Source organism: Gloeothece verrucosa PCC 7822 (assembly GCF_000147335.1).
In the GTDB taxonomy this organism is placed as follows: Bacteria; Cyanobacteriota; Cyanobacteriia; order Cyanobacteriales; family Microcystaceae; genus Gloeothece; species Gloeothece verrucosa.
This window is the reverse complement of sequence record NC_014501.1, coordinates 5,788,963-6,019,648: the sequence shown is the minus strand read 5'-3', so window position 1 is coordinate 6,019,648 and position 230,686 is coordinate 5,788,963. Positions and strand designations below refer to the sequence as shown.

Sequence of the window (230,686 nt, the reverse complement as noted above, 5' to 3'; positions counted from 1 at the left end):
CAGGCAGAGATTGCTGTGTGGCTAAACTCGCATCACCCGGAAAAACCCAAATAATTCCATATTTTTCCTGTACTGGATAACTGCGAGCTTTGGCACAGGGGAGTTTTTGTTCAGGGGGAAGATAAGGAATTTTTATACATTCTCCCTCGGGGTTAAATTCCCAACCGTGATAAGGGCAGACTAGAATATTTTCGCGGACTTCCCCTTTATCGAGTACAACTCCTTTGTGAGGACAAGCATTTTCTAGGGCATGAAGTTGACCCTTGCTATCTCGGTAAACGGCGATCGCTTGTTGCCAAACGACAACGGGGATGATTTGAGTCGGTTTTAGATTATAAGCCCAAGCGACAGGGTACCAGTAATTCGGATTTATACCAATTTCTCGCACACGGTTTTGAACCGGCTGACTAGAGAGCGTTATCGTCGATTCCATATTTGGTTGCTCAGTTTTCCTCACACTCATAAAATGTTATTGATGTAGATCTTAAGCTTCTCTTCTATGTTCCTGCAAGACAAGTTTGATACAACACATCAGCTTGTGTTAAATATACTCGTAGGTAGATTAAAAGCAAAATAAAGTCATTATTAAGACGATAAAAGCAATCTTCACTTTTAATCCTTGTGATTTTTTAGAGCGTTAACAGCTAAGGTATTAGTCTATGACCGAGTTATCCTCATCCATTTCCATCACCATTATTTCTTTCATCAGTGCTTTTATTTTCGCCAGTTTGGTAGAATATTGGGTTCATCGCTTAATGCACTTTTCTGTTCGGTTTGGTAAACGCCATCGAGACCATCACCGTCGCAATGAAGGACAGGGTGTCTTATGGGAGTTTTTTGACTATCTTAAGGGTACGATAATTATGATGTGCCTCCCGTTTTTGATTGCTATGCCTGTGGGTATTGGTTGGTTGCTCGGCAGTTTAGCTTATGCGGCTTTTTCTGCCTATGCTCATCAGTTACAACATGAAAACCCCAAGGCCTGTTTTTGGATGACGATGCCGGTTCACTATGTTCATCACAAGTATAACCAGTGGCATCATAATTTTGGTTTAGCGCTAGACTGGTGGGACCATGTTTTTAAAACTTATCAGCCTGTAGAGTGGTTAACTGAGCAAGAACTCAATCAACCGCCACGAAATTATTTACAACTGCGTTGGTGGTAAATTTCTTTTAAGGGAAAACGAACAAATTTTTCAGCAAGCGAGCGGAAAATCGCTACATAAAGAGAAGTGGCGTGCCAGGAAATGTCAATAATTCCCCTGTCGCCATCGGGCAAGCAGTTCTTGAGATTTGGCATCCAGTCCATTGACTAAAAATCGACCCTGAGATGGTTTCCGGGGTCGATGCTTTTTCTTAATTTTATTAGCCACAAAATCTACGTCATGAGCCAGTCGTTGCGCTGACATCCATTCTGCGCCATAGCCGATGATTGTCAGGCGTTGAGCATGATCTGAGGTAGCGACAATGATTCTAGAACACTTAGAGAAAGACTGACGATAGAAAGAAGCACAAATCTTTTCAATGTAAGTGTCTGCTGTTTGGGCAAAAGCCGTATAGTAAACCGAGAGGTTTGGGGTAAATTGTTCTTCAGTTGAGGGAGTCTTCTGATATTGGGCATCGAAGACCACTTGAGTATGATATCCTTGATGAGCCGTGTAATTAATAAGGTTTTCTACTAATTCTCGGCGGGCTGACTCTAGACCTCTTTGTTCGTGAATCTGTTTTAGAGAAGACCAAGAGCCGATGATGTTGTAACCATCAACCAGGAGTAAAGCTTGGGGGGAAGACGCGGCCATTGTTCTAGGTAAAAATTTTGCACGTTGGTGTAAATGAAAACTAACATTTTCAAATTTTAACAAATATTTAGGATTCTCTATCGACGACTTGCAAAAGTTTTTCTTTAATTTGACTGGGTTCTCCTTGAGCGGTCACTTTTCCCTGTTCTATCAAGAATGCTCCGTCGCAAAAGTTTAATTCATCTAATCGATGAGTGACCCACAAGGCGGTTAAGCCGCGATTTTTCACTAAGCGTTGTACCTGAATGACTAATTCCTGTTGGGTGTCTGGGTCTAGCAAGGCGGTGGGTTCATCTAATAAGAGTACCTCGCATTGACGAGCCAGTGCCCCAGCAATGGCAATACGCTGTTTTTGTCCGCCGCTAAGGGCATAAATGGGCCGTCTTTCTAGATCTAATAAATTAACGGCGGCTAAGGCTTCTTTGACTCGCTGTCTGACAGATGTCCAGGATAATTTTTCTTTAACCAGTCCAAAAGCGACATCTGCCCCAACTGTGGGCATGACTAATTGATGATCCGGATTTTGGAAGACAAAGCCCACTGGCGAAGTGATTTGAATTTCTCCGGATTGAGGAGTCAGTAACCCCGCCAGCAGCCGCAATAAGGTAGATTTCCCACTGCCATTCGTTCCTAGTAACATCCAGAATTCCCCTTTAGGGACTTCTAAAGAACAACCTTCTAGGACAGAGCTTCCGTTGGGCCAGTTAAAGCTTAAATCAAGAGCGCGAATGGCTGATGGGTCATTAGTCATGAGTGATTAGTGGGTTAAAGTTAATAGTTAACAGTTAACAGGTAAGCTATTTGTTCACTGTTGACTGTTGAGTCTTCTTAGAGTTCTCCGATGGCTAAAAATCCGGGGGCACGACCGGCGGCTGCCGCTCCGGTTTTCTGAGAAACCACCACCGCACTGATTTGATTGCTGAAAATAGCGACTTTTTTATCTGGCTGTTTGTCACAAGTCAATTCTAAAAGCTTTGGGTTAGCTTCTTGCATGGCTTCGGTGATGCTCTGATACAAGGCTTGGGCCGATTCTTCGTCTTTACGTTGTACTGAAACGGGGATCGGACTCATCTTGAGAATTATGTCAATCGTGTACATAAGCGGTTCCCTGGTAATTTATTCTTTTCTCATTATCGACTAAATATTGCCGATCCTGCTGTGAGCAATTCTGGATAAGGCTCTGAGCAATTTTTAGATTTTTTTAATTATTGGACTAGCAAAGTTGAAAAGTTTCCTTTAATATAGATTGTATTAAGAAACGTAACGGTTTCTCACAATTGAGTTCAAGCTATACTCCTCGGTTAGAGGGGCCTACTTGACCGATAATGAGAAATCATAACAACCCTGCTCTTATACTCATTTCGGAGATTCCTATGACTATTGCAGTCGGACGTGCCCCAGCCGAAAGAGGCGTGTTTGATGTCGTTGATGACTGGTTAAAGCGCGATCGCTTTGTATTTATTGGTTGGTCTGGTTTATTACTGTTCCCCTGTGCCTACATGGCCCTGGGTGGATGGTTAACTGGTACTACCTTTGTGACCTCTTGGTATACTCACGGACTAGCCAGTTCCTACTTAGAAGGCTGTAACTTCTTGACCGTAGCGGTTTCAACTCCGGCTGACAGCATGGGTCACTCCATTCTGTTCCTCTGGGGTCCAGAAGCTCAAGGTGACTTGACTCGCTGGTTTCAAATTGGTGGGTTATGGCCCTTTGTCGCCCTTCACGGTGCTTTCTCGCTGATAGGCTTCATGCTGCGTCAGTTTGAAATTGCCCGTCTAGTCGGCATTCGTCCTTACAACGCCATTGCTTTCTCTGCGCCTATTGCGGTATTCGTATCAGTATTCCTGATGTACCCCTTGGGACAGTCTAGCTGGTTCTTCGCTCCCAGTTTCGGAGTAGCTGGTATCTTCCGTTTCATCTTGTTTGTACAAGGTTTCCACAACTTCACCCTTAACCCCTTCCACATGATGGGCGTTGCTGGTGTACTCGGTGGTGCGCTGCTTTGTGCGATTCACGGTGCAACCGTAGAAAATACCCTCTTCCAAGATGGGGACGAAGCTAACACCTTCAGAGCATTTGAACCAACCCAAGCTGAAGAAACCTATTCAATGGTTACGGCTAACCGTTTCTGGTCTCAAATCTTTGGGATTGCTTTTTCTAACAAGCGTTGGTTACACTTCTTCATGCTGTTTGTGCCGGTTACCGGCTTGTGGATGGCCAGCATTGGCATCATCGGTATTGCCTTGAACCTGCGGGCTTATGACTTTGTTTCACAAGAATTACGGGCGGCTGAAGACCCCGAGTTTGAAACATTCTATACTAAAAACATTCTGCTGAACGAAGGGTTAAGAGCTTGGATGGCTCCCCAAGATCAGCCTCATGAACAATTTGTATTCCCTGAAGAAGTTCTACCTCGCGGTAACGCGCTCTAAGAATAGTTCAGGAAGGAAGGCTATTTATCCTTCAACTGACTTAAATCCAAGCCCCACTAAGGGGCTTATTTTTTTGCTGGAGAACGGTTATGAAGTTTAGAGGGAGAAAGTTAAAAATATTAATTATTTTCTCATTAATATTTGTTGTCGCCGTAGGTTTATTATTTAAGTTTTATAGAGGTTTTGCTCAAGAATGGATAAATAATTATTTAGCGGCTGTTTGGTATGAAGTTTTTTGGTGTTTATTCATTTTCGGATTTATTGAAAATAAAAAAGCGATTAGTTTAATTCCTATTGGGGTTTTTATAATGACTTGTATATTAGAATTTTTACAGCTTTGGCATCCTCCTTTTTTAGAATTAATTCGTTCTTATCTCATCGGACGTTTGTTAATAGGGACTAGCTTTTCTTGGTGGGATTTTCCTCATTATTTAGTAGGATGTTTAATCGGCTGGTGGTGGTTAGCAAAACTTGAGAAATTTTCCCGTCATCCTTCCAACTAAAACCTATCTTAAAAAAAGAGAAAAGGGTAAATCAAATGCTCCTTTACCCTTTCCTTTTCCCAAATGAATTAAACAGCCTGTTTTAAGCGTATTCGCTCGCATCTTTTAAAGAAGATTGACTACAAAGCGCTAGATAAATTCCTAACAAGACGACAGCAAAAGCCAACCAATTTAAAATACTCAGAGTTTCTGAGAAAACCACCCAAGCTTCAAAAGCCGCTAAAATAGGTTCAAGTAGCAAAAAGATGGCAACAAATCCGCAAGAAAGTCGATTTAAACTCTGAACTAGGCAGACTTGCCCTAAGATTTGACAGATGAGCGCAAGTCCAATAACCGCTAACCATCCCTGCCAAGAAGTAGGAAAAATATGCTCATGGTTGAAAATAACAAAGGGTAATAGAGCTACACTAGCAATGGCAGAACTCCAACGAGTAATCGTTAAAGCGGGGAGACGCAGTTGCAGTTTCTCTAATACAAATAGATAACCGGCAAATGACAAGGCGGCTAAAATAGCGGCTACATCACCGGTTAATTTACTCGGATGAACGTTAAGGTCCCCAACTCCTAAAGCGATAGCCCCCAACAAAGCGACTATCATTCCTATAACAAATTTACGGTCAAACTGTTTACCCCAAATGCCCCACATTCCTAAGCTCGTAAATAATGGGGTAAGATTAGCCAATAGAGTCGCATTTGCCACACTTGTCTGAGTTAATGACCAAGACCAAAGCAATAAATCTGCCGCTAAAAAAATGCCCACTAGCACCAATTGCCAGAGAACTGCACCAGAAATTGAGCAGGTTTCAAGAGCCATTTCCGAAATTTCTTCGGCGGTGTCGGAAAGATCTTGAGTTCGTCCACCATTAACACCACGCCATAAGCCTAAAATAACAGTTGTTACCCAAAAGCGATTAAATGCTGTGGCATAAGGACTAATTTCTTGTTCACACAATTTAATGAAAATGGCGGCCACCGAAATACACACTACCGCTATACATAAAGATAATATTGCTATTGAGGTTTGATTTCTCCACAATCTAGGTTGAGGGAGTGTTAATTCTTTGGTCATAAAACTTGTTGTCATTAATTAGGCGAAAAAATTTGTTGATTTTAATCAGTTGCTTTGAGTGTAGCTGATTATACTGTTTTTTTCTTTCTCCTTCAAGTAGGAGATATTCAGCTAATAAGTGAACAAAATTCGCTGGAGGACAGAAGCATAAAATGACATTTTTCGGCTTCTTTCCTTCAAAATAGGGATTAAAAACTTAGGGGCATCTTCCCAAAGTTATGTCATGTCCCGTGAAAGACAATCTCTACTAGGACGTTTAGTCAGTCTTGAGTGTCTTTTTCAAATCCCTATACAAAGTTTTAATTACTTACATAAGGATCTGTTATTAAAAAAGGGTGCTGTAAACAGCAGTTTGTTTATGGCATTTCTTGACTTTCTGCCTCAAAAATCCTCACGACAGGATAGACCAAAAAGCCAATCAATGTTTCAATTTTTTTCTAGGGCAAAATAGAGTTAATGGCTCACTAACCACGAGCTTGCCAATTGAGTTAAGGTATATAATAGTTAAGGTTTCCTGAAAATTATAATACTGCGATCAAAGTGATAGCTCCTAGCACTCTCATCATCTGTTAAGATTCGGGGAGTGATTAGACTAAAATTTTTATCCACTTCAAAGCAGCAAACCTTTTTTAATCCAATTCCTCGTATTTTTATTGTCCCTAATTTATTCTAACATAAAGAGCATTTAATAGACATAACTATTAGCTGTTATTCAAACTTAAAAAAAACTGAAGTCTGGGCTTAAAAAATTGTCTTGGCTCGTTCTCATTGGCGAATTTTAAAACAGTGACAAGCGACTTTTTCTGCCTGGAGGGAGATCCCCTGTCGGCTTTTTGACAGAGCAAGTCTTGAGGCAATCAAGCAAATACAAATAGCCCGATTGGGTGAGGTAGGGTAAACGATTAAGTTTGTATCCTAAAAGAGAAAGAGAGCAAGAGTGAGCGGAGGCAAGAATATGAAACGTTTAGTCGTAGCGACTTTAGCTATTATAGCTCCTATTGTATTAAGCAGTCCAGCTAAAGCTGAAAATGCGGCTCAGGTCAAACGGTTATTAGAAACCAATGAATGTATCGGCTGCGATCTCAGGGGAGCTAATTTGAGTGCGGCTCATTTAATTGGGGCTGATTTGCGTAATGCTAATTTAAGCGGGGCCAATTTGGTAGAAGCTAATTTAGAAGGAGCCGATTTAACCGGAGCTAATCTTCAAGGAGCCGATTTAACTGGCGCGATGGTAACTAATGCCAGTTTGAATAATTCTAACTTAAAGGATGTAAATTTTACCAACGCTATGCTCTACGATGCTGATGTTACAGGGGCGTTGATGGAAGGATTAAATTTAAAGAATGCTCAAATTTATAATACAGGCATTAGCATAGGTGGCGATAACGAATAGATTCGAGTTTTTATTTTTAACGCCAATCTTAGGGGCAAAGTGGCTTGTGATTAGGCTAACTCGGTTAAGCCGCTTAGAGGGAGCAGTGTTTCTATAGATATTAATCAATCGCTGCGGCCAGTGAAAAAATCCTTGCCGGTAAGGAACAATTTGTTCCTTTTTTTTGCGTTATATTAAGTTTTATTAACCGCTCAAACTCATTGACCCATAATAAAACTATGTTTAAAGTCTCTAATTTTGCCCCTTTAGTCACGATAGTTAGTTTGACAGCAATAGGAATAGGGTTAGCCTCTCCCGCCACAGCCGATCAAGATTTAGTCGGGAACTCGTTCCCGACCCCAGCCAATAGTCGCCCATCTGCGATAAAGATTGCCCAAACGTCTAGAGGTAACATCGTCGAAGTAGCTACCGCAGCAGGTTCTTTTAAAACTCTGACGGCGGCTTTAAAAGCGGCGGGATTAGAGGGAACTTTAAGTCAAGAAGGTCCTTTTACGGTTTTTGCTCCTACGGATCAAGCTTTTGCTGCCCTTCCTAAAGGCACAGTAGACAACTTACTCAAGCCCGAAAACAAAGCGAAATTAGTGGCAATTTTGACTTATCATGTCGTACCTGGAAAAGTCACCTCTTCGGAACTCAAAGCCGGTACAGTGGAAACAGTCGAAGGTAGTCCAGTAATGATTAAGCTAGGAAAAAAAGTTCAAGTCAACGATGCAACTGTAATTCAGCCTGACATTCAAGCCAGCAATGGTGTTATTCATGTGATTAATAAGGTTATTTTGCCGCCTGCTAAGTAAATCAAAGTTTTTGCTCAAAAATTAACAATAAAACTGAATCAGGGCATAGACCATTAATAAAGATGTCTAATGCCCATTAATTTTAGCTGTGGCAATTAATCAGGTGAATATCAAATCCTGACAACTAGAATGAGGCGGGTTAAGCTAGACAACAGGATCGCTATGACAGATGATTGTCTATGATGACGAAAGAACTAGCACTTGCTACTTATGGACTGACTAAACAATTTGAGCGAAATCTTGCCGTTAATAACGTAGAGTTACAAGTCGAAACCGGGGAAGTTTACGGACTGATAGGACCCAATGGTGCAGGGAAAACGACTTTACTGCGAATGTTAGCCGCCGCTTGCGAACCCACAACAGGAGAGATTTATATCAATGGTGAACTATTGTTGCGCGATCAGAGTAACCCTCGTCTTAAACAACGCTTAGGATACCTTCCTGATGATTTCCCCTTGTATGATGATTTAACGGTTTGGGATTATTTAGATTATTTTGCGCGTCTCTACCGACTCAAGCAATCTCACCGTCGTCGTCGTCTCCATGAAGTTTTAGAATTAGTGCAACTAACCAGTAAACGGGATAGTTCTATTGCTACCCTCTCTCGAGGGATGAAACAACGTCTTAGTTTAGCCCGAACCATTATACATGAACCGATCTTACTGCTATTAGATGAACCGGTTTCAGGTTTAGATCCCATCGCCAGAATGCAATTTCGGGAAATTATCAAAATCCTACAAGCGGCAGGAATGACCATTGTAATTTCTTCTCATGTTTTGAGTGACTTGGCAGAATTATGTACGTCTGTGGGCATTATGGAACTAGGATGTTTAGTAGAAAGTTGTTCTCTTAAAGAGTTATATCAACGTCTATCTCGCCAACAGATTATTATTTCTACTTTAGGAAACTTAGAAGTTTTAGAAGCCGAATTAAAAAATAATTTATTGGTTCAAGGGTGGGAAGTTCTTCAAGATAAAAAAACTGTTCGCGTTAATTTTTCTGGGAGTGCAGAAGAATGTGCAGAGTTATTACGCTCATTGGTTATGGCTAAAATTCCCCTGACAGACTTTCACTGTACTCAAGAAGATTTAGAGACTATATTCTTAAAACTAGGACATAAACAAGTATCTTAAATCACGAGCAAGCATTGATGAGGAATAAAAACAAATGTTCACTTAAATTTTGACTCTGCACTCTACAAACGGGTTAAGCCACTTTCTTGGTGATTCTAAACTGATAAATTAGTCAGTTTTACCCGCCCTTCCTACGGTTGGCTGATTATTCAACTCATTAGTTATCCTAGAGCTAATCATAGAATAGCGAACCCAACAATGAACCACTTGTACTCGTAGCTGGTCATAAATAACAGACTATTTGATCACTCCACTCTCGCCTAGGAGGAAAAAGGATTATGATGTCACAATTAATAGATAGGCTCGGTGAGTCGAACCCTCAACTGTTCCGAGAAATTAAAGGACGACTCAAACCTCGTCCCATTGCCATCGCTGCGGCTATCTCTATTTTGGGCCAACTATTCGTATATTTGTACTATAGCAGTCTGCTACCGACATTGAGGTCTGAATATAATCGTTATTGTACTGGCACTTCTCCTTCTCGTGACTATACCTATTACGATACTTTGGGATTCTGTGTCAAAGATTTATTCGGTAATCCGATGATTATGAAGGAGTTGTGGTGGCTAGATGTTTTTACTTTTTTAAGTGTGGTGGGAATTTTGGTGATGTTGGTGGTGGGGACTTATATGCTGATCTCGGATTTATCCCGAGAAGAACAACGAGGTACTCTTAATTTTATTCGCCTCAGTCCTCAAACGGCTAAAAATATCTTTATTGGTAAAGTGCTTGGTGTGCCAATTTTACTTTATGGGGTAGCACTTCTAGCGATGCCTTTTCATTTGTTAGCCGGATTATCGGCTCATATCCCCTTAAGTCTCATTCTCGGTTTTTATGGCGTTCTGATTGCCAGTTGTGTTCTATTCTACAATGCGGCGTTATTATTTGGCTTAATTAGTGGGGCATTAGGAGGTTTTCAAGCTTGGTTGGGTAGTGGAACAGTTTTGTTATTTCTGTCGTTGATGACAGGAATGGTAATGTCTAACAGCTTTTTAAGTGATTCCCCGTTTGATTGGTTAGCCTTGTTTTATCCAGGTACTATCCTAGCTTATCTGGTTAACTCGACTTTTTTACCTCCTCACACGGTTGGTTATTTCAACCTAGAACATTTAAATGATTTACTTTGGTATGGGCTACCTTTATGGAATAAAGCGACCAGTGGCATAGGTTTTATGCTCCTCAATATGGCATGGTGGACTTATTGGATTACTCAAGCTTTAAAACGCCGTTTTCACAATCCTTTAGCCACTGTATTGAGTAAGTCCCAAAGTTATTGGATTACGGGTAGTTATGTGGTGATTCTTGTGGGATTTGTTCTGCAAACTACCGAGAGTTACAGACTATTTGATAGTTTTGTGGCTTTACAAATTTTCCTGACGGCCTTTTTCTTATTACTGATTGGGGCCTTAAGTCCTCATCGTCAAGCTTTGCAAGATTGGGCCCGTTATCGTCATCAAATGGGAAGTAATAAGCGGAGTTTGGCTAAGGATTTAATTTTTGGCGATAAAAGTCCTTCTCTTGCAGCGATCGATCTTAATGTCTGTATTGTTGCGCTTTATCTAACCCCTGTTATCCTTTTATCTCCTCTTGAGGACAAGACATTACCCACTCTTGCCGGGTTATGGTTAGGGTTAAGTATGATATTAATTTACGCCCTAGTGGCTCAACGAATGCTACTAATGAAGTCCTCGAAGCGCTTTATAGCGGCGGCGGCTATGTTGGGGACTTTAATTGTTCTGCCTATAGTTGGCTTGGGATTTTTGGGAATTGAACCGACAAAAATGGCTTGGCCTTGGTTATTTTCGGTTTTACCAACGGTTGCAACTGAATATGCTACAGCCACATCTATTTTATTCTCGCTGTTGGGACAATGGTTGACCATTACAGTGTTAAGTTTCCAAATGACTCGACAGTTACGTTTAGCGGGTGAGTCTCAAACTAAGGCTTTATTGGCTCACTAAGGGTGAGAATTTCTAAGCTCGACTGGGGAACTGAACTTCTTGTTTATCTAACCCCTAACCTCCTTTTTTAGAGAAAGGGGGTTGTTTTTTTATTTTACTAAAAAATTTGTTGGCTTCTCAGTATTCCCGCTAGTTGATATAATGTTGACGATGTGTCACAATGCGAACAAGAACAGATTTAATAGTCAACGTGAAAGCCTTACAACTATCCTTATTTACTGAACAAGAAGACCATATTCTTCATAAATACGATAAAAAGCCTAAATTAGGGCGTTATGAGCGTCTTAAACGTCAATTAGAGCAAAACCACGACGATCATTATAAAATTTTTGTTAAAGTTAAAGAACAGCCTGAGACATCATTTAACTATACATTTGTCGATCTCTTTGCCGGTGCAGGTGGGATAACACAAGGTTTTGTTCAGGCAGGATTGAAACCTATAGCCAGCCTAGAAATTAATCCTATTGCATCGGCAACCTATGTCAAAAATTTTCCTCAATGTCACCATTTTTGCGGAGATATTGCCGAATTTTTGCCTATAAATTGGCTTAATCAAATTGGCTCTCCTGAAATTCATTTAGTAGTTGGTGGCCCTCCTTGTCAAGGTTTTTCTGTGGCAGGACAACGTAATCCTAATGATCCTAGAAATTTTTTGTTCTACGAATTTATAAGAGTTGTCTCAGAAATACGTCCTTGGTACATCGTTATGGAAAATGTACCCGGAATTCTAACTATGAATAAAGGTGCTGTAAAAGAAGCTATCTTTGAAGAGTTTAAAGCGATTGGTTATGAAGCTATTTCTGTTGCTATTCTTGAATCGGCGGCTTACGGTGTGCCGCAAATTCGCCCACGAGCTATTTTTATTGCTAATCGATTGAAAATGCCTAATCCTTATCCTGAACCTCAATTATTACCTGAACAATATCTCTCTATAGAATCAGCAATTTCTGACCTTCCAGAATATAAATCTATTCCAGAAATCAATCATGAATGGACTCGGCATTCTTCTGAATATATGAAGCGAATTGCTCAGGTTCCTCCTGGTGGATCACTCTATAAAAGCTATGCTGATGCTTTTAAGCGTCAGTATTTAGGCAAGCCTAGTATGACAATTAAGGAAAATCATGGAGGAACACATATTCATCCTTATCTTAATCGTGTAATTTCAGCACGAGAAATGGCAAGATTACAAACCTTTCCAGATTCTTTTATTTTTGAAGGGACTATGAAAAAAGCTATGTGGCAAATTGGTAATGCTGTACCACCGCGTTTAGCAGAATGTATAGGAAAGGCACTGATTCCTTATTTAAATAAAATTTCCTGAAAAATGCCAATATAATGAGGGTTAATCATTCAATTTAAGGTTAGCAATTTTGTCATTCAGGGCATTTCGCCAAGCCTCAAAGTCATACCAACCACATCCTATACAACCCTGTTCAGCCTCAACCCCACGCTGATGAGGAGAAGTCCAATCCTCATCTCCTGCATACCAAAATCTAATTCCTAAAGGTGTACCTCTTTTGCCAGTGTCAATACATCGCTCACAGCTTCTTGATTTTAAAAGATTGTGATTACCAGATGAATCTTTTTTTAATAATTGAAACTTTTTTCTAATTGCTTCTTCACTCATTGTTACCTGATGTTTTTCTTCAGCATTTCCCCATCGTTCCATTGGAAATCGATGATCAATAACTAATTCATGAGCAGGGCGTTTTCTTTGTTCAATTACATCAGTATATGAATAAATTTCAAAAATTCTTTTTTTTAAGGTTGTTGGAATATTTGCAGCCGTGTTTGACTCTTTAATTTCTCCAGTCCATCGATCCCAATTAGTGATTTTATTACATTGCTGACAATTGAGTTTTTTAGTTTCAATAACTAAACCAGGACGATTTTGAGTTCCTCGCTGTAAACCTTGTATTCCGCCTCCTCCTGCATATTGTTCAGACGCTATCATCTTGCCTTCACAGCTACGGCAATGCCATTGTTGATCTGATAATAAATCAAACACTTTAGATTGAGTTGATTCTTTTTTGATTTTAGACTTGATTTCTTGTATTAAATCTTGTCTTAAATTTTGGTTACTCACTTTATGTTTCTTGCTTCGACTTCAAGATTATCGAGAAGTTCCGACAGGGTAAGACCTAATCCACTAGCCAGACTGACAAGGGCTGTAAAAGAAGGATTACGTACTCCTCTCTCTACTCCTGATATATAAGTTCGATCCAAATTTGAACGAAATCCAAGCTCTTCTTGTGAAAGCCCTAACTTTGTCCGATGCCGCTTAACTTGGCTACCCAAAGCACGAAGAATATTTCTTCTCGATTCATCCATGAGCCAATTTTCTACGCTTTATGGACTATCAGTCTACGGACGATGTGTCACACTAGCAAAAATTATTTACGAAAACTTAAGCACAAAGACTTAGAAGAGAATTGATAACTCAGCATAATTAATCTTTATTTTGTTAACTATTTTTTGGGTGCTGCGAAGCAGTTTGCACCCTGACTTCGACAGCAAAAAGAGGTCAACCTCTTGACCTCCCTTTGATCACCCATTGGTGAATTAGACCAGTTACAGTAAACCTGTATTGGTTCCGGGCTTACCGGTAGCCAACTGAACTTTGACAATCTTACCGCCCATTTTCATGATTCGCTGCTGTTCGCGGAACCAGTTATCATAGGGTACTAACTTAGTAAAGTATGTATTTTGCAATTCGCGTTGTGTCCGAATACGAGTTTGGCTAGGTACACAAGCGGTTATTTTGAACATCCGCATGGCTTAATTTCTCCTGAGTCTGGCAAAAATTTTTAATCTCAATCAAAATCTTGGAGCGACTTTCTTATAGCAAAAGTCGGGAGTCACGAGTCAATACTAGATCGTCAAAACCGATTAATTAGCAGAATCAGCCTTTAAAGAGCTAGCACTCACCCTCGACTTCCCGAACCTCTATCAGACAACGATTACTCAGTTGCCCATACTAGCTGTTCTAGCTTAAGCCAGAGCAAATGTAGTCAAGGTATACACCCATTTCTTTACCAGCATCAGCACCGACTAAACTAGCGGTTACTTCTTTGATAGCTTGGATAGCTTGAACGGTAGAAGAAATAGGAACGCCTAAAGAATTGTAGGTTTCTTTGAGTCCGTTGAGAACGCGCTCATCTAAGATGGAAGGATCGCCAGCTAACATAGCATAGGTAGCATAGCGGAGATAGTAGTCTAAGTCGCGGATGCAAGCGGCATAACGACGGGTGGTGTACATATTGCCACCGGGACGGGTGACATCAGAGTACAGTAAGGATTTAGCAACAGCTTCCTTAACGATGGTGGCAGCATTAGCGCTAATAACGCTAGCGGCACGAACTCTCAGTTCGCCAGTGTTGAAATAGCTCTTGAGCTTGTCGATAGCAGACCCATCAAGGTACTTTCCTTGAACGTCGGCGGAATTGATTACAGATGTAATTGCGTCTTGCATGATTGTGTTTCCTGAATCTTGCCTAGTCTTAAACTTACTTAAGAATGAAATGCGAATAATAACTATTGTCCAACTAGGGAGCCAATAGGTCTTCTATTGCAGTGCCCCGATAACATAATCGAAGTAAGAAGCTGCTTCACCAGCATCTTGAGACGCGATTAGTCCGAGAGCTACTTCTTTCATTTCACGAACGCTTTGAGCAACTGCGCCGATGTCAGTACCGAGAGACTTGTACATTTCCCGAACACCAACTAACCCAATTTCTTCAATCGGGGTTACATCGCCAGCAACTACACCGTAAGTAATGAGACGGAGGTAGTAATCCATGTCACGAAGACAGGTAGCGGTCATTTCTTCGCCGTAAGCATTTCCACCAGGAGAAACGATATCAGGACGCTTTTGGAAAAGGCGATCACCAGCTTGCTTGATGATGGTTTCACGAGCGCCAGTTAAGGTTTCAGCGATACGAAGACGGGCTGCACCACTGCCGATAAATGACTTGATTCTTTCAAGTTCGCCAGGGCCTAAATAACGGGCTTCAGCATCTGCATTCACGATTGCTTTCGTGACGATACTCATTTATGGATTCCTCCCAAATCAGTGAGATTAGTTAGAGTAATTAAGAAATTAGATGTAGTTAAGCTGACATCTTAAACCAAAATGGTCGCTAATTGATGTCTTCTTCCCAAACTTTTTTTCACCCCTTAATTCTTGACAAAATGCCTGAATTATGTATAGTGAGTTTTTGGGCATTCAGACGGTTGATCACTAGCAACCTGACCCAATTATTCTCTGGCATTGCGTTCACTTTCGTTGTATTTTCTTAATACTTTTTAACATTCCCGTTCAGAATTGGGGTCATTTTAGTACGCAGGTTCTATTCAAGAAGCGATCGCTTATAATAAAAAAATCAACGATTACTGAGTGGTGGTTCAACGATGACAGCTATTTTTTCCACTCCCCAAGATACAGACATTTTTTATCCGAGTGAGGATGGTGAACCGTTGGCAGAAACTTATGATCATCTCTATGCTATTTTAACGACGTTAGAAATGCTGAAAGGTTATTTCAAAGATCGTCGAGCAACAGTTTTAGCTGATCAATTTTTATATTACTCCCAAGGGTTTCCAGCTTTAAGAGTTGCTCCTGATGTGATGGTTATTTTTGATGTTGAACCCGGTGGCAGAGATAATTATAAAATTTGGCAAGAACAACAAGTTCCGAGCGTCATTTTTGAGATGACTTCCTCTAGCACTCAAGAACAGGATAAAGTTTTTAAAAAGACTCTTTATGAACAGTTAGGGGTTAAAGAATATTGGTTATTTGATCCTAAAGGTGAATGGATCGCCCATAAATTACAAGGTTATCGTTTAGAGGGCGAAGAATATCAGCTAATAAATGAATATCGCAGTGAACCGTTAGGTTTAACCTTGAAAGTAGAAGGAAAATTATTAGCTTTTTACCGAGAAGATAACGGTGAAAAGTTACTCATTCCTGATGAACTTAGGGAAGCTTTAGAGCAACAGCGACAACGTGCCGAACTCGCTGAACAACAAGTCGAACAAGAGCGGCGACGCGCCGAACTTGCCGAACAACGGGCCGAACAATTAGCGGCTAAATTACGAGAATTAGGAATTGATCCAGACCTGTAATGTTGATTTGAATTTGATGAAGACCTCGCCGCACTTCGGTGGGGTTTACAATAACAGGAAAATAGAGACGCGGAGCGATCGCGCCTCTACTGTTTAATCCCTAAAAATTGGTGATCAGATTGAGAGAGTTAGCCGCCAACTTTAACCACTGGTTTAAAGCTAGGAACAACTATCTCATTGTCCTGCTTAGTCAGCTTGTTATATAACTTCTCGGTATTGGGGAAGTTAGCCGCCGGCAGGGTGGGGAAGCGACGATAAGGAACGGTATCTTCGCCGAACACTTGGAGATACTCCATACTGTTAACCATCGCCCCAATAAAGGCACGGATACCCTCTGAAGCCAGAATTTGGTTGTACTTCTGAATTTCTTTTTGATTGAGGGGTGCGCGGCCTAAGAAGTGCTTGGTACCTAACTCAATCACTTTAGTATTGGGATAGGGAGCATAAAACTCCTTAATGTAAAGATCAGAACGACCTAAACCTTCAATAAACTCTTTAACGGTAATTTCTGCGTTGCTGAGTTTACTTTCAAGAGCGGTAAATTCTGCTTGAACAATATACGGATCGAGGTCACGTTCAAAGATTTGACGGTAAGCCGCACTAATAGTGTTTTTAACTGCCACTTTATCGAGATTAGAGATCAGTTTAAACACCTTGCTTTGGGCGCGTATAACGTTAACCCCTTGATTAATGCGGAACTTAATTTCAGGTTCAGTACGAATTTGGGTTACTTGTCCCAATTCCACAAAGCGTGGGGTAACTTCCTTATCCACACGACGGCCGATTTCTTCGCCTAAATTGCCTGGACGTGTCCGTAATTGTAGCCCCCCAGGAGTCACATAGCGCTCATAGGGAATGGTATCTTCCCCAAAAGCTTCGCTATATTCAGGAGAGTCGATAATCGCATCAATCAGAGCATAGAAACCCTTCTTAGCGCAAATATCAAAGTATTGGTTCATCTCTTGACGACCATAAGTCGGACGACCTAACAGACGACGATGAATATACTCGATGGCTTTAACCACATAATAAGGAGTCCAGTAGAGCTTGCGGAAAGCTTCTGATTTAGCCAGAATCTTAATAAACTCCCGAACGGTAATGTCTCCGTTTTCTAGCTTAATTTCAGGCACGGATAGACGTTGACCTTCATAGGGCAGTCGTCCAAATACCTGACGGTAAGCGGCTAAAATCACAGCTTGAGTGGAACTTTCGCCAAATTTAACGCTTACCCCATTGCTGCTACCGGGCAGTTCATTATTTAAGCGGAACACTTTAGGACCAAGAGAACCGGGGAACTCCGCTCTTGCACCCGGGTTACCCACTTGGTTGTTAATTCCAGGGCCACGGTGAATTAAAATCCGGCGGGTATCTTTACCAAAGGGTGCCGGACTCGAGCTAGGATTACGGGTTTCTTTCGGGAAGATCGCGCCGAATTGGATTTCTAGCGGATCATTACCAGCCCCATAAACGTGCTGATCGGGTAAGGGTCGATTGTATTTCGCAAAAGTGGTAATAAACTGAGGCACTTTGCGGAAAGGAGCGCTGTAGTTAAACAGGTCTTGCTGCATTCCCCAGTTACGACACTCTTGAGCTTCTAGTCCGAGTCCTCGCAGATAGGGAACGGTTTCTTCTCCAAAGTAATCGGCATACTCCTGAGAATCCACTAAAGCATCAACTAAAGCGGCTAGTCCCCCTGTAGAGACGATGGAGAAATAGTTTTGAACTTCTTCACGAGAACTCGGACCCCGGCCTAGGATATGACGGAAAGCCAATTCTAGGGCGCGACTGTTAATGAAGGGTTCAAAAAATTGTTGGCGATACAGAGGAGATTTAGCCAAACGACGGACAAATTCTTTCATAGAAATGTCGCCATTTCTGACCTGAGATTCTAGGTAAGAAATTGATTGGCTGTAGGCGCGGGTAATATCGCGCTCAAAAATTTGCCGGTAAGCCGCCTTAATGACTGCGCCTTTTTCAGACTCAGAAAGTCCCGGCTTCATCACAAATTTTTGCCGTTTTTCTGCCGCATTGTAATAACTTTGAGGCAGTTCTAACCCTTGCTGATCGGCCGAAGGACGTTGACGAAGTTTATTAGCCGGAGTTGGGGCTTTAAATTCGTTGATGAGGATCTCGAAATATTGAGCCACAATTCCTTTAGCTTCTTCATCGCGGCGGAAATAGTCTATTGAAGAAGCTCGCATTTCCTGAAGGGCCACGAGAGTCGCATCAGTAGAACAAGCATTCTCAATCACTTCCCGCAGTCCTCGGGTATTAACCACTAGGATATTGGGGTCACCGGCTACGATCGCATAAGTTACATAGCGTAGGAACCAAGACAAGTCTCGCAGAGACTTTTGCATATTGCTTGGACCGTAGCGCGAAACGTTAATCGGACGAAAACCCGGTGGAATCGGTCCACTGGAGGTAAAGATAGAGCGCAAACCGCCGAACAATCCGCTACCGCTACTACCACTACTTTCAACGTAAGTAACGGTTCCTAAATCTCTTTGCTGTACTGTACCCGCAGCTACCGCAGCTAATTGGGGACTGGGGGCTTCTACGGGTTTTTCTAAATATGACATGGGCGATCCTCCCGTGAAGATCCGATTAGCTGCACGGGAGACGATCAGGTCAGAGTTATTCGTTAACGTCTGTGCGATTTCTATCCGTTTGTTTCCAGAACGGAAGTAGGCGACCAACTCATTGAGTTCTGCCTTGGCCAGAAAGCGATCTTGTTGTTCTGCTTGGGTAATGGCAGAGACTGGGACAGTCTGGTACAGTTGGGGTCGTGCTAACGAGCTTCCACCACTTGCCTTAACACTCATTGGATTTCAGTTATCTCCCATTGACAAATTGATTCATGTATCCTCGCCTCGGGGAAAGGGGTTGTTCTGGTTTTCCCTTCGTTTACCCCATGCACCCTTGACATCTTATCAAAGCAGATGATTTAAAAATCAGTCAGAATCTAGATTAAAACGTTTCGTACCTCCTGAGAGGCTTTGTTAACTTTTGTATACAATCTATCCTCAAATTTCAGTCTACTTCGTCAATTGTCTAATAGTCTTATTAACTCGTAGGCTAGTGAAATTTCCGCTTAGAGAAGGTAATAAGCATTCCCTAACCGAACAAGGATAATCATCTTATTTATATTAGACTATCATCTTTTTGTCTCCTAAATTTAGATAATGCCCAACCTCTAACCTAACTTTTTTTGTTACTTCTTCATTTTCTCTATATTAAATAAGTAGTTTTGTCAATATTTCTTATGAAATATATTTATTGGTCGTTGATGATTTTGGTAAAAACTATATAAAATAACACTTTTTCTCATAAAAAAAGCATATTCTTGAGAATCAGAACGGTGGGGCGGGGCGGTTGATACGGTGGGCGGTCAAACTTTGGCATCGTTGCTTAGTGGTATGGCTTACGGAACCCCTGTGGCGGCTTGTGGTTTAGTGGGAGATAGCCATCTTAAGACGACAGTTTTTGCCTTTATTGTTCGAGGAGTTCGTCTTATTGGGATTGATTGTGTTATTTGTCTCATGGGAAAACGGTTAGCCGCTTGGCAAAGACTCGCTCATCAACTTTCTTGAGAACATTTAGACAGAATGATTCAAGTTATAAAAATACCTTTCCTCAAACATCGTACAATAGGCAAAGCAAGTATTATTTATCTCATCTCATCACCACCGTAACATGACCGACGAAGCCGCTACTAGGACTGCTGTTCAAACCCTCTACAATACCTATCCTTTCCCCCCCGAACCCCTTTTAGATGAACCGCCACCGGGTTATAACTGGCGCTGGAATTGGATCGCGGCTTATAATTTTTGTTGCGGGCAAAAGCCTCCTAGAGAAAACATTCGCATTTTAGACGCAGGATGCGGCACAGGAGTGGGTACAGAATATTTAATCCTCCTCAACCCCCAAGCAGAAATTGTCGGTATAGATTTAAGTGAAAAAGCCTTAGAAATTGCTCAAGAACGCTGTCGTCGTTCGGGTGTCTCGGCTAAACATGGCTCAACCGTCTCCTTCCATCATCTTAAATTAGAAGAGGCTTCCCAACTATCAGGGGAATTTGATTTAATCAATTCTGTGGGAGTTTTGCATCATTTACCCGATCCCACTCAAGGAATTCAAGCATTAGCCGCTAAATTAGCCCCCGGCGGGTTAATGCACATCTTCGTCTATTCGGAAATAGGACGGTGGGAAATTCAACTGATGCAAAAAGCTATCACCCTTTTACAAGGAAATAGACGCGGTGACTATCAAGATGGGGTCTTTGTCGGTCGTCAATTATTTGCTTCATTACCAGAAAATAACCGGCTTGTCAAGCGAGAAAAGGAACGTTGGTCATTAGAAAATCATCGGGATGAATCTTTTGCCGATATGTATGTTCATCCTCAAGAAATTGATTACAATGTCGATACTTTATTCGAGTTAATCGACGCATCAGGATTAGAATTTATAGGTTTTTCTAACCCTCATTATTGGCAATTAGAACGGTTAATTGGTAAGTCTCCCGAGTTGATAGAAAGAGCAAAAAATTTAAGTGAACGAGAAAAATATCGTCTTGTAGAATTGCTTGACCCTGAAATTACTCACTATGAATTTTTCTTAGGAAAACCCCCTATCTATAAGGCAGACTGGTCAAAAGATGAAACCCTTTTAGCCGCTATCCCTGAAGTTCATCCTTGTATGCACGGTTGGCCCAATAGCAGTTTTTTGGATTATGATTATCGACCAGTTAGTATTACTGAAACTGAATATCAGTTTCTACAAGCTTGTGATGGTAAGTCAACCGTAGGGGAAATTTTACAAATAAGAAAAGTAGGGTTAAATGGAGTGCGCTCTCTCCAACATCGACAGTTAGTTATTCTGACTCCTACTCATTAATTATGTCAGCGAAAGATGTCTTTCATGATGCTGTAAGAGTGGCACTCGAAAAAGATGGATGGGTAATTACTCAAGATCCACTCCATCTTACTTATTGTAGGGTGGGTTAGGCGCGGGGATAATTTTTATAAGAAACGAATAAGTTTTGATCCGCGCCGTAACCCACCAGAGAGAATTTTGTATCGTAATAAACATTTTTTACCTCGATGTCGAAAGAGCCATTTTTGATCCAATTAAGCAGGAGATTTTTTTATGGAAGGAATAAATTACTCCCAATTAATTCAAGAAATATTAACTAATCATTCTGCTGATGATCTTGCCAAGGGGACAGAAATTCAACTGTTATTTGATACCCAACGTCATCATTATCAAGTTTTAAATATTGGATGGCAAGACTTAAAAAGAGTATATGGCGTAATTATTCATGTTGATATAAAAGATGACAAAATTTGGATTCAAAGAGATGGGACTGAAATCGGTATAGCTGAGGAATTGTTGGCTGCCGGCGTTCCTAAAGACAAGATTGTTTTAGGCTTTCAGGCTCCCTATAAACGTCCATTTACTGATTTTGCTGTTAGTTAAAAGTACAAAATTAGATTTACTAAATCGAAAAAGAATTACCCTTATTGGAACAAGAAAGCCCAATGATAATGGAAAAATAATTCCTTAATTTAAACTGGATCTTTATATAATTCCTATTCTGGTTTTTGATTCATTTTAAAAGCCTGGATCTGAGCGATTTGATTTTCTTGCTGTTTGAATATCAATGCTTAGACTCAAGAAACTGACGCACAACCTCTTCAACCGGGCGAGATTGATTGTCCACTTCATAATTCATTTTTTGTATGTCTTCGGTTGAAATTAAACCCGCTAATTGATTAATTGCTGTTCGTAAATCGGGATATTGATTGAGGATTGCTTGATTAAAGATTGGCACAGCTTCATAGGGAGGAAAATATTGTTTATCATCTTCTAAAATCACAAGCTTAAGAACAGTAATTAACCCATCTGTAGAGTTACCTGCTACTATATTGACTTGTTTTTCCTTCAAAGCTTGATAGATTAATCCTAATTCCATTTGTTCAATTTTAGCCAATTTTAAACCATAAGTCTTAGCCAAACCCGGATAACCATCATCTCTCTCTAAAAATTCATAGCCAAAACCGCCTGTCCATTGGGGAGTATATTTAGCCGCTTCGCTAAGGGTTCTGATCTGCAACCGTTTAGCATCCTCGCCTCTGATAATCATGGCGTAGGTATTATTAAAACCCAAAGGCGGCATCACTTCTAAGTTAAATTGATCGTTATACTGCTGTTTAACTTGTTCATACACAGAGGAAGGATCACTGATCGGTTTTTGTTTCAAAACTGCTGTAAACGCCGTTCCCGTATATTCTACATATCCAGCGATTTTACCCGCTTTAACCGCTTCATGACAGATAAAAGTTCCTCCTAAATTCAAACGTCTATCTACCTTTAATCCCGTATGAGATTCAATTTGTTGAGCGAGTAACTCTCCTAAAATAAATTGTTCAGTAAAATTTTTTGAGCCAATAATAATGGTCGGTGGTGTTTGTCGAAAAGCCAAGGCAAAAAATCCCACCAGAAAAAATGTTAATATGCCCAAATAAATAGCAAATTTTGGATTTCCTTTAACCCTTTTTTCAGTTTGCCTTGTCAGGGATTTTTCTAACCATCCGAGGCTTAAATCTGCCGCTAAAGCAATAAAAGCGGCGGGGACTGCTCCTGCTAAAATTAATGAATTATTAACCGTAGATAACCCCCGAAAAATAAATACACCTAATCCACCACCGCCAATAGCCGCCGCAATCGTCGCAATTCCCACAGAAATAACCGTCGCTACCCTAACTCCCGCTAAAATCACCCCTAAAGCCAGGGGAATTTCTACTTGAAACAGTAATTGCCAATCTGTCATTCCCATCGCTTTTCCTGCTTCTCGTATGGCAGGATCGACGCTTTTTATGCCAATATAAGTATTACGAATTAAAGGCAGCAAAGCATAGAGCGTTAAGGCGACAATGGCCGGAATTTTGCCAATGCCTCCGATAAAGGGTAAGGAAATTAAAAAGCCAAAAATCGCTAAACTGGGAATGGTTTGAATCGCATTTGCTAAAGCGAGTATGGGTTGGGCTAATTTCGGTTGGCGAGTAATAAGGATGCCCAAAGGTATACCAATGGTAATGGCTATCCCCATAGCGATCGCAACTAACATTAAATGTTCACCAGTACGCAGGAGAATTTCTGGGGTGTAGCGGCTAAAAAACAAGGCAATCTCCTTTAGTTCAAAGCATTTAAACAAGCGATAAAAGCTTGTGCCTCTGGATGTTGAGATTGAAGAAATTCTTCTCTCGTACCCAGAGCAACTAAATTTCCTTCATACATTAATCCTATGCGAGTCCCTAAAAAGAAAGCTTCTTGAATGTCATGGGTGACAAAAATCACCGTTTTTCCCAGTTGCCTTTGCAAATGTAAAAACTGTTGTTGCAATTCTAGGCGAGTGATGGGATCGAGTGCGCCAAAAGGTTCATCCATCAATAATATAGGCGGATCAGCCGCTAAAGCTCTAGCCACACCTACACGCTGACGCTGGCCTCCCGAAAGTTGATGGGGATAACGTTGAGCAAATTTTTCTGGCTCTAAACCCACTAAGTTTAACATTTCCTCAACTCGGGCCTCAATTCGCTGTTTTGTCCACTTCTCTAGCGTGGGAACCAGTGCCACATTTTCTGTGACGCTAAAGTGGGGAAACAAGCCGCTATCTTGGATGACGTAGCCAATACGCCGCCGCAATTTAATCATATCCCAGTCAGTGGTAGAGCGACCATTGACTAAAACTTGGCCTTCTGTAGGGATCAGGAGGTGATTAATTAATTTTAAAGTGGTGGTCTTGCCGCTTCCACTGCGTCCGAGTAAGACTAGGGCTTCCCCTTGGTAAATCGTCAGGTTTAAATGAGATAATAAGGGACGGCGATTAATTAAGAAGCTGACAGAGCGAAACTCAACGGCTATTTCTTCTGTTTGGAACATAAGAGTTTCCTGCCCATTCAAGTAATTCCTAGGGTCTTGATTGATGGAAAGATCCCCCGGGTTAAATATCCCATTAAAATTAGATATCTTTAACTATTCTAAATCCCGCGTGTTGATAAAAATAGGGGCGGAACCAGTTTCGGTAATATTTTAAGGCTTCTGTTCCATGAGTCACCCAAGCTCCTCCTAACATCATTTTATGTTGGCTATTAAAAAAGGGTGCGGCATTATCTTCATAAAGAAAATGAGGTTTAAATCCAGGTAAAGGGTTAAAATCATCTCTGAGCCACTCCCAAACATTGCCGCGTAAATCGTATAGTCCCGAGGAATTTTCGGCTGTGTTTAACATCCCCACTGGACTCGGTGAACCAAATTTTAAACTGAGATTGTAGTTACCTAAATCATCTTTTTCCCAATTATAATCACCTTGTTGATGAGTTCCGTAAGCCGCGAGATTCCACTCAGCTTCACTCATTAAACGAATTCCCTCACCTTGAGCGCGGCAGTAAGCCATTGCTTCATAATGATTGACTTCCACTGGCCAATCTAACGGTAAATCTATCGCATCAAACATGGCTCGATATTGGTAGTTACCCTGCTCATCAATTAGCCAGAATTTAGGATGTTTGACTCGGTAATAATTTTTCCATTGCCAAGATTCTTGATCCCAGTAATCTTGATTTTCGTAACCTCCATCATTGACAAATTCTCTAAATTCTCCATTGGTTATCATATATTTACTGGCCCAGAAAGACTTGACTTGAACTTGACGATAACCATATTCACTATCCCAACCATAAATCGGAGAATCTTCGGGTTTACCGAGTTCAACAATTCCACCAGAAACTTCTCTCATTTCATTGTCAGAAATTTTACTCCCAGAAGGGGCATATTGCCAGCCTTGAGGACGTTTAACTGTTGAGAGAGGAAGTTGTCTAATTAACATCGAAGAGGTTTCAAAATGAATGCGCTGGTGTTCAATTCCCATCATCAAGGCCCAAAGGGGATGATCGGGGGTGATAGGGTGATTAAGCGGCGCGTTTTTAATGACCTCTACAAGGGTTTGATAAGCGGCTTGACGATATTGCCAAACCTCAGCCACTTGAGGCCACTTAATATTAATAATAGCTGCTTTGAGTTCGTCAGGTGTTTCAGGGTCTACCCCAACTTCAAATAAAATTTCATAGTCTGGGTTAAGCCGCTTTTCTAATAAGTTAACCCGGATTAATTTGTTAATGTAAAAAACGGCAGAATGCCCTAAATAAAAAATTAGGGGGTTTCTTAAAGCATCGGGATTAACATAAAATGTTTCTTCGTCAATGATGCTTTTCATGAGAATATCTTCCAATTCCCAAGCATTTTTAAAATAATTTAGCAGACTTTCTCGGCTACAAGTATTAAGGGGGATGCTTGCTTCAGATTTTAGAATATTCATGGTGTAATTTTTCTCGGGTTATTAACCTTATGTTTAGGTTTTTCTTCTCGACACAACACAACAATATTATTCCTCATTGGGATCAATGCCTAAGCTTCTGAGTTTTTCTTCTAGTCGTTGGGCGCGTTGTTGGGCTTCTAAAGCTTGTTGTTGAGCTTCTAAAGCTTGTTGTTGGGCTGTTTGTAGTCTTTCTTCTGGGGTTAAATAGCGCTGACCTTGCTCATCATACCAATATAACCATTCTCGGTTAACGCCTTGATAGTTTCCTATCGCTCTACCTATTCCTAAGCCAATTTCCGATAACCAAACGGGTTCTCCTTCGAGTAATTTATATTCCCCATTCGTTAATTGATAAACCTCTAAACGTTTTTTGATCTTACGTAATGGGTTATAAATTACATAATATAAAATCCCCAATTCGGCATAATCTTGTTTCTTTTTAGAATACTCTCCCCGTCGGGTTTGAGAAACCACTTCTAAAACTAAAATTGGCAGTTTTTGTTCTTCCCATAAGACATAAGATAAGCGTAAATCTGAGTCAATTATACGGGGAACGCCCACACTTAAAAATCCATCAGGGATAATAGCCGGTTCATCTGGGTCATAATAGATGCCCATATCTACCCCAAAAAACCAATCCATCCTATCAGACCAAATTAAGGCAAGAATTCCTTTGAGTACATGAGGGATTAAATCTTGTAATTCGTTATCCACAGGAGTCTCGTCAGAGTCGGGTAAATCTTTGGCAGTGGGTAAATTAACTCGATCCTTGTAATTAAGTAGCATACTTGTAGCGGTGAGTCAAAATCTATACTTATATTCTAAGCCTGATTAGCCATTTAGAATTGACAAGAATTGTTGCAAAATATAGGAAGATATTAAGCTCGATTTATTTTCGGGCAATTGCCACCCTATTGCAATTTTTGAATCATCTTTAAAGTCTGGTTATAAGCAATAGTATTTCCTTGTTGCTTGAATAAATCAGCCGCGCGTTTTAAATCTTTTAAGGCATCTGATGTTTTGCCTAACCCTGAGTAAATCTGAGCGCGATCCACATAAGCTTCAGCTAAATTCGGATTAAGCTCAACGGCTTTATTATAATCAGCCATAGCCGCCCCTGAATTTCCTAATTTACTATAAGCAATGCCTCGATTATAATAAGCTTCTGCTGAATTAGGATAAAGACGAATGACTTCAGTAAAATCCTCAATAGCGCCTTGATAATCTCCTAACATTCCTTTATCCATGCCTTCCACTAATCTATCTTCTAAACGATCTTCTGTTGAGGCGGCTTGAGAAATTAACTGAGTTGAAGAACCGCTTCCCGACGGCAAATGAGAAGAAAAAAGCGAGGCAGTTGTCCCAGATGCAACCGGTATAAAAATGATCCCGAAACCGGTTATTAGACTAACCCAATTTAGATTCATAATTGAATTTAATTTTTATATTATTATTTGATAATTTTATTTAAATTTAACACAAATATAAGCCTAACTTCTTCTCCTAAAAAGTAGATAAATACAAAAGAACACCCACGAAAGGAACCTCAGCGACTCCTGACACAGTATCTTTTGTCTAGTGGGCTGCACAGGAGCGGCTAAAAATGGACAATTGCTCTGCCTCAGTGGCTTGAGGAAGGCTATCTTCATAGCTCAACAACACATCCCCTCTTTCGTAAAGTAAAATAGACGCTTAAGGCAGTTTGTGCTGAGTGCCCTCATCAATAACAAAATCCCTTTACAAAAATTTAAATCATGCCACAAGTACATGATATGATGTCTTGTGGCTAAGTTCTATGCCTTGAGAAATACTTGAAAGGTTAAAAGATGAACTAGCCAGAAAACCTGATTAGCCTGTAGCGATAATTATTAAGCGTGTCCTCGCCTAATCAACCTCTCGAAACCAACTCATCGCCATGCGCCGAATCCGACACTGATTCTCCAACTACTGGATCAGTCAACTCGATGCAAGAGTATTATCAACTGCAACAAGCCCTGTTGGTAGGAACTCTGGCATTAACTGGGATTATCTTCATTCCAGTCTGGTTCTTTTACTCCCTCAACACAGCGCTAAATTATTTACTCGGAGCCGGTGTCGGTGTAGTTTATTTAAAACTATTGGCCAGAGATGTTGAGCGGTTAGGAACACAGAAACAACGTGTAGGCAAACAAGGGTTAGTAGTGTTTGCCGGGTTAATCATTGTGACCACTCAGTGGCAACAATTACACATTATACCCGTTTTTCTTGGATTCCTGACTTATAAAGCCGCAATCATCTTCTACATGATCCAAAGCTTATTTGCTGCCCCATCTAAGGTAGAGTGATGATTGGATAAGGAAAGTCTTAATTTGTACTGAGAACTGGGTAACACATAGTCGTGCATGGAAATGTTAAATGATTTAAGCGTTCTAAACTCTTTCACTCTCGCTTCCTTAGAAGTTGGTAAACATTGGTACTGGCACATCGGGAATTTAAAAATTCACGGTCAAGTTTTTCTTACCTCTTGGTTTGTCATCGGGCTGTTACTAATTGCTTCTGTAGCCGCCTCGAGTAGTATCAAGCGAATTCCCAGTGGCATCCAAAACTTGATGGAATACGTTCTCGAGTTTTTGCGCGATTTAGCCAAAAACCAACTGGGAGAAAAAGAATATCGTCCTTGGTTGCCCTTTATCGGCACGTTATTTTTATTTATCTTTGTGTCTAATTGGTCAGGAGCTTTGATTCCCTGGAAACTGATTGAAATTCCAGAAAGTGAATTAGCCGCCCCAACCAATGACATCAACACCACAGTGGCCTTAGCCTTACTAACATCTTTGGCCTATTTCTACGCCGGATTTAGCAAGAAAGGACTGGGATATTTTGCTAACTACGTGCAGCCCATCCCCGTATTGCTACCGATTAAAATCTTAGAAGATTTCACCAAGCCGCTATCCCTAAGTTTCCGTCTTTTTGGCAACATTTTGGCGGATGAATTGGTGGTTGCTGTGTTAGTCTTTTTAGTGCCCTTATTTGTTCCATTGCCCCTGATGGCTCTCGGTTTATTTACCAGTGCAATTCAGGCCTTGGTATTTGCTACCTTAGCCGGTGCTTATATCCATGAGGCAATCGAATCTGAACACGAAGAAGAACATCATGAGTAACCGAAAAAACTGAAGGGGGAAAAAACATTTTAGGATATCTGTTAAAAAGATCTCACTGATATGAGAAAATAACAGATAAATCAGAAAGAGAATTCAACCTTCAGAATTCTTGAAAAACTCAGATGACCAACTCTTTAGGAGTGATTTAAACAAAGGTCAGCCACAAAAAAGGCTTGGGTACTTGTAGCTCCTAACCATCAAATTGACATTAGTTCTGTACACAAAAGAGGTAAAACATCATGAACCCTATTATAGCTGCTGCTTCTGTAATCGCTGCTGCCTTAGCCGTTGGTTTAGCTGCTATTGGACCTGGTATTGGTCAAGGTAATGCTTCTGGACAAGCTGTATCAGGGATCGCCCGTCAACCCGAAGCAGAAGGAAAAATTCGTGGAACCTTACTGTTAACTTTAGCGTTCATGGAATCTCTAACCATCTACGGTCTAGTTATTTCCTTAGTATTATTATTCGCTAACCCATTTGCTTAAAACCATTACCATTAGTAGAGACGAAAAATGTATCGTCTCTACTCTAGAAAGTAAAAAGAAAAATGAAGGTGACGCTTTTTACTTTTTTTGTGAAAGATTACAACAATGGGATGGGTAAAAAATGTTTGATTTTGATGCCACTTTGCCGTTGATGGCATTGCAATTTATCGTTTTAGCTGTAGTGCTAAATGCCGTATTTTATAAGCCAATAGGCAAAGCGTTAGACGAGCGAGCAGATTACATTCGCTCTAATGAAAAAGAGGCAAAAGAACGGTTAGCCAAAGCGCAAACCCTGGCATCTGAGTATGAAATCCAGTTAGCAGATGCCCGTAAACAGTCTCAAGAAATCATAGCCGCCGCTCAAGCACAAGCCAAGGCCATTGCTGATGGGAAAATAGCACAAGCCCAAAGAGAAGCGATCGCTCAAAAAGAAGCGGCAGCTAAAGAAATAGAACAGCAAAAACAAGAAGCGATGACGGCCCTAGAACAACAAGTCGAAGCCCTCTCTCGCCAGATCTTAGAAAAAATTCTCGGTCCCGAGCTAGTAAAGTAAAGCCTAAGAGCGGTCAATCGTAGATGAATTATGATGGGTAGTCTTTTTATCTTAGCTACAGAAGCTCATGAAGCCGCCGAAAGCGGTTTTGGTCTAAATTTTGACATTTTAAACACAAACTTACTAAACCTCGCCATTTTAGTCGGGGTACTGGTGTATTTTGGCGGCAATAGTTTAGGAAAACTTCTCAGTGAGCGACGCGAAAAAATCGCTCAAGAGATCCAAGAAGCAGAAACCCGTGCGGCAACGGCGGCCAAAGCTCTAGCCACTGAACAAGAAAAACTGGCTCAGGCGAAAGCCGAAGCGGCGAGAATTGTCGCATCCGCAGCCGAAAGAGCCGAAGCGGCTAAACAAGCTATTGCGGCTCAGGCAGAAAAAGATATCGAGCGGCTAAAAGAAACGGCCGCCTCAGATCTCACCACCGAGCAAGAAAAAGTGATCGCTCAACTGAGACAGCGAATCGCCACTTTAGCCTTAGAGCGAGTAGAAGCTCAACTCAAAAGCACCTTAGATGACTCTGCTCAACAACAGCTAATCAACAAAACCATTGCCAGCTTAGGAGGGAGTTAATGAAAGGATCGTCATTGGGAACAGAAATAGCCGAGCCTTACGCCCAAGCCCTCATGTCAGTTTCTCAGTCCAATAACTTAACTGAGCGGTTCGGAGAAGAAATCCGTAGTTTACTAGAATTATTAGATAATTCTCCGGAACTACAGGAATTTTTGTCTAATCCGGTTTTCGGAGAAAGCAGCAAAAAAGAAATTTTAGCGCGAATTTTGGGAGAAGGGACTCATCCCTATCTACAAAACTTCGTCAAGCTGCTGGTAGACAAACGTCGCATCGTCTTCTTAAAAGCCGTTGGTGAACAATATCTGGCTCTATTACGGCAATTGACAAATACCGTATTGGCAGAAGCGATCTCAGCCACCGAGTTAAACGACGATCAACGTCAAGCCGTGATCGAAAAAGTAAAAAGTCTCACCGGAGCGCAATCAGTAGAACTGAAAACTTCAGTTAATCCTGACTTGATCGGCGGCGTGATTATCAAAGTCGGCTCTCAAATCTTTGATGCTAGTATAAGGGGGCAACTGCGCCGCATCAGTCTAAGCTTAGGAGTAGACGGCTAGTCAAGACTAGCTTAAACTGCCACTCTCCAATAGATTAAACTCTAACAAACCACAAAGTAACCCACAACGTTCTAACTGACAACAACTATGGTTAGCATTAGACCCGACGAAATTAGCAGCATTATTCGCCAACAGATTGAATCCTACGACCAACAAGTACAAGTCTCTAATGTAGGGACTGTGCTTCAAGTGGGAGACGGAACCGCCCGCATCTACGGTTTACAACAAGCGATGGCTCAAGAACTTTTAGAGTTTGAAGATGGAACCATCGGCATCGCCCTCAACTTAGAAGAAGATAACGTTGGGGCCGTATTAATGGGAGCCGGCTACGGAATTCAAGAAGGTAGCACCGTAAAAGCCACCGGTAAAATTGCTCAGGTTCCCGTAGGGGAAGCCCTTGTCGGTAGAATCGTTGACGCTTTAGGCCGTCCTGTCGATGGAAAAGGGCCCATCAACACCAGCGAAACCCGTCTGTTAGAATCTCCTGCCCCTGGAATTGTTGCCCGGAAATCCGTTTGTGAACCAATGCAAACCGGTATCACCGCGATTGATGCGATGATCCCCGTCGGTAGAGGACAACGGGAGTTAATCATCGGTGACCGCAAAACCGGTAAAACCGCTATTGCCATCGACACCATCATTAACCAAAAGAGCGAAGACGTAATTTGTGTTTATGTCGCCATCGGTCAAAAAGCCTCTACCGTAGCCCAAGTGGTTGACACCCTCACCGAAAAGGGCGCAATGGATTACACCGTTGTGGTAGATGCTAACGCTAACGACCCCGCCACCCTTCAGTATCTCGCGCCTTATACCGGAGCCACCATCGCTGAATACTTTATGTATAAAGGAAAAGCGACTCTCGTGATCTACGATGACTTATCTAAACAAGCTCAAGCTTATCGTCAGTTATCCCTCCTCATGCGCCGCCCACCCGGACGCGAAGCCTACCCCGGAGACGTTTTTTACCTCCACTCTCGTCTATTAGAACGCGCGGCTAAACTCAACGACCAATTAGGTGGCGGCAGCATGACCGCACTCCCCATTATTGAAACCCAAGCCGGTGACGTTTCCGCTTATATTCCCACCAACGTAATTTCGATTACCGACGGTCAGATCTTCTTATCTTCTGACTTGTTTAACGCTGGTTTCCGTCCCGCCATCAACGCTGGTATTTCTGTATCCCGCGTAGGATCAGCCGCCCAAACCAAAGCAATGAAACAAGTAGCCGGTAAGCTGAAACTGGAATTAGCTCAGTTCGCTGAATTAGAAGCGTTCTCTCAATTTGCTTCTGACTTGGATGCGGCTACCCAAGCTCAACTCGCTAGAGGTCAACGGTTACGGGAAGTTCTCAAACAACCCCAAAACTCTCCCTTAGCCGTATGGGAACAGGTAGCGATCGTCTATGCTGGATTGAATGGCTATCTCGATGAAATTGCTCCCGCTAAAGTCACTAGCTTTACTCAAGGACTACGCGACTACCTCAAAACCAGTAAGCCCAAGTATGTTGAGATTGTCGCCACCGAGAAGAAACTTTCAGACGAAGCAGAAAGCCTTCTTAAAGATGCCATTTTTGAATTCAAACAGGCTTTTTCAGCATAGGAGTCATTAGTTATTAGTCATTAGTCATGAGTCATTAGTCATGGGTTATTAATCAAGAATCTTTGGCTATTTTTCACTGGGATACTGATAACTAACAACCAGGACTAAGGACTATTGACTAATGACTAAAAAAGAAAAACTAATGACTTAGAACTATCAGCTTACCCCTAAAAATTAACCAGCAAGATTATGCCTAATCTCAAATTTATTCGGGACCGTATCCAGTCGGTTAAAAATACGAAAAAAATTACAGAAGCTATGCGTCTTGTAGCGGCGGCTAAAGTGCGTCGTGCCCAAGAACAAGTGATCGCTACCCGTCCCTTCGCTGATGCTTTAGCTCAGGTTCTTTATAATTTACAAAACCGGCTACAATTTGGAGAAGTAAGTCTGCCTCTATTAACTCAACGGCAGGTCAAAACCGTAGCCCTATTAGTAGTAACTGGTGATCGCGGTTTGTGCGGCGGTTATAATACTAACGTCATTAAGCGGGCAGAACAGCGCATTAAAGAACTTAAAAGCCAAGGTATAGATTACAAACTGGTTTTAATTGGACGCAAAGCGGTTCAGTATTTTGAACGCCGCAATGCTCCTATTCAGACTAAGTATACTGAATTGAGTCAGATTCCCAGTGCAACGGAAGCTTCGACTATTTCTGATGAACTGTTATCTTTGTTTTTGTCAGAAATTGTTGATCGTGTTGAGTTGATTTACACCCGATTTGTGTCTCTGATTAGTTCTAAACCGGTGGTGCAAACCCTCTTACCTTTAACCACCAAGGGATTAGATGCTCAGGATGATGAAATTTTTCGCTTAGTGACCAAAGGCGGAAAGTTTCAGGTAGAACGGGAAAAAGTCACCGCCACAGTCAGCAGTTTTCCCCAAGATATGATTTTTGAACAAGACCCGGTCCAAATCCTAGATTCTTTACTGCCTCTGTATCTCAATAACCAATTACTCAGAGCGTTACAAGAATCAGCCGCTAGTGAACTCGCCGCACGAATGACAGCGATGAGTAGCGCCAGTGATAACGCAGGTCAATTAATTACCACTCTGACTCTCTCTTATAACAAAGCTCGTCAAGCCGCCATTACTCAAGAAATTTTGGAAGTGGTTGCTGGTGCTAACGCTCTTTAAAATCTATTTGCATAATTCTCTTAGCCCGTCGATGCGGGCTTTTTTGTTTTAGAGTTTGGCACGTAGAGTAAACTGATAATCTCCTCCGGCTTCTAACTGATAATCATGTCGTTCTAGAAAACGTCCTAGGGGTTCAAAAATTAATGCTCGTCCCAAAGAAGGTTGAACCGATAGCTTACCGCCTTGAAAATGCCACTGAAACCGCCATTGATAGGAAGCCGCTCTCACTTCTCCTTCAATTTTACCCTGTTGCCAAGATTGATGGGTAATTCTCACATAAGCGATCGTTTCTGGCAGACGCATTGAACTCAACTCATAATCATTACTCTTAATAATCTTAAAAGATTAAGATAGCTGATCAGTTCATACGGCGGCTAAAAAACTTGCCGAACAAGACACGCTTGGCGAAAGTCTCCTGCTAGAGTGCCGAACACGAGCGTTGTCCCCCAGCCTTAATCATTAGAACTCATATTTTCAATAGCAAATTTCCCTGAACCTGCATCTCATCTTTGCCAACAAGAGCGCCAATTCAGGGAGATTAAGAGAAAATTAAAGGGGAGAAATCTGATGATTAAGGAAAAAAGGGATAACTAAGTTACTTTCCTTGGAAAAATTTTTAAGATTATTTATTAGTAAAAATTTTTAAGTTAATCAGGGGAAAAATCTGATTATTGCTTCTCTCTGATTAACTTAAGTTAAAGGCAAGAGGAAATTTTTATCTTATTTATATAATCCTCGACTTTTTCTCAAAAATCATCCGTGTATTTACCCGTTTTAATCAAGCTTTTGAAGTACCTTAAGGGTTTTTGGCGAAATTTTTTGACATTTTATTTGATTTAATCTTAAAAATTTTCCTACTCAAACTGATAAAATATAAGTCGATTGCCCCTAAGATAGTTGCTGATATTGAGTTTTTATTATATTATAAGCCTCATCAAAATTAGGTAAGCAGTAAATGCAAGCTCAAACCGCTTTATCATCGCTCCTTAGCCCTTTTCAATTAAGAGATTTGTCACTAAAAAATCGCGTGGCAATGGCACCAATGACACGCTCACGAGCCGGAGTTGAACGTATTCCTAACGCTTTAATGGCCGAATATTATGCTCAAAGGTCCGGTGCAGGGTTGATTATTACAGAAGCTACTGTCATTTCACCACAGGCCAACGGATGGTTAAATACCCCAGGTATTTATACTGATGAACAGACTGAAGCTTGGAAACAAGTGGTAGAGGCAGTTCATCGTCAAGGAACACCTATTTTTCTGCAACTTTGGCATTGTGGACGTGCTTCTCACAGCAGTTTTCACGAAAATAATCAACTACCTGTGGCACCCAGTGCAATCAAAATTAATGGGGATTATATTCATACCCCTAAAGGAAAACAACCCTATGAAACGCCACGTGCCTTAGAAACTGAAGAAATACCTCAAATCGTAGAAAATTATTGTCAAGCCGCCCGCAACGCTAAAATAGCGGGATTTGATGGGGTAGAAATTCATGGGGCAAATGGTTATTTAATAGATACTTTTCTTCAGTCTAAAACTAATCAACGGACAGATCAATATGGAGGGAGCGTAGAAAATCGCTATCGTTTTCTTAAAGAAATTGTTGAAGCTATTTTAACAGTATTTCCGCCTTCTAGACTGGCAGTCAGGCTTTCTCCTAACGGAGTTTATAATGATATGGGTTCCCCCGATTATCGAGAAACTTTTCTCTATGTTGCTCAACAATTAAATGCTTATCAATTATCTTATTTACATATCGTTGATGGACTAGGCTTTGGCTTTCATCAATTGGGAGAGCCTATGACTTTAAAAGAATTTAGAGATGTATTTTCAGACCCTTTAATGGGAAATTGTGGTTATACTCCAGAAAGTGCAGATGAAACTATTAGTAATGGTTTCGCCGATTTAATTGCCTTTGGACGGCCTTTTATTAGTAATCCTGATTTGGTTGAGCGGCTTGCTCATCATTGGCCTCTAAATCCACCAGCCGACATTAAAGATTGGTATTCTTTTGATGCAAAAGGCTATACAGATTATCCGTTTTATCAAGAATCTTAGTTGACTTAAATAAATTTAGCGATTCGGGAAGCCAAAATAGTCTAAAGTTTTAGACTGGGCTTCTTTTTTTTATTCAGTAAATGTACTGGTATTAACGCCCAAATAGTCGATTTTTTATTAGGAATAAATTAAGATAAAATTCTCTTTAGCAACCACTATGAATTTGTGAAGCAATTTTAAATTTTTTTGTGCATTACCCATTTATTGCTTTTTTATCCTCAATTTTATTTATAATAAAAAAACGGAAATTAACCAGTAGAAAACGATAAAATGGTTAAAGCAGATTTACCACTTCGTTACATGGGACAAAATCGTCAGAATAAGGCTTGGGTTTACTTTTGGGCGGCTGTTTTTTTAGCTATTATTCCTATTATACATTATTTATTTTTGAGAATTACTGATTTATCTATTTTTATTTGTGTGAGTTGTTGGGTCAGCGCTATTTTGATTATTAGGCGGGCAGAAAAGCTAAAAAGGTTTGCTCAAATAGCAACTGAAGGAGCTAAGGCTGACAGCGAAATGGCGTTATTATTAGACCATTTAGCCTATAGCGGCTGGAAAATTGAATACAATATTCCGGTCAGTTATTTGGGAAATGCTGAGGTTTTTTTACGCTCTCCACAAGGCCGGTGTTTTGTGATTAATGTTCAAGAGGATGCCGAGAGTATTTTTTATGATGGTTCTCGGTTGCTTGCGGTTTACGGACAGAGTGTCTATGGTCAAGATATGTTGGATCTAGTTAAACAACAAGCGGAATATTTGAAAAATAATAGAGGGGTTCGTTCTGTTACTCCTATTATTTGTGCGACTAAGGCGCGTTTAGAAATGGGTGATACTCAGATTCAAAATGTTTATGTGATCAAGAAAAATGTATTAGTATCTCTTTTAAAAAAGTTGGGATAATATTAGCTGAATTTCGCTCCTAAAGCGAATCTACCATTTATCGCAATTTTAAGGCAAAATTTGCCTATTTATAGGTTATTAAAGAGAAAATGTTGATTTTTTGCCCAATAGTTGGATTATATTTTGATTAAAATTAAGATAAAATTTTTTAATTGACAAATGGTTGAATAACTTTTATAAAGAGATAGACATTTCAGTCTTAAGTTCAATTTAAGAAAAATAATGAAAACTCTTTCAACCAATATCGCCACTACTGTAATGGCAACAACTGTTCTATCGGTAGCGGCTTTAATTAATGCGGCTAATCCCGCTCAAGCTATTACATTCAAGTTTAATTGGGAAGGTGATGCAGGCTATTCAGCAGCAGGAACTTTTAGCTATGACGAAACTACAGCACCAACAATCATTACTGAAAGCGGTTCTGGAGCGACTGATTATCTACAATCTTTGAGTGTCTCTTTCTATGATCCTTCTGACACTTTTCTAGGAACTTATAACACAGTTGCGGGCGGCGTATCCGAATCGTCATTTTTTAAATTTAATTTTGATACTGCCACTAAAACCTTGTTTGGTGATTTCGATATAGCCGGAGGTACGGGTGTTATCGGAGAATACTTCTTTCAAGGAAAAATTGGTGAGTCTTTGAGACTATACAAAGATGTCGATCAAGTGTCAACATCAATACTATTAGATCAAAATTCCGGTTCTATCAGTGTAAGCCCTGTTCCAGAACCTTTTACTTTGTTAGGTGTGGGTACAGCCCTTGGTTTCGGAGCATCTTTTAAGAAAAAATTGGCTAAATCGACTAAAAAAGAACATGAAACTGCATAATTCTTGGCTTTTCTCTGACTTCAGGGCACAAGAAAAAGCCAGTCTTTTACTCGAAAATAAAAGCTTTTCTAGTTCAGACTAACTTGACTTACAGTTATCTAATTTTATTCTAGTCATGATTTTAGTGGGGTGGGCAATCACTCACCTCACTACAGCGAGACTATCCGAAAATATGTAGTAAAGTGTATATTTCAGAAATTTAGAGAAATTTGATGCTTTATAAATCTTTTTTCCTTCCCACGTCCCTCTTACTCAGTACACTGGGTTCTTTTTGTCTGGGCATTTCCCAAGCTAGTGCTACTCTACTGGTTGGCAATACTCAAGGAAACAATGTGGTTATTTTTAATGAACAAACAGGAGCCTTTTTAGGCAATTTTATTGCTCCTGGTGAGGGGGGTTTGTTCGCTCCGGATAATTTACTCTACGGGCCTAATGGAGATCTTTATGTTAGCAGTGGCGATACAGCCGCTAACTCTGCAATTCTTCGTTATGATGGCTTGACGGGTCAGTTTAAAGGGATTTTTGCCTCTGGTGGCGGGCTGATTCGTCCTTATGGCTCTGCTTTCGGGCCAGATGGGAATCTTTATGTTAGTAGCTTCCTCACTGACCAAATTTTGCGCTATGACGGAACGACAGGGGCGTTTATCGATGTGTTTGCTTCAGGAAATGGCTTGTCAGGGGGATTAAATGGCCCTAACGGTTTGCTGTTTGGGGCCGATGGTAGCCTCTATGTGACTACCCAAGGCAGTGTTGGGGGTACTTTTCCAGGTTTGCCTAGTCAGGTGTTACGTTTTGCGCCGGGTGATACGACTCCTACTGTATTTATTGATCAACCGACAGCTTCTCCGGATGGTTTTGGCTTTGTCAGTTTGCTTGGGTTGGCAATTGGACCTGATAATGACCTGTTTGTGAGCGATTTTGCTAATGATATTAGGCGTTATGATTTGGTAACGGGGGCGTTGGAAGCTACTCTTTCCACGAATTACACTCAAACGAGTCCTAGTAATAATTTTATTGGGGGTTTGACGTTTGATCAGGGCGGCTTGCTTTATACGGTGGGTTTTGATTTTACCCAGAATAATTATGGTGCAATCTTACGTTTTGATGGAGTAACGGGTGATCCTCTGCCTTCGTTTGGGAATGAGAGCGCTCTTTTTGTGCCGACAACGAGTAAGTTACGCCGCCCTATTGGGGTTTTGTATACTTCTAATCAATTAACTGCTGTCCCTGAACCGAGTGTTACGGGCGCTTTGTTTTTGTTGGGAATGGGTGGGGTTTTCGCGCAAAGCCGCAAAGGGCGCAAAATTTTGTAATATTAATTAGCTTTATTCTTCCAACCAATATATCTAAGCCCCCCTTATTAAGGGGGGTTGGGGGGATCAATTAGTTTCCTACACTTGCATCGAGTGCGGCTATTGGGCCAGAGCAACGCCTACGCGGGCTATATTTGATCTTAACTGTCAACTGCCCCTAATGCCTTGAGGGTTGCTCGTTCTGCGTCGGTTAACCCCTTAAGCCCTGTGATGTTCATACCTGCGTAGGGGCGGTTATCGAGGGTTTTGAGACATTGACCGGTTTTGACATCCCAGATTTTAATTGTTGCATCTACACTAGCAGAGGCTAAAAGACGACCATCAGGAGAAAAAGCGACAGAATTAACCCGACTCCGATGCCCGGTGAGGGTATGAAGGCATTCTCCGCTCTTGTAATTCCACAATTTCACGGTTTTATCCTCACTCCCACTGGCTAGGGTTTGACTATCGGGGGCAAACGCTACTGAATTAACCCCACTCCGATGCCCGGTGAGGGTATGAAGGCATTCACTGCTCTTGTAATTCCACAATTTCACGGTATTATCCCAACTTCCACTGGCTAGGGTTTGATTATCGGGGGCAAACGCCACTGCTCTAATTCCTCTGTCATGCCCGGTGAGGGTATGAAGGCATTCACTGCTCTTGTAATTCCACAATTTCACGGTATTATCCCAACTCCCACTGGCGAGGGTTTGACTATCGGGGGCAAAGGCCACTGAATAAACCCATCTCTGATGCCCGGTGAGGGTATGAAGACATTCACCGCTCTTGTAATTCCACAATTTCACGGTATGATCATCACTCCCACTGGCGAGGGTTTGACTATCGGGAGCAAAGGCCACTGAATAAACCCGGCTCTGATGCCCGGTGAGGGTATGAAGGCATTCACCGCTCTTGTAATTCCACAATTTCACGGTATGATCATCACTCCCACTGGCGAGGGTTTGACTATCAGGGGCAAAGGCCACTGATCTAACCTGACTCTGATGCCCGGTGAGGGTATAAAGGCATTCACCGCTTTTGTAATGCCACAATTTCACGGTATGATCATCACTCACACTGGCGAGGGTTTGACTATCGGGGGCAAAGGCCACTGATCTAACCCCTCTCTGATGCCCGGTGAGGGTATAAAGGCATTCACCGCTTTTGTAATGCCACAATTTCACTGTATGATCATCACTCCCACTGGCGAGAGTTTGACTATTTGAGGCAAAGGCCACTGAATAAACCGGACTCTGATGCCCGGTGAGGGTATGAAGGCATTCACCGCTCTGGTAATGCCACAATTTCACTGTATGATCATCACTCCCACTGGCGAGGGTTTGACTATCGGGGGCAAAGGCCACTGATCTAACCGGACTCTGATGCCCGGTGAGGGTATGAAGGTATTCACCGCTCTTGTAATTCCACAATTTCACGGTATTATCCCAACTCCCACTGGCTAGGGTTTCCCCATCAGGGGCAAAGGCCACTGAATAAACCGGACTCTGATGCCCGGTGAGGGTATGAAGGCATTCACCGCTCTGGTAATTCCACAATTTCACGGTATGATCATCACTCCCACTGCCTAGGGTTTGACTATCAGGGGCAAAAGCCACTGAATAAACCCAACTCTGATGCCCGGTGAGGGTACGAAGGCATTCACCGCTCTTGTAATTCCACAATTTCACGGTATGATCATCACTCCCACTGGCGAGGGTTTGACTATCGGGGGCAAAGGCCACTGATCTAACCCCTTTTTGATGCCCGGTGAGGGTATGAAGGCATTCACCGCTCTGGTAATTCCACAATTTCACGGTATTATCCTCACTCCCACTAGCTAGGGTTTGACTATCGGGAGCAAAGGCCACTGAATAAACCCAACTTTGATGCCCGGTGAGGGTTAACAATTCTTTTCTGCTTGCTGTATTCCAAATGCGAATAACCCCATGACTGTCACCCGTGGCCAACAGTTTACCATCGGCACTAAATGCTACAGAATAAACTGCCCCCAAAATTTCGTTAAAACTCGACTCACTCAAATTTGCCCCAGAAAAATCGACTCTATAGAGAAAAGCATTAACAAAATCACCCCTTTTAATAATAGTCTGGCTTAAATCCTCTCTTTGTAACGCTAGAGGGTTAAGTTTTAAGGCTAAGGTTGCCGCATTCCCTCCCAAATAATTGACTTCATCTTCTGTCTTTCCTTTCGTTTCTCTAATCACGTCTAATAAGCGTTGTTGGGTAACTTTCCCTGGCTGTAGCATCGGTAATAATAAATCCATCACCGCCTTAGATAAAGGCTGTTTCCCAAACGTTGCGCCTAAATTAATAATAGATAATGCCTTCTCTCCCTGACCATTCAAAGAGGCAAAATGTTTTAAATCTTCCTCTCTCTTAACAAAATCTGAATGCAACAACCCCAACTCTACCGCAAACTTATACGCCACAAAAAACTCTAACAAAGACCGATGAGCCGGCATATAATCCCCTTCAGAATTGCGGATGAGCATACTTTGACCCATCATGTCAAATTGCCAATAATCTAAATTTTTATCTTCTTCTACTTCTTGCTTAAAACAGTGCCGCAGATGATCGGGAAATAGACGATAGTTAAGACTCATTTGATCAGTAGAAAGCATTTCCCAAGCTATCTCACACAGGAAATATAACTTATCCGCCATTGTGGTAAAAGTACGCTCATTTTTAATATCTCGTTCTATCTTGTGACACACGGCATAAAAATAAATCCGAGACATATCAAGCGGCTTACCGGCTTCTATTTCTGGTAATGCCTCTACAATAAGATCAATCATAATCGGACGACGAGCAAGATCCAGCAATTGAGGATTATTTATGACTTTCTCTAAAGTTCCGGGATTAGCTTTTTTCGAGATAATCTTTTTAATTTGCTCATCTGTTAATTTTTCTAATTCCAACACCTCAAACTGTGGCGGCTCACCGGTTAAATTAGCCGTAGATGCTTTTAATTCAGCATTTAATAAAGATCGTCCTTCTTGTGCTTCGGGAAAATGTTCTGTTCGACAGGTTAAAATCGCTTTAGAACCGGGTACAACTACCTTTGCTAACTCCCAAAAATTATTAATCATCTGTTGACGATCTATTCTTGCCGCCATCTCATCAAACCCATCAAACAAAAGTAATAATTTCCCCATGCGGTTGAGTTGTTCAAAAGCAGAATATCCTGGGAGTTTAAGTTCATGTTTTCTGAAAAAGAAGTCTGAAAACAAAGACTCTACAGATACCGCCTTGGCATAATCTCGTAAAGGAATTACCAAAGGTAAGCGAGGCCGTTTAACTCCTTTTTCTTTCGCTTCTTTATACTTTTTTAAACTTTCCCAAGCATAATGCAGTACAAACCAAGTTTTCCCCGTTCCAAACTCTCCTAAAATAGAAATATGTTCCTTAGCTGGATCATCTAACCATTTATCAATATAACCCTCTATCCATCCCTCTTTCTCATCATAAATACTTTTACCAAGAGAGCGCCCTGTTTTTTCATCTATTTCATCTTTACGACAAGCTAGAGGAACATAACTCGTATTAACCCCTTTACGTTCAATTTCCTTTTCTAACCAATTAATATAATTACTAAAATCTACTTGCTTGTCTATTAATTCATCAAAAGTATAACAATAAATCGGATCTTTAGCTTCTTGCCGTGCTAGAGTAGCAACCCGACGGTTAGCTACAATTAAACCTTGGTCAGTTTTATGTTCATCAACTAACTCCTTCACTGAATTTACATCATTAATACTTGCTTCCCCCGTCACACCTCGGACTAAAATGCGGTTAGTTTTAAACAAACCAGGAATACTAATAATCCATTCAAAATAATCATCTTTCCACACTTCATAACTTTCAAATTGATAACCCAAAGTCTTAAACCAGGTTCTCATCTGTTGGGTTAATGGATTGTCTTTTATCGGATTAGTAGAAGGTAATAAAGCTGGAGTAACACCGCTTAATTGAGCTATTTTATTATAAATTTCAGGTAAGCTATTAAAAGTTTCTAACTGTTCTCGAATCTGAGTCAAACTTTTTTGTAATTCATCAAGCTTGTTATCTTGTAAATTTTCCGTTGCTGTGCGACTTCTTTTAACTATCTCAATAAATAAAGCACTAAATTTAGCAACTTCTTCTTTATAATTAATATTTTGCCTTCTAATTTCATCACCCCAGGCATAAGCATCAATACAGGAATCTACTTCTTTGAGTAACAGAGAAATATCATTTTCAGAAAAAGCTTTAGAAAATGCGGCTTTAATTTCTGCTTGTCGAAATAAATCTAAAACGGCTTTCGGTTTGCCAATTCCATACTCAATTAAAGTAAATTTATACACCCCTTCTACATCATTAGGAGGTTGGTCAGGTTTCAAACCAAATTTATTTAATAATTTTAATACCGTCTCATTTCGGATCGCTTGATCTTGGGCTTGATTAACCGCTTGAGATACAAGTTCAGCGATGATATCATCAATGATAAACATATATTAAATAATTAGCCGTGACTATTTATTTAACTCAAGCATAACCAGGCTCATCTATTAATTGGTGAAATTTTACATTTTATTAAGATAAATCTTTAGAAGGCTGACAAAATACAATAAATTACTACTTTTCTTGGCTTGTTATTAAATTAATACGCTTGCATTTAATTCGACGGGTTTGGTGGGCAGTACCCACCCGACAAAAGCGATCGCCATTTAATCATTCCCTCTCGCCTTGTAGGAGAGGGGGTTAGGGAGAGAGGTAATATTCCACTAGCCCAGAGGTCACCAAAGAATATAAAATCATTCTGAATCAGCTTAAAAAAATCTGTGACCCTCACAGGTAATGTTAGGAAAACTATAGGAGAACCATAAAATGTCGTTCGTCTTTCAAATCCTTTTTCAAATCGCCTTAGCCGCTCTCGTCTTCTTCTCTTTCGTCATGGTGATCGGAGTTCCCTTTGCCTATGCTAGTCCCCAAAATTGGGATCAATCTAAACCCTTACTCTGGCTAGGTTCTGGAATTTGGGTCATTCTGGTGCTGGCAGTGGCTATCCTAAACTTCTTCGTCGTCTAAGATTAAGGGAAACTGGGGAACATCGTTCAGTCATCAGTGAACGGTCAACACTTGATAAACTGGTAACTGGTCACTGATAACTGATCCACCCCATTACCCATTACTTATTACTTTTCATCATGGCAGTATTTGAGGGAACTTTTACTTTTACGCCGCAGCAATGGCGTTTTGCCATCGTCATTGGTCGTTTTAACGATTTAGTCACCGGGAAACTCTTATCAGGATGTCAAGATTGTCTCAAACGTCATGGCATCGATGTGGACCCTCACGGAAATCAAGTTGATTATGTCTGGGTTCCGGGTTGTTTTGAAATTCCTTTAGTCGCTCGTCAGTTAGCACTCTCGGGTCGTTATGACGCAGTAATTTGTCTGGGGGCCGTCATTCGAGGACAAACTCCCCACTTCGATTATGTGGCGGCAGAAACCGCCAAAGGTATTGCCGCCGCCGGGTTTCAAACCGGAGTCCCCGTTGTTTTTGGGGTTTTAACCACAGATACCATGCAGCAAGCTCTAGAACGAGCAGGTATTAAAAGTAATTTAGGCTGGCAATATGGTCTGGATGCCCTAGAAATGGCTTCGTTAATGCGTCAGGTACGGGGAATAAGCCCTATCTCGGATTACCAAGATAGCAGCAATAAAACCGTGCCAGCCTTGCCCGTTTCTTCCCCAGGACAGTTAAACCCAACCGCTATTGAGCAAATAACCAATCAGGAATAAGGAAAGGGGGAAGACGCTCTGACAAAAAAAACTTGACAGATCGACAATCTTTTGAAATAATAATAAGAGTGTGAAATTGTTGCGGGTATAGCTCAGTGGTAGAGCGTCACCTTGCCAAGGTGAATGTCGCGCGTTCGAATCGCGTTACCCGCTTTTAAAGAAGGAAAAACAAGCTCAAGAGTATGATTAAGATCAAATCTTAAAGCATCAGGCCCAGATAATTTGAATCTCACCAATAAATCAAGTAGCTTATTTCAGCAAAAAAATAAGAAAATCATTAACATTATTCGTTAGTCAGCCATCGTTTCCTTGAACAGGGAATATACTAGATCATGCAAATCCATTGCCAATTAGTCTATTGAACTTGTGCGACCACAAAAGTTGATAAAAGTCGATATAAATAGCGAATATCCCTGCCCCTGTCGCCGTCGAGGTAGGCTCTTACCGATTATTTTGACAGAAGCCTTCGGGTGCGAGCGCTGTCAAAAGATCTTTGTGCTACAAGAAAATAATCAGGTAATCGAGCAATTATCTTCTAGCTATCCTTATAAACAAATGTGGCGCTGGACAGGTTATCGCTGGGTAGCCTCACATCCACGTTTAGGAGAAAGTTATTTATCAGTGGCAGTAGGGATTATTCTACTTCTGTTATTTATCTGGCTACCTTTAGTCTTGCGCTCACCAGCCGGTGTGAGTATGATTTTCTGGATAGGGATTGCAATATTACTCTTGATTTTACCTGCAATTCTATTCTGGTTAGCCAGGGGGCGTTAAACAAAAAACTATGGCAGATGCTATGTCAACCAACCCAATGCTGACCTCCGCTCGCAAGGCTCATGAAGCTTTTCGAGAATTGGGAACAAAAACGGGGGTTGAACGAAGCCAAGGAGTCAAAACAATGGCCAAGGCCATTGAAAATTCGTTTGACGAAATTTTAGAAGCTAATACTCTTGATCTGGAAATGAGTCGAGAAATGGCCGTTCCCGATCTAATTCTTAAATGGTTGAAACTGACACCACAACGGTTACAGATAACTGTTGATATTCTTAAGCAGATAGCAGACAGTGGTGATCCCATCGAACGGATCATGAATGCCTTTTATCAACTTAATCCTTCCCGAACCTATTGCCAACGAATGCCTCTGGGAGTCATTGCTCTGATCTATGAAGCTTTTCCCGAATTAGGGGCAATCACAGCCGGATTTTGCCTGAAAACCGGCAACAGTCTCATTCTGCACGGTTCTGGGTCTTCTAGTCATTCTAATGAGGTCATTGCCAACATTATTAAAACTTCCCTAGAAGATACAGATTTGCCTGAAGGATGTATCGAAATTCTCTCTTCAGATACCGGAACTTCCATTGAAGATTTGGTGACTCAAGACCAATATATTAACCTGATCATTCCCTACGGACGACCCAGCCTAGTGTCCCAAGTTAGCCAACTGGCTACAGCCCCAGTGCTAAGGTCCGCTATGGGAAATTGTTATTTATATTGGTCACCTAGTGCCGATTTAGACCTAGTTCGTTACGTGATTATTGATAGCCATTCTAGTATTCCCGATCCCGTGAATGCCATTGAAAAAGTCTTAATTAACTCTTCCCAAAACACTTCTTTTTTGCTGAGATTATTTAACTCACTCAAAGAAAAAGGATTTGTCTTGCGAGGAGATCCAGAATTATCAACAGAATTTCCTGAACATTTAAATCCTATTGCCAGTGAGCTAGATTGGAGTACACCTTATTTAGACAAAATAGTTGCTTTTAAAGTGGTTAACAATCTTGAAGAAGCCATTAATTGGATTAATCTTTATAGTAGCGGTCATGCAGACTGCTTAGTGACAGAATCTTATCAGGAAAGCCGCAAATTTGCCAAAGAAATTGATAGCGCTTTGGTTTACATTAACTCATCACCTCGTTTTTCTCGCAATCCTAAACAGGGAGAATCACTATTTTTAGGAATTTCTAACCAAAAAGGACACCGACGAGGGTTAATCGGCTTAGATACCCTAACAACTACTAAACAAGTGGTTCAAGGGTAACCCAAAGTTAACCATGATAATTAATTGTAGGCTAGGCAAGCTCACACTTTCAGATTGAAACTTTTGTCTATCAAGAGTTACTTAATGAACAATGGCAACTTAACCGGAATTTTAAGGGAAAATCCCTCATGAAAAAAGTCCGTTTTATTGTTTCTGTCTTTATTTTAAGTGTTAGTAGCGCAGTGGCTTTAAGCCAGGAAACATCCCCTAATAATGCTTACACCCAATCAGTCACTCGTGAAGTCTTGGTTAGCGGCTTTCCAGGTAATGCCGAGGGGCAAATTTTAGAGTTAGTACGCTACACCATTGCTAAAGGCGCGAAACTGCCCGTTCATATTCATCCAGGGATGCAGATTGAACGAGTAGAGTTTGGCATACTCACTTATACGGTTGTTAAAGGGTCAGCAACCCTTAAAAGAGCCAACGGAACCCAAGAAATTCTGAGCGCCGGACAAACTACCCAACTCAATGTAGGAGATTCCCTAGTTGAACCGGCAGGAATGGTACATTTTGGAGAAAATTCCACAGCTAGTCCTGTTATTCTCCTAAGTGCTTCTTTATTGGATGCCAAGCAACCTAAAGCTATTTTGATTAATCCATGATTTTTAGTTGGTTGACCGAAAATTCTGGGTACAAGCCCCGCCGTAGAACGGCGGCTTTTCAAACAACCTGTGCTATAATATTGACATCATTCTACTTAGTATCAAATCGTGTTTGTCCTAGAGTGTAAGGTTAAGCCAAGAACTCAACAAATCCAGTCAATTGATGAAGCCATCAAGACATCTCAGTTTGTCAGGAATAAAGTGCTTCGCTATTGGATGGATAATAGAGGTGTGGGTAAAGCCGAACTCTTTAGATACAACACAAGACTGAGGAAAGAGTACAAATTTGTTGATGATTTAAACTCTCATGCTTGCCAGACAGCAGTTGAAAGAGTCCTTAGAGCTATCAACAAGTTTTTTGATAACTGCAAAAAGAAAATACCGGGCAAGAAAAGCTATCCTAAGTTCAAGAAAAATACTCGTTCGGTAGAGTATAAAGTCTCAGGCTGGAAACTATCAGAAAACAGAAAACATATTACTTTTACTGATAAAAAAAACATCGGAAAGTTAAAGCTGATAGGAACTAGAGACTTAAACTACTATCAAATTGAACAAATAAAACGAGTGAGGATTATTAGGAGAGCCGATGGGTATTATGTGCAGTTTTCTCTTCAATTAGATCCAAGAGATACAGTTAATCCCTTAACCCCTTCTCAAAAAGCTGTAGGTGTAGATGTAGGACTCAAGTATTTCTATGCAGATAGCCGAGGAAATATTGAACCTATTCCTCAGTTTTATAGGAAGGCAGAACGTCAACTTAATAGGGCTAATAGAAAGAAATCTAAAAAGTTCCGCAAGAGACAAAAACAATCCCGAAACTATCACAAAGCTAGAAACCGATATGCCCGTAAACATCTAAGGGTAAGTAGGCAACGAGAAGAGTTTGTCAAGAAAAGGGCACTCCGTTTAATTCAGTCTAACGACCTGATAGCCTATGAAGATTTAAATGTGAAAGGCATGGTTAAAAATCGGCATCTAGCCCTTTCGATATCAGATGTAGGATGGTCATTATTTAGGCGTTGGTTGGAATATTTTGGGATGAAGTATGGAAAGGTAACAGTTGCCGTTCCTCCCCATAATACCTCTCAAAACTGTTCTAACTGTGGAGAAAAAGTGCAAAAGTCTTTATCAACTAGAACCCATATTTGTCCGCATTGCAATTACGTTGAAGACAGAGACATTAACGCCGCGCGCAATATTCTACAGAAGGGATTAAGTACGGTAGGGCATACCGGATCTAAAGCTTTTGAAAGTGAAATTCTTTCAACGTTAGCTACGGCTAATGGGGGAGAAGATACCTCTACTTTGGTTGGAGTAATCCTGTCAGAGCAAGCATATAAAAGTGAACCAAGAATCCCCACGCCTTTAGGCTGGGGAGTGTCAATGTTGTAACCACGCCGCAATCCCTTCAGCTAAAGTTTTAGCTAATTTTTCTTGTTCTTGAGCATTGCTAATCCATTCAAACTCATTAGGATTAATTAAAAAGCCTAATTCTAATAAAATAGAGGGCGCAGCAGAAGGACGAGTCAAAGCCAAATTATTCCAAAAAACCCCATAAGAAGGACGATGTAATTGATTGACCAAATAGTCATGCAGAAAAACTGATAAATCATGAGCTTGGGGATGATACCAAAATACCCCAACTCCCGCAGTATTGACAGCATCTCCTTCATCGGGTAAAGCATTATAATGAATAGAAATAGATAGCGTCGGTTTAAGTTGATTAATCTGGGCAACTCGCTCATTTAGAGAGACATCTTGATCAGTTTCTCGAGTTAGATAAACCTTCGCTCCTCGTTGCTTTAATTGCTGTTCTAAGAGTTTAGTAACCCTTAAATTAACTTCTTTTTCCTGGTATCCTGTAGGGCCAGTAGCGCCGCTTTCCTGTCCTCCATGACCGGCATCAAGCAGAATTGTCACTCCCTCTAAACTCCCTCGAGATAATTTCGGGGGATGTCGTAAAGTTAAAATTAAATTTGTTCCTTCATAACGTAAATCATAGCCCCATTGTTGAGGAGATTTTAACAAAAAAGTGTATTCAATTTTATCCGGACTCACTTGTTGCCAATCAACCCGTTTAATGAGCGGGTCATTATCAATAAAAATTGTATCGGTTTGAGCCGTTGTATGATAAAGCGTTAAAATAAATTTATCATCTTCTTGTTTAACTGAAATGGGAATAGGAGTCTGTAAGGGAAAAACTATTTCTGTAGCGCCTGAAAAAGTCCGCGAATTAATACTGCGAATCATCGACTGGGGAGGAACAGCATTTGATAAAACTTGTGTTTCAGCTTTTAAAATCCATGCCCCATAATCTAAACGTAACCAGTCTCCTTGCTTACCAGTGACAGTTGCCCTAGTTCCTTTCGGTAAAGGGGTTAAACGGGAATAATTGGTTCCCGGTCCGGTGCGAGTGACTCCTGAATTAGCGGTAACTTCTATCACTTCAAATTGATTAGGAGCAAGAATGATAATTTGCCCTTTTCCTGGCTGACTAATGGTCTGATTATTGAGATTAACTTTAAAGAGAGGATAGCCTAAATTGCCGGTTTCTGACACTTTAGCACATCCCTGATATTTTCCTAATGTTGATACAGTAAGCGGCTGATTAGTGGCAGTTAAAACAGCAGAATTTTCCGGCAGTTTGACGGTTTGGGGTTGAGGCAATAACGGGATAGTTTGCCGCCCTAAATTCACCGAAACCGTTGCACCCGGGGTAGCAATGGCTTCAAAACAAATTAACTCATCTGGAAGCCTAACCAGGTCTTCTGAAGGCATTAGAGAATTAGCCGCAAAACCCGCGCCTGTGGGGGGTTGAATTTCCTGAGAAACTCGCTTAACTTTCAGGTTAATTTTTTGATTCTTGTAGCGAACCGTAAAAAGATTTTCTCCCACTTGTAAAGGAAAACTAGGGGCAAAATGTCCGGCTTGACTGCGTTGAATCGGCTGATTATTAATAAAAACTTGTCCTTCGGGTGCGGCAGTCCCAATGAAAAAAATTTGGCTGGCACTGGTTTGATAATTGGGAGGAGGATACACCACTAAAAGCGGCTGTTGCGCCTCAGCCATAAGCATGACTCCCGGGTTTCCCAAAAAAATTACGCCTGTGAAAGCTATGATAGCTAATTGTTGTCTCATTACCTTTGTACCTGGGTCGCTCAAACCTAATTGGCCAGACAAGCCAATTCAGAGCATACAATAAAGAGGTGCAACAAGCTCACTTGTCTAAGTAGTCGGACATAAATAAAGTCCACTGTGTCAAGAATTGTAAAACGCCTACAACCCTTCTCCATTGCCCATTCCCCATTGCCCATTCCCCAAACTCGCAGTTAACTTTAATTTTGTCCAGGTACTTATGACCATTAATCCTTATATCCCAACATCCGATCATCTACCGTCCCAGGATAACCCCATTGCCTATCAACCCATCATTATCCGTCTCGAAGACATCTCTAAAGTGTATGGCAAAGGAGAAACCGCCGTTAATGCTCTGGGTGGAGTAAATTTGACAGTGGTACAAGGAGAATACTGTGCCATTATGGGAGCCTCCGGTTCCGGAAAGTCTACCGCCATGAATATTATCGGTTGTTTAGACCGCCCCACATCAGGACGCTATTATCTGGATAACCTGGATGTTTCTAGATTACCCGATGCCACTCTAGCCATCATTCGTAACCGAAAAATAGGCTTTGTCTTTCAACAGTTTCATCTCTTACCTCAGATGAATGCTTTAGAAAATGTCATGCTACCGATGGTCTATGCTGGTGTTCCCCCTTCTGTTAGACGTGATCGCGCTGTAGCCGCTTTAACCCGAGTGGGGTTAGAAAACCGAATGTATAACAAACCTAACCAACTCTCCGGCGGACAACAACAACGAGTCGCCATCGCCCGCGCTATCGTTAATCAACCGATTCTTATTTTAGCTGATGAACCTACCGGTGCCCTTGACTCTCGTACCACCGCCGAAGTCATGGATATTTTTGCAGAACTCAATGCTAATGGTATTACTGTGGTCATCGTTACTCATGAGGCCGATGTCGCCAGTCACTCACAACGAATCATTTGGTTTCGAGATGGCAAAATTCTTCATTCTAATATCGCGCCAAACGACCTCCATCAAGTCATTAGAGACTAATAAATAGAAAAAAATCTATAGTAACGATAGAAAAAATAATTAAGTTAAGTTATTTGTATTTTTATATACTAGAGTTAACAGTAGAGAAAGACCCTTTGAGTAAAGAGGCAAAAGATCAGCTTGTGAGTCGGCATCAGAAAGTTTTCTTAGACCCAGGGCGCACTCCCAAAGAACTAAAAAGTTATGACCCCGAGGCGATCGCCCGCTACTACCGCAGTCGCCCCTGGTTATTTATTTGGCGTACAATCAGCATTATTTGGTTCTTTGGAATATTTCTATTCCATTTAAAGTGGGATCAGTGGACTGGGCAAGTAGAACGAAACAAATATAAACGGGCCAGCGAGATCCGAACGACCCTAACTCGTCTCGGGCCGACCTTTATTAAAGTTGGTCAAGCACTCTCTACCAGACCTGATTTAATCCGCAAGGACTTTCTCGAGGAATTAATCAAGCTACAAGACCAATTACCGCCCTTCGATAATGACATAGCTTTCGCGATAATCAAACAAGATTTAGGAAGAACAGTAGCCGAAACTTATCGAGAAATTTCTCCTAACCCAATAGCCGCAGCAAGTTTAGGGCAAGTCTATCGAGCCATTTTACCCAGTGGAGAAGAAGTAGCGGTTAAAGTACAACGCCCCAATTTACGACCCGTGCTAACCTTAGACCTTCATCTGTTGCGCTGTGCGGCGAAATGGTTTGGGCGATGGTTACCGTTAAATTTAGGGCATGATTTAACCCTCATTATTGATGAATTTGGCATCAAGTTATTTGAAGAAATCGATTATGTCAACGAAGGACGTAACGCCGAAAAATTTGCGGCTAACTTTGCCAACGATCCAGAAGTAAAAGTGCCTAAAATTTACTGGCGCTACAGTGGTAATAGAGTGTTAACCCTAGAATGGATTGAGGGTTACAAACTGACCGATACAGATAAGATTAAAGCCGCAGGAATAGACCCAAATGAGATTATTAAAATAGGCGTAACCTCCGGGTTAAAACAACTGCTAGAACATGGCTTTTTCCATGCTGACCCTCATCCGGGTAACTTATTTGCCACCCTCGATGGTCGCATGGCCTTTATCGATTTTGGCATGATGGATCAGTTAGAAGAAGAGACGAAAGAAACGATCGCCTCATCAGTGGTGCAACTGATCAATCGAGATTACCAAGCCTTAGCAGAAGATTTTGTTAAACTGGGCTTTTTAACCGCAGATACCGATATTAGACCGATTATACCCGCTCTAGAAAGAGTTTTAGGCAATGCCATCGGGCAAAGTGTAGGAGACTTCAACTTCAAAACCATCACCGATGATTTTTCTGAGTTGATGTATGAATATCCTTTCCGAGTGCCGGCCAAATTTGCCTTAATTATTCGCTCTTTGATTACTCAAGAAGGATTAGCCCTCAGTTTAGACCCCAATTTCAAAATCGTGCAAGTGGGTTATCCCTATGTAGCGCGGCGCTTATTAACCGGTGAATCTCCCCAACTGCGGCGTAGGTTACTCGATGTCTTATTTAAAAATGGAAAATTCCAGTGGCAACGCTTAGAAAATATGATTCAGATTGCCCGTAGTGATGGAAATTTTGATATATTACCCACTGCTAGACTAGGAATAACCTATCTTTTATCTGACGAAGGGCGTTATCTGCGAAATCAATTGTTACTAGCTGTAACCGAAGATGACCGGGTTCATACTGAAGAAGTACAAAGGATCTGGGCTTTAGTTCAAGATGATTTGCAGCCGCAAAAATTGTTTAATGTTGCGCTTAATGCGATTCGCGAATTTTCCACTACAGGAGTGGCGGCAATTATTCCTCGTGAATTCTAAGTTCATCATCACTAAAGACAGGCAGCGTTTGTCCTGTCTTGATTAATTTAAATTTAAAAGATCGAGTCGCGCCCAATTCTGTGTAAAATTGCTTGAGGTAGGCTGATAGTTCTCATCAGTCAAGAAGTCAATTAAAACTTTTTATTTTCGGAGAGTGTTTGTGGATTTATCGCTTATTCCTGCTCAACCTAAACCGGGTATCCTTAACGTGTTGATTGAAATTCCCGCAGGGAGTAAAAATAAATATGAGTTTGATAAAGATTTAAATGCTTTTGCCTTAGATCGGGTGCTTTATGCCTCGGTGCAATATCCTTTTGATTATGGTTTTATTCCCAATACTCTCGCTGATGATGGCGATCCTTTAGACGGAATGGTGATTATGGATCAACCAACTTTTCCGGGTTGTGTAATTGCCGCAAGACCGATTGGAATGCTGGAAATGATCGATGGAGGAGATCGAGATGAAAAATTACTCTGTGTGCCGGTTAAAGACCCTCGTTATGCTGAGGTAAAGTCTTTAAAAGATATTGCTCCCCATCGTTTAAATGAGATTGCCGAGTTTTTCAAAACTTACAAAAACTTAGAAAAGAAAGTCACGGAAATTTTGGGTTGGCAAGATGTAGAAGCTGTCAGCGCTTTAGTAGAAAAGTGTATTAAAGCAGGACAAAAGTAATACCCTCTCTTTAATTGCGGGAAGAGGAAAAAGAAAAAGGTAAAGGTAAATATAAAACCGAAGAACTCAGCTTAAGCAATTTTCTTGAATGAGTTCATGCCTTTTTTTTGAACCTTTTCCCTCAATTAGGCTTCGGCTGACTGATCTTTGCCGTTAAGACCATTCAAAAGCGCTTGTCGGATGATGAGTGCCTGTTGCTTGGCTGTGTGTGCCTGTTCTTTATAGATCTCAGCTATGCCACGATGACCGGATTGACTCGCCCGTTGAAACATCCGTTCTCTAAGGGCTGCCGTCTCTTCTAAAGCCCTCAAAGCTGTCCACAAAGCCTCCTCCAGCGCCTCCGACTGCTGCGCCAATAAACTCTCTACCGAAAAAGCGTGACCTGTGCGGCAGCGAAATCGGATCAAATTGCTGTCATTTAATTCCCATAAAACCCCACCACAATCAGGACAAGCAAAAGCGGATGGCGTTCCGGGTCGTTCGTCATTTTGCATTGCGGCTGGTTCTAATTCGGCCATATCAGATTCCATTTCGAGATCACTAGACAGGGGAGTTTCTTGTCTTCTTTCTACGGGTTCATTCACCAGTTGTTTTAAGGTGGCAGCAATTTCCGATACAGGTAGAATATAATCTACCTCTACATTCTCTATAGCACTACGCGGCATAGCTGAATAGAGGGCTTCATGAGGGTCTTGAACTATAGCAATTCCCCCTCGCTGCTTAATAGCTAATAACCCTGCGGTTCCATCGTCGAGAAGTCCACTTAATACCACCCCGATGACTAAAGAGTCATAAGCGCGTGCGGCGGTACGAAACAGCACATCGATAGCAGGACGATGATTATTTTCTTTTGGTCCATTACTGAGTTCAATAATGCCAGATTTGACGATTAAATGATGATTGGGAGGCGCAACATAAATGCGCCCCGGTGCAATGACTTCTCCGGGTTGGGGATGAATCGCTTTTAAAGACCCAGCGCGGCTGAGGATGCTTGGTAGAACGCTGCCATTGTTAGGCGAAATATGAAGCACAACGAAAACCGCCGCCGGTAAGTCTGATGGTAAGTGCGACACCAGTTCCCTTAATGCTTCAACGCCTCCAGCAGAAGCGCCTATCACGATAATCCTTGCCAGCATGGAATTTTTTTTATTTGCTTATTTATCTTTGCTATCAAAGCTTATTACAAGCCGCTCTACCACTATCTTAAGAAACAAATTTTTCCAAGGCTGTTTGAAAAGCCTGTACTTTAAGGTCTATGCCGGTAATAGCCGCTCCTACCACCACTGCATAAGCCCCTAATTCTAAGGCCATTTTAGCTTGATCTGGGGTATTAATTCCCCCTTCACAAATGGCAGGAATATCGAGTTTTTCTACGATTTCTTTTAATAGAGAAAAGCCTGGGGGTGATAAATGTTTCGTTTCTTGAGTATAACCATAAAGGGTAGTTCCGACGAGATCGACTCCGGCATCAGCCGCCACTACGGCATTTTCCAAACTATCTACATCTCCCATGACTAATAGACCTAATTCTCCTTTGATGCGTTTTACTAATTCCTTGAGGGTTTCTCCATAAGGACGGGTTCTAGTAGTGGCATCAATAGCAATAATATCTGCTCCTGCTTGTGCAATGGATAAAGCATCTTCAAAGCGAGGGGTAATATAGACTTCATAGCCAGTAAATTGTCGTTTCCATAGCCCGATGATGGGAACTTTTGAAAGGTTGTGCCGAACTTCTCTAACATGAGCAGGGGTATCAATTCTGACTCCGGCGGCTCCCCGTTGTACGCAAGCCACAGCCATTGCGGCTATAATTTTTTCATCATGTAGGGGAGAGTCTGAGGGAGCTTGACAGGATACAATTAAACTGGATTTAATCGCTTCGAGTTTCATGACTATAACCTCGGGAAAGGGGAAAGGGGAAAGGGGAAAGGGGAAAGGGGAAAAAGACGTTCTGACTAATGACTAATAACTAAGCTTTATCTTTATGAATGGCTAAAGACCCTAAAAAACTAATTTTTCTGAGTAAAATTGTCGGTTCAATCGGTTTAATTAAATAATCATCAATGCCGTTTTTAACTAAAGATTTCCAACTGATATTTTGCAAAGAAGTTCTCAAAACTAACACTTTAACAAAACTGGTTTTAGGATAGTGTTTAAGGGCTTTTCCGATTTCCTGACTCTGAATAATTTCTTGGTCAATAATGACTATTAAAGGTTGTAAAATTTCGATTTGTCTAATACTAGGATAACTATCTAATAGCCAAATAACTTGATAATTTTTAACGGTTAGTAATTCACAAATCAAGGTAGCGGCTTCTTCATCTTTTGAGATCAAGATTATGGTTTTATTTTGCGCCGATTTATTAACATTATTCGTTTCGTTAGTTAATAATTTTTTGTTTTTTAAATTAATATTGTTGGGAATACGAACGGTAAATAAAGAGCCTTGTTCTGGGGTAGATTCAACTTCAATTGTTCCGCGATGAAGTTCAACTAATTGTTTGGTTAAAGCTAATCCTAAACCCGTGCCGCCATGAGTCCTTTGTCTAGCTTTTTCTAGCTGTTGAAATTTTTCAAACAATAACGGTAATTGTTCTTGGGAAATTCCGATGCCTGTATCTTCTACTTGAAAGAATACTTGACTTTTTTCTCGCCATATTCTTAAAGTAACTTTACCTTGATCTGGCGTAAATTTAATGGCATTGCTGATTAAATGACTGAGAATTTGTTTAATTCTTTCTCGGTCGGCATAAAAATCATTTTCTTCTTTTTGGACTTGAAAATCTAAAATTAAATCAATGGACTTTTTCTGAGCTTCTGAGGCAAAATCTCTCAGGACAGAATTCACCACTGAATAAAGGGAAAATTCATGAATATTTAACTGATAATCTCCTGAAGTAATACTAGAATAATCTAAAATATCATTGATTAAATCCATCAATTTTTTGCCATTTTTTTGGATACTTTCAATGTATTTGCGCTGTTTTTCTGGCGAAAGCGAAGACTGTTCACCTGACCAATGAAGCAAAGTTCCAGCTAAGCCGATGACGCAAGTTAAAGGAGTGAGTAATTCATGGCTAATATTGGACAAAAATTCACTTTTAGATAAATGGGCTGATTGAGCAACCGCGATACTACTCCGCAGTTCTTCAGTACATTCAAATACCCGTTTTTCAAAAAATTGCTTCTGCTCTTGGACTTGCTTATATAAGAGTGCTTGTTGAATGGCAATTGCTAAATGTTCGCCGATATGTCCGAGAAACTCTTTTTCGGTTTCTAACCATTGGCGTTTTTTAAAACATTGATGAGCAATAATCAAACCCCACAATTGATCTTCTACAATAATCGGGGCTATCAAAAGTGAAAGCACTTGATTATGTCTTAAAAATTCGGTCAAGCAAAAAGAGGAGGAATATTGAGTTTCTACATTTTCAACAGCTACCACTGTGCCGCGACGGTATTTATCTTGATACTGAGGAAGATAAGAAAAACAATCATCTTCAGGAATCATATTTAACAGAGAGGGGACAAGTTGAGAAGCCCTAGCTTCATAAGTGATTTTTCCCCATCCGTTGGGAAAAGTCTGTTTAGTTTCAGTTTCAGAAGGATGTGAACTAAACTGATAGATTAATAAGCGATCAACTTGCAGGAAATTTCTCACTTCTGTCACTGCCGTTTCTAACACGACAGGGAGTTCTAAACTGTGACGAATTTGAGTGATTACTTGATTAAGCAACCGTTCTTGTTCTACTTGTTGCCGCAAAGCTTCTTCTATGGGTTGACAGACAGAAGCATGAATACACTTCATCTGTGGGGTTTCATTCCCCTCACTCCAGAAAATTTCTAACAGATTCGAGAAAAAGAGATTAAACTCTTTAATAGCTCCTACAACCGGACTTAACTGGGATTGAGTTAAATACTGTTCTAACTCCTGGGGTAAAGTAACTGAAGGAGTCAGTTGAGTTAACAAATCCTGAATTGTTTGACTATCCCAAGTTAAACTGATTTGATACAATGAATCTGGCACAGAAAAATTCCCTAGCAAAAGAATACTCATTTGTGGGGCAATGAGCAGTTGTAAACATTCCGTTCCCCAAGGATTTTTACCTCTCTGCTGTTCGGGAAATAGTGTCTCCTGTGTTAATAGAATAGCTTCCTGTCCGATGTGGGCAGATATCTGTTCTAAAAGACGACAGAGTGCTGAGAGCGTCTGTTGGGACACCTTTCGACGGAAAACGAACACTTGAGAACTGTCCATTATCGTGCTTCATATATAAGTCAGCAGCATAGACTCTGCTATCTATTAGGATCGCTCTAGATATGTCAGTTGACTGGAAATCTAATGTTTTTTAAAGATAAGGGAAATCATGCACCGGAGGGCAACTACACCAGGAGGTTGGAATTCATCTACAGAAGGGGTGATTTTTGTTGAACAAACCCCGGCCTCAATTATAATTCTTACTGCGGCTGATACAGATATTCAAACCCTAGCCGGTGCGGTAACTAATCTTCCTGCCGAGTTTCCCTCTTTACGAGTGGTGAATCTTTTACAGCTTCAACAGCAGTTGAGTATTGATACTTATGCTGAGGCGGTTCTAGAAGCGGCTGATATTATTATTGTACGACTATTGGGGGGGCGTTCCTATTGGTCTTACGGTTTAGAAGTGATTGAAGAAATAGCGGACAATAAGCAGACGACTGTTTTTATTTTGCCAGGAGATGAGCGCCCTGATCCCAATTTAATGAGTCATTCTAGTGCTTCTTTGGCGGATGTCTATCAGCTATGGCGTTATCTGACAGAAGGGGGTAGAGAAAATTGGCTGAATGCTTTAAAGTTTGTCGCGGATGTCGGTTTAAATACCAGTTATAATCCTCCTCCTCCTCAAGTGGTTCCCCGAGTGGGGATATATGACTGGAAAAAACCCACAGCAAAAACAACTTATGCCAAAGTGGGTTTATTGTTTTATCGTGCCCATTATTTAGCCGCTAATACTTTACCTATCGATGCCCTCTGTCAAGCGTTAATAGAGCGGCATTTAGAACCGGTTCCCGTCTTTGTTTCTTCACTCCGAGAACCCGACGTTCAAGAAATCCTACTCACCCTTTTTCAAGCCAGTGACTCCGACTCGATACAAGTTTTACTCAATACTACCAGTTTTGCTATAGCACAACTAGACGCAGCAGAAGCAGAATTTAATAAAGATTTAACGCCTACGAGGTTATCCTTTTGGGAAAAATTAGACGTACCAGTATTACAAGTTATTTTGAGTGGGGGAACACTCGAACAATGGGAGAATTCTTTTGCCGGACTAACGCCACGAGATGTAGCCATGAATGTAGCGCTGCCGGAAGTGGATGGAAGAATTATCACCACTGCGGTTTCATTTAAAGGGGTTAAAACTTGGAATGAGATATTAGAAACCGATGTAGTGGTTTATCAACCTCAACTCGATAGAATCAATTTTGTCGCGCTTATGGCGGCTAATTGGGTACGCTTAAAACAGACACCGATACAAGAGCGAAAAATAGCCCTCATTTTAGCCAACTATCCCAACCGAGATGGAAGAATTGCCAATGGGGTAGGATTAGATACACCAGCCAGTTGTATAGAGGTCCTTAAAGCCTTAAAACAAGCAGGATATACAGTAGAAAATATTCCTGCTGATGGGGATGAATTAATTAGCCGCTTAACTCTGGGCGTGACTAACGATCCAGAAGGGAAAGACTTGCGTCAAATATATCAACAACTCTCAAGACAAGACTATCAAGAGTATTTCTTGACTTTACCCGAGCAAGTCCAACAACAAATAGATACTCGTTGGACAGGACTAACAGAACAACCCACCGGTCCTATTGCTATCCCAGGGATACAATTAGGCAATATTTTTATCGGCATACAGCCATCACGAGGATATGACTTAGACCCCAGTTTAAATTATCATGCCCCCGACCTAGAACCCACTCCGGAATATCTTGCTTATTACTACTGGTTAAAAGAAAAATTTCGCGCCTTAGCTATTGTGCATATGGGGAAACATGGCAACTTAGAATGGCTACCCGGAAAAAGTCTAGCTCTATCAAAAACTTGTTACCCAGAAATAGCCCTAGGGACCCTACCTCATTTCTATCCTTTTATTGTTAACGACCCAGGAGAAGGATCTCAAGCCAAGCGGCGTTCTCATGCGGTTATCTTAGATCATCTCACTCCCCCCCTAACTCGCGCCGAACTCTATGGAGACTTAGAGAAACTAGAAACCCTCATCGACGAATATTATGAAGCACAAACTTTAGATCCCACCCGATTAAAAATTATATGTGAGCGCATTACTCAACTCGTCACCCAAACAAAACTCAACCAAGACTTAGGAATAGAACAACTCGATAACAACACTATCCCTCAATTTCTAACCTTAGCAGACAGCTACTTATGTGAACTCAAAGAAGCACAAATTCGAGACGGCTTACACATATTTGGTCAATGTCCCCAAGGAAAACAATTAATCAATCTACTCATAGCCATTGCCCGCTCACCTAGCTTTAATCGTATCGGAATAACCCAAGCCCTCGCCCAAGACCTAAACCTAGATCTAGATCCCCTTTCCCCTAGTCCCTCAAATCCCTTTTCATTATCTCTATCCCTCCCCTGGTTAAGGGGGGCAGTGGGGGAGCAACTTGGCGCGAAACTCCAACAAAACCGTACCCAAGGAGACATCATAGAAACCCTAGAAAACTGGCTATATGAACAGATAGAAAACCCCAACAACGACCTCTCATCCCTTCCCAAAACCCGGCAACAACTGCACTGGATCAAAACATACCTCCTCCCTGCCCTACAAAACACCAAACAAGAAATCACCCATTTACTCAAGGGACTAGAAGGTCAATACATCCCCAGTGGAGCATCTGGAGCTATCACGAGAGGACGACCAGAAGTTCTCCCCACCGGACGCAACTTTTATTCGGTTGACATTCGCGCCATCCCCACTCAAACCGCTTGGGACATAGGGCGAAAAGCCGCCGAAACCCTCATCGAAAGATACACCCAAGACAACGGAGAATACCCCCAAACCCTAGCTATTTCCATCTGGGGAACATCCACCATGAGAACCGGCGGAGATGATGTCGCACAAGTTCTCGCTTTACTCGGTGTACAGCCGATTTGGGATGCGGCTTCAAGAAGGGTGATTGATTATGAAATCCTTAGTCCGTCTGTGTTGGGGCGGCCTCGGGTGGATGTCACGATCCGCGTTTCAGGCTTTTTTAGGGACAGCTTCCCCAACATACTACAGCTATTGTACAAAATCATAAAAGATGTGTCAAGCCTAAAGGAAGAAAAAGAAATAAATCCCCTAGCGGCGCAAGTGCAGACAGATAGGGAGTTTTGGGAAAGCCAAGGATTAACAAAAGAAGCGGCAAAGCAACGATCGCTCTACAGAATTTTTGGGTCCAAACCCGGGGCTTATGGGGCAGGTTTACAGGGTTTAATTGAGGCACAAAATTGGCAAACTGATGATGATTTAGCCAGGGCATATATTAACTGGAGTTGTTATGGTTATGATGAGGGTGGAATAGGTCATGCTGTGTCAGAAGTTTTTACTCAACGTCTGAAGAAATTACAGGTAATTCTGCATAATCAAGATAACCGCGAACATGATTTATTAGACTCAGATGATTATTATCAGTTTCAAGGGGGTTTGACGGCGGCAGTCCGCGCTCTAACGGGAAAAAATCCTCTGACTTATTTCGGGGATAATTCTATTGCGGCTAATCCAAGGGTGAGGTTGTTAAAAGAAGAAGTGGCCCGAGTTTATCGTTCTCGGGTGGTTAATCCGAAATGGATCGCCGGTGTGATGCGGCATGGTTATAAAGGCGCTTTTGAAATGGCGGCGACGGTGGATTATTTGTTTGCTTATGATGCGACGGCTAGATGTGTGGAGGATTTTATGTATCAGGGTGTAGCCCAGGCTTATTTGTTGGATGAGAAGGTACGGGGGTTTATTGCTGATAAAAATCCTTGGGCGCTGCGAGATATGGCTGAGAGATTATTAGAAGCACATCAACGGGGGTTATGGGAGTCGGTTGAGGGGGATTTGTTGGAGAAGTTAAGGGCGATGGTTCATGATGCTGAAGGGGTTATTGAGGGGATGAGTTAAATTTGTTTTACGCCAAGACGCAAAGGGGTTATCTGTTTGAGTAGTGAGTTTTTTATTCAAAAAGTTCCTCTCTCGGTTGCTGTTTGGGTTGTTCTCTGTTCTCCATAAAGTCTTCTGAGAATAAATCTAAGCTTTTAACTAGAGATTGCCAAGGGTTGTCTTGAGAAATTAGAACTATTGCATTACCCATTGATTTTAATTTAGACTAATAACTTTAACAATACTATTATAGAGAGTGCTGTCGAACTTATACTGTAGATTTTGGGTTTCTTATTTGTGAGTTCAGTCTTCAACATCAAGTGATTCCCATCACAGACTTAATTAAAGTATTGAGAATATAATGGTAAAAAATATCTATTAATAGCCATAAAAACTGAAAAATGACGGACTATTACGAAGAATATTTTGATCCTGATGATGAGTATTTTTATGACGAGTATGATGACTTTTATGCTGACTTCATACAAGAGGGCTATGACCACTCGGAATCATTAACACGATCTAATGATGATGGATGGTTTTATGACGATGAACCTCAAAGACTTGAGGATATTTTAGGATAACTGTTCACATTAGTAGTGTAAAAAATTTATGGATAAGTTGGTTAGCGAAATAGCAAGTTTGGGAGTGCCTGGATTAATTTTTCTGTTTCTAATAGCTGTTTCAGGATATGCAGGAGCCGCAGCTATAACAACTGCACTAGCAACTCTAGGAGGGCCTTTTGGAATGATTGGGGGTGTTGGAGTTCTTCTTCTACTTACAAAAATTTCTAAAGGAATTACTAAATATGGAGTTGATGAGCTTGCCAAAAGTGTTGTGAAAAAGATGATTGAAGAGGGAAAAACTCAAGAATCTATTATTAAAGAAGTAGAAAATTTCCCTCTAATTTCATCTGATTTAAAGAAAAAGCTGAGAAAATTTGTTGAAGGACAACAATAATAGGAGTTACGCACTCAGAAACTAAACTAACAAGTTTATGTCCCAAGCGAGCGCGAGCGAGGAATCTCAAACCCTTATGATTGGGTTATGGTGCGTAAGTCCTAAATAAATTTTTAGAGAGGGCGTTAATTCACTATCCCTCTTCCTTCTTTACGTCTTAAAAATGCTGCTAATTGAGCGGCTGATTTTAGCTTGACAGTTTGACCACAACCAGGATGAGGACAAGCTAGATAATACATATCAAGTGCTACATCTCCGTGTCCATATTTTTCTCGTAACACCATAGGGATATAATGAATTTTACAAAGTATTTCCTCATCTTTTTGATGAATATGTTCTTTTACCCGCCTAGTAACTTGACGTTGAACCGAATTTTGAGAAAAGATGAGGTTTAAATCATTATTAGATATCTCAAGTTCAGGAACAGTTGACTTATATAAAAGTCCGGTATCATATGTTTGCTTCTTTAGATATGATGTGTTCTCCCCAATCTTTGACAGTTTCGCCAACGGCTTGAACAACCATACCGACACCTTTAACAATAAAGCCTACACCCGTAAAAACTGCATCAAGAAATTTCATAACTTTATCTTCTCGGGAAAAATTCTACAGTCTTGTTTACTTATGAACTGACAAATAAACGAGACTATAGCTAGAGAGTTCCTAAAAAAACTACAAAAATATACAGAGATTGAAGAAAAGCGAGTTCTGTGAAGCCTTTACTCTTGAGGTTCAATACCCGCCGCTCTCAGTTGTGCCAATAAACGCTCGGCACGTTGGCGTTCTTGTTCAGCACGTTGACGTTCTTGTTCAGCGCGTTGACGTTCTTGTTCAACTCTTTGAGTTTCTTGAATAACTCTCTCAAAACCCCATAATAACAAGTCCCCCTGCTCATCCCACCAACGCAACCAATAACCCTGACGGTTTTCCCTCATCCCTTCCCAAACGCCTAAAAATAAATTCATTTGAGAGATAAGATAACGTCCATTTTCATCAGGAGATTTTAACTGATACTGTCCGGAATCATCTAAAGCGTAAACTTCTAGCTCTCCCGAATAAGGTTCAAAAATCACATAAGTCGGAACCTGTAACACTTGCTCATAAAAAAACCATTTCCCCGGCGGATAAGTGGGTTTAGTGGAATATTCAGCCCCCACTGTATCTGAAAGAAATTCCATCACAATCACCGGAATCTCTCCTTGTAACCGAGGCGTATAACTGCGGTCAACTTCTTCCCGAGAAGCAGTAATACTAGGAATATAAGCCCAGTCCGGTGCTTTAACGACAAATTTACCGTTAACCGTCGCACAAATTCCATAATTAGTACAGGTTAAAGCATTTATCGGCAGTTTTCCAAACAGTGCTAAACTCTCTGTCAAAGCCGCCGCTAGAGCCGGTTGATTGATATTATCCACAGGGTCATCGGGTAAAATATAATCATCGGGTAATTTTTCCCAAGTAATTTCTAAAGGGGCTGTAGTGACTGCCATTGTTAGTCGATACCAAGGACTTTTATACCCTCACTCTAGCATAAGCTTTTCGTCTCTATTCTCATAAGTAAATACACATAATAAGTTACACATCGGCTAAAACCTAAACCCTTATTTTGTAAGGATTATAGAAAATGAGACTGGGTAAATAATTTGGCGCGGCACTTACCAAATCCCATTGTAGAAGTCATTAGCAACCAACCACTGACCTCTAACGTAAGTTTGTAAGATATAACCCTTGAGAGTTAGACTGTATGGCGTAACCCTATTTGAAAGATTACCACTGCTTGTTATCTGGCTAACATAAGGGAAGGTTAACCTTGACTGATAATCCCACCTCGATTCAAACTGGTTTAAGGAGTGAACTGTGGCAATTAGTTCGCTCTCAATTACAATTGTTACTCGAACAAGGAAACCTAGAAGGCGCAAAGGCGCTTTTAATTCCTGTCAAACCCGTCGATATCGCAGAAGTGATCGAAGGGTTGCCAGAGTCTATGCAAGTGATAGCCTTTCGTCTATTATCGAAAACAGAAGCCATCGAAGTTTATGAACATTTAGAAGCCGCCACTCAACAAGCTTTACTGCAAAAGTTTAAACATCAGGAAGTGTTAGATGTGGTTGATAAAATGTCTCCTGATGATCGTGCTAGGCTATTTGATGAATTACCCGCGAAAATTGTCCGCCGCCTTCTGGCCCAGTTGAGTCCTCATGAACGCCAAGCGACTGCCCTCCTATTGGGTTATGAAGAGGCCACAGCAGGGCGAATAATGACCCCTGAATATATTTCTTTAAAAGAAAGCTTAACCGTTACTCAAACCTTAGAACGTATTCGTAGTTTAGCTAACGCTTCAGAAGTTATTTATTATTTATACGTTACCGATAATTCTCGCCATCTGGCCGGGATTGTTTCGCTACGAGATTTAGTCATTTCTTCTCCCGATAAAACTCTCGGCGAAATTATGACCCGAGATGTCATTTGTCTTCATACCGATACCGACCAAGAAGAAGTCGCCCGCACTATCCAACGTTATGATTTATTAGCAGTTCCGGTGGTGGACCGGGAACAGCGCTTGGTGGGTATCGTCACGGTAGATGACGTTATTGATATTTTGCAACAAGAAGCTACTGAGGATATCTACGCTTTGGGAGGACTACAGTCAGATGGCGATAATTATTTCCAAACTAATCTTGTTACAGTGGTCCGTAAACGGGTAGTTTGGTTATTGGTGTTGCTGTTTACTAACACGGTGACCGGTAGCATTATAAAATCTCAAGAGTCGGTCATCGCTAAAATGGCTATCCTCACTGCTTTTATTCCTCTGTTGACGGGTACCGGCGGCAATGTCGGCGCTCAATCTTCTACGGTCATTATTCGCGGCTTAAATACCGATGAAATTAAAGACCTCGGTTCGGCTAAAGTCATCTTTCGTGAAGGAATGGCCGGCATTTTATTAGGCGTTATTCTCGGTTTTTTGGCCATGCTTTGGGCTTATTTTATTTTAAAAACTAATCCGTTTGTGGCTTTTTCAGTGGGTATTAGTTTAGTCGCTATTGCCTTTTTAGCTTCTGTTGCTGGTTCTTCTCTTCCTTTTTTATTCCGTACTTTTGGTTTAGATCCTGCCTTAATGTCAGCCCCTTTTATTACTACCGCCGTTGATGTTTTAGGAGTGTTAATTTATTTTACAGTTGCCCGAACAATTTTAAGATTATAAATGCTATAATAGATTATGGGATATCATAACTTTCATTGGCTCGATATTGCTGAGTTAGCTGTGGCGGCACTCACTCTGGTGAGTGTAGTAGTGGGGATTGCTCTAAATTCCTTAATTTATCCTATAATCTCGTTAACCATTGCTTTACTGCTCAATCTCATTAATCGTCTTCGTTTTCAATATCGCTATAGAAAGCGGCTTAATGGATCAATTAAACAAGTTCAACGCCAATTTTCTGAGGAAATAGAGAGTCTTTCCCGAGAAATTTCTAGCCAAGAACCGCCTCCGCCCCCTGCCCCCACTGCCGATGCGAGTGCCATTACTATTTTTCAAGAAAATTTAGTCGCCTTAGAACAGTCTTTTAATAATATTATTGAATATTTAAATAGCAATGCTCTTGGGGAAAGAATTGAAAATTTAGAGCTAATTTATGCTCAATTAAGACAAGATATTTTGCAAAATAATTCTTCTAGAGAAGAAAATAGCTACGAAGAATTGACCGTCACGGTAGCGGCAGTAGAACCGATACCCCAAACACAAACTCCTATCCCTAGCCTGAGTCTTCCCCAAATTTCTTCTCCAAGAGTTGCCCTTTCATGGAATTGTATTTATACCTTTAGCGAGCATACTGACGCAGTGGCTTCTTTAGTCATAAGTTCTGATCAAAAAATCCTCGTCAGTGGCAGTTGGGACCAAAGTTTAAAAGTCTGGGAAATGGAAAGCGGCAATGAATTAGCCACCGTACAAGCCCACTCACAAGGCATTTTAGCAGTGGTGTTTACGGGTAATCAATCTTCGGGTTATCATTTTGCGACTGGAAGTTTTGATCAAATGATTAAGTTTTGGTCTTTAAAATCACAAAAAGAATTACCCCTAACAGTAGAATTAACACAAATATTAACCGCTCATACCGGTTCAGTTCATGCATTAGCTTGCGCCCCAAATACTCAAATATTAGTCAGTGGCAGTTATGACCAAACCCTAAAACAATGGAATACAGAAAGCGGAGAAATGTTAGCCAGTTCTTTAGATTCGTTGGGGGCAATCTATGCAGTGGCCCTGACTTCCCAAGGTCAAATAATTGCTAGTGCCGGAGGAGATGGAAAAATAATGCTATGGGAACTCACAACAGGTAGACAGTTGGGAATTTTAAAAGGAAATGTTTCTTCTGTCGCCTCTCTAGCCATTAGTCCTGATAGCAGAATTTTAGCCGCCGGTTGTGCCGATGGAACGATAAAATTATGGCAACTCGAAGCCAGTATTTGGGAGTCCGGCAAACAGCCGCAACCCATACGCATTTTATCAGCCCATCGGGGACAAGTTCATGCTTTATTATTTTCTCCAGATCAGCAATTATTATTTAGTAGTGGTTCGGATGGTTTGATTAAAATTTGGCATCGCAGCAGTAGAGAAGGGGTTACCACTCTTAGCCTAACAGATATGTCTAGTTCTCATGCCAATGCTGTGTTTAGTCTTGCTCTAAGTTCTGATGGACAATGGTTAGCCGCCGGTGGGGTGGATGGAACCATTAAAGTTTGGCAAAGAGAAGATTAAATAATTTCCTCATTCAACTACCAAGCCTTAATCAAGCTTGCAATACTCCAAGGTCGGAACCTGCCGCACAAAACGAGTCGACTTTGCACCAATGCGAATCAAATATTCAGGAAGACCCATCTCAGAACTTTGAGGATTCCAATCGTAAGTATAGCCCATGCGAGTCAACGGATAACCCGGTGCTTGATAAGACTCTTTGACAACGCGCTCAAACCATTTTAAAAATTGTGGATGTAATTGATTAATACGTTCCCGTTCCTGTTGAGAAAATTTATCAGTACAGGGGGAAATTCTTGGGTCAGGATTCAAGCAAGAGCGCCACAAATCCCGAGTATTAACTTTTATTTCAATAAAATGAGACTTAGTAGAAGTAGGCGGCAAACCTAACGCCTGTTTTAAACGCATATTTACTTGTTCGGGGTCTTTATACTTGTAGGTTTGACATTTGCTTTTCAGTTCAGGAACCAGCGTCACCCAGATAGGAGCAAAACGAAGCTTTTCTATCAAATTCCCATAACTCACACCCGCCCAAGTTACGACGGTAACATCTTTTCCCGCAGGAAGAGAAGGCAGTAAAATAGCTTCTTTTTCATCAAACTCCATCGCATCAGCAACCGAAGCTAAATAGAGTTTTTGGCATTGGTCCGGCATTTGACAAGCAATTTTATCCCCTCCAACAGTCCCTACCCCTGTAAACATAAATACAATTAACACCAATGACCAAAAAATTGCCGCTAGTCCAACAAATCCCTGCCAAATTTCTGTTGCCGGTCCGGGTAACCATTCTTTCCACTCTTTCCACATAAGCGCCTCCTGTTGCCTTTGATAGTCTGGTTATTTAACTAAAATGATGCGTTACGACGGATTATTGCCTAGCCAAAAATTTAACCGCCTAACGCATCCTAAGCAAAAGCTATTGAACTTGAGCAACGATAGCCCGATGACGAGGACTGATAGGGGTAATGGTTGGAGGGGCGAAACCGGCTTCAACTAATGCCGCTTCTACATCCAAGCTGAAATACTCATCTAAATAGGGTTCGGTACTCTTAAGCAGGGTAAACACATAAGGCGGCATTTGTTTAAAATCATCAGATTGGGGGTTCATATCCATCATGGCAAAGTATCCTCCCGGGCGTAGTAAGCGCCGCGCTTCTCGAAAAATTCCTTTGCCGGCTTTTTGGGGAAGTTCATGATAAATTAAGAAAGCCGAAACTAAATCAAAAGATTTTTCCGCTAAACCGCTTGCTTCTCCGGCCGCATGCACCCAGTTAATCTTTAAATTTTCTTTTCTGGCGCGATAATTAGCAACGGCTAAAAAATAGGGAGATAAATCTAATCCGGTCACTCTGGCTTGAGGATAAGTCTGTTGCAAGGCAAAGGTACTCATCCCAATGCTACAACCCACATCGAGAATATCTTGAGGTGCTAGAGCGTGTTTTTCCTTTAAAACTTGATGATAGTTCTCACGTAATTTAGCATCTCCCTTGATACTAATGCCGTCGGTTTTTTTCCAGATGGTAGAATGAACGGCATAAGCGGCAGACTCCACCTCTAAAGCGGCTTCCCAAGACAGATTGCCCTTTTCATAAGCATGGAAGGAACAAACATAATAGTCAGGATAGTTCAATTGAGGATTTTCTACTTGTATGAGTTCTTTTCCCCAGTCATGGGAGCTTAATTGACGGACATTTTCTCGCCAAGGAACCCCTAATTTTTCTGCCCGTTTAATCATCATTTCTCGGGCTTGATGTTTGGCGATACTGGCTAGGGGTTTGATAGCGAGAACACCGTTGATGAGATGAGAAATTATTTCGGATTTAGGTTGAGTTTGAGTTGCAGTCATATCTAGTTTGTCAGTTCGGTCTAGTGGGCGAGAATCTGTAGGGATGAGGCTGCCTACCTGAACCGAAAAGCTGTCTTGTAGGCGAGCGGGCCAAAATTTCTCTAATCTTACACTTTACGATCAAACCGGAAACAAAAGCAAATTTTTTTGGCAATTGTTGTTAAATGAGAGCAAATATCAATAAAATCAAGCATAGATAGAGCCAAGTTTCACTGCGTTCGCGGCATAATCCAGGCAATTTCAAAGTAGTTCTCCTTCTTAATCGACAAGGGTAAATAAAAATCGGAAAAACAGATCTGATCAGAGAATGACTATTTGTAGTTTAATCAGTTTCTCAGGGGATTGGCTCTATCTTGATAAGGAATTGATTAGGGTTTTATTCACCCCCATAAAAAGGTAAAACTTCTGACCAATGGGGTTGTTTACCGGCTTGCCAATCTTGATAAGCAAGCTCTAAAATACTCGTCGCTGTTATGCCTAAATGAGTAGGAACTTCTAATAGGGAAGTCGTTAACTCAAATTTTTTTAGGATGTCTTGCCATTCTTGAGGATTAATCAGCCTATCAGCTAAATGGATTTTTAACGCTTGCTCTGACGCTTTTTGATAAATAGCCGCATATAATTGCTCTTGAGTGGCTTTCATCTGTACGGGGATCATGACATCAGTGTTATATTGTTCTCGTTTTGAAAAAGCTAAAGCGGCTAAGGTAGAAATGCCAAATAGGGGCAGCTTTAACTGTTGTGCTAGGGTTCTAGCCGTTACTACGCCGATACGGGTGCTGGTAAAGCTTCCTGGGCCTTTGGCTACAGCGATAAAGGCTAAGTTTTGCCAGGTTAGCGGCACAAGAAAGTCAGCTAAATATTGATGGAGATAGTTAGATAATTCTCGGTCTAAATTCCAGGTTTGATGACGACTATGATCAAAAAAGTTACTCAGGCTTAAACCGAGTTGAGGACTGCTAGTATGAAGGGCAAGTCCGTACTGATCATGATTTAAAATCCTCATTTAGATATCACTATAAGGGCAATTTTTTTTTCGGGTTGACTAGGTTAAATATACAGTATAACAGTAGTTATTTAAACTTGATAACGCTTAAAGATGATGACCACAGCGACACCCGAGATGCTCGAAGCCGCACAAGCGGCATTTAAACATTTTACTCATGGTTTGGCCACAGGAGAGTGGGAGGCTTTTTTAAATATGCTCAGTGATGATTTTACCTTCTGGTTTCCTGTGGGGACTTTTAAAGGTAAGAATGTAGGCAAACAAAAAGCGGCAGAATTTTTTCATTTTGTTACGGATAAGGTTTTTTTGGGCGGACTTGTGCTTACCCTAGAACGGGTTACCAGTAGTGAAACGACAGTGATGTTTGAGGGACGCTCTGAGGGTAAAATGTTTGGATTACCTTATCAAAATCAAGTGGCTATTTCTTTTGATCTGCGACCTAGTGCCCAACCGGCTCCCCATCCCTATCAAGTCTGTGCTTATCGAGAGTATCTCAGCATTCATTATCAATTACAATGATACTTAGAAAAATAGGGAACTGATGTCTAGTTCCCTGCCCAACAACGCCTCAAAAAATCGATGAACAATTAAAGAATCTTAATATTTTTAGCCGTCCTGCACTGATGAGTATTTATCGCTGATTTTCTCATTTTTTTAATTATTGTAGCTAAATTTACTGTCCGGTAAGCAACTATTATTTTATTTTGTTTAAAGTTGGTTTAAGTAACTACAATAATTCTTTTAACATTTGTAAAATTTTGCTACGTTATCAGTTATCTTTTCCAATTAATTTGTGGTGTATTTTGAATGAGCTTATCAATACTTTAAGGTATTTCTATGACCCATAAAAACTTAGGCGATTTACTCAAAAAATATCCTCAGTTAAAAAACTTTCTCGATCAGGGAAAATTTTTGACAGGCTATACTGATGGTGGACTGAATGGACAGACTGTAAACGTTTTTGTTTTTCGATGTACTTGGCAGCATTTTTGTGTTCAAGCTACCGCCGTTGAACCTTTACCTCCAGGAGAAGTTTTAGTAATAACAGACTCCTCTTTAGGTAATGTCAATCATGATTGGAAAGCTTACAGTCTAAAAAATGAAAAACCCTCTTTACATCAGTCTCATAAGCCTTCTAATCTTACCTCCTTAGCTGTTGAAATTGCTCAACAAAAACATCAAAATAGCCGTTTATCTAGTCGAATTTAAAATTTGATCCCAGGCCCAGATCGAGGACTGGGATCATTCCTTTTTATAGACCAGCATTTTATATTTGTTTACTGCTGGCGGTTTTTATAATCTCTTAAGGTTGTTGTTTATAATTCTATCGACTTTTTTTTAGAAAACTGTTAATTTTGCTACTCTTTATCAACTTTTAACTAAGAAATTATACTTAGTTATAATTCATATTTTTCTTGCACGTCTAAAAATTGTTTTTCGGCTTCATCGGCATTATCAGCTAACTGAGCAAATTCCATAAAGCGCTTTAATTCTTTACGGAGCAAATTTCGTTCAATTTCCCAAGTTTCCCGCTCTAATTCAGGCGGCATAACAATCATATCAAATAGAGTCGCGCGTTTTTTTTGGGGATGAGGACGTAAAATTCTGCCGCGTCTTTGAATAAATTGACGAGGATTGCCGCTACTGGCTAAAATAATAGCGGTTTCAATGGAAGGAATATCAACCCCTTCATCTAAACAACGAATAGCCACTAACCCCTGTAATTCTCTTTTTTCAAATTGCTCACGAATTTTTTCTCGTTCAGCTAAAGGCGTATCTGCGGTATAAGTCGTCACCCGATAGCCTAATTCTAGGCCTAAAAGACGAGTAACTGCCGCAATTTGGCGACGATAGGCAGCCGAAGAATTATCCACATAACCATCCCCACAATAAAATAAAGTATGATGGGTATCTAAGCGTTCAGACATTAAATCTCGTAAAGCCGCTAACTTGTTGCTGGCGGCTCCTATTAAACGTGAGCGCTGCATTAGCAACGAAGTTAAAGTTTCATTTTGTAGGAGATTTTCATTGTTATTTAAAGCCCAACCAATTCGTTTAGTTAATTTGGCATAGGTGAGGGCTTCTGCTGCGGTTAATTGCACCCAAACAGGATAGTATAAATATCTGACTAAAGCCCCTTTTTCAATCGCATTCGCTAGGGTAAATTCGGGTTGTAAAATTGCGCCAAAATAAGCTAAAATGGCATCCGTTCCCTGATCATCAAAATATCTTTCCGGCGTGGCCGATAGAGCCAAGCGTAAACCGATTTTACGAGGTAAATTTTCTTCTAAGCGAGGAGAACCTAAGTTATGGGCCTCATCCCCGACAATTAAAGTTTTTTCGGGAAAAAATTTGAGTTGAGATTGAAATCCTTCTGTCATTAAGGTGGAATTAGTAGTAATAACCGTGACAAAAGATTGCTGCTCAGAACGCAGATTATAAAGTTGAGACGATAAATCTCTTTGCCAAGTATAAACACTTTCAAAAGCCAGAATAGGATTTAAATTAAATCTTTCACATTCTTTGGCCCATTGAGTCACCAGATGGCGATAAGGACAAAGCACTAAAAGGACTTGTAAACCAATTTTGTTGTATAATTCAGTGGTAATTGCTAAAGCCGTAATAGTTTTTCCGCTACCTGTGGCCATTTTTAAAGTTCCCCGTCCCCGATTGCGAAACCAACTGATAACAGCCGTTTGTTGATAGTCTCGCAGTGTAATCGAAGAGGGGATTTGAGGAATACCTGTAACGCAAGTTTGATAAGATTTCCCTGACTCTGCAACTTTCCTTTTTTGAGTTGCTTTAAAATAATCTTGAGCTAACTTTTCCCAGTTAATAGCAGATAAGTCAGGAAAGGAGTATTTCATTCTGATTGTCTTTTTTATTGAGCAACTTTATTACACATAAATTGATAAATGTCAAGAGCCGGTCTGGTATTCAAGAAGAAATTAATCAGGGACTTTTTGAAACTAAATAAGCCGCCAAATGAGAATTAATCTGGATCAAACAAATCTTTATGAGTAAACGCTTTGGCATTTGCGCCTGAATAAGTATCGGCAATATGTCCCTCTCCTGTCATCTGATATTTGTAAGTCACTAACCCTTCTAACCCCACCGGACCGCGAGGCGGCATTTTTTGGGTACTGATACCCACTTCGGCACCGAAACCATAACGAAAACCATCGGCAAAACGAGTAGAACAGTTATGATAAACGCCGGCAGCATCGACTTGATGCAGAAAAACTTGAGCCGCTTCTGGGTCTTTTGTGATAATGGCTTCTGTATGTCTAGAGCCATAAGTATTAATATGGGCAATGGCATCCGTCAAAGAATCGACGACTTTAATCGATAAAATTAAATCACTATATTCGGTTGCCCAGTCTTCTGCGGTGGCGGCCGGAATATCCAAATAGTCTCTAGTTTTTTCATCGCCTCGCAACTCCACCTGTAACGGTTGCAACGCGCTTTCAACTTTCGGGAGAAAACTCGCCGCTATATCTTGGTGAACTAATAAAGTTTCAATGGCATTACAAGCGGCAGGATATTGAGTTTTTGCATCTACTGTAATCTTAACCGCTTGGTCTAGGTCGGCGGCGCGGTCCACATAGAGATGACATATCCCATCAGCATGGCCTAAAACCGGAATGCGGGTATTTTCCTGTACATAGCGAACAAAAGCATTAGACCCTCTAGGGATAATTAAATCTACATACTCATCTAATTCTAAGAGTGCCTTAATTTCTTCCCGAGTTGTGAACAATTGAACTACATCTGGGCTAACTTGAGTTTTCGCCAATGCCTCATGAATCACTTTGACGAGGGTTTGACAGGAACGAATAGCCTCTTTACCGCCTTTAAGGATAACACCATTACCGGATTTAATCGCTAAACTGGTAATTTGAATTAAAGCATCCGGGCGAGCTTCAAAGATAACCCCTAATACCCCTAGAGGACAAGTTACCCGTTTGAGAATTAGGCCTTGATCTAATTCTCGATGAATTTGAATGGTACCCAGAGGATCAGGTAATTTAGCCACATCTCGAACTCCGGCAATAGCGGCTTTTAATTTAGTCTCTCCTAATTTGAGTCTGGCATAGAGAGAGGGAGAAATTCCTTCTGCTTGTGCCGCTTGAGTGTCTGCTTCATTGGCGGCCAAAATTTCCGGCATGGCCGCTTCTAATGCTTGAGCGATGGCTTCTATGGCCTCTGAGCGTTCTACTGAGGTCAGTGCCGCTAACTGACGAGCTTGTTCGCGGGTTTTTTGGGCAATTTGCTTTTCGATAGGAGATGAAACAGATGTAGCGACCATAATCACCAGACCTTTAGCCTAAGAAGTGCATAGCTCAGTTTAGCAAAAATTTTGCACTCATGACTCAGTAAGCTTACCTTTCCCTAACCGGGTTGCCTGGGTTTGAGTTGAACTTCCGTACTCGTAATAATACTTATTTTTTGAGCGAATAGTGAAATATCTATCGGAGCCAGATAGTCAATCCCACGACGATAATCACACGAAGTTTATGATTTAAATCACACTCAATTGATCAGGAAGATTATATAATGATATTATGTTTAAACAAGAGCTTGCTATTTAAATTCTATTATCTCTCTGGGAGCTAAGATAGCTTTTTGTATAAGGGGCATCTAGGTATTTTTTAGGAGAGGCATTTTAGCTCAGGATTTTTGAGGTGTCGGCCTAGGAAAGATTGTAATCTATCAATCTAAGCTTGGGTCTGATTAAGATAATTACTATTAAAATTTTTAAGTTTCTCATTCCTTATTCTTCATAAGAGGTGGTTTCTTACCACCCCTTTTTTTTATTGACAGGCTACTACTGATACTGTGTATCTGCCGCCTATATTATCGATACCCCCCACATAAACATTAACTTGAAAAGGCATATCATTACGCCGAGGAACGCCTTTTTGTTTGATGGTTTCAGTGGCATTCAATCTTAACCCTCTTTCATTAAAAAATTCATCGGCAGTGTTATCGCTATATTTAAGATTCATTCTAATATTAAATCGGCCGCCTCTTTCTGTAGAAAGGGTTACGCGAAAATATTTGAAATTTTGTCCGCCGGGCACAGCCCAGTCAGTATTCCAATTATTTCTAGTAATACTGATGCCAAAAGGGCCTGGAATAGTGGGTTGAGCCACAGATTTAGTGACCTCATTGCCTTCTCCTCCCACCACAGGGATAGGAATACAGCTTTGAGCGTTGGCCGCTAAAACACCAGTCAATAGATTAGCGGCGATGGCCAAAGCTATAGGACGAAATAACATTATTTAGCCTCCTAAAAAGTTTATGTTCTAAGAGAATCTTAAAACATAGAGGCTATCAAAGGTTGGTGCGATCTGTTAAAATTTCGTATCCCGTCTCGGTAACTAATACAGTATGTTCAAATTGTGCCGACAGAGAGTTATCAACAGTAACCACTGTCCAGCGATCGCGGAGTGTTCGAGTATGCTTTGAACCAGCATTTAAAATCGGTTCGATGGCTAAAGTCATACCGGCTTTAAGCTTAACATTGGGTAGCTGATTAGTGCGAAAATTAAAGACCGAAGGTTCTTCATGAAGATTTTTTCCCACACCATGACCGGTATAATCTTCCACAACACTATATTTATTCACTTTAACATGGTCTTCTATAGCACCTGCGATATCTAAGAGATAATTGCCGGCTTTAACTTGTTCAATGCCTTTGTATAAAGTTTCTTCTGCCACCTGAATTAACCGTTTTGCTTTAGGATGAACCTTTCCCACAGCAATCGTAATACAAGAATCTCCATGATAACCTTGGTAGTAAGCCCCTGTATCGACTTTTAACACGTCTCCTGAGCGAATTTGCTTTTTCAGGTTGGGTATACCATGTACCACTTCATGATTAATGGAGGAACAAATCGAACCCGGAAAGCCGTAATATCCTTTAAAACTAGGTACTGCGCCCAGGGAGCGAATCCGTTTTTCGGCATAAGCATCAAGATCTGCCGTTGTCATACCAGGTTCAACCATTTGAGAGATTTCTTTTAAGACAGTGGCGACTATTTTGCCGGCTTGCCGCATAATTTCGATTTCTGCGGGGGATTTTAGATGAATCCCTCGACGAGATTTTTTCATAGGAGGAAGTCCATTGGTTTGCTGTTGTTGGGGTTGAGTGCTGGATGACTCTTGCTTTTGTTCAGCTTTGAATAGATCGCTAAGAATTCTCATTGAACCTCTGTAGACTTAGATGGAGGAGTATAAAACGATTGTAGTATAACTTAATCTTTGTATTTTAAGGCTCGGCAAGACTTTTTCGGCGGTAACAGTAATTTTGTACCTCTACCTCCAGCAGAGACGAATCAGCTTAATATTTCTTCATACTTAATCTGACCCAATTCAAGAAAATAGGGAAACTATTTCTAGTCCCCCCAATAACTCCTCAAAACTTACAGGATAGCTTTGTTGTAGTGATTTTCCCTGAATAATAAGAACATTTACTTAGATTCTCATCTAACTTTTCTGTGGATTTTGCTCATGAATCAGCGCCTCGATAGTCGATAAAATTTTTCGTTCTGTAACTAATTTCACTGTTGAGTAAGTAAGTTATCATTTACCTTGTTTACAGAAGGTTTAAATAAGTTAAAGATCTTAAATTCACTTAAGCTGACTTAAAACAGCGTTAATTTTCAATTTTCTTGTTTGTCCTAAATGATTATTGAGAAATTAGCTTGTAAGTTGCCTCTTACAATTAATTTTGAGCCTTAATTGAATTCTATTAACAATTCTCGAGGTACGATCATGATTTCTAAAAACTTAGCTAGTTTACTTCAAAGACACCCGCAATTAAAAAATTCTATAGAAGAAGGACAATTTTTGACCGGCTACACAGATGGAAGTACCAACGGTAAGACTGTCTCTGTATTTGTTTTTCGCTCAAGTTGGCATCATTTTTGTATCCAGGCTACTGCCTGTGGTTCATTGCCACCGGGTGAAGTAGTAGTGGTCACAGACAATAGTCTTTTTAATTTAACTAATGAATGGAAAGCTTACAGTTTAAAAGACGAAAAAAACCATTCAAAGGGGGCGACTTCCGCAACTCATAACAATCATAAATCTGGCTCTCGTCTGACCTCCTTGGCCGTTGAAATAGCTCAAAAACAATACGTAAACAAAAATTAATCTAGTCGAATTTGCTCTTTATCCCAGGCCCAAATCGGCCTGGGTTTTCTCTTTAGTTTTTAGCAGCCATTGCTCAAATTTTGTTTTGGCGGCTTTTATACTTTTTTAAGGTTGTTACTCACAATTTTACAGGCTTTTTTAATCTGTAATGTTAATTTAGCTACCGTTTTTCATTTTAGATAATAAGAGTTTATACTTATCATTAGATAAAAATTAGGTAAAATTGCAGTCTTGTTGACTAGATGAAAAAAAACCTCGATTCTGTAAAGAATTCTCAACAAACCTTCATGGATCAATAAATTTTGTGAATGGCTTTGATCCAGATCACAGCGAAGGAAGCCGAGTTAAGCTAAATTGAAATATTACTTAAAATCAATATAAGTCAAAATATCAGTGTTAAATCATTTAAAAAAAAATTATTAAATCTGATAAATATGTCTTTTACGCATTTAAAGACTATTGAACTAAACATAGAAACATTTTTTGAGCAACTCACCGCCTTAGTCATCCAAATTCATCAAGCAACAGATGTACTAGGAATTTTGAACATAACCGTTCAACAAGCTCGGGAAATTTTAGGAAGTGATCGAGTAATTATTTACCAATTTTTAGGACTTGATGACGGTGTAATAGCGGCAGAATCAGTTGAGACACCCTGGACACCCATCATCGGGCAACTCATTTACGATCCCTGTTTTGCCAACAAATGGAAAGAACTTTATCGACAGGGACGAATCAGTCGCCTTGAGGATATCTATAGCCAACCCCTTCAACCCTGTTATCTCGAACTCTTGGAACGGTTGCAGGTGCGGGCAAATCTGGTAGTACCCATCATCATCAATCATACAGCAGGGGCGCAACTGTGGGGGTTAGTGATAGCTCATCAGTGTGATGCTCCTCGCCAGTGGCAACCTCTAGAAATTAAATTTTTGCAATATATAGCCGTGCAACTCGGTATTGCTCTGGAGAAAATAGAACAAAAAAACAGTAAACAAGAAATAATCAACTCACAACGACTCTTAAAAGCCGCCAATGATCAATCCCTTCAAGAGTTACATTGGAAACAAGCGCTGTTGCGGTCGATGACAGATACTTCAACATTAGCCTTTTATGTCGTGGATAACCGCACCGACTCCATCCTCTATTTTAATCATCGCTTTTGCGAAATATGGGGCATTGAACATCTAGAAACTCAAATGCAGTTAGGCCATCTCAAAAATAATGACATCATCCCCGATTGTATGCCCTTAATTGCCAATTTACCCGCCTTTATTGAATCGTGCAAACCCTTACAAAGTGAAGAAAATCGTTGCACTCATGAAGATGAAATAAGCTTTACAGATGGTAGGACTATTCGCCGGTTCTCTAGCCAAATTCGGGATAGTGAGGACCGCTACTTTGGACGACTTTATATATTTGAAGATATTAGCGAACGCAAGCGCATCGAAGAAGCTTTGCGAGAAAGTGAGGAACGTTATCGCTCAGTCATTGCTGTTATGGCCGAAGGAATTGTCCTTCATCAAGCCGATGGACAGATTATCGCTTGCAACCACAGCGCAACGCGAATTTTAGGACTGAGCTACGAGCAAATGATGGGACGCACTTCTGTTGATCCTCGTTGGCATGCCATCCATGAAGACGGATCGCCGTTTAGGGGAGAAAATCATCCGGCTATGGTAACTTTGCGAACAGGACAACCCCAATCTAATATCGTCATGGGGGTTTATAAGCCGGAGGGTAGCCTCACCTGGATTTCCATCAACTCTCAACCGTTGTTTTATCCCAATTCCGAGCAACCCTACGGGGTTGTGGCTTCATTTACCGACATTACCGAAAGAAAACAGTTAGAACTCCACCTACAACAAAGCGAAGCTAAATTTCGCGCCATCTACGAACAGGCAAACGCCGGAATTGTACTGGTCGACTCATCGGGAAAATTGCTCTCTGTCAATGAAAGGTTCTGTGAACTCATCGGATATCCCCAAACAGAACTCAAACAGATGAACTTTCTTGATTTGACTTACCCTGATGATCATGGGTTGAGTCTAGACTATCACCAGAAAATATGGTCCGGACAAATCTCCAACTACTGCACAGACAAACGTTATGTTCGCAAAAACGGACAGATTTTCTGGGCTAACCTAACCGTTTCCGCCATCTACAACCCTTTGGGACAATTGCAGTATGGCGTAGGTGTGGTGGTTGATATCACAGAACGTAAACGAGTTGAACAACTACTTCAACAACAAACGGTGCGAGAACGGATGATACACGAAATTGCCCACAAGATCCGCCAATCTCTTGATCTGACAGAGATTCTCAACACCACAGTGGCTCAAGTGCGCGAGTTTTTACAGACAGATCGCGTGATCATCTACCGTCTTAACCCTGACTGTAGTGGAATAGTGGTTACCGAATCAGTGGCACCCGGATGGCTGGCTATTGTAAATAGGGAGATTACTGACTCTTATTTTGTGGAAACTGAGGCAGGAAATTATCACGGAGGCAAAATCAATAATGTTCCAGACATTTATACTGCCGGCTTTAGTCCCTGTCATTTGGAATTACTCGAGCGGCTACAAGTGCGGGCCAAGCTAGTCGTTCCGATTGTGCAAAAAGAGCGAACATGGGGCTTATTGATTGCCCATCATTGCAGTAGTCCTCGTCAATGGGAACCTTTCGAAGCAGAATTATTAACTCAACTGTCGACTCAGGTAGCGATCGCCATCGGACAATCGGAACTGTATCAACAATTGCAGGCTCAGATTTTAGTGGATGAATTGACTCAAATCGCTAATCGACGCTGTTTTGAGCGGGATTTTAACCATGAATGGTATCGTCTTACTCGGGAAAAACGTTTTTTATCCTTACTTCTGTGCGATATCGACTATTTTAAACAATATAATGATACCTATGGGCATCCTGCTGGCGATATCTGTTTAAAGCAAGTTGCTCAAGCCCTCAAACAAGCAGCCCGACGCATGACGGATTTAGTGGCTCGTTATGGGGGAGAAGAATTTGTCATCCTTTTACCCAACACCGACAGTTACGGAGCCACTCAAGTTGCTGTGGCAGTTCAGCAAGCTATTGATCACCTTCACATTCCCCATCTTGCCTCTGCTGTGGCTTCCTCGGTGACCATTAGTATTGGCATCGCCTCGATGATTCCTACAGCCGATACTTGTCCCCTAGATCTGATTAATGCGGCTGATCAGGCCCTTTATCAGGCAAAGGCTCAAGGGCGTGATCGTTACTGGGTTTATGGATAATTCTTAATAACTATTGAATTAAAATGATCGCCTCTTCAACTTTAGTGAAAAGGATTTTTTGGAGTTCCTGCTCAACTTTTTCGATTAATTGTTCAAACGCCTGTTGATTGGCCTTGAGTTGTTCTCTTAACGTTTTCTCTAAATCTGGCTTAGTTTGCTGATATAAATTTTCAATTTTTTTATCACTGAGAAAACTAGAACGAAGCCAACTAGGAACATCTACATTAGTTTTGATCGCCTCTTTAACACCTTTGCGATTAAATTCCATCCCTGCCGCCATCACTGATGCTCCATAAATGAGCGCAATGGGCAAAGTAAAATGTCCAGTGATCACCAAAGTAATAAGACTAGCAAGAGTCCCTCCACCAATAATCACATTGACTAATAGGGCTACCGTATCAGCCAAAAGAACATCGCCAATTCTTAGCTCTGGGTTAGTCAGCGTCGGATCAATCCCCTCCTCAAACCTTAAACTACTTCGGGGAATATAAAACTTTCGACAAATTGGATCGGTTTGGGCGGCTAATTCAGGTTGAATTTTTTGATTAAACCAATAACTACATTGCTCATTGAGAATTTTTTCAGCTTGTTCACTATTAAGCCACTTTTGGGCACGTTTTTTCAGTTCTATTTCTAAATCAGCTAAAGTTCTGATTTTGTTATTTCTCCAATCTTTTATGCCTGAAGTAATCACATTTTCCAGCAACCCCTTGGCTAATGGTTCACTTAATAATTCTATTAACTCGGGAATCTGTTTCTGGATTAAATGATAAAGGGCTTTTGAGTCAAAAAGCTGCTTAACTTCCCCTTTAAAGGCAGTCGCTCGTAAATCCCACCGTCCTACTCGCGCTAATCCCAAAGCAATACACCTTTCAGGTTCAGGATCAGGGCGGACTTGAGTGGCGGCTTGTGCAAAAATTTCTTCACAGAGGAGACGTGTAAACCCCATGCGAGAGGCTCCACCGGTCATTAAAACCAGCGTCGGCACGATGTTTTGTTCGTCTAACCTTTTTTTGCCCTCGCTGACGGCTTCTCGAAAAGAATCGAGCCAACTTTTTTGCCCTAATTCTTTTAAAGGATGGTTTAAAATTTCCTCCATAATCAATTTATTTACCTGCGGAATAAAAAAGATCTGTTCGTTGATGGATTCAAAACCCCGAGCAAAAGATTGAGGATCGCTGTAGAGTTGTTCATGAGAGAAATAATCTTCTTTGGCTTTGCGGCAAGCGAGTTCACAACGGGCTTGATGATGGGGATATTCTTGAAAGATTTTTTCTAGCAACGCTTTTTGCTCATGTTCTTCAAGGGTTCGCTCAAAAATCGCCCGGTCAATTAATGAGGCTCCTAGAGCATTACTGCCAAAATCCACCGGAATTTCATGAAGACTTTTAACGAGGGTAAAGTCTGTAGTGGATGAGCCAATATCAACAATTAATACTGATGATTTCAGTTTTTCATATTGAAGTTTTCCGGCTTCTTTGGCTTGCATAAAAGCCGCCCGAGATTCGGGAACGACTCTTAGTTGAGGAATGCCGGCTTCTTGCAGCAATTTTTGATAGTCTTGTCGTTCATTGATTGACCATCCTGAAGGACAACCCACATAAAAATAGCTATTTCTAGCATCTTCAATTTGCCGTGTTTGTTGCAGAAGACGATAACAAGTGGATAAAAATAAACGAATGGTTTCTCTGTATTCAGTTTCTTGATTGGGTTTTTGCTTGAAGCCAATTTTTAGCTGAGTCACACCCGCTTGAATTAATGCTTGTTCTCCCACTAAATAACCTAAACGAGGATGCCATCCTAAAGCCGTAATTTGATGTTTTTGGTTATTAATTTCAAGCATTTGAGGGGGTTCGATCCCCTCCACCAGGGCTTTAGCCACTGCGGTTTCACCGTGTCCTAAATCAAAGCCAATAATTTCTATAATTTCCATATTTAATCTCGGTTAGATGCTGGTTCAATCACTCGACCTCGCCTGAGTAAGCGCTCACCTTTTAACAAGGCAGGTGAAAGGGTTACATAATCTTTGCTCTCCTGGTCGATACTTGGCTCAAAGTCAAAATTACTGCGATCACTTTGAGGATCATTGGGTCGGTAAATTTGAGCATAAATTCCCTGTTGTCTTAAAATTTGCGGCAAAAGTTTGGCTAATTCTAGAGCCATTTGACGATGCTCAAGAAATGATGCGCCCATTAGCCTTTGGAGAAAATTTAATAATTCTGGCAGTTCTTCTAGCCCAAGCTCGTCGTCTCTTTTGTTTCCTTCTACTGAGCTAACGGCCTGATCAATGGTGGCTAAAGCATCGGCTAGGTGATCTAAAAGGATTTGACTATTAACCTGTAATATGGGTTGGGGTAATTCCAAGACTTGATCTGATCCGGAATTGCTCGAGGAGTGATTTTTGTCGAGTTGAAAAACGATTTCTAGTCCTACTAGCACGAAGGTGAGTAAAATGGCCATCCATGCACCCGGCGGAATTCTGTTTAAGGATAACAAAGAGCCTAAAATCCCAATACAGATCAAGACTTGTAACACTTTTAAGATTAACTGATTGCTTGATAATTTTGGGTTTAGGTTAATTCTTCCCTGAGACTCATCCAAAGAGCTTTGAGAAAGCTTAGTCGCGGCTAGGGTGGCAATAGATTGTCGCAGCGAATCTATAAAAAATGAAGCTAGACGGACTTGAGTTATCGTTAGCTGTCCGGTGTAATTTCTTTCGAGATTATCTAGTCGATTTTGAAGCGAGGTAATTACCCGCTCTACACTGCTTGCTTTGTCAATCTCATTTTGTAGTTGACTTCGTTGTTCATTAAAAAGCGCCAATAATGTTTTCATAAAATGAAAGCACAACTCAACCAATATTCAGAAGGGCTTGTACAATCGTGCTGTTGTCCTCCTTTTCCATCTTAATTATAAAACCTCCTTTTAACCCGAAGATTTTTTCCCTGTTAAATAAGCGACTTTTTAATCCTTAAATCCATTTAAATAATTTAGAGCCTCGGGTTCAATTGAAAAATCTCCGATAAATTTTTGTTTAGGTAAAGGCTGTATTTTGATTAACGTCGGAGTAAAGACTATGTTTTGTTCTTCAGCCAGTTGTGGCTTCTGAATAACGTCAATAACTTCTAGGGTATAATTGTTGTCAAATTCTAAGTCTAAAACTTTTTTAATACTCTTTAGGTCTTTAACGGATTTTGGATTATTTCCATCTAAGTCAAGCTTGAATAGATGAGTCATCATTGAGCAATTCCTACAAGCTGTTCTATAACCATTCTAGAGCGAATTTTTGCTTATATCTTGTTTCGTAAGGAATAAATATTATTTTAATTTATCAAAAATTTTAGCTATATTGTTCTTTTTTATCAATCTCCAGATGTAGATAAAATTACTAAAATGAGGGATTGAGATTATCTGTTTTCTTATCAGTAGCGACTAACCCATCGGCAATTGCCTTAACAAATCCAGCATAAGAGCGATAATCTTGGGCAACAATAGCCGGTATTATCCCTAATTTAGCGGCATTTTTAGCGGTATAAGGGCCAAAACAAGCGGGTATCGTGGCGGCTAATGCTTTAGGAGAATCTACCCATTGCAAAAATGCTTCTACTTCGGCACTACTACTAAAAGCAATAACATCTATTTTCCCTGTGTGAATTAATTCGAGTTCAACAGCATAAAGTTTTTGATCTAAACCACAAGTTTTATAGGCAGGAACTCGCTGAACTTTTAACTTTAACTGTTCTAAACTCTGGACAAAATTAGGAATAATATCGGGTTCAGTTATACCCACCACTTCAGGAACAGGCACTAAAATTTCTTGCCCTAAAAGATTAGGCATTTTCGCCAATTCATTGACTATTCCTTGAGGGCTGGATTCTTGAGGAATTAAGCTTACTGTTAACCCTAATTCTGTCAATCTAGATGCGTCAGCCCCAATAGCACATAACTGACATTGATTGAGTTCAGACAGAGAAATTTTTAAAGTTAGCAGTCTTTGATAAACAGCTTCAATTCCCTGACGACTGGTAAAAGAAATCCAATTAAATCTATTAATTTGTTTTAATGCCTGATCTAATGCCTGATAATTTTCTTCTTCTAATAAACAAGTTTCAATGGTTGACATGATCATCGGCAGTCCCCCACTATTAATAATTTCTTGAGCTAATCTTCCCGCATAATTACGAGGGGCAGTAATAATAATTCTTTTGCCCAATAAAGGAAGTTGATGAGAAGGAATGAGAGACGACATTTTAAAATTTTTTGTCAACTAAGAAATAGGAATTCCCATCTGGGTAAACCAACTATATTTATCAAAGTAGCCGCGTTGAAAACGAATTTTTCCCTCAATGACATGAAAAAAGCCGCAACTGTAATATTAGTAACGGGGACAAATTTACAGAAACGTTTTACCCAAGTCATCGTCGTTTCCACTCGATGATTTAAACTAGGAGGAAGCCAACCATCGGGTTTTTTTCGGTTAAGAAACCGTGCTTGTCGATATCGAGTTTTTCGATTTCTACGACTACGACGTAGCTGTCTCCTAGCTAGTAAATCATTTTTAATTTGTTGTCCTCTATGAGTTAGTTCCGTCCCCCAAATTAGGCGGTCTTTTTGAACTAGCGCAAGTCCTGTTGTTTTACTTCCGGGGTCTAGCTTTAGTTTGATAGTTTCTGTTGGTGTTTGACATTGTTTCCTCAAGATTATAGTAAAAGGATAACGCCGAAAAACCACAGCGTTGCCTTGTGATAGTAACTTCCGTGCTACCGAAGGATGGCAGGGACTAAGGGGTTTTTTATTAGCGTCTAAGACGAAAACAAAATTTGACATTTCTGTCTCTCCTTACGGGTAAAGTTCGCTTCGCCAATGTTTTTTAGGCTTATTAGGTTAACAACACTGCCTTACCCCTCGTAAAACTGTTTAATTGTTAACAATAGAGCTACGAACTAGCGAGGCATTCGTAGGTATTATGACCTTAAAAACGTAGTCATTTAAGACTTAGGCTGGTCAGCTAACTGAAACGGGGGGGGCACGGGCGCGCAGCGAGGCGTAGCCTAGCCCCGCAACTTCAGTGCGGGGTGCTGACTCTCTGAGAACCTTTTTGGGGGATTTCATGGTTGAGCGTTCTCATTTTATATACCAGTATAAAAAAAATTTTCCAATTCTCACAAAATTTGCTCTCAGGCCAGAAGCCAGTTTAAGCCAAAAAAGTGCATGATCAAAAAGTAACCTGTCTATCGTGTTATCAGCTATACATGAGTAAGTATTCAACAAAAGCACTTCATCGCGTTACTTTATTAATTGTACTAGCCGCTACTCTTATTTTTCTAGTTAGTTTTATAAACCCTATTTTTTCCCAGCAACAACCGAGTAATATTAAAGTTTTTGAGCAAGTTTTTTTAACGGTAAAAGAAAATTTTTATGACCCCGACTTTAATGGGGTTAACTGGGAATCGATGAAAGATAAATATCGCTCAAAAGCGGCTGCTTCCGTTTCCAAACAAGAGTTGGCTAATGTGATTAATCAAATGTTATCTGAGTTAAAAACTTCTCACACTCAGTATTATATTCCTCAACAGACACAATACTATCAACTGTTGGCGATTTTTGCGGCTATCTCATCGGAATTACGCCAGCAATTAAAACAGTGGTTTCCCACAGAAACAATTGAATATAGCGGGATTGGGATCTTTACAAAAGAAGTAGAAGGAAAAACCTTTGTTAGCGGCGTTCTAGACGGCTTTCCAGCAGAGGCGGCTGGTATATTAGTGGGTGATCGTATAATTAGTGTTGACGGGAAGCCATTTGAAGCGGTGGAATCTTTTCGCAATAAAGCCGGACAAACTGTGAGTTTATTAATTGAGCGAGAAGCCGAGTCAAACAGCCGAAAATCCCTAAAAGTTGTCCCTAAAATGATAAATGCCGGCATAATGTTCTCCCAAGCAATGGACTCTAGTATTCACGTTTATGAACGAGAAAATAGAAAAATTGGTTACGTTCATATTTGGTCTTATGCAGGCGATCAGTATCAACAATTGCTCGAAGAAGAACTGTTTTATGGGCGTTTGGCATCAGCAGATGCTTTGGTATTAGATTTGCGAGGGGGTTGGGGAGGAGCGCCCTTGACGGCTTTAAATATTTATACGGCTAAACCTTTATCAATTACCAGTATTCCCAGAAATGGACGGAAACATTATTCTTATGCTATCTGGAATAAACCAGTAGTAATGTTAGTTAATGAGGGAAGCCGCAGCAGCAAAGAAATTCTCGCTTTTGGATTTCAGCAATATAAAATCGGCCCTGTCGTGGGGTCACCAACACCCGGCGCAGTAGTAGCTGGACGGGCTTTTTTAATGTCTGATGGCAGCTTACTTTATGTGGCAGTAGCGAATGTTTATGTTAATGATCAATATCGCTTAGAAGGAGTAGGCGTTAAACCGGATCTTGAAGTGCCTTTTACGCTTGAATATGCTCAAGGAAAAGACCCTCAAAAAGAGCGAGCGATTGAAGAAGCCTTAAAATGACGCGGCAGGCGACTCAAAATGCGGCAGTAGCGGCTGAATCTCTCGGTTTAAGTATGGTTTATCAGAAATGTTGAGGTGAAGACCCCACCTATAAATTCTACAAAAATACCCACATTGAACGGTGGGGCTTGTCCTGACCCTGAGCAATGCGAAGGGGAAGGAATGAAACCTCGACCAATAATAACAGCGTAGCACATATTGACATTTTGCGCTCTTGCTACTAGCATAAAAACATAGTTGTTTGAGGTCGGTAAACAATGATTGTTTTAGAAATGAAAGCAGTGGTAAAGCCTAATCAAGTCTTAGCTATTGACGATGCTATCAGGACAGTACAATTCATCAGAAATAAAGCATTAAGGCTTTGGATGGATGCTAGTCGAGAGGATAAAATCGATAAATATGTTCTCAATAAATATTGTCGTATTTTAGCTAAAGAGTATAAATTTGCTGATGAATTAAACTCAACAGCAAGACAGGCATCATCAGAAAGGGCTTGGGCTGCTATTTCTCGTTTCTATGACAATTGCAAAAAGAATATTAAGGGTAAAAAAGGTTTTCCTAAGTTTCAAAAGAATAATCGTTCCGTTGAATATAAACAGTCAGGTTGGAAATTATCTGATAATAGAAAGAAGATAACTTTTACCGACAAAAAAGGAATTGGGATACTCTCTTTAAAAGGAACTAGGGATTTAAACTTTTACCCAATCGACTCCTTTAAACGAGTTAGATTAGTACGTCGTGCCAATGGTTACTATGTCCAGTTTTGTATCAGCGTTGATATAAGAAGCTACTCTAAACCATTAGAACCTACTAAACATTGTGTAGGAATTGATGTTGGATTAAAAGTTTTCTATGCAGATAGTGATGGCAAAACTGTAGAAATCCCTCAATACTATCGTCAAGCTGAAAAACTTTTAAACCGGCTTAATCAACGTAAATCTAAGAAGTTTAAGAAGGGACAAAAGCCATCAAACAACTATAAAAGAGCTAGACAACAATACGCCCGTAAGCATCTAAGGGTAAGTAGGCAGCGTAAAGGTTTTGTCCAACGAGAGGCATTGCGCGTAATCCAATCTAACGATTTGGTAGCCTATGAAGACTTAAATGTTAAAGGTCTAGCTAAATCCAAGTTAGCTAAAAGTGTTAATGACGCTGCTTGGTCAACTTTTCGTCAATGGTTAGAATATTTTGCTTTTAAATATGGAAAAGCAACTGTAGCTGTTCCACCTCATAATACATCTCAAAATTGCTCTAACTGTGGTGAAAAAGTCAAAAAATCTCTATCGACTAGAACTCATAGATGTCCGCATTGTCTATATGAAGAAGATAGAGATATTAACGCAGCAATTAACATTTTGAAATTAGGATTAAGTACCGTAGGGCATACGGGATCTAAAGCTTTTGAAAGTGAAATTCTTTCAACGTTAGCTATAGCTAATGGGGGAGAAGATGCCTCTACTTTGGTTGGAGTAATCCTGTCAGAGCAAGTATCTTCTGTGAACCAAGAATCCCCATCTATATTACGAAACAAAGTGTAGTAATTAGATGGGGAGTGTCAAGCTAAGCAGTCTATGAAAGTAAATGCAAGATTGGTCAGAACACTCTCTGACTCGAGTAGCAACCGGAAAGTCTTTAACAGGGCGTGATCGCTTGCGGGAAGCACTCAATAATTTAGGGTTCGAGTTACGTTAAAATTAAGCGGTGATGTTAACAATTCCCATCATGCCTAAATCCTCATGATCGAGAATATGGCAATGATAGACAGTTTTACCGGTGAAATCTCGAAAAGGAATTCGAATTGTGACCATTTCATCTCCTCGCACTACAATGGTATCCTTCCAAGCACGATAGGGTTCGGGTTGTCCGTTACGTGAAATCACTTGAAAAGGATTGATATGGAGGTGAAAGGGATGTGCCATGCCATCAGGATCGACATTGATCAATTCCCAATCTTCAATGCTATTCAGTTTAACCTCTGCATCTATGCGATTCGGGTCAAATTCTTGGCCATTAAACAAAAAGGCCATATTCATTCCCATTCCCATCGACATAGTCATGGATAATTCAATCTTGCGAACCTTTTTAGGGGTAGCTAAAGACTCCACAGGCATCAATTTGGTAGGCAAAGGTAAAGGGTTAGAGGTTCCCTGATAAGTAAAAGTCGCCAAAACTTGGGGCATGCTTTGATTAGTATTTACCATTGAATGATGACCTCCCATCATCCCCATGCCGCCTCCCATCATGCTCATTCCTCCGCGATCATAGGGTAAATTTAGTAAGCGGTAATGCCCTGGTTCTTGCTCTCCTTTGACTAGCACCTCCGCGCGTTCCCCGGGGGCCAGCAAGAGTTCCTCGCTTTCTACGGGTTCGCTGAGGGACCTTCCGTCGGTGGCGATGAGGTAAAACGGATGATTTTCTAGAGATAGGCGATAAAAACGAGAGGCAGAAGCATTGAGGAGACGTAATCTTAATAAACCGCCTCTAGCAATTTTTAAATCGGGTTGAATTTGCCCGTTGACTGTCAGTAAGTTACCTTCCCGTCCTCTCATCAAGTCCATCTGATTTGTGTTTTGAATATGTCCTCCTGCATCGAGGGCGAAATCTTGAAAGACTAAAAACTCCTCTTTGGCTGCTTCTATTTCCGGAATTGTATCGAATTCTCCTCGAACAATGAACAATCCTATTAATCCATTAAAGACCTGTTCTGCTACAAGATGATGGTGATGGGGATGATAGGAAAATATTCCAGAAGGATGATTTTGGGGAATGGTGAACTCGTAGGTGAACTGTTCTTGAGGAGGGATACTCAGGAAAGGATTATCGCCGGTTCCTGTCGGGATAACGTGTAAGCCGTGATAGTGTAGGTTAGTCGGTTGCTGGAGATGATTCGTCAAATGGATACGAACGGTATCTCCGGCTTTGGCTTCTAGGCGCGGCGCGGGGAGTTGTCGGTTGTAACTCATCAGATAAGCTTGTTGAGCGTTGAAATTGAGAGGGGATAAACTCGCTTCTAAATTGAGTTCGAGCAGTCCATCACGACTTTGGATTAACTTAGGGGTTGGGGATGAGTTGGGTAAAGCACCTCTCTGATTTTTGCTAATGGCCCAGCTAGTGGCTGTAGTGGCCATCATACTCGCCGCGCTAACGAGAAGAAATTGTCTTCGTTTCATACAGACTAGCTATTATTAATGTTTATCTCTTGAGTATGGCGAGGAAAAATGAAATCCGGATGAAATAGCGGCTTTTTCTCTTTTGTTTTAAATAATTAAACCCTTAATTTCCTGAGCGGTTGCCGGGGCTAATAATACACCATTGCGATAATGACCGGTAGCTAATAAAACATTGCTATATCCGGATAACTTTTCAATAACAGGAGCCGCTTGTCCTTGGGGACGGGGACGCTTACCCAACCAACTATTAATGACTTCTCCTGCCGCTAAATCCGGACAAAAAGTCACGGCTTGCTGTCTCACTTGTTCTAATAATTCTGCTTGTGCAATGATTTCTCCTTTCTCATCCGGAAATTCGACCGTTGCACCTATCCAATACTCTTGATTACCCACAGGAATAATATGTATATCATCTCCGGTAATTACTGGTTGAAAATCTAAATTTCCTAACGGTTTATTCAGTTTTAATGTTAATGCTTGTCCTAATACTGGACTAATATTAACGGCTTGTTGTAGAGAAGCGCTCAGAGGTGTTGAACCTAACCCAGCCGCAATAACTACCCAGTCAGTTTCTAGGGTTCCATCCCTTGTCTGAACTTGATAGCAATGACGTAAATTTGCCTCATCTAGGTCACTAGCCGCCATATTTTGAACTTTGGCTCCAAAATGAAATTTAACGCCATTTAAACTCGCTCCTGTTACTAAGGTTTCTGTTAAACGAGTGGGGTCTATTTGTAAATCTTCAGGAGAATAAACAGCACCAATAACCCGCTCATTTTCAATTTGGGGACAATTTCTTTTAAGACGCTCTAAATCCCAAATTTGCAAAGGCCAACCTTGAGAATGACGTATCTGTATTAATTGTTCCCATTGAGCAACCTCTTCTCCTTCAAAACGTAACATCACAATGCCTTGTCGGTTATGAGGAATCTTCAAGCCTGTCAAACTCTCTAATTCAGGGATAAGAGTTTTATAGCCTTTAATACTCTCATGTCTAAGCCGCCATCCTCGCCCCCGAGTTTTTTGACTAATTACCCCCATTAAAATACCAAGAGCCGCTCCCGTCGACCCACAAGCGGCTACTTTTTCCTCAAATACTGTGATCTCTAAACCCTTAACTTTACTGAGTTCATAGGCGATGGTAGCTCCTACCACACCGCATCCAATAATAGTAACTTTAGTCATTAGTGATTAGTGATTAGTGATTAGTGATTAGTGATTAGTGATTAGTGATTAGTGATTAGTCATTAGTCAGTAGTCAGTAGTCATTAGCCGCCGAGTCAGTTGTTTACTGATCAGTGTTTACTAACAACTCTTAACTTATAAGACTAATGACTAATAACTAAAATTAACTCCCTGGGGGAATCAAATCCAAGAAAGCATCAAAATCTCTAACAACTTCTTGGAATTGAGCCTGAGCGCGAGTTGGGCTGCGGTCTTGAGCGGCTGCGTCTAAACGCTCAAAATCCCCAAACACCTTTTTAGCCAAATCAGTTGCTTCTTTTTGATCTTTAGGTAACAGTTCACGAGATAAACCGAGCATCTGTTGACGGAGTTGACCTAAAGGCCCGTGAATATAGGTTCGGGTATCGACCCAATTTTGCTCAGAAATAAAGTCTTTTAATTGGGACAACTCTTGACGAGCTTGATTAACGGGTTCCACAAAGACTTGTAATTGTTCAATTTTTTCGGGACTATAGGTAGTCGGAATCGCAGCAGAGGGAGAACCTCCACAACTAACCAATAGTGTTGTTACCAGAACTAACAGAATTGATAGAATAGAACGAAAACGTGGCATTTTATGTTGTTAATGATTCAAGAATTTAACATCCTGATGAACTGATTTTCTCAGCCATCAAATAAATTTTAGGTTTGGCGACGTAGAAAATTGACCATTATCTGAGATATCTCACCTGACCAATGCTCTTGGGGATAGTGTTTGGCTTCTTCAAGTTTGATTAATTCAATATTGCTTTTAGTCGCCAATTTTTCAGCATCAGCCGAAGATAGCCAAGGGTCAGCCGATCCCCAAATAATCAGAGTCGGCTTAGAGAAATCAGCCAAACCCGATTCTAATTCTGCCATAGATTCAGCCAATTTCAGATTTTTTATTGTGGCAAGTAAGGCTCGTCCGGTGGCTGAAGTTTTTAAAAAAGGTTTACGATAAACACTCAGACGCTCATCACTAATGACAAACCCGCTACCGCCTTCTAAAGTTCGATCGACTAACAGAGGATCTTGAGTGACCATATCCCCAACCAAAGGCAGTGCCCATTGTTTCATGGCCCAAGGGAGTTTGGCGTTGGTGGAAAGGGGCGTATTCAGGATAATCAAACGCTCTATCATTTCTTTTGAGCGCAAAGCATATTGTAATCCCACTGAGCCTAAAAAACCCTGAACCACTAAAGACACTTTTTCTAAATTGAGTGCGGCTATTAAATCAGACAACGCTTTAATAAAAGCCTCGGGAGTATAGGCAAACCGTCTAGTATCAGGTTTGTCAGAAAATCCAGAACCTATCCAATCTGGTGCGATCGCTCTTAGTCCTGATTCTGCTAGTTGGGGCATGACCTCAGTCCAACTATAACTTTGAGAAGGCAACCCATGCAGGAATAGCACTGGCGGCTTATGGGTGTCGTTGTTAGGGATAGCTTCTCGATAAAACCACTTGAGCGTTCCGACTTCAATTGTATTTTCGGTAATTGTCACTCTTTTAATTGAGATGAGTATATTAATTTGCTAATAGACATTCTCCCACGCACCCGCATCAGGAACATGGGCTTTTCCCAACAGAATCTACTCACAGGCCGGCAACGCCCGAGACACCAAAGTCTGCTCCCGTCCTTGTTATGATAAGCTAATCTTATCTAACAGAGCTTATAAATTTATTTCGCTGCGGTGACTGAAAAGCTTTTAACAATTTTATATTTTAGGATACCTTTTAAGAACGTAGAAATTCTTTATCTAAAACCCCATAAATTTTAATAATTTTTCGCTCCGACTTCAGAAAAACTTCATTATTATAAGGTATACTTTTTTAAAAAAACAGAAAGTAGAACCAAATTCAATGCACCAACTCAACCATAAAAATGTTTTAACTCAGAACAGGACTGTTGAAAAAGTCAGAGCATCAACACCATTAACCATCATCTCTGATGAGAGCTTATTAGCGACTTTTGATGAGATAGAATTGTTGCGCGAGCAGATACAGTCTTGGCATAGTCTGGCAAAGCTCCAGAATAGCCGCTTAGAAGTTCTAGAACAAGAACTATATTACACAAATCAGGAGTTATGTAATGCCTTTATGTTTCAAAAGAAAAGTTTCACTGAGGTTATACAATTAGCTAAAGCCATATTAGCGAGTGGAAAATCTGCCAGTGAATGTTTAGCGGAGCTAATCGTTAGTGTGTACGGTTTTCCCGTTAAATTAGAAGACTTACAACCTTCACCCTAGAAAGTCTTGAGTTTTCCTCATACAGTCTGACTTAAAAGCTACCTCAAAAACGATAGTGAGTATGTAAGTTAAGGGATGGGGTGATCTGTGGGAACAGGGCCGCCCCTACCACCAGAACTAAAAATTATAAATTGTTCTCTTTGTCCTGATTAATCTTTAAAGAAAAATTTCAAAAATCCTTGGGTAATAGATGTAGTTCGCACGGACTCAAAACTCAACTAAAAAAAGATAGAGTTTCTCAAATTTATGAAAGTAAAGTTTAATAGTTAGCGATAATTTCCCGGATTTTTTTTAATCATTAAACCCGATGCTCCTAAAACTAAAAAACCTAAAATCGTAGTTGGTTCAGGTGTGCTTGGCGCGTTGCTGACATTAATAGCAAAAACTCTTTGAGAAAGCTGAGAATTCCAACTTATCCCACTGTCAATAGTAGTAAAAATGTTTAAGGGCGGAGCCGTTAGTCCAGTGTAACCCGGCGAATTTTCACAGCTATTACCCAGACAGCTTGATTGTAGTTGCATGGAACTTCCACTCTCAGTACGCACAACAAAAGCATAATTGGCATTTGTGTTTAATGAAATAGTAGAAGAGGGGCTAAAAGTAACCACCGTAGGTGTCAAAACATCCAGAGAAACAGATTGGCTAATGGTTGCAAAAGGTGAACCCGTAGGAGAATAATTATCATCAAGTGAGTTATAAAGATCTATACTAACCGTCTCAGGTATTGTACTATTAGAGACTAAAGATAGTTGAATATTCGTTAGCGTAGAAGCGTAAGTTGGAGCTTTGAAACTGGCTCCAGTTCTATCCTTGTTTGATAGTTGATACAGTTGATTAGCCGTAGAAGTCCCTGAGAGATTAATGTTACTCACTAGGGTTGCCGCTTCAGATTTAGCAGACGCTAATGTTAAAGATAAAGCAGAAGCACTGATCGCTACTAAAGAAAAAGCTGTCACTTTAGCTAGGGAATAAGGCCTTTTCATATATTTAAATAGAGTTTTGGGAATAACTATTATTAATTTTAGTCTTTAAAAAATTAAATGACAAGATTTTTTTAAATTTAAAATTAAGATTAGATTTGTCAACTTTAAAAGTAATTTTAACGAAAAATATAAGCCCAAAATTTTAATTAATAAAAACAAAACAGTATTTCTACGTAAACAACAACTTAGTTGGTATGGCCGGAGATCATTTCCTAAAAAACTCAAAACAATAGTATTTTTTACGGCTGCTATAGGCGAGTTTTAGCGGCTGCAATTGGAATTGGTAGAAATCTGCTTATGGCTGGGTTTGGGAACTTGTTGCCGACGGATGATTGTAGCTGAGAAATGCTCCAGAATTGAACCTGTAGGTTAAACTAGATAAAGCTCATTTTTTGCGGCAAATACAGTTTCTTTAAATCTGGCTATGGCATTTTTGCGTCAATACATCGCTCCCTTGGTAGCTGTTATCATCTTTTTAGTGGCCTTAGTGGTGGTCAGCGCCCGAACTTTCCTACCTGCTGGGCTTTCAGGTCCCGCACCCACAGACGATTTAGGGTTAGCTATCCCTAAAACCTTGGATCAAGTTTATCCCTCTAGCTTAACTCGCTCCTACTAAAAATTTGGGAATTGGTACTTGTCAGCTTAGAGCAAGGTTGAGCAACGTGTTACCCGAAGGTTATCGATTAAAACAGGGATCGAGTAAAGATACAGCATTACTGGTGAAGTTTATGAACGAAACTTACCAGGAACTTTTTCCTAAACAAGAAAATTTCTCTCATCTGGCGGAAACCGTCAGAAAATATTTTTCCTCACAAACTCCCCTGTGGTTGGTAGAATTAAGCTCTGAAACTGAAAAACTATCCACCTCTATAGCTTGTTTATGGATGGGAACTGGCGTTGATCAGGTCACAGGAGAGCGATATGCTCACATTTTTTTAGTCTACGTTGCCCCCCAACATCGTTATCAGGGCATCGCTACGGCTTTGTTCAATCAAGCTCAAAATTGGGCAAAAAGCAGAGGAGATCGCCAAATGGGGCTGCAAGTTTTCCTCAATAACCAGTCTGCCCTCAATTTATATGATCGTCTCGGTTTTAAACCTCAATCTTTAACGATGATTAAACCTCTCAATAATAGCTTTGATTGAAACGATTATTTTATTTTTGAGAATTTGTGCTAAGGGAATGATAATCTATCAAATATGAACGATGATGACCTAAATGCAATTGATCAACAAGATAGCCCTCTGGATTACCTCGAAGAAGAAAGTCTCCCCCCTGACCCAGAGGAGATGTTGGCGTTGCTCTCTTCAGAAATGCCATCGCATCGGATGATCGCCACTAGAGCTTTTTGTGAACTCAAAGATGATCGCTCTATTCCTTTTTTAATTGAATTATTAAATGATCTTTGTCCTCTAGTTCGAGTGAGTGCCGCCTATGCTTTAGGGCGTAATACCAGCGCTAATGCAGTAGAACCTCTAATTAATCTACTTCATACAGATTTGAATGGCTATGTTCGTAAAGGAGTGGTTTGGGCTTTGGGAAATTGCCGCGATCGCCGCGCCTTAAAACCTTTGCTTCATGCACTCAAGACCGATATTTCAGCCGTGCGCCTTTGGGCAGCCAGCAGTCTTGCTCAAGTTGCTAAACTAGAATACGAGGATGTTATTGCCGCTATCCCTCCTCTAGTGGAAGGATTAAGAGGAGATTTAACGGCGGCAGTTCGAAGCAACTGTGCTTGGTCAGTCGGACAACTTTGCCAAGAACTCCCGTTAAACGTAGTCTATGCTACGGCTATTGATGCCTTAATTGAAGCATTAGTAGAAGATCTAGACCTCGGAGTTAAAGAAGATGCTAAAGGAGCATTGCTAAAACTCGGTGACCCTCGCGGACTTCAAATGATTGAGGAGTTAGAACTTGAAGGACTGATCTAAATACTTAACAATTAACCGTCTAACTAATGCCTAATCACTCATGACTAATGACTAATCACTAATGACTACTGAAAAACCACTTATTTTGGGTATTAGCGGGGCTTCAGGTTTAATTTATGCCGTCCGCACCATCAAATTTCTTTTAGAGGCTAACTATATCATCGATGTGGTGGCTTCAAAAGCTGTTTATATGGTGTGGCAAGCTGAACAAAATGTTCGGATGCCGGCCGAACCTGACCTACAAGAACAATTTTGGCGCGAACAAGCCGGGGTTCCTCAGCTTGGGAAACTGCGTTGTCACCGTTGGTCTGATGTAGGAGCAAGCATTGCTAGTGGTTCTTTTCGGACTTTAGGCATGGTTATTATTCCTTGTAGTATGAGTACCGTTGCCAAAATAGCGGCAGGTTTAAGTTCGGATCTCATGGAAAGAGCCGCCGATGTTCAACTTAAAGAAAGCCGTCCTTTAGTGATTGTTCCCCGAGAAACTCCCTTCAGCTTGATTCATTTAAGAAATTTGACTCAGTTAGCTGAAGCCGGTGTAAAAATTGTCCCTGCTATTCCTGCCTGGTATCATGACCCAAAAACCATTGAGGATTTGGTAGATTTCGTGGTTGCTCGTACTTTAGATCAACTTGATCTTGATTGTGTTCCTTTAAAGCGTTGGGAAGGCCAGTAAATGTACCAGTAAAGCCGATAAGCTCAATAGCCAGATTTCTGTACAATGAAAAAAGGTTATATTTATGAGGCGGGTTGACCGAAAATTTGGGGCGCAAGCAGAGCTTTTTACTCTCTATTTCCTGTGCTTATGATAGCTATTATTATCTTTCGTCCACTGATTATCATAGCTTTGCTGGTTATTTCAATTGTTTTTGTCTTGCAAAATCAGCAACCAGTAGCTTTAGTTATTTTTGGCACTAAGACGATACAATTGTCTCTGGCTGTGTGGGTATTAATTTTTGCTGGAGCCGGGTTATTTACCAGTTTATTGTTACAGTTATTGTATGTCAGCTTTAGACGAAGAACTCCCCGAGAACCATTAGCGAGTATGTCTCCTCCTGAGCCGGTTGCTCCACCACCAAGACAAGGATTCACTAGAGAAGTGTTTGAGTCAAACAGGCAAAAAGAAGTATCAGATAGGCCCTCTACTACAGATTCTCAGACGAATTTTGAATGGGATAGAGACAATAGCTCCAAAGATTGGGATATTGAAACCCCTCCTTCAGAACCTACGGTTATACAGAAAGAATTTAACTCTATTTTTTCTCAAGAGCAAGCGTCGAATTTTGAAGTTCAGCAGCAACCTAAAACTACTTCTCGTCAAGGTTCGGTCTATTCTTATAGCTATAGGGAGGCAAAACCGCCAGAACGCCGTTCTCCTGACCCGGTTTACGACGCTGACTACCGAGTGATCAATTCTCCCTATCCTGAAAATCCGCCTCAGTCCACAGACAAAGAAGATGAAGATGAGGAATGGGTTTAACCCATCATCATAACTTCTCTAGACTGTTGTCTGACAAGACCTGACATGGCTGCTTGTTGTAGAGCGATAAATGCTTCTAAATCTTCTTCACTATACTTTTTACTTAACATTCGGCGTAGGTTTTCTTCGGCTTCTAGGGTTAAATAGCCTGTATCAAGAGCTTGTTTGACAACATCACGTATATAATACATTTCTCTGGCTCCTAGTTAATTAAAACAAATGTTTAAACAATTTTTGGGTGGAAACCCTCATAGGTGGTTGGCATATAGTAGTTATTTAAATAAATATACCGTTTATTGACTTGACAGAATACTATTTATAAAAATTTTGTCAACATTCAATAAAGTTTTTGTTAAGCTACCTAATTCTAGAATACCCAATGAAGTTACATTTGGCAGCCATAACTCTTATTGAATTGATCAAGCTACTTTAAAAAACATCAACTGTTCAGATATATTATCAAGATATATTGATATAATCAAGACTAGAATTTATAACTAAAGATAGATGACATTTTCTATTTTAAGATTATTTATTCGTGAATTTGCTAGATTATGATCATTGTTTAGCTTGAGAGTTTCCTATAAATGACCCTAAATTTACTCAAAGGAGTTAGTATATTTCTCATTGGTATGCCTGGTACCGGCAAAACTACGGTAGGAGAGCTATTAGCCGAGAAATTAGGCTATCGTTTTTTTGATAGCGATGTGTTAATTGAGCGCGTGAGTGGAAACACGGTTAATGAGATTTTTAACACACTAGGAGAAGAGGCTTTTCGAAAAATAGAATCTCAAGTTTTGAGTGAGCTTTGTAGCTATACAAAAAGCATTATCGCTACAGGTGGAGGCATCGTCATAAAACAAATGAATTGGAGTTATTTACGTCATGGGTTAATTATTTGGCTTGATAGTCCTGTTGATTTACTGATACAACGCTTAAAGGAGGATAGCACTCGACCTTTACTCAGAGATGTTGACCTTGAACAGAAATTACAATCTTTATGGACTCAGAGACGACCTTTGTATAAACAGGCAGATTTACAGATTTCGATCACAGAGCATCAAACCCCCGAGCAGATTGTTTCGCAAATTCTAGCTCAAATTCCCTCGATTTTAAAAGTCAATCCTGTCGTTCAATAGTCAGTCTTGTATAAGGAGCCGCCAAGTACAAGATTTCGATCACATTATGTTAATGCTAATTTTGTAAGTATTTTTGCAAAAATGCGCGGGTTTTTTGCCAAGCATCTCTGGCTGCCGCTTCATTATAGCGAGTTCCCGAAGGATTAGCAAAAGCATGATCGGCATCTTCATAAACATAAATTTCTACAGGTTTACCAAGAGATTGAAGGGTTTTTTCAAATTCTCTGACTTTGGTTACAGGAGGGTTTTGATCCAATCCTCCAAAAATTCCTAAAATTGGTATCTGTAGAGGTTTTAGTACATTGGGATTGGTTTCTATTCCCCCACCGTAATAAATCACGGCGGCATCAAGTTCTGTAGGAAATAATAAAGCGGTATTAAAAGACCAAGTTCCCCCAAAACACCAGCCAATACTAGCAATTTTGCTGGCTTTTTGATTTTGTTCTAAATATTGATAAGCCGAACGCAGATTATCTTTAAGTAACTTAGGATTTTTTTGAGCTTCTGTGACTAATTGTGCGGCTGTAGCGGGATTATCTGCCACTTGTCCCCCATACAGGTCCACCGCTAAGGCCGTGTATCCTTCTCCGGCTAGTCGCTGTGTCATCATTTTAATATTATCGTTGAGTCCCCACCACTCATGAATAACAATTAAGGCGGGTAAATCTTTGTTCGTTTGGGATGGACGCGCCAGATAACCTTTGAGCGGTTTTTTATTCATGGTTCCATAGGTCACCGATTCTACTTGAACCGGTACAGTAGGCTGGGGGACCGAACGAGTTCCCGACTGTTGGGTTACCATAGGAGTGGCTATAGGGGAATCATTTGCATGGGATTGCCAGATTTTTTGAGCATAATCCGGATTTTGAGGAGATAGCGCCATCGTGGACGAAAAACTGCCCGTGTACAAGATCACTCCTAACAAGCTTAAAACTACCAAGAGGAAAAATTTACGCATTATAGTATTTAAAAAGACTTTTTTAGAAGACAACTTAGGTTATGGTAACCCCTCGAGGAATTATTAAATTATATTAAGAAATAATAAGATCCCTATATTTAAATAAATCTTCTTAGCTAATATATTGTCAACCTCGTTAAAAACTTTAATAATTTCTTTAGATTGTTTTGAGAGAAAAGTTTTTCTCAGAGAATCTGAAAGAATCCCTCAAACAGTTAAAAGGCAGGAAACTATCGTGAATTCTTCTATGTTACGACAATTATGGACTGTAGTGGAAGAAAGTCAAGCCCATATATTACTGAGTTTACCTGATCAGGACTTAGTGAATCAACTGCTACAACGATTACAAGAAAAAGAAACTCTCACTACAGAAGAATCCAAAAAAGTCAAGGGTTATATTCGCTTAAGAACCCCTTTAATTAGAGATTTAGCCCAGTCTCGTTTGAGAGAATTTCAGCCGCATTTAGGGATTAACCCCGAAGCAAGAGAATTAAGCGTTAACCATTAACAGCGATGACTGTCATCCTGGCGAGTTCTCAAGAAAAGCTCTCTTTAGCTCTGTTATAGGCAAATAAGAGCGATAACGAGATTTTAGCCATTGAGACTGTCTTAACATATTCTTCAACTGCTATAACAATTGACTTGAGAATCTTAGAGAAATTCTGGCTAAACCGTACTAATTTACTAATAACAAAGGCGAATTTAGAACTAATCCTCCTAGGGTGGTACAAAAATGTTAGGATTGCGACAGAAGATGAAGAGTGATAGAAAAGGGAAAAACGCTGCATGGAAGAATTTGACAGGTCGATATCCTTTGACGGACGGGATATTAGACTAAAACTAGGATTACTAGCCCCTCAAGCGGGCGGCTCCGTCTTAATTCAATCGGGAGATACGGCAGTATTAGTTACAGCAACTAAAGTACCTGGCCGGGAAGGAGTAGATTTTCTTCCGTTAACGGTTGATTATGAAGAAAGACTTTATGCAGCAGGACGAATACCAGGAGGGTTTCTCAGACGGGAAGGTCGGCCTCCTGAAAAAGCCATTTTAATCAGTCGTCTGATAGATCGGCCTTTACGTCCTCTGTTCCCCCATTGGTTGAGAGATGATCTTCAGGTCATCGCTACCACTTTGTCAATGGATGAAGAAGTTCCCCCCGATGTCTTAGCGGTAACCGGGGCTTCTCTAGCAGTGATATTAGCAAAAATTCCCTTTTTTGGGCCGATGGCAGCCGTTCGAGTCGGTTTAGTAGGGGATGATTTTATTATTAACCCTACCTATAAGGAAATTAACACCGGAGACCTGGATCTGGTGGTGGCTGGGAGTCCTGAAGGTGTGGTCATGGTGGAAGCAGGAGCTAACCAGTTACCTGAACAAGACATCATTGAAGCGATCGATTTTGGTTATGAAGCGGTACGGGATTTAATTGCCGCCCAACTTGATGTCATTCAAACCTTGGGAATAGAAATCGTTTCTTCAGAAGAACCCCCCGTTAATCAGCCTGTGCTGGAGTTTATTACTGAGCGTACTAGCGACGAGATTAAAAAAGTTCTCTCTCAGTATGACCTTGATAAAACCGCCCGGGACCTGGCCCTAGATGAGATCAAAGCCGCTAAAGTCCAAGAAGAGATCGCCTCTCTACCTGAAGAAGACCCCGTTAAAGTTGCCGTTACAGAAGACTCGAAATTAGTTTCCAACCTATTCAAGGACGTAACCAAAAAACTCATGCGCGCTCAAATTATTAATGAGGGCGTGAGGGTAGATGGTCGTAAACTCGATGAAGTACGTCCTATTAGCTGCCGTGTGGGTCTTCTGCCCCAACGAGTTCACGGAAGTGGTCTATTTTGTCGCGGACTGACCCAAGTTCTCTCTCTAGCCACTCTAGGAACCCCAGGAGATGCTCAAGAGTTAGCTGATGATCTCCATCCCGAAGACGAAAAGCGCTATCTCCATCATTATAATTTCCCTCCCTACTCAGTGGGCGAAACCCGTCCTATGCGCTCTCCCGGACGGCGGGAAATCGGTCACGGTGCTTTAGCCGAACGGGCAATTACTCCGGTTTTACCCACTCAGCAGGAATTTCCCTATGTGGTTCGGGTCGTGTCTGAGGTGCTTTCCTCTAATGGTTCGACTTCTATGGGGTCTGTGTGCGGCTCCACTCTGGCCTTAATGGATGCTGGAGTTCCCATTACTAAACCCGTCAGTGGGGCGGCCATGGGATTAATTAAAGAAGGCGACGAAGTGCGTATCCTCACCGATATTCAGGGGATAGAAGATTTCTTAGGGGATATGGACTTCAAAGTAGCTGGAACCGACAACGGCATTACAGCCCTTCAGATGGATATGAAAATTACAGGGCTGTCTATGGATATTGTCGCTAAAGCCATCGAACAAGCAAGACCGGCGCGGTTACATATCCTTGACAAAATGCTCAGTGTCATTGAACAACCCCGTCCAGAATTGTCTCCCTATGCTCCCCGTCTATTAACCATGAGGATCGATCCGGATATGATCGGGTTGGTTATTGGTCCTGGTGGGAAAACGGTTAAAAGTATTACTGAACAAACCAAGACCAAGATCGATATTGATGATGATGGAACGGTGACCATTTCCGCTTCTGAAGCTGAACAAGCCGAACGGGCTAAACAGTTAATTCATAATATGACCCGTAAACTCAATGAAGGTGAGGTGTATGTGGGTCGTGTGACTCGCATCATTCAGATCGGGGCTTTTGTGGAAATTATGCCCGGTAAAGAGGGTATGATTCATATTTCTCAACTGGCTGAAGGTCGAGTCGGTAAAGTTGAGGATGAGTTAGCCGTTGGGGATGAAGTCGTGGTTAAAGTTCGGGAAATAGACAATAAAGGTCGTCTCAATTTAACCCGCTTAGGTATCCATCCTGAAGAAGCCGCCGCAGCCCGTAGAGCCGCCGCACTTCTCTAGGTGACATTAACAGTGCGGAACTCGTTCCGCACCCCAGTTAACCCTGTATTTTAAACGGCGTGGAGGTCGCCTCCACGTTAACTGTTATTAGTATTTAATGCTTAGTAAGGTAAGTAATGTTCAAGCAAGTCGGGAATCGTTAATCATTAACAGTCATTTATTTTTTTTCTTTATATATTAAAGATAGTAGAAATGTTTTAAACAAAATTTATGTGGAAATATTTAGGGGCAACTTTAGGAATAACAAGCTTATTAACTTGCCTCGGTTCGCCGGTCTTAGCAATTCAGTTTGCTGATGGAACAAGGTCTTTTGAAAAATCCCCTCTTTTACTAGATGCTATTACGACTTTTGACGGCGTTAGAGTCCCGGCGGCTAAGTATTATTTTACCATTGAAATTCCTGAAGATGTCGGAGAACCTGTCGGAAAAATTGTGATCGGGCAGCGCTACTCACCCCAAACGATTGATTTTTATCCCGAGAAAACAGTGGCTTTTGTAGGAACTTATACCCATCGAGGCGAAAACTATACTATTAAAAATGCTGAATGGGATAGACAATTTGAAACAGTTACGGTGACGTTTGATCCGCCTATTCCGCCGGGAAATACGGTAACGGTGGGATTAAAACCGATTAGAAATCCGGATTATGGCGGCGTTTATTTATTTGGCGTTACGGTTTTTCCGCAAGGGGAAGACTCGTTAGGTTTGTATCTGGGAGTCGGACGATTTCATTTTTATCAAAATGGCGATAGGCTGTAGTAAAAATTGAAAACATTTCGTTTGTTTGCCTATTTTAAGATTAATTATCATTGATGTTTACTAACAAACAGATACTCCCCTGCCCCCCTAAATAAGGGGGTGGAGATTCGTTGATTAATGGTAGCCCATCACAAGATTTAACAGAGATCAATTATGGCTTTCAAGGTAGGAAAATAAAGAAAATTAAAATTTGATAATTACAAGCCTTCAGTAATGGGATGAAAGAAAAAAGCAAACCCTAACAGAATGTAAGTTGCCAGTAATAAAGTTCCTTCTAGCCAATTCGACTTACCATCAGAACTAATAGAATTAGCAATCAGTACAGAAACAGCCACAGCAACTAACTCAAAAGGATTAAAATTTAAATCCATCGGTTGACCCAAAAACCAACCCGCAATCACCAAAACTGGGGCAACAAATAGCGCAATCTGTAAACTAGAACCTACCGCTACCGATAAGGAAAGATCCATTTTATTTTTCATCGCTACCGTTACCGCCGTAGCGTGTTCAGCCGCATTACCAATTATTGGCAACAAAATCACCCCAGTAAATAAAGAAGTCAACCCTAACTTAGAAGTCGCTTCTTCTAAAGAATTAACTAATAACTCTGATTCGATGGCGACTCCAACGGTGATCACCAATAATAACACTATCCAAAACCCGAGCGGCTTACTCGAACTTTCAGCGTCGTCTATGGCGGCTAATTCCTCTTCAGTAGCGATTCCCGCCTCATAAAGATAAGTATGGGTTTTCATGGAAAAAAACAAGGTTAACCCATAAACCAAAATTAAAATGACAGCAACAGCGACGGATAATTGCTGTAAAGTTGTTTCCTCAATGCCTGAAGAGGTATATTGCACCGCAGTGGGTAAAAGAATCGCAATCACCGCTAAATTCATCGAGGAGGCATTTAAACGAGCCGCTACGGGCTGAAAATATTGCTCTTTGTAGCGAAGTCCTCCTAAGAGCATAGCAAACCCCATCACCAAAAGTAAATTACTGATAATTGAGCCTGTAATCGTTGCTTTAACAATGGTGACTAATCCCTCTTTGAGAGCAATGAAAGCCAAAATTAATTCTGTGGCATTGCCAAAGGTGGCATTTAATAGCCCTCCTAAGTTAGGCCCCACCACTACCGCAATTTCTTCGGTTATCGTTCCCATAAAAGCGGCTAAGGGCACAATGGCTAAACCTGCGGTAATAAAAACTATAGTAGAATTCCATGCCAAAAAATGAGCGACAAGAGAAATGGGGACAAAGATTGACAAAATCAGAAATATAGTGTTTTTGTTGAGCATCTAGCTTGTCTATAATTTTAAAAAATCGGGACTAGCTTTTATTTTGACAAAAATCGGCCATCTCGTTGCGTTAATTTATAAAAATTGTTTTAATGTGATGAATATTTCTCTCTTCATGTCCTTCTAATCTTTCAAAAGAATTATGTCTTATGTGCGATGTGTGGCTATCTAATCAAAGATAAGGTAATCATATATCCAAAAACTCTTGTAACTTTGTTTATGTTGTTGTTAACAAACTAAAAAAAAATCTCAGTTTAAAAATCAAAAAAAAGTTATTTGCTCTTGAGTATTAAGTAGATTATGCTTAAAATCTTCTCTCCTCCTACAGTCAATACAACAAAACAAATTGTCTGTTGCTATTGTAACCGCACTGAACAAACCATTATTGCCCGCATTACTAATCTGGATGAACACGATTGTGAACGAGTGGTCTTTCCGCAAGAATGTTTCTTTTTTACGGCTCCTTACCAAGCTAAACTAGAAATTTATCGGCAGTCAGCCCTAGGAGTATTGCAAGAGCTTATTCCTTGCCTAGAACTCCAGATTCCTAAATCTCGTTAATCCTTAAACATCCAACTTTAAACTCATCTAGGAAACCGGCAATCAACAATTAATTAGTAAATATGACTAAAGAAACCGTTGATAACGTCAAAGCCTATTTACAAGAAATTGGCCGCACTCCCTTGTTAAATGCACAACAAGAAATCGAACTGGCCACTCAAGTTCAAAAAATGATGGCTTTAATAGACAAAGAGAACCCTACCCCAGAAGAAAAACGCATTATTCAACAAGGGAAACGCGCCAAGCGCAAAATGATTAATGCAAATTTACGTTTAGTGGTATCCATTGCTAAAAAATATCAAAGACGTGGCTTATCTTTTCTCGATTTGATTCAGGAAGGGAGTATCGGATTAATTCGAGGGGTAGAAAAGTTTGATCCCTCCAAAGGTTATAAATTTTCCACTTACGCTTATTGGTGGATTCGTCAAGCTATGACCCGTGCCATCGCCGACCAAAGTCGTACCATTCGTTTACCGAGTCATCTCACAGAAAGTCTCAACAAACTTAAAAGAGTGACTCGTCAACTGACCGGAGAATTAGGGAGAAGACCCACAGAACAAGAATTAGCAAACGCGCTTGAGTTGTCTCTTCATGAATTACACGCTATCCGCCAAGCCGATCATCGTACTCGCTCTTATAGTTTAAACATGAAAATGGAGGATGAGCAAACAGAGCTAGAAGAACTTTTGGCAGATAATTCAGAAACGCCTAATGATTTTGTTGCTCAAATCGAATTAAGATCGATGGTGGATGAACTGCTGGAAAGTTTACCGCCTCGCCAGCAAGAAATTATTGCTCTACGCTATGGACTAAAAAACGGTAGACAAATGAGTTTAGAAGAGGTCGGTAACTACTGTAATCTTAGCCGCGAACGAGTCAGACAACTTCAAAATAGGGCAATGAGAACTTTAAAATATAAAGCTTTTAAGCTCAAAAATTTAGCTGTATAAATTAAAGATTTTGCAAGATAAGGGAGTTTTAATCAAATAAACTCTCTTTTCTTGTAAGGTAAAAAGACAAAAGAAACATTAATCCGGATTAAGTTAAATCTTCTACTTGCCCATGTAAACTGCATCCAGCAAAATTTTAAAAACATTGGCTTTAATTGCACGTTCAACCGCTTGGTAGGTAATTAAATCACCAATATCTAAAATGACATTTCCTTGCTCATCAAAAATGACTTGGATTACTGGATATCCCAAAATATCTTGAATCACTCCTTGTGGTACTGACAGATGAGTAGAATTATTTGATGAGTTTTCCTCCCTCAGATTTAGTTTATACTTTGTTACGCTTTTAGGCTCCTTATGATTAGAGTTACGGGTGTTACTGTGCTGTTTTAAGCTTAGATAGGTTTGGGCTATATCTTGATTGTGCAAAATCGGCTACCTCCTTTAACCTCCTTATTGATCTTTAATAAATTAATTTTTAATAATATCATTTTTATTGGTTTTTAAATATCAATTTATTTTAAAAAACTCATCTATTGAAAAATAAACTTTGTAATAGTTTCTAATTAAAGAATAACTAAGCCTTGTTTTTTCTCAATCATTCTCAAGAAAGAATTGAGAAAATTATTTCTTTAGATATAAAAGTTTTTTTGTCTTTTTAATATTTTCATGTTTTTTTTGGGAGGGTCTCTCTCTTAAGTTAGATAAATTTTTTGAATCTATCTGTCTTAAGATATATTTTTAAGAGGAGATTTAGACCGGAAACCTACTTTAGATAGATAAAAATCTTGATGGGCTAGGTGTTCTAGACTTAGGATTGAAAGCTTATCCTTAAATCGAAAGAAACAACTAATCAATTTATCTCTTGAGTTCTTGATATAGAAGTAAATATATAAATCTGATTACAATTTAACCCCAAAGAGAGAGGACAGTTAAGTTTTAAGTAAATACCATTTAAAAGAAAATACCATTTTAAAATTAAAAAAAATCTTTTTTTTCAACAAAATCTATCATCAATAACTGTATCAAATCCTATGAATGAAGTAATGAAAACCATTAGAACGAGTTTACAAGAAATTTTGGCTAGTGGAATAAAAATGCTTCCGGGTTTACTCACTGGCATAATCATCATTATGCTAACCGCCTATGCCGCCAAATTTACGCAATCCCTATCTAATCGGGTAGGACACCGTACCCTTCGCAGTCAATCTTTACAAATATTATTTTCTAAAACCTCTTATGTAATGACTTGGGTAACGGGTGTTATTTTTGCCTGTGTGGTCGCTTTTCCTAGTTTAAGATTAGGAGATATCATCGCCACTCTAGGATTAGGTTCAGTCGCTATAGGATTCGCCTTTCAAGATATTTTTAAAAACTTTTTAGCCGGTGTTCTGATCTTAATACAAGAACCTTTCCGTATTAGCGATCAAATTATTGTTGGTGATTATGAAGGGACAGTGACTCAAATTAATATTCGTACTACAGAAATTGCCACTTATCAAGGAGAAAAAATTTTGTTGCCTAATTCTACTGTTTTTACCAGTGCCGTACAAGTCAGAACAGCGTTAGGCAAACGTAGAACAGATTTAGCATTGGGAGTAGATTATAATACTTCTTTATCTGAGGCTAGAGAAATTTTACAGCAAACTCTTCAACAGGTAAACGGCGTTCTTCCTGATCCAAAACCTGATATTGATATAGTCGCTTTTGGGGAAAGTTCGATCGATTTAATTGCTCGTTATTGGACACTTCCTCAACAACAGATTGTTAGAAGAACCCAAACTCGAGCCATTTTAGCAATTAAAGAAGCTTTTGATCAGGCAAAAATTAATATTCCCTATCCGATTCGCACTCTGTACTTTTATAATCAGGATAAAACTCTCGATTCCCTGCCCGCTTCTAATGGACATTCGATGAACTTAAAACGATAAGGAAACTGCTGACTATGATTAAAATGATTAATTGAATACTATGAGAGAAATGCTAACTCGACTCAAATCATAGTTAATCAAATAATCAAAAAAATCATAGTTAATCATCACAAAAATCATCATTAAACTTAGCCAACTAGCCCAGACCGTAAAGCTCTTACTGCCGCTTGAGTGCGATCATTAACACAGAGTTTATTAAGAATATTTCGTACATGAGTTTTAACGGTTCCTACGGTAATATAGAGTTTTTCAGCAATTTGAGCATTATTACAACCGGCAACAATTAACTCTAATACATCTAATTCTCGATCAGTTAAAGGGTCGTTTTCGATCAGTTTTGCGTATTCATCGTCAACGCCTTCAATTTTAACGCTCTTTTGCGGCTCAGCCGGAACGGTTTCAGGAACTTTTTGAACAGTAGCGGAAGTCAAAGCATCTCTTCTAGCTTGCTTAAGAACAATTCGCGCGATCGCTGGATCAATCCAAGTATTTCCTTCATGGGTGGCTTTAATTGCTTGAACTAAATTGTCTAAACTGACATCTTTGAGAGCGTAAGAATCTGCTCCAGCCGCAAAAGCCGCCATAACTGAGTCCTCAGTCTTGTGCATGGTCAAAATTAATACCTTGCTTCGCAGTTCTTCTCCTTCGGGGCTTGAGTGTTTCAGATTTTGTGTTACCTCAATGCCATCTATATCAGGTAAACCAATGTCAACAACCGCCACATCGGGTTGAGTCGCTCTGATGACTTTTAAAGCTTCCCGCCCATTGGCGGCTTCACCCACTAAGGTAATGTCCTGATTCTGTTGTAGAGCAGCACACAAACCTACGCGGCTTAGATCATGATCTTCGACTAAAACTACACGAATTTTGTCCATATTGAGTCACTTATTAGCTAGGAGAAGCTACAACTTTGAATGATAGGTCATTAATCCATAGCCAATTTTGCCCACTGGAGAATGAGCTATATCTTGATTATTATTGATCAATGACTATTTATTTAATTTGCTTACAGTATTCTAGAGGAATGATGCAAAATCGGTCATCCATCTTTCGGCACAATACACCTAACTTCTAACTTTGTTATCCTCGAATAGGACAGCCTAATGCTGGCCTAACTCATCCCTATAGCCTATAGATTTAAGCACGAACAGTCAGTAAAATTGTTGATAAAGGCTATTCAATTTTCATTTTAGCAATAAAAAAGCTATTTCAGATTTTTTAAGCATGATTTTGAGGGTTACTCAGAACTCATGATTAATAAATTTGTCAAGGCGCAAGTAGTAGCGCCCCTATTAATCACTAGACCTCTTGCATAAGAAAAATGCTATTCCAAAGAGAAAAAAAGGGAAAAGGTTAAAGGGAAAAAAGTAGTACGGGTGCTTGGGTGGGTGCCCTTTCCCCCAATCCCCACTTCTGCAAGAAGTCTACTACAGATGAACAATGAGGTGATACTGTTGATTCCAGAAGGACGTGATTTAACAGACAGCAAAGCATTACAAGAAAAACTGCGAGAATGCGAAGAACGTTGGCAATTGGCGGTTCAAGTAATAGAACACGGCCATTTCGATTGGAATATTTTGAGCGGAGAAACCTATCAATCTCCGAAATTAAAAGCCATGCTCGGTTATGATGACCATGAAATCAGTAATGATTATCATCAGTGGCAAAGCTTAATTCATCCAGAAGACCTCCACTTAGTGAATGAAAAAATACGAGCTTATCTTGAGCGGAAAAGTCCTCATTATGTGGCTGAATACCGAATGCGCTGCAAAAATAACACTTATAAATCGATTTTAGCCACAGGACAGGCGAAATGGGATGACAACGGCCAAGCCGTTCGTATGGTGGGGTTTTATCAAGACTTGAGCCAACAAAAACAAGTGCGTGCCGAAATGGAGCCGCTCAACCCGGCCTTAGAAACAGGACAAAGCTTAAGCTTTAAGGGGCTATTTCAAGATATTGTCGAAAATATACAAATGGGGTTGCTGGTTTGGCATTTAGAAGATCCCAACGACTTAGAAAGTTTCCGCCTGATAGCCGCTAACCCGGCAGCGAATCAACTAATTGGGAAACCGTTAGAAAATTGTCTTGGCCAGCGTTTTGTTCAATGTTTTCCCAGAGCTTTTACAGATAATTCTGTCATCATTGAAGCTCATGCAGAAGTGATTCGGACTCGGCAAGCTCAAGCGATTCCTAAATTTAGTTATACTCAAAAGGATGAGCCGTCGAAAATATTAACGCTTAAGCTTTTTCCTCTGCCGAATAACTGTGTCGGTACGGCTTTTGAAGATATTACCCAACAGCGACAAACCGAAAAAGCCCTCGTGGAAAGTACCCGACGATATCGCTTAGTGGTTAATAGCGTCAAAGAGATCATTTTTCAAACCGATCTGAGCGGATGTTGGTCTTTTCTCAATCCCGCTTGGACCGAAATTACCGGTTATACCGTAATGGAAAGTCTCAATTGCCACTTTAGCAATTTTATTTTTGCCCCCGAAGACCAACAACATTGTCAAGAAATGTTTCAAGCCTTAATTAAGGGAGAACAAGAGATCTTTCAGGCTGAATTTCGTTGTCAAACTCGAGATGGTAACTTCCGTTGGTTAGAAATGACCGCTCAACTCCATCAAGATGAGGAATCTGACACCTACTTAGGCGCATTAGGCACCATTAATGATATCACTGAACGCAAGCGCACAGAGGCGATTTTACAAGCCCGTGCCGGCGAATTGACACGCTTAAATGCGGTTTTATTGGCGACAACGGCACAATTAGAGAAGCGCAACCAAGAACTGGATCAGTTTGCCTATGTGGCTTCCCATGACCTCAAAGCCCCTTTACGAGCCATTGCTAATCTTTCTGTCTGGATCGAAGAAGACATTAAAGATCAGCTAGACGAAGACACTCGCCATCAGATGGAACTGTTACGGGGACGGGTTCATCGGATGGAAGCTTTAATTAATGGTCTATTACAATATTCTCGGGTGGGGCGGCTCAAAGGCCAAACAGAAGTCATCAATGTAGGAGAACTTTTAACAGAAATTGTAGACTCTCTTGCGCCACCCTCAGAGTTTAGGATAGAAATTGTCGAGCCAATGCCTACCCTCGTGACGGAATCTTTTCCCCTACGACAAGTCTTGACAAATTTAATTAGTAATGCTCTAAAACATCATCATAATAATGAAGGAAATATTCAGATTTCAGTAGAAGAAAAAGAAGAATTCTACCAATTTTCCATCACCGATGATGGGCCGGGAATTGATCCCCAATATCATGAAAAAATATTTGGAATTTTTCAGACCCTAGAAGCCCGAGATAAAACTGAAAATACCGGCATCGGACTGTCCATCGTCAAAAAAACTGTAGAAAGTCAAAAAGGGAAGATTTGGGTAGACTCAAAGCTTGGTGATGGTACAACCTTTCGCTTTACTTGGCCGAAAACATCAATCTCTATCCATTGAAAGATAGGCATTCCACCTGTTAGCCGAGCAATTTATACTATAGACAAGTTAAAATATCAATAAGATTAATATATGTATAATATATTCCAGTCGGCTAACGACCTTTTTAACTAACTCAATGGAAGAAAAAGTGATTCATATTCTGCTTGTGGAGGATGATGAAGTCGATGTAATGAACGTTAAGCGGGCTTTTAAAAAAAATGCTATTACCAACCCTCTGTATACAGCAGAGAATGGAATAGAAGCTCTGTGCCTGCTACGTTCCCGAGACGGTAAACCCCCTGTTGTGCCTCAACAACGCCGTCTAATCCTACTAGATTTAAATATGCCTAAAATGAGCGGGATTGAATTTTTACAGGCATTACGAGCCGATCCTGACCTCAAAAAGATTCCTGTAATTGTTCTGACAACCTCAGATGATGAAAAGGACATGGTAGAAGCTTATAACCTAAATGTCGCTGGTTATATTCTTAAACCCGTGACTTTTTCGAAATTTTCTCAGGTGATCGCTACACTCAATCATTATTGGGCACTGTGCGAGATGCCTTAAGCTAAGACTCATAACACCATAACTCATCCGCTTAGTTTTTCAAAAAAACCGAATCCTCCTAAAAATCCGAGTTTTAAACGCTTCTGCCATCAGCACTGCATTTAAAGCAGGAGCCAGACTTGCTCTTACAGCTTCATCCTTTTGCTTGAACCGAAAATTGAGCGGCGTGACGGCCTACTGTAGGCCTTGTGGGAACTTCTCTACCTCTGAGAGATTAACTCTATAGAAATGCTATATAAGCGGCTTTTATCTTCTCTCTCTCAAGATAGACCCTGATACAGCTATATGTAGATGATTATAAAATTAACTAAAATTATTAAGACCTGAGCGGACTCGACTATGGGGTAATTCATCTTTATTTTTAGTCAGACAATATCAGCATCGCCATAAATTGAGGATAAAATTGCTAACCAACAAGGGGACAAGATATAGATGAGGGATGAAACCACAGCCTTAACAATATTGCTTATTGATGATGATGAAGTCGATCGCATGGCCGTCCGTCGCGCCCTCAAAAAAGCTGGTGTGGCTGCTCAATTTTATGAAGCTACCGATGCTGAAGAAGCCCTCGAACTCGTCAGTGAAACCACTTTTGACTGTATTTTTCTCGATTATCGTCTGCCGGATTATGATGGACTTGATCTCATTAAGCAGTTCAAAGCGATGGGAATACAAGTTCCCTTAATTGTTTTGACAGGCCAAGGAGATGAGCAAATTGCCGTTGAGATGATGAAAGCGGGTGCATCTGATTATCTTTCTAAGTCTAGAGTCTCTTCGGAAACTCTCTCTCAAACCTTACGCAATGCCCTTCGGGTTTATCAAGCAGAACAGGAGGCAGCGCAAGCCAATTTAAAGTTGAGGGAAACAAATGAACTCCTAAAGGAGCAGAACCAAAAACTTGAAAGGCAAAGGCGACAAATTGAACTGCAAAACGAACAACTTCAAGAAACGTCTCGGCTAAAATCTCAATTTTTGGCGACTATGTCCCATGAATTACGTACTCCCATCAACGCCATCATGGGCTTTTCACAAATGTTACTGCGTAAATACCCTGAACCCCTGACTTGTGCCCAAACTGACCTAGTTCAACGGATTTTTGACAATAGCAAAAATTTGCTCACTTTGCTCAATGATGTCTTACATTTTTCTAAAATTGAAGCAGGGAAGTTACTTTTACATCCCACTGAATTAGACCTTAAACAGCTAACGGTTCTCACCACCGAAGAACTTCGCTCTCTGGCAGTCAGCAAAAACCTCAGCTTACAAATTAAAGTTGAATTGGAAAATCCCCAAATTGTCAATGATCAAAGCTGTTTGAGGCGAATTTTAGTCAATTTACTTTCAAATGCCATTAAGTTTACAGAAAGTGGTGGAGTGTGGGTTAATGTATGGGAGATGCGGCCAGATTGGCTGGCTATCGCTGTTAAAGATACAGGGATAGGCATTGCCGAGGAACAATTAGAACATATCTTTGAAGTTTTTCGTCAGGCCGATCAAACTCTCACCCGTAAATATGGAGGAACTGGTTTAGGACTAGCTATCTCAGAGTCATTAACTAAAATGATGCAAGGAAAAATCTCTGTTACCAGTGAACTTGGTAAAGGCTCGATTTTTCAAATAGAATTTCCCAGAAAAATTAACAGCTAATATAAAATGTCTCAGTCTTTAGTTTATCTACAAAACTATATTCTGGCAGTGGATGACAATCCAGATAACCTCTTTTTAATTAAGTTGGCACTTGAACAAGAAGGTTATAAAGTTCATTTAGTTGAAGATGGTCTAACGGCTTTAGCCCAAATTCAATACTCCCCCCCGGATTTGATTTTATTAGATGTCATGATGCCAGGAATAGACGGCTTTGAAGTAACTCGCCGTATTCGTCAAAATCCTAATATTCCTTTCATTCCTATTTTGTTAATTACGGCTTATGAAGAACCGAGTTTAATTCAAGGTTTAGATGTCGGGGCTGATGAGTTTATTCGTAAACCGATTCAGATTGATGAGTTACAAGCTAGAGTGCGTTCTCTTTTACGCCTTAAGCAAAGTATCGATCAGCGTGAAAATTTTGTGTCTTGTTTAACTCATGATCTGCGGACTCCTTTGTTAGCGGCTAATCGGATGCTATCTTTATTACAACAAGGGGTGTTTGGCTCCGTCACCGAGCCAATGGATAAGGCGGTCGCTAATATTATTAAAAGCAATGATAATCTCTTAAGTATGCTAAATACTCTTTTAGAGGTTCATTGTTATGAAGAAGGACAAAAAATTCTCAGTTTTATTCCTTTTAATTTTTCGGAAATTTTAGAGGAAGTTATTGCTGAACTCTCTCCCTTGGCTCAGGAAAAAGGATTAGAATTGAGCTTAAAAAATGAGACTAAGTTTGAAGAAATTACCGGGGATCGCCTAGAAATCCGAAGAGTTTTAACCAATGTCATTGGCAATGCTATTAAGTATTCTGATGAGGGTTCGGTTAAAGTTACTATCAGTGAATCTGAGCGTGAGGAGAAAGAGATCATTATTGAAGTAGAAGATACAGGAATTGGCATTCCTCCCGAGCAACAGACGCAAATTTTTGAACGATTTCGTCAAGGAAATAATAAGCGTTCCGGTAAAGGTTTAGGCTTATATTTGTGTTATCAAATTGTTAAAGCTCACCGAGGAACTATTACCGTTAAATCAGAGTTAAATCAAGGCAGTTTGTTCACAATTCGTTTACCCGTTACTCATTAAAGTTTTTGCCTCTTACCTGATTTAGTGACAGGGTGTGCTACCAGAATCAGTGAAGGTTTTTCCCGCTTCTGGGATAAATTGCCAAGAGTAGCTCTTAGGCTCTAAACTCAACATCAGAACGCCATAGGTGTCATTGTTGCGAACTTCGCTATTGGGTTGGATGTTTCTAAAATGATATAAATTTTTGCCGCCTGTTCCCACCACAAACTCACGAATACCCCGACTAGCATCAGGTTGACCATTGGGAGATTGGGGAGCAAATCTTTCATAGTTGTGGTCATGCCCGTTGAGAATTACCTCTACGCCCGCCGCATAAAGGTCTTGCCAAAAGGCCTTATAGCTGGAATCATTGCCATGTTCTCCCGAGGAAAAACGCGGCTGATGCCAGTAGGCTAAGCTACAGAGATTTTTATGCGCGGCTAGGTCAGCTTTTAACCACTTTTCTTGAGGCGAACCGGACTCACATCCCCCCACTTGAGAACAGTTAGCATTTAACGCAATCATATGCCACTGGCCAAGGTCGTAACTATAATAACCTTTTGATGAATCGCCAGCAGCTACCCCAAAATATTTATAATAACCATTAGCACCAGCAGTAACATATTCATGATTACCAACAACGGGATGAGAAATATTTTTAACCCGTCCCCAACTGGGAGCATAAGATTTTTCAAAGGCTGAAAATGCCCCGGTTTCATACTGAGTATCTCCAAGGGGAAGAACCGCCGTTAACTTAGCTTTGAGCAATATATCCGAAGTGGCTTTTTGATGGCAGTTGTTACTGGTACCATTCCCGTCTCTGTAGTAGAGACTGGTAGGAGAGCAAGCAATATCACCCGCAGCCGCAATAATTGGATGGCCATTGCTTTGAGTTAATTTAATTTCAATCTCTTTAACTTCTGCTGTTTTGACGGCTTGAAATTGCATTAGACCTATATAGATGACGGATAATAAACTAATGCTTGCTAGTATTAAAATCTTTAAAACCTTATTCATAAATTTCCAAAAAATGATGAATAGATCCTAACAAGGATGACTAATGACTAATACTAAGTACCTGGACATAAATATTGTATTTGGTGGGAAGGGAGCGCGGATCAAAACTTATCTCTTTTTCATGAAAATCATCCCCGCGCCTAACCCACCCTACGAATCCTAATGACTAATGACTAATAACTATTTTCTCGGACAAGAAAGGGGTTGAGTAAGGGGTGGGGAAAGAGGTTTTTTCAAAGTTGAACGCCATCGTAAAAATTGATTAATTCCAATTCCTGAAGCCACAATAGTATCTGAATTACTCGCCGCATATCGGACGAGGCCATTAATTCCGACTAAACGCCCTTGCTCATCTAAAATACCCCCTCCACTCATACCGGCTCTAATCAAATTATTATAAGTAATAGAGTATCCTTGAGACAGTTTTGAGTTAATTTCTGTAATTTCTCCTTGAGAACCAAAAAAAACTAGACTTCGTAGCACATCACCCACATAAGTCCATCCACTCACATAGACGTTTTGTCCTGGGGTAAGTTTGTCAGAATTACCTAACTGAGCAACCCGATAAGATAAAGCGCTAGTCAGAGGAATAACCGCTAAATCTAAACCAGCAATCTTATTAATAGTAGAAGACACAATACTATAACATTTTCGATCAGGAGTAGCCACAAGATAACTGCCTGGCTGCTGTACTACATGAGCATTTGTTAAAATATAATAAGTTTTTCCCTGACGCTCAACAAATACCCCAGTTCCTACAGACGAACGTCCTTCGAGGCGAACAGTAATATCTTGAGCAATTTTTTCTATAGCCTGGGGAAAAGCCTTTGCCGCTTTTACTGAAAAAAATAAACAAGCAAGCCCAAGGAAAACGGCCGGAGTAAATCGAGTATAGATCATTTGAAGCCTAAACTTTGCAACAGATCAGACAGATCTTTAATAACTCCAATGCTATCTTGAATCAAGCTATGTCTTAATGTCAACTTAGTTTTTACTCGTTACAGTTAAAATTGAAATCGCTCCTAGGAGTTATAGATGTCCAAAACTTTACTTGAACAACTTCGGGAATATACCATCGTCGTTGCAGATACCGGAGATATCAAAGCCATAGAAACTTATACCCCCCGCGATGCCACTACTAACCCCTCATTAATTACGGCTGCGGCACAAATGCCCCAGTATCAGGATATTGTCGATGATACCCTCACAAAAGCCCGGGCAGAACTCGGCCAAAATGCACCAGCAACAGAAGTGGTTACTTTAGCCTTTGATCGCCTGGCGGTTTCTTTTGGATTAAAAATTCTTGAAATCATCCCCGGACGAGTTTCAACAGAAGTTGATGCGCGTTTATCCTATGATACTGAGGCAACGGTTGCTAAGGCTCGTTTTCTCATGTCTCAATATGAAGCGGCAGGAATTTCTCGGGATCGCGTCTTAATCAAAATTGCTTCTACTTGGGAAGGAATTAAAGCCGCCGAAATTTTGGAAAAAGAAGGCATTCATTGTAACTTAACCCTACTGTTTGGACTTCATCAAGCTATCGCTTGTGCCGAAGCCGGTATTACCCTGATTTCTCCTTTTGTGGGACGGATCTTAGACTGGTATAAAAAGGAAACTGGCAAAGATTACACCGGGGCTGAAGATCCGGGGGTACAGTCTGTTACTAAGATCTACAACTACTATAAGAAATTTGGTTACAAAACTGAAGTTATGGGCGCAAGTTTCCGCAATATTAGCGAAATTTGTGAGTTAGCGGGCAGTGATTTGTTAACGATTTCTCCCCAATTGTTAGAACAGTTGAAAAATACTCAAGCAGAATTACCCCGTAAGCTAGATCCCGAAAAAGCAGCGAGTTTGGATCTTGAAAAAATTTCCCTAGATCGCGAAACTTTCGATAAAATGCACGCTGAAGATCGTATGGCTTATGAGAAGCTCGATGAAGGCATTACAGGGTTTACTAAAGCTTTAGAAGTTTTGGAACACCTATTAGCTGATCGTTTGGCTCGTCTGGAAGGAGAGGAAAAGGTTGATCATGCTGCTCATGAAATTTTTGGGGTCTATGACCTTGATGGCGATGGGTTTATTACTCGCGAAGAATGGGCCGGTACAGATGCGGTTTTTGATGCCCTAGATAGTAACCATGATGGCAAAATTAGCGCTGATGAAATTGCTGCCGGTTTGGGTGCGGCTCATCGTTTAGCGGCTGTGGGTTAATACTTTTTTTCCCTTACCCTGAAGGGTAGGACTATACGAACAAAGCCCGCCTACGCGGGCTAATTTATGTAGATTGTAGGTTGAGCTTAAAAGTCTTAATTCTTTAAAGATAATTTTTTGAAAAAAAGCTTGATTTATTTACCGTTTGCTGGTTTTTTTCTCAAGAAACATCTACCCCTAGAGATAGAGTTGTAAAGAAATATTTCATTTTATCCTGATCTTGTAAGAAGCTTAAAGTTATTGAAAATTAAGCTATTCATAACAAGGAAAGATATTAATGATCGTCAATTTAACTCAACAAGGTTGGGAAGTCATTTACCATCGCGCTCATGCTTTATTAGCCGCTCAACTTGGGGGACAATGGGATAAATCTAAAGTGCCGACTCGCTTTTTTGAAACCCTGGCAGCTATTTCTCACCACGATGACTTAGAGATAGAATGGCAAGATGCTCAGTTAACTGAAGCCGGAGCGCCTTTAGACTTTACCCTGGGTTTAGTAACTTCTAACGACATCATTAAAAAACTCAATAAATTGATTGATGGGGCCCAACATCGAGGGCGATGGGTCGCCATGCTGGTTTCTATGCACGTTTGCTTTCTTAACCAAGGTCAATGGGAAGCCTCTGATGAGTGGAACGAGTTTCTCACCCTTCAAGTTAATAAACAACAAGCTTGGCGAGAAGCATTAGGAATTGATAAAGACGAAGCCGAACAAGTTTATCAATTTTTGCAATGGTGTGATCGCCTGTCGTTAATTTTATGTATGAAAAGTTTACCAGCAGACCAAAGAGCCTTAGAAATTACTTCTAGATTTAATCATCAGCGATATGATGTCAGAGAAATCAATGGATATGTCAATGTCGAACCCTGGCCCTTTGAAAAAGAACAGTTTAGCGTCAATGTAGAAGCTTGTACCCTGGAGCAATTAAAGTTTGAGAGCAATGAGGAGCTAAAAGAAGCCCTTCAAAAAGCACCCATTAAGGTTCTAGAGTGGCAATTTTCTAAATCTGTGTAAAAATTCAGCACATTCCCTAACTCCTTCTTTGATCGAAGAGGGGGAATTTTTCTCTCAATAAATAAATTTAGTTAATGTAAAATAATAATTTTAATTTAAATATTTAATAATGTTAAATTATACACTAAATATAGCATCATCTATAACATCGATAATTTACCATCTATCTTAAGAAGTAACTTAAAGCCAAAATTTTGATTTCTCTCAATAGAGTTCAACATCACAAATAAGCTTTGGAGAGCTTCTGTTTTTGACTAAGCAATAAATCTGGAACAACGGAACCAAAAATATGAAAAATACTACTCAAGTTTGGACGCTTTTGGCCTCTCTTGTGGGAGGAGCTTTGATAGGAATGCCTGCCGCTCAGGCTGCCTCATACAATAGCTCTTTTGTCACACCTGTAAATCCCATACCCGGGGCAGGAATTCCCACTCCAAAACAAGTTCCAGGCAAAGAATATGCTGATTCTCCCAATAAAGATCAAAATGGAGCCGCCGATGCGGGACAAAGTTTGCTTTGGGATGGTAATGGTGGCGTAGCAGATGGCTTTGACTTTGGAGACCAAGAAGTAGACGCACTTGCCAACTACGGTGATGCCTTATTCTATGAGGTGATCCACAATCAAGCCGCATTGTTATTTTCAACCACTGGCGATGGAGTGGCCCCTATTTTGTCTGAAAGTATCACGGGTGTTGGTGCAGTTTGGGCTACAGCCGCTCAAATTGACGCTAATGGGGTTAATGACTTAGACGGTTTAGAAGTTTGGGGTCCCGAGGGAGTGCCTGACGCAAATCGCTATTCACTGCTAAGAGAGATCCTAATGGTATATCGGTGTATGCTTTGGGCGGAACACCACTAATTACTACTTTAGAAATTGCCACCGCCATTGGCAGACCCGATCTGGAAAGTCAAATTGATCTTGACGCTTTAATGGTATCAGAACCATCAATTTTATTTAGTATCAGACCTATAGATAACGAATATGATGGAGGGGAAATTTGGCATTGGGACACGAACAACAAGGCACTGGGTGCTGCCCAATTCTTAAATCATGGTGGTCACCTCTGGAATACAGCTTTTAAGGTTCAAGAAACCTTTGGCACTATTAGTGAAAACGTAGATGGTTTAGAAGCTGTCGCCACACCTGAACCCATGACGATTTTAGGCGTAGCAACCACTTTAGGATTCGGTACGTTTTTCAAGCGTCAAAAGAAAAATTCTCCAAAAAAATAAACAGCTAATTTAATTACCCATTTTATTGGCTCCTCCCCTCAGTTTCAGTAAAAGCTAGGGGGAGAACCTCAAAAAATTTCAACAATTCCCTTTGCGCCATCAATTCTAACTCGTTGACCATCGCGCAAAAGATGAGTCGCATTATGCACATCCATAAACATTAAAGTCCTAGAGTGGCAATTGTCTAAATCTGTGTAGAAAATTCAGCACATTCCCTAACTCCTTCTTTGATCGAAGAGGGGGAATTTTTCTGTCAATAAATAGTTTTATCTAAAATATTTTATAATTATAATTTAAATATTTAATAATGTTAAATTATACACTAAATCTAGCACCATCTATAACATCGATAATTTACCATCTATCTTAAGAAGTAACTTAAAGCCAAAATTTTGATTTCTTTTAATAGAGTTCAACATCACAAATAAGCTTTGGAGAGCTTCTGTTTTTGACTAAGCAATAAATCTCGAAGAACGGAGCCAAAAATATGAAAAATACTACTCAAGTTTGGACGCTTTTGGCCTCTGTTGTAGGAGGAGCTTTGATAGGAATGCCTGCCGCTCAGGCTGCCTCATACAATAGCTCTTTTGTCACACCTGTAAATCCCATACCCGGGGCAGGAATTCCCACTCCAAAACAAGTTCCAGGCAAAGAATATGTTGATTCTCCCAATAAAGATCAAAATGGAGCCGCCAATGCTGGACAAAGTTTGCTTTGGGATGGTAACGGTGGCGTAGCAAATGGCAATGACTTTGGAGACCAAGAAGTAGACGCACTTGCCAACCACGCTGATGCCTTATTCTATGCGGTTATCCACAATCAAGCCGCATTGCTATTTTCAACCGAAGGCGATGGAAGGGCCCCTATTTTGTCTGAAAGTATTACGGGCGCTGGTGCAATTTGGGCTACAGCCGCTCAAATTGACGCTAATGGGGTTAATGACTTAGACGGTTTAGAAGTTTGGGGTCCCGAGGGAGTGCCTGACTCAGATCGCTATTCACTGGTAGGAGATCCTAATGGTATATCGGTGTATGCTTTGGGCGGAACACCACTAATTACTACTTCCCAAATTGCCGCCGCCATTGGCAGACCCGAGCTTGAAAGTCAAATTGATCTTGACGCTTTAATGGTATATGAACCACTATCAACCATCTTATTCAGTATCAGACCGATAGATAACGTATTTGATGGTGGGGAAATTTGGACCTGGAATGGAGTGGGTGCTGCCCAATTCTTAAATCATGGTGGTCACCTCTGGAATACAGCTTTTGATGTTCGAGGAACCTTTGGCACTACCAGTGAAAACGTAGATGGTTTAGAAGCTGTCGCCACACCTGAACCCATGACGATTTTAGGCGTAGCAACCTCTTTAGGATTCGGTACGTTTTTCAAGCGTCAAAAGCAAAATTCTTCAAAAAAATAAACAGCTAATTTAATTACCCATTTTATTGGCTCCTCCCCTCAGTTTCAGTAAAAGCTAGGGGGAGGATTTTCAAACAATTTCAACAATTCCCATTGCGCCATCAATTCTAACTCGTTGACCATCGCGCAAAAGATGAGTCGCATTATGTACATCCATTACCGCCGGAATCCCGTACTCTCTAGCAATAATAGCACCATGAGACAAACGGCCGCCTACCTCTGCAATCAGTCCTCCGGCTCGGGCCAGCACCGGCGACCAACCTGAATCCGTATAAGGTACAACTAAAATAGTCTCTTGATTAATGTCTGTAAGATTTTGAAAGTTGGTGAGAATTTTGACTCGTCCTTCGGCCTGTCCGGCACTTGCGCCAATGCCTCTGAGTTGTTGCTTGGGAGTAATGCTTGAACTGGCTAATAATTCCGAATTGGGAGGATTGCCATAAATAACGAAGGGAATTTGAGCGAGTTTTTGATTTTGTTGCCATTGACTCTTTCTAGATTCAATTAATTGAGGCATTTTTTCCCTTAATTGCGGGTCGGTTTCCGAAATTACAGCACGAATCTCAGCAAATTCCAGAAAAAAGATGTCTCCAGGTTGAGAAAGTATTTCAGCCGCTAACCAAATTTTTTCGATAGCCAGAAAACGCCAGCGTAAATGAGCCAAAAGTTGAGAATAAATTTCTGTCACTTGCGCTTTTAAATTTAATCTTTCTTGAAGTGACTTAGTTTTCCAACTGGGATGAGATAGTAAGTTTTGAGGCGTTGTGGGGGTAGTGCCATCATCTTCTAAGAAAAACTGACTAAACAGTTCTCGCATCGGTTGAGGATTTTCTTGCCAACGCGGAACTGCAATATCAGTAGCCACTTCACTTAAATAACCATAGCGATTTAACCACTGTCCAAACCGTTGTAAAATATTTTCTCCGTCCGGAATTTCCGCTAAATGAGCAAATAAAGAAGCACCTCGCTCAATATTTAAACCCTGTCTCGGTAACAATTTACGCGCATCATGAGCTAAGGCTTTTAGGGAGCTAACAGAAGCCACTTCTGGAGTTTGAGAATTATCCAACTCTTCTGGAGAGACTTTTAAAATCGCCTGTCGTAAGGCTAAACTCAGAGGAGCCAGAATACTATAGTAAGTTGCCCCCTTGAGAGCATCTAAAATCATTTCTATCTGTCCGAGTAACTCGGGTGCTGAAAACTCTGTCAAAGATTGGCTTTTGAGTTGCTCTAAAGTAGGCGTAAAATAACGTTGGTTATCGCGATTAAATGCGGCTATTAAATTCCTTTCTCGTTGCAGTAGACGTAATAACCCGGGTGTATTGCGGAGGGTAGAAGTCAAGGGAGGTTTACTAAATTGTGCCCCTCGGGTGAGAAATTCTAAGCTTTCGGGGGGTAGTCCCATGCGTCGGAAAATTTTGCCTAATAGTGTCGCATTAAAATAAGCGCGTTGATAGTGAAGGGTTGCGGTTTCTGAGAAGTCTAGATTTTTGGCTCGTTTTCCCAACACCAAACTAAAAATATCTCCCCAAACTCCACAGGTGAGAGGGCAATTGATAGACCAAGTTAAAGGACGAATGACCCCCGGAATCACTTCTGCGGCAATTTTGCGAGTCCAGATGGGTTGTAGCGTGGTAATTGGACGAGCTTGAAGTAACCAGATCTGTTGTCCATCATAACTCCATTCAAGGTCTTGAGGAATGCCGTGATAAAGATCTTCGAGTTCTCTAGCCAGGATAGCCACTGCTTTAATAATACTCGGGGGAATATCACCCTCTTGCCCTTGTTGTATAGTAACCTCTGTATGACCCTCATTTTGAGCAGGGACATCGACATAATACTGTTGAGGGGTCACTCTTCCGGAAACCACTTGAGTCGCTTGTCCGGGTAAGGCTTCTATGACAACACAAGTATTAAGTTGATCCAGAGGGTCTCGACTAAAGGCTACCCCAGAAAATACCCCTGAGATCTGTTTTTGAATTAATACGGCCATCGCATTATCAATTTGCTGTCTATCTTGACGGTACTGTACGGCCAGAGGATGATTATAAGAAGTTTGACAGGCAATAATCGCCTCTTGTAAGGCTTCTCGCTGGGTGACATTGAGAATGCTGGTATATTGTCCCGCAGCCGACGCGGTTTCTGAGTCTTCCCCAATAGCAGAAGACCTTACCACTAGAGGATTAGCCACAGAAGGATTTAAGGCTTCTATTAGGGGTTGAAAATCATCTCCCGGCGGCAGTACCCACCCATCAGGAACAGCATAGCCTAAACGTTTGAGATAGGAAAGTGTGGCGGCTTTTTCTCCGACTTTAGCGGCTTCGAGCTTAGAATTTAGGGTTATGATTGCTTTGTCGCCTCGGAAGAAATCGAACATTTGTTGTGATTGTGGGTTAACGTCACTGTCTGGAAGGTCAAGATCATCCGGAATTTTATGATAAATCCATCCGATCAATCCGGCTAGTAAAAAGGCGGCAATAATATATTCTGTTTGGGTAGAGTGCCGCAGAGCTAAGATTAAGGCAAAGAGAAATAAAATCACTAAACGCCCTGAAGCGCGATCACGGAAAATGGTAAAACTGGTTCCCCCAATTAACAAGGTTAGTGCGGCAGTGACCGGATCATGAACCACAATACCCCAAACGACATTAGTGGTGCCGGCCCCTTTTCCCATCCAATAGCGTCCCATCACTAGGGCCATTAACGCCACTAATTCCCACAAAGACCCAGAGGGAAAAAACTGACGGGCCAGTAATACGGCTAAGATTCCTTTTAAGGCTTCTGAAACTACTGCTAAAATTCCGACAAGGGTTCCCCCATGATAAAAAGCCGCACTTACTGAGACGTTACCGGTTCCGAGTTTAGAGAGTTGTCGTCCAGTCAGGGCGTAAGTTATCCAATTAATCAGAGGTAGTCCACCTAAAAGCGGACATAAAACAAAGATCAGTAGGCAACCCCAAACCTGCAAGAGTGTCATTACCAGATTATAGCGGCTCTTTAATTATCTCTCACCATGATAGCGGCTGATTCGGGATCTGGGTTAACTATCGCCTTTAACGGTTAACGACAAAAGGTTAAAGGGTCAATGACTCATTAATTAGCTTGATGCAAATTTCTTTTTTCCTTATGTAATTTCTAGGAAATTTCCGTAAATTTTTATACGCATAAAAGTTAATTTAAATATCAATTAATTAAATTTTGTAAAATTCAATCTTTAATAGACTTTTTCACTATAAACTAAGATCAAAACAAAAAGTATTGTCTGATACAACAGTCCAAAGCAATAAGCTTAAATACTTTAAAGGAAGAAAATTCCTAAAACTATTCCAGCGCGGTTTTGCATTCATAGGAAAAACCATTATCTATGCTAAGTAATAATTTGGCTCCTGTACAGGGTCAAGGCAAGCTAAAGGGATATTTTGTCAAGCACTTGATAACCATGTTGGGAAAACGCAACATTGAAAACCAAAAAGTAGAATTTAAATCCCAAAGATTCTCCTCCTACTTTTAAGGTAAGGGCATTTTGATATGTCCTTACTTCCTCAGATTTGAAACGATCAAAGTGCGCGCTTATTCTCTACAAAAATCAAGATGAGAAACAGTCCTCAAAAGCTTTTTTTTAAAAAAAAGTTAAGAAATATAAATAGCCTGCTGATTGATCAATAAATAGTTAAATTAGTAAATACGGGGATCAAATTATGTCAGAGCAAGTCACAGATACCCAACCCCACCCTTCGCTTACGGAAACCGAAAAACTAGAATTTCGCAAGCAATTAACCAATAAAAGTGTCAATGCCCTAACTTCGGAGGTTTTACGGATGGTTAATTTACAACAATTACACAGCGATAGTGAACAGCCTTTTACAAAAACAGGACAAAGTAAAACTAATCATTTAGTGGGTTGCTCTACAGCGATTACTCCGCCAACCTATATAGTAGAAAAAGAATCCCTTCATCATCCCACCTATGGACTAGAAGCACTAGGGATGAAAAATCTGGCTAATGTGTATCGTAACCTGTCAGTTCCCCAATTAGTAGAACAGGCTCTAGCACGGCGCGAAGGCGTTTTAGCCGCTAATGGTGCTTTAGTTATAGAAACCGGCAAATATACAGGACGTTCTCCTAAAGATAAATTTATCGTTTCTGAACCTAGCTCGCAAGACGAGATAGACTGGAATGAACATAATGTTCCCATTGCCGAGGCAAGATTTGATCAACTCTATCGCAAAGTTCTCACCTACGTTCAAGGAAGAGACCTCTACATTTTTGATGGCTATGTAGGTGCAGACCCTAAATATCGTTTTGGGGTTCGTGTGATTAATGAATTAGCGTCCCATAATCTCTTTGCTCATCAACTATTTTTGCGTCCTAGTCCCACAGAATTAATCAGCCATCAAGCTGATTTTACCGTCATTTGTGTGCCTGGATTACATGGAGACCCGGCAGATGATGGCATTCATAGTGAAGCCTTTATTATTCTGCATCTAGCCAAAAAATTAGTCATTATCGGGGGTTCGCGTTACGCAGGGGAAATGAAAAAATCAGTCTTTTCGATGATGAACTACTTAATGACCAAGCAAAACGTATTACCCATGCACGGCGCGGCAAATATTGATAAAAAAAATCATACCGCGCTATTTTTTGGCTTATCCGGCACCGGCAAAACCACCCTATCGGCCGACCCGAAACGGAGTTTAATTGGCGATGATGAACATGGATGGTCAGATGATGGAGTATTCAACTTTGAAGGCGGCTGCTATGCCAAAACCATCCGGCTTTCAGCAGAATTTGAGCCGCAAATATGGGAGGCCATTCGTTTTGGCACACTGCTAGAAAATGTGGTCATCGAACCCGACACAAGGATGCCTAATTATGATGATGGTCACTTAACCGAAAATACCCGCGCGGCTTATCCGCTACGTTACATTGCCAACTGTGCTGTTTCGGGACTAGGTTCTCATCCCAAAACCATTTTCTTCTTAACGGCTGATGCCTTTGGCGTATTGCCTCCTATATCTAAATTGACCAAAGAACAAGCCATGTATCACTTTTTAGCCGGTTATACCAGTAAATTAGCCGGCACAGAACGCGGCATTACAGCCCCTCAAGTGACCTTCTCGGCTTGCTTTGGTCAATGTTTCTTCCCCTTATCCCCGGTGATTTATGCCAAGATGTTAGGAGAACGCCTAGAACAACACCCAGGCACAAGCGTTTTTCTCGTGAATACGGGATGGTCAGGTGGGCCTTATGGTGTAGGTAGCCGCGTCTCTATTAAACATACTCGGGCGATGGTATCAGCAGCCTTAGACGGACATTTAGATAATGTTGAATATACCCCCCATCCGATCTTTAAGATTTTAGTCCCTCATCATATTCAAGGAGTACCCAACAAGATTTTAAATCCTCGTCAGGCTTGGGAAGATCCAGAAGCTTATGATTTACAGGCTCAAGAATTAGCTCATCGCTTTGTGGAAAACTTCAAGCAATTTAGTAATGTGCCTAAAGAAATTCTCCAAGCAGGGCCAATTGTTAAATAATCAATTATCGAGATAGATTGGCGGACCGAACGAGTTCCGCACTAGCAGAGGCACTCGACATTATTTGACGGCGGCAGTGCCTTTTTTGCTGGTTATTACTTCTTTTCACCACAGACCACAGAGCATAGTAAGCTAGATCATTAGGCTAGATCATCTATATGTAGACTTAACAGCATCTATGGCAGGACATAGTAAGTGGGCTAATATCAAACGTCAAAAGGCAAGAGTTGATGCCAAAAAAGGCAAAACATTCACCCAGTTATCCCGTGCTATTATTGTAGCCGCACGTAACGGACTCCCCGAGCCGGCAGGAAACTTGCAACTACGGACCGCCATCGAAAAAGCCAAAGCGGCTGGTATTCCCAACGATAATATAGAACGAGCCATTGCTAAAGGAGCCGGTACCTACGAAAACGAGGCTAACTTAGAAGAAATTCGTTATGAAGGCTATGGCCCTGGCGGTATCGCTATCCTCATAGAAGCCCTTACTGATAATCGTAACCGCACAGCCGCCGATTTACGAGCCGCCTTTAGCAAAAATGGTGGTAACTTAGGAGAAACCGGTTGTGTAAGTTGGATGTTTGAACAAAAAGGAGTGGTCTTACTAGAAGGAAAACTAGAAGAAGAAATTTTATTAGAAGCTTCTGTGGAAGGAGAAGCCGATAGTTATGAATTATTTAATGATGAAGACGAACAAGGGGCAGAAGTCTTTACAGAAGTAGCGAACCTAGAAAACCTCAATCAAACCTTACAGAAAAAAGGTTTACCCGTCAAAGAGGCAGAATTACGCTGGATACCTAATAACACTGTTGAAGTGACTGATGCAGACCAAGCCCGCTCACTGCTTAAACTGATGGACGCGCTAGAATCATTAGATGATGTGCAAAATGTCACCGCCAATTTTGATATGGCTAATGAATTAGTGTCTTTGACTCTAGCTTAAAGAGTGCATCGGGAATAGGAGAAAGGGAAAAAACAGCAAAGGGAAATAATTAATAACTAATAACTAATAATTCATGATTAATAACTCATAACTAATGACTAATGACTAATGACTAATGGCTAAACGAAATGAGAAATTAACGGTACTGGGCAAGCAAGCTCTACAAGACTCTATTATTTATTATAATGATTGTCCTGTAGGCACAGTAGCCGCGCGTGACTCGAGCAGTGATCCTCTCAATTACGATCAATGTTTTATGCGGGATTTTATTCCTTGCGGCATCACTTTTTTAATGCAAGGAGAAACCGAAATTGTGCGGCATTTTCTCACAGAAACTTTAAAACTTCAAATTAAACAAAGACAACTGGATTTTTTAGAACCCGGTAGAGGCATAATGCCAGCCAGTTTTAAAGTGAGTTATCAACAGGAAAAACAATATTTAAAAGCCGATTTTGGGAATGATGCTATAGGAAGAGTAACTCCCGTTGACTCGGGTTTATGGTGGCTTTTTCTCTTAAGATCCTATGTAAAATATACTAACGACTATGCTTTTAGTCATTCTTCAGAAGTTCAAAAATGTATTCGTTTAATCATGGAACTGTGTCTATCAGCACGGTTTGATATGTTTCCGACTTTATTAGTTCCTGATGGTTCCTGTATGATTGATCGACGGATGGGAATCGAAGGGTATCCTCTAGAGATTCAATCTCTATTTTATATGGCTTTAAAAGTGGCTTCAGAATTGCTGTTAGATACTGAAGAAAATGACAGAATTAATAAAGCAGTTCACAATAGATTGAACCCCCTGGCTACTCATATTCGTCAGAATTATTGGCTAGACCTCACTCAAATGAATACCATTTATCGTTATAAAGGGGAAGAATACGGCGAAGGGGCATTAAATCAGTTTAATATTTATTCGGATTCCATTCCCTATACTCAATTAAGTGAATGGTTACCCGAAGATGGCGGTTATTTAGCCGGAAATTTAGGACCTTCTCTCTTAGATTGCCGCTTTTTTTCTCTGGGGAATTTGGTCGCTATTTTATCCTCACTGACGGAGAACTGGCAGTCTCAAGCAATTATGAATGTTATTGAGCAAAAATGGGAGGATTTAATCGGTTATATGCCCATGAAAATTTGCTTTCCCGCTTTAAAAGATAGAGACTGGCAATTAATAACCGGATGCGACCCGAAAAATCGCCCTTGGTCTTATCATAATGGAGGAAACTGGCCGGTTTTACTCTGGTTATTGGTGGCCTCTGCTATCAAAACACAAAGAGTTGAACTTGGGCAAAGAGCGATTGAAATTGCGGCTAAACGTTTATTGAAAGATGAGTGGCCCGAGTATTATGATGGAAAGAATGGGCGATTAGTGGGCAAAGAAGCCAGAAAATATCAAACTTGGACAATTGCTGGTTTTTTAGTCGCACAAGGGTTAATGGAAAATCCCCAGTTTTTAGAATATATTAGCTTTGAATAAAAGAGCGAATAATTATGAAAAAATTTTATATAGAAAAAGTATTAGAACATCGTGGAACTTGTGACGCTTCAGGTGCAGTGGCGATTGGGAATAGTAATTATTTTATAGTGGGAAATGATGAAGATAATATTTTAAGAATTTATGACGCTGACAATTCTGGAGAACCGATAGAAATTGTTGATACAGATAAAAATAATTATTTTACCAACAATCCAAAACAGAAAGAAATAGATATTGAAGCGGCGACTTTACTAGATGGTGTCATTTATTGGATAAGTTCTCACGGAAGGAATAAAAAGGGCAAAGAAAAACCCGAACGATGTAATTTTTTTGCTAATCAAGTTACCTGGCAAGATAATAAGTTTGCCGCTCAACAAATCGGGGCTTCTTATACAAATCTCTTAGAAGATTTAATTAAAGATAAAAGCCTAAAAAAATACGAGCTAAAACAAGCATCAAAATTAGCTCCAAAAGAAAAGGGCGGCTTGAATATAGAGGGACTTTGCACCACACCCGAAAAAGAAATGTTAATCGGTTTTCGCAACCCTATACCCGAAGGGAGAGCTTTAGTATTACCCCTCAAAAATCCGAAAGATTTAATTGACAAAAAAGAAATTTCTGCTAGTTTTGGTCAACCGATAGAACTTGACTTAGGAGGCTTAGGAATTCGCAGTATCGTCTATTGGGAAAGGCGGGGTTTTTATGCCATTATCGCGGGTGCGTATGATAGCAGCAGTATATTTAAATTATATCGTTGGTCGGGCAATCCTCAAGACCAACCTGAAATAGTAGAAGGGGATTTACCGCCAGATTTTAATCCCGAAGAGGTAGTATTTTATCCCAACCGAGAACATCAAATTCAACTACTCAGTGATGATGGCAATATAATCCGAGATGGAAAAACTCCTTGTAAAGAACTGCCTCAACAAGAAAGATATTTTAGGAGTTTATGGATTAGTATTAGTGAGTAAATATTATCACGACTGCTCCAAGCTGCATCTAATCTTCTAATAATTTGCTTACTTACCTTAGTTGGTAAAACTTTATGATCATCAGTTTTAGAGACTTGGTGATAAAGTTGATTAAAGTTTTTCGGCTCTCCTGGCATCTTGGGGAGAATTGTATAGTGTGTTACAAAAGGATTTTTGGTGGGAAGGGAGCGCGGATCAAATATTATCGGTTTTTTATCAAAATCATCCCCGCGCCTAACCCACCCTACAATTTATAATTTTTTCTTATCACCATAAGTACAGGAGAGCCGCTTTTAGGATCAAAACAATCAAACTAAAAAACTTCCTCTAGTTGCCACTCTTACCCAACAATGCCAAAATCACTGATATTAGATCACTGACACAAAATCAATGCCGCCTATCGATATCCTCATTCTATCCAACGGTCCCGGAGAGGTTTCTACCTGGGTGCGTCCCGTCGTAAAAGCGCTGCGTCAACAATTGGGAAATGATCGCACATCGGTTAGAATTTCGGTGATTCTTTCCCCCTGTACTCATGCAATGGGAACTGAAGCCGCTATCGCCCGCAGTTACCCAGAAGTTGACCGGGTACAGTCTCCTGAGCATTTTCTCTCTTTTTTATTGTGGGGTAAAACGGCAGAAAATTGGGACTGGCATCAAAAAGGAGTGGTCTTATTTTTAGGCGGCGATCAATTTTTTTCTCTTTTCATTGGCAAACGTTTAGGTTATCGCACTGTGATTTATGCAGAATGGGAAGCTCGTTGGTATCGTTGGATCGATCACTTTGCCGTCATGAATGCCTCAGTTAAGGCGAAAATTCCGGCTCCTTATCAAGATAAAATGACAGTCATCGGCGATTTAATGGAAGATATTAAGAGTAAATCTTCTCCTGCTCCCTTATTAAATAATACTTCTGATGCCTTAATTGCTCTGCTACCCGGCTCAAAACCTTGGAAACTCGATCAAGGAGTTCCTTTGTGTCTAGCGATCGCTGAACTTATACAAGCCAAACGCCCTCATACTCGCTTTATTATTCCGGTTGCACCGACTCTCAATTTAGAAACTCTTGCCGCTTTTGCCAACCGAGAAAAAAACCCTATTATTAACCAAACCGGTTGGGTAGGTGCTTGTTTGATCACTTCTGATGGCAATACCCCTTATTTAAAAACTGATGGAGGCTTAAAAATCGAACTGATTAGCCAATTTCCGGCCCATGATATTTTATCTCAATGTCATCTCGCTTTAACCACAGTAGGGGCAAATACGGCTGAATTAGCGGCTTTATCCATTCCCATGATTGTCTTATTGCCGACTCAACGTTTAGATGCCATGAGAACTTGGGACGGAGTACCGGGAATCTTGGCTAATTTGCCGGGGGTTGGCTCAGTTTTTGCTAAAATGATCAACCTTATGGTGATGAGAAAAAAACGCTTATATGCTTGGCCGAATATTTGGGCAAAAGAAGAAATTGTCCCAGAGTTGTTAGGAGAATTACAAGCCGAGCAAGTCGCTCAAATAGTTCTTAATTGGTTAGAAAATCCAGCCGAATTAGAAAGGATTCGCGAGCGGCTTAAAAGTGTTCGAGGTCAAGCGGGGGCGGCTTGGAAAATGGCTCAAATAATTGATGAACAGATTAGTCGGGAACTCCTTCCCGATCCCAGTTAAGTGGAAAGAGAATTATCAGCAGATGAGCAAGATAGATGACTCTATCATTAGTCAGAAGGGAAACCTATAAAATCGCAACTATTGATAGATTTCTTGTGCCATGAGTTGCCCTTCATAATAGGTGTAATTGTGCAAGATTAAAAATCAAAAATTACTGGTAGGTGGACAAGGTTCCTCAAGAGGTGAAAACCTTGGTCTAAAAGTTAATATAGACCTTGCTCATTTTAATTGATGTCCAACTATTTAACATCAGAAATTAATCATGGCTGATACAACCGTAATTAAAGTTAATTCTCAATTTTCACCCAAAGGCGCTCTAGGACAAAAATATTTAGCCTCTGGAATTAATATTTCGATGCGGCTCTGGGAAAACGAACCCCCCGCAGACCCTAAACCCGAAACTCAACGAGAATATGAAACGGTAGGTTATGTTATTGAGGGTCGGGCTGAACTTCACCTAGAAGGACAATTGGTGATTTTAGAACCCGGAGCCTCTTGGGTTGTTCCCAAAGGAGCCAAACATACTTATAAAATTCTAGAACTTTTTACTGCTGTTGAAGCTACTTCTCCCCCGGCAGAAGTGCATGGTCGAGATAAAGCTTAACACTCGCTGTGACTAGAGATAGAATTGACACTCTGCCATCTAAAGGGTTGATTAATTTTCTACAAATTTGATCAACGGTGGCAGATTTATAGTGCTGGCAATGTTAGACTCCCCTTTTTGGGCAACCTATCAGCTTTTTTTTTCATGGAGCTAAGCGGATTCGAACCGCTGACTTTCACAATGCCATTGTGACACTCTACCAACTGAGTTATAGCCCCCTAAAGCGCATTTTCTATATTGCCTTAAATGGATTACTTTTGTCAAGGGTCTAGCTCCCTAAATTTTTTTGCCAAAAAATAAAGTCTTTCTAGTTCTGATGAGAAGACTTTAGAAAGACTTAGATTAAATATCTCAAACAGTGGTTCATGAGAAAGTAGACCACCATCATAGCGGCGGCGGCCAGGGAAACTAAAGTACCAGCCAGCATCAAGGAGAACTCTTGCTGCTTAATGGCTGCTTCCATTAAATGGAGTGACCAAGCGACTAAAGCAACATCAAATATTAAAATAGGTATCAACATATTTTAAAAAATGTTAATTTTTCTCTATTTTAATACATACTCTTTAAGGTCGTCGATGGAATTTGATCAAAAACTTAAAAATTTAAGAAGTCTAAAGGCTTGAGCGTCCCCGTACCGGAATATGACGGTTTTGGAGATAATTTTTAATTTCATCGAGGGATAATTGACCATAATGTAACAAAGATGCTAATAAAGCTGCTTCTGCCTTGCCTTCAGTCAGGGCTTCATAAATATGCTCACAATTTCCCGCTCCTCCAGAAGCAATCACGGGGATTTCTACTTGTTCAGCAATGAGCCGAGTCAGTTCTAAGTCGTACCCGTCCTGAGTTCCATCTGCGTCCATACTGGTGACTAATAATTCTCCGGCTCCTCGCTTTTCGACCTCTTGGGCCCAAGATAGCGCGTCTAGTCCTGTATTTTCCCTCCCTCCTCGCACATAAACATCCCAGCCAGGATTATTGGGGTCTTTTCGCCGTCTAGCATCAATGGCCACGACGATACATTGTTTACCGAAGCGATCACTGGCTTCATTAATAAAGTCTGGGTTACGCACGGCGGCTGAATTAATACTCACTTTATCAGCACCGGCTCTTAACAAATTTTTAATGGTTTCTAAGGATTGAATGCCACCACCAACGGTTAAGGGAATAAAGACTTGTTCGGCGGTACGGTAAACAACATCGATAATGATATCTCGGTCTTCATGTGTGGCGGTAATATCGAGAAAGACCAATTCATCAGCACCAGCCTCATTATAAACTCGTGCTAATTCCACTGGGTCGCCGGCATCTTGAAGATTAACAAAATTTACCCCTTTAACGACACGACCGGATTTAACATCCAGACAAGGTAAAATGCGTTTGGCTAACATATCACTACGAGGAAAGAAATTGTGGTTTTTAAAGTTTAACGGAAATGAGGGGAGAAGTCCCTATCATGCCCACCAAGCCGGTTTAGCTAGTAAACATTAAATACAAATCGTATTTTTCATCCAAAATGGCTATTAAGCGATCTTCTCCAGACAATAATTTACCGCCTCGGGTTCCTCGCCAGAAAAGCGAAAACCCAAAAGAGCAGGTGTCGTCTCCCTTGCCAAAAAGCGAACATCGACTCGTTGATCGCACGCCTAATGAGGAAACCGAGAGGGCAGAAGATTCTATCCGTCCCCGTAATCTGAATGATTATATCGGGCAAAAGGATTTAAAAGAAGTATTAAAGATTGCTATTGAAGCCGCTAAAGTCAGAAAAGAGGCTTTAGACCATCTCCTGTTGTACGGACCTCCCGGTTTAGGGAAAACTACCATGTCTCTTATTTTAGCGTCGGAGATGGGAGTCAATTGTAAAATTACGGCGGCTCCGGCTTTAGAACGTCCCAGAGATATTACCGGACTTTTGATTAATCTTAAACCGGGAGATATCCTCTTTATTGATGAAATTCATCGTCTTAACCGCATGAGCGAAGAATTACTTTATCCGGCCATGGAAGACCACCGCTTAGATATTACCATCGGCAAAGGACAAGCCGCTAAAATTCGCAGTATTCCTTTAGCCCCTTTTACGTTGATCGGGGCTACCACTAAAATAGGGGCCTTAACTTCACCGCTACGGGACCGCTTTGGTTTAATTGGACGGTTGCGGTTTTATGAAGCTGATGAACTTTTGTTAATTGTGTTAAGAACTGCAACGATTCTTAAGGTTCAGATTACCGATGAGGCGGCTTTAGTGATTGCCCGGCGTTCGCGGGGAACTCCTCGTATTGCTAACCGCCTCTTAAAACGAGTGCGAGATTATGTGCAGGTAAAAGGCTTAGAAGTGATTACACAAGAGTTAGCCGCAGAGGCATTAGATCAGTTAAATGTGGATAGCAGAGGATTAGATTGGACTGATCGATTAGTGTTAAGTACGATTATTGAGCAGTTTAAAGGCGGTCCGGTGGGGTTAGAAGCCGTCGCCGCAGCAACTGGAGAAGATGCAAAAACCATTGAGGAGGTCTATGAACCCTACTTACTGCAAATTGGTTATCTTAACCGTACTTCGAGGGGGAGAATTGCCACCGAAGCCGCCTATCAGCATTTAGGTTATAATTAGTATTAGTCGTCTTTAAGAAAGTGAATCATCAGCGAGCCACTAATAAGCCAATTATTGTTATTAGACAAACAAGAAGTTATTCGCGGTTAAATTGGCAATTGTATTAACATTAGCAATTACAGTAGTATTACTTGTCCAATTCCCATCAGCATCATAAAGGAGTTGATTCGTGTCTGTGGTATAAGCAAAGCGAGCATTGGTTACTGTACTGCCCAACAGTGAAATGTTCGTCTTGGTATCAACAATGATGTTAGTGGTTCCAAGGGAAATATTAGCCAAATTAAGGAGGGGCGTAGTACCAGCAGCAGGAGCGTTAGAATACTTATTAGATTGAATGGCCAGTACATCTACACCATTAACCGTATCATTGACCGAAAAATCCGTGATGGTATCTATTCCTTGGTTAGCAAAGACAAAGCGATCTGTTTGTGTACCACCGGTTAAGGTATCGTCACCTGATCCACCGATTAAGGTATCGTTATCTTCATCACCGTATAACCTATCGTTTTGTAGATCGCCGTTTAAATTATCCTTACCTGCTCCACCGTATAAGGTATCGGTTCCTGCTCCACCGTTTAAATAATCGTCACCTGCTCCACCGTTTAAGGTATCATTTCCTGCCTCACCGTTTAACTTATCATTTTCTGTGTCACCGTTTAAAGTATCGTTACCATCTCCACCGTTTAAGGTATCGATTCCTGCATCACCGCTTAAGCTATCATTTTCTGTGCCACCGTTTAAAGTATCGTTTCCTGCTCCACCGTTTAAAGTATCGTTTCCTGCATCACCACTTAAGCTATCATTTTCTGTGCCACCGCTTAAGTTATCGTTACCATCTCCGCCTAATAAGGTATCGATTCCTGCATCACCGCTTAAGCTATCATTTTCTGTGCCACCGTTTAAACTATCGTTACCATCTCCGCCTAATAAAGTATCGATGCCTGCATCACCGCTTAAGTTATCGTTACCCCCTAAACCCGTGAGAAGATCATTACCGAGTCCTCCTATCAAGGTATCAGCCGCATTAGCACCGGTTAAAGTATCATTGCCATTAGTACCCATAATTTTATATTGCTCAGTTGTGCTAAACGTGTTCTGGGCACTAAACAGTTGAGTTGTAGGGGCTTTAGTATAAGTAGTATTACCCGATGTCAAGATCAGCGTTTTGACGAAAGGAGTGAGAACAAAGGTATCAGTTCCATTGGGAAGACCGACAAAATTGCTGTTGTAATTTTCTTTATAAGCACTTAAACTCGTACTGTTACTATCTCCATTACGTATCCTCCAAACCGAGTCACCGTTTATCGTCTTCCCCATTGAGGTTAAATTTGTTCCTGTGACTTGAGTGGGGATAGAAACTGCTACCCCTTGAGGAAATGAATTCAGATAAGTGTCAAGAGTTGTTCCCGCCGTTGGTGCTGTAACTGCTATGCCGCTTGAGGACGTTGATACTGTAATTGTGATTACCATTATATTTCCTTCTGCTAATGTTGTTGAATGAGCTTAGAAAAAATAGAGGAAAAAATAATTTTTCATAATGGCTTATTTTTTTGTCGAATAAATTATCCGACGAGGGTTTCTAGTTTTTGGTTTTTGAGTTTACACAAGACTTCCTCTAACCCGAATCTAGCACATTTTTGGGGAGAATAATATGATAAAAACGCTTAATTATTTAAACTTAAAAAAATAACAATAAAGCCGTATTTATTAAAAAATAATAATTTTATAATCTGCTATTTAAGGAGATTTACAGATCAATTATGATACCGCTCATCAAAGACTCAGAAAAATTAGAAAATAGACTTAAAGAAATTCCCCTAGAACCTGGAGTCTATTTTATGCGAGATAAAAATGGGGATATTTTGTATATTGGAAAGTCAAAGAAATTACGGTCAAGGGTTCGTTCGTATTTCCGTAATTTCCCTGTTCTCAGTCCTCGGCTTGCCTTAATGGTGCAGCAAGTGGCAGATATAGAGTTTATCGTCACCGATACCGAAGCCGAAGCACTGGCTTTAGAAGCAAATTTAATTAAACAGCATCAACCCTACTTTAATGTACTGCTTAAAGATGATAAAAAATATCCCTATGTTTGTATTACTTGGTCAGAAGACTATCCCCGTATCTTTATTACTCGTAAACGCAGATTAGATAACGAGAAAGATAGATATTATGGGCCTTATGTTGATACGGGGTTACTGAGGTATACCCTTAGCATCATCAAACGGATCTTTCCCTTGCGCCAACGTCCTAAACCTCTGTTTAAAGACCGTCCTTGTTTAAACTATGATATTGGTCGTTGTCCTGGGGTTTGTCAACTGTTAATTTCTTCGCAAGAATATCATAAAACCGTTCAACAGGTGGCGATGATCTTTCAAGGACGAACTGGAGAGTTAATTCATACCCTTCAAAAGCAAATGGAAGAAGCCGCCAACGGGTTAAACTTTGAAAAAGCGGCTGTCATTCGGGACCAGATAAAAGCCTTGGAGTCTCTGTTTAGTGAGCAAAAAGTGGCTTTACCCGATGATACCGTGTCTAGAGATGTGATTGCCGGGGCGGCTGATGGTCAACATTGTTGTATTCAGTTATTCCAAATTCGCGCAGGTCGTTTAGTGGGAAGATTGGGGTTTTTTGTGGATATTAAGCAGCCAGACGAAACAGTCACACAAACCGATCAAGGCGCAATTTTACAGCGTGTGTTAGAAGAACATTATTGGTTAGCTGATCCGGTAGAAATTCCCAGTGAAATTCTCTTACAATATCCTTTATCCGATCAAGAAAGCTTAAAAAAATGGTTGAGTGAGAGAAAGGGAAAAAAAGTGAATCTGATCGTTCCTCAACGCCAAACTAAGGCAGAATTAATCGAGATGGTGCAACGAAATGCTAAGTATGAGTTAGAAAGAACTCAGCGCCATAGTGACCGTAATTTAAAGGCGATGGAAGATTTAGCGGCTATTCTCGACTTAGAAGCCGTACCGAAACGGATTGAAGGCTATGATATTTCTCATATCCAGGGATCAAATGCGGTTGCGTCTCAAGTGGTGTTTATTGATGGGGTGGCGGCTAAACAACATTATCGTCATTATAAGATTAAAAACCCCGAGGTGAAAATTGGTCATTCTGATGATTTTGCTAGTCTTGCAGAAGTGATTCGGCGGCGTTTTCGCAAATATAGTCAAAAAACCTCTCCCCCTACCCCTTTTCTACAAGGAGAGGGGAGTGATTTACCGGATTTGATTATGATTGATGGGGGAAAAGGACAACTCTCGGCGGTGGTAGAAGTGTTACAAGAGTTGAATTTGTTGTCGGAGTTGCGGGTGGTGAGTTTGGCGAAACAACGAGAAGAGATTTTTCTGCCTGGAGAGTCTGAACCTTTAGCGACGGATGCCGAACAACCCGGGGTACAGTTGTTGAGAAGGGTTAGGGATGAGGCGCACCGGTTTGCGGTGAGTTTCCATCGTCAACAACGGATCACTCATAGTCGGCGTTCTCGTTTGGATGAGATTCCGGGGTTGGGGTTTGGGCGCCAAAAGCAGTTATTAGCTCATTTTCATTCGGTGGATTATATTCGTCAAGCTACTGTTAGTCAGTTGATGGAGGTTTCCGGCATTGGGGAGCAATTGGCTCAGGAGATTTATAATTATTTTCATCCGGCTTAAAAGATTAAGTGAATAAAAACTGAGCGTTATTGCTGGCATCTAAACTGCTACCTCCTACCCCTAATTCGGCGGCTGTTAATCCCGTCACTCCTTTGATAGTCGCTAATAGGGTTCCTGTACCAAAACCGGCATCGCCAGCAATATTATTTCCTAAGCGAAGTTGGGTATCTGAACCAGAGACTTTGACATCAAGGGAATTAATGCCGATGAAAGCCAATTTATCGCTTCCTTTGACAAATTGATTAATTACATCTACTCCGTCTCCTAATGTATAACGAACAATATCTGCTACGCCATCATTAAGCCCGAGATTTAGCGTATCATTACCCCCTCCCCCGATTAAAATATCGCTGCCAGCATTACCGGTAAGGGTGTTGTTGTTACTGTTACCAGTAATGATATTATTAAGGGCGTTACCGGTGCCATTAATCAGTGATGTTCCTGTTAAGGTCAGATTTTCTACGTTGGCTTTTAAGGTATAAGTAATAGAAGATTGAACCGTATCAATTTCACCCGCCAGAGTAGAAGTTTCTGTGACAATATCTCCCGTATTATCCACTATATAAAGATCGTTTCCCCCTCCGCCAATGAGAGTATCAGCGCCTGTACTTCCATCCAGAATATTATTGGCACTATTGCCTGTAATGGTATTATTTAGTGCATTGCCTGTACCATTAATCGCAGAAGTGCCGCTTAAAATGAGTTTTTCTAAATTGTTTCCTAATGAATAGGTCACAGAAGATTGAACGGTATCAATTTCCGTGCTGAGGGTCGAGGTTTCTATTACCACATCTGCGGTATTATCCACTATATAAGTGTCATTTCCGGCCCCACCGATGAGGGTGTCATTTCCGGTTCCACCGTCGAGGATATTGGCGGCAGTATTACCGGTAAGGGTGTTGTTAAGGTTATTACCTGTACCATTAATCGCAGAAGTTCCTGTTAAAATTAAATCTTCGAGATTGTCACCCAAGCTATAGTTAATAGAGGACTTGACGGTATCAATTTCATTAGTAATGGTGGAGGTTTCTGTTACTACATCTCCGCTATTATCGACTATATAAATATCATTACCGGTGCCACCGCTTAAGCTATCAATGCCGGTGCCACCATCGAGAAGGTCATCCCCAATGCCTCCCTCTAAATTATCATCTCCATTACCGCCATATAAATCATCATTGTTAATCAGAGATACGCCATTATTATTGCTTTGATTAGTCAATTTTAGGTTAGAGACAAATAGCCCTGAATCATAAATTTGATCTCCAGTATCAGCGATGGCGATTTTTAGGGTGTGTGTTGTGCCAGAATTTAGGGCGGCAACTACTCGTAACGGGGAAGAAATGCCGTCATATTCGATGGATAAAATACCGGCTGTATTGTCTGTTAAATTACCATCGATGACATTTTGACTGAGGATACTCAGGGGTTGAGAGGAATTTTGATTAAATAAACCGTAGTTCACCCCATCTACCATGATGCCAGCAATATCGACAAAGGAGGTGTCTGCCCATTCAGGGTATTCATCGGAACCAAACATTACATCTAAACTGATGCTATTGCTATTAGCGGGGGTAGTAAAACTAAGTTCAAGTACGGTTGCGTCGTAGGTGGTTCCTGCCCCCGGAAAGACATTCTGTATAATCTGCTCAATATCGGTGTCTCCGGCAACAGCATTGGCGGTGCTATAGCTAGAAGAGGTGTTACTCAGTGGCGGCTGACCATCTCCTGTGGTTAATAAAATACCAGACCCCAAAACATAAGAGCTAGTGTTAGTGGTGCCAAAGTTAACTGAACTAAATAAAGAGGTTGCGTTTAAGGCTCCTGTATAGACTGCATTGGTGATGGTGATGCCGCTATTGCTGGCTAAAATGTTCTTGCCTAAGTCAAAAGCGGTCAGAGTATCGTTAAAGCCGGTAAAGACATTGACATTGGGGGTCAAAATATTGGGGTCTGGCTGAGGATTGTTGGCGCTATCTCCATCTCCGATTAAGTGGTCATTGCCATCCCCACCCATCAAGGTATCATTGCCTCCTAACCCGTAAAGAAGATCATCTCCGGCTTCTCCACTGAGGGTATTATCGACTCCGTTGCCGGTCAGAGTATTATTGTTGGCATTACCTGTACCGTCAATATTACTGGTTCCTAGGAGAATTAAATTATCGATGTTGGCGGGTAGGATGGTGCTGCTGGTGGATTCTAAGGTGTTGTTGACGATAATATTGGAATCGCTGATGGTTACAGTTCCACTGTTGTTTTTAATGGTGGCGTTGGTTGGGTTGCTGAGATTAACGCTAAAGGTTTCGCTGCTTTCGATTAAGTTGTCGCTGAGGATGGGAACAGCTATGGTTTTAGTGGTTTCTCCAGGGGCAAAGGTGAGGGTTCCGGTAATGTTGCTGTAGTCACTGTCTGGAGTCGCTGTTCCTGGGGTTAGGGCATAGTCAACGGTAATATTGGTGGTGGCGGCTGCCGATAAGGTTACGGTTAGAATCGCATTGGGTGTATTAGGGTCCCCTTCAACAACGCTGACATTATTGATGGAAAGTTCAGGGGCTAAGGGGTCATGGGTGATATTAATACTAAATCCATAGTCTATATCTTCTACGACGGTTTTAGTATCCGAAACTTTTAATTGATATTGACCAGAGGCCAACCCTGCTAAAGAAAGGCTATCTAGATTGGTGGAGTTATGGGTGGACTGGGCAATTAAATTATTGAATTCATCGTACAGAGAAAGGGTTAAATCACTACTCCCAGAAGTTAGGGAAATATTACTATTGCCGCCAGGAGAACTGGTTAATTCAAACTGCCAAATATCGGTTGGATTACTGGAAGTTAAAGAATCTCCATCATTGGTGGTTGGGTTTTCGATGGCTCCTAGGTCGAAAAGATTAGTAATACTCATAATTTTTGCTGCCCTCCAAAATGATTTCCCTTAATAAGGATTAAATTTATCAGCCAAAAGTAAGGAAATCGGGTGGAAAATTAAGCCCTAACTTTTTTCTTAAAGCTATGTAGAATTTGTTAAGATTTTTTACTAAAAATAAGTGCTTTTACGGAAATTATTCGCCTTTAAAAAGAGCAATTTATTAAATAAGTTGGTGTTGGGTTTTGTTTCTCAAACGCAGGTTGCTAAATTGATTTTACTCTTATTATAAGATTATCTAATATATATAAAGATTGATATTTTAAAATTTCCATTAATCGTACCGACTTTACACTTCTTCATATGTGAGAAAGATTCTCAATAAGCAACGAACTTGCGTTATTACAGCCATTTTGCTAAACTAATGCTAGAGAACTTATAACTAAAAAAACTAAAATCCTGTAACAGCTACCAAAGAATAAGGACTTCAGCCCCTAAACACGAACAAAACCCTCAAAAACCCCTTGAGCAAAATTCTAGCGAAGACCCAATTTTTGTAAAGTTAAGTTGAGTAAAATATCATTTTGTAAATTACTATTGACAAATTGCACAAAATAAGTGGTTGAAGTTTTCTGTAAGCCACAACGCAAGCAATGTTAGGATAAAAAATCGGGCAATTTAAAAAAGCACTGTAGCACAAGCAACAGAAAAGAAAAGCAATCGCACTCACACGGCCAGAGATAGGAGATAAATAGACGTGGTAGTACAAATTAACCCGCAACAAAACTACGAAGCCAAAACCCAGGCAATCGCCAAAGAACTATTAGTCCAAACAAGGGAGAAAAAAGGACTATTAGCACAACTACAAGATCAGATGCGGTGGGATGACAAACTCTTGGGGTGGGCAATGGCCAACCCTAACTTACGGGTTCAATTATTCCGCTTCATTGATACACTACCAGCCCTACAAAGTAACGCTGAAATTGCTAACCATTTACAACAATATATGGGCGAGGAATCCGTAGAACTGCCGGGTGCGCTCAAAGGAATATTAAACTTTACCGATGCTCATTCTGCGCCGGCTCAACTGGCCGCAGTAACCATCAGTAAAGCAGTAGAAACCTTGGCCAGAAAATATATCGCCGGAGAAGACTTAGCCCAGGTGACCAAGACAGTAGAGCGGCTCAGAAAAGAGAAAATGGGCTTTACCATAGATTTACTCGGAGAAGCCGTTATTACCGAAGTAGAAACGCGAGTCTACTTACAAAGCTATCTAGATTTAATGGAACATCTAGTCAAAGAATCTCAGAAGTGGTCTAAAATCTCTGAAATAGATGAAGCCGATGGCGAAGCTTTACCGAAAGTACAGGTATCGGTAAAATTAACCGCCTTCTATTCACAATTCGATCCCTTTGATCCCACCGGCAGTAAAGAAAAAGTCTGTGAACGTATCCGTATATTATTACGCCGCGCCAAAGAATTAGGGGTAGCCGTTCACTTTGATATGGAACAATATGTCTATAAAGAATTAACCCTAGCCATATTAAAAGAATTATTACTCGAAGAAGAGTTTAAAACTCGTAGCGATATCGGCGTAACGATCCAAGCCTATTTAAGAGATTCCCAAAACGATTTAAAAGACTTAATAGAATGGGCAAAACGACGGGGTTATCCCATTACTGTGCGCCTAGTTAAGGGCGCATACTGGGACCAAGAGACGATTACATCGAGACAAAACCACTGGCCTCAACCCGTCTATAACCAAAAAGCCGCTAGTGATGTAAACTTTGAAAACCTCACTCAACTATTACTGGAAAATCATCAATATATATATAGTGCTATAGGTAGTCATAACGTCCGCTCTCAAGCTCATGCTATCGCCATCGCAGAAAGTTTAAACGTGCCGCGTCGTTGCTTCGAGATGCAGGTGTTATACGGCATGGGCGATCAACTGGCTAAAGCCTTAGTAAAACGAGGTCATCGGGTGAGAGTCTATGCTCCCTATGGAAACTTATTACCCGGCATGGCTTATCTGATTCGTCGTTTGTTAGAAAACACCGCCAATAGTTCCTTCCTCAGACAGAATCTAGAAGAACGTCCCGCAGACGAATTAATTGCTGCTCCTGTGGTGCAAGAAGAAAACGAATATACTAGCAAAAATGGGCAATTCCCCAATGCCGCCGATACCGACTATGCAGATGAAATCTTAAGAACCAAAGCTAAACAAGCCTTAGTTCAAGTGCGGAACTCGCTAGGAAAGACTTATTTACCTCTAATTAACGGGGAATATGTTCAAAGCGAAACCCTAATAGACTCGGTTAACCCCTCTAACCCGCAAGAAATAGTAGGCAAAATAGGCTTAATTTCCGTTGAACAGGCAGAAGAAGCCCTCATGGCAGCAAAAGCGGCCTTTCCGGACTGGAAAAAAAGGTCAGTCAGAGAAAGAGCCGGCATCTTACGAAAAGCCGCCGAAATCATGGAAAGACGGCGACATGAACTATCGGCGTGGGTTTGTTTAGAAGTGGGGAAAATCATCAAACAAGCCGACGCAGAAATTTCAGAAGCGATCGATTTTTGCCGCTATTATGCCTCGGAAATGGAAAGATTAGACCAAGGACATAACTATGATGTAGCCGGAGAAACCAACCGTTATATTTATCAACCGCGCGGCATCGCCTTAGTGATCTCTCCTTGGAACTTCCCCTTCGCTATCGCCGTAGGTATGACCGTAGCGGCATTAGTGGCGGGTAACTGTACCCTCTTAAAACCCGCCGAAACCTCTTCGGTGATAGCGGCTAAGATTAGCGAAATTTTAGTCGAAGCAGGTATTCCTAAAGGCGTGTTTCAATATGTGCCCGGCAAGGGTTCTCAAGTGGGTGCTTATATGGTGAAACATCCCGACGTGCATTTAATAGCCTTTACGGGTTCTCGGGAAGTGGGATGCCGCATTTATACCGATGCTTCCATCGTCCAACCCGGACAAAAACATCTCAAACGAGTGATCGCTGAAATGGGCGGGAAAAATGCCATTATTGTAGATGAAAGTGCTGATCTCGATCAGGCAGTAGTAGGAACCGTTTATTCGGCGTTTGGCTATAGTGGACAAAAATGTTCTGCTTGTTCTCGGGTGATTGTTTTAGAGTCCGTCTATGAGCATTTTATGGAACGATTTGTCGAAGCAACGCGATCGCTCAATGTGGGTGCGGCAGATCAACCCAGCACAGAAGTGGGTCCGGTAATTGATGCCACTGCTCAAAGACGAATTAAAGAATACATTGAGAAAGGCAAACAAGAGGCAGAAATAGCCTTAGAAAGAGAAGCCCCCGAAAGCGGCTATTTTGTCGGTCCGACGATCTTTAAAAATGTCTCTTCTAATGCGGTGATTGCCCAAGAAGAAATATTTGGTCCAGTGGTAGCCGTAACCAAGGTGAAAAACTTTGATGAGGCGTTAGCGGTGGCTAATGGGACAGAATTTGCTCTAACGGGCGGTTTATATTCTCGTACACCCGAGCATATTAAACGCGCCTATGAAGAATTTGAAGTAGGGAACTTATATATTAACCGAGGGATAACCGGCGCAATTGTGGCTCGTCAACCCTTTGGCGGCTTTAAGTTATCCGGTGTCGGTTCTAAAGCCGGTGGTCCCGACTACCTCCTGCAATTCCTCGAACCCCGTCATATTTCCGAAAATATTCAACGTCAGGGTTTTGCACCTATAGAAGGCGCTGAGTAGTTGATTTATTAGGGTGGGTTAGAGTCTTTCTAACCCATCTTTGGAAAATATCATTAATGCCAATTAGTACAAAAAAACTATGTTACTAGGCTGTAAAAACACTAGCTATAGTATTTGAAAATCTATTCAACTCTATATATACGGAGTTTACATAAACTCTAGTAACAAGTAATTTTATAGGATAAGATAAGGACAGACATTAGTGGCTTACAATGACTAATAATTCTGTTTTACTTAACAATAAAAAAAATATTAATAGACAAGATAGTATTATTAAACACAACAATAATACTTGGAGTAATGTTAACTTAACTAGCCTCAAGGATATATTATCGTATTTGTCTTATTTAAAAGCTAGAGAAGAAATTAGCGATAAAACGTTTGAAGCTTTAGTCAAATATACTTGCGCTAATTTTATAGAATATGAAATTGAACAAAAAATACAAACTTTGATAGAAAATAAGCTAGAAGATAAGCTAGAAAAATTTTTCTTAAAAAAGATTATTGTTAATTAAAACTGGTTTAACCAAATATCGGAAGCAAAAGTAATCATCTCAAACAATAAGGAATATACTATGGCAGAGGGAGAATCAGAAGGTAAGAAAAAAGAGTTAGAAAAAGACGAGGGTCAAGAAAATAATGATGAGGATACAGACTTAGAAGAAATAACTACAGAAATAGAAAATCTGCCCGCACCGATTAAAAGAGTTGTACAGGGAACCCTTTCAATGCAGCGTATTTCTAGTCCTTTTTCTCCTCTTCAAAATAAAATTACTGAATCTCATATTACTAAAATTCTTGAAATTACTGAAAAAGATGATGAGAGAGCTTTTTTAGATACTAAAGAAGAAAGAAAATACAATTTTTGGTATTTTGTATTCATTTTGGCTTTTTTAGTATTTATAACTGTATTTTTAGTCAACAAAGATATAACCCTATATCAAGAAATCTTAAAAATTATTATTATCTTTGGTGGTGGCTTTGGTAGTGGAATTGGATTTAAAGGATATTTAGATAGAAAGAAAAAATAAGATGAAAACTTTAATTAAATGGACAGTTGACCAATATCACCACTTGATTGAAACGGGTATATTAAGCAACCACCAGATAGAATTAATAGCAGTAGATATTATAAAAATGAGTCCAGAAGGGTCATTACACTACACAATTGCTTCCTCTGGTGCAGACTATCTTAAAATATTTTTCGGTTAAAATAAACTTATGAAATATCACGTTATTTATGATGGAAACTGTAATCTTTGTAGCAACTTTGTTCAACTCTTAGAACAATTTGATCAAGGACAGTTATTTGACTACATTCCCATGCAAGATGAAACCACTTTACAACAATTTGCCATTAGTGCGGCTGATTGTAATATGGGGATGATTTTAATTGATCCTAATAATACTCGTCGTTGGCAGGGAAGTGACGCGGCTGAAGAAATCATCAGTCTGTTACCGATGGGTAAGCTGTTTATTGATACATATCGCCTTTTACCGGGGATGAAATGGATCGGCGACCGCAGTTACGAACAAATACGAGATAATCGTTATAGTTGGTTTGGCAAACGAGCGGCTACTTACCATTCTGCTTATCCGTTTGGTTGTCGCGTGGAGGGGAATGGTTAGCTGTTGAGGGGGTGGGTTACCCCCACTAGGAAGTTTAAGGCGCATTATCCCACTCAGGAGACAAGGTTTGATAATCGTATTGTTGTGCCCTAGGATGACAAGTCACACAAGTTTTAAGCGTAGAAGGTTTCGGTAAATCTACCCGAGGATGAAGCGCTTTAAAATAACGAGATTGAGAGATATATAGTGGCACGGGTTCATCTCTTGATACCGGGCGAGAAAAGGTGGCCAAATATTCCCAAAGTAACACTTGAGTAATGCGAATCATATCCACAGAAGTTCCATAATGTCTATCGGGTTTTTCTAAAATAGACTTCCAACTTTCTGAAGGTAAAACACTAGGAGAAATGGGAATATGACAACCCGAACAAGTATCAATATACAATTGTTGAGCCGTTTTATAACGTTCCAAAATGGAACTCGCCAATAAAGAAGGGTCACGGTTGGTCAGAGAAAGCGGCGAACCGGTATCAGTAGAATGATTAATGGCTCTAGCAATACCTATCCCTAAAGCCATACTCCAAAAACCCATTAAAAGTAAAGACAAGAGCAATAAACCTTTTTTTCTAACTCCTAAGTTACCGGTTAATTGAGAGCGTTTTAGAGAGCGGTGAAACCCGAGCAAATTCAACATTAGTCTTGTTCTAAATCAGGACTTTTTCTATCGCGACAGAATCTAACATTTTCTTAACGATAGTGCGAGCATTACGCCCACTTGCCGGAATAAGACGATGAGAAAAGACATGAGGTGCCAAAAATTTGACATCATCAGGAATAACATAATCTCTATCTCTCAAAAAGGCCAAAGCTTGAGCCGCTTTTTGTAAGATAATGGTTCCTCGGGGACTAATACCCAAGGAAATCTCTTCATATTCACGGGTTGCTCTCACCAAATTGAGGATATATTGTTGTAGCTCTCGGGTGACTTTCACCTCACTGACCAATTTTTGTAAGTCCTTCACCTGTTCGAGGGAAATACAAGGCTCTAACTCCTCAATAACTGGGTGACTCAGATGTTTTTGTAGCATCTGTAATTCCTCTAGCTCAGAAGGATACCCTAAACTGAGGGAGAGGGTAAAACGGTCCATCTGCGCTTCGGGTAAAGGAAAAGTCCCTTGATACTCAATGGGGTTTTGGGTAGCGATGACAAAAAACGGTTGAGGGACTCGGCGGGTTTGTCCATCCACCGTAATTTGTTTTTCTTCCATGACTTCTAATAAGGCCGACTGAGTGCGAGGAGTGGCGCGGTTAATTTCATCCGCCAGCAGGACATTGGTAAAAGCCGGACCCGGCAAAAATTCAAATTCTCGGGTGCTAGGGTTCCAAATATTGGTTCCTGTGACATCGGTTGGTAATAAGTCGGGTGTGCATTGTATGCGTTGAAATTGACCATTAATAGAGCGAGCTAAAGATTTAGCGAGTAAGGTTTTACCCACACCCGGCACATCTTCTAAAAGCGCATGACCGCCACTGAGTAGGGCCACCAAAACCAGGTCAATTGCTTCACTTTTACCTACTATACTCAGACTTAGGTTATCTTTAAGGGCGAGGATGTTTTCTCTCATAAAGGTTAAATTAGTTTTCAAGCCGGCGAGAGTAGAGACATTGGAGACAACATCTTTACTGCTATTAATTTTCCCGATTTTGGCTCTTGAGTTTACATCTAACCCGTAAGAATTTTCCGAGCAAGTTGACAATCTTCTGTAATCTGAGCTTTTAGCGCATCTAAAGAGGGAAATTTGGTTTCTGGGCGGAGAAATTGTTCTAAGCTAACGGTTAAAGATTTACCATAAAGGTCTCCTGACCAATCTAGCAAATGAACTTCAACGGTAGGTCCTTCTCCTTGTACAGTGGGACGATAACCAATATTCATCACCCCATTGAAAGAGGTTTTCGGGTTATCCTGAGTCAGGTCATCTTCTATTTCCACTCGCACACAATAGACCCCATAACGCGGCAATAGTTTATGGCTGGGTAAGTCTAGATTAGCCGTTGGGAAACCGATTTTTCGGCCTAATTGTTGTCCTTTGATAATGGTTCCAGTTAAAGAGTAGGGTCGTCCTAGCATTCCCTTTGCTGCTTCTATATTACCATCTGCTAGGGCTTGACGTATACGAGAACTACTAATTCTTAATTCTTCACTGTTGCAAGTTTGTAGGCCGGTGATGATGACTTCAATCCCAAATGGAGAGGCCAGTGCCTCTAACTCGCTGGCACCTCCTGCGCGTTGATGACCAAAGCGAAAATCTTCTCCCACACAGATTCGCGCCGCTTGCAGTTTTTGCACAAGAATCTGTTCGACAAACTGTTGAGGACTTAAAGCGGCTAGTTCTCGATCAAAAGGTAACAAAACCAGTTGCTTGATGCCAATTTGTTCTAATAATTTAACTTTTTCGGGTAATGGAGTGAGACATTGGGTTTTTTGTCCACTAAAAAACTCTCGGGGATGAGGATCAAACGTCACCACCGTGCTATGGAGCAAGGGATCTTGTTCTCGGGATTTTTGGACTAGGGAACTACTCGATTTTGTCCAAATGGAGCTAATCACTTGTTGATGGCCAAGATGAATGCCGTCGAAGTTGCCGAGGGCAATAGCCGTTGGCGTTAAAATGAGATCGCTTGATGATTTAACTAACCACACGCTGCTCGATTTTGACCGATTTTGTCATAATTGTTTAAGTTGTCACACGGGTTTAACCCCCATTCTGTAAACAATTGTAACAGCATCAATCCCACCAAAAGCAAATATATTTAGGTTGGTCGATCCCGGTTAGAGGTTAGCCACTGAGGAGGCGGCTTTTTCTGGGGAGCTAGGAATTAACTCGATAGCCATTCCTTCCCGGGCTAAAATCGTATGAGGAAAAGCGAGACTAGCTTTTTCGCCAATACGGTCCAAGAAATTATCGTCATGGGAGGGGTCATGATGAAACAGAACTAATTGTTTAACATTGGCCGCCTGAGCGATTTTGACGGCCTCCTGCCAAGTGGAGTGTCCCCAACCGACTTTACTAGACTTAGGATTATGGTATTCTTCATCAGTGTAAGTCGCATCAATAATGACCACATCAGCATTGCGGGCCAACTTGAGAACATTTTCATCTAATCTGTCGGGAAAATGTTCTGTATCAGTCAGATAAGCCGCCGATAGTCCACGCCAGTTAATCCGATAACCAATAGCTTCACCAGGATGATTGAGACGGGCCGTTTCTATTTCCACATCCTCTAGTTGTATAGATTCTCCGATCTCGAGGTCATAAAATTGCAATTGAGCTTGCATAATTTGTAGAGGAACCGGGAAATTCGGGTGTAACATTTGATCATGCAGACGTTGTTGCACGGTCGCGCCGTTGGGGGCAGGGATGCCATAAATTTTGAAGTGGTTCCCCGGAATAAAAGCAGGAACAAAAAAGGGAAATCCTTGGATATGGTCCCAGTGGGAGTGGGTGAAAAATATATGACCATTGACCGGCAATTTTGACAGAAGGGACTCTCCTAAAATACGTATTCCTGTACCTCCATCAAAAATCAGGCGTTGTAAACCCACTTTCATTTCTACACAAGAGGTATTACCCCCATAACGGACAGTATTAGCACCCGGGCAAGGTATACTTCCTCTAACTCCCCAGAATTTAATATGAAATCGATTACTGTCAAGGGACATAAGTTTTGAGATTAAGCTGATAATCTAAGCCTTTATAATAGTCAGATTAACATTTAACTTCCCCATCCGCGACCTTATCGGCTCATGGTCTTTACGTGTTTGTGATCATTGACATTAAAGGCAGTTTATGTTATGGCCTATTAAAAATAATTCTCAAGTTTTGTAACTTTTAATAAACAGTTAGGTAAACCATTGCTAAGAGCTTGGTAGACTAAAACCTAATCTCCTGCTCGGGATCTGTGCAGTCCTATAAATTAATCGTCTTACCTGTTTTATTGGAAAAACTTGTATAACAATATGGTCAATACCCTAAACAAAGCAGAATTTGAAGAACTTCGCCCTGGGATTAAAGTCCCAGCTAAGGAAACTATTTTAACTCCTCGCTTTTACACTACTGACTTTGAAGCGATGGCCAAGATGGATATCTCTCCTAACGAAGAGGAGTTAAGAGCGATTCTCGAAGAGTTTCGGGCTGACTATAATCGTCATCATTTTGTTCGCAATGAAGAATTTAATCAATCTTGGCATCACATCGACGGGGAAACTCGCCGCTTGTTTGTGGAATTTTTAGAGCGTTCTTGCACAGCCGAGTTTTCCGGCTTCCTCCTCTACAAGGAACTCGGACGGCGATTAAAAGATAAAAGTCCGGTTCTGGCAGAGTGTTTTAACCTGATGTCGAGAGATGAAGCGCGTCATGCCGGCTTCCTCAATAAGGCGATGTCAGATTTTAATCTTTCTTTAGACTTAGGATTTTTGACTAAGAGCAGAAAATATACTTTCTTTAAGCCTAAGTTTATTTTTTATGCCACCTATTTGTCGGAAAAAATTGGTTATTGGCGTTATATCACCATTTACCGTCATTTAGAGCAACATCCCGAAGACCGGATTTATCCGATTTTCCGCTTTTTTGAAAATTGGTGTCAGGATGAAAACCGTCACGGAGACTTCTTTGATGCCATTATGAAGGCCCAACCTAACACCTTAAATGATTGGCGTGCTAGACTGTGGTGTCGCTTCTTCCTGTTGTCGGTGTTTGCTACCATGTATCTCAATGATATTCAACGCGCCGATTTTTATGCCTCTATTGGCTTAAATGCGCGAGAATATGATAAATATGTGATTGAGAAGACTAATGAAACCGCCGGGCGAGTTTTCCCCGTCATGCTCGATGTGGAAAATCCTGAGTTTTATCAGCGTTTGGAAATCTGTATCCAAAATAATGAAAAATTACGCGCCATTGATAGTTCGGATAGTCCTCAGCCGCTAAAACTATTACGCAAGTTGCCTTTATACGCTAACAATGCTTGGCAATGTCTGAAGCTGTATTTAATCAAACCCATTCGGGTTGACCACTTGGCGGGAACTGTTCGCTAAGTTTTAGCTTCTTTTAATAATATTTCCTGGGGGTTCGTCTAATGACCAACCCCTATTATATCTATGATTAAAAATAAAAAAATTTATGGATGTTCAAAAATTTATTAATCAATTATCAAGGGGTTATGAAAATTGGGCAAAAGACTCTATGTCTCCTAAACCGGGACAATTTGACTCGGTTTTAAAAAAATCCCAACCTCAAGTGCGGAACTCGTTCGGTCCCCCAGTTAATCCTAACCTTTTACCCTTGTTAAATAACGCTGTAGCCTGTTTAGAAAAACAAGAAGTTTATTGTCAGTTGGGATGTTTAGGAAAAGTTTCTTTAATGGGCGCACTTCTAAACAATTCAACAGCAATGGCTTATGCTGTGGATAATTGTACAGCCTTAGAACAAGCAGAGGAATATTTAGCCGATTTAAATCAAAACATCGTCTATTTTAATTTAGAAGAGCAAGTTTTTTTCTGTGATCAAGATGTAGCCGAGTTTTTGGTCGAGTTCAGAGAAAATAAAATAGAAGATAAAATAGGAGTCTTATATTACGATAGTTATCCGGAATATAGAACAGTGATGTCAAGCTTAGTCTTGGCTAAACCATGTTTATCAGAAGAAGCCTTAATTATTGTCGCAAATACTCAGGAAAAACCCGTACAACAAGCTTTAGAAGATTTCGTTTTATCTCAGCCTCAATGTCAGATTATATTGCCTTGGCAACTTTTAAATCATGGAATTCCCGCCCTAAAAAATATTTGTATTTTATCTTGGAATATCGCTCAACAAGACTATTCATCCCTTTCTCAATCTCTGATTCATTCAGACAAAAAACTTTTTCTCAATGTGGGTTCTGGTCCTAAAAATCCGGCCCGAATCCCGAAAATTTTTCAAACCGATGAATGGCAAGAAATTCGACTCGATAGTGATGCGGCTGTTGAACCGGACCTAATTGGCTCAATGACTGATCTCAGTACGGTTCCGGATCAATCGGTTGATGCGCTCTATTCCTATCATAATCTTAAAGCGCTTTATCATCATGAAGTCCCGCTCGCCCTCAGTGAATTTAGGCGAGTGATCAAAACCGAGGGATTTGCTGTTATTACTTTGCCCGATATCCAGAAAGTAGCTGAATATGTCGCTCAAGGCAAAATAGAGGAACCTTTATATACCTCTCCTGCTGGACCGATTACGCCTATTGATATTCTATATGGGTTGGGAGCCGCCCTCGCTACAGGTAATACCTCTGCCGCTCATAAAACCGCCTTTACTCCTAACAGTCTTAAACAAAAAATGGAGGCAGCCGGATTTCAAGATGTTAAAATCTCTGAAGACGGCTTTAACTTTTGGGCACTGGGATATTGTTACGAGAAAAGCCGTTCGAATCTTGAGCCAAAAAAGGTCAATCAAGAAAAACCCGAAAAGAAACCCCCTCTCAGTTATAGTTCTTTGCTCAATTTCTTAATCGCTACGCGAGCGAATTTACAACAGAAAGAAGCGGATTATTATAGCCGCATTAATTATGATTTATTAATTCAAATTCCCAGTGATGCTAAAATTATTGTTGAAGTGGGTTGTGGGGCGGGGAGTCTCGGTCAAGAATACAAAAAAATTAACCCAAATAGTCAATACATTGGCATTGAGATCAACCCAGAAGCAGCCGCTATTGCCGAGCCAAAATTAGATCGGGTGATTATTGGTAATATTGAAGACTTAGAAAATAACAAACTAGACATCGGTGAAGGAACCGTAGACTGCTTAATCTATGGCGATGTTTTAGAACATCTCGTCGATCCTTGGCAGGTGCTTAAACAACAGACAAAATGGCTAAAAGAAAATGGACAAGTGATCGCTTCTATTCCCAATATTCAACATTGCAGTATTTTGGTTCAGTTATTTCAAGGTCAATGGAAATATGAAGATGAGGGCTTACTAGACCGAACCCATCTACGCTTTTTTACCCGAAAAACCCTTGAAGAACTTTTTAATTATTGTGGACTCAAGGTTTTTGATTGCAAAAGTCGCGTCATTAGGCCGGCTTCACAAGAGTTGTTGCAAAGTTTCCAGCCGATTTTAAATTTATTAAAGGTTTCTTCTGAGACTTTTTCTTCAGAAATAAATTCCTTTCAATATATTCCCAGAGGCATTAAATCTTCTAGTTCTTTACGCCCGGTTCTGATTCATTCTCGAGTCAGTCAGACAATCTGCAAATTCATGCGTGTTGAATTTCCTAATGATTTTTTAGCCACTATTCCAGGGGTTAAAACTTTGTATGAACAATCGAATGATATTGATCCCATTGATTTTGAAGGAAGTAAAATATTTATTTGGCAACGTCCCTTGCTTGATTATTCGATTTCCCTAGAAAAAATTGTTGAAATTCAAAAGAAACTTTTAAAATCGGGCTATTTAATTATCGCTGAAATCGATGATGACCCTTGGGCTTGGCCTGAAAAAACAGCACAACAATTTGCTCAGTTTTTAAACACCTGTCATGTTGTTCAAGTGTCTACTGAAACTTTAGCAGAGGACTTACGAAAACGCTTTCCACAGGTTCTACTCTTTGCTAATTATTTACCTTATTTACCCTCTCCACGCGATTTTAACCCTGAAAATACATCCACTCCTGTTAAACTTCTATTTGCGGCTCAAAATAGAGCCAACGATTGGGAACCAATTATGCCGATTATCAATCGGATTTTAGAAACTTATGGCGAGAAAGTGATGGTAAATGTTGTGCATGATAAGTTATTTTTTGAGGCTTTAACAACGGAGCATAAACAATTTGAACCTTGGTGTACTTATCCTCGGTATTTGCAGATTATGAGAGATTGTGATCTGGCTTTACTTCCTTTAGAGTCAAACCGATTTAATTCGATGAAATCGGACTTAAAATTTTTAGAATGTGCCGCTAATGGTGTGGTGGCTTTAGCGAGTCCTACGGTGTATGGAAAATCCATCATCAACCAAAAAACGGGAATGATTTACGCTTCTTTAAAAGAATTTGAAAAACAATTCGCGCAACTGCTCGCTGAACCTAAATTGCGCTCTGAAATAGCAACTAATGCTTACAATTGGGTTAAAGAGAATCGATTATTGTCACAACATTATCGCCAAAGATACGAAAAGTATCTTCAAATGTATGATGCTTTATCTGAACTAAATGAAGAATTACGTCATCGAGTGCCAGAATTATTTAAGTAGTGCGTTAGTGTTCTTTGCTCCCCGCTTGATAAGCCGCGCCGAGGTACAATTCTCCGACTTTAGGGTCATTTAATAAATCTAACCCTCTGCCTTCAAAGCGATCACATCCATTTTCCAAAACATAGCCTCGATCAGCCATTTCTAGAGCTTTTTTGGCGTTTTGTTCCACTAAAACAATAGCAGTACCCATTTGGTTGATGGCTTTAATCTGTTCAAAGACACTACTGACTAAAATCGGAGATAAAGCGGCTGAAGGTTCATCTAATAATATTAGGTTAGGATCTAACATCAAAGCTCGTCCCATCGCTAACATTTGGCGTTCTCCACCGGAAAGAGTGCCGGCCCGTTGATGCTGGCGTTCTTTTAAGCGGGGAAACATGGTATAGATTTTTTCTTTTAAGGATTTTAGGGAATTCTTAAGAATAAATGCTCCCATTTCTAAATTTTCTTCCACCGAGAGAGAGGGGAAAACATTATTTATTTGAGGAACATAACACATCCCTCGCTGCACGATTTGATCGGAACGTAATCCTGCGATATTTTCCCCTTTAAAAATAATTTGTCCTCGGTTGGGGGTTAAGAGTCCAAAAATGGTTTTTGCTAGGGTTGATTTGCCGGCACCATTAGGTCCAATAACCGCTACTAATTCCCCGGGTGCAATTTTAAAATTTATACCTTGGAGAATGTTTAAATCTTGAACATAGCCGGCATAAACTTCTTTAACTTCTAGTAAATTGTCATTAGTCATTAGTCGTTAGTCGTTAGTCATTAGTCAGTAGTCATTAGTCGTTAGTCAGTAGTCAGTAGTCATTAGTCAGAGCGTTTTTGCCCTTTTTGCCGGCCTGTGTGGGTTTATTGAGGATTTTTTTGGTATTCTGGGCGTTCTTCGGGAATAATTGCTCCTTCTACAGGACAGACGCTTAGACAAATGCCGCAATCAATACAGGTGGCAAAGTCTATCCAAAACCAATCAGTCCCTTTGATGTTTTTGCCTGGGCCTGGATGAATACAAGCAACCGGACAAGCTTTTACACAGTCGGCAACGCCTTCACAGGTTTCTGTGACAATGGTGTGTGGCAAGGTTTTTCTCTCCTTAAATTTGGCTAGATTAGAATCGGCTATCTAATAGCGTAGCAAGATTGAGTCTTCTTGCTTGACACTCCTATCGAAAATTTGTAGGATATGACCGAATAAATTCTGTCGGGCCGACGCGCAAGACGATAGTCCGAGCATCGTCGGGTTTCAGCCCCTCCCTCGCGGTGCGAAGGATCAAAAAACGGAGGCTCTCACCCTCCCGTATTATTTGGGTAGGGCTTATTGCTTTTCTTGTGTTATGACTACCTTTAAGCAAAACAAACCCTGTTAATCAATTTAACAGGGTTTAAATAAACGGAGATGGAAACTTAAAACACTAACTCCCCCTCAAAAGGGTTTTCTCACCTTTGAGCAATTTTGTTTTTTTCCCATCCCCTATTCTGCAACTCCTTGACGGCTAGAGAAGCAGAGGGTTAGGGTAGTCGGTAGTTCCCTAATAGAGCTTGAAAGGGGAGATAGGTAACTGATATTTAGCATTATGGCGGTCTTTATGTATATTAGCACAATTTTATCTATAAAAACCGCCGAAAAATTTGTTTATGGAGAGTTGGCTTTGCGTTGTAAATAGTAACGACGGGCACAATCAACAGGCACAGTATTGATTAAGGAGCCGTAGCTATTGAGGTAGACATAAGTCCATTTTGAATCGCCCGGGGACTTGTAGCGTAAGTAATAATAGGGACCATCTGCGTCGTGAAAACGTTCTTCAAGAACAAAATTCGCTTCAAAATTCTCTGCGGGAATATTGGGATCAAGAATTCCCTCACGGGATTTAGCGATAAGCCATTTTCTCAATTTGTCATCTTGCCGTTTTTGCTTAATAATTTCGAGAACTTTGGTGATATCTTCGTCGAATGACTGTTGCAATTGTTGAGCCGTAGAGAGATCTAATTGAGAAAATAAAGCTTTGATTATCTTAAGTTTCTTTTTATAAGATAGTGTATCTACCAGGGATAATAAATTTTTTGAGGTAATTTTATCAGGACTTTCTAAAAGTTTTATTACATCTGCCTGGATATACATATTTATTAATTCTTTAATAAATTTGGGGGGAAATAAGCGTTTTGAGTAGATACCTAATAAATTCTCTCCAACATTTAAAGAGGCTTCAGACTCGATTAGAGACGTATATTCTTGAAAAAAATCTGTATAAATAATTACTTTTATCTCGGGACGAACATTGATCAATTGAGCCAAAAATTTTGTACCATCTTGCTTGGCCAGAGGCATCTTTAAATCAAGAATACCGTATTTTATTTCATATTCTGTATCTTTTTCAAGTATGTTCAGGGCTTCTTCTACCGACATCGCAATAATTAAAGCATTGCGTCCTTCACTGATTTCTTTTTGCCAAGGGCGGAGTATTTTTTTAATACATTGGTGTTCATCTTCACAAATTAAGATTTTAGTTTTTAGCATATTGGTTACTGTTTAGCTGTATTAAATCCACAAGGTAAGCTGCTCAATAATTCTGACAAGCGGCTTGGCGCAAATAGGCGAAAATCGGTTAAAGTCAACTGTCAGAGCCGGCAAAAGACAATAGACGTATGCTTTAGAGGATTTGACTTTTGAAAGTACAGTAAGCTTTATTGATGTCGAGCTACTGAGTGGCATATCAATAAAACGCTTTAAGTATTTATGTTTACACAGTGACTACCTTATATAAGTATATCAAAATTTATTCTCAAGAGACATTTTTGTTTAATGAAGACCCCGCCTTTTAAGGACGGGGTTTAACAATCATGACCTGCATGGGGGGCGGTAGTTTTGTTAGTAGGTTTCCAGCTAATAGAATTAACGTTTAGCTAACTTCTTGGTGGCCATTTTCCGCAGACGAATAGACTGAGGGGTAACTTCCACTAACTCATCAGGCCCAATATATTCTAATGCCCGTTCTAAACTCATTTCTACAGGCGTTTGCAGTTGCACTAATTCATCCCCAGTAGCGGAACGATGGTTAGTTAACTGTTTTGTCTTACAAACATTAAGGTCTAAGTCTTGAGGGCGGTTATGTTCACCGACGATCATGCCTTTATAGACTTTAGTTCCAGGCGTGATAAAAAATACACCTCGGTCTTCAGCATTCTTGAGGGCGTAGAAAGTGGCAACCCCTTCCTCAAAAGCGATCATAACGCCGTTATAGCGGGTTTCAACATCGCCGATGATGGGACGGTATTCTAGGAAACTGTGGTTCATGATGCCTTCACCACGACTCAGACGAATAAATTCTCCTCGGAAACCGATTAAGCCTCGGGCAGGGATGATAAACTCTAACTGAGTGCGTCCATTGCCGCCGGCTTGCATATCTTGCATTTCTCCTTTACGCTGTCCTAAGCGTTCAATACAAGACCCTACGGCATCATCGGGAACATCTAAGACTAAATATTCAAAGGGTTCACAGGGTTGTCCGTTGACTTCTCGATAAATAACTTGGGGTTGGGAGACCTGAAACTCATAGCCTTCCCGTCTCATGGTTTCGATGAGAATACCCAGATGCAATTCACCCCGTCCAGACACCAGGAATTTTTCGGCGGAGTCGCTTTCTTCTACCCGTAAGGCGACGTTGGTTTCTAATTCTCGCATTAAGCGATCACGTAATTGGCGAGAAGTCACAAAAGTTCCTTCTTGTCCGGCAAAGGGAGAGTCATTGACGGAGAAGGTCATCTGTAAAGTCGGTTCATCAACGCGAATGAGGGGTAGTGCTTGAGGATCATCGGGAGAGGTGATGGTTTCACCAATGTTAGCATCGGCAAATCCGGCTACGGCGACAATATTCCCGGCACTCGCTTCGGCTAATTCTACCCGTTGTAGTCCTTCAAAGCCGAGTAATTTGCTGATTTTTCCTTTGACTATTTGCCCATTTTCTTTCATGAGGGCGGCTTGTTGTCCACCTTTAATTACGCCGTTGTGAATGCGTCCAATGACGATCCGTCCTAGATATTCAGAATAGTCTAGGGTGGTGACTTGCAGTTGTAGGGGTTTATCAATATCCCCGGCCGGTGGGGGAACATGATGTAAAATTGCCTCAAAAAGCGGCTGCATATCGACCGGTTCATCATCAATACTGGCCTTAGCAAATCCGGCTAATCCAGAAGCGTAGAGGGTGGTAAAATCACACTGATCGTCATCTGCTCCCAGTTCGACGAAGAGATCGAAGACTTTATCTACAGCTTTATCGGGTTCGACGTTAGGACGGTCTATTTTATTGACGACAACGAGGGGGCGCAGTCCTTTTTCGAGGGCTTTTTTGAGGACGAAACGGGTTTGAGGCATGGGACCTTCGTTAGCATCCACAATCAGTATACATCCATCTACCATCCCTAACACCCGTTCGACTTCGCCGCCAAAGTCAGCGTGTCCGGGGGTATCTACAATATTGATTAATGTATCTTTGTAGCGAACGGCGGTATTTTTTGAGAGAATGGTAATCCCCCGTTCCCGTTCTAAGGCGTTGGAGTCCATCACGCAGTCAGGAACCTCTTCCCCTTCACGGAAGATACCGGACTGCTTGAGAAGGGCATCAACCAGGGTAGTTTTGCCGTGATCGACGTGGGCTATGATGGCTACGTTGCGAATGGGAAGAGACATAGGAATTTATAACGAGTAAAATTTTTTTGAGTTACTATAGATTTCTTTACAATTTTAGCTTACCCGGCCTCAAGGTGATAAGGGAAATAGCGGGTCGGGTGTAGTGTCTGCTGGTTTGTGTCTCGCTGCGGCTTTACTCAAGCCAAAATCTTTCTAAAGATAGAAGATTCCGGTTTCGCTCAGACTTCTACTGTGCATTTGACTCAGTTAAAGTTGATTTTTAAAGTCTGGTTCCCTTTAACCGAAAACCCTGAGCATTTTTACTTATCTTGTGACCGATGATTGCTACTGTCTCCATATCTAAAGCGCCGCCTTAAACCCTCCTGTTTCAAGCTGTATAACAACTGAAAATTTGTATTACAAAACCGCTCCTATTCAAATCATTCATCCTGAAGCTATGAAAAAAACTTGACTTATCGTTACAGAACGGATACATCAAGAAGCTTATATTTTAGAACCCAATCTAGAAGAATTTTTTCAACCCGCAGGATATAATTACCTAGACATAAATAAACCACTCTATGTTAAGAAATATAAAACTGCTGAAATCGTTTGCTGTTCCCTGTTGCCTTATCAGACAGTTAACTTTAATCAATGTCCACCTGTTTAACTTAACTTATGACCCCTTACCTCTATCTTGAGATAGAGTTTATTAAGCTATGTCTCAAGACCTACTGTATTACGAAGATTTACAATGTAATCTAAAACAAGTCTTAGACAGAATTCAAGAGACTTTTGCTAGACTAATCAATGATGCAAGCAGTTTATTGAATCAATGATGGCAACGATACAATAGCTCATCAATAATCTTTAAACAGAAACGAGAATTAATCCAAGTATTGCTTCAAATTGTTAAAGTCAAACCTTCCTGGCAAGACATAACTATCCATCACCGTTATCTAGATAAAAATAAGGCAAAAAACCATCTAGACTGAACTATTGTTCGATTTTCTGCCGCTTCTTGTTCAGATTCGTCTCAAGCTTTATCTCATATCTATCCAATTCCTCACCGGGTTAGATGGCTCTAGAACATTCATTAATATTTAGAGGTTTTTTCCCTGAATTACCTCAATAAAAAGTATTTTTTTTTCTAAATATTGATGAGAATGCTTTTAAATATAGCGAAATCAAAAAATGTAATACAATGAAATATAAACAGTTTTTTTTAAGCAAAATTCTCCCAAATAAATATTTTTAATCGCCACCAATGTTCAAAAAAGTTTATCAATCTAGTTCGACAAATATTAATTTTATATCAATGGAAGTTGTAAATCCATTGACGATGGAAGTTAATTCTAATTTTGATGACAGTGTAATCCCTCTCTCAGGGATTCTAATGCACGAGTTTCTGCGGACTAAGAGAATAGGGATTTTAGAGAGACAAGCATCAAAGGATATACTTTTAAGGTATGATATTAATCAGATTGCTAATGATCTTGGTCAATGATGGAGACTAAACTAATGTTAAATAAAATACATCGTATAATTCACTTACGAGTTAAATTAGATCTCATTAAAGTTATTGACAAATTCTAGACCAATTAAACAGTTGTCAGCCTTTAAAAACTCGTCAACGGATCACTCTATAGATAGATATAAAAAGCGTGTTGGAAGCTACAAATAGCTTGATTAGGTTGTAAACCAAACTCTTGTAGAAAAAGTTTTATGACTATTGCCGAGAAAGTATCAAAACCCAAATCTGTTCCTTTTAAAAAGCAACCTTTACGGATAATTGCTATTGGGGATAGTTTGATTTATGGTTATGGAGATCCCGTCGGAGGGGGATGGGTAGAAAGACTACGTCGTCAATGGATGAGTCCAGATAGTTCAGGCCATGCCCTGTATAATTTAGGCATACGAGGAGATAGAGTCTGTCAAGTTTTAGAACGTTTAGAACCGGAATATCGTTATCGAGGAGAATTTCGCAATCAGTTTCCGGATTTGATTCTTCTTTCTGTGGGGGTTAATGATACTCCTCAAGTCGGTCATGAAAAAGGACGTAATTTAACTGAGTTTGCCACTTTCCAAGGTCAATTACACACTCTGCTGCAACAAGCTAAAAATCTCTGTCCTGCCCTGTTTATCGGTATGGTACCAGTAGATGAGCAGAAAATGCCCTTTATAGATTGTTTGTACTATACGCATCGAGAGCAATATCGTTACAAAGAGGCGACAAAGCAAGCTTGTCAAAAATATCACATCCCCTATCTCGATATTTTTGATTTATGGATGGCGCGGGGAGAGACTTGGAGAACAAAACTCCTCGGGCGTGATGGACTTCATCCCAATGAGTTAGGATATCAAGCTCTCCTAGAAGATATTCTTAACTGGACACCCGTGTTGCAACTTCCATAACCGGAAAGGGAAAACAGTAAGGGAAAAAAGTCCAACGGTAAACTTCACGGGAGGCAGGCAAACGCCAATTTAATCGAATAGACAAGAAAGGAAACAAAGGAAATACTTGCCAGTCTACCTCCCAAGTGGGGGATGACACAGGCTCCTCTTTCGGTTGTTTCAACATGGACCACGCAGAGGAATCAAAAGATTCTGCAATTAATTGTTGTCCCTCATCGGTTACCTGAGCGCGTTGGCGGCTGGCCGTTTCCACCAAACACATACTATTGCCGACAAAATTATCATTAGAGGCAACAATCACCAGATTTTTACCGGTCAAATCTGATTCAAAACAGGCAAAATCTAGGTCTTTCCAAGATTGGAGGACGGTTTTCCCGTCTGCGTCGAGATAATCCGCAGAAATTTTAGTAGGGTTGAGGAGTTTATGATGATTTCGGTCTAGCTGTCCTTTAACTGTGCCTACTAGACGGCTACCATCATTAAATTCATAAGACCAATGATAGGTCTTACAGCAAGAAGAGTTCGGTTTTTCTGAGCCAAAACTCACGGTATGATCAGAGGGTGACAGGGTTAATGGGGAAGAATGATTTTTCACGCCAAGCTTCTACGGGGAATATAGCATAGTCAATCTTATTTAAACTATACCTCGTAATTGAGTTAAATTGGCCTGATCACAACATTAGCTTAAAAATTGTTAATCTAATCTTTTTTATGGGAGAAAAAGGGATTTGAAAAGGTTAATAGCTCATTCACCAGCGATCCCTAACCTAATAGTCATGAGACAATCAGTAAAATCCAATGAAATGAAAATAAAGATTTAAGAATTAAATGACTAAAATTTGAGCTTAATAATTAAGAAAATTTTACTGTTAATCTGATGCCAACTATGCAATCTCCCAATTCTCCTATTGAGACAGATCTGCTATTGGTCAGTGGCGGTCATAAGCTGTCACCTATTTAAATTGTTCTTGGCGACAGGGTGTAGGGGGTAGGGTGTGGGGAAAGAGTTAGAGGTTTATTTCTTAACTTGAGCATATTTAGCTTAGTCATGTCATCGCCTTAAAATTATGGAGACTCAAGCCGGTATTAGGAGTTCTCATGTACTGATTAGCGACACAGTCTATAGTTACTATTCAGGATGGATTAAATCAAGTTTTTGGGAACATCAAGCGGCTTGATATCGACAAAAAAAATGGATAGGTTATGTTACAGTAAAAGTTGACGAAATTTTCGTCCTCCTTACTTTGAGTAAGGCGAAGGAAAAAGGGAAAAAGGAATAGGACTTATCCAGCTTAAGAGGCAATAATATTATTGTTAGTTGTAAGTCCATATTCCTATTTATTAAATTTCAACTAACTGCTAGATTCAAACGCCACTCCTTCAAAAACAAAACCTTGAGTCTGAACATAAGCTTGTTCTGCTGCATTAGCGGTGTAGAAATGCTCACCAGTGGTTGCTTTATAGAAACGCTGGACATCCGTCCCTTGATTAGCATCTGCTCCATGAGCATAAAAGGCAATGCCGTCAAATTGATAATCAGGAATATTATTAACTACGTAATCTCGTTCTGCTGGATTCGCTGTGTAGAAATGATCGCCGGTTCCAGAATTGAAAAAACCATAGACGGGTAATAAATCTGGTTGAGGATTTTGGCTAACAAAAAAAGCGATCCCTTCTTCTTGGTATTGAGGAAGGGTTTGTCAAAGGAATTTTTTATATTTACTTTATAAATGTCCTCTTAACCCAGCAGTATTGGCTCACCCCTATTGTTGAGAATCTGATTTAATTTCAGTAATTGCTCAACTTTTTTCTCATCTTGTCACCCAAGGACGCAGAATTACTTTAAAATATCAGCTAATTCTTTTACGGGTTCGGATTTTGATTTAAACCAATGAATATCATGAAGCAAAACATAAATACAGGGAGTAATAAATAATAGCAAAATTGAGGCTAACCCCATACCAAAAAACACGACAATTCCCAAAGGTTGTAAAAATTCTGAACCTTCTCCCAGACCTAACGCGAGAGGAAACATTCCTATAATCGTTGTAATTGTAATCATCATCATGGCGCGCAGACGTTGAGAAGCCGCTTTAAGAATGGCCGTTTTACGACTAATTCCTTCTTGTTCCCAAATTTGGTTAGCTAACTCCACCATAATAATTGAATTATTAACCACAATACCCACTAGCAAAACGACTCCGACAATAACTGTAGCTCCGATAGCTGTTTGAGTGACGTATAAGCCAAAAATCCCCCCCGCTAAAGCTAAAGGTAAGGTAAACATAATAATAAGGGGATCGAGCAAAGAATTATATTGCACAGCCATTACCACAAACACTAAAAAGGCGGCTAAACTGCCCAGAATCAATAGAGAAGATTGCAATTGACGGTTACTTTCCTCTGCTGCACTGGGTAATAATGACACGCCTTCAGGGAACTCAATTTCTGACAAAACCGATTTAATTTCTGCGATCGCATCCCCTAGACTAGCCCCTTCTGTTAAACTTCCATTCATCAAATAAACTGGACGTTGGTTAATGCGTTGTATTTCTCCGGGGGCTTCATCTTCGCTGATTTGAGCCACATCACCCAGACGAATTTGTCGATTATCATCCACAAACAGAGGTAACTGTTGCAGTTGGGAGGGTTGTTGAATAACACGCTTGTCTAAATTTACCCGCACATCCACTAAGCGATTTTCTCTTTGTAATTGAGTCGGGATTGTTCCTTCTAAGGCGGTTTGTATCGTGTTGCCGATATCTTGGGCTGTTAAACCCACTTCGGCGACTCTTTCCCAGTCTGGACGAATTTGGATTTCGGGTTGACGGGGATCTGTGTCAGGGCGAAAGCGGGCGAGGGTAACTTTTTCTTCTAAAGTTTTTAAAACTTGTCTGCCGGTTTTAGCGAGAATATCGGGTTGATTTCCTTGTAAAATTAGGTCAATATCTGCATTACGAACGGGAGAATTATTAACAATTAAACCTCTTAATTGTCCTGGTGCAATGCGTAAACGAATATCAACTAAATTCAGTTTTTCTAATTCTTTAGTAACTCGCTCGACAAATTTTTCTACATCTGTATTGGGTTTGAGGGTGATGGTGCTATTCCCTCTTAACGGGTTAGCGATGGTGTTACTTCCAAAAAGAAAACCGCCCGAAGTAGTAAAAACATATTTTGTCTCAGGTTGTTTGAGGAGAATTTCATCAGTAATTTTCATCACTTTGCGGTTGGTTTCTAGAGGCGTACCCGGAGGAAATTGAGCGAATAAAGAGGCTTGACCGGTGTTGATTCTGGGTAAAATTTCTTGAGGAATTTTCACGACCATCCACCAACTTACACCCCCTAAAATTAAAAATGTCAGGATAATTACAATCAATTTATATTGCAATACTTTAGCTAAAAAATTGCCATAGCTTCTCGTTGCTGCGTCAAAACGTTGATTAAAAATTACTAAAAGCGGAAACTTGCCGATTCTACTGCTAAAAGGGATTGCCAAAAGGCGAGAAGTCAGCATCGGAACAACGGTTAAAGCAATGACAATCGATGCTGCTACAGCAAAACTAATGGTGAGAATTAATTCATTAAACAGTAGGGAAGTAAAACCCCCAATTAAGAGGAAGGGTAAAACCGAGACTAAATTTGTGGTGGTAGAAGCAATTAAGGCTGATTCTACCGATTGACTACTCTTAATCGCTTGGGCAATGAGTTGACGCGGTGTTAGTCGGGTTTTACTGTCTTTACCTGGAGTCATTCCGGCCCCTTCAGCAATGGTTTCTAACATCACTACAGAGTTATCCACCACAATTCCAACCCCTAAAGCTAATCCCCCTAAACTAAAAACATTAAGAGATAGTCCAAACAATTTCATCAAAATAATCGCGCTTAGGGTAGCTAAAGGAATCGATAAGACAATAATTAGGGTTTGACGGATTGAACCTAAAAAAAGTAAAACCGCCATTGCAGCGAGTAAGGCTCCAGATATCCCAGAAGAAGTTACATTATTAATAGAAGTACGAATAAAAACCGAATCATCGAGGGTTGGGAGCAAATTCATATCTTCTGGAATTAACCCAGATTGTCGTAGTTCTTCAATCCGTTTTTTAACTCCGTCAACAACTTCAATGGTGTTCGCATCGGCCTGTTTTTGGATGCTAACTTTAACGGCATTTTCTCGATTGAGAGTAACAAAAATGCGTTGTTCTTCTGTTCCGTCTATGACTTCGGCAACATCCCGCAGGTAAACCCGTTTACTCGGTGCTGATTCATCTCTATTATTGACTTCAAGGGTTAAATCTCGTATTTCTTCAGCATTGCGGAAACGGCCCACTGTTCGGGTTAAGGGTTCACTCTGATTCCCTAATATTCTGCCGCCAGAAATGTCTTGATTTCGTTCTCTGAGGGCATCTAAAACATCGGTTAATCCTACGCCTAAAGCTTGTAAACGGTTGAGGTCTATATTAATTCTAACTTCTTCTTCGGCTGCCCCAGAAACATCTACCGCCGCGACTCCGGGGACGACGCTTAATTCTCTGGATAATTCTTCATCGGCAAATACCCGTAAGTCTACTCCTTGTAAAGAAGAAGAGGTTAAGGCCATTTCATAAATGGGTTGTTGGGAAGGATCGATTTTAAATAAGCGGGGAGTTTCGATCGTGTCTGGTAGTTGGCTTCTGGCCCGGTTAAAGGTGGCTGTAGCTTCATTGAGGGCTTGATCGATATCTCCGCCGGGTTGAAAATACAAATCAAGGCTAACTTGTCCTTCTCGCGTTTGGGAATAGACTTGAACCACTCCTTCTGTAGCGGATAAGGCTTCTTCTAGCGGTTTAGTAATCTCATCTACAGCTACTTCTGGAGAAACGCCCGGCGCGTTAAGTCTGACTCCAATGCGGGGATAGGTAATGGCGGGAAGTAAGTCAACTTGTAAGTTGGTGATGAAGAAGATACCCACCACGATCACGGCTACAGTTAGCATTAAGGTGCCGATATGCTGTCGGATGGATAGACTACTGAGACTAAATGAGTTAGAGGGTTCGGGGTTGGGCATAATTAATCTTGTTTACATGGCTTATAATTTTATTTTAATTGTTAAAAGTTGTAACTTATGCTTCAAGATATCGAGATTGAGAATTTTAGATGTTTTGAGAAAACCCGTATTTCTGGATTTACTAGAGTTAATTTAATCGGGGGAAAGAATAACTCGGGTAAAACGGCTTTATTAGAAGCTTTGCTTTTAGAACATTCTACCTAACCTAGAAGTATGGAGCAAGTCAAAGAACTTAGGAGAGAATCTTTAGAAGCTATTAAGGCTATGCCCGAAAGAGCTTGGGATAGCTTTTTTTTCAATCAAGATAAAAACAATACTATTAAATTTTTCAGTAAAAGTTATGACAATATAGAAAAAAATATTGAAATTTTGGCTGTTAATTCTATTACTCCAGAAATTATTGAAGAATCTGAACAGGCAAAATCTCTAATTAATTTAATTTCAAAAAAACAATCACGAATATCGATTTTACAAATTCAAGTAATATTGAACCCAAAAGAAGGATTTAACTATTTAATTGTAGCTGGCACTGAAGGGACTTTAGCTCTAGATATACCAGACGAAGATGATTCAAGCTTTTAAAGATGTAGGTCTTGCTGAATATTCAGATATAGCCGCTTATTTTGAAATGACTAGAGCCGCTAAAACTAATCAAATCATAGCCATTAAGCGAGATTTAGAAACTTTAGAATATGCTTTAGAACAAGAGCGACCAATTAGAGGTTAATTATTTTTATGAAAAAAAATATTTTAATCGTTGAAAGTAAAAACGATAAATTTTTTTTAGAAGCTTTAATTCAACATTTAAATTATGATGAGATAGAAGCAAGAGCAATTCTTCCAGATGATTATATTATAAAACCCCTAAAAATTTGTATAGATGATTATAAAGACTTAAAAGCCTCAGATAAAACCCAACTTCAAAAAGTCTTAAATGCCTTAGCCTTAACAGAAGTAAAAAATGATATTGATCAACATCAAAAAGAAAAAATAACTTTAGGACAAGCCAGCCAATTAGCTCAAATGAATCAATTACAATTTCAACATTTACTGGCCAGTCGAGAAATACCAATTAATTATGCTATTGAAGACTTAGAAACAGACCTTAAAACAGCTAGTCAGTAACAGCATAATTTCTATTTCCTATTTTACTCAACCGGCGTTGCCTCAACCCCTGGTAAAATCTTCTTAACTCGAAATCCGGGAATGGTAAATTCTTGACGAATTTTTTCGGGGGGTAAGGGTTCAGTGGTAGCATATTGCTTGGCTCCCACCAAAAACACGCCTAAAACACTGAGCGGAATTTGAAAAAATAAATTACTCAATAAAAAAGCAACTGCCGCTATCAGCAGTCCCAAAAGCCGCCATTGAGGGAGAAAAGAAGCGGTGATCGCGGCTAACGGGGCCCAATGATAAATTTGCCAGAGTACCCATCCCATCAAGATAGCACCGAGTAAAGCGAGAGGGCGTTGTTGCCGCTTTCTAAACAAACTTAAAATTCGCTGTTGATCTGAGCTAAGATTATCAGGTTTTAGAGCCACTATCAGAAGGCTAAAAATATCAAACGGACGAGTCCACTGCATCCACAAAATCGGCAAAATGCCTACTGTTGAGACAATCAATAATTCTAGCCAAAAAGGAGCTAAAGGGGTACCGATGGCGAATCCTATCCATACTATTTCTAGGAAGATTGGGACAACGGCTAACCCAGATAAATGAATCCACAAAAACGGTTCTGATGATAAAGAGCGCATGGCTTTTTCCGATCAATAATAGGGTTGTTGGTTAGAAGCCTGGACTTATAACCAACAACTGAGATACTCTCATTATTTCGCAGAAAGGGTACGGCGTTTCATCGTCATTTCATAGACTTCGATTTGGTCGCCTTCTTGCCAATCATTAAACTTATTGACCCCAATGCCGCATTCATAACCCGCATTGACTTCCCGGGCATCTTCTTTCACCCGTTTGAGTGAATCTAGGACTCCCTCATAGATGACTTCTCCTTTACGACGGACCCGCAGCAGACGGTTACGGATGAGCTTACCAGACTGGACATAACAGCCAGCTACAGCACCTCGTCCTACTTGGAAGACGGCCCGTACTTCAGCGAAGCCTAAGTGTGATTCTACTTCTTCGGGATCTAATAGACCTTCCATCGCTCCTTGAATATCATCTAAGAGTTTGTAGATGATGTTGTATTCGCGGATATCGATGCCTTCTTGATCGGCGGCTTGTCTGGCACCACTAGCCAGGGTGGTATTGAAGCCGACAATTACTGCGCCACTGGCGGCGGCTAAGTCCACGTCGGTTTCGGTTACTTCACCGGCTGCGGCTAATAAGACCCGAATTTGTACTTCATTTTGAGGCAATTGTTTGAGAGAGCCTAAAATGGCTTCTACTGAGCCTTGAACGTCGGCTTTTAGGATCAAATTCAGTTCTTTTAGTTTTCCTTCTTGCGCTTGAGCCGACAGGGTACTGAGACTGATGCGTCGAGAGGACATGGCCTGTTGTAGGCGAGATTGACGTAGTTCATCAGTACGCTGTTGCGAAATAGCTCGGGCTTCTTTTTCGTTTTCAAAGACCTCAAACTCATCGCCGGCTGCTGGGACTTCATTGAGTCCTAAAATCTCTACTGCAAAGGATGGGCTTGCTTCTTCTACTTTATTGCCTCGGTCATCTATCATGGCCCGAATCTTACCGAGGACAGAACCTGCGACGATGATATCCCCGACTCGTAAGGTTCCGTTTTGTACCAGTAGGGTTGCTACCGGTCCTCGAGTCCGGTCTAAGTTGGCTTCGATGACGGTTCCTCTGGCGAGACGATCGGGGTTAGCTGAGAGTTCAGCGATTTCTGCCACAATCAGGATCATTTCTAGCAAGCTATCTAAATTCTCGCCTTTGAGGGCACTCACGGGCACCATAATTGTGTCACCGCCCCATTCTTCAGGCACTAAGCTGAGTTCAGATAGTTCTTGTTTAATGCGATCTGGATTAGCGTCTGCTTTGTCGACTTTGTTGATAGCGACCACAATGGGAACTCCGGCGGCTCTCGCGTGGCTTATGGCTTCCTTGGTTTGGGGTTGCACTCCGTCATCGGCGGCTACCACTAACACGGCGATATCGGTGACTCTAGCGCCTCTTGCTCGCATTGCGGTAAAGGCTTCGTGGCCTGGAGTGTCTAAGAAGACGATTTGTTGTTCCTGGCCTTCGTGTTCTACATTAACGTGGTAAGCCCCGATGTGCTGAGTAATGCCTCCGGCTTCTCCTTGGGCTACTTTAGTTTTGCGAATTGAATCGAGTAAGGTAGTTTTTCCGTGATCAACGTGACCCATAATAGTCACTACTGGGGGACGACGATGCAGATTTTCTAAATCATTTTCGTCGATCATTTCTGTGGTTTTGGTGGCGGCGGCTTTTTCTTCGGGAGATTCGAGGGTGACTCCCAATTCTTCAGCGATGGCCGTAATGGTATCCATTTCTAGGGTTTGGGTAATATTAACCGCAATACCTTTGAAGAATAGGATTTTAATAATTTCCGTTTCGGGAACACTGAGTCGTTCTGAGAGTTCTCTTACGGTCATCATCTTATCGAGGACGAGAGTTTCAGCCCGTTGGGGTTGTTCTTTGCGCTCCCGACGTTCTGAGCGGTCTGATTTCGTCGTTCGCCCTGGCTCCGCTTTTGTCGGTGCTTTAACATTTTTCGAGGCACCATTGGGGCTGGCGGGGGCTTTAGTCATTGACTTCGGTTTGGGCGGACGGGCCGTTGATATGCTTACTGCTGTGGGAACTTCGTTAGTTTCTTCTAGTTCCGAATCAAAATCATCCTCATCATCCAACAGCGCTTGACGGCGTTTGCTCTTACCGGTTTTTGCCAATTTTCCGGCTTTATTTTTGCCTTCTTCCGTTTCATCCTCTTCTTCGTCCCAATCTTGGCGTTTTCCGACACGGGGAGGAGTAGGACGTTTTAATTTGGGTTTGGGTTTGAGGGCTTCTAAGGGATCTTCTTCTAAAAGATCTTCTGGGGTGTCTTCTACATCTTCAGGCTCAATGCTCAAATTGGCCACTTCCGCTTTCGGCCTAGCCGGCGGCTTTGGCGGCGTTGGTCTTTTGAGTTCGATCGAGAGTTTGGGTTCTTGTATTTCTCTGGGTTCTCTGGGTTCTCTGCGTTCTCTGGGTTCTCTGGTTTCTCTGGGTTCTCTTTGCTCCCTTGCTTCCCCTCTTTCTCTGGGTTCTCTAGATTCTCTGGTTTCTCTAGGTTCTCTGGGTTCTCTAGATTCTCTTGCTTCCCTTGGTTCTTTTTTAACCTTGGGTTGTGGTGTTGGTGCTAAACTCTTCTTATCTTTATCGGGCTTTTTACCGTCTCTATTACTTTTTGGTTTAATTTCTGGGGCAATTTTCACCTTTTCCTTGTTTTCTTTAGGTTCTTTATTGTCCCTATTGTCTTTAGCCACAACCGGTTGAGCGGTCGGCTCATCTGATTTGGCCTCTTTTACTGGAGTCGGTACGGTTGCTGGTTTTTCGGAAGGTCTTACGGGAGGTCTAAGTAGTTTTGGCACGTCTAATTCAGATAACTCAGATGATGATAGGGCAGATTCTTGTTCGGGTTGATTTTCTTGTTGGTTGTATTTTAATTGATTTTGTTCTAATTGAGTCGGTTCGACTGTAGTTTTTTCGGGTTGATTTTGCTCAACAGGAGACAAGATCGAGGGCGCTTTAGGTGAGGTTTGTTCGGGGAAAACCTCTTGCGTGTCTTCTATAGTAGACACGGGTTTAGCTAAACCTGGGGTTGATGCTGATGGAGGTTGAGGTTTCATGGGGGGGCGGGGAGGCTCAACTAAGGATGGCTGACTGGATGCGCTTAGAGCATCACCTTGAGAAAAGAGACGATTTTGTTTATGATGAATTGCCAAAATTTCCTGCTTACGTTCTCCGGCAGAGTGGTGTCCTCTGTCGGAGAGATTCGCGTTGTGATGTTTTCCCGCCATTTGGTGGATATATTTATCTGCTGTTGCTTTGATTCGTTCTGCCTGTGATTCTGTAATTGTACTACTGTGACTTTTAACGGCGATGTTAAGTTGATCACAAATTTCCAAGATGTCTTTATTGTCTAAATTCAATTCTTTTGATAATTCGTAAATTCTAACTTTTGAGTTGCTCATCCACTATCCCCCTGAGTTGCATACCGGCTATGGTGATCCCGTCATTAAAGAGCGTAAAGTTGATTAGTTCGATAGGTTTAACTCCTTTTAAAATAATAAAGACAGTAACTCAATGACAAAAAAGCTCCTTAACCTATCCTAACGATTCTTTGCTCAACAGGGCATCTAACTTTTGACAAATCGCAACCGACTATTATTCTGATGGGGGTTGCTGTAGTATTGAGTGGGTCATTCGCTCTGATAAAAGCTGATAAATCGATTCTGGAACAGGTGTTTTTAAGGCTCGAGAGAGCCGGTTTTTGTGGCGAGCTTCTTTTAAGCAACTCGCCTTTGGGCAAAGATAGGCGGAGCGTCCCATGCCCTGATCTAATTGTACCTGTCGTGATGGATAGACTCGGACAATTCTCAAAAAATTATCTTTAGTGGCGATTTGACGACAACTGACACATCGTCGAGTGTTAGGTTTCATTTGATGATCGGGCTTCTGGGTTTGGGTTGGGATCAAGCCCCCGATTGCTCGGGGGTGAGTGACTCTTTTTAATTAATGATTTTTTGCCTTTGGTGCGCTTAATTTTCGTTGATCTGTTAGGTCACTTCCACTTCTTCTTGTACTAGGTCTTGTGGCTGTTGTTTTTCTTTTTCGGCTTTATATAAAGCGCGGTCTTTAATATCGATTTTCCAGCCTGTCAAACGAGCCGCTAGGCGCACATTTTGGCCTTCTTTGCCGATGGCTAAACTGAGTTGGTCTTCGGCTACCAAGATTAAGGCTTGACGTTCATCTGGATTAGTGAGGATAACTTCATCGACTCTAGCCGGACTCAGAGCATTAGCGATATAAGTGGCCGGATCCGGCGACCAACGAATGACATCTATTTTTTCGCCGCGCAGTTCATTGACCACTGCTTGAATGCGGGAGCCTCTGGCTCCAATACAAGCTCCTACAGGGTCAACATCGCGTTCTAAGGTATCTACAGCTATTTTAGTTCTTGAACCCACATAACGGGAAGGGGGGTTAGCTTCCCTAGAAACGGCTACGATCCGAACCACTTCTTCTTCTATTTCGGGCACTTCATTGGCAAACAGATAAACGACTAAACCCGCCGCCGCGCGAGAAACGATTAATTGTGGCCCTCGATGAGAGCCTTCTCGAACTTTTTTCAGTAATACTTTAAAGGTGGCATTGGCTCGATAATTATCGTTGGGTAATTGCTCGCGTTTAGGTAATTCGGCTTCTACTTCGGGTTGACCAAAGGTGCTTTGAACGGCCATAATTACAGCTTGTCTTTCAAATCTTAAGACTCGGGCGTTTAAAACGGTGCCTTCTACGTCTTGAAATTCTTCTTGTATTAATTTACGCTGTTGGTCTCGCAGTTTTTGCAGCAACACTTGTTTGGTTTGAATGGCTGCCATCCGCCCAAATTCTTTTTGATCTGGGGTAACATCTAAGACCACTTCATCGCCTAATTGGGCTTCTGAGACTACGGCTTGTACTTCTTCTAATGAGATATGATGATCTGAATTAGTAACGGACTCAACGATTTTTTTGGTTGAGAGAATGCGAAAACCTTCTTCTTCGGTGTCGAGTTCCACATCAAAGTTTTCAAAATAATCATCATGAAACTGATTTTTTTCCATGCTTTGAGCGCGTCGGTAGCGTTCGTATCCTTTGAGTAGGGCTTCTCGTAGGGCTTCATTGACCGCCGATTTGGGTAGGTTGTGCCGTTGGCTGATTTCTTCAATCATGTTTTTCAAACCTGGCAAATTGACGATGCTCATAGGCTTTTCTCCTTTTTTTTTAACTTTGAGCTTCTAACTGGACTTTAGTAATTAGTTGACGGGGTATGGCGATTACTCGTCCTTTTTTATTTAAATAAACCGCTTGTTCATCTCGTCCTTGTAGTTTTCCTCGCCATTCTTTTTGATTTTCAAAAGGCGTGTCGGTTTTGACGATTATGTCAAACCCTTTAAAAACGATAAATTCCCGATCGCTGTTTAATTGTCGAGAGATTCCGGGACTGGATATTTCTAACACATAGGAGCCTGGGATTAGTTCTGTTGCATCTAAATTGGCTTCTAATGACCGACTCATCTGTTCACAGTCATTTAAGCTGGTATCACTGCTTTTATTGCGAATGTCTACTCGCAGAACGGGTGGTCGTTTATTGGTTTGGAAGACCACTTCTACGATTTCTAATCCGAGTTGTTCGGCGATCGGTGTCGCTAAATCAATGATTTGAGGGATTACAGGATGAGTCATGGCAGTAAATGCAACAAAAAAAGCGGGTTAGACCCACTTCCCTAGTGTTTTTATTTTTGGGCAGGCGGTTAAGCCCCACCTTCAAAATGTGTCCTATATATTAGCATAGCAAATTTTAGCTGACTTTCTGCTATGCTAACGCTACGGGGCAGACTCGATTTGAGGTAGCGTGGCTTGAGCTTTTTGACGCAGTTGTCGTGTTTGTTCGAGGATTACTTCTACATCTTCAGTGGACAATCGCTGTACATAATTCATTTTTATTTCTTCTAATAATTCGGTTATTAAAAATTCAAGTTGCTCTGTGCTTTTTTCGGCTTTAAGTTCTCTTCCCAGGGTTTGAGTGAATTTTTTGAGCAGGCTGCTTAAAAGTTCGTTGAATTTTTTATCTTCTTGGCTTAGGTTATTTATTACCTCAAAAAGACTTTGATAAATTCGAGCCGCTAATTGTTGACTCAGTTGATTTTGTAATCCTTCTACTCCGGGCAAACGTTGCAGATTTTTATAGGCGGGCGAGAGACTCAAGGCTTTATCTATATTATATTTTAGAAAGGCTTCGGCTTCGGGCTGGATTTGAGGTAAAGTTTTATCGACAGTAACTTGTATAAAGATTTTAATTATTTCTTCTATTTCATTAATTTCATTAAAATTTATATAAGAGTGATTCTTGGGTTGGCTTAAAAATTTTTGTAGGTCACCTTGTTTGACTGAAGTTTGAAGCTGATGAATAATTTCTACGACAACGTATTCAGTAACGTCCCCGGCAATCCCTGCTACAAATCCCTGACTCGCTTGTCTTTTAATACTTCTAAGATCGATGAATTTAGCCGCGTCTAATCGAATAAGCACAGGCAGAATTCTTAAAAATTTATAGAAGGGAATGAACAGAAAAATGTCATACCAGCGCCATAACATAGCATCTCGCCAATTGACTCCAGTATAACGGCGGCTAATTAACCATGTTCGCATTAAAAATTCGCAAAAAAACAGCAGGGAAAAGGGAAAATCAATTAAGCCAAAGTTGTCTACTGGTTGTCCATTTTCCCCCACAGGACGGTAGTAATTTGTTTCAATTAATGGGACTATTTCATTATCAAAAAAATTTATTTTTTGCTCATAATTTTGCTTGAGATAATCTCGACTCCAAAAAATTAGGAATGCTTGTTTGGCTGAGGCATTGTTATTATTGGGAAAAATAAATCTACGCATTTTATTCTTAATTCTTTCTAAAGTTCCGGTTTTATTGGAAATTTGGAAAGGATTTGTTTGGATCATATCTATGCTTTGTTCCTGTAATTTTGACAAGATTTGAGTGATGGTTTCATTAGCATTATTTAAGCCCTCTAAAGATATATATTTTTTTAATTGTCGGACATTTTTTAAATAGTCTTCTGTACTCCGATAGGGTTCAATACCCTTAAAATCATCATAACGAGTAATGAAGTCAGAAAAGCTAACCGGCAAAACTCGCACGGGTTCTTGTGGCCATTCAAGCTCATGTTGACCGAATTTAAAAAAAAGCTGAACTCTTCCTTGTAGCCAAAAATCTCGTAAAGGTATATAAGTTAAGTTAAAAATAACTAAAATATAATTAACGACAGCAATCAAGGCCATGATTCTTTCAAACCAAAGGCTAATCCCCCTTTTTTGACGGGATGGTCTATACAATCTTCGGCTAATAGTCATGATTAAAATTGTTAAAAAAGTTTGATAATCTTGTATAGTAGCAGGAGATAGCCGCCGATTTAGATAGAGGCAGAAAATTTTTGGCAAATTCGTAAGGATTAATTAATATTTGGGGGTGACTAAGGCTCAATTAATTCCTCGTCAAATTGTTATAATCAATAGTCCGATGGAAGAAACCAATGCTATGTTGACTTTTGGGAAACCGTTTTATCCTCTTGCCTTTTGGACTCTCCAATCTAATCCAGAACAAGCTCATCAGCAACTGATCAAAATTTTAAATCGTATTGATCGCTCCCGTCATTCATGGGCAGCAGATTGGTTGTTATCTCAACTGGAAAACTCTTTTTGTCAAAGCGATCCCCGTCTGGTGCAAAATTTATGGGGATTAACCTTTAATAACCCCCTCGGTTTAGCGGCAGGATTTGATAAGGATGGGTTAGCCGCCGGAACTTGGGCGAGTTTTGGCTTTGGTTTAGCTGAGTTAGGTGCTGTTACCCATCATCCTCAACCGGGAAACCCTCGCCCGAGGCTATTTCGTTTACCTCAAGATCGGGCGGGTTTAAACCGCATGGGGGCAAACAATCAAGGGGCAAAGGTTATGGCGAAAACTTTACAAGAAACTTGGGCTAGACATCCCCGTACTATTCCCATCGGTATTAACCTCTGTAAATCTAAAATTACGCCGCTAGATGCGGCAGCTTTGGATTATGTGGAAAGTTTTCGCTATTTAAAAGATTGGGCCGATTATTTTGTGGTTAATGTGAGTTCTCCCAATACGCCCGGTTTGCGGGACCTTCAAGCCACCGAACAACTTGAGCCAATTATAGCGGCTTTACAAGCTGAAAATGGGGGCACTAAGCCCATACTGGTGAAAATTTCGCCGGACCTTAACTGGAGTGATCTAGCCGATTTGGTTCAGTTAGCTAAAACCTATCAGTTAGCGGGAATTATCGCCACTAATACCACTATTTCTCGTGAAGGCTTAAAAACCCAAATTCTCAAGGCTACGGGCAAAGATATCCGTGAAGAAGCGGGAGGCATTAGCGGGATGCCTTTACAAAAACGTTCTACAGAAATTATTCGTTTTATTTGGCAGCAGACAGGGGGACAATTGCCCATCATTGGTGTTGGCGGGATTTTTACGCCTTTGGATGCTTGGGAAAAAATCGCTGCCGGTGCCAGTCTTCTACAAGTTTATACAGGCTGGATTTATGAGGGGCCTTGGATGGTGCCCAACATTTTACAGGGATTAGTGGCCAAGTTAGAAGAACATGGCTTATCAAGCTTATCTGAGGCCGTAGGATGTGAAAATAAACAGGGAGTAGGGACTAGAGAATAGGGGAAAGCTAATGACTAAGGACTAATGACTAAGGACTAATGACTAAGGACTAATGACTAATGACTAATACTTATTGTCTTTTCCTTAAAGATTAGTTCATATAATGTTACAAAACTTTATCAATCCGAGTATGGTATTGTAATTTACGCACCGCAAAGGATAAATAATAAGGAGCAAAAACTAAGATGCAGTCGGCTGAGAAAGTGCTGACAGTCCCCAAGGAGTTTCTTAAAGCACCGGGAGGCTTCAATCTTAATGTTTCTATGTTTTTCACTGCCTTAACCCTGATTACTTTTTCTACCTGTGGTTATTGGCTTTGGAATTGGCCTGATTGGATTTGTTTTTGTTTTAATGTTTTAGCATTACATTTATCGGGAACTATTATTCATGATGCTTCCCATAACTCAGCCCATAGTAATCGAACCTTTAACGCTGTGCTAGGACATGGCAGTGCCTTAATGTTAGGCTTTGCTTTTCCTGTGTTTACGCGGGTTCATCTTCAACACCACGCCCATGTTAATGATCCAGAAAATGATCCGGATCATTTTGTTTCTACAGGAGGGCCTCTATGGATGATTGCCGCTCGCTTTTTTTATCATGAAATTTTCTTTTTTAAACGTCGTTTATGGCGTAAATATGAACTTTTAGAATGGTTTCTCAGCAGGCTGTTCGTGTTTACCGTAGTATTTTTAGGGATTAAATACGGGTTCATGGGCTATATTATGAATTTTTGGTTTGTTCCTGCTTTAGTAGTAGGGATAGCCCTAGGTTTGTTTTTTGATTATTTACCTCATCGTCCTTTTAAAGAACGTGATCGCTGGAAAAATGCCCGAGTCTATCCTAGTCCAATCCTTAATTTGATGATTTTTGGACAAAATTATCATTTAGTGCATCATCTTTGGCCGTCAATCCCCTGGTATAAGTATCAACCTGCCTATTACGCCACTAAGCCGCTTTTAGATGCTAAAGGGTGTGATCAAAGCTTAGGATTATTAGAAAAGAAGAATTTTTGGGGTTTTCTCTATGATGTATTTTTAGGGATTCGTTTTCATGAAAAAAAGTCTGAGAAGCCAGCTTCTTAAAACATTTTTTCGCCCGAACATCCCCCTGTTATTTCAATTAGAGCTTTGGCTCTAATTTTTAATTTTTAAATGCTCAAAGACTTTCTAATCGATTAATCGCTTTCCGGGTTCTGTGGTTAACGATTCCGTTGCGGATTGATTAAACTGAAAAGTAGAACTCTTTCTAAGGAAGCAAGACAATGACTCCTAATCCTGCCATTATGAAATCTGTTGAGCAACTGGGTTATCGCGTTACGGTTGGTGACGTGGCATCCCAAGCAGGCCTAGAAATTAATCTCGCCCAGCAAGGACTATTGGCATTAGCCTCTGATGCGGGAGGACATCTACAAGTTTCCGATACTGGAGAAATTGTCTATCTGTTTCCTGAGAACTTTCGTTCTATTCTCCAGAACAAGTATTGGAAACTGCGCTTAAAGCAATGGTGGGAAAAAGTCTGGAAGGTTTTATTTTACTTAATTCGGATTTCTTTTGGTATTGTTTTAATTGTTTCTATTTTATTGATGATGATTGCCATTGCGGTCATCGTTATCGCTATTAGTTCTAGTCGTGATAATGATAACAATAGTAACAGTGGGAATTCAGGCGGAGGGATTTCTTTTTTCCCGGTTTTTTGGTTTTCTGATATTTTCTATGTTTTCACTCCCGATTATGAAGGGAATTACTACGAGCGTCAACGAAGACGAGCGAATAGTGCTGAATCATCTCAGAAAAAAATGAATTTTCTTGAGGCAGTATTTTCATTCCTTTTTGGAGATGGGAATCCAAATTTTAATTTAGAAGAGAGACGCTGGCAGGAAATTGGGACGGTGATTCGTAATAATGGCGGCTCAGTTATTGCTGAACAAATTGCTCCTTATTTAGACAATATTGATCGGTTCAATCAGGAAAATGAAGATTATATTATTCCGGTTTTAGCTCGTTTTAATGGATATCCTCAAGTTTCTCCTGAAGGCGACATTATTTATTATTTTCCTGAATTACAAGTCACGGCTAAAAATCAAACCGAAAATTTTCGACAAAACAATTCATCGAGAATGGATTCTCTACCTGTAGCTAGTTATCTAAAAGAAAAACTATGGCGCTTTAGTGAAGCTGAAAGTGGACAAATTTTATTGGCAACGGGTTTGGGTGCGGCGAATATTATTTTAGCTTTAGTATTAGGTTCATTGTTAAAAGAACAAATCGTTACTCAACTCGGTGGCTTAGTGGCTTTTGTTCACTCTATTTATTGGATTTTATTAGGTTATGGTATTGGATTTTTAGCCATTCCCCTAATTCGCTATTTGTGGATTCAGTGGCGCAATAGCAAAATTGAACAACGAAATCTACAACGAGTCGCTAGAGCAGAATATTTAAATTTAAATCAGCATGAATTTCAGGATAAATTGGCCTATGCTCATCAATTTGCGGCTGAAAAAGTAATTACAGACCAGGATATTACTTACTCCACTGAAAAAGAATTATTAGAACAGGAAATTGAACAGTCAGATAAAATTGATGAGGAATGGAGACGACGTTTAGAGTCGGGTTCATAAAGATTAATGATCTTGGATTTGAGAATTGCTCAAGTGTTAAATTAAGTTAGAAAATGTGGGCTTAAATTTTTAACTTATCTTAAAAAGTTTTCCTTTTAGTTACAAGTTGTTACAAATCTTGAAGAGATTATTGGGAGCCAGATAAACCCTAGGCTAGGATGGAAACGTAACATAACTTTACTGTGACTATGAGCTTAGAACGAAAAGTTATCCGCCTGCAACAACCTTCTACAACAGTGCAAAACTTGACTACACCCCAGTTTTGTTCTGAACCTGGGTGCCATAAACCCCTTTCAAAACCGGGTCATCAATATTGCTACGAACATTGGAAACAGCATCATCAATTTTCCTCTAATCAAAGTGTTTCTCATTTTGAATCTTCTCTGTTATCTGCCACACAAATTAGTCAAAAATTATCAATTCCTAAAAATAGGGTTAATGCGATCTTAGCTGAGTTAGGTTTATTAAGTAAAGATCAAAATGGTTGGGTAGCCACCAAATTAGGTGTTAATTTTGGCGCAGTTGAAAGAGTTCATCCACAAGATAAAACTAAATATGTTTTGTGGCCAGAATCGGTGTTAAATAATGCGGTATTTTTATCGACGATTGAGAATATAAAAGGGAATTTTATTGAGTCTAGTGAAGCAAAATTGCATGAGTTTAAAGGCTTTCGTGAACAATTTAGGATAGAGGCCAATTATCGCACAACGGATGGTCATTGGGTACGCTCAAAGGCAGAAATGTTAATTGATAATTGGTTATATATGTCGGGATTAGTTCATGCTTATGAGCGGCGGCTTCCCATTGAGGAAGAACTTTATTGTGATTTTTACCTACCGGCAGGAAAAGTCTATATTGAATATTGGGGATATGAAAATAATCCGGAGTATTTAGAACGGAAAAAAGTTAAACAAGATATTTATAAGAAATATGATTTTAATCTGATTGAGTTATCAGATGAGCAGATCAAAAATATAGATGATTATTTGCCTAGGATCTTAGTTAAATTTGATATTGTTGTTAATTGATTTTTTATTGATATTCAGAGACTAAATTTTTAATTTTTTTCAGGGTTTGTAAAACTTGATAAAAATCAACATTATTTCGTTTTGATAAAGTTAGCTTATCAGAAAAATTATATTGGCTGTTTTGTTGGTCTAATTTAACAAAAATGAAATCTTCTCCATTGGTTGCCATCCCATAAACTGGTTTGTCTTGATAAGGGTTAGCCATCATATAAGCTAAGGTTTGAGGAATAGCAATTGAAACATTAAACCCATATCGTTTAGCTTCAATAACAACTAGCCAAAATTGATTTTGCACTACTAGCGCATCAATAAATCCTTGTAGGGACATTTCTCTATCTTCTAGTTCAATTTTAACAGCTTTTTCAGCCCGAATTTTAAAAGGCGGGTCACAGAGTTTGACCAGTTCTAATAAGGGAGATATCATAATAATATTAATTGTGCCTTCTGTAACGGCGTTGTCATTGGCATAGTAAAAATATCGGTCTTTTAAATTATTTAAAGTTTGTCGTTCTGAGTCAGTTATATCCGGTAAGTTTTCAAGCAATTCCCTAAAAAAATTATCTTCTGTATTACGAGTAAGATTAAAAATTTCATGAACTTCGGTTAAACTGGAAACGGCTTCTGTAATGGCGAATGTTTGGATCATAGTTTTTATTTTATATAATATATAAGAAGGAGGTGCGTTACGCTACGCTAACACACCCTACGGGGATTTGATTATACTATTTTGGAGTTGCTCAATGGCGGACATGATACTATCTTGATGATTATCTAATAAGGCGTTTTTAACTTCTTGCAAATAGTCTAGGATAGCCACTCTTAAAATCGGTTTTTCTACCTGTACTGTATGATTATAATCCCATAAATCCCAGACAATAATCCCTATGCTAACAATGGGATCGAGAAATTCTACTCCTAATTTAGCCGCTACTGTTCCCCCAGTTTTAGCCGCTAGTTTAGCACTAGATTTTCCGGCCAGAGATAAAGCGAGTTTACTGCCTATTTTGGCGGCTGAGGGAATAATGGCTTTAGCTAATAAATAGGTGCTTCCTCCTAAAATAACTTTCATGGATAAGTTAGAAATATTTCCCTCTGTATCGGTAATGGTAATAGCAATATCATCTAAATAGTTTTCCCACTCACCTTGAGGAATATGATAACGAGTTTGAATGTTAGAAACATTTTTTTTGATGGCTTCAAGATATTGATTGCTGGTTTCTCGGGTGATTCTTTCGAGTTGGAGTTGAGCTATTTTTGGTCTGAGTACCCGTTTAGCAAATTCTGTTTGAACTTTCTCGGTTAGTTTTTCTGCTACGACTTGATTAGGTGAGGGTTGATTGTTATTTATTTGATGAATAACCGCAGATTGTAAATAAATAAAAGGTGTTTTAAATTCTATCCATTTTTGGTTGAAATAATTAAAGTACCAAGGAATAAAGCTATTGTCTACCCGGGTCATTAATTCATCTACCCATGTATTGAGTTCTTTTTGAGCAAAGTTTTTTGCTTCTGTTCGTGCGGCTTGAAAAGCAGTTACTAAAGCTTGATCAATTTCGTTTTGATTGGGGATTGTAATAACAACTTCTTGGGCGGGTTTAGGGGGTTTTAAGTTTGCCGGGGGATTAGATGAAGTGGATATAAAAAATTTACCAACAAGTGGTATAATTACGATTAATATAACCGCAAGCCAGAGAAAAGGAATAATAGACTTGAGAAGTTGACTCCAAGCTTGTAGGCGGCTGGTTTTTTCGGTATAAGTGGGTTTTACTGTTTGTTCTGGCTGAGAGTTTTCGGATTGAGTCACCATTACCCTCCTGGATGTAAATATAGTTGAGGTTAGCGATAGATACTTCTATCATAGAAAGTATTTATAAAATAAAACTTAAGACAGCCAGATAGTTTACGATTTATGACTCTAACTGCTTAATGATTTTTGGTGGTACTGCTTGCCGGTCAACAGGATATCCATGAAACCCACCTGCATTATCATTTTGAAATACATAATATTTATTATTATAGAAACTATAAATCTGCTTACCCGATGGTAATCCTTTATCTAGTGCCGCTTGTGCTTCTACATCAGTTAAATCCATATAAGTTCCCGAACCACCTCTTTTATGTTTAGGACTGGGAACATAGCAACGGCGTATTTTATTAGCTTGAGCGACATCAGTTAAATTTTCAATTTCTCTGATTTGAAAAGCTTGATTATTTTCACTAAAGTTTACAGAAATAGAGTCGGATTGGAAATTAGGAGCATTTTGTAAGCTAATTAAAACCCCATTATCATAAGCCGCACCGGCTATTGAACTAGAAGAAATATTTTTAGAATTTAAATAACATTGACAATTATCAAGTAATCCTTGTGTATCAATAAACGGACCTTGCTTCAACATGATAAGTAAAGCTTTTGCAAACTTTTGTTCTCTTGAGTTTGATGATTTTTGTTTTTGCTTGACCATCAATTTCTTCATCAAGATTACTAGCTTCATCATATAAATCTAAATCGAATGCTTCCTCTTGTGCCATAACAAATACTCAAATAATCTAACTATAAAAAAGTATAAGGTGAGCAATGCCCACCCTACCAATATCATAGCGGAGAAAAATCAAAACTCAGTTCTAATACGAAGAGAAACCGATGAAGGATTAAATTTTCGCCTCTTCCTTAACTAACTTGTCCCAACCTAACTGTTTTAAATTGTTATTCCGACGGAGAGGACGAGTAGCTAACTCAAGGATATCCCGCGCATTTGTAAACCCATGAATTTGAGCAAAAGTAAACTCAACAGACCATTTAGTATTAATTCCTCTTGCTTCTAAGGGGTTCGCGTGGGCCATACCCGTAATAACTAAATCGGGTTTTAACTCATAAATTCGTTGAACCTGATTATAATTATCCGGCTTTTCAACAATCTTAGGCATGGGAACACCCATATCATTACAAGTCTTCTCTAAAAATGCCAGTTCAGCCGCTTGATAACGCTTATCCATATAGGGGATACCTATTTCATGACAAGTCATTCCACAACGAATTAAGAACCGCGCTAGAGATACTTCTAAAAGATTGTCTCCCATAAAGAAGACGGACTTACCGCGCACAAGTTTCGCATAATCTTCTATACTTTCCCAAATTTGGGCTTCTCTTTCTTCTAACCCTTTCGGTTGAATGCCAAAAACCGAGCAAATTTTTTCGATCCAGGCGCGTGTACCATCCGGACCAATAGGAAACGGTGCGCCAATTAATTTACATTTACGACGACGCATTAAAGTGGTGGCAGTACGAGATAAGAAAGGGTTCACACCAGCTACATAATACCCTTCTTCAATAATGGGTAATTCTGTATAGCGTTTAGCCGGTAACCAACCGGCAATTTTAACCCCTTGTTTCTTCAATTCTAGGGTGAGGTTGGTAACAACGGGATCGGGTAAAGAACCAAATAAAATTAGGGGAGGATGATCGATATATTCAGATTCTTCGGCTTTTACTTCTTCTTTTTTGCGTCCGAAATTGAGCAGTTTATGAATGGCGTTTCTTTCTTCTTTTTCGGCTTCTACTTTTACCTGGGTAGGACATTTATGAACCATTGCCGCTAGGACAGTATCTTCTCCTTGGGTGAAGGCGTAGTCTAACCCGTTTGCTCTCGCGGTTACGATGGGTATACCTATTTCTGATTCTAACTTGGGAGCCATTCCTTCCAAGTCCATTTTAATGATTTCGGTGGTACAAGTGCCGATAAAAACTATTACGCTTGGGTTGCGGTCCCGTTTTATTTGGAGACAAAGCCGCTTTAATTCTTCGTAGTCGTTTAGCTGTGCCGAGATATCCCCTTCTTCGAGTTCGGCCATGGCGTAACGGGGTTCAGCAAAGATCATTACTCCCATTGCGTTTTGTAGGAAGTAACCACAGGTTTTGGTACCGATGACGAGGAAGAAGCTGTCTTCTATTTTTTGGTATAACCAAGCTACGCAGCTAATGGGGCAAAATGTATGATAATTGCCGGTTTCGCATTCGAATTGTAGTGCGGATGGTTCGGTAGTTGCGGTCATTTTTTGAGTTCTCCTATTTTAGTTTTGGTTTTGTTTGCGGATTTCTTCTAGGTAAGGATCGCTTTGAGAGTTTTGAGAGTTTGAGGCTTCTTTTGCTCGTTTTTCTAGTTCTTTTTCGGGATCAAAATCAAGCCCTAAAACTTTAATAATAGAGTCTTCCTCTGAATTAAGTTCACAAAAAGGAATCAACCAATTTCTTAAATTTGGCTCTAATACACTTATAGCTCCTATTATTAAATAACTAGAAGGTCGATAACCATCATCAGAAATTTCAACCCAACTTTTAGTATTTTCAAGCATTTCATTAATCCAAGAACGATTATGCTCGTAATAGGAAAGCCATTTTTCTTTAAGAGTTGCCTTTAATTCCTCAAAATTACTCATCAATTATTCTCCCAATTCATTTTTCCTCTTTTAATGTTGCTCTAATTTGGTTTAGGTATTCAGTATCAGGATCGGGTTCAGGTAGTAGGGGAACAATTTCAAGTTCTTGAACTTTGGCGAGTTCTTCTGCTCTTTTCTCTAGTTCTTTTTCAGGATCGACATTTAACCCTAATGTTGCTATAACCGTCTCAGTATTAGAATTAAGTTTAAGAAAAACCGGAATAAAAGCCGCTATTTCTGGCACTAATACGCTAATTATTCCTAAAATAATTAGACCTGGAGGACGAATACCGCCATCTGATGCTTTAATAGCCATACCTGTGTCCTTAAACTCTTTTAACCAAGACAAGTTAGCTTGACAATAATCTAAATACTTGTCTTTAAGAGTTACCTTTAAATCCTGAGATAAGCTCATAAATATTCGCCAAAATTCTGATGGTAAATTCGCAGAGTAAATTGAAATTTTGCTCCCGCCCAACCCCCCTTATTAAGGGGGGAGTAAGAAAATATTTGTCTAAAAAGGAGGGAGCCAGAAAAAAATTGCTCTAAATTACAGAAGCAAAGAACTATTTTCCCATCAAAATCGCTTCTACTCAGACAATAAACCTCTCTACATTTCCCCCTTATTAAGGGGAGTTGGGGGGATCTTTCCTGATTACACCATCATCAAATCCAACTCTTCTTGTACCGTGACTTGCGGCTTAGTAGGATTAAGGTAAAAATCAGATAATAAAGTGAACAACTCCCGGTCTTGCGCGTCATTAGGAATGACCCCTTCAGGAAGCGCCAAAAGTTGGTCAGCGATATTGAGATAATAATCACAAACGTAATTCAAAGAAGGATCACTATCGGCCATTTCAAACAGAGTCTTACCCTTCACCCGAGAAACGCGAATATCTTCAATTAACGGTAAAATCTCTAACACCGGCATGGGAACCGCTTCTATATACTTATCAATCAAATCCCGCTTAGAAGTCCGGTTACCTATCAAACCCGCCAACCGTAACGGGTGAGTTCTGGCTTTTTCTCGTACTGATGCCGCAATGCGATTTGCCGCAAACAGCGCATCAAACCCATTATCGGTAACAATCAAGCAATAGTCAGCATAATTAAGCGGCGCGGCAAACCCCCCACACACCACGTCACCCAGAACATCAAACAGAATCACATCATACTCATCAAAAGCATTCAATTCCTTGAGGAGTTTAACGGTTTCACCGACGACATAGCCGCCGCAACCTGCACCCGCAGGAGGCCCACCGGCTTCTACACAGTCAACACCGGCATAACCTTTATAGATGACATCTTCTGACCAAATATCTTCATAATGGAAAGATTTTTCTTGCAGAGTATCAATAATGGTAGGAATCAGGAACCCTGTTAAAGTAAAAGTGCTGTCATGTTTGGGATCGCAGCCGATTTGTAGCACTTTTTTGCCTCTTTTGGCTAAAGCCGTCGAAATATTACAGCTTGTAGTAGATTTGCCGATGCCGCCTTTTCCGTATACCGCTAGTTTTAAAGTCAAGGTTCGTTTCTCCTAATTCAGCAATTATATGTTTGTTTGTTTATGGCTGCTGTGTCTGATGACCTTGGCAGTGGTTTTATCTTGTATATCCCATTGCTTGAATTATTGACTAAGTGTTGTGGAAAGAAAAGGGGGGGTAAAGATCGGAAGGGGTTTAAAAATGAAATAAAATTTTATCTTTATTTATATATTTATTTATTTTCTTACTCTTCAATGCTAGAAAGCTATTTATTTTAAATTTAGTTATTTGTGTATTTAATTTAAATAAATAAGAACAAAAGACAAATTAAACCTGACTGAACCTGAAAAGCCCTAATTTAAAATCGGTAAAACCCTTGTCCAATCTAGAATTGAAGCTATCTAGGATCTTGGATAAGCTGTATTGGTCTATAGAAGTCAATTCTTGCTGATGGTTAACTGAGGTGCATTTCAGCCCTGTTTGAAGTGGTAACTAACCTTGGTACAAATGGATTGGCAGAGTTTATGAATAATAATTACAGTTTCTCGAATGTAGAGTTAACGGTAAAACTGCTCTGTCTACAAATTACTATTTAGCCCGCGCAGGCGGGCTTTGCTGGTGTAGGCTAACCTTTCAGGGTTAAGGCCTTTTATTCTTCATGGACTTGGCCAACTCGGCGAATCTCCAAAATATCACTCATATTTTTAATTTTTTGAGTAATATATTCCAACTGATCATGATCCCGTATATCAATACTTAAAGCAATTAACGCTGGTTTACCCATGCTCGTTTTCACTTCAGCATTGCGAACATTAATATTTTCATCGCTCAGTCGGGATAAGATATCTCTGAGTACCCCTACCCGGTCAATGGTTTCAATGACAATATCCACAGGATAGGTTTGAGAACGTCCATTAACTGGATTCCAACTGACCGGAATAATCCGCTCCCCAGGAACATTTTCCACGTTGGGGCAGCCTTGACGATGAATGGAAATTCCTCGGGCGCTACGAGTCACTACGCCAATAATGCCTTCTCCGGGCAGAGGATGACAACAGCCGGCAATATGGTACAACAGACCCTCAACGCCAGCAATGGGAGATTTATTCGTTTCAGTGGGGCTGGGTTGACGAATGACCGTTTGAGAGGGGATTTCGCTTTGGAGGGTTAGGGGAGCAGTGCTTTCTGGTTGAACCTTATTAATTTCTCTGAGGCGGTTAACCACCTGATTTAAAGTCACCTCTCCATAACCTAATCCCACCAGTAAATCTTCGACAACCTGGTAATTACAGATTTTGGCCACCTTCAGCATGGGTTCAGATTTCAGCAGCGCGTCGAAACCGGTTTTGCCTAATTCCTTTTCTAATAAGTCTCGTCCGCGAATAATATTTTCTTCTCGGCGTGAGCGCTTGAACCACTGGCGGATGCGGTGACGAGCCGAAGGCGTTACCACAAAATTAAGCCAATCTAAACTTGGATGACTATTTTTACTGGTAATAATCTCCACGATATCCCCATTATGCAGAGGGGTATCTAACACCGACCAGCGCCCATTGATTCTTGCGCCTTTCATGTGATGGCCCACCTCGGTATGAATACGATAGGCAAAATCAACCGGCGTTGCTCCTCGTGCCAACACGATAACATCCCCCTGCGGGGTGAAGACATAGACATCATCTTCAAATAAATTATCTTTTAGGTTCTCTATGTATTCTTGGGCATCTTTCAAATCGTTTTGCCATTCAATTAGCTGACGCAACCAAGTAAATTTCTCATCTTCTGAGGTTAGATTATAATTTGAACCCCCGCTTTCTTTATACTTCCAGTGAGCCGCAATCCCATATTCAGCGATATGGTGCATTTCTAATGTCCGAATTTGTACTTCTAGAGGACGACCGGTGAACCCTACTACCGTAGTGTGTAGAGATTGATAGCGGTTAGATTTCGGTAACCCGATATAATCTTTAAACCGTCCTGGAATGGGTTTAAAAACATCATGAACAATGGCTAAAGCCCGATAACATTCGTCTTTTGTTTCCACAATAATTCTTAAGGCGGCAATATCATAAATTTCATGAAATTCTTTACGCTGCCTTTGCATTTTGTGATAAATTCCATAGAGATGTTTCGGTCTTCCCTGGATCTCTAAAACATTCACCCCGATTTGATGGAGTCCTTCTCGTATCGTCTCGGTAATTTGCTCGATTCGGGTTTCTCGATCAATGCGCTTTTCGGCTACTAAAGCCTGTATTTCTCGGTAAGCTTCGGGTTCTAAATATTTAAAGCATAAGTCTTCTAATTCCCATTTAAACCGTCCAATTCCCAAACGGTTAGCTAAAGGCGCAAATATTTCCCGAGTTTCTAAAGCGATGCTACGCTGTTTTTCGGTAGCCAGATGTTCCAGCGTTCGCATATTGTGCAGTCGGTCTGCCAATTTTACTACGATCACTCGGATATCTTTGGCCATTGCTAAAAACATCCGTCGAAAATTTTCCGCTTGACGTTCAGTTTTGCTAGAAAAATTAAATTTTGATAGCTTAGTTACCCCTTCTACCAGTTGACGAACTTCGTCTCCAAATCTCTGCTCAATATCTTCTAAAGTCACTTCAGTATCTTCTACCACATCATGGAGAAATCCTGCTGCTATCATGGTACTGTCTCCACCTAGGTCGCGCAGTAATCCAGCTACGGCGATCGGGTGGGCTATATAGGGTTCTCCTGACTTACGGTATTGTCCTTTATGCAGTTCGTAGGCAAAATTAAATGCTCGACAAATTAAACCGATCTCTTCTGCTTGCTCATTGGTGGAGTGAGCGATTATACACTCAGACAGCCACTTAGGCAAGGGGATATCGAAGGAAATATCAGCAGAATTGGGTTGGGCGACGGTAATGACGTTCATAGATAACTACTGTAAGAGTTACTGATAGAAAAAATAGCGGGGACTACTTTTTAATTTAACGATATTTACACTTGTGGAGTAGTTCTACAAGTGAATTAATGCAATGCTGAGGATGTCATTTGTTATGCTTATTATCACAGCATCCAAATTCAAGCCAGGCCGAGAATTGACTAGATATTTTAAGGTTTTAGTCTCTTGCTCTAGGGCTGTTCCTCTAGGCTCTATCTCTCATGTTAAACATAACTTAACAAATTGTAGCAAACTTTGGTAGTCCATGTTACCGAAATCTGTTCGTCAAGCATATCACAGTTTACTTAAAACTCTCTTAATCTTACAGCAGCATTTAGAGGCAAAAGAACCTGATGTCACTGGCCTCCAAGCAATTTTTGAAGAGATAGAGCAAATTTTCGCCGCCAAAATTCTTCCTTTAACCTCTCTTGAGGCCCCTCTAGAATTGCCCGAGCGCTGGCAGTCTATTCAAACTGAAATTCATCGGGACTGGCGGCTGTTGCGAACAGACTTTTTATTCTGGCGTACCTCCTCTCAAAGGGCTACCGCCAAAACTCGATTAACTCTCCTGAAAAGTCGTCTCGCTCGACTGATAGATTACTGTCAAATTCTCGATGGAGAGGACAAAAATACAGGGGTGGATTAAGGATTTGAAAAGCTGATTATATAGAAATAAACAATCAGATTGTCTAATATTATAACTTACTGATTTCCCTTGATTTCTAGCTGCTTTAAAGTGGGATTAGACAGATAACTTTGTAGTAACCTTGCGATTAGCCTAGGAAAATTCCCAATAAGTCAGCTTAAATTCGATGGAGTGCATGACGGATAGTCATTAGAAGTAAGTTAGCAGTAATTAGACAAGCCGATTGCTCTACTGTATGTTCCCTAACCAACTTCAATTGTGACTTTTACTCATCGTGGGGTCAACCGAAGTTTAAGGTTTTAAGCCTAAGTTAAGATATTGAGCCACGATTAAGGGTAAAACTAATGATTAAAGGCTTTACCACTCAAGAGTTTCAGCCACCAGACAATCACAGCCAACTACAGCCAAGATAATTTCCTTAATTTACTTAAGTCAGTAAATTTTTAAATAAAGGACAAAACTCGAAAAAAGTGTAAATTTTTGTTAAGATATTTTTCTCTCTATAATTCTAGACAATTTTTCTCGTTCTCCAGGCACAAGAGTGTCAATGTTGACCTTATGTACCATTCTTGCCCGATAATTGATCTAAAACTGCATCGGTAATTCATCTTTGCTGAAAGAGAGCTTATTGCTGTGCTGGGAAACTCCTTAATAACTCATGTCTAAACAACTACAAAAAATTAATCTGAACAGTTTTGCCAAGCCCAATCAAATTTTAGTGCAAAAGACACAAATGGGCATGACACCAGCCTTTATTGGCTCAGTTTCCTTAGAATGGTTAGCTGCTCGAGTGGACTTTGCCGCTCAACTTCCCCTATTTAAACATAAAATCGATGCCACAACCAACAATATTATTCGGGATGATCAAACAATTGAAGAAATACAACAACGACCTTTAGATTGGTCACGGCAATCGATTTTAACGCAATATTTAATCGAACAGAATCATCACAAATTTCCGCCTGTATTAGTTGTGGTCAGTCCGGCGTGGGTCGATGATTTCAATGCACCTGAATGGGATGAAGAAGGAAAAGCAATGGCTACAGCCATGAATTTTTTGAGTTTAGATGATCAAGAAAGTTTTGGACGCTTAGACATTCCCGAGTCCGTGCCAATTTTTGCTTTAGATGGGCAACATAGACTGATGGGCATTAAAGGGTTAATGGAACTGATTACCACTGGTCAACTGATTCAATATAATAAAAATAAACAGCCAACCGGCTCAGTTATGACCGTCAAGAATTTAGGGAAAAATCATCAACTGAAACGAGAGGATTTAATCCGTTTATCTCAAGAAAAAATCGGGATTGAATTTATTCCGGCTGTGGTAGCTGGTGAAACTCGAGAAACAGCTAAAAGACGTGTTCGCTCAATTTTTGTCCATGTAAATCTGATGGCAACACCTTTAAGTAAAGGGCAATTAGTTTTACTTAATGAGGATAACGGATTTTCCCTAGCCGCCCGAAAAGTTGCGGTTACTCATCCTCTTTTAAAAGAGCAAGCAGAACGGCCGCCACGAGTGGATTGGGACAAAGCAAATATTACAGCAAAATCAACCGTTTTAACCACTCTTCAAGCGCTTCAAGATATGGCAGAAGGTTATTTAAAATATTATTTGAATTGGCAACCATCTCGAGCCGGATTAATTCCTCTACGTCCCTCAGAAGAAGAGTTAGAAAAAGGCATTTCCCAGTTGAGTGAACTGTTTAATTACCTAGCCACGCTTCCCAGTTATCAAAAATTAGAACAGGGGATAAATACGATTCAAATGCGACATTTTAGTCATGAAAAATTTGCGGGCGAAGGAAACTTGCTCTTTCGTCCTGTGGGACAAATTGCCCTAGCTCAAGCCCTTGGTGTGCTTCAATTTAAAAAGAAATTTTCTCTCTTAGAAATATTTAAAAAGCTGGGAAAATTTGACTTAGCCGGAGGATTTAGCCGCATCGAGTTTCCCCAGTCTCTTTGGTATGGAATAATTTATGATCCCAGGAAACAGCGAATACTGGTTTCGGGTCGAGATTTAAGCGTTAAATTAATGATTTATTTGCTCGGCGGCATTGATGATAAAATGGAAAAAGCCTATTTACGGGAAGCCGTAGCTAGAGCGAGAACGGTTGAAAATCGGGCTATAGGTTTTGATGGCAGTTTTGTTAAACCGAGAGAAGTGGGTTTGCCAGAAGTTTTAAAGGATGAATATTAAACCATTAATAAGCATAATTGATCCCAAGGGAATTGAGAAGACAGCAGACAGAATTCTCGGGTGTAATTCTGGAGACTGGTGGTCCCAAAAATCGGTTTAAAACTCCCAGCAATTAATTCGGATTTCTGACTCCTGACTTCTGACTTCTGACTGCTTGTTGAAGACCATTTCCTTGTGAGTGGATTTCCAAATTTTTGTTTGATTCCCCCGAATAGAAAGGAGAGGAAGCTTGGGAACTAAATACTTGCGAGTATAGCGAATCATACTCTGAAAATGTAACCACATTCGGTAGCTGAAAAAATGTTTATCGCTGACAGCTAAATGATGATGAATAATTTGGGCAGTGGGAATATAATAAACTTTCCATCCCTGCTGATGAATTCTTCGCGCCCAGTCTATATCCTCTACATAGAGAAAAAATCCTTCATCTAAAGGCCCGACAGTTTCTAAAACTTCTTGTCTGATTAATAAACAAGCGCCTAATAACCAATCAACCGGAAAGGGTTGTGAATGATCTATATCTAACATCAAATGACGGCGATTAAAACCTGAATTCCGCAAAAAAATTCTTAGAGGACTACGCCTCGCTAACACTGATCCCCAAGTGGGAAAACGACGGGGCGAGGGTTGAATACTACCATCAGGAAAAAGAAGTTGTGCCCCAGATAAACCAACATTAGGATTTTCATCCATAAATTGAATTAAAGTATTTAATGAGCCGGGTAAAATTTCTGTATCCGGATTAAGTAATAAAAGATAACGTCCTTTGGCTACAGCCATACCAAAGTTATTATTGGCGGCAAATCCTCTACGTTCTGGGTTAAGATAAAGCTGAACATCAGGGTAAGCAGATGCAATTTGATAGCTTTCATCGTCTGAACGGTTATCGATCAGGATTATTTCACCGCCAACTTGCTTGACTTCAGGTAATAGGGCATCTAGACAGCGAGCAATATAAGGGGCATGATTATGAGTAACAGTAATGACCGAAATAGGTAACATAGCCGCGTTGAGTTCATTCTAAAAAGATCTTCTTACCTTTTTATAGTTCCCAATTTTTAGCCTGTAGTGGTCATTAAGTTAGTGAAAGACAAGGATTTTTATTGTCTATTGCTTGTGTGCCCCTTCAACACCGCGAGGGGCAAGCTTTGGCTATAAATTGTCAGGATCAACCCCTAGAGAACGGAGATATTCTGCCATGCGAGTCGTTCTTTGTTGTTCTTGTTCGAACTGAGTCTGTATTTGTTGTGCCCGTTGGCGTTCAGTTTCTGTCCGTTGGCGTTCTTGTTCAATGCCTTCTGTGCCCAAAGGCAGCATATTTTGGTCAGAGTCCCACCATCGTAACCAATTGCCGCTTATTTGGGTTTTTGTTCCTTGCCAAACGCCTAGATATAATCCCATTTCCGAGATCCAATAATAGCCAAGTTCATCAGGTGATTGTTTTTCATAGTGTCCTGATATAAGTCGATAGACTTCTAGCCGTCCGCTTTCGGGTTCAAAAATGATATAAAAGGGAACTTCGAGGATTTTTTCATAAAAATACCATTTTCCATAGGGATAATTAGGATTAACTGAATATTCTCCCCCATCGGTATCCGATAAAAATTCCATCACCATCAGGGGAACTTCCCCTTCTAAATGAGGGGTGTAACTTCTTTTATTTTCATTACCTTGGTTAACTTTACGGACATAAACCCAGTCAGGCGCTTTGACTACGGTTTTCCCGTCAACTTTGGCACAGAGTCCAAAATTGGTAGCGATCAGCATTTCTGCGCTAATGAGTCCCGCCAGTTCTAGGATTTCTCTTAATATGGCGGCGAGTAAGGGTTGCAAGATATTGTCCACAGGATCATCAGGTAGGGGAAAGTCTGGGGGCAGCTTCTCCCATTCAATTTCAGGTTTTTGAGTTTGGGAAAGGGTTGAGGTTGGTGTCATGGTCATAAACCTCTGGGGGAGTTAGTTAATTTGTATTATCTCAAAAATGGGAGTTATTTCAAGTCGTGGCAGTATTTTCAAGATTTTCGAGAATAGATAATTTTCCCAAATCGACATTTTTTGTTATTGGGGTAAATTATTGGGATCTATGCCGAGTGAACGCAGATACTCGGCCATATTAGCCGCCCGTTGACGTTCCTGTTCTAATTGCCTGCTTATCTCCTCAGCGCGTTGGTGTTCAGTTTCAGCGCGTTGGCGTTCAGTTTCAGCGCGTTGGCGTTCGCTTTCAGCGCGTTGGCGTTCGCTTTCAGCGCGTTGATATTCCTCTTCTTCTGGGGTTAGTACCCAGTTTCCTTGGCTATCATACCAGCGCAGCCAAATTCGTTCAAATCCTTGGTAATTCCCAAACCATAATCCGATTCCCAGTTGAATCTCCTCTATCCATAAGCGACCTTCTTCTAAAGTTAGAGGTTGATAATGGTTAGTGATTAAGCCAAAAATCTGTAATTGATCAGTATAACGATTAAAAACAATATAATAAGGAATTCGCAAGATTTGTTCGTAAACCTGCCATTTTGTGGGCGGTTGATTCACTTCTCGCAGGGTTTGCCCTAAGTCTTCTTGTTCTGTGCCGGGTGAGAGTAATTCGACCACGATAAAGGGGTTAACGCCTTCTTGCCAGATGACATAACTGAGGCGTAAGTCTCGCTGTTCATAAAGACGAGAGACTCCTAAAACTGCAAACCAGTCTGGCCGTTTATACCATTGGGTATGACGGACATCATAATAAAGATTTAAATCACTGCCGAGAAATATTTCATCTGGGGAATAATTGGTAGGTTGAAACGTCCGTCGCAATAATTCGGGTTGTAAATCATGAAATTCGTCTGGCAAGCCGGGTTCCTCTGGATCTTCGCTTTTGAGATCATACATGGTAGGTAGAGTCTCTTTTGGAGGCCGGGGTGGATCAGTCTGATACATGATGACCGAATCGAGATAAGTTTATTTGTATTATTTCATAAATCGAGGTAATTTCAAGGGAGCCATAGCAAATTTTTAGATTAAATTGAGATAAACTTGTTCGGTTTTTTGTGCTAGTCGTTTCCAAGTAAAATTTAACTCGACTTTTTTTTGTCCGGCTGCTCCCATTGCTTGAGCTTGGCTAGGATTTAATAATAATTGACAAATGCTATCCGCAATATCTGGGGCACTTTGAGAGACGAGATAACCATCAACTCCATTGGTAACCACTTCGCCAACCGCAGGAATATTACAACCGATAACCGGTTTACCAAAACTCCAAGCTTCTGTGTAAACGCCGCCAAAACTTTCTTGAGTAGAAGGAACACACAAGAGGGTACAAGCGGCTAAAGCATTTGTTTTTTCTTGTAAAGAAACTGCGCCTAAACGGTGAATACGTTTATCTTTAAATAGACTAAAATAACTCTCAGACTGAGCCACAGTAGGCCCAACAAAAACAAATTGAGTTTCGGGAATTTTTTCCCAGACAAGAGAGGTAGCTTGTAGCAGTTGTTGATAGCCTTTGTAGGGATAATGTTGAGCTAAAAATAAAACAATAGGCTCATCAATTTGATAGTGTTGCCTAAAAGTTTTTGCGTCGGCTGTGTTTGATAAAATGGGGCCGTGTCCAGTGACAAAAATTTTATCGGGAGATACTCCTAAGTCAATGAATATTTGTTTTTCTGCTTGCGTAAGAGCAATTACGGCATCGGCTAATTGATAGAGTTTATTATAGGCACGATAACGCCACCCTTTCCAGCGAGGGTGATGAACGGGGGTTAAAACAAAGGGAATATTTTTTTTTCTGGCGGCTTGTAGGGAAGCATAACTGATGCCTTCTCTACCTATACGAACATTATGAATTAGATTGGCTTTCTCGGCATAGGGAGACAAATATTGTTGGATACAGGAGGCTATTTTGGGCAGAGCAATATCCATTAAAGGATAATAGATAGGAAGATATGGCAATAATTTTAATTTGTCTTGTTTAGAAAGTCCAAATTGATGAACTTTAATCTCATCAATAATATAGTCTTTACTCTCTTCTGGGGCTTTTAAGGTAGTTCCGAGTAACCAGTCAGTTCGGTTTTGACTCCAATGACTGACCACTTGAATGTCATGATTTTTGTTTAATTGTTGTGCGAGTAAATGTTGATGGAGTTGCGCTCCTCCGATAGCGGGGGGATAAGTTGTGAGGGTGTAAAGTAATTTCATTTTTATCGTTAATCATTTTTATGTTCAGTGGCAAGGCGATAAACTTTAACCGTTTCTTCGGCACATTTAGCCCAACTAAATTGACTGGCTTTTTGAATACCTTTTTGAGATAAACTAGCTCTTAATTGTGAGTTATTAATGACGTTTAGCATGGCTTGGCATAAGTCATCTTCTTGTTTTGGATCAATCATAATTCCTGCATTTCCTACGACTTCGGGTAAGGAACTGGTATTAGAAGTAATAACGGGTGTACCACATTGCATGGCTTCTAAAGGAGGTAAACCAAAGCCTTCATATAGAGAAGGATAAACAAATGCTGTTGCGCCGCTATAAATAGCGCTTAAGTCTTCATCGGGAATATAGCCAGTAAAGATAACTCGATTTCGGAGTTGAGGGTTAGTTTGAACTGTTTCAAAGATATCGGCATTTTTCCATCCTTTAATGCCAACTAAGACTAGATTAATTTCTAAACTGGGATCATCGTTAAGAATTTGAGCAAAACAACGGATTAAAAAACTTAGATTTTTTCGGGGTTCAAGGGTACAAAGACTTAATAAATAGGGTTGATTAGGAATTTTATATTTTTTCAAGCAATCAATGATAATTTCTAGATTATCAACTGGATAAAAATGTTGAGCAGCCGCTAAAGGAGTAACAAAAACTCGGTCAGGATTCATCCCTGTATAATTGCAAAAGTCTTGTTTAGTATTTTCTGATATACAGGTTATCCAATCTTGTTGTTTATTAATACTGTCGATAATATTTAAAAATTGTCTATATTTATTCTGGGTAAATTTTTCAGGATTAAGAATAGGAATTAAATCATAAATTGTTAAAATTCTACTAATCTTATTTTCTTGTATTTTGTGTAAAGCATCAAATGGAGAATGATATATTTGAAATTCATTAATTTTAACTATTGGTTGTAAAAATAAATTTAACAATTTTTCAAAAGGAATCTGTATGGCTAAAGATGGTTTATAAAAAAATTGATGTTTTTTTAGAGATATTTCAACTAATTTTTTTTGTAAATTAACTGCTTTTGCCAAAAGTTGAGATATAAATTGTAAATTTTTATAAGATGATTGATAATATTTCTGTAATTTCTCTAAATTTTCATCTATATATAAAGAGCAACTGACATCGTTCCAGGTTCCGCTTGATTGATTCAAAGAAATCCCTATGACATCAATATCTTTTCGATTCACTAATTCCCAAAATAGTGATTCAACAACTCGATAAACCCCTGTTCTGGCTTTGGGGTTAACATATCCTTGACCTAAAACTGAAATATCATAAGCAACTTTCATAATTTAAATTAGTGATTGAGAATTTTTTTGTAAATTTCTACCGTTTTTACTGCACATTTAGACCAACTAAATTGTTTAGATTTTTCTAAACCTTTCTGAGTTAAATTTTGGCATAAGTTTCTATCTTTGAGAACATTAATCATGGCTTGACAAAGGGCATCTTCATCTTTAGGATTGACTAGAATAGCCGCTTCGCCGGCGACCTCTGGTAGTGAAGTAGCATTAGAACTAATAACTGGTGTTCCACATTGCATAGCTTCGAGAATTGGCAAACCAAATCCTTCATATAATGAAGGAAATATGAATGCTGTTGCACCACTATAAAGGGGACTTAAATCTTCATCTGGGACATATCCAGTAAAAATAATTCTGTCTTTAAATTCAGATAATTTTTGCATTAAATTAATTATTTCTACTCGTTTATGTCGTTGCGTTCCAATTAAAACTAGGTTGACATCTAGATTAGGTTGTTCAGATAATAACCGAACAAAACTCTTTATTAAATGAGCAATATTTTTTCTCGGGTCGAGTTGACTTGCGAGACAGAGAAAATAGTTTTTGTCAGGAATATTATATTGTTGTATAATTGTTTTAATATAACTGGTATCTGTAACTGGATAAAATTTATTATCGGCGGCTAAATGGGTAACAAATGTGCGCTCAGATGACATTCCTGTATATTCACAAAACTCTTGTCTAGTATATTCTGATATGCAGGTTATCCAATCTTTTTGAAGATTAATACTTTTAAGAAGTTCTTTAAAATAACTGGTTAGCTTAGGGGTAACAAATTGTTGAGCAGTAATGGGAATTAGATCATATATCATTAATAATCTAGGGAGGTTTCCTGTTAATTCTTCAGAAGGAAGTTTGTAAAATAAAGAATGAAAAATATCATATTCTTTAAAATTAAAAAATTGATGATTATTATCGTATAACAATAGTTGGCTTTTTTGTAAAATTTTATACAATCCTCGGACAAAAATAGATAATAACGAGTATTTAGGAAGTTTTTGAAAGTTTTTTGAAAAATAGACTTTAAATAAATTTTTATAAATAAAATTTAATTTAAATTTACTTTCAAAAGAATTAACAAAGTTTTTAGAATATTCTCGTAAATAGCTTTCTATATAAAGAGGGCAATTAATTGAAGTGGTGGCAGGTGTTTCACTAGCTAATCCCACTAAAAATAAATTAATATCATCTATTTTTAACATTTCTAATAATAATTCTTCGGTGACTCGATAAATTCCTATTTTAGAATCAAATAAGCTAAAATAGTTTCCGAGTACAGTAATATCATAAGCGATTTTAATTTTCATGACTTTCTTTTTTAATGTTCACTATAATTGACTTTTTTAACTCAGTATTTTTTGGTAAATTTCTACTGTCTCTCTAGCACATTTTTCCCAGTTAAAAATCTTGGCTCTTTCTAAACCTTTCTCGCTAAGTTCTTTCTGTAAGTCAGAATTGTTTAGTAAATTTAATATAGCTTGACAAAGAGCATCTTCATCTTTTGGATTAATCATAATTCCAGCATCACCAACCACTTCAGGTAATGAACTGGTATTAGAAGTAATAACTGGAACTCCACATTGCATGGCTTCTAAAGGTGGTAAACCAAATCCTTCATATAATGAGGGATAGACAAATAAGGTAGCACCACTATAAATAGAACTTAAATCTTCATCATCAACATATCCTGTAAAAATAACTTTATTTTTTAGCTCCGGATAACTATTAACTGTTTCAAAAATTTCATCATACAGCCATCCTTTAGAACCCACTAATACTAAATAAATATCCTCTAAAGATTTTTCCAATAATAATTGATAGTAACATTTAATTAGACGCTGATTATTTTTTCTAGGTTCAAGAGTAGATAAACCCAAAATATACTTGCCTTTAGGAATCCCATATTTTTGACAAGCTATTTGTATTTTTTCTTGATTGGTTTGTTTATAAAAATTATTAGATGCCGCTAAATGAGTAACAAAAGCTCTTTCTTCTGACATTTTCATCAATTCACAAAAATCTCTTTTGGTTGATTCAGAAATACAAATTACCCAATCTTTATTAATGTCAATACTGGCTAAATTTTTTTTAAAACTTTTAATTAATTGTTTTTCAAATACATCGGGCATAAGCAGAGGTATAATATCATAAATCGTCATCACTCTAGCTTTAGCTTGAATTTTATAGTGAGAAGGAAAAGCATAAAAAAATGAATGATAAATATCTATTTTTTCTAAAAAATTATTGGGTACAGATAATCGTTCTATAATTGATAAAAAAGAAGATTGTATCTTTCTTTTAGCCCGATTAAAAATTGTTCGTGATTGATTGGTCTGAATAGATTCTAATATATTTAAATACAAATGGACTTTATTAGAGTCTAGCGAGGTATTCCATAATTCTATCATTTTGTTCAGTAAATCAGGTCTTTGTTGCTCAAAATAACGTCTAGTTAAAGCCGCTTCAAAAAAATTCATATATGAAATAAATCTCGGTTCTACATCCGGAAGTTTTAAAATTTCATCAATGACATTTTCAATCACTCGAAAAACACCAGTACGTGCTTTATCATCCTTATAACCAATACCTAAGTTGGACACTTCGTATAGAACTTTCATGATTTTACCTAGTTGAAAATTTAAGCTTTTTCAGGAATTTTTGATAGCCTAAAGTCATAATATATTGAATCAGAGGAAGAAAAGATTTCAGCAAATTTGGACGAAATCCATATCTTTTAAATGTATAAAATAAAGAAAAAATAAAATCTTTAAATTTACGTTTATACAAAACGAATGCCATAGTTTGAAAATAAAAAGTGAAATCTAAAGTAATATCTTGATGAAAATTCAAACGTGCGGTAGCTACTCCGTCTTTTATAACTGCAATTACACAGGCTGCAACAGTTTCAGCAGTCGTGTCAGTCATTTCAATAATATGATCATAAGTTAGACCATGATATTGATGATCGTAGATAAATGAAGCATACATCGATTTATCTGCTTTAAGAAGTTGTATTGAGGGAAGTTTTTTAGCCCATTCAGAGGTACAAAGCCATGAAATACCACTGGAACACCCAATTAACAGTGAACAATATTTAGTTAATTCAGCATTTTCTCGAAAGGACAAACTACTGCCATCAATAATTCGTTCATCAAGAATTGAAATGGGAATATCTGATGATAAAATTATTCGACAATCAGGAATTTTATCAATCAGAATTTTGACTAATTCTAGAGCAAATTCTGTAGTAACAAAAGATTGATCGCTCTTAGCTGAACACTCAAATAAAATAATATTTTTTTTCTCTAATAAATTATTTTTATAGACGAAATTATAAACATTATTAACCTCTTGTTCAGAGAGAACAATAACAGGATTCACTCCCACTGTAATCGGCTTTCCATAAAAGCGTAAAATTGATGAGCGTAAGGTTCCATCATAAGTTTTATAATTATCTGGATAGATTTGAGTTAAAAATATTTCATCAAAATCTCCTTGTTCATATCTCTCTAGAGCTACTTTTTTAAACTTATACCATGCTTGAGCTATATCATCTCGACTATTGAGGGGAATTTCCCAAATTTCATCAACATGAGGATTTTCATTGAGAATTGAGCGGTATTTTGAACCAATAGCCCAAGTCAAATGACAATTTGGATAATCAGTTTTAATTTGCTTGGCAATAGTAGTTGCATAAAGACAATCCCCGAAAGAAGCAAGATGTCCTAATAAAATTCTTTTTTTTCTAAATTCTGTTGATTGACTGTTGAAAGTTGTTATCATTACTGCTTCTCCTCTATGTTTTTATTCATCATCATTACAGCAAGCTCAGAAAAGCTAACACTAGGAAACCACCCTAGTGAATTAATTAGATGAGGGCTAGAAATTAAACGTTTGTATTCTGAGACAAATCCCGGTCTTAATTTCACATACTCATGCCAATCTTTACCGATAAAACTAAAACATTGATTCAGCCAGCCTTCAATGGAATAAGTTACCCCTGAACCAATTACAGATTCAAAAATATTATTTTGTTCGACAAGAGTAAAAATTCCTCTAATAATATCCCCAGCAAATGCCCATTCTTTTTCAACTGTAATATCTCCTAATTCAATTATTTCATTACTGCCCGCAGCAATTCTCTTGACAGCTAGTACAATCTTTTGACTAACATGATTTGGTTTTCTTAGGGGACTTTCATGATGAAATAAATAACCCACATAAACTGATAAACCAAGAGAACGGTAATAGCGGGCGGCATAAACCGATTGAATCCGAGCTATGGCATAAGGGCTAGTAGCTGCAAATGGTGTTTGTTCTGAAATTGGCTGATTTTTATTTTCAAATTGTAAACCACTTCCAGCAATAAATACGTTAGTTTTTGGACTATATTTATAAGTTGATTCTAGTATATTTAGTGTTCCTGTAGCAATGGTTTGGTGATTTTCAAATAAAGCTTTATGGTTGGTTTTCGAATTGGCAGCCAAGTGAAAAATATAATTAGGAGTATAGTATTGAATGAATTGAGCTACCTGTTCATAATTAGATACATCACCATGTTGCCAATTACCAGAGCGTGATATTCCGATGGGTTCTATTCCTCTCTCTTGACATATTTTAGAGAGGTAATATCCATCTTGTCCATTAGCTCCAAAGATCAGCGCTTTCATACAATTAAAATTTGGTAAAATCCTAAATACATCTATTATCAACCAATAAATAAATTTTATTTATTCTTTTTCAAAAACTAATAGCCCGAATGTATAACTTTTAGTTTGATCGGGAGAATGATTCATGGGTGTAATTACAGCCTTATCAGTTGTCCAATCAATATCTTGAACTAAATTTAAGCCATATTTATTACAAGTATTTACAAGGTTAGTTACGTCAGTTTGGGATAAAGGATTCCATTTTAATCCATAAAGTTCAATATTAGATACAATTTTAGGATTCCAGTAATCAAAAGTTAGATACAATCTCCCCTTATTGATAAGAAGTCTCGCCACTTCAGCCGCAAAATTATCAAAATTTACTTCATGTTCAATGACAGACAAACAGGTGATACTTGTAAAAAAATTATCCGCCAGATTAGTCTTAGTCAAATTCCCTATTAGATAATTAACTCCAGGAACAGGAACATTAGGCTCTCGTAAATCAATCCCGTATTTTTCTCCTTTAATTCCTTTCAAGATAACATTTTTTAAAATGTAAGAATCCGAACTTCCCATATCTAAAAAATTTCCATCTGGCAAATTAGCGATGACATGAGCTATGTCCCAATTTTTAGCATCTATTTCGTGAGATACATATCCATTCTCTTGAAGATAGAGAGTACAGTTTTCAATTTCCGAAACAGAACCCAGAAATTTGCATAATTTTAGTAAGGGTTTAGGGATATAATTGAAACCTAATTTTTTATTCAATATAGCTAGTAATTTATGAGTTAATCTGAGTTTAATTCTCTTGATTTTTTTTTCTGAAATCAACTCGAAAATACTAGCTTGGTGAAAATTTGATTCAGAAGTCATCATTTTGCTATTCATCTCCTATTTTTTAACAATTTCAATGTCGGGTAGAGGAAAAATTAACCCTACCCCTTTTTTAAGCATCTCTTCTTCCCGCTCAACAATTTCCTTTTTAAAATGCCAGGGTAATACAAGATAATAATCCGGATTCATGGCTCTTGATTCAGCTTCGCTTACAATCGGAATCTCAGTACCAATGGTGTAAGCACCATACTTATCAGGATTTCTTTCTGCCGCTACCTCGATCAAGCGATGATCAATTCCACACCATTGTAAAATGGTATTTCCTTTCGTAGAAGCTCCATAAATATGAATTTTCTTACCTTCTTTTTTAAATTTCTTGAGTAAAGAGTTGAGTTCATCTTTATGTACATTAATCCGATCTTGAAAGTTTTTATAAGGCTTATCAGTGTCGAGTTCAAAATCGAATTCTTCCTGGCGTAGGAATTTAATATTTTGGATGTATTCATCTTTTTTGTATCGGAAGTTATCAGCATGAGTGGCATAACAGCGAATACTTCCTCCATTAATATCATTCAAAATGACATTAAAAATTTTCATGCCGGCTTGTTTGAGAATATACTCAATAATTGCCAAGCTGTAATATTCCAAATGCTCATGACAAATCGTGTCATAAGAATTCATTTTTAGCATGGTTGGCATATAAGACATTTCAAAAATCCAAATGCCATCTTGTGCTAATACTTGTTTAATCGCTTGGACAAACTCAATAGGTTTTTCCAAATCATAAAACATAGCTATAGCTGTGATGATGTCACATTTTTTACCTTGTAATAGTTTTAGTAACTCATCAGAGGGAAAAAGATCTTGTACAACAGTAATATCTCCTTTAACTTCTTGAGCTACATCCGATGGATCAATTCCAAATTTTTTATACTCTGGAGGATAATAACTCAATAAAGTACCATCATTACAGCCAATATCTAAAACCACCGCATTAGGTTTGTTTAAAATAGAGGTGGCATCTTCAGCAATCTCACGCAAGTGATTTCGCATGGTATTATTAGTTCCAGAGCGATACCAGTAAGCCGAATAAAGTACCTCTGGCGGCACGGTATACTCCATCTGTAGTAAACCACAGGCTTTCTCATCTTCCATCGGATCACAACGTACTAACGAGTTGGCAATTTTGCGAGTAGGGGGCATTTCTTTCCCTGGTTTAACAAATGATCCTTGTAAATATTGCTCTCCTAAATTAATCACTCGAGTGAGAGCGTGAGAACCACAAACGCGACAGGTTTTACGATGAATTAGATGCATAAAACAATCTCCTGAGTATATTTTTAACGAGAATAAGAGTTACAAATTACGTCTCGAAACTGTTGATCAATCCGATCAATACATTTATTTCTTTCTAAGTTAAGTAGGGCAAGTTGTTTGACAACAGCATCTTTTTCCGAAGGAAGAACTTTTTCAAACTCGTAAACCTTCTCTTGTTCATGCCAAAGTTTGCAATTTACGGCGGCGAGTTGAGAGAAAACCTCTCCAATACTCCCATCTACTTCAGCAACTATATTTCCTTCTTTTTTAAAAACTTTATTTGAGGCAAAAGTAAGACGTTCAGAGGGAATTAATCCTGTAATTGCCGCCGCTATAAATTCATTGATTTCATCCTGAAGTTGCTTTTCTTGAGTAGCTAAACTGTTTAGACGCTCCACATCTTCAGAATGCCATTGTTTGAGCTTAACTATTGTTAATTTATCGCAAAGAGAACCAAGAGTTTCTGCCATTGAGTATTCCTCTAAATATCAATTATGCTGACCTGATAACAATTTTTTTGTTAAAAATAACCGACCTGTTTTTTGAGCTTCCACTTCAATTTAGGATGAATGATGCCAGGAAGAACGCCACTCCATCCATTGCGGGTATTATAAAGATTAGCTTCTAAATTTTCTTTAATATTAAAACACAAAGCATTTTGTTCATAAAAATGAACTTTAACGCCTAAATCACAACAACTAAAAGCAAGTCCTACAAAGTAAGTCCCACTGTTAAGTAAGTTGCTAGGAATAGAAAACTCGGCTATATATTCCCCCAAAGTCGGGGGATTTAATTCACTATTCGGAATGCTAGAATAAAAGACATGAGTTCCATCAGATGCAAAAACATTACAGTTAGGATAAGGATAAACTCGATTAAATCCCCTTTCAACTAAAACTTTATACCGCATTCCTATAGTTATAGTTTCATTAATATCTATTTCTGTAGTAATTTCTCCTTTAGCATTTTTAACATAAGCTTCTAATAAAACTGCATAATCATCACCAATAGGTTTATTTAGTTTAGTAAAATCAACTTGAGCAGGGGATGAATAACCACTACTGTAATAACTTAGAATCACATCTGAAGGTAAACCAACTTGACTAATCTCTCCACTTTCAAGTAAAACCGCTTTTGTGCATAGGGAACTGATCATGCTCATTTGATGACTAACAAACAGTACAGTTCGTCCCTCTTGAGTAGAAACATCTTTCATCTTCCCTAAACACTTTTTCTGAAACTGGGCATCCCCCACCGCCAACACTTCATCTACCACTAAAATCTCCGGTTCCAAATGCGCCGCCACCGCAAACGCCAGCCGCACATACATCCCCGAAGAATAGCGCTTAACAGGCGTATCCAAAAACTTTTCTACCTCGGCAAAAGCCACAATCTCATCAAACTTGCGTTTAATTTCCGCTTTCGTCATGCCCAAAATTGCCCCATTGAGGTAAATATTTTCCCTCCCCGTCAATTCTGGATGAAACCCTGTCCCCACCTCTAACAAACTCGCTACCCTTCCCTCAAGAGTTACTCGTCCCCTTGTGGGTTCAGTAATGCGGCTTAAAATCTTCAATAAGGTGGACTTTCCCGCCCCATTACGCCCAATAATACCGATGGCTTCTCCTCGCTTCACCTCAAAAGAGACATCTTTAAGCGCCCAAAACTCCTCTCGGTTATTATTTCTAGCGGCTTTTGGCTGTCGGATGCTTTTCCAAACGGACTTAGCACTATTAGCCAGAACATCCCGCAAAGCAACATAACGGGAATGCCCGCCTTGCTGATGCCCAATAATATACTTCTTCCCTAAATTTTCGACCCTAATAATCGTATCTGACATAATGATAGCAAAAGCTTTATTGTCTGCCTTACTCTTAACTTACCCAAAGCCGCTACCGGATCTATCATCCCACCTACAAAACTTTACTTTACGATTGAAACTGGTTATTCAACAAACGCGGCCAAAAATACCTAATCCCCCTTACTTAATAGAAAAGGGGGTCTATTGTCGTCGTTAAAAATTATATTATTTTTGTTCTTCTAGTCTCTCGTATTGCCCGCGCTAAAGGAAACGAGGCGGATCAGGTGTGTCTACTGTATGGGTAAAGCCCCAAGCTTCCGCAAGGCATTAATGATAACTTGCGCTCCAAGAGAAGCCTGAAGAACAGCGAACACCCAAGCGATCACCCGCAAGCCGGCAACCGTTAAAAAAGCCAGCAATTTCCGGGCTGTCAGCATAATTAACAAATTCAAAAACATTACCAATAACAATAAACCGATAATTTGCAGCCACAATTGCTGATTTTTCTCACTCAATACCATAAGAGCTAAAATCGCCGCAATGCCCGGAGGCGTAACAATGGTGGGAATGACGAGGCGAGAAATCAGCATGGAAGTAGACAAAGTTTCTGGCGCTACCCCCTTGTTGCCAGAAGATTCAGAAGGTTTCATCATTACCTGTAAAGACCCCACAAAGAGAATGATTCCTCCCGTGATCGATACGGCGGGCAAGGAAACCCCCCAATTTTCCAAAATAAGTGGACCCAATAAACCGAGAATCAGCACTACTAGGGTTGATGCAAAAGTTGCTCTCAAAGCCACCCTCCGACAAAGTTTTTCGTCGCTATGGGCAGTTAATTCAACAAAAGGGATAATCGTTTTGAGCGGCCCTAGGGTAATAAACAATAGGATGAAAATAGATGAGAGTTTCAGCATTCTAGAACAGTGTCAAAGATCTTCTTTGATCGCGGCCTCAATTCGCCCCATCTTAACAGCTTTCACCAAAGCCGCGTGATCTCGCTCCGTCTGATCAGCATAAGCCAGAGCAAAATCGCCCATAGCGCGATCAAACTGGTTTCCTTTACCGAGATAGCCACTGATCATTGCTGAATCTCCCGATTTTGCATGAGCGCGGGCTAAAGTCCAGCCGCAGAACCCGGCATAACGTTTTAGTTGTATGGCTGGTATTTGCTCAAGGGGAAAAGAAAATTTCATGTCTCGCAACTGACGCACATAAAAGTCGTAACCCCGCCGAGAGCGCGTCCAACCTAAAAAAATGTCGCTAGAGGATTGCATTAACCTCTGTCCGATGACCACACGCTGTCCGTGATTGTCGTATTTGCTCTTATCCGTGTAGGGTTCGAGGACAGAAGGTCGGGCTTCTTTAAATTGCAGGATTAAAGGATGGTTTTCGGGCGAGAAAAAGAGAACAATGAAGCATCGCGTCCCGATACTGCCAATTCCTACTACTTTTATCGCTATATCTTGCCATTGGTAACGGTCAAAAAGCACCTTACGCTCATCAGAGAGGGATTGCCGATACTCGGCTAACGCTTCCTCAACCCGTTCTTTCCAGTCCTCTTCATGGATGTGGTAGAGAAGGGGCGGCTGATCGGCAAAGCGATATTGACCGCCTACGGGGCTAGTAATTTTAGGAAAAAGATGTTCAATGACTCGCTGACGAGCTTTTTCGGCGCATTTTTCCCGACGTTTTCGAGTTTGCTCATCCGGAGACATTTCAATAACTTTTTCTATATCTAAGCGATTGTACCAGACCTCTAGCGGACTCATCTCGGAATACTCTCGCAGGTGTTCTCGATAGGAACGCACGCACTCGATCGCCAAATCTTGACAGTCGAGATCAGACAATTGGTTGTCTCGTCCGGCAATGACAAAGCTAACGGCAAGGCGTTTGAGGTCCCATTCCCAAGGAGCCGGATGAGTTTCGTCAAAATCGTTGATATCAAAGACTAAATTTCGTTCAGGAGTAGCAAATAAGCCAAAATTTAACAGATGACAGTCCCCACAAGCTTGAACCTGTATTTTTGTGCTTGGGGTAGAGGCAAGATCGTAAGCCATCAAGGCGGCAGATCCCCGCAGAAACGTGAAGGGACTGCGAAGCATTCGCCCGTAGCGGATGGGAGTTAACTCTGACAAGCGCCCCTGATTCGATTCTTCGAGGATATCAATCGGATCACGGCGGTTATCTGGTGGCTGCCAAGAAGCGTGACTACTACGGGGCACTTCTGAACGCAAATTTTTACCGATGGCAATGCGTTCGCTTCGAGAAGACAAACGAGAGGATGAAGGGGAAAGGATGGGGGTTTCTAATTGCATGTTCATGGTGTTGAGGGGTTTTGATAATTTGAGAATTTTTTAATTTTGAAATGTAAACTCATCTTAATTAAATCCATAAATTTTTTGATGGATTTGTCGAGTTTTAATTAGGTAAAATTTTCTTTATAAAAATATTATATCTAATAAATTTCACACCGCCTTAGTTTGTTGATTTTTTTTATGTTTATATAAAAAAATTAATAAAATTTAATCTTTCTGTCCAATTTTTAGAATTGGGTGAACTATATAAAGAAACTAATTTATAAAATGACTGGCAGATAATAAATCACCCCCTTTCCATGCAGTTTTGGGGTATATATTTATCAATAAAAAAAACCTGCACAGTGGCAGAGAAAATCGACAAGAGTTTTAGTGGGGGTAAAAGTGGCGAGCCTGACACGAGCCGCAATGCAAGGTCTAAAAGTTTTGTTACAAAAGGGTTTTAACAATAAAATAGCTTATTGATACCAAAATTTCCAAAAAGCCTTGCTTTTGTAGTACCAGTTTAAGTAAGGTTTATTTGATACAGAAAAAGAGAACAAAATTTCAAGGGTTTGGGGGGTTCAATCAACTTTTACTTAATATTGAGAGACATCGAGTGCTTGCTCAAAAACAAGGTTTTAACATTCAAGTCCTAAGGTGCAAGATCTGAGGCTACCAATATCCGCTACTTTAGTCATTAATAATCTGTTGGCTTGCGCTTTATTTTCATTTTTATATAATATCGGCAAAAGTCCGTTCCATACGCCGAAAATACCAAATGCCGCTTATTAATAAAAAAACCACGATGCCAATAGATACCATAAAACCTAAACCATAAATTTCCGCTTTTCCGCCTATAATTGCCCAGCGAAAACCATCAATAACCCCCACCATTGGGTTTAAAGAATACAATAAGCGCCACTGTGGCGGCACAATACTACTACTAAAACCCACAGGAGAAATATAAAGGCCAAACTGAACAATAAAAGGAACAATATAACGAAAATCTCGATATTGAACATTGAGCGCTGATAACCATAATCCTCCCCCGATAGCCGCCGCAAAAGCTATGCCAATAAACAAAGGTAAAGTAAGAATTCGCCAGCTAGGAATAAAATTATAGAAAGCCATCAAAGCCAGCAAAATCATCCCCGAAATCATAAAATCTACAAAACTAACAATCACTGCACTCGCTGGCACAATCAGACGAGGAAAGTACACTTTAGAAATTAAATTCGCATTGTCTATTAAACTATTACTACACTCAGCCAAAGCATTAGCAAAAAACTGCCAAGGTAACATAGCCACAAAAACTAAAATAGGATAAGGGGCACCATCTGAGGGTAATTTAGCCAGTTTTCCAAACACAATCGTAAAAACTACCATAGTGAGAAAGGGTCTAATTAGCGCCCAAGCAATCCCTATTACTGTTTGTTTATAACGAACCAAAATATCCCGCCAAGCCAGAAAATAAAAAAGTTCTCGATAACGCCACAAATCTTGCAAATACTGTCTTTCTGTGCGTCCTGCTTCGATGATCAATTTTTTAGCCATTAGTCCTAAGATAAACCTATTCAAAAATTAGGTTAATGATTTTCTTTGTACATTTTCAGCCTAATTATAGCAATCCTAGCCCGAGCAGTATTATTTAATTTGTAAACAAAGTTAATTAACAAAGTGCTAGATTAGCCATGATCTTAAGCTTATAAGAATTATCCCTGTGGGGGTTAAAATTTATAGTAGGCTTTGCTAGTCTAAACACCAAGGAGACAAATGGAACAGCCAAAAGTAATTTTTTTGGATGCAATGGGAACCCTATTTGGACTAAAAGGAACCGTAGGAGAAATCTATGCCGCCAACGCTGCTACTGTAGGGGTCTATGTTTCACCCCAAACCCTAGACCAAACCTTCAACGAAAGTTATAAAAGTTCTAACCCTTTGGCTTTTCCTGGGGTCGATGCTTCTCAAATTCCCGAATTAGAATTTCAATGGTGGCGCTCACTCGCTAGGTCGGCTTTTTCTTTAGCTGGAGTTTTAGATCAGTTTGAGGATTTCGGCAGCTTTTTTATTCAACTGTATGATTACTTTGTTCAATCAGACCCTTGGTATGTTTATGATGATGTCTTACCCGCCTTAACTTATTGGCAGGAAATGGGTATTGAATTAGGGATTATTTCTAACTTTGATAGTCGTCTCCATTCTATTTTAAAAAGTTTGCAACTGGATAGATTTTTTAAAACCATTACCATTTCTTCTGATAGCGGAGCCGCTAAACCCCATCCTCAAATTTTTGCCACCGCTTTAGCGAAACATAACTGTTTATCCCAACAAGCTTGGCATATTGGGGATAGTTTAAAAGAAGATTACTACGGAGCTACATCCGCAGGAATTAAAGCTTTTTTGATAGAACGTTCTCATTAATTTTTTGCATAGACTCTCACGTTTAAAGCTCACCAAACTCGTAAATAATTTTTATGAATGCTCCTCCACAGCATAACGATCCGGCTCTTGACCTAAAGCAAAGCGTAGAGAATGAGTTAAATTTTTACTAGATTGGCTCATAAATAACAATAGTGCTAGTGCCGCAAAACTAGCCGCTAAAGCAAACATGGGCCGATATTCCCAATTAAGAAATCCTAACAGTGGCCCCGAAATAGCGATTCCCACATCAAACCCACTCACACTCACCGCAAAAACTCGTCCCCTCTGAGAACTCAAAGAACGATCCGAAATTAAAGCAAGAAGCATAGGTATTAAAATTCCTCCTCCGCTTCCTTCTAAAATAGCCGCTACAACAAAAAGTTGAGAACTATCGCCCACACACAGGAGGATCATCGACAGGGTATAACTGATTAAACTTAAAGTAATAAATAAACCCCTGCCATAACGATCTGAAGCTTGACCAACAAAAAATCTCGCACTAAAACTGGCGATCGCCGCAACCGAGTAAAATAAACCTGCCATCTCTCGTTTAAACAAGGGAAGAAAGGTTACCAATACGCCAAACATCATCCCCATCAACAAAAAAATTAAAGAAGGAACCAATAACGAACGACTGCTTAACAGTTGCCAAAAACTGCGGCTCGGCGAATTTTGGTCTTTTGGCTGCCCAGAAGATAAAACAATATTAGGGTTTTCTTGAACCTGAATCGCTAATATAAAAGTTAAAAATCCTGCTATGGCGGTTAAAACAAATAGCCACACATAACCCACCCGGCCTAATAAAATTCCCCCTAAAGCAGGACCAATTGCCATCCCTAGAGGAGCTACTAAATTCATATAGCCAATGATTTCACCCCTTTGCTTTGCCGGAGCCAAATCAGTGACTAAAGCATTGTATCCTGTGGTAAATGCGGCTACACTAATGCCATTAAATGCCCGCACAGCGATCAAAGGAAGAATCGAGTTGCTCAAAATATAGCCGAACGGTGCGATGGCAGCCACCACAGTTCCGATGATCACAATAATCTTACGACCTCGATGATCAGCCATTTCTCCTAGCCAAGTGCGAGAAAAAATTAATCCAATGGCAAAAGATCCCATCACCAGCCCGATTTGCTGTTTGCTTCCCCCTAAATGTTCTACATATAAAGGTAAGGTGGGCAATAAAATGGTCATACCTATCCAGTACAATAACCCAGTGACAAAAAGGATAAGTAGGCTGTGTCGTTGATCAGGCGCTAATGATCTTAAAGTGTTGTAAGGGTTCACAGTGTGTTTTTAATACTAGGGGACTAATCCTATTTATTATCTTAACTATTCTTAACACTCTGGTTGAGTCATTAGTCATTAGTCCTTAATCATTGGTCTTTCCCCTAGTTAGGACAATAATTCGACATTACCCGACCAAAACTCCATAACTTCTGATAATAGGCTCGACTGACCTCATCCCCATCTCCACGCAGTTGATCGATCCCTATACCATTACGTCCTTTTTCCTTTCCTGAACTGTGGATATAATAGCCCTCTCCCAGGTATAAAGCTACGTGATTAACTCTTTGATCGCCAAAAAAGATTAAATCGCCCAAGATTAACTCTTCTTGTGAAATCCTTGCCGTAAAGGCTTCTTGTTGATAAGAATCCCTCGGTAGCCAGATATTTGAGGCGGCAAACGCCGCTTGTATTAATCCTGAACAATCATAATTAGGTGCAACAGTTCCTCCCCATAAATAATAATTCGGGGTTTGATAGGCGGCTTGAGTAAAAGCCATCACATCAGGGAGACGTTTTTCAATCTCATGGCGAGATAAAGCAAGCGCCTGATAGGGAACTTTCGCCGGCAAGAGTGCTGATAGCTGATGTAGCGGTAGCCAAGCGAGATAATCATCTTCACATAATTGAACTTGGATCACATTTTCTGTTGTCGGCTGCCAGAGGAGGCGTAAATAGCGTCCTTTAGCGGCTTGAGTGGCTAATTCTTGACAATTCGGGGAGTTATACAGATCTAAATTATTTTGGGTGCAGTATTGGCCGTTAGGAGATGGGGGTAAATCGTTCAAAAAGGTCATAAAATAATAGGGGCTATTCAGAAGTTATATTGATTCGCTAGCTTTTTGTAATTTATATTTATCACTGATTTTTGACAATATCTATGCCTTTCTTCCGCTCTGACGAACAACTCCAACAACTCGGCACAGAAATTCTCGAAAAAACCTGGGCAGAATTTCCCGCACTACAACAGCATCAAATAGCCCTCAGTTGGCTAGTTTACGATGCGCCGGTTATTGTTAATACGGGTGGGGCCATTTCTCCTGAAGAATTTTGGAAATATCCTATCCGGGGATTTAGCTATCGAGGAGATGAACGTATTTATCCGGCTAGTGTGGTTAAATTATTTTATTTGGTCGCTATTCATGAATGGTTAGAAGGAGGGATGATTCCACCTTCAACTGAATTAGATCGCGCTATTCGAGATATGATTGTTGACTCGAGTAATGATGCTACTGGCTTAGTGGTAGATGTGTTAACAGGGACAACCAGTGGACCTGAATTACCTCCCGGACCCTTTGAAACTTGGAAGCAGCAACGCAATATTGTCAATCGCTACTATAAATCTTTAGGATGGGAAGAATTAGAGGCGATTAATGTTAATCAAAAAACTTGGGGAGATGGCCCCTATGGACGCGAAAGAGCATTTTTAGGCGAATTAATGGACAATCGCAATATGCTGACGACTAATGCTATCACTCGCTTACTCCATACCATAGTCGGAGGAATTGCTGTGTCTTCTGAGCGTTCACAACAAATGATGAGTTTGCTATCGCGTACTCTTAATCCTCCTGAAGATAGCGGCGATGAAAATCAAGTAATTGGTTTTCTTGGAGAAGGTTTACCCTCAAATGCTCGTATCTGGTCAAAAGCCGGTTGGACTTCTCAAGTGCGTCATGATGCGGCTTATATCGAAATTCCTGAGCGGCCTCCTTATATTTTAGTGGTGTTTATAGAAGGAAAAGCTCATAGTCAAAATAAAAAGATTTTACCGTTTATTTCTGCTTCTTTAGTCACGGCTATGGATATGAAGTAAACAGGGCTTTGATTAGATTTTTTAAGCTAAGTAAGCTATCAGTGAATTGGGGGTTAGGTTTCTCAGCCTTCTACTCGGGTTATGTTGAGTGCTGGAACGGCTTTAGGAGGCTTATCTGCCTTGAAAAAAAGATTGGCTAAACGCCAGAAAAAATCCTAGGATTTAACATAGGCAGATTGTTGTAATGATTCAAATTTTAGTAAGAGTTTACCTCTTATAAAAACCCTATCCTGACCTATTTGTTAAATAAATTTTGGGTTTTAAAGGTTAGCTCCTTTCATTGAGTAACTAACACTTAAAACCCAATACCTACAAAGCTTCCTCCTATTGAGCAGGCTTGACTTTATCAATGACTTTTAAAGAGCCATCATCGTTAACGGTCCAAACATCATAGCTACCCACAACATCCCCATTTTCATCGATATCTACATTGCCACTGGCTCCTTGATAGTTGATATCTTCTCCTTTTTTGATTAATGCAAGTGCCTGACAGGGATCAGTGACTTCAGTCCCCGGAGCATTAGCTACCTCGCGAATTTTGCTCTTGATGCCTTCTCCTGTGTTGCTTTTTGCCGCTTGTGCCGCTAACATCATCAAAACTGCCGCATCCCAAGAATGAGGCACATAAGCGGTGACTTCTTTGCCGGTTTTCTGTGTCCAGAGTTGGGTAAAGTCTCCTAAAGCTTTCCCATCGGCCGCCGGGACGGTTCCCAATGCACCAGTAATAATAGACTTACCGTCTGAGGCTTTTCCAACCTGTTTGGTAAAGTCTGGTGAGTAAACCCCATCAGTTAGTAATACGGTTACGCCGTCTAATAGTCCCTGTTTATAAGCGGCTTGTAACAGCAAACTGCCGGTTTCAGTATACAAAACGGCGGCTACCGCATCAGGTTTTCCGTTAAAGGCCGCCGTCGCTTCACTATCTAGAGTAGCGGCTTTAGGGTCATAACGGACTGGTTTATCTTCACTCTTTACCTTACCTCCCAATTTTTCGAAGGCTTGGTCAAATTCTTGTTCAAAACCTACACCGTAGTCATTGTTAATGACCACAGTAGAGGCAGTTTTAAAGCCTTTTTTATGGGCTAAGGCGGCTAAAGCTTGAGCTTGATAGGTATCAGGAGGAGCCGTTCGCGCCCAAAAACCTTGATAAAGGCCTTTTTTCGCATTTTCTGTAAAGACAGGGCTTGTGCTACCCGGAGACACTAACATAATTTTATTTTGTACAGCGATGTCTACCGCCGCCGTTGAAACACTACTGGCAAAGGCTCCCACCACTCCAGCTACTCGATCAACGGTAGCCAGCTTACTCATGGCTGATGCTCCGGCTGCGGGATCGGTTTGGTCATCTTCTTCAACGAGGGTGACGGGTTTATCGTTGACTCCGCCACAAGCGTTAACCGTATCTACGGCTAGCTTAACTGCTCCTGGCATATTTTGTCCAATGGCGGCTAAGTCTCCTGTTTTTGGCAGTAATGCCCCTAATTTTAAGCCTTCATTTCCTCCAGTTGCCACATCTGGAGTAGTGGAAGCAGGAGAAGAAGCGGTTGAACCCCCATCTCCGGTTTTAGTTGAACTACAACTTGTGGTAAAAATGCTGGTAGTAAAAGCACTAATGACTAATGTAAGCGTAATAGGAGATTTAATTTGACGTTTATTAGAACTCATAACACTGGTTACCGATTTACATCTCAAGCAGATGTTAAAAATTGTATATGCTCAAGTAATAAGCTTGCTCTTGAAAAATAACCTTCTGAAGGGATTCGAACTCTCGCTACGCACTTAGGTACTTAAAACCTGTCATCAGTGTGCATTTTTTAGGCAAACGGAGAGGGAGGGATTCGAACCCTCGCTACGGACTTACGTACCGTAGAACGGATTAGCAATCCGTCGCTTTCAACCACTCAGCCACCTCTCCATAGGGGCAGGATTTTATTATAGCAGATTCTTTTTGAAATTGCCAAGTTTTTTTTAAGCAGTCAATCGTTAACTATTGCTACGGCTTGTCAGAGAAAACGTCATCTTCCTTTAAGATAAAAAACTTAATATGACTTTTTTCAAGGAGAAAACAACTCAATGTCAAGCTTATTGTTAGCGGCGGCTTCTACTGTTCCTACGACCCTAGAATGGAGTCCCAAAGTAGCGATCGTCATGGTTATCTGCAATATCATTGCCATTATTATTGGTAAATTCACCATTCAAAAGCCTGATGTCGGCCCGGGTTTGCCCTCTCCGAGTCTGTTTGGCGGTCTGAGTTTAGGGGCTTTATTAGGCACCACTAGCTTCGGTCATATTTTAGGGGCTGCAACCATTTTAGGATTAGCTAACTTAGGCGCTCTCTAAATTCATCCGGTTTACAGGCCATAAGCCTGTAGTTCGCTCCTAAAGCCTGCTATGGCAGGCTTTTCCTTGTGTTGGGACTATTTTTAATTGAGGTAACTATCCCTCTAATTTTTTCAAGATCCAGCCGCCAATTCCTACACCAAAGAAATTAGGCAACCAAGCCGCCATAGAAGGAGACAAAAGCCCAATCATGCCAAAACTCCCTGTGAAGAAATTGACCATATAATAAGCAAAGACAATGCCAACAGTTAAACCTAAACTTGTTCCTCGACTCATTTGTTGGGGTTTAGCACCGATGGCGGCTCCCATAACGCCAAATACTAAACAGATAAAGGGAAAAGCGATTTTTTGCTGAATTCGCACCTCAAAAAAGCGTACATTCTTGGTATCCCCACTTTCTTGAAGTAAGTTTTTATATTGCACGGCCTGGAAAAGATTCATTTCATAAGGACTTCGCCCTTGACTGGCAAATTCAAAAGCTTCTTTAGGTAAAGGAAACTGTTGATGCTTAAAGGTAACAGCCTCTTTATAAGCCGCATTGCCATCAATTAAATAAACCGTTCCGTCGAAGAAATCCCAAATATTTTGGTCAGAATTCCATTGAGCCGTGTCCGAAACCACAATTTCATTTAAGCGCTCCCCTAACCAATTAATAATCGTCAGAGATTGCATCTTTTGACCATCAAATTTTTCAGCATAAAATAAACTTTTCAGTTGCCGCAGAGTTTGACCATTGGGCAATTTTATCTGCTCATAATTCGGATAAAAAATATCCTTATTTTGCCAAAAATGACGTTCTTCATGGAGAACTTTGACCAAAATTCCGGTTGCCCGATAATTCGTTTCAGGAACAACACATTCATTAAAAATAAAGGTTAATCCCGTGACGATTAGACTGAGCATAACGGCCGGAATCGTTGCTCTCCACAGACTAATCCCACAACTCCTTAAAGCAATTAACTCACTTTCACTACTCAAACGACCATAGGTCATCAAAGTGGTGAGTAAAACTGATATCGGTAGCGCATAAGAAAAAAACTCAGGAACTCTATATAATAAAATTTTTAGAGCGTCGACTATGGGTAAATCGTACTCAAGCACCTTATTCGATAAATCGGATAGGTTAGCAATGGCGACTCCCATCGAGGTGAAAAGACCAACGCTAAGAATATAGGGCGGAATAAGTTGAGTGGCAATATACCGATCCATTAAAGATATGCCACCAAATAATGATCTAATGGTGTTAACGAAGGATTTACAAAGTTTTGTTGCTATTGAAGGAAATAGACGGTATCGGTAGCCATAACGTTCCATAAGAAATTACATGGGGTAGGGGTTGGGTGTTAGGCGATCACGGAGGCTCATGAATCTACAGAAGAGGATCGACAAATGAGTCCTTCACCTGAGACCTCTTCCTTTCAACCTAACATTTCTTCCTGAGTGAGTTAGTTGAAATTGAACTAAGCTCTATGAATTATTTTAGTACGTTACAATTCGTAACAAAACCATCTGATTGGAAAATTCCGACATCAAAACGCTGGTGGTTAATGGTTCAAGTAAGAATTGTACCTAGGGCAGCCTCATCGGTGTAAGATCAGATTACCCAAAAAGCAGTAACAATCTATACATTAAATCAACAATGCCGGCTGGCCAGATTACGGAAAAAAGGCGAATGAAAATGATCACCTCAACCGTTCAAAAAACTGATGTGAGCCTGTTGTTTTCCCCTACCTCAATAAGAGGCAAGCCAGTGATCTTATGGGTTGGGCAGTAATCCTTTAGCCGATAACCATTCAAGATTGTAAAGTCGAGACTGATATCTTGCGCCTCCATCACATAAGACAGTTACAATCGTATGGCCTGGACCCATTTGTTTAGCCAGAGCAACAGCAGCACCGACATTAATACCCACAGAGCCGCCCATAAATAGGCCATCTTTATACATTAACTGATAAATAACACGAATGGCTTCAGAGTCATCCACTCTAATCGCGTCATCAATTGGGACTCCTTCCATGTTAGCGGTGATGCGGCTATTGCCAATCCCTTCAGTAATGGAATTTCCTTCTATTTTGATTTCTCGAGTTTTGACGTAACTATACAGACCGCTCCCCATCGGATCGGCTACGATACACTGAACATTAGGATTTTTTTCTTTGAGGAACATGGCTACTCCGGCATAAGTTCCTCCAGTACCTGTGGCTGACACCCAAGCATCAATTTTTCCGTCGGTTTGTTGCCAAATTTCGGGGCCTGTGGTTTCATAATGGGCCCTTCGGTTAGCCAAATTATCAAATTGGTTAGCCCAAATAGCATTATCCATCTCTTGCGCTACCCGTCCTGATAGTTTGACGTAGTTATTGGGATCTTTGTAAGGCACAGCCGGTACAGTCCGAACTTCTGCCCCTAATGTTCTTAGAAGATCGATTTTTTCTTGAGACTGGGTATCTGGAATAATAATCAGACACTTGTAACCTTTTGCATTACAAATATGTGCCAAGCCGATTCCCGTATTGCCGGCGGTTCCTTCGACCACCGTCCCACCAGGTTTAAGTAAACCTTTTTCTTCAGCATCTTTAATAATGTATTGGGCTGCCCGGTCTTTGACAGAACCACCTGGATTGAGAAATTCAGCTTTTCCCAAGATTTCACAGCCAGTCTGCTCACTGAAGCTTTTTAAGCGAATCAGGGGAGTGTTGCCAACTGTCCCTACAAAACCGTCCTTAATGTCCATTGTTACCGACAATTACACTGATCAATAAGACTATCCTACCAAGACTCATGACCTGGGACTAATGACTCGAAACTAATTGTAAATAAATGTAACAATATTGCTGTCAAACTGGCATAGCAGCTTGACAGTTTCAGAAATAACCGATAGAGTAAGGGAACATACCCGGGTACAGTAAATTTAGAGTGATATGCAAGACAAGCAAAAAGTCACACTATATCTCCCTCCTGGCGTTCATCGTCATCTAAAAATCAGGGCTGCTGTAGATAGCGAATCTATGTCAGCCGTTGTTGAAAAAGCGATCTCCTTTTACTTAAAGTATCCTGAAAAGGTAGAAGAAGTAGAGGAAGCCAACTACGGGAAAACTCATCAAGTTCATATTTGTCCAGAATGTGAAGCGGCCATGGTGATCAGAGAAGGGCAATTAGTGTCACTTAAACATCAACCAGGCGTAATCAAAGAAGAGTTTTCTATAGAAGTCCCAGAAATGGAAGTCCCGGAAACGGCCACCGTCAAGGGCGATCCCAACGGGGCACAAGAGTTAGTTCCCTGTTAAAGAGGGGAGCTAAAAAAACCCAAAACCAAGGATAATGATGTGGTTAAACCGTTAAACAAAAACTACACTTAGGTCGATGCTATGAAAGAAGAGCTAAACATTTTAATACAAGCTCAATATCCCTTAATCTATCTTGTTACTTCAGAAGAAGAACGAGCAGAGCAAGCAATCGCTAGAATCTCACAAATCAATAGTCAGCATCGGCGTGTGTATGTTTGGACGGTAACCCATGGTATCGTTGAATACGGCCAGCCCCGACAAGCGACTCAGCATAATACAGTATCTCCGGAAGCGGCAATAGAATGGGTAGTTCGCCAAAGAGATCCAGGTATTTATATATTCAAAGATTTACATCCCTTTATTACCTCAGCAGCAGTCAATCGGTGGTTGCGTGATGCAATCGCCAGCTTCAAAGGCACAGAAAAAATTATTATTTTGATGTCACCGCTCCAGGAAGTGCCCCTTGAGTTAGAAAAAGACCTAGTGGTCTTAGATTTCCCCTTACCGGATTTGACAGAACTCAATCAAGTGCTGTCGATGCAGTTAGATAAAATTAAAGCTCGTCGGCCAACCACCGAAGTGCGAGAAAAACTGCTTAAAGCGGCATTAGGGTTAACTAAGGATGAAGCGGAAAAAGTTTATCGAAAAGCTTATGTAAAAGCTAACAGGCTAACCGAAGAAGAAGTAGACATCATTCTGTCTGAGAAAAAACAACTCATTCGCCGTAATGGAATCTTAGAGTACATCGAAGAAGATGCAACAATCGACTCAGTCGGTGGGTTAGACGAACTGAAAAAGTGGCTTAGACAACGTTCAGGCGCTTTTACAGAAAGAGCCAGGGAATATGGACTCCCTCAACCAAAAGGGATGTTAATTCTAGGAGTTCCCGGTTGTGGAAAATCTCTAATTGCCAAAACCACTGCTCGCTTATGGGGTTTACCCCTACTGCGTTTAGATATGGGGCGAGTGTATGATGGGTCAATGGTAGGTCGTTCAGAAGCCAACCTTCGCAATGCTCTCAAGACAGCAGAATCTATTTCTCCGGGCATATTATTCATAGACGAATTAGATAAAGCTTTTGCTGGTGGAACCGGTTCAGCAGACTCGGATGGAGGTACATCTAGTCGGATCTTCGGCTCATTTTTAACCTGGATGCAAGAAAAAACCTCTCCCGTCTTTGTGATGGCCACAGCCAACCGAGTAGAAAGATTGCCAGGGGAATTCCTCCGCAAAGGGCGTTTTGATGAAATCTTCTTCGTCGATTTACCCACGCCTGAAGAGCGTCAACACATATTTAATATTCACCTTAGCCAACGGCGAAATGACATTTCTCGCTTCGATCTCGACCAATTAGCTAAGGTATCAGAAGGTTTTTCCGGAGCAGAAATTGAGCAGGCGATCATAGCCGCCATGTACGAAGCCTTTGCTCAAGACAGGGAGTTTACGCAGTTAGACATTATTGCTGCGATTAAATCCACCCTACCACTGTCTCGGACTATGACTGAGCAGGTAACAGCCCTCAGAGATTGGGCAAGACAAAGAGCAAGACCTGCCTCAGCCTCCGTTGCTGAATATCAGCGATTGGAGTTCTAACAGGCTTTCTCCTGTAAAAACAGGGCGAAAGGCTAGCAACCAGCTAGCAGTAAGATAAAAAAAAGCCGTCCCAATACTCCCAATATTAGACGGCACAAGTAAAACCAAAGTTGTTGTTGTTCACGTCATCATATATTTTTAGGAGGAAATCAAAATGTCTCATTTCAGCACTCTGCGCACCAAAATCACAGATGCCGAAATCTTAAAAAATTCTCTTCGTGACCTCGGGATCTCCGTTAAGAACGAAGCTGATGTAAGAGGTTACAACGGTCAGCGCGTTCGTGCCGACATCGTTGCTGTTCTCGAAGGAGAATATGACCTCGGTTGGTCTCGCAATAGCGATGGAACCTTCGATCTAATCGCTGATCTTTGGGGTGTTGCTAAGAAGCATAATCAAACCGAATTGATCAACTCTATTAATCAAAAATACGCTGTTAACAAAACTTTAGCAGAAGTTAAGCAGCGCGGATTACAGAACGCTAATGTTAAGCTGGTTGTTCAAAGCTAAAAATTAAAGCGCGTTCCCAAGCCTAGGGGTTGACCTGTCTTCGGTTAACCCTTTTTTCTTGGCAAAGTGTTTGTAATTTTTCAAGTAAGTCAATAACTGTACTTAAGCTTTTCCTTCACTTTCAATGTAATGCACTTTCAATAGCTTCTTCGAATTCATCACAGTCGTTAATTAACTTGAGGACAACTTTGTTAAAATAATTAACATCAATCAAGCTCATTTCTGCATTGTGCATAATAGAAAATACTTGTCTTCCTCCAATTTCTTCAATACACCAAAAACCAATTTTAAATTTAGAATTTTTGATAAGAAGCCATGTAGACAACTGATGAGGAATATCATCTATATCATCAAATTTCACTCCACTTGGACAGGAAAACTCTAAGGTGTTTTCATATCTAATAATATACAAAGTTTGAGAATTGCCGGAACTCATTTGAAAAACTAAAACTGCTTTATTATCATTAATATCAAGAATGTTCCATCCTATTTCTCGGCAATATCCCTGAATGGTTGAACGAAATCTATTAGATGAAAAAATATCTTTGTTAATAGCCATAGTGTATTCTCCTTTATTAATTGCTAGTTTTGTACCTAATGTAATTAGATTATTGCCACCACAAATATCACACTCAGCAGGTCGATAAATTGAAATAATTTCATGGCTACAATCCTTGCATTTATAAGTTGCCATAATTTCTAACCCTTCAAAAGATTCTTGCTGATTATAATTTTAGAGGGATTTTTACTGACATCACTTCGGCTTGTATCACTCTTAGTTTCAGTGTATAGAAGAGTTCCATGATGATAAAGATGTTTCAAATTATCATGGACTTCTTTGATAGATAATCTTTTATCTGTGTCCAAAATAATCATCTGTTCAATTAATTGAAAAACTGCTGCCTCAATTGGATTAGTAGAAATTTTAGTCACAAGTTTAGGCTGTAAATTACGACTAATTTTAAGCCGAGAAGTTTTAGGTGTCTCTGTCTTACTTTTTCCAGTGGCATCATAACTAGCAATGAGCAAATTATCTCGATTAAGCACAGCTTCATAAGGGTATGTATAGCGAGGAGAAAAAGTAGGAAGCATACCTGTCCAGTATTTGCAAAAAATTAAACCGAGTGAAAAAATATCAGATTTTTTATTTGGCGCTGGAGTTTCACCTTTAGTAGCAATATGTCGAGCAAATTCAGGAGAGTAATAAACTGGATCTCCTACTAAAAAATCATAGGCGACTGATTCACCATCAAGAATACTACTGTCAAAGTCAATAATTTTTGCAATCAGTTTACTTTCATATTCTTGGATAAGAATGTTATCCGGTTTTAAATCTAAGTGAATAATTCCATTTGAATGTAATATTTTTAAAGCCCCTGCCGCAGTTAACATGACAAACAAACGTTTTTTTGCTTCTAAAGTATGAACTTGTTCTGATAATGAGCTAGTATCAACTTTTTGAGAGACTTTAAAGTAATGACTACCATAATCATTTCCATATAAAAAACAGTCTATAGTTCTGACAACTAAGCCGCCATCACCACAAGCAGAAAGAGCATTAATAATAGCGAGTTGTTTTCTCTCAAATTCTTGACATTCAGCTTTTCTCTTCTCTTTACCTTTTTCACTGCCGGGAGATAAATCACCAGGATAAACAGGACTTAAAAATCTTTTAATAAAAAATTCTTCTCCATTGTATTCAGCAAAGCCCCATTCGCATTGACCCCCATTGGCACTGTCAAAATCACGGGTTACAGTGTATTGACCTATTAAATCTCCTATTGTGTAAGTCATGGAATAATATACCTCCTATAATGATAATATTAATAAGTATTTCCTCTGTCTGATTCTACTCTTTTAATTTCTTTGTTAACTATTGAAAGCATTTTCTGTAGATCAGAACGTCGAGTTTTATCATATTCTCTGTGATAAATCTCGTATGAATCGTAAAGATATTTTAAAGCATTTACTAAATTTTGTTGCTGATGATTGATGAGTCCCATTAGGTATAAAATATAAGGATTACGGGGATCATATTCGTGAATTTGCTGACAAATATTTAGTGCATCTTGTAGTTTCCCAGTTTTTTGTAGTGAAGTAGCAATGATTACCATAGAGTCTTCATCTATTAAATCTATTGAATGATTAGGTATTTTGATTACCTCATCAAAAAAAGGCACAATATTCTTATAATCTTGATAATAATCGTAGATTATTATTATTTCCAGTATTGCAGCTAAATAGTGTTCTTTTTTTTGCTCTATAATTTTATTAAAACATTCGACTGCTTCTCGAAATCGATATAGCTTTCTATAAGCTATACCTAAATTTAAGTTCCCTTTAATATGAGCCGGCTCTAATTTAATTAGTTGTTGATAAACTTCAATTGCTTTATACCATTGTTTAGATTCACAATACTTACGACCTTCTTCGTGTAGTTCTTGAATTTTTATTTGTGTTTCATCTCTGTCAGCTTTAACAAATTCTTCCTTATTAAAATCCTCATCTATTTCATCATCAATCTTTTGACTATCTATCTCTAATGAGTTACTATTTATGGGTTGACATATAGAATCTTCATCACTGGTTTTCTCTTTATTTTCCTTAAATTCTACAACCCATGTATTACTATTTTGTATCTGAATATCTTCATGATTATTTGTGTGTAATTTAGCTTCATAATTAATTCGATATTTATTCCATATCTGGTACAAATCATCATAACTACTTTGCTCATTAAACTGATCTAGAGTTTTTAATCTAGCTTGATAAGCATTTTTGAGAAATTCAAAATCATTAAATCCTATAGGATAAAGAATTAAAGAAACATCATCTTGCTTGATTTCTTCATACTTACTAAAAAGCAAATCCTGCCAATCTAGGGGGGTATTTGCTCTATTGAGAGTTTCCAGTAAAAGTCTCTCAAAATCCCAAGGCGAAGTTAAATATTGAAATCCCCCGTCAGTACAAGCAATAATACATCCTCTTTCTTCAAATTGTTCTGATTTGAAATTAATTCTCCAGTTAGCTTCCATATCAGCCGTAAAATACTGAGACATTGGTGGATCTTCGCGGATCATCTCAAAAGCATCTTTTTCAATAATTAGGTCATCAACTGTTAGCTGTTGTAAGCCTTTTTCAGGATTTAAGAAATAGATACGGGAATCTCCTATCCAAGCTATATTTACATTGCAATAATTATCTTGTTGAGAAATACTAGCCAGTGCCAAGGTAGTACACAATCTTTTTTGAACCAGAGAGCCTTTAAGTTTTGATGGTTTTAGATTAGTATCAGCTTTTTGTTTGAGATTTCTAGAAATTGTATCTTGAAGTTCAAATACTTTATCTTGAGTGATCTTTCCCTGCCATTGCTTTAAAAAAGATTCAGTTTTCTGAACAGCTTCTTGAGAAGCAATTTTTCCTCCTGTTAAGCCATTATATCCGGCTGATCTTCCCCCTAGTCCATCAAAAACTGCCATAACTACCGTTTCAGAAGTATCAGAATTTTTAGAAAAGGATAAAGCTAAGTGGGCATCCTCTCCTCGTTCACGTATAATCTCTAGATTTACAACTAAAGGAAATTCTTTCATTGGCTTCAGTCAGCAAAACTTTAAAGATAAGCTTAATTGCTAAAATCAATAGTTAAATACTATTAGCCACCACATCCAAAATTTGATCCATGTCGTATTCTTCTAGTCCGTCACCTGCTTTTGAAGGAGCTTGAACAACATTATCCCAAGCACTAGATATAATTGTCCAAGGCGTTGCGTCAGGAGCAAATAAGAGTAAACGTTTAGCAGGAGTGGGCATTTCACTCCAGTAGTCCGTCAGTTCATCTAGTGTTTGAGGAAGATTTTGAGGATAATAACTAGGTTTTGACCCTTTATCTAAGCTATGGGCACTAGCATCTGTATAAACTACTACAACATAACGTTGTCTGGCAAAGTCTTGTGATTTTTCCCAATTTGACTGAAGAGCTAACGCTAGGGCTTCTAAGCCACTTTCAGGTTCGTCGCCGCCACCCTCAGCTTCAATTCCTGTTACAAAATTAGCAAAATCAGCAGCTTGTGTCCTCAAATCAAAAAAATCTGAACAAATCATGGCTTCATCTTCTGAATCAGCCCAATAATCCCGAAAAACGATCACTTTGGCTCTAAGCTGATCAATCTTTTTTTGTTTGGCATCCATTTTTGCTTCTAATTTCTTATAAAAGCTGAGTGCTGCTGACTTCACCTCTTCAATTAAATGACCCATTGAGCCAGTACCATCAATGCACATCACTAAATCGACAGCGTATTTTACACTTTTACTCATAATACTTTTGCCAATTAGATAATCATACTTATTTCTAAAATAGCAAATATCTATCTTAAAGAGGAAGTTTTTATAGTTTTTTTATGATATGTCAACGCAATTAACAGCAACAAATAATTGAAATGATTTTATTATTTTGTAAATGCGTAATTTCATCTAATATTTGTTAATTATTGTAAATAAGTAATCGGACATAAATTCAAGATCACCCGAAGAGATTTGCCGAAGGCAGCAGTCATAAAAACACACTCAAGTTAAGCCACAGAGAGATTGTACCTATGTTGAGCGGATTAAAAATGGCTAAGAAACCCTCATTAACTAAAATATCAACTTTAATAGCTTCCTGTTGTAGTTCCTGAAAAATTTCTTCGGGCGCATTCGCACAAGATAAATCTTTGACAATTGCCTTGACAAATACCCCGAACTGTGTATTAAATTCGGCGGTAATATCTTTCAGCTTTTGTTCACAGCCGCTCATTAGAAAATCGCGCTCGCTTTTTATTAGATGATGTTAGTGAACGATAGTTATCGGCTTCTTTGCAAGTAATGTCGGTTGAGAAGAAAAACCTGCGGAATCAGCGAGACATCTCCGATGTCAAAACCTACTAATTTTTAGGAGATTTTGTGACAGGTTATTAGGAAAAAAGTAGGTGTTCAGGAAAACGGGTTAACTTAGGTTCTCGAGGACGGGTTAACTCGTTGTGGTTTGTTTTGCCCTTTTAGGGCAGATTTTAACCAAATAGAACCAGAAATTAAGGACGGGGCAATAGCAAAAATAGTCGCCATGATAATAGGATGTTCTCGTGCCCAAGGATACATGATTAGAACAGCGAGAATGATTCCACAATACACTAAACCGATGAAAGGAAGTCCTATGGCAAGTAAGCCAAATTTTGTATCTTTATCCATTGTTTTTCCATCCTGATAGAGACAAACCGAAATATTCCAGTGGTTGAAGAGAGACTAGCCGCACGCTCTTTATATTTTTATCTTAACCAATGTCTAGGGAATAGCGATCAATGCTTATGATCATTTAAACTATTTTAGGTAAATTTCTCATTCATTAACTTGACTATGCGTCTAACGCACCCTACTAGACTTTAAAAGGGCTGACGCGCGTCACTTTTACAATTGATTATCATCAGTCTCTTGGGCTTCTGTACGTAATCTGATTGACTCAACCCCAGCAAATAATCCTTCAGCTTGAGCAAGAACTTGAAGCGTATTAGACATTTTCTTTAAAGCTACAGGAGAATATTCGATCAAATTAGAATGCTTCATAAAGGTTTCTACTCCCAAAGCAGAAGCATAACGTACCGCCCCGGCAGTAGCCACAGACATAGCCGAACCTCCCAAGAAATCCCCCACCATCATAGGCGTAGAAGTGCCCAAAAAAATCGCCCCAGCATGACGAACCTGTTCTAAAAGTTCCCAAGGCTCAGATACCGCTAATTCCAAATGTTGAGGAGCAAAGAAATTAGATAACTGCACCGCCTCAACAAGAGAGTTCACCACTACAATTAACCCATAATGAGCGAGTGCCTTCTCGGTTAAAATCCTTTGGGGGTGATGCTGTAATTGTTGAGCCACCTGCTGACTCACCGTCGAAGCCATATCCGCATCGGTAGTCAACAAAATCGAAGCCGCTAAAGGAGTCCGTTCAGCTTGGCCCACTAAATCAGCCGCAATCGCCATAGGATTAGCACTATCATCAGCAATAATCACCAATTCAGAAGCTTCCGCCAAAGCATCGATTTTCACCGAGTCATAGACCATCTTTTTTGCCAGGGTTACATAAATATTGCCTAGCCCTGTAATGACATCAACTTTAGGGATGGTTTCGGTCCCGTAAGCTAAAGCGCCAATGGCCAAAGCCCCACCAAGGCGATAAATATCAGTGACTCCCGCTTCTATTGCCGCCACTAAAAGAGCCGGATGAATTTTTCCTGTGGTATTAGGCGGAGTGACCATGACAATTTGACCCACAGAAGCCACTTTAGCGGGGATAGCTTGTAATAGTACCAAACTCATCAGGGGAAAGGGCGCATCAGGCACATATAAACCCGCTCGCTCTACTGCTTGGTAACGCCTTCCCAGTACCACATCATCCTCTTGAAACTGAACCCAAGATTTAGGAAGACGCTGGCGATGAAAATTTTCGATTTGCCGGCAAGCTTGCTGAATTGCCACCAGAGCTTCCTTAGAAATTTGTTGATAAGCCGCATCAAGGTCTGAGCCACTAACTTTTAATTGTTGTGGGTTAAGTACCTGCTGAGAAAACGGTTCTGTATAATCTATCAGTGCCTGATTTCCCTTACGCTTAACC

General features: G+C 40.1%; 207 protein-coding genes, 3 tRNA genes and 1 pseudogene (2 of these 211 running past the window's edge). 100 read left to right on the top strand and 111 right to left on the bottom strand.

Going from position 1 to position 230,686, the window contains the following annotated elements:
- On the bottom strand, positions 1-433 hold the start of the coding sequence (locus tag CYAN7822_RS27040; RefSeq protein ID WP_013325447.1) for an aromatic ring-hydroxylating dioxygenase subunit alpha. It extends 581 nt beyond the left edge of the window; the window shows 433 of its 1,014 coding nt (coding positions 1-433); its start codon is at positions 431-433; the stop codon falls past the left edge of the window.
- A gap of 226 nt (positions 434-659) precedes the next feature.
- Between CYAN7822_RS27040 and CYAN7822_RS27035 the strand changes: the two genes are divergently transcribed.
- Positions 660-1,166, top strand: a complete 507-nt coding sequence (locus CYAN7822_RS27035) for a sterol desaturase family protein (RefSeq protein ID WP_013325446.1) — start codon at positions 660-662, stop codon at positions 1,164-1,166.
- 84 nt (positions 1,167-1,250) lie between these two features.
- Here CYAN7822_RS27035 and CYAN7822_RS27030 read toward each other — a convergent pair whose 3' ends face one another.
- The 3 genes from CYAN7822_RS27030 to CYAN7822_RS27020 all read right to left on the bottom strand — a co-directional run bounded on the left by CYAN7822_RS27030 (position 1,251) and on the right by CYAN7822_RS27020 (position 2,897).
- Positions 1,251-1,799 carry an NYN domain-containing protein gene (locus CYAN7822_RS27030; RefSeq protein WP_013325445.1) on the bottom strand — a complete coding sequence of 183 codons (549 nt, stop codon included), beginning with the start codon at positions 1,797-1,799 and terminating at the stop codon, positions 1,251-1,253.
- A 67-nt stretch (positions 1,800-1,866) separates the two neighbouring features.
- Positions 1,867-2,550: an energy-coupling factor ABC transporter ATP-binding protein gene (locus tag CYAN7822_RS27025; protein WP_013325444.1), complete on the bottom strand. Its 684-nt coding sequence runs from the start codon at positions 2,548-2,550 to the stop codon at positions 1,867-1,869.
- A 77-nt stretch (positions 2,551-2,627) separates the two neighbouring features.
- Complete coding sequence (locus tag CYAN7822_RS27020; RefSeq protein WP_013325443.1) at positions 2,628-2,897, bottom strand: UPF0367 protein family; 270 nt, start codon at positions 2,895-2,897, stop codon at positions 2,628-2,630.
- Between the two features lie 275 nt (positions 2,898-3,172).
- On the opposite strand from CYAN7822_RS27020, the gene psbD reads away from it, so the two are divergent.
- Positions 3,173-4,231: a photosystem II D2 protein (photosystem q(a) protein) gene (gene psbD, locus CYAN7822_RS27015; RefSeq protein ID WP_013321793.1), complete on the top strand. Its 1,059-nt coding sequence runs from the start codon at positions 3,173-3,175 to the stop codon at positions 4,229-4,231.
- 89 nt (positions 4,232-4,320) lie between these two features.
- Positions 4,321-4,734 carry a ribosomal maturation YjgA family protein gene (locus tag CYAN7822_RS27010; protein WP_013325442.1) on the top strand — a complete coding sequence of 138 codons (414 nt, stop codon included), beginning with the start codon at positions 4,321-4,323 and terminating at the stop codon, positions 4,732-4,734.
- An 82-nt stretch (positions 4,735-4,816) separates the two neighbouring features.
- Here the strand turns inward: CYAN7822_RS27010 and CYAN7822_RS27005 are convergent, their stop codons facing one another.
- A complete protein-coding gene (locus tag CYAN7822_RS27005; protein WP_013325441.1) occupies positions 4,817-5,803 on the bottom strand; it encodes a DMT family transporter in 987 nt (328 codons plus the stop codon).
- A gap of 955 nt (positions 5,804-6,758) precedes the next feature.
- Here CYAN7822_RS27005 and CYAN7822_RS26995 point away from each other — a divergent pair.
- From CYAN7822_RS26995 to CYAN7822_RS26975, 5 genes are all read left to right on the top strand, one after another.
- Complete coding sequence (locus tag CYAN7822_RS26995; RefSeq protein ID WP_013325440.1) at positions 6,759-7,196, top strand: pentapeptide repeat-containing protein; 438 nt, start codon at positions 6,759-6,761, stop codon at positions 7,194-7,196.
- A gap of 218 nt (positions 7,197-7,414) precedes the next feature.
- A complete protein-coding gene (locus CYAN7822_RS26990; protein ID WP_013325439.1) occupies positions 7,415-7,990 on the top strand; it encodes a fasciclin domain-containing protein in 576 nt (191 codons plus the stop codon).
- Positions 7,991-8,169: 179 nt separating this feature from the next.
- Entirely contained in the window at positions 8,170-9,123 is a 954-nt protein-coding gene (locus CYAN7822_RS26985; protein WP_013325438.1) for an ABC transporter ATP-binding protein, read from the top strand.
- A 278-nt stretch (positions 9,124-9,401) separates the two neighbouring features.
- On the top strand, positions 9,402-11,084 hold the full coding sequence (locus tag CYAN7822_RS26980) for an ABC transporter permease (RefSeq protein ID WP_013325437.1): 1,683 nt from the start codon (positions 9,402-9,404) through the stop codon (positions 11,082-11,084).
- A gap of 160 nt (positions 11,085-11,244) precedes the next feature.
- Complete coding sequence (locus tag CYAN7822_RS26975) at positions 11,245-12,408, top strand: DNA cytosine methyltransferase (RefSeq protein WP_013325436.1); 1,164 nt, start codon at positions 11,245-11,247, stop codon at positions 12,406-12,408.
- Between the two features lie 21 nt (positions 12,409-12,429).
- On the opposite strand, the gene CYAN7822_RS26970 is transcribed toward CYAN7822_RS26975, so the two are convergent.
- The 5 genes from CYAN7822_RS26970 to CYAN7822_RS26950 all read right to left on the bottom strand — a co-directional run bounded on the left by CYAN7822_RS26970 (position 12,430) and on the right by CYAN7822_RS26950 (position 15,138).
- Complete coding sequence (locus CYAN7822_RS26970; RefSeq protein ID WP_013325435.1) at positions 12,430-13,173, bottom strand: restriction endonuclease; 744 nt, start codon at positions 13,171-13,173, stop codon at positions 12,430-12,432.
- On the bottom strand, positions 13,170-13,418 hold the full coding sequence (locus tag CYAN7822_RS26965) for a helix-turn-helix domain-containing protein (protein ID WP_013325434.1): 249 nt from the start codon (positions 13,416-13,418) through the stop codon (positions 13,170-13,172). The genes CYAN7822_RS26970 and CYAN7822_RS26965 overlap by 4 nt, the downstream gene beginning before the upstream one ends.
- Positions 13,419-13,658: 240 nt before the next feature.
- A complete protein-coding gene (locus CYAN7822_RS26960; RefSeq protein ID WP_013325433.1) occupies positions 13,659-13,862 on the bottom strand; it encodes a phycobilisome linker polypeptide in 204 nt (67 codons plus the stop codon).
- A 211-nt stretch (positions 13,863-14,073) separates the two neighbouring features.
- Complete coding sequence (gene apcB, locus CYAN7822_RS26955) at positions 14,074-14,559, bottom strand: allophycocyanin subunit beta (RefSeq protein ID WP_013325432.1); 486 nt, start codon at positions 14,557-14,559, stop codon at positions 14,074-14,076.
- A gap of 93 nt (positions 14,560-14,652) precedes the next feature.
- Positions 14,653-15,138: an allophycocyanin subunit alpha gene (locus tag CYAN7822_RS26950; RefSeq protein ID WP_013325431.1), complete on the bottom strand. Its 486-nt coding sequence runs from the start codon at positions 15,136-15,138 to the stop codon at positions 14,653-14,655.
- Between the two features lie 359 nt (positions 15,139-15,497).
- On the opposite strand from CYAN7822_RS26950, the gene CYAN7822_RS26945 reads away from it, so the two are divergent.
- The gene (locus CYAN7822_RS26945) at positions 15,498-16,211 is read left to right on the top strand and encodes a Uma2 family endonuclease (RefSeq protein ID WP_013325430.1); all 714 of its coding nucleotides are present in this window, start codon (positions 15,498-15,500) and stop codon (positions 16,209-16,211) included.
- A 128-nt stretch (positions 16,212-16,339) separates the two neighbouring features.
- On the opposite strand, the gene CYAN7822_RS26940 is transcribed toward CYAN7822_RS26945, so the two are convergent.
- The gene (locus CYAN7822_RS26940) at positions 16,340-19,036 is read right to left on the bottom strand and encodes a phycobilisome rod-core linker polypeptide (RefSeq protein WP_013325429.1); all 2,697 of its coding nucleotides are present in this window, start codon (positions 19,034-19,036) and stop codon (positions 16,340-16,342) included.
- Positions 19,037-19,594: 558 nt separating this feature from the next.
- Here CYAN7822_RS26940 and CYAN7822_RS37980 point away from each other — a divergent pair.
- From CYAN7822_RS37980 to CYAN7822_RS26930, 4 genes are all read left to right on the top strand, one after another.
- Complete coding sequence (locus CYAN7822_RS37980) at positions 19,595-19,804, top strand: hypothetical protein (protein WP_157871855.1); 210 nt, start codon at positions 19,595-19,597, stop codon at positions 19,802-19,804.
- A 103-nt stretch (positions 19,805-19,907) separates the two neighbouring features.
- Positions 19,908-21,107 (top strand): class I SAM-dependent methyltransferase, encoded by a 1,200-nt coding sequence (locus tag CYAN7822_RS26935; RefSeq protein ID WP_013325428.1) that lies wholly within the window; start codon positions 19,908-19,910, stop codon positions 21,105-21,107.
- 2 nt (positions 21,108-21,109) lie between these two features.
- The gene (locus CYAN7822_RS36090) at positions 21,110-21,217 is read left to right on the top strand and encodes an element excision factor XisH family protein (protein WP_013325427.1); all 108 of its coding nucleotides are present in this window, start codon (positions 21,110-21,112) and stop codon (positions 21,215-21,217) included.
- A 142-nt stretch (positions 21,218-21,359) separates the two neighbouring features.
- Positions 21,360-21,689 (top strand): XisI protein, encoded by a 330-nt coding sequence (locus CYAN7822_RS26930; protein WP_013325426.1) that lies wholly within the window; start codon positions 21,360-21,362, stop codon positions 21,687-21,689.
- Positions 21,690-21,870: 181 nt separating this feature from the next.
- Here the strand turns inward: CYAN7822_RS26930 and CYAN7822_RS26925 are convergent, their stop codons facing one another.
- From CYAN7822_RS26925 to CYAN7822_RS26905, 5 genes are all read right to left on the bottom strand, one after another.
- Positions 21,871-23,340, bottom strand: coding sequence for a glycine betaine ABC transporter substrate-binding protein (locus CYAN7822_RS26925; RefSeq protein WP_216701637.1), 1,470 nt, complete (start codon positions 23,338-23,340; stop codon positions 21,871-21,873).
- A 65-nt stretch (positions 23,341-23,405) separates the two neighbouring features.
- Positions 23,406-24,155 carry an ATP-binding cassette domain-containing protein gene (locus tag CYAN7822_RS26920; protein ID WP_013325424.1) on the bottom strand — a complete coding sequence of 250 codons (750 nt, stop codon included), beginning with the start codon at positions 24,153-24,155 and terminating at the stop codon, positions 23,406-23,408.
- A 79-nt stretch (positions 24,156-24,234) separates the two neighbouring features.
- A complete protein-coding gene (ovoA, locus tag CYAN7822_RS26915; protein WP_013325423.1) occupies positions 24,235-25,590 on the bottom strand; it encodes a 5-histidylcysteine sulfoxide synthase in 1,356 nt (451 codons plus the stop codon).
- Between the two features lie 66 nt (positions 25,591-25,656).
- Entirely contained in the window at positions 25,657-26,376 is a 720-nt protein-coding gene (locus tag CYAN7822_RS26910) for a Uma2 family endonuclease (RefSeq protein ID WP_013325422.1), read from the bottom strand.
- Positions 26,377-26,501: 125 nt separating this feature from the next.
- Positions 26,502-27,017 (bottom strand): tetratricopeptide repeat protein, encoded by a 516-nt coding sequence (locus tag CYAN7822_RS26905; RefSeq protein ID WP_013325421.1) that lies wholly within the window; start codon positions 27,015-27,017, stop codon positions 26,502-26,504.
- 447 nt (positions 27,018-27,464) lie between these two features.
- Between CYAN7822_RS26905 and CYAN7822_RS26900 the strand changes: the two genes are divergently transcribed.
- The 8 genes from CYAN7822_RS26900 to CYAN7822_RS26865 all read left to right on the top strand — a co-directional run bounded on the left by CYAN7822_RS26900 (position 27,465) and on the right by CYAN7822_RS26865 (position 33,628).
- Positions 27,465-27,914 (top strand): ATP synthase subunit I, encoded by a 450-nt coding sequence (locus CYAN7822_RS26900; RefSeq protein ID WP_425365330.1) that lies wholly within the window; start codon positions 27,465-27,467, stop codon positions 27,912-27,914.
- A gap of 57 nt (positions 27,915-27,971) precedes the next feature.
- Positions 27,972-28,730, top strand: a complete 759-nt coding sequence (gene atpB / locus CYAN7822_RS26895; protein WP_013325419.1) for a F0F1 ATP synthase subunit A — start codon at positions 27,972-27,974, stop codon at positions 28,728-28,730.
- Between the two features lie 239 nt (positions 28,731-28,969).
- Positions 28,970-29,215: an ATP synthase F0 subunit C gene (gene atpE, locus CYAN7822_RS26890; protein WP_013325418.1), complete on the top strand. Its 246-nt coding sequence runs from the start codon at positions 28,970-28,972 to the stop codon at positions 29,213-29,215.
- Positions 29,216-29,336: 121 nt separating this feature from the next.
- On the top strand, positions 29,337-29,768 hold the full coding sequence (locus CYAN7822_RS26885; RefSeq protein WP_013325417.1) for a F0F1 ATP synthase subunit B': 432 nt from the start codon (positions 29,337-29,339) through the stop codon (positions 29,766-29,768).
- Positions 29,769-29,795: 27 nt separating this feature from the next.
- Complete coding sequence (locus CYAN7822_RS26880) at positions 29,796-30,338, top strand: F0F1 ATP synthase subunit B (RefSeq protein WP_216701636.1); 543 nt, start codon at positions 29,796-29,798, stop codon at positions 30,336-30,338.
- The gene (gene atpH, locus CYAN7822_RS26875) at positions 30,338-30,895 is read left to right on the top strand and encodes an ATP synthase F1 subunit delta (protein ID WP_013325415.1); all 558 of its coding nucleotides are present in this window, start codon (positions 30,338-30,340) and stop codon (positions 30,893-30,895) included. Before CYAN7822_RS26880 ends, atpH begins: the two co-directional genes overlap by 1 nt.
- Before the next feature lie 87 nt (positions 30,896-30,982).
- Positions 30,983-32,494, top strand: a complete 1,512-nt coding sequence (atpA, locus tag CYAN7822_RS26870) for a F0F1 ATP synthase subunit alpha (RefSeq protein ID WP_013325414.1) — start codon at positions 30,983-30,985, stop codon at positions 32,492-32,494.
- Positions 32,495-32,683: 189 nt separating this feature from the next.
- The gene (locus CYAN7822_RS26865) at positions 32,684-33,628 is read left to right on the top strand and encodes a F0F1 ATP synthase subunit gamma (RefSeq protein ID WP_013325413.1); all 945 of its coding nucleotides are present in this window, start codon (positions 32,684-32,686) and stop codon (positions 33,626-33,628) included.
- Between the two features lie 48 nt (positions 33,629-33,676).
- Here CYAN7822_RS26865 and CYAN7822_RS26860 read toward each other — a convergent pair whose 3' ends face one another.
- Complete coding sequence (locus tag CYAN7822_RS26860; protein WP_013325412.1) at positions 33,677-33,931, bottom strand: DUF3146 family protein; 255 nt, start codon at positions 33,929-33,931, stop codon at positions 33,677-33,679.
- A gap of 652 nt (positions 33,932-34,583) precedes the next feature.
- On the opposite strand from CYAN7822_RS26860, the gene CYAN7822_RS26855 reads away from it, so the two are divergent.
- From CYAN7822_RS26855 to CYAN7822_RS26840, 4 genes are all read left to right on the top strand, one after another.
- Complete coding sequence (locus CYAN7822_RS26855) at positions 34,584-35,690, top strand: alkene reductase (RefSeq protein ID WP_013325411.1); 1,107 nt, start codon at positions 34,584-34,586, stop codon at positions 35,688-35,690.
- Between the two features lie 270 nt (positions 35,691-35,960).
- Positions 35,961-36,593 (top strand): hypothetical protein, encoded by a 633-nt coding sequence (locus tag CYAN7822_RS26850; protein WP_013325410.1) that lies wholly within the window; start codon positions 35,961-35,963, stop codon positions 36,591-36,593.
- A gap of 222 nt (positions 36,594-36,815) precedes the next feature.
- The gene (locus tag CYAN7822_RS26845; RefSeq protein WP_013325409.1) at positions 36,816-37,424 is read left to right on the top strand and encodes a PEP-CTERM sorting domain-containing protein; all 609 of its coding nucleotides are present in this window, start codon (positions 36,816-36,818) and stop codon (positions 37,422-37,424) included.
- Positions 37,425-37,636: 212 nt separating this feature from the next.
- On the top strand, positions 37,637-38,737 hold the full coding sequence (locus CYAN7822_RS26840) for a Vgb family protein (RefSeq protein WP_013325408.1): 1,101 nt from the start codon (positions 37,637-37,639) through the stop codon (positions 38,735-38,737).
- 140 nt (positions 38,738-38,877) lie between these two features.
- On the opposite strand, the gene CYAN7822_RS26835 is transcribed toward CYAN7822_RS26840, so the two are convergent.
- Positions 38,878-43,227, bottom strand: a complete 4,350-nt coding sequence (locus CYAN7822_RS26835; RefSeq protein ID WP_013325407.1) for a WD40 domain-containing protein — start codon at positions 43,225-43,227, stop codon at positions 38,878-38,880.
- A gap of 376 nt (positions 43,228-43,603) precedes the next feature.
- Here CYAN7822_RS26835 and psbZ point away from each other — a divergent pair, with 376 nt between their 5' ends.
- From psbZ to CYAN7822_RS26800, 7 genes are all read left to right on the top strand, one after another.
- A complete protein-coding gene (gene psbZ / locus CYAN7822_RS26830; protein ID WP_013325406.1) occupies positions 43,604-43,804 on the top strand; it encodes a photosystem II reaction center protein PsbZ in 201 nt (66 codons plus the stop codon).
- 119 nt (positions 43,805-43,923) lie between these two features.
- Positions 43,924-44,520, top strand: a complete 597-nt coding sequence (gene ribH / locus CYAN7822_RS26825) for a 6,7-dimethyl-8-ribityllumazine synthase (RefSeq protein WP_013325405.1) — start codon at positions 43,924-43,926, stop codon at positions 44,518-44,520.
- A gap of 81 nt (positions 44,521-44,601) precedes the next feature.
- A tRNA-Gly gene (locus tag CYAN7822_RS26820) sits at positions 44,602-44,673 on the top strand.
- A 213-nt stretch (positions 44,674-44,886) separates the two neighbouring features.
- Positions 44,887-45,294, top strand: a complete 408-nt coding sequence (locus tag CYAN7822_RS26815; RefSeq protein WP_013325404.1) for a hypothetical protein — start codon at positions 44,887-44,889, stop codon at positions 45,292-45,294.
- A gap of 10 nt (positions 45,295-45,304) precedes the next feature.
- Positions 45,305-46,558 (top strand): glutamate-5-semialdehyde dehydrogenase, encoded by a 1,254-nt coding sequence (locus CYAN7822_RS26810; RefSeq protein ID WP_013325403.1) that lies wholly within the window; start codon positions 45,305-45,307, stop codon positions 46,556-46,558.
- A 128-nt stretch (positions 46,559-46,686) separates the two neighbouring features.
- Positions 46,687-47,160 (top strand): cupin domain-containing protein, encoded by a 474-nt coding sequence (locus CYAN7822_RS26805; protein WP_013325402.1) that lies wholly within the window; start codon positions 46,687-46,689, stop codon positions 47,158-47,160.
- A 108-nt stretch (positions 47,161-47,268) separates the two neighbouring features.
- Entirely contained in the window at positions 47,269-48,552 is a 1,284-nt protein-coding gene (locus CYAN7822_RS26800; RefSeq protein WP_013325401.1) for an RNA-guided endonuclease InsQ/TnpB family protein, read from the top strand.
- On the opposite strand, the gene CYAN7822_RS26795 is transcribed toward CYAN7822_RS26800, so the two are convergent.
- Entirely contained in the window at positions 48,541-50,235 is a 1,695-nt protein-coding gene (locus CYAN7822_RS26795) for an N-acetylmuramoyl-L-alanine amidase (protein ID WP_245602794.1), read from the bottom strand. The genes CYAN7822_RS26800 and CYAN7822_RS26795 overlap by 12 nt on opposite strands.
- Before the next feature lie 280 nt (positions 50,236-50,515).
- Between CYAN7822_RS26795 and CYAN7822_RS26790 the strand changes: the two genes are divergently transcribed.
- The 3 genes from CYAN7822_RS26790 (at position 50,516) to CYAN7822_RS26780 (ending at position 53,800) form a co-directional block, all read left to right on the top strand.
- A complete protein-coding gene (locus CYAN7822_RS26790) occupies positions 50,516-51,295 on the top strand; it encodes an ABC transporter ATP-binding protein (protein ID WP_013325399.1) in 780 nt (259 codons plus the stop codon).
- 122 nt (positions 51,296-51,417) lie between these two features.
- A complete protein-coding gene (locus tag CYAN7822_RS26785; RefSeq protein WP_041934048.1) occupies positions 51,418-53,127 on the top strand; it encodes an ABC1 kinase family protein in 1,710 nt (569 codons plus the stop codon).
- Between the two features lie 160 nt (positions 53,128-53,287).
- Positions 53,288-53,800 (top strand): inorganic diphosphatase, encoded by a 513-nt coding sequence (locus CYAN7822_RS26780; protein WP_013325397.1) that lies wholly within the window; start codon positions 53,288-53,290, stop codon positions 53,798-53,800.
- A gap of 125 nt (positions 53,801-53,925) precedes the next feature.
- On the opposite strand, the gene CYAN7822_RS26775 is transcribed toward CYAN7822_RS26780, so the two are convergent.
- The 3 genes from CYAN7822_RS26775 to CYAN7822_RS26765 form a co-directional block, all read right to left on the bottom strand.
- Positions 53,926-54,936, bottom strand: coding sequence for a chemotaxis protein CheB (locus CYAN7822_RS26775; protein ID WP_013325396.1), 1,011 nt, complete (start codon positions 54,934-54,936; stop codon positions 53,926-53,928).
- Positions 54,937-55,003: 67 nt separating this feature from the next.
- A complete protein-coding gene (locus CYAN7822_RS26770; RefSeq protein ID WP_013325395.1) occupies positions 55,004-55,690 on the bottom strand; it encodes an N-acetylmannosamine-6-phosphate 2-epimerase in 687 nt (228 codons plus the stop codon).
- Positions 55,691-55,769: 79 nt separating this feature from the next.
- On the bottom strand, positions 55,770-58,058 hold the full coding sequence (locus CYAN7822_RS26765; protein WP_013325394.1) for an ATP-binding response regulator: 2,289 nt from the start codon (positions 58,056-58,058) through the stop codon (positions 55,770-55,772).
- A gap of 109 nt (positions 58,059-58,167) precedes the next feature.
- Here CYAN7822_RS26765 and cobN point away from each other — a divergent pair, with 109 nt between their 5' ends.
- Entirely contained in the window at positions 58,168-61,953 is a 3,786-nt protein-coding gene (gene cobN / locus CYAN7822_RS26760) for a cobaltochelatase subunit CobN (RefSeq protein ID WP_013325393.1), read from the top strand.
- 52 nt (positions 61,954-62,005) lie between these two features.
- Here cobN and CYAN7822_RS26755 read toward each other — a convergent pair whose 3' ends face one another.
- The gene (locus CYAN7822_RS26755; RefSeq protein WP_216701559.1) at positions 62,006-62,143 is read right to left on the bottom strand and encodes an antitoxin; all 138 of its coding nucleotides are present in this window, start codon (positions 62,141-62,143) and stop codon (positions 62,006-62,008) included.
- Positions 62,144-62,333: 190 nt separating this feature from the next.
- Between CYAN7822_RS26755 and CYAN7822_RS26750 the strand changes: the two genes are divergently transcribed.
- Positions 62,334-62,516, top strand: coding sequence for a hypothetical protein (locus tag CYAN7822_RS26750; RefSeq protein WP_013325392.1), 183 nt, complete (start codon positions 62,334-62,336; stop codon positions 62,514-62,516).
- Positions 62,517-62,544: 28 nt separating this feature from the next.
- Positions 62,545-62,892 (top strand): hypothetical protein, encoded by a 348-nt coding sequence (locus CYAN7822_RS26745; RefSeq protein ID WP_013325391.1) that lies wholly within the window; start codon positions 62,545-62,547, stop codon positions 62,890-62,892.
- A 125-nt stretch (positions 62,893-63,017) separates the two neighbouring features.
- Here CYAN7822_RS26745 and CYAN7822_RS37975 read toward each other — a convergent pair whose 3' ends face one another.
- The 3 genes from CYAN7822_RS37975 to CYAN7822_RS26740 form a co-directional block, all read right to left on the bottom strand.
- Entirely contained in the window at positions 63,018-63,176 is a 159-nt protein-coding gene (locus CYAN7822_RS37975) for a hypothetical protein (protein ID WP_157871854.1), read from the bottom strand.
- Positions 63,177-63,342: 166 nt separating this feature from the next.
- The gene (locus tag CYAN7822_RS40245) at positions 63,343-63,474 is read right to left on the bottom strand and encodes a hypothetical protein (RefSeq protein ID WP_013325389.1); all 132 of its coding nucleotides are present in this window, start codon (positions 63,472-63,474) and stop codon (positions 63,343-63,345) included.
- A 137-nt stretch (positions 63,475-63,611) separates the two neighbouring features.
- Positions 63,612-64,382 carry a Uma2 family endonuclease gene (locus CYAN7822_RS26740; protein WP_013325388.1) on the bottom strand — a complete coding sequence of 257 codons (771 nt, stop codon included), beginning with the start codon at positions 64,380-64,382 and terminating at the stop codon, positions 63,612-63,614.
- Between the two features lie 320 nt (positions 64,383-64,702).
- Here CYAN7822_RS26740 and mgtE point away from each other — a divergent pair, with 320 nt between their 5' ends.
- Together mgtE and CYAN7822_RS26730 are read left to right on the top strand one after the other, a co-directional pair.
- Positions 64,703-66,094, top strand: coding sequence for a magnesium transporter (mgtE, locus tag CYAN7822_RS26735; protein WP_013325387.1), 1,392 nt, complete (start codon positions 64,703-64,705; stop codon positions 66,092-66,094).
- Positions 66,095-66,109: 15 nt separating this feature from the next.
- Positions 66,110-67,648: a WD40 repeat domain-containing protein gene (locus CYAN7822_RS26730; protein ID WP_013325386.1), complete on the top strand. Its 1,539-nt coding sequence runs from the start codon at positions 66,110-66,112 to the stop codon at positions 67,646-67,648.
- A 27-nt stretch (positions 67,649-67,675) separates the two neighbouring features.
- Here the strand turns inward: CYAN7822_RS26730 and CYAN7822_RS26725 are convergent, their stop codons facing one another.
- From CYAN7822_RS26725 to tsaB, 3 genes are all read right to left on the bottom strand, one after another.
- The gene (locus tag CYAN7822_RS26725) at positions 67,676-68,452 is read right to left on the bottom strand and encodes a hypothetical protein (protein WP_013325385.1); all 777 of its coding nucleotides are present in this window, start codon (positions 68,450-68,452) and stop codon (positions 67,676-67,678) included.
- 109 nt (positions 68,453-68,561) lie between these two features.
- Positions 68,562-69,491 carry a class I SAM-dependent methyltransferase gene (locus CYAN7822_RS26720; protein ID WP_013325384.1) on the bottom strand — a complete coding sequence of 310 codons (930 nt, stop codon included), beginning with the start codon at positions 69,489-69,491 and terminating at the stop codon, positions 68,562-68,564.
- A gap of 376 nt (positions 69,492-69,867) precedes the next feature.
- Positions 69,868-70,497 (bottom strand): tRNA (adenosine(37)-N6)-threonylcarbamoyltransferase complex dimerization subunit type 1 TsaB, encoded by a 630-nt coding sequence (tsaB, locus tag CYAN7822_RS26715; RefSeq protein WP_013325383.1) that lies wholly within the window; start codon positions 70,495-70,497, stop codon positions 69,868-69,870.
- Positions 70,498-70,590: 93 nt separating this feature from the next.
- Between tsaB and CYAN7822_RS26710 the strand changes: the two genes are divergently transcribed.
- Positions 70,591-71,016, top strand: a complete 426-nt coding sequence (locus tag CYAN7822_RS26710) for a nuclear transport factor 2 family protein (protein WP_245602648.1) — start codon at positions 70,591-70,593, stop codon at positions 71,014-71,016.
- Between the two features lie 318 nt (positions 71,017-71,334).
- Complete coding sequence (locus CYAN7822_RS26705) at positions 71,335-71,706, top strand: hypothetical protein (protein WP_013325381.1); 372 nt, start codon at positions 71,335-71,337, stop codon at positions 71,704-71,706.
- A gap of 188 nt (positions 71,707-71,894) precedes the next feature.
- On the opposite strand, the gene CYAN7822_RS26700 is transcribed toward CYAN7822_RS26705, so the two are convergent.
- From CYAN7822_RS26700 to map, 4 genes are all read right to left on the bottom strand, one after another.
- On the bottom strand, positions 71,895-73,364 hold the full coding sequence (locus CYAN7822_RS26700) for a DNA phosphorothioation system restriction enzyme (RefSeq protein WP_013325380.1): 1,470 nt from the start codon (positions 73,362-73,364) through the stop codon (positions 71,895-71,897).
- Between the two features lie 125 nt (positions 73,365-73,489).
- A complete protein-coding gene (locus CYAN7822_RS26695) occupies positions 73,490-74,806 on the bottom strand; it encodes a glutamate-5-semialdehyde dehydrogenase (RefSeq protein ID WP_013325379.1) in 1,317 nt (438 codons plus the stop codon).
- 505 nt (positions 74,807-75,311) lie between these two features.
- Positions 75,312-75,779 (bottom strand): hypothetical protein, encoded by a 468-nt coding sequence (locus tag CYAN7822_RS26690; protein ID WP_013325378.1) that lies wholly within the window; start codon positions 75,777-75,779, stop codon positions 75,312-75,314.
- Between the two features lie 55 nt (positions 75,780-75,834).
- Positions 75,835-76,707, bottom strand: coding sequence for a type I methionyl aminopeptidase (gene map, locus CYAN7822_RS26685; RefSeq protein ID WP_013325377.1), 873 nt, complete (start codon positions 76,705-76,707; stop codon positions 75,835-75,837).
- Between the two features lie 570 nt (positions 76,708-77,277).
- On the opposite strand from map, the gene CYAN7822_RS26680 reads away from it, so the two are divergent.
- Both CYAN7822_RS26680 and CYAN7822_RS26675 read left to right on the top strand, forming a co-directional pair.
- On the top strand, positions 77,278-77,658 hold the full coding sequence (locus tag CYAN7822_RS26680; protein WP_013325376.1) for a hypothetical protein: 381 nt from the start codon (positions 77,278-77,280) through the stop codon (positions 77,656-77,658).
- Between the two features lie 434 nt (positions 77,659-78,092).
- Positions 78,093-80,927 (top strand): PAS domain S-box protein, encoded by a 2,835-nt coding sequence (locus tag CYAN7822_RS26675; protein WP_013325375.1) that lies wholly within the window; start codon positions 78,093-78,095, stop codon positions 80,925-80,927.
- A gap of 10 nt (positions 80,928-80,937) precedes the next feature.
- Here CYAN7822_RS26675 and CYAN7822_RS26670 read toward each other — a convergent pair whose 3' ends face one another.
- The 5 genes from CYAN7822_RS26670 to iscB form a co-directional block, all read right to left on the bottom strand.
- On the bottom strand, positions 80,938-82,860 hold the full coding sequence (locus CYAN7822_RS26670) for an Hsp70 family protein (protein ID WP_013325374.1): 1,923 nt from the start codon (positions 82,858-82,860) through the stop codon (positions 80,938-80,940).
- Between the two features lie 2 nt (positions 82,861-82,862).
- On the bottom strand, positions 82,863-83,762 hold the full coding sequence (locus CYAN7822_RS26665; RefSeq protein ID WP_013325373.1) for a hypothetical protein: 900 nt from the start codon (positions 83,760-83,762) through the stop codon (positions 82,863-82,865).
- 129 nt (positions 83,763-83,891) lie between these two features.
- On the bottom strand, positions 83,892-84,167 hold the full coding sequence (locus CYAN7822_RS26660; RefSeq protein ID WP_013325372.1) for a circadian clock KaiB family protein: 276 nt from the start codon (positions 84,165-84,167) through the stop codon (positions 83,892-83,894).
- A 148-nt stretch (positions 84,168-84,315) separates the two neighbouring features.
- Positions 84,316-85,176: a uroporphyrinogen-III synthase gene (locus CYAN7822_RS26655; protein ID WP_013325371.1), complete on the bottom strand. Its 861-nt coding sequence runs from the start codon at positions 85,174-85,176 to the stop codon at positions 84,316-84,318.
- Positions 85,177-85,190: 14 nt separating this feature from the next.
- The gene (gene iscB, locus CYAN7822_RS26650) at positions 85,191-85,754 is read right to left on the bottom strand and encodes an RNA-guided endonuclease IscB (protein ID WP_013325370.1); all 564 of its coding nucleotides are present in this window, start codon (positions 85,752-85,754) and stop codon (positions 85,191-85,193) included.
- A gap of 425 nt (positions 85,755-86,179) precedes the next feature.
- On the opposite strand from iscB, the gene CYAN7822_RS26645 reads away from it, so the two are divergent.
- A complete protein-coding gene (locus CYAN7822_RS26645; RefSeq protein WP_013325369.1) occupies positions 86,180-87,448 on the top strand; it encodes a S41 family peptidase in 1,269 nt (422 codons plus the stop codon).
- 257 nt (positions 87,449-87,705) lie between these two features.
- On the top strand, positions 87,706-88,986 hold the full coding sequence (locus tag CYAN7822_RS26640) for an RNA-guided endonuclease InsQ/TnpB family protein (protein ID WP_013325368.1): 1,281 nt from the start codon (positions 87,706-87,708) through the stop codon (positions 88,984-88,986).
- 156 nt (positions 88,987-89,142) lie between these two features.
- Here CYAN7822_RS26640 and CYAN7822_RS26635 read toward each other — a convergent pair whose 3' ends face one another.
- The 4 genes from CYAN7822_RS26635 to CYAN7822_RS26620 form a co-directional block, all read right to left on the bottom strand.
- Positions 89,143-90,618 carry a multicopper oxidase family protein gene (locus CYAN7822_RS26635; RefSeq protein ID WP_013325367.1) on the bottom strand — a complete coding sequence of 492 codons (1,476 nt, stop codon included), beginning with the start codon at positions 90,616-90,618 and terminating at the stop codon, positions 89,143-89,145.
- An 87-nt stretch (positions 90,619-90,705) separates the two neighbouring features.
- Positions 90,706-91,803, bottom strand: coding sequence for an NAD(P)/FAD-dependent oxidoreductase (locus CYAN7822_RS26630; protein WP_013325366.1), 1,098 nt, complete (start codon positions 91,801-91,803; stop codon positions 90,706-90,708).
- A gap of 163 nt (positions 91,804-91,966) precedes the next feature.
- Positions 91,967-92,416 (bottom strand): photosystem II protein PsbQ, encoded by a 450-nt coding sequence (gene psbQ / locus CYAN7822_RS26625; protein WP_013325365.1) that lies wholly within the window; start codon positions 92,414-92,416, stop codon positions 91,967-91,969.
- 68 nt (positions 92,417-92,484) lie between these two features.
- Positions 92,485-93,327, bottom strand: coding sequence for an alpha/beta fold hydrolase (locus CYAN7822_RS26620; protein ID WP_013325364.1), 843 nt, complete (start codon positions 93,325-93,327; stop codon positions 92,485-92,487).
- Between the two features lie 358 nt (positions 93,328-93,685).
- Here CYAN7822_RS26620 and CYAN7822_RS26615 point away from each other — a divergent pair, with 358 nt between their 5' ends.
- A complete protein-coding gene (locus tag CYAN7822_RS26615; RefSeq protein WP_013325363.1) occupies positions 93,686-94,072 on the top strand; it encodes a hypothetical protein in 387 nt (128 codons plus the stop codon).
- 266 nt (positions 94,073-94,338) lie between these two features.
- Here the strand turns inward: CYAN7822_RS26615 and CYAN7822_RS26610 are convergent, their stop codons facing one another.
- Entirely contained in the window at positions 94,339-95,055 is a 717-nt protein-coding gene (locus tag CYAN7822_RS26610; protein ID WP_013325362.1) for a PEP-CTERM sorting domain-containing protein, read from the bottom strand.
- 424 nt (positions 95,056-95,479) lie between these two features.
- On the opposite strand from CYAN7822_RS26610, the gene CYAN7822_RS26605 reads away from it, so the two are divergent.
- From CYAN7822_RS26605 to CYAN7822_RS26585, 5 genes are all read left to right on the top strand, one after another.
- Entirely contained in the window at positions 95,480-95,671 is a 192-nt protein-coding gene (locus CYAN7822_RS26605; protein ID WP_013325361.1) for a hypothetical protein, read from the top strand.
- A gap of 46 nt (positions 95,672-95,717) precedes the next feature.
- Complete coding sequence (locus CYAN7822_RS26600; RefSeq protein ID WP_013325360.1) at positions 95,718-96,200, top strand: GNAT family N-acetyltransferase; 483 nt, start codon at positions 95,718-95,720, stop codon at positions 96,198-96,200.
- Between the two features lie 54 nt (positions 96,201-96,254).
- Entirely contained in the window at positions 96,255-96,986 is a 732-nt protein-coding gene (locus CYAN7822_RS26595) for a HEAT repeat domain-containing protein (RefSeq protein ID WP_013325359.1), read from the top strand.
- A 61-nt stretch (positions 96,987-97,047) separates the two neighbouring features.
- A complete protein-coding gene (locus tag CYAN7822_RS26590; RefSeq protein WP_013325358.1) occupies positions 97,048-97,662 on the top strand; it encodes a flavin prenyltransferase UbiX in 615 nt (204 codons plus the stop codon).
- Between the two features lie 129 nt (positions 97,663-97,791).
- Entirely contained in the window at positions 97,792-98,466 is a 675-nt protein-coding gene (locus CYAN7822_RS26585; RefSeq protein ID WP_013325357.1) for a LapA family protein, read from the top strand.
- Here the strand turns inward: CYAN7822_RS26585 and CYAN7822_RS26580 are convergent.
- Positions 98,463-98,657, bottom strand: a complete 195-nt coding sequence (locus CYAN7822_RS26580) for a hypothetical protein (RefSeq protein WP_013325356.1) — start codon at positions 98,655-98,657, stop codon at positions 98,463-98,465. The genes CYAN7822_RS26585 and CYAN7822_RS26580 overlap by 4 nt on opposite strands.
- A 396-nt stretch (positions 98,658-99,053) precedes the next feature.
- Between CYAN7822_RS26580 and CYAN7822_RS26575 the strand changes: the two genes are divergently transcribed.
- Entirely contained in the window at positions 99,054-99,605 is a 552-nt protein-coding gene (locus tag CYAN7822_RS26575) for a shikimate kinase (RefSeq protein WP_013325355.1), read from the top strand.
- 55 nt (positions 99,606-99,660) lie between these two features.
- On the opposite strand, the gene CYAN7822_RS26570 is transcribed toward CYAN7822_RS26575, so the two are convergent.
- Entirely contained in the window at positions 99,661-100,563 is a 903-nt protein-coding gene (locus tag CYAN7822_RS26570) for a dienelactone hydrolase family protein (protein WP_013325354.1), read from the bottom strand.
- Positions 100,564-100,798: 235 nt separating this feature from the next.
- Here CYAN7822_RS26570 and CYAN7822_RS26565 point away from each other — a divergent pair, with 235 nt between their 5' ends.
- The 3 genes from CYAN7822_RS26565 to CYAN7822_RS26555 all read left to right on the top strand — a co-directional run bounded on the left by CYAN7822_RS26565 (position 100,799) and on the right by CYAN7822_RS26555 (position 104,265).
- On the top strand, positions 100,799-101,071 hold the full coding sequence (locus CYAN7822_RS26565) for a hypothetical protein (protein ID WP_013325353.1): 273 nt from the start codon (positions 100,799-100,801) through the stop codon (positions 101,069-101,071).
- 278 nt (positions 101,072-101,349) lie between these two features.
- Entirely contained in the window at positions 101,350-103,506 is a 2,157-nt protein-coding gene (locus CYAN7822_RS26560; protein WP_013325352.1) for a polyribonucleotide nucleotidyltransferase, read from the top strand.
- A gap of 210 nt (positions 103,507-103,716) precedes the next feature.
- On the top strand, positions 103,717-104,265 hold the full coding sequence (locus CYAN7822_RS26555) for a DUF2808 domain-containing protein (RefSeq protein WP_013325351.1): 549 nt from the start codon (positions 103,717-103,719) through the stop codon (positions 104,263-104,265).
- Positions 104,266-104,462: 197 nt separating this feature from the next.
- On the opposite strand, the gene cax is transcribed toward CYAN7822_RS26555, so the two are convergent.
- Positions 104,463-105,563 carry a calcium/proton exchanger gene (gene cax / locus CYAN7822_RS26550; RefSeq protein ID WP_013325350.1) on the bottom strand — a complete coding sequence of 367 codons (1,101 nt, stop codon included), beginning with the start codon at positions 105,561-105,563 and terminating at the stop codon, positions 104,463-104,465.
- Between the two features lie 300 nt (positions 105,564-105,863).
- Between cax and CYAN7822_RS26545 the strand changes: the two genes are divergently transcribed.
- Positions 105,864-106,124 (top strand): DUF1830 domain-containing protein, encoded by a 261-nt coding sequence (locus CYAN7822_RS26545; RefSeq protein ID WP_013325349.1) that lies wholly within the window; start codon positions 105,864-105,866, stop codon positions 106,122-106,124.
- Positions 106,125-106,186: 62 nt separating this feature from the next.
- Positions 106,187-107,074 (top strand): sigma-70 family RNA polymerase sigma factor, encoded by an 888-nt coding sequence (locus tag CYAN7822_RS26540; protein WP_013325348.1) that lies wholly within the window; start codon positions 106,187-106,189, stop codon positions 107,072-107,074.
- Between the two features lie 102 nt (positions 107,075-107,176).
- On the opposite strand, the gene CYAN7822_RS26535 is transcribed toward CYAN7822_RS26540, so the two are convergent.
- Positions 107,177-107,503 (bottom strand): hypothetical protein, encoded by a 327-nt coding sequence (locus tag CYAN7822_RS26535; protein WP_013325347.1) that lies wholly within the window; start codon positions 107,501-107,503, stop codon positions 107,177-107,179.
- Positions 107,504-108,108: 605 nt separating this feature from the next.
- Here CYAN7822_RS26535 and CYAN7822_RS26530 point away from each other — a divergent pair.
- Positions 108,109-109,005 carry a mechanosensitive ion channel family protein gene (locus CYAN7822_RS26530; protein ID WP_013325346.1) on the top strand — a complete coding sequence of 299 codons (897 nt, stop codon included), beginning with the start codon at positions 108,109-108,111 and terminating at the stop codon, positions 109,003-109,005.
- 128 nt (positions 109,006-109,133) lie between these two features.
- Here the strand turns inward: CYAN7822_RS26530 and CYAN7822_RS26525 are convergent, their stop codons facing one another.
- Positions 109,134-109,880 (bottom strand): response regulator, encoded by a 747-nt coding sequence (locus CYAN7822_RS26525; RefSeq protein ID WP_013325345.1) that lies wholly within the window; start codon positions 109,878-109,880, stop codon positions 109,134-109,136.
- A gap of 558 nt (positions 109,881-110,438) precedes the next feature.
- Here CYAN7822_RS26525 and CYAN7822_RS26520 point away from each other — a divergent pair.
- The 4 genes from CYAN7822_RS26520 (at position 110,439) to CYAN7822_RS26505 (ending at position 115,746) form a co-directional block, all read left to right on the top strand.
- On the top strand, positions 110,439-112,466 hold the full coding sequence (locus CYAN7822_RS26520; RefSeq protein WP_013325344.1) for a PAS domain-containing sensor histidine kinase: 2,028 nt from the start codon (positions 110,439-110,441) through the stop codon (positions 112,464-112,466).
- A gap of 118 nt (positions 112,467-112,584) precedes the next feature.
- Positions 112,585-113,016, top strand: a complete 432-nt coding sequence (locus CYAN7822_RS26515; protein ID WP_013325343.1) for a response regulator — start codon at positions 112,585-112,587, stop codon at positions 113,014-113,016.
- A 432-nt stretch (positions 113,017-113,448) separates the two neighbouring features.
- The gene (locus CYAN7822_RS26510; RefSeq protein ID WP_013325342.1) at positions 113,449-114,663 is read left to right on the top strand and encodes an ATP-binding response regulator; all 1,215 of its coding nucleotides are present in this window, start codon (positions 113,449-113,451) and stop codon (positions 114,661-114,663) included.
- Positions 114,664-114,669: 6 nt separating this feature from the next.
- On the top strand, positions 114,670-115,746 hold the full coding sequence (locus CYAN7822_RS26505) for a hybrid sensor histidine kinase/response regulator (protein ID WP_013325341.1): 1,077 nt from the start codon (positions 114,670-114,672) through the stop codon (positions 115,744-115,746).
- Between the two features lie 21 nt (positions 115,747-115,767).
- Here the strand turns inward: CYAN7822_RS26505 and CYAN7822_RS26500 are convergent, their stop codons facing one another.
- Together CYAN7822_RS26500 and CYAN7822_RS26495 are read right to left on the bottom strand one after the other, a co-directional pair.
- On the bottom strand, positions 115,768-116,742 hold the full coding sequence (locus tag CYAN7822_RS26500) for a metallophosphoesterase family protein (protein WP_013325340.1): 975 nt from the start codon (positions 116,740-116,742) through the stop codon (positions 115,768-115,770).
- Between the two features lie 180 nt (positions 116,743-116,922).
- Complete coding sequence (locus CYAN7822_RS26495; protein ID WP_013325339.1) at positions 116,923-117,642, bottom strand: S1 family peptidase; 720 nt, start codon at positions 117,640-117,642, stop codon at positions 116,923-116,925.
- 135 nt (positions 117,643-117,777) lie between these two features.
- Between CYAN7822_RS26495 and CYAN7822_RS26490 the strand changes: the two genes are divergently transcribed.
- From CYAN7822_RS26490 to CYAN7822_RS26470, 5 genes are all read left to right on the top strand, one after another.
- A complete protein-coding gene (locus CYAN7822_RS26490) occupies positions 117,778-118,956 on the top strand; it encodes a transaldolase (RefSeq protein ID WP_013325338.1) in 1,179 nt (392 codons plus the stop codon).
- Positions 118,957-119,233: 277 nt separating this feature from the next.
- On the top strand, positions 119,234-119,971 hold the full coding sequence (locus CYAN7822_RS26485; protein WP_013325337.1) for a DUF3891 family protein: 738 nt from the start codon (positions 119,234-119,236) through the stop codon (positions 119,969-119,971).
- A gap of 289 nt (positions 119,972-120,260) precedes the next feature.
- On the top strand, positions 120,261-120,830 hold the full coding sequence (locus CYAN7822_RS26480) for a hypothetical protein (protein ID WP_013325336.1): 570 nt from the start codon (positions 120,261-120,263) through the stop codon (positions 120,828-120,830).
- A 71-nt stretch (positions 120,831-120,901) separates the two neighbouring features.
- On the top strand, positions 120,902-121,204 hold the full coding sequence (locus CYAN7822_RS26475) for a PEP-CTERM sorting domain-containing protein (protein WP_157871961.1): 303 nt from the start codon (positions 120,902-120,904) through the stop codon (positions 121,202-121,204).
- A gap of 487 nt (positions 121,205-121,691) precedes the next feature.
- Positions 121,692-122,627 carry a PEP-CTERM sorting domain-containing protein gene (locus CYAN7822_RS26470; RefSeq protein WP_013325333.1) on the top strand — a complete coding sequence of 312 codons (936 nt, stop codon included), beginning with the start codon at positions 121,692-121,694 and terminating at the stop codon, positions 122,625-122,627.
- 69 nt (positions 122,628-122,696) lie between these two features.
- Here CYAN7822_RS26470 and CYAN7822_RS26465 read toward each other — a convergent pair whose 3' ends face one another.
- Entirely contained in the window at positions 122,697-125,603 is a 2,907-nt protein-coding gene (locus CYAN7822_RS26465) for a glycerol-3-phosphate acyltransferase (protein WP_013325332.1), read from the bottom strand.
- 721 nt (positions 125,604-126,324) lie between these two features.
- Between CYAN7822_RS26465 and pckA the strand changes: the two genes are divergently transcribed.
- The 6 genes from pckA (at position 126,325) to CYAN7822_RS26435 (ending at position 133,829) form a co-directional block, all read left to right on the top strand.
- A complete protein-coding gene (gene pckA / locus CYAN7822_RS26460; protein WP_013325331.1) occupies positions 126,325-128,163 on the top strand; it encodes a phosphoenolpyruvate carboxykinase (ATP) in 1,839 nt (612 codons plus the stop codon).
- A gap of 178 nt (positions 128,164-128,341) precedes the next feature.
- A complete protein-coding gene (locus CYAN7822_RS26455) occupies positions 128,342-129,106 on the top strand; it encodes a YebC/PmpR family DNA-binding transcriptional regulator (protein ID WP_013325330.1) in 765 nt (254 codons plus the stop codon).
- A 115-nt stretch (positions 129,107-129,221) separates the two neighbouring features.
- Positions 129,222-130,589, top strand: coding sequence for a glycoside hydrolase 100 family protein (locus CYAN7822_RS26450; protein ID WP_013325329.1), 1,368 nt, complete (start codon positions 129,222-129,224; stop codon positions 130,587-130,589).
- A gap of 14 nt (positions 130,590-130,603) precedes the next feature.
- Complete coding sequence (locus CYAN7822_RS26445) at positions 130,604-131,560, top strand: DUF3616 domain-containing protein (RefSeq protein WP_013325328.1); 957 nt, start codon at positions 130,604-130,606, stop codon at positions 131,558-131,560.
- Positions 131,561-131,950: 390 nt separating this feature from the next.
- Positions 131,951-133,225, top strand: a complete 1,275-nt coding sequence (locus tag CYAN7822_RS26440; protein WP_013325327.1) for a glycosyltransferase family protein — start codon at positions 131,951-131,953, stop codon at positions 133,223-133,225.
- A 262-nt stretch (positions 133,226-133,487) separates the two neighbouring features.
- On the top strand, positions 133,488-133,829 hold the full coding sequence (locus CYAN7822_RS26435) for a cupin domain-containing protein (RefSeq protein ID WP_013325326.1): 342 nt from the start codon (positions 133,488-133,490) through the stop codon (positions 133,827-133,829).
- A gap of 145 nt (positions 133,830-133,974) precedes the next feature.
- On the opposite strand, the gene CYAN7822_RS26430 is transcribed toward CYAN7822_RS26435, so the two are convergent.
- The 3 genes from CYAN7822_RS26430 to hisF all read right to left on the bottom strand — a co-directional run bounded on the left by CYAN7822_RS26430 (position 133,975) and on the right by hisF (position 135,220).
- Positions 133,975-134,047: transfer RNA gene (locus CYAN7822_RS26430), tRNA-Ala, on the bottom strand.
- A 119-nt stretch (positions 134,048-134,166) separates the two neighbouring features.
- On the bottom strand, positions 134,167-134,349 hold the full coding sequence (locus tag CYAN7822_RS26425) for a hypothetical protein (protein ID WP_013325325.1): 183 nt from the start codon (positions 134,347-134,349) through the stop codon (positions 134,167-134,169).
- Positions 134,350-134,440: 91 nt separating this feature from the next.
- Positions 134,441-135,220 carry an imidazole glycerol phosphate synthase subunit HisF gene (gene hisF / locus CYAN7822_RS26420; protein WP_013325324.1) on the bottom strand — a complete coding sequence of 260 codons (780 nt, stop codon included), beginning with the start codon at positions 135,218-135,220 and terminating at the stop codon, positions 134,441-134,443.
- A gap of 125 nt (positions 135,221-135,345) precedes the next feature.
- Here hisF and ruvB point away from each other — a divergent pair, with 125 nt between their 5' ends.
- A complete protein-coding gene (gene ruvB, locus CYAN7822_RS26415; protein ID WP_013325323.1) occupies positions 135,346-136,437 on the top strand; it encodes a Holliday junction branch migration DNA helicase RuvB in 1,092 nt (363 codons plus the stop codon).
- Positions 136,438-136,497: 60 nt separating this feature from the next.
- Here ruvB and CYAN7822_RS40240 read toward each other — a convergent pair whose 3' ends face one another.
- Positions 136,498-137,907 (bottom strand): calcium-binding protein, encoded by a 1,410-nt coding sequence (locus CYAN7822_RS40240; RefSeq protein WP_013325322.1) that lies wholly within the window; start codon positions 137,905-137,907, stop codon positions 136,498-136,500.
- A gap of 290 nt (positions 137,908-138,197) precedes the next feature.
- Between CYAN7822_RS40240 and uvrC the strand changes: the two genes are divergently transcribed.
- Positions 138,198-140,093 carry an excinuclease ABC subunit UvrC gene (uvrC, locus tag CYAN7822_RS26405; protein WP_013325321.1) on the top strand — a complete coding sequence of 632 codons (1,896 nt, stop codon included), beginning with the start codon at positions 138,198-138,200 and terminating at the stop codon, positions 140,091-140,093.
- A 4-nt stretch (positions 140,094-140,097) separates the two neighbouring features.
- Here uvrC and CYAN7822_RS39670 read toward each other — a convergent pair whose 3' ends face one another.
- Complete coding sequence (locus tag CYAN7822_RS39670) at positions 140,098-142,998, bottom strand: choice-of-anchor L domain-containing protein (RefSeq protein WP_013325320.1); 2,901 nt, start codon at positions 142,996-142,998, stop codon at positions 140,098-140,100.
- A 718-nt stretch (positions 142,999-143,716) separates the two neighbouring features.
- Between CYAN7822_RS39670 and pruA the strand changes: the two genes are divergently transcribed.
- The 5 genes from pruA to CYAN7822_RS26375 all read left to right on the top strand — a co-directional run bounded on the left by pruA (position 143,717) and on the right by CYAN7822_RS26375 (position 148,321).
- Entirely contained in the window at positions 143,717-146,692 is a 2,976-nt protein-coding gene (pruA, locus tag CYAN7822_RS26395) for an L-glutamate gamma-semialdehyde dehydrogenase (protein WP_013325319.1), read from the top strand.
- 212 nt (positions 146,693-146,904) lie between these two features.
- The gene (locus tag CYAN7822_RS26390) at positions 146,905-147,207 is read left to right on the top strand and encodes a hypothetical protein (RefSeq protein WP_013325318.1); all 303 of its coding nucleotides are present in this window, start codon (positions 146,905-146,907) and stop codon (positions 147,205-147,207) included.
- Between the two features lie 60 nt (positions 147,208-147,267).
- Positions 147,268-147,723 carry a hypothetical protein gene (locus CYAN7822_RS26385; protein WP_013325317.1) on the top strand — a complete coding sequence of 152 codons (456 nt, stop codon included), beginning with the start codon at positions 147,268-147,270 and terminating at the stop codon, positions 147,721-147,723.
- 1 nt (position 147,724) lies between these two features.
- Complete coding sequence (locus CYAN7822_RS26380) at positions 147,725-147,904, top strand: hypothetical protein (protein ID WP_013325316.1); 180 nt, start codon at positions 147,725-147,727, stop codon at positions 147,902-147,904.
- A 9-nt stretch (positions 147,905-147,913) separates the two neighbouring features.
- Positions 147,914-148,321, top strand: coding sequence for a thiol-disulfide oxidoreductase DCC family protein (locus tag CYAN7822_RS26375; protein ID WP_013325315.1), 408 nt, complete (start codon positions 147,914-147,916; stop codon positions 148,319-148,321).
- Positions 148,322-148,355: 34 nt separating this feature from the next.
- On the opposite strand, the gene CYAN7822_RS26370 is transcribed toward CYAN7822_RS26375, so the two are convergent.
- The 4 genes from CYAN7822_RS26370 to CYAN7822_RS26355 form a co-directional block, all read right to left on the bottom strand.
- Positions 148,356-148,955 carry a low-redox potential cytochrome gene (locus CYAN7822_RS26370; RefSeq protein ID WP_013325314.1) on the bottom strand — a complete coding sequence of 200 codons (600 nt, stop codon included), beginning with the start codon at positions 148,953-148,955 and terminating at the stop codon, positions 148,356-148,358.
- Positions 148,956-148,965: 10 nt separating this feature from the next.
- Positions 148,966-149,886, bottom strand: coding sequence for an AAA family ATPase (locus CYAN7822_RS26365; RefSeq protein ID WP_013325313.1), 921 nt, complete (start codon positions 149,884-149,886; stop codon positions 148,966-148,968).
- 98 nt (positions 149,887-149,984) lie between these two features.
- A complete protein-coding gene (locus CYAN7822_RS26360; RefSeq protein WP_013325312.1) occupies positions 149,985-150,962 on the bottom strand; it encodes a bifunctional riboflavin kinase/FAD synthetase in 978 nt (325 codons plus the stop codon).
- Positions 150,963-151,091: 129 nt separating this feature from the next.
- Positions 151,092-151,982 carry an MBL fold metallo-hydrolase gene (locus CYAN7822_RS26355; protein WP_013325311.1) on the bottom strand — a complete coding sequence of 297 codons (891 nt, stop codon included), beginning with the start codon at positions 151,980-151,982 and terminating at the stop codon, positions 151,092-151,094.
- 297 nt (positions 151,983-152,279) lie between these two features.
- Here CYAN7822_RS26355 and acsF point away from each other — a divergent pair, with 297 nt between their 5' ends.
- Together acsF and CYAN7822_RS39655 are read left to right on the top strand one after the other, a co-directional pair.
- Positions 152,280-153,356, top strand: coding sequence for a magnesium-protoporphyrin IX monomethyl ester (oxidative) cyclase (gene acsF / locus CYAN7822_RS26350; RefSeq protein WP_013325310.1), 1,077 nt, complete (start codon positions 152,280-152,282; stop codon positions 153,354-153,356).
- Positions 153,357-153,441: 85 nt separating this feature from the next.
- Positions 153,442-156,549, top strand: coding sequence for a methyltransferase domain-containing protein (locus CYAN7822_RS39655; RefSeq protein WP_013325309.1), 3,108 nt, complete (start codon positions 153,442-153,444; stop codon positions 156,547-156,549).
- A gap of 4 nt (positions 156,550-156,553) precedes the next feature.
- Here the strand turns inward: CYAN7822_RS39655 and CYAN7822_RS26335 are convergent, their stop codons facing one another.
- The 4 genes from CYAN7822_RS26335 to typA all read right to left on the bottom strand — a co-directional run bounded on the left by CYAN7822_RS26335 (position 156,554) and on the right by typA (position 161,232).
- The gene (locus CYAN7822_RS26335; protein ID WP_013325308.1) at positions 156,554-157,297 is read right to left on the bottom strand and encodes an ABC transporter ATP-binding protein; all 744 of its coding nucleotides are present in this window, start codon (positions 157,295-157,297) and stop codon (positions 156,554-156,556) included.
- 104 nt (positions 157,298-157,401) lie between these two features.
- Positions 157,402-157,629 carry a ferredoxin family protein gene (locus tag CYAN7822_RS26330; protein ID WP_013325307.1) on the bottom strand — a complete coding sequence of 76 codons (228 nt, stop codon included), beginning with the start codon at positions 157,627-157,629 and terminating at the stop codon, positions 157,402-157,404.
- A gap of 552 nt (positions 157,630-158,181) precedes the next feature.
- Positions 158,182-159,063 carry a response regulator gene (locus tag CYAN7822_RS26325; RefSeq protein ID WP_013325306.1) on the bottom strand — a complete coding sequence of 294 codons (882 nt, stop codon included), beginning with the start codon at positions 159,061-159,063 and terminating at the stop codon, positions 158,182-158,184.
- 375 nt (positions 159,064-159,438) lie between these two features.
- Positions 159,439-161,232: a translational GTPase TypA gene (typA, locus tag CYAN7822_RS26320; RefSeq protein WP_013325305.1), complete on the bottom strand. Its 1,794-nt coding sequence runs from the start codon at positions 161,230-161,232 to the stop codon at positions 159,439-159,441.
- Positions 161,233-162,897: 1,665 nt separating this feature from the next.
- Between typA and CYAN7822_RS26310 the strand changes: the two genes are divergently transcribed.
- The gene (locus tag CYAN7822_RS26310; protein WP_013325302.1) at positions 162,898-163,587 is read left to right on the top strand and encodes a GDSL-type esterase/lipase family protein; all 690 of its coding nucleotides are present in this window, start codon (positions 162,898-162,900) and stop codon (positions 163,585-163,587) included.
- Here the strand turns inward: CYAN7822_RS26310 and CYAN7822_RS26305 are convergent.
- The 3 genes and pseudogenes from CYAN7822_RS26305 to CYAN7822_RS26300 all read right to left on the bottom strand — a co-directional run bounded on the left by CYAN7822_RS26305 (position 163,556) and on the right by CYAN7822_RS26300 (position 168,634).
- Positions 163,556-164,182, bottom strand: a complete 627-nt coding sequence (locus CYAN7822_RS26305; protein WP_013325301.1) for a hypothetical protein — start codon at positions 164,180-164,182, stop codon at positions 163,556-163,558. The genes CYAN7822_RS26310 and CYAN7822_RS26305 overlap by 32 nt on opposite strands.
- Positions 164,183-164,939: 757 nt before the next feature.
- Positions 164,940-165,263: pseudogene (locus CYAN7822_RS40555) on the bottom strand (hypothetical protein); the annotation flags it as partial.
- Between the two features lie 161 nt (positions 165,264-165,424).
- The gene (locus tag CYAN7822_RS26300; RefSeq protein WP_013325300.1) at positions 165,425-168,634 is read right to left on the bottom strand and encodes an efflux RND transporter permease subunit; all 3,210 of its coding nucleotides are present in this window, start codon (positions 168,632-168,634) and stop codon (positions 165,425-165,427) included.
- A gap of 57 nt (positions 168,635-168,691) precedes the next feature.
- Here CYAN7822_RS26300 and CYAN7822_RS36075 point away from each other — a divergent pair, with 57 nt between their 5' ends.
- The 4 genes from CYAN7822_RS36075 to CYAN7822_RS39650 are packed head-to-tail and all read left to right on the top strand — an operon-like array spanning position 168,692 to position 169,759.
- Complete coding sequence (locus tag CYAN7822_RS36075) at positions 168,692-168,838, top strand: AAA family ATPase (RefSeq protein ID WP_083786910.1); 147 nt, start codon at positions 168,692-168,694, stop codon at positions 168,836-168,838.
- A gap of 9 nt (positions 168,839-168,847) precedes the next feature.
- Entirely contained in the window at positions 168,848-169,216 is a 369-nt protein-coding gene (locus CYAN7822_RS26295; RefSeq protein ID WP_041933396.1) for a hypothetical protein, read from the top strand.
- A complete protein-coding gene (locus CYAN7822_RS37965; RefSeq protein WP_157871853.1) occupies positions 169,200-169,361 on the top strand; it encodes a hypothetical protein in 162 nt (53 codons plus the stop codon). Before CYAN7822_RS26295 ends, CYAN7822_RS37965 begins: the two co-directional genes overlap by 17 nt.
- 8 nt (positions 169,362-169,369) lie before the next feature.
- Positions 169,370-169,759, top strand: coding sequence for a UPF0175 family protein (locus tag CYAN7822_RS39650; protein WP_013325299.1), 390 nt, complete (start codon positions 169,370-169,372; stop codon positions 169,757-169,759).
- 23 nt (positions 169,760-169,782) lie between these two features.
- Here CYAN7822_RS39650 and CYAN7822_RS26285 read toward each other — a convergent pair whose 3' ends face one another.
- From CYAN7822_RS26285 to CYAN7822_RS26260, 6 genes are all read right to left on the bottom strand, one after another.
- Positions 169,783-170,388, bottom strand: coding sequence for a low-complexity tail membrane protein (locus CYAN7822_RS26285; protein ID WP_013325298.1), 606 nt, complete (start codon positions 170,386-170,388; stop codon positions 169,783-169,785).
- 72 nt (positions 170,389-170,460) lie between these two features.
- The gene (gene infB, locus CYAN7822_RS26280; protein ID WP_013325297.1) at positions 170,461-173,796 is read right to left on the bottom strand and encodes a translation initiation factor IF-2; all 3,336 of its coding nucleotides are present in this window, start codon (positions 173,794-173,796) and stop codon (positions 170,461-170,463) included.
- A gap of 193 nt (positions 173,797-173,989) precedes the next feature.
- Positions 173,990-174,265, bottom strand: a complete 276-nt coding sequence (locus CYAN7822_RS26275) for a YlxR family protein (RefSeq protein ID WP_013325296.1) — start codon at positions 174,263-174,265, stop codon at positions 173,990-173,992.
- 116 nt (positions 174,266-174,381) lie between these two features.
- A complete protein-coding gene (gene nusA / locus CYAN7822_RS26270) occupies positions 174,382-175,572 on the bottom strand; it encodes a transcription termination factor NusA (RefSeq protein ID WP_013325295.1) in 1,191 nt (396 codons plus the stop codon).
- 19 nt (positions 175,573-175,591) lie between these two features.
- Entirely contained in the window at positions 175,592-176,053 is a 462-nt protein-coding gene (rimP, locus tag CYAN7822_RS26265; RefSeq protein WP_013325294.1) for a ribosome maturation factor RimP, read from the bottom strand.
- Between the two features lie 141 nt (positions 176,054-176,194).
- The gene (locus CYAN7822_RS26260; RefSeq protein WP_013325293.1) at positions 176,195-177,736 is read right to left on the bottom strand and encodes a hypothetical protein; all 1,542 of its coding nucleotides are present in this window, start codon (positions 177,734-177,736) and stop codon (positions 176,195-176,197) included.
- Positions 177,737-177,920: 184 nt separating this feature from the next.
- Between CYAN7822_RS26260 and CYAN7822_RS26255 the strand changes: the two genes are divergently transcribed.
- The 4 genes from CYAN7822_RS26255 (at position 177,921) to CYAN7822_RS26240 (ending at position 182,720) form a co-directional block, all read left to right on the top strand.
- The gene (locus tag CYAN7822_RS26255) at positions 177,921-179,075 is read left to right on the top strand and encodes a quinone-dependent dihydroorotate dehydrogenase (protein WP_041934033.1); all 1,155 of its coding nucleotides are present in this window, start codon (positions 177,921-177,923) and stop codon (positions 179,073-179,075) included.
- Between the two features lie 185 nt (positions 179,076-179,260).
- A complete protein-coding gene (gene crtR / locus CYAN7822_RS26250; protein WP_013325291.1) occupies positions 179,261-180,157 on the top strand; it encodes a beta-carotene hydroxylase in 897 nt (298 codons plus the stop codon).
- Between the two features lie 179 nt (positions 180,158-180,336).
- On the top strand, positions 180,337-181,692 hold the full coding sequence (locus CYAN7822_RS26245; protein ID WP_013325290.1) for a hypothetical protein: 1,356 nt from the start codon (positions 180,337-180,339) through the stop codon (positions 181,690-181,692).
- 188 nt (positions 181,693-181,880) lie between these two features.
- Positions 181,881-182,720: a hypothetical protein gene (locus tag CYAN7822_RS26240; protein WP_013325289.1), complete on the top strand. Its 840-nt coding sequence runs from the start codon at positions 181,881-181,883 to the stop codon at positions 182,718-182,720.
- A gap of 4 nt (positions 182,721-182,724) precedes the next feature.
- Here CYAN7822_RS26240 and CYAN7822_RS26235 read toward each other — a convergent pair whose 3' ends face one another.
- The 9 genes from CYAN7822_RS26235 to CYAN7822_RS26200 all read right to left on the bottom strand — a co-directional run bounded on the left by CYAN7822_RS26235 (position 182,725) and on the right by CYAN7822_RS26200 (position 191,540).
- The gene (locus tag CYAN7822_RS26235) at positions 182,725-183,366 is read right to left on the bottom strand and encodes a type I restriction endonuclease (RefSeq protein WP_013325288.1); all 642 of its coding nucleotides are present in this window, start codon (positions 183,364-183,366) and stop codon (positions 182,725-182,727) included.
- Between the two features lie 57 nt (positions 183,367-183,423).
- Positions 183,424-184,527 carry a hypothetical protein gene (locus tag CYAN7822_RS26230; protein ID WP_013325287.1) on the bottom strand — a complete coding sequence of 368 codons (1,104 nt, stop codon included), beginning with the start codon at positions 184,525-184,527 and terminating at the stop codon, positions 183,424-183,426.
- Positions 184,528-184,627: 100 nt separating this feature from the next.
- Complete coding sequence (locus CYAN7822_RS26225) at positions 184,628-185,116, bottom strand: hypothetical protein (protein WP_013325286.1); 489 nt, start codon at positions 185,114-185,116, stop codon at positions 184,628-184,630.
- Positions 185,091-185,249 carry a hypothetical protein gene (locus CYAN7822_RS37960; protein WP_013325285.1) on the bottom strand — a complete coding sequence of 53 codons (159 nt, stop codon included), beginning with the start codon at positions 185,247-185,249 and terminating at the stop codon, positions 185,091-185,093. Before CYAN7822_RS37960 ends, CYAN7822_RS26225 begins: the two co-directional genes overlap by 26 nt.
- A 120-nt stretch (positions 185,250-185,369) precedes the next feature.
- Positions 185,370-186,770: a ferredoxin:protochlorophyllide reductase (ATP-dependent) subunit N gene (locus tag CYAN7822_RS26220; protein ID WP_013325284.1), complete on the bottom strand. Its 1,401-nt coding sequence runs from the start codon at positions 186,768-186,770 to the stop codon at positions 185,370-185,372.
- Positions 186,771-186,788: 18 nt separating this feature from the next.
- A complete protein-coding gene (locus tag CYAN7822_RS26215) occupies positions 186,789-187,154 on the bottom strand; it encodes a DUF5331 domain-containing protein (protein WP_013325283.1) in 366 nt (121 codons plus the stop codon).
- A gap of 16 nt (positions 187,155-187,170) precedes the next feature.
- On the bottom strand, positions 187,171-187,569 hold the full coding sequence (locus tag CYAN7822_RS26210) for a DUF5331 domain-containing protein (protein WP_013325282.1): 399 nt from the start codon (positions 187,567-187,569) through the stop codon (positions 187,171-187,173).
- Between the two features lie 240 nt (positions 187,570-187,809).
- Positions 187,810-188,679: a ferredoxin:protochlorophyllide reductase (ATP-dependent) iron-sulfur ATP-binding protein gene (bchL, locus tag CYAN7822_RS26205; protein WP_013325281.1), complete on the bottom strand. Its 870-nt coding sequence runs from the start codon at positions 188,677-188,679 to the stop codon at positions 187,810-187,812.
- Between the two features lie 608 nt (positions 188,680-189,287).
- Positions 189,288-191,540, bottom strand: coding sequence for a RelA/SpoT family protein (locus tag CYAN7822_RS26200; protein WP_013325280.1), 2,253 nt, complete (start codon positions 191,538-191,540; stop codon positions 189,288-189,290).
- A 274-nt stretch (positions 191,541-191,814) separates the two neighbouring features.
- Here CYAN7822_RS26200 and patD point away from each other — a divergent pair, with 274 nt between their 5' ends.
- Both patD and CYAN7822_RS26190 read left to right on the top strand, forming a co-directional pair.
- Positions 191,815-192,195, top strand: a complete 381-nt coding sequence (gene patD, locus CYAN7822_RS26195; RefSeq protein ID WP_013325279.1) for a heterocyst frequency control protein PatD — start codon at positions 191,815-191,817, stop codon at positions 192,193-192,195.
- Between the two features lie 658 nt (positions 192,196-192,853).
- Positions 192,854-194,395, top strand: a complete 1,542-nt coding sequence (locus CYAN7822_RS26190) for a DGQHR domain-containing protein (RefSeq protein ID WP_013325278.1) — start codon at positions 192,854-192,856, stop codon at positions 194,393-194,395.
- Between the two features lie 96 nt (positions 194,396-194,491).
- On the opposite strand, the gene CYAN7822_RS26185 is transcribed toward CYAN7822_RS26190, so the two are convergent.
- The 16 genes from CYAN7822_RS26185 to CYAN7822_RS26110 form a co-directional block, all read right to left on the bottom strand.
- Entirely contained in the window at positions 194,492-195,397 is a 906-nt protein-coding gene (locus CYAN7822_RS26185) for a glycosyltransferase family 2 protein (RefSeq protein WP_013325277.1), read from the bottom strand.
- A gap of 150 nt (positions 195,398-195,547) precedes the next feature.
- Entirely contained in the window at positions 195,548-196,330 is a 783-nt protein-coding gene (locus CYAN7822_RS26180; protein WP_013325276.1) for a Uma2 family endonuclease, read from the bottom strand.
- A gap of 123 nt (positions 196,331-196,453) precedes the next feature.
- On the bottom strand, positions 196,454-197,311 hold the full coding sequence (locus CYAN7822_RS26175; RefSeq protein WP_013325275.1) for a Uma2 family endonuclease: 858 nt from the start codon (positions 197,309-197,311) through the stop codon (positions 196,454-196,456).
- Positions 197,312-197,386: 75 nt separating this feature from the next.
- Positions 197,387-198,565, bottom strand: coding sequence for a glycosyltransferase family 4 protein (locus CYAN7822_RS26170; RefSeq protein WP_013325274.1), 1,179 nt, complete (start codon positions 198,563-198,565; stop codon positions 197,387-197,389).
- Positions 198,566-198,573: 8 nt separating this feature from the next.
- Positions 198,574-199,875: a glycosyltransferase family 4 protein gene (locus CYAN7822_RS26165; RefSeq protein WP_013325273.1), complete on the bottom strand. Its 1,302-nt coding sequence runs from the start codon at positions 199,873-199,875 to the stop codon at positions 198,574-198,576.
- Positions 199,876-199,883: 8 nt separating this feature from the next.
- Positions 199,884-201,197: a glycosyltransferase family 4 protein gene (locus CYAN7822_RS26160; RefSeq protein WP_013325272.1), complete on the bottom strand. Its 1,314-nt coding sequence runs from the start codon at positions 201,195-201,197 to the stop codon at positions 199,884-199,886.
- A 36-nt stretch (positions 201,198-201,233) separates the two neighbouring features.
- Entirely contained in the window at positions 201,234-202,508 is a 1,275-nt protein-coding gene (locus tag CYAN7822_RS26155; protein ID WP_013325271.1) for a glycosyltransferase family 4 protein, read from the bottom strand.
- A 4-nt stretch (positions 202,509-202,512) separates the two neighbouring features.
- Complete coding sequence (locus tag CYAN7822_RS26150; RefSeq protein ID WP_013325270.1) at positions 202,513-203,673, bottom strand: glycosyltransferase family 9 protein; 1,161 nt, start codon at positions 203,671-203,673, stop codon at positions 202,513-202,515.
- Positions 203,673-204,560 (bottom strand): GDP-mannose 4,6-dehydratase, encoded by an 888-nt coding sequence (locus tag CYAN7822_RS26145; protein WP_013325269.1) that lies wholly within the window; start codon positions 204,558-204,560, stop codon positions 203,673-203,675. The genes CYAN7822_RS26150 and CYAN7822_RS26145 overlap by 1 nt, the downstream gene beginning before the upstream one ends.
- A gap of 60 nt (positions 204,561-204,620) precedes the next feature.
- Positions 204,621-205,421, bottom strand: a complete 801-nt coding sequence (locus CYAN7822_RS26140) for a methyltransferase domain-containing protein (protein WP_013325268.1) — start codon at positions 205,419-205,421, stop codon at positions 204,621-204,623.
- Between the two features lie 15 nt (positions 205,422-205,436).
- Positions 205,437-206,696: a class I SAM-dependent methyltransferase gene (locus tag CYAN7822_RS26135; protein WP_013325267.1), complete on the bottom strand. Its 1,260-nt coding sequence runs from the start codon at positions 206,694-206,696 to the stop codon at positions 205,437-205,439.
- A gap of 23 nt (positions 206,697-206,719) precedes the next feature.
- Complete coding sequence (locus tag CYAN7822_RS26130) at positions 206,720-207,166, bottom strand: hypothetical protein (RefSeq protein WP_013325266.1); 447 nt, start codon at positions 207,164-207,166, stop codon at positions 206,720-206,722.
- A 50-nt stretch (positions 207,167-207,216) separates the two neighbouring features.
- Positions 207,217-208,536: an ABC transporter ATP-binding protein gene (locus CYAN7822_RS39645; RefSeq protein ID WP_013325265.1), complete on the bottom strand. Its 1,320-nt coding sequence runs from the start codon at positions 208,534-208,536 to the stop codon at positions 207,217-207,219.
- Between the two features lie 251 nt (positions 208,537-208,787).
- Positions 208,788-209,411: a MarC family protein gene (locus tag CYAN7822_RS26120; RefSeq protein WP_013325264.1), complete on the bottom strand. Its 624-nt coding sequence runs from the start codon at positions 209,409-209,411 to the stop codon at positions 208,788-208,790.
- 12 nt (positions 209,412-209,423) lie between these two features.
- Positions 209,424-210,818 (bottom strand): DUF2252 domain-containing protein, encoded by a 1,395-nt coding sequence (locus tag CYAN7822_RS26115; RefSeq protein ID WP_013325263.1) that lies wholly within the window; start codon positions 210,816-210,818, stop codon positions 209,424-209,426.
- Positions 210,819-211,526: 708 nt separating this feature from the next.
- On the bottom strand, positions 211,527-212,348 hold the full coding sequence (locus CYAN7822_RS26110) for an ABC transporter permease (RefSeq protein WP_013325262.1): 822 nt from the start codon (positions 212,346-212,348) through the stop codon (positions 211,527-211,529).
- Positions 212,349-212,567: 219 nt separating this feature from the next.
- On the opposite strand from CYAN7822_RS26110, the gene CYAN7822_RS26105 reads away from it, so the two are divergent.
- The gene (locus CYAN7822_RS26105; protein ID WP_013325261.1) at positions 212,568-213,215 is read left to right on the top strand and encodes an HAD-IA family hydrolase; all 648 of its coding nucleotides are present in this window, start codon (positions 212,568-212,570) and stop codon (positions 213,213-213,215) included.
- Positions 213,216-213,266: 51 nt separating this feature from the next.
- On the opposite strand, the gene CYAN7822_RS26100 is transcribed toward CYAN7822_RS26105, so the two are convergent.
- Both CYAN7822_RS26100 and CYAN7822_RS26095 read right to left on the bottom strand, forming a co-directional pair.
- Entirely contained in the window at positions 213,267-214,505 is a 1,239-nt protein-coding gene (locus CYAN7822_RS26100; protein ID WP_013325260.1) for an MFS transporter, read from the bottom strand.
- 104 nt (positions 214,506-214,609) lie between these two features.
- Complete coding sequence (locus tag CYAN7822_RS26095; protein ID WP_013325259.1) at positions 214,610-215,302, bottom strand: C40 family peptidase; 693 nt, start codon at positions 215,300-215,302, stop codon at positions 214,610-214,612.
- 83 nt (positions 215,303-215,385) lie between these two features.
- Between CYAN7822_RS26095 and CYAN7822_RS26090 the strand changes: the two genes are divergently transcribed.
- Positions 215,386-216,318, top strand: coding sequence for a serine hydrolase (locus CYAN7822_RS26090; RefSeq protein WP_013325258.1), 933 nt, complete (start codon positions 215,386-215,388; stop codon positions 216,316-216,318).
- Positions 216,319-216,642: 324 nt separating this feature from the next.
- On the opposite strand, the gene CYAN7822_RS26085 is transcribed toward CYAN7822_RS26090, so the two are convergent.
- Both CYAN7822_RS26085 and CYAN7822_RS26080 read right to left on the bottom strand, forming a co-directional pair.
- Entirely contained in the window at positions 216,643-217,983 is a 1,341-nt protein-coding gene (locus CYAN7822_RS26085; RefSeq protein WP_013325257.1) for an ABC transporter substrate-binding protein, read from the bottom strand.
- Positions 217,984-218,141: 158 nt separating this feature from the next.
- Positions 218,142-218,233 (bottom strand) — tRNA-Ser (locus CYAN7822_RS26080).
- Between the two features lie 158 nt (positions 218,234-218,391).
- Here CYAN7822_RS26080 and psaK point away from each other — a divergent pair.
- Positions 218,392-218,658: a photosystem I reaction center subunit PsaK gene (gene psaK / locus CYAN7822_RS26075; protein ID WP_013325256.1), complete on the top strand. Its 267-nt coding sequence runs from the start codon at positions 218,392-218,394 to the stop codon at positions 218,656-218,658.
- A 96-nt stretch (positions 218,659-218,754) separates the two neighbouring features.
- Here psaK and CYAN7822_RS26070 read toward each other — a convergent pair whose 3' ends face one another.
- Together CYAN7822_RS26070 and CYAN7822_RS26065 are read right to left on the bottom strand one after the other, a co-directional pair.
- Positions 218,755-219,867, bottom strand: a complete 1,113-nt coding sequence (locus tag CYAN7822_RS26070; protein WP_245602791.1) for an LptF/LptG family permease — start codon at positions 219,865-219,867, stop codon at positions 218,755-218,757.
- A 547-nt stretch (positions 219,868-220,414) separates the two neighbouring features.
- Complete coding sequence (locus tag CYAN7822_RS26065; protein WP_013325254.1) at positions 220,415-221,392, bottom strand: cysteine synthase A; 978 nt, start codon at positions 221,390-221,392, stop codon at positions 220,415-220,417.
- A gap of 187 nt (positions 221,393-221,579) precedes the next feature.
- On the opposite strand from CYAN7822_RS26065, the gene CYAN7822_RS26060 reads away from it, so the two are divergent.
- From CYAN7822_RS26060 to CYAN7822_RS26050, 3 genes are all read left to right on the top strand, one after another.
- Positions 221,580-221,945 carry a slr0373 family blue light stress response protein gene (locus CYAN7822_RS26060; protein ID WP_013325253.1) on the top strand — a complete coding sequence of 122 codons (366 nt, stop codon included), beginning with the start codon at positions 221,580-221,582 and terminating at the stop codon, positions 221,943-221,945.
- Between the two features lie 81 nt (positions 221,946-222,026).
- Positions 222,027-223,538: a stress-responsive protein Ycf46 gene (gene ycf46 / locus CYAN7822_RS26055; RefSeq protein ID WP_013325252.1), complete on the top strand. Its 1,512-nt coding sequence runs from the start codon at positions 222,027-222,029 to the stop codon at positions 223,536-223,538.
- Between the two features lie 154 nt (positions 223,539-223,692).
- On the top strand, positions 223,693-224,046 hold the full coding sequence (locus CYAN7822_RS26050) for a DUF1257 domain-containing protein (protein ID WP_013325251.1): 354 nt from the start codon (positions 223,693-223,695) through the stop codon (positions 224,044-224,046).
- 121 nt (positions 224,047-224,167) lie between these two features.
- On the opposite strand, the gene CYAN7822_RS26045 is transcribed toward CYAN7822_RS26050, so the two are convergent.
- From CYAN7822_RS26045 to hisD, 7 genes are all read right to left on the bottom strand, one after another.
- Positions 224,168-224,740: a hypothetical protein gene (locus tag CYAN7822_RS26045; RefSeq protein ID WP_013325250.1), complete on the bottom strand. Its 573-nt coding sequence runs from the start codon at positions 224,738-224,740 to the stop codon at positions 224,168-224,170.
- 5 nt (positions 224,741-224,745) lie between these two features.
- Positions 224,746-225,840 carry a protein kinase domain-containing protein gene (locus CYAN7822_RS26040; RefSeq protein ID WP_013325249.1) on the bottom strand — a complete coding sequence of 365 codons (1,095 nt, stop codon included), beginning with the start codon at positions 225,838-225,840 and terminating at the stop codon, positions 224,746-224,748.
- Between the two features lie 29 nt (positions 225,841-225,869).
- Positions 225,870-227,636 (bottom strand): protein phosphatase 2C domain-containing protein, encoded by a 1,767-nt coding sequence (locus tag CYAN7822_RS26035; RefSeq protein ID WP_013325248.1) that lies wholly within the window; start codon positions 227,634-227,636, stop codon positions 225,870-225,872.
- A gap of 52 nt (positions 227,637-227,688) precedes the next feature.
- On the bottom strand, positions 227,689-228,360 hold the full coding sequence (locus CYAN7822_RS26030; RefSeq protein ID WP_013325247.1) for a vWA domain-containing protein: 672 nt from the start codon (positions 228,358-228,360) through the stop codon (positions 227,689-227,691).
- A gap of 235 nt (positions 228,361-228,595) precedes the next feature.
- Positions 228,596-228,838 carry a hypothetical protein gene (locus tag CYAN7822_RS26025; protein ID WP_041933395.1) on the bottom strand — a complete coding sequence of 81 codons (243 nt, stop codon included), beginning with the start codon at positions 228,836-228,838 and terminating at the stop codon, positions 228,596-228,598.
- A 194-nt stretch (positions 228,839-229,032) separates the two neighbouring features.
- Positions 229,033-229,269, bottom strand: a complete 237-nt coding sequence (locus tag CYAN7822_RS26020; RefSeq protein ID WP_013325246.1) for a hypothetical protein — start codon at positions 229,267-229,269, stop codon at positions 229,033-229,035.
- 216 nt (positions 229,270-229,485) lie between these two features.
- A protein-coding gene (gene hisD, locus CYAN7822_RS26015; RefSeq protein ID WP_013325245.1) for a histidinol dehydrogenase crosses the window boundary here: on the bottom strand, positions 229,486-230,686 show its 3' portion. 119 nt of this gene lie beyond the right edge of the window; only the last 1,201 of its 1,320 coding nucleotides appear in the window; its start codon lies beyond the right edge, outside the window — the gene reads right to left on this strand; its stop codon occupies positions 229,486-229,488.

Bases quoted from the DNA above. Each gene is read 5' to 3' on its own strand.
- CYAN7822_RS26495 (WP_013325339.1), bottom strand. From the start codon at position 117,642: ATGATCTATACTCGATTTACTCCGGCCGTTTTCCTTGGGCTTGCTTGT.
- CYAN7822_RS26485 (WP_013325337.1), top strand. From the start codon at position 119,234: ATGATCGTCAATTTAACTCAACAAGGTTGGGAAGTCATTTACCATCGC.
- CYAN7822_RS26755 (WP_216701559.1), bottom strand. From the start codon at position 62,143: ATGGGTAATGCAATAGTTCTAATTTCTCAAGACAACCCTTGGCAATCT.
- CYAN7822_RS26950 (WP_013325431.1), bottom strand. From the start codon at position 15,138: ATGAGTATCGTCACGAAAGCAATCGTGAATGCAGATGCTGAAGCCCGT.
- infB (WP_013325297.1), bottom strand. From the start codon at position 173,796: ATGAGCAACTCAAAAGTTAGAATTTACGAATTATCAAAAGAATTGAAT.
- patD (WP_013325279.1), top strand. From the start codon at position 191,815: ATGTTACCGAAATCTGTTCGTCAAGCATATCACAGTTTACTTAAAACT.
- cobN (WP_013325393.1), top strand. From the start codon at position 58,168: ATGCACCGGAGGGCAACTACACCAGGAGGTTGGAATTCATCTACAGAA.
- crtR (WP_013325291.1), top strand. From the start codon at position 179,261: ATGCAGTCGGCTGAGAAAGTGCTGACAGTCCCCAAGGAGTTTCTTAAA.
- CYAN7822_RS26635 (WP_013325367.1), bottom strand. From the start codon at position 90,618: ATGAAACGAAGACAATTTCTTCTCGTTAGCGCGGCGAGTATGATGGCC.
- CYAN7822_RS26705 (WP_013325381.1), top strand. From the start codon at position 71,335: ATGACCCATAAAAACTTAGGCGATTTACTCAAAAAATATCCTCAGTTA.
- CYAN7822_RS26140 (WP_013325268.1), bottom strand. From the start codon at position 205,421: ATGATGACTTCTGAATCAAATTTTCACCAAGCTAGTATTTTCGAGTTG.
- CYAN7822_RS26120 (WP_013325264.1), bottom strand. From the start codon at position 209,411: ATGCTGAAACTCTCATCTATTTTCATCCTATTGTTTATTACCCTAGGG.
- CYAN7822_RS26245 (WP_013325290.1), top strand. From the start codon at position 180,337: ATGACTCCTAATCCTGCCATTATGAAATCTGTTGAGCAACTGGGTTAT.
- CYAN7822_RS26260 (WP_013325293.1), bottom strand. From the start codon at position 177,736: ATGACTATTAGCCGAAGATTGTATAGACCATCCCGTCAAAAAAGGGGG.
- CYAN7822_RS26155 (WP_013325271.1), bottom strand. From the start codon at position 202,508: ATGAAAGTTCTATACGAAGTGTCCAACTTAGGTATTGGTTATAAGGAT.
- CYAN7822_RS26440 (WP_013325327.1), top strand. From the start codon at position 131,951: ATGCCGCCTATCGATATCCTCATTCTATCCAACGGTCCCGGAGAGGTT.
- CYAN7822_RS26905 (WP_013325421.1), bottom strand. From the start codon at position 27,017: ATGAATCTAAATTGGGTTAGTCTAATAACCGGTTTCGGGATCATTTTT.
- cax (WP_013325350.1), bottom strand. From the start codon at position 105,563: ATGCTCAACAAAAACACTATATTTCTGATTTTGTCAATCTTTGTCCCC.
- CYAN7822_RS26215 (WP_013325283.1), bottom strand. From the start codon at position 187,154: ATGAGTAATTTTGAGGAATTAAAGGCAACTCTTAAAGAAAAATGGCTT.
- CYAN7822_RS26710 (WP_245602648.1), top strand. From the start codon at position 70,591: ATGATGACCACAGCGACACCCGAGATGCTCGAAGCCGCACAAGCGGCA.
- CYAN7822_RS26745 (WP_013325391.1), top strand. From the start codon at position 62,545: ATGGATAAGTTGGTTAGCGAAATAGCAAGTTTGGGAGTGCCTGGATTA.
- CYAN7822_RS26370 (WP_013325314.1), bottom strand. From the start codon at position 148,955: ATGTTGAATTTGCTCGGGTTTCACCGCTCTCTAAAACGCTCTCAATTA.
- CYAN7822_RS37960 (WP_013325285.1), bottom strand. From the start codon at position 185,249: ATGGCACAAGAGGAAGCATTCGATTTAGATTTATATGATGAAGCTAGT.
- CYAN7822_RS26575 (WP_013325355.1), top strand. From the start codon at position 99,054: ATGACCCTAAATTTACTCAAAGGAGTTAGTATATTTCTCATTGGTATG.
- CYAN7822_RS26695 (WP_013325379.1), bottom strand. From the start codon at position 74,806: ATGGTCGCTACATCTGTTTCATCTCCTATCGAAAAGCAAATTGCCCAA.
- CYAN7822_RS26035 (WP_013325248.1), bottom strand. From the start codon at position 227,636: ATGAAAGAATTTCCTTTAGTTGTAAATCTAGAGATTATACGTGAACGA.
- CYAN7822_RS26540 (WP_013325348.1), top strand. From the start codon at position 106,187: ATGACTAAAGAAACCGTTGATAACGTCAAAGCCTATTTACAAGAAATT.
- CYAN7822_RS26115 (WP_013325263.1), bottom strand. From the start codon at position 210,818: ATGAACATGCAATTAGAAACCCCCATCCTTTCCCCTTCATCCTCTCGT.
- CYAN7822_RS26630 (WP_013325366.1), bottom strand. From the start codon at position 91,803: ATGACTAAAGTTACTATTATTGGATGCGGTGTGGTAGGAGCTACCATC.
- CYAN7822_RS26025 (WP_041933395.1), bottom strand. From the start codon at position 228,838: ATGAGCGGCTGTGAACAAAAGCTGAAAGATATTACCGCCGAATTTAAT.
- CYAN7822_RS26925 (WP_216701637.1), bottom strand. From the start codon at position 23,340: ATGTTAGTTGCGATCGCTATGGGGATAGCCATTACCATTGGTATACCT.
- CYAN7822_RS26640 (WP_013325368.1), top strand. From the start codon at position 87,706: ATGATTGTTTTAGAAATGAAAGCAGTGGTAAAGCCTAATCAAGTCTTA.
- CYAN7822_RS26840 (WP_013325408.1), top strand. From the start codon at position 37,637: ATGCTTTATAAATCTTTTTTCCTTCCCACGTCCCTCTTACTCAGTACA.
- CYAN7822_RS26850 (WP_013325410.1), top strand. From the start codon at position 35,961: ATGGTTAAAGCAGATTTACCACTTCGTTACATGGGACAAAATCGTCAG.
- psbD (WP_013321793.1), top strand. From the start codon at position 3,173: ATGACTATTGCAGTCGGACGTGCCCCAGCCGAAAGAGGCGTGTTTGAT.
- CYAN7822_RS26860 (WP_013325412.1), bottom strand. From the start codon at position 33,931: ATGCGTCTGCCAGAAACGATCGCTTATGTGAGAATTACCCATCAATCT.
- CYAN7822_RS26045 (WP_013325250.1), bottom strand. From the start codon at position 224,740: ATGGCAACTTATAAATGCAAGGATTGTAGCCATGAAATTATTTCAATT.
- CYAN7822_RS40240 (WP_013325322.1), bottom strand. From the start codon at position 137,907: ATGGTAATCACAATTACAGTATCAACGTCCTCAAGCGGCATAGCAGTT.
- CYAN7822_RS26300 (WP_013325300.1), bottom strand. From the start codon at position 168,634: ATGCCCAACCCCGAACCCTCTAACTCATTTAGTCTCAGTAGTCTATCC.
- CYAN7822_RS26450 (WP_013325329.1), top strand. From the start codon at position 129,222: ATGGCTAAACGAAATGAGAAATTAACGGTACTGGGCAAGCAAGCTCTA.
- CYAN7822_RS26670 (WP_013325374.1), bottom strand. From the start codon at position 82,860: ATGGAAATTATAGAAATTATTGGCTTTGATTTAGGACACGGTGAAACC.
- CYAN7822_RS26095 (WP_013325259.1), bottom strand. From the start codon at position 215,302: ATGACCTTTTTGAACGATTTACCCCCATCTCCTAACGGCCAATACTGC.
- CYAN7822_RS26190 (WP_013325278.1), top strand. From the start codon at position 192,854: ATGTCTAAACAACTACAAAAAATTAATCTGAACAGTTTTGCCAAGCCC.
- CYAN7822_RS26130 (WP_013325266.1), bottom strand. From the start codon at position 207,166: ATGGCAGAAACTCTTGGTTCTCTTTGCGATAAATTAACAATAGTTAAG.
- CYAN7822_RS26475 (WP_157871961.1), top strand. From the start codon at position 120,902: ATGGTATCAGAACCATCAATTTTATTTAGTATCAGACCTATAGATAAC.
- apcB (WP_013325432.1), bottom strand. From the start codon at position 14,559: ATGCAAGACGCAATTACATCTGTAATCAATTCCGCCGACGTTCAAGGA.
- CYAN7822_RS26855 (WP_013325411.1), top strand. From the start codon at position 34,584: ATGCAAGCTCAAACCGCTTTATCATCGCTCCTTAGCCCTTTTCAATTA.
- CYAN7822_RS26355 (WP_013325311.1), bottom strand. From the start codon at position 151,982: ATGTCCCTTGACAGTAATCGATTTCATATTAAATTCTGGGGAGTTAGA.
- CYAN7822_RS26655 (WP_013325371.1), bottom strand. From the start codon at position 85,176: ATGTCGTCTCTCATTCCTTCTCATCAACTTCCTTTATTGGGCAAAAGA.
- CYAN7822_RS26385 (WP_013325317.1), top strand. From the start codon at position 147,268: ATGGCAGAGGGAGAATCAGAAGGTAAGAAAAAAGAGTTAGAAAAAGAC.
- CYAN7822_RS26580 (WP_013325356.1), bottom strand. From the start codon at position 98,657: ATGTATTATATACGTGATGTTGTCAAACAAGCTCTTGATACAGGCTAT.
- CYAN7822_RS26610 (WP_013325362.1), bottom strand. From the start codon at position 95,055: ATGAAAAGGCCTTATTCCCTAGCTAAAGTGACAGCTTTTTCTTTAGTA.
- ribH (WP_013325405.1), top strand. From the start codon at position 43,924: ATGGCAGTATTTGAGGGAACTTTTACTTTTACGCCGCAGCAATGGCGT.
- CYAN7822_RS26275 (WP_013325296.1), bottom strand. From the start codon at position 174,265: ATGAAACCTAACACTCGACGATGTGTCAGTTGTCGTCAAATCGCCACT.
- CYAN7822_RS26740 (WP_013325388.1), bottom strand. From the start codon at position 64,382: ATGGCAGTCACTACAGCCCCTTTAGAAATTACTTGGGAAAAATTACCC.
- CYAN7822_RS39655 (WP_013325309.1), top strand. From the start codon at position 153,442: ATGGATGTTCAAAAATTTATTAATCAATTATCAAGGGGTTATGAAAAT.
- CYAN7822_RS26220 (WP_013325284.1), bottom strand. From the start codon at position 186,770: ATGACCGCAACTACCGAACCATCCGCACTACAATTCGAATGCGAAACC.
- CYAN7822_RS26835 (WP_013325407.1), bottom strand. From the start codon at position 43,227: ATGTTTATCATTGATGATATCATCGCTGAACTTGTATCTCAAGCGGTT.
- CYAN7822_RS26505 (WP_013325341.1), top strand. From the start codon at position 114,670: ATGTCTCAGTCTTTAGTTTATCTACAAAACTATATTCTGGCAGTGGAT.
- CYAN7822_RS26175 (WP_013325275.1), bottom strand. From the start codon at position 197,311: ATGTATCAGACTGATCCACCCCGGCCTCCAAAAGAGACTCTACCTACC.
- CYAN7822_RS26595 (WP_013325359.1), top strand. From the start codon at position 96,255: ATGAACGATGATGACCTAAATGCAATTGATCAACAAGATAGCCCTCTG.
- CYAN7822_RS26790 (WP_013325399.1), top strand. From the start codon at position 50,516: ATGACCATTAATCCTTATATCCCAACATCCGATCATCTACCGTCCCAG.
- CYAN7822_RS26375 (WP_013325315.1), top strand. From the start codon at position 147,914: ATGAAATATCACGTTATTTATGATGGAAACTGTAATCTTTGTAGCAAC.
- CYAN7822_RS26730 (WP_013325386.1), top strand. From the start codon at position 66,110: ATGGGATATCATAACTTTCATTGGCTCGATATTGCTGAGTTAGCTGTG.
- CYAN7822_RS26465 (WP_013325332.1), bottom strand. From the start codon at position 125,603: ATGACACTCTTGCAGGTTTGGGGTTGCCTACTGATCTTTGTTTTATGT.
- CYAN7822_RS39645 (WP_013325265.1), bottom strand. From the start codon at position 208,536: ATGTCAGATACGATTATTAGGGTCGAAAATTTAGGGAAGAAGTATATT.
- CYAN7822_RS26975 (WP_013325436.1), top strand. From the start codon at position 11,245: ATGCGAACAAGAACAGATTTAATAGTCAACGTGAAAGCCTTACAACTA.
- CYAN7822_RS26690 (WP_013325378.1), bottom strand. From the start codon at position 75,779: ATGTTATTTCGTCCTATAGCTTTGGCCATCGCCGCTAATCTATTGACT.
- CYAN7822_RS26060 (WP_013325253.1), top strand. From the start codon at position 221,580: ATGCAAGACAAGCAAAAAGTCACACTATATCTCCCTCCTGGCGTTCAT.
- CYAN7822_RS26545 (WP_013325349.1), top strand. From the start codon at position 105,864: ATGCTTAAAATCTTCTCTCCTCCTACAGTCAATACAACAAAACAAATT.
- CYAN7822_RS26720 (WP_013325384.1), bottom strand. From the start codon at position 69,491: ATGACTGCAACTCAAACTCAACCTAAATCCGAAATAATTTCTCATCTC.
- psbZ (WP_013325406.1), top strand. From the start codon at position 43,604: ATGTCGTTCGTCTTTCAAATCCTTTTTCAAATCGCCTTAGCCGCTCTC.
- CYAN7822_RS27005 (WP_013325441.1), bottom strand. From the start codon at position 5,803: ATGACCAAAGAATTAACACTCCCTCAACCTAGATTGTGGAGAAATCAA.
- CYAN7822_RS26295 (WP_041933396.1), top strand. From the start codon at position 168,848: ATGGAGCAAGTCAAAGAACTTAGGAGAGAATCTTTAGAAGCTATTAAG.
- CYAN7822_RS26810 (WP_013325403.1), top strand. From the start codon at position 45,305: ATGGCAGATGCTATGTCAACCAACCCAATGCTGACCTCCGCTCGCAAG.
- CYAN7822_RS36090 (WP_013325427.1), top strand. From the start codon at position 21,110: ATGTCAGCGAAAGATGTCTTTCATGATGCTGTAAGAGTGGCACTCGAA.
- CYAN7822_RS26470 (WP_013325333.1), top strand. From the start codon at position 121,692: ATGAAAAATACTACTCAAGTTTGGACGCTTTTGGCCTCTGTTGTAGGA.
- CYAN7822_RS26165 (WP_013325273.1), bottom strand. From the start codon at position 199,875: ATGAAAGTTGCTTATGATATTTCAGTTTTAGGTCAAGGATATGTTAAC.
- CYAN7822_RS26040 (WP_013325249.1), bottom strand. From the start codon at position 225,840: ATGACTTACACAATAGGAGATTTAATAGGTCAATACACTGTAACCCGT.
- CYAN7822_RS26200 (WP_013325280.1), bottom strand. From the start codon at position 191,540: ATGAACGTCATTACCGTCGCCCAACCCAATTCTGCTGATATTTCCTTC.
- CYAN7822_RS26965 (WP_013325434.1), bottom strand. From the start codon at position 13,418: ATGGATGAATCGAGAAGAAATATTCTTCGTGCTTTGGGTAGCCAAGTT.
- CYAN7822_RS26750 (WP_013325392.1), top strand. From the start codon at position 62,334: ATGACGGACTATTACGAAGAATATTTTGATCCTGATGATGAGTATTTT.
- map (WP_013325377.1), bottom strand. From the start codon at position 76,707: ATGAGAATTCTTAGCGATCTATTCAAAGCTGAACAAAAGCAAGAGTCA.
- CYAN7822_RS26885 (WP_013325417.1), top strand. From the start codon at position 29,337: ATGTTTGATTTTGATGCCACTTTGCCGTTGATGGCATTGCAATTTATC.
- CYAN7822_RS26380 (WP_013325316.1), top strand. From the start codon at position 147,725: ATGAAAACTTTAATTAAATGGACAGTTGACCAATATCACCACTTGATT.
- CYAN7822_RS40245 (WP_013325389.1), bottom strand. From the start codon at position 63,474: ATGAAATTTCTTGATGCAGTTTTTACGGGTGTAGGCTTTATTGTTAAA.
- CYAN7822_RS36075 (WP_083786910.1), top strand. From the start codon at position 168,692: ATGCTTCAAGATATCGAGATTGAGAATTTTAGATGTTTTGAGAAAACC.
- CYAN7822_RS26435 (WP_013325326.1), top strand. From the start codon at position 133,488: ATGGCTGATACAACCGTAATTAAAGTTAATTCTCAATTTTCACCCAAA.
- CYAN7822_RS26945 (WP_013325430.1), top strand. From the start codon at position 15,498: ATGACAGCTATTTTTTCCACTCCCCAAGATACAGACATTTTTTATCCG.
- CYAN7822_RS26230 (WP_013325287.1), bottom strand. From the start codon at position 184,527: ATGGTGACTCAATCCGAAAACTCTCAGCCAGAACAAACAGTAAAACCC.
- CYAN7822_RS26285 (WP_013325298.1), bottom strand. From the start codon at position 170,388: ATGCGCTCTTTATCATCAGAACCGTTTTTGTGGATTCATTTATCTGGG.
- CYAN7822_RS26235 (WP_013325288.1), bottom strand. From the start codon at position 183,366: ATGATCCAAACATTCGCCATTACAGAAGCCGTTTCCAGTTTAACCGAA.
- CYAN7822_RS26585 (WP_013325357.1), top strand. From the start codon at position 97,792: ATGATAGCTATTATTATCTTTCGTCCACTGATTATCATAGCTTTGCTG.
- CYAN7822_RS26725 (WP_013325385.1), bottom strand. From the start codon at position 68,452: ATGTGGAAAGAGTGGAAAGAATGGTTACCCGGACCGGCAACAGAAATT.
- CYAN7822_RS26700 (WP_013325380.1), bottom strand. From the start codon at position 73,364: ATGAAATACTCCTTTCCTGACTTATCTGCTATTAACTGGGAAAAGTTA.
- CYAN7822_RS26960 (WP_013325433.1), bottom strand. From the start codon at position 13,862: ATGCGGATGTTCAAAATAACCGCTTGTGTACCTAGCCAAACTCGTATT.
- CYAN7822_RS27035 (WP_013325446.1), top strand. From the start codon at position 660: ATGACCGAGTTATCCTCATCCATTTCCATCACCATTATTTCTTTCATC.
- CYAN7822_RS26555 (WP_013325351.1), top strand. From the start codon at position 103,717: ATGTGGAAATATTTAGGGGCAACTTTAGGAATAACAAGCTTATTAACT.
- CYAN7822_RS26920 (WP_013325424.1), bottom strand. From the start codon at position 24,155: ATGTTCCAAACAGAAGAAATAGCCGTTGAGTTTCGCTCTGTCAGCTTC.
- CYAN7822_RS26665 (WP_013325373.1), bottom strand. From the start codon at position 83,762: ATGAAAACATTATTGGCGCTTTTTAATGAACAACGAAGTCAACTACAA.
- CYAN7822_RS26985 (WP_013325438.1), top strand. From the start codon at position 8,170: ATGATGACGAAAGAACTAGCACTTGCTACTTATGGACTGACTAAACAA.
- CYAN7822_RS26930 (WP_013325426.1), top strand. From the start codon at position 21,360: ATGGAAGGAATAAATTACTCCCAATTAATTCAAGAAATATTAACTAAT.
- CYAN7822_RS26980 (WP_013325437.1), top strand. From the start codon at position 9,402: ATGATGTCACAATTAATAGATAGGCTCGGTGAGTCGAACCCTCAACTG.
- CYAN7822_RS26240 (WP_013325289.1), top strand. From the start codon at position 181,881: ATGAGCTTAGAACGAAAAGTTATCCGCCTGCAACAACCTTCTACAACA.
- typA (WP_013325305.1), bottom strand. From the start codon at position 161,232: ATGTCTCTTCCCATTCGCAACGTAGCCATCATAGCCCACGTCGATCAC.
- CYAN7822_RS26910 (WP_013325422.1), bottom strand. From the start codon at position 26,376: ATGCTACTTAATTACAAGGATCGAGTTAATTTACCCACTGCCAAAGAT.
- CYAN7822_RS26990 (WP_013325439.1), top strand. From the start codon at position 7,415: ATGTTTAAAGTCTCTAATTTTGCCCCTTTAGTCACGATAGTTAGTTTG.
- CYAN7822_RS26615 (WP_013325363.1), top strand. From the start codon at position 93,686: ATGCACCAACTCAACCATAAAAATGTTTTAACTCAGAACAGGACTGTT.
- CYAN7822_RS26020 (WP_013325246.1), bottom strand. From the start codon at position 229,269: ATGGATAAAGATACAAAATTTGGCTTACTTGCCATAGGACTTCCTTTC.
- CYAN7822_RS26605 (WP_013325361.1), top strand. From the start codon at position 95,480: ATGGCATTTTTGCGTCAATACATCGCTCCCTTGGTAGCTGTTATCATC.
- CYAN7822_RS26110 (WP_013325262.1), bottom strand. From the start codon at position 212,348: ATGGCTAAAAAATTGATCATCGAAGCAGGACGCACAGAAAGACAGTAT.
- CYAN7822_RS26150 (WP_013325270.1), bottom strand. From the start codon at position 203,673: ATGATAACAACTTTCAACAGTCAATCAACAGAATTTAGAAAAAAAAGA.
- CYAN7822_RS26050 (WP_013325251.1), top strand. From the start codon at position 223,693: ATGTCTCATTTCAGCACTCTGCGCACCAAAATCACAGATGCCGAAATC.
- CYAN7822_RS26090 (WP_013325258.1), top strand. From the start codon at position 215,386: ATGCCTTTCTTCCGCTCTGACGAACAACTCCAACAACTCGGCACAGAA.
- CYAN7822_RS39650 (WP_013325299.1), top strand. From the start codon at position 169,370: ATGAAAAAAAATATTTTAATCGTTGAAAGTAAAAACGATAAATTTTTT.
- psbQ (WP_013325365.1), bottom strand. From the start codon at position 92,416: ATGCCACGTTTTCGTTCTATTCTATCAATTCTGTTAGTTCTGGTAACA.
- CYAN7822_RS26530 (WP_013325346.1), top strand. From the start codon at position 108,109: ATGAATGAAGTAATGAAAACCATTAGAACGAGTTTACAAGAAATTTTG.
- CYAN7822_RS26515 (WP_013325343.1), top strand. From the start codon at position 112,585: ATGGAAGAAAAAGTGATTCATATTCTGCTTGTGGAGGATGATGAAGTC.
- CYAN7822_RS26210 (WP_013325282.1), bottom strand. From the start codon at position 187,569: ATGAGCTTATCTCAGGATTTAAAGGTAACTCTTAAAGACAAGTATTTA.
- CYAN7822_RS26135 (WP_013325267.1), bottom strand. From the start codon at position 206,696: ATGCATCTAATTCATCGTAAAACCTGTCGCGTTTGTGGTTCTCACGCT.
- CYAN7822_RS37975 (WP_157871854.1), bottom strand. From the start codon at position 63,176: ATGGTGTTACGAGAAAAATATGGACACGGAGATGTAGCACTTGATATG.
- pckA (WP_013325331.1), top strand. From the start codon at position 126,325: ATGTCAGAGCAAGTCACAGATACCCAACCCCACCCTTCGCTTACGGAA.
- CYAN7822_RS26645 (WP_013325369.1), top strand. From the start codon at position 86,180: ATGAGTAAGTATTCAACAAAAGCACTTCATCGCGTTACTTTATTAATT.
- CYAN7822_RS26560 (WP_013325352.1), top strand. From the start codon at position 101,350: ATGGAAGAATTTGACAGGTCGATATCCTTTGACGGACGGGATATTAGA.
- CYAN7822_RS26940 (WP_013325429.1), bottom strand. From the start codon at position 19,036: ATGAGTGTTAAGGCAAGTGGTGGAAGCTCGTTAGCACGACCCCAACTG.
- CYAN7822_RS26775 (WP_013325396.1), bottom strand. From the start codon at position 54,936: ATGCTGGCAAGGATTATCGTGATAGGCGCTTCTGCTGGAGGCGTTGAA.
- psaK (WP_013325256.1), top strand. From the start codon at position 218,392: ATGTCAAGCTTATTGTTAGCGGCGGCTTCTACTGTTCCTACGACCCTA.
- uvrC (WP_013325321.1), top strand. From the start codon at position 138,198: ATGATACCGCTCATCAAAGACTCAGAAAAATTAGAAAATAGACTTAAA.
- atpB (WP_013325419.1), top strand. From the start codon at position 27,972: ATGGAAATGTTAAATGATTTAAGCGTTCTAAACTCTTTCACTCTCGCT.
- CYAN7822_RS26145 (WP_013325269.1), bottom strand. From the start codon at position 204,560: ATGAAAGCGCTGATCTTTGGAGCTAATGGACAAGATGGATATTACCTC.
- atpH (WP_013325415.1), top strand. From the start codon at position 30,338: ATGAAAGGATCGTCATTGGGAACAGAAATAGCCGAGCCTTACGCCCAA.
- CYAN7822_RS26335 (WP_013325308.1), bottom strand. From the start codon at position 157,297: ATGACTAATGACAATTTACTAGAAGTTAAAGAAGTTTATGCCGGCTAT.
- CYAN7822_RS26030 (WP_013325247.1), bottom strand. From the start codon at position 228,360: ATGAGTAAAAGTGTAAAATACGCTGTCGATTTAGTGATGTGCATTGAT.
- hisF (WP_013325324.1), bottom strand. From the start codon at position 135,220: ATGTTAGCCAAACGCATTTTACCTTGTCTGGATGTTAAATCCGGTCGT.
- iscB (WP_013325370.1), bottom strand. From the start codon at position 85,754: ATGTCAAATTTTGTTTTCGTCTTAGACGCTAATAAAAAACCCCTTAGT.
- CYAN7822_RS26805 (WP_013325402.1), top strand. From the start codon at position 46,687: ATGAAAAAAGTCCGTTTTATTGTTTCTGTCTTTATTTTAAGTGTTAGT.
- CYAN7822_RS27025 (WP_013325444.1), bottom strand. From the start codon at position 2,550: ATGACTAATGACCCATCAGCCATTCGCGCTCTTGATTTAAGCTTTAAC.
- CYAN7822_RS26590 (WP_013325358.1), top strand. From the start codon at position 97,048: ATGACTACTGAAAAACCACTTATTTTGGGTATTAGCGGGGCTTCAGGT.
- CYAN7822_RS26255 (WP_041934033.1), top strand. From the start codon at position 177,921: ATGTTGACTTTTGGGAAACCGTTTTATCCTCTTGCCTTTTGGACTCTC.
- CYAN7822_RS26065 (WP_013325254.1), bottom strand. From the start codon at position 221,392: ATGGACATTAAGGACGGTTTTGTAGGGACAGTTGGCAACACTCCCCTG.
- CYAN7822_RS26455 (WP_013325330.1), top strand. From the start codon at position 128,342: ATGGCAGGACATAGTAAGTGGGCTAATATCAAACGTCAAAAGGCAAGA.
- CYAN7822_RS26170 (WP_013325274.1), bottom strand. From the start codon at position 198,565: ATGAAATTACTTTACACCCTCACAACTTATCCCCCCGCTATCGGAGGA.
- CYAN7822_RS26500 (WP_013325340.1), bottom strand. From the start codon at position 116,742: ATGAATAAGGTTTTAAAGATTTTAATACTAGCAAGCATTAGTTTATTA.
- CYAN7822_RS26570 (WP_013325354.1), bottom strand. From the start codon at position 100,563: ATGCGTAAATTTTTCCTCTTGGTAGTTTTAAGCTTGTTAGGAGTGATC.
- acsF (WP_013325310.1), top strand. From the start codon at position 152,280: ATGGTCAATACCCTAAACAAAGCAGAATTTGAAGAACTTCGCCCTGGG.
- rimP (WP_013325294.1), bottom strand. From the start codon at position 176,053: ATGACTCATCCTGTAATCCCTCAAATCATTGATTTAGCGACACCGATC.
- CYAN7822_RS26845 (WP_013325409.1), top strand. From the start codon at position 36,816: ATGAAAACTCTTTCAACCAATATCGCCACTACTGTAATGGCAACAACT.
- atpE (WP_013325418.1), top strand. From the start codon at position 28,970: ATGAACCCTATTATAGCTGCTGCTTCTGTAATCGCTGCTGCCTTAGCC.
- CYAN7822_RS26105 (WP_013325261.1), top strand. From the start codon at position 212,568: ATGGAACAGCCAAAAGTAATTTTTTTGGATGCAATGGGAACCCTATTT.
- CYAN7822_RS26310 (WP_013325302.1), top strand. From the start codon at position 162,898: ATGACTATTGCCGAGAAAGTATCAAAACCCAAATCTGTTCCTTTTAAA.
- CYAN7822_RS26795 (WP_245602794.1), bottom strand. From the start codon at position 50,235: ATGCTTATGGCTGAGGCGCAACAGCCGCTTTTAGTGGTGTATCCTCCT.
- CYAN7822_RS26225 (WP_013325286.1), bottom strand. From the start codon at position 185,116: ATGTTGAAGCAAGGTCCGTTTATTGATACACAAGGATTACTTGATAAT.
- CYAN7822_RS26935 (WP_013325428.1), top strand. From the start codon at position 19,908: ATGACCGACGAAGCCGCTACTAGGACTGCTGTTCAAACCCTCTACAAT.
- CYAN7822_RS26865 (WP_013325413.1), top strand. From the start codon at position 32,684: ATGCCTAATCTCAAATTTATTCGGGACCGTATCCAGTCGGTTAAAAAT.
- CYAN7822_RS26680 (WP_013325376.1), top strand. From the start codon at position 77,278: ATGATTTCTAAAAACTTAGCTAGTTTACTTCAAAGACACCCGCAATTA.
- CYAN7822_RS27020 (WP_013325443.1), bottom strand. From the start codon at position 2,897: ATGTACACGATTGACATAATTCTCAAGATGAGTCCGATCCCCGTTTCA.
- CYAN7822_RS39670 (WP_013325320.1), bottom strand. From the start codon at position 142,998: ATGAGTATTACTAATCTTTTCGACCTAGGAGCCATCGAAAACCCAACC.
- CYAN7822_RS26085 (WP_013325257.1), bottom strand. From the start codon at position 217,983: ATGAGTTCTAATAAACGTCAAATTAAATCTCCTATTACGCTTACATTA.
- CYAN7822_RS26675 (WP_013325375.1), top strand. From the start codon at position 78,093: ATGTCTTTTACGCATTTAAAGACTATTGAACTAAACATAGAAACATTT.
- CYAN7822_RS26160 (WP_013325272.1), bottom strand. From the start codon at position 201,197: ATGAAAATTAAAATCGCTTATGATATTACTGTACTCGGAAACTATTTT.
- CYAN7822_RS26070 (WP_245602791.1), bottom strand. From the start codon at position 219,867: ATGGATCGGTATATTGCCACTCAACTTATTCCGCCCTATATTCTTAGC.
- atpA (WP_013325414.1), top strand. From the start codon at position 30,983: ATGGTTAGCATTAGACCCGACGAAATTAGCAGCATTATTCGCCAACAG.
- nusA (WP_013325295.1), bottom strand. From the start codon at position 175,572: ATGAGCATCGTCAATTTGCCAGGTTTGAAAAACATGATTGAAGAAATC.
- CYAN7822_RS26520 (WP_013325344.1), top strand. From the start codon at position 110,439: ATGAACAATGAGGTGATACTGTTGATTCCAGAAGGACGTGATTTAACA.
- tsaB (WP_013325383.1), bottom strand. From the start codon at position 70,497: ATGAGGATTTTAAATCATGATCAGTACGGACTTGCCCTTCATACTAGC.
- CYAN7822_RS27030 (WP_013325445.1), bottom strand. From the start codon at position 1,799: ATGGCCGCGTCTTCCCCCCAAGCTTTACTCCTGGTTGATGGTTACAAC.
- CYAN7822_RS37965 (WP_157871853.1), top strand. From the start codon at position 169,200: ATGATTCAAGCTTTTAAAGATGTAGGTCTTGCTGAATATTCAGATATA.
- CYAN7822_RS26510 (WP_013325342.1), top strand. From the start codon at position 113,449: ATGAGGGATGAAACCACAGCCTTAACAATATTGCTTATTGATGATGAT.
- CYAN7822_RS26425 (WP_013325325.1), bottom strand. From the start codon at position 134,349: ATGTTGATACCTATTTTAATATTTGATGTTGCTTTAGTCGCTTGGTCA.
- CYAN7822_RS26185 (WP_013325277.1), bottom strand. From the start codon at position 195,397: ATGTTACCTATTTCGGTCATTACTGTTACTCATAATCATGCCCCTTAT.
- ycf46 (WP_013325252.1), top strand. From the start codon at position 222,027: ATGAAAGAAGAGCTAAACATTTTAATACAAGCTCAATATCCCTTAATC.
- CYAN7822_RS26325 (WP_013325306.1), bottom strand. From the start codon at position 159,063: ATGCTAAAAACTAAAATCTTAATTTGTGAAGATGAACACCAATGTATT.
- CYAN7822_RS26525 (WP_013325345.1), bottom strand. From the start codon at position 109,880: ATGGACAAAATTCGTGTAGTTTTAGTCGAAGATCATGATCTAAGCCGC.
- CYAN7822_RS26390 (WP_013325318.1), top strand. From the start codon at position 146,905: ATGACTAATAATTCTGTTTTACTTAACAATAAAAAAAATATTAATAGA.
- ruvB (WP_013325323.1), top strand. From the start codon at position 135,346: ATGGCTATTAAGCGATCTTCTCCAGACAATAATTTACCGCCTCGGGTT.
- CYAN7822_RS26180 (WP_013325276.1), bottom strand. From the start codon at position 196,330: ATGACACCAACCTCAACCCTTTCCCAAACTCAAAAACCTGAAATTGAA.
- CYAN7822_RS26660 (WP_013325372.1), bottom strand. From the start codon at position 84,167: ATGATGACTCATCTATTCAAGCTTGACTTAGATGGAAATAATCCAAAA.
- CYAN7822_RS26365 (WP_013325313.1), bottom strand. From the start codon at position 149,886: ATGAGAGAAAACATCCTCGCCCTTAAAGATAACCTAAGTCTGAGTATA.
- ovoA (WP_013325423.1), bottom strand. From the start codon at position 25,590: ATGAATATTCTAAAATCTGAAGCAAGCATCCCCCTTAATACTTGTAGC.
- CYAN7822_RS26765 (WP_013325394.1), bottom strand. From the start codon at position 58,058: ATGGACAGTTCTCAAGTGTTCGTTTTCCGTCGAAAGGTGTCCCAACAG.
- CYAN7822_RS26770 (WP_013325395.1), bottom strand. From the start codon at position 55,690: ATGAAACTCGAAGCGATTAAATCCAGTTTAATTGTATCCTGTCAAGCT.
- CYAN7822_RS26490 (WP_013325338.1), top strand. From the start codon at position 117,778: ATGTCCAAAACTTTACTTGAACAACTTCGGGAATATACCATCGTCGTT.
- CYAN7822_RS27010 (WP_013325442.1), top strand. From the start codon at position 4,321: ATGAAGTTTAGAGGGAGAAAGTTAAAAATATTAATTATTTTCTCATTA.
- CYAN7822_RS26480 (WP_013325336.1), top strand. From the start codon at position 120,261: ATGAAAAATACTACTCAAGTTTGGACGCTTTTGGCCTCTCTTGTGGGA.
- CYAN7822_RS26445 (WP_013325328.1), top strand. From the start codon at position 130,604: ATGAAAAAATTTTATATAGAAAAAGTATTAGAACATCGTGGAACTTGT.
- CYAN7822_RS26995 (WP_013325440.1), top strand. From the start codon at position 6,759: ATGAAACGTTTAGTCGTAGCGACTTTAGCTATTATAGCTCCTATTGTA.